We start from the raw sequence: 228022 nt of genomic DNA on the forward strand, positions 1-228022 counted from the left end.
GTCATCCTTGAATACCAGCTTGGCGGTACGGCCCAGCGGGCCGAGCATGGATGGCAGAAGCATCTCAGCACGATCAGGGTTGAAGGAGTCGTCAACGTTGGCGATCAGCAGTAAGCCGTCCTCTCTACGCTCCATTTGCATCTTGCTACCGGCGATGGCTTCGCGGATCGTTTTTTCATGCTGATCCAGCCAGTCCTTGCTGACTGTTATCTCTTGGGCTTTCGCTTGAGCCTTTGCCTCGGTTACAGTCTTGTCGCTCTTGCCAAACGGCCACCACCAATGTCCGCCGTCCGCTTTCGCCTGGGTTTCGGTCTTTTGCGTTTCTACCTTCGCCTGGGGGACTGGCTCCTTGGCAGTGGCAACGTCGCTTTCCTTGTGAAAATAACTGCAGGCGGAAACGCTCATGCAGAGAACGACAGTAGTAGTCTTGAGCAGCTTCATGCGTTTTTATCCCATCAGGCGCAAGCCCGCCGAATCGGCACCGACAGGCAAAGTTAAAGTGGTTTCTTAGATTGTGTCTTTAACTGATTATTTCGCAAGGGGTGTACGTTGTCCTTTTGTATCAACCGACAAGCGGTTGAGTAGACTCGGTGGCGAAACGGTCAGGTGAACGAGGGCGGCAAGGGTATCACGTCATAGACGGTGCTTATCAAACGATAGATAGCTCGCTATTGAAATTGCCATTGGCCATCACTACGCTGGGCGCGTCAATTTGTCCTCCCTTGCGTACACTCATGTCTATAAATACACCTAAAGAAATCGCAACACTGGCGATACAGGCTGGTATTGCCAAAAATCGGCTTTCCATTCCTACCCTATTCATTCTTGGCGTTATGGCCGGCGCGTTCATTGCGACTGGTTTTCTTCTCGATATTCACGTTATTGGCACCATGCCCGCCGAATGGGGCTCGTTTGCAGGCTTCGTTGGCGCAGCGGTTTTCCCGGTCGGCCTGATCATGACCGTGCTGGCAGGCGGTGAGTTACTGACGGGTAATATGCTGCTGCTTCCTCTGGCACGTTTTGCAGGCGGTATCAGCACGATGGGGGTGATTCGCAACTGGCTATGGGTCACGCTTGCCAACTTTGTCGGCAGCCTGGCTGTCGCGTACTTCTTCGGTCATATGCTGGGTCTCACCGAGGGTGCATTCCTGGGCAAGACCGTTGCCATTGCGCAGGCAAAGATGAACGCCGACTTCCTTCACGCCTTCGTTTCCGGTATCGGATGCAACTGGCTCGTCTGTCTGGGCGTCTGGATCGCGTTTGCCAGCAAGGATGTGGTAGGTAAAGTCGTGGGCATGTGGTTTCCCGTCATGGCCTTTGTTGCCATCGGTTTTCAGCATGTGGTTGCCAACATGTTTATCATTCCAGCCGCTATCTTTGCAGGCCAGGCTACCTGGGCCCAATGTCTGCCCAACCTGGTAGCGGTTTTCCTGGGTAATGCTGTGGGTGGCGCCGGCTTTGTAGGGTTGGCCTATTTTCTGGCCTATCGCCCTGCATCTGCGCAGGCGACGGCCGATCTGGCGTCAGCGCTACAAAAGACCCAGGCGGATCTTGCACCCACAACACCCACACTTAAGGCCGTGAACGACTGATAAGTTGAAGTGCATAGCGGATTGACCGGCCACCCCTGCCGGTCAATCCATCCTATCCTGATGTCAGAGGCATTGCCCAACGGCTTCTGCCAGCTGCTGAGCTCGCGGGTCCATGAGAATATAAGGTCCCAATGTGTTGGTGGCGAAACCAAATGCTACCCTGCGCTCAGGGTCGGCGAACCCGATAGACCCACCCGCCCCTGGATGACCAAAGGACTGGACGCCCAGGCCATAGGTTGCGTTGGCATGGTCAGGCTGGTCCAGCATGAATCCCAGGCCGAAGCGTGTCGAGGTCATTAGCGTCCTGTCGTCACCCCGACTATGTTCCGTGAGCATGTGCTGCAAGACCGTCTGGTCCAGCAATCGACCGTCGAGCAGCCCCGCATAAAACCCTGCCAGTGAGCGCGCATTGCCATGACCGTTGGCGGCAGGCTGCTCGAAACGGCGCCACTCCGGTTTATTGGTGCTGTTCAGAATGCCCGGCGGGTTGGCAAAAGCACGGGTACTCAAGGCTTGGGGGTCGGTCATGGTGGTCTTCAAGAGACGCTGGGCGGCAGCATCACCCATGTCGCCCTTGCCTCGAGCAATATGCGCAACCCGATGCTCTTCGCTCTCAGGCAGACCGATATGAAAATCCAGCCCAAGCGGCCTGGCCGTTCGGGCAATAACAGCTTCTCCTGGTGAGCGGCCATCAATGCGGCGAATCAGTTCTCCCATCAGCCAGCCATAGGTCATCGGTGAATAGCCGTGGCTCTCGCCTGGCGTCCACCAAGGCGTTTCGGCGGCAAGGGCAGCCGTCATGGTGTCCCAGTCATACAGCGCACTGGCAGGCAATGGAGCACGCAAGGCAGCCAGTCCTGCCTGATGGCACAGTAACTGGCGCACCGTAATGGCGCCCTTGCCTGCAGCCGCAAATTCCGGCCAGTAGTGTTGTACTGGTTTATCCAGTTCAAGCCTGCCCTCTTGAACCAACTGCATGGCGGCCACGGCGGTAAAGGCTTTGGTGCAGGAAAACAGATTCAGTATCGTGTCCGTCTGCCACCCGCTCTGCGCATCCTTGTCCGCCGTGCCTGCCCAGAGATCCAGAACGGTTTCGCCGTCCACCTGAACGCACAGGGCTGCACCGCGGGTATGCACGCCTCGCCCCGGCTCGTCGAACAGAGCACTGAAGCAGTCCCTGACGGTTTCAAAGGCCAGATCGAAATAACCTTGGATCTGCACAGCTGTCTCCTCATCGTGGTCATATTCAAGTCTCTCACACTGACGAGAAGAGACCTCTACTACTGCACTTCCAGCCGGAACGGCGGTAAGGTGCTCAGGATGGCCTTGCCATAACGCTGCGTAACGACACGACGATCCAGCAGGCTGATCGTGCCGCTGTCCGACTCGGTGCGCAGGAGACGTCCACAAGCCTGGATCAGGCGCAGCGAGGCATCGGGCACAGCGATTTCCATGAACGGATTGCCACCCCGTGCCTCGATCCATTCGGCCAAAGCAGCCTCGACAGGATCATCCGGCACCGCAAAGGGAATCTTGGCAATCACGACGTGCTCACAATAGGCCCCGGGCAGGTCGACCCCTTCGGCAAAGCTGGCCAGACCGAACAATACGCTGGGCTCGCCATCATCCACACGGGAGCGGTGCTTATTGAGCGTCTCCTGCTTGGACAGGTTGCCCTGGATCAGTACACGGCGGCGCCAGTCACGCTCCAGCCCATCGAAGACATCCTGCATCTGTCGCCGGGAAGAAAACAGCACCAATGCCCCCTTGGCCCCTTCCAGCATATCGGGCAGCTCTCGCACGATAGCCGCCGTATGGGCCGCAGAGTCTCTCGGATCCGCCTGCAGATTGGGTACGCGCAATAACCCTGCCTCGGCATATTTGAAGGGACTGGGCACAATTGCCGTGTTGGCGCTTTGAGGCAGGCCTGCCCGCATCCGAAAACGATCGAATGTCCCCAGCGCCGTCAAGGTGGCGGAAGTTACCAGCGCGCCATAAGCCACATTCCATAGCGTACGCCGTAGCGTTTCGGCAGCTAGGATGGGACTGGCATTGACCTCGATATCATGGAATGCACCGGACTCTACCAATGTCAGCCAGCGCGCCATGGGTGGTGAGTCGGTCGGATCTTCCAGCGTAAAGGCCGTCCACAGCTCCCAATTACCCTGGGACCGAGCCAGCAGGCTGCCAAACAGCGGATACCACTCTTCTGCCTGATAACTTGCAATGCCAATGCTTTTCTCCCCGTCCATGGCCTCTTTCAAGAGGTCCGTAAGACGAGTGAACAGGTCGGACAGCTGGGCAAAGCCCTTTTTGAGCTCAGTCCCCATTTCCCTTAAATCCGCTGGGACGAGGCCACCAACGAACCGATGGCGAGGCCGATCACGTCCCTCCATGTCTTCGCCGGCGCGAAACTCGGCCAGCTGCTCACAGGCTGTAAACATGAACTGCTGCTGGGTACGAATCTGTCTCGCCAGTTCAGGTACTTGCTCAACCAGCCGTCCCAGCTCGCCCGGCAAGGGATGTTGAGCCAGCAGCTTGGTCAGATTCTTGGCGATTTGCTCCAGCCACTCGGCCGTGGAGCGCAGGCGGGTAAAGTGAGCGAAGTGATTGATCGCCTTGTCCGGCAGGTGATGGCCTTCGTCAAACACATAAATGGTATCGCGCGGGTCGGGCAGAATAGCCCCGCCACCGAGCGCAAGGTCAGCCAGTACAAGATCATGGTTGGTAACGATCACGTCTACCTTGGTCATGCCTTCACGGGCACGGAAAAAGGCGCACTGCTGAAAATTCGGGCAGTGCCGATTGGTGCACTGCGTATGGTCAGTGGTTATTCGTGACCAGTGTTGGTCATCAATGGCTTCTGGCCAGCTGTCACGGTCACCGTCCCAGCGATTACTGGCCAAGCGCTCGATCATCTTCGTAAACAGCTTCTGACCAGCCTCATCGACGTCGATCGTAAAGCCATCATCCGCAAACAGCTGAGCGGTCGTATTCTGGGCTTCGCTTTCCTGCAGCATGAGATCCAGGCGCGACAGGCACAGGTAGCGCCCTCGCCCCTTTGCCAGGGCAAAATTGAACGACAGACCACTGTTACGCAGGATATCTGGAAGGTCCTTGTTGACGATCTGCTCCTGCAGAGCCACTGTTGCCGTCGCAATGACCAGACGCTTGCCGGCCGCCTTGGCCGCAGGAATGGCGGCGAGACTATAGGCAACGGTCTTGCCGGTACCGGTTCCGGCTTCCACAGCCACGACGGCAGGATCGCCAACGCGACGCCCTTCGTCATCCTGCTTGATCGCACCGAGCCCTTTAGCCGTCTCGGCAATCATCAGCCGCTGACCATAGCGCGGCTTGAGCGACTTGGCTTCGAGAAAGCGGGTATAAGCCCCCTGAATCTGGGACTTGAGTTCGGCACTAAGCATGGGGTTCCTCGACAGGGAAGCGTCATACGCTTCCAGCAGGCGCCACCGGCAGGTGACCCTATCAGCAATACTGTATAAAATATCAGTAGTTTGGGAAAGCGGCTAATCGTAATGCACTTTTGCCGACGTACTGATTATATCACTAGCAATAAAGACTTTTCGGTGCCGACCTCCCTGATCTGAAGCGGTTAAACCTAAAAAGCCTTGATTTTTCCTAAAGATACAAACGTTGTTTTCAAACCATGGCAAATCACATGATAGAAAACTGAGGCTATTGGCTATGGAAGAGCAGGCCCAACAACTGGACCGAGTCTGCTCCTTCAACCCATAGTTGTTTTAGCTCGGCTATTCAGTGGCCTGGAGCTGATCGTGTTGGTAGGCGATACCAGTGAAATACACCAAATAGCACTATCCATAAACGATTACGCCACGGATATGAACTTTGACGGAGTTGCCGGTTGAGCATGAGCACCTCCAAAACGTGCAAGCAAACCAGCACGACTCCAGCAAGATTCAGTAAAGCCTCGAACGGAAAGGCAAAAGGCTGGAACACGTTAGTTATGACAACGAGCCAGAATAAAAGAGAAAGAAATTTACCGATAATCATCAGGGCTGAGGACATGCTTTGTATTCAACATAAAAACTAACGTGATGTTGATTCTACTACCTAATGGAGATCAAGGCCGTCAAAGCATTTATATAGCTTCCTTCCGTCTGTGTCCTGTTTCTTCCAATGGTCGGAAATTAACGTCGTCAGGCTTAAGGTCACGAGCGAGAGGCCGCCATACAAACAGATCCTCGTAGTGCTTATCCTTTGTCTGGTGGTTCTACCGTGAAAAGAAAAAAACTCTCGCTTACCTGCCTAGCCCCTTTGGCTTTGCTGAGCCCCCTTTCAGAGGCCAACGAGCTTAGCTGGAATTTAAAGCTAATCGGCCTAGCGCCTACTTTTTACACTAACCAGCCTCTAGGGCAAGGTGTACGCGTGGGCGTATTAGATGGCTTGGCTGACTATAATCATCTGGAATTTAGTGGCCGACTTAATCGCAGCTGGCTCAGCCCGAACGGACAATACACATCTTTTGATAATCACGGATCGCATGTTGCAGGAATCATTGGAGCCGCCATGAACGGCAAAGGCACTATGGGTGTAGCGCCACGTGCCTCGCTGTCCAATGTAGCTGTATTTGATAACCGCGGCTGGGTCGCCGGCTTGTCTACATCCAATGCCATGGCTCGGGTCATAGCTGACGGCGCGCGCGTTACTAACATGAGCTATGGCCCTACGACTGCAGGTGACCTGGCCTATCCCGAGACGTTGAGCGCCATTAGCACTTATCGCCATCAGACAGTAGCCGTACTGGCAGCAGGCAATAATGGTGCGGTCCTAAAGAATGAACATTGGTCTTTGCAAAGCGCTCCGCTGGCTAACCTGGTCATTGTTGGTAGCGTGGATAGCAACAAGGCCCGCTCGGCCTTCTCCAATATCCCTGGCGAATCCTGTTTTACCACCTATCGATGCCAGGAAGCTGATAAGTTCAAGTATCGCTTTTTGATGGCCCCCGGCGGCAAATGGATTTATTCCACCGGTCCTAATAACAGCTATTTAGGCATGGCTGGTACGTCCATGGCAGCGCCTCATGTATCAGGTGCAGCGGCACTTCTCTTATCGAAGTGGCCTTTCCTAACTCCAGCGCAAACGGTCGATATTTTATTTAGGTCTGCGGAGGACTTAGGCGCAAAAGGCGTTGACTCCGTATACGGCTGGGGTCTTTTACGCGTTGACCGCGCCATGGCGCCTGTCGGTCAAACACGAATTGCAACGGGTGTTACTGTCACGAGTAATAGTGTTCCAGCTAACTCGACGCGGCTGATTATGCCAAGTGCAATGGGAAGTAGCCGCGTTTTACGGTCAGCCATGCGCGATGCTGTAGTCTTTGATGAAGTAGGCCGCGACTTTCAGGTCGATGCTTCACAATGGAGTCATAACCGTACACTGGCGCTTGATTTATCTCGCCACTTGGCGCGTATGGCTGACATATCTCAACCAGATGTCATTTCACAGCGCTTGACTCCCAGCCTGACGCTGACAAGCCTCAGCACTCCTGCATTGAGAGGCGAACAAAACCTTACTTCGCCTCTTGAAAATACTGCAGAAGACAAGCGTCTCTCGCAGATGCCCGCCTGGCGCCTGGATGGCCAGACGAAAGACTTGTCTCTCAGTATTGGTAAAGGGTTTTCCTTCAGTGAAGCCTTCCTTGGTACGACTACTGCCCCCCTTTTTCTAACAGAGCGCTCGGCAGCTGAGCTGCCTTTGTCAGGATTAGCTAAGGAGGACGTATTCGGCCTTACTCGTCTCAAACTAACTGACACCCTTGCCTTTTCAGTAGGCTTCAGTGAGCTATCCGACTCGACTCTGACAGCCAAAGCCCAAGGTACGCTGATAGCTGCACGCCTTGCTTATGCACCCAGCAAGCGCGTCGAAGTAGCAATCACGCAAACCGTTCTGGACGAGAAAGACATGACGCTCGGAGGCCCTTCAACGGGGGCGCTAGCGTTGGGCAAAGCCGCCCATACGGTAGCAACCGGTCTTAGTGTGACGATGAAACCTTTTCCTTCAGTACAGACACAGGTACACCTGACAGAAGCGGTAACACATCTAGAGGCAAGCGATACGTCTCTGTTCCGCTCTATAGATAACCTGCCAAGCCGGGCTTATGGTGGGTCCGTCATAAAGACAGGTGTCTTCAATGCAGAAGATGCGCTCGGCCTTAACATTACGAAGCCTCTGCGCGTTCATAGTGCACGTGCCTCCCTGGACACGCCTATTGGTCGAACAGATCAAGGTAGCGTGTTGTATAACCGTAGCGTGGTTAACCTGGAGCCACAGGGCAGCCAGACTGATATCGAGTTGAGCTACCGGGGAAAACTGGGAAAGCGTACCGGCTTTGGTGTCAGCCTGTTCCATCAGGACCAATTTAATCATCAGCGTGGCGAAACGAATAGCGGCGTCTCGTTCAGCGTTAAGATTGACCTTTAACTTCACGTACCCGACAGATACCCAAGGACCCTTTTGAGGTCCTTGGGTATAAGAAATCACTGACGCTCGACCAAGATTTCTACGCGCCGGTTGGTAGCACGACCTTCTGCCGTTTCGTTGGTAGCCACGGGCTGGCTTTCCCCAAGCCCTTGGACAGAGACGATACTGGCCGCCGGAACGCCCGACTGAACCAGGTAATTACGCACGGCTGCTGCACGACGCTCAGACAGGCGCTGGTTGTACTTTTCAGTACCCTTGCTGTCAGTATGCCCGTTAATTGTCAGCCGTGTCGTGGACGCTTCGTTTCTTAACCGGGAGGCTACGGTATCGAGCTGCGCACGGTCCGCCGGACTGATTTCGGCCGAATCGAAGGCAAAGTGCAGATCACGTACAACAATGGTCTCTTGGCGAGGAAGCGGCTCGGGTGCAGGCGTGGGAGCCGGCGCAGGCGTTACCGGTTCGACAGCAGCTACCTGCTCTTCACCCTGCCCATGAACATAGCAGTAAGCCCCCGCCGTGGCGCCGGCAACCAGCCCGCCCCACCCAGCATAGCTACTGCTTTCAATGGCGCCGACGGCCGCACCCGTGGCACCACCAATGGCGGCACACGCAGGCCAGTCCGTTTTCTTTACACCAGCGCAACCTGCTAAAACACTGCCCACCAGAATGAGGGGTAAAGCGGTCCTTATAATCGTCATTGTTGTCTCCTATTAAGGACTAGAAAAAGCGACCTCGAAAAAGGAATTGGACATCGATTTCTCCGCTCCGTCAGACTGGCGGTACAGGCCTGATCTTGACAGTGCCGCTTGATTAGTCTCCACAACAACCGCCGAGGTTCCACATGACCGCGACATTATCGTCACGTACTCCGCAACAGGCCTTGGCCGCGCTATTGGATCACTACACCCCTACTCGCCTGCTGATGGTCAGTGCCAGCGAGATACCCGCCGTGCAGGCTTTCAAGGCAGCTCACCCTGACTGCGAGTTGACGCAGTCCCCTGCCGGATCATTACAGGAACCGGTATCCCACCAACGCTATGACCTAGCTATCCTGGCTGACTGTCTGGAACACCTGTCCGTACGTGAAGGTCAGCAACTACTGGGCGGAATCCGCAATCTTAACGCCAGTCGGCTGGCTGTCCTGGTCGATCTGGCCGCCAGCCAATGGCAGCCCAGGGACTTCTATGCCCTGGCCATGCAACAGAGCGAGCGCTTTCAGCGTGATCAGCAAACCCTGACGTTGTTCACGTATGATCTGCATGATTACAAGCAGGTACCGGACTGGCTGAACGCCCGCTTCTGGGCCCATCCTGAACTCTTTGGAAAATATTGGTGGTAACGATGGCATCTGCTCCTTGCCCATGCGGCAGCGACGAGCTACTCGACAACTGCTGCGGCCGCTATCATTCAGGTGCCTCAGCCCCTACAGCGGAGGCGCTGATGCGCTCGCGTTACAGCGCCTATGTGCTGGGGTTGATCGACTACCTGATCGAGACGACCTTGCCTGCACAACAGGCAGGACTGGACAAGGCAGCCATAAGCGCCTGGAGTGCCCAGAGCACCTGGCTTGGGCTTGAGGTTGAAAGCCATGAGCCTCTGGGAGGCGTGCCTGAGCACGCCTGGGTCATCTTTGTGGCCCGCTGGCACGATGCGCAGGGTGACCATGCCCACCGTGAGCGCTCGGCGTTTGTTCAACAGCAGGGGCGCTGGTATTTCCTGGATCCGACCGTGGCCATGGCGGCAGGCCGCAACGACCCCTGCCCATGTGGCAGCACGACCAAATTCAAGAAATGTTGCGGCCCTTTCCTGCCATGAGTAGAGCCGCTACACCAGTTTAAGATGAGACGTATCGGGCACCTGGACGGCTGCCTGTGGCCTTTCCTCACCCATGTCGCTTCCTACCGGTGCCAGTGTGAACTTGCCCAGATCAACCTGGGGCGGAGCGACCTCGGCCTTCTGGTCCTGCAGATCCGCTCCAACCGGTGCCAAGCCGAAATCCGGAGCATCGACATTGACAAACGCCGCCATGACCTCATCGCGCGGTGCGACGGAGACGCGACGTGCTACAGACGCTGGATCCGACTCCGGTTTTTTGGTGGCAACTGGAGCTGGCGCAAGATCGATCTCTTCCGCAATCACCATTGATACGACTTCAACCCTGGCACCGGCATGAGTAAGCGCAGCCCGATATTTTTCAGCAGCGGCTGCATCCAGTCTATTCTTGATAATGACGCGGCGCCCGGAAAATAGCTGTGCGATACGCTTCTCGTCCGCCTGGAACAACCGAGCCAGGTTGGCACGTACTTGCGCTTCGTCAGCACCTGTCATTACCTCACCGGAAAAGGCGATCTCGAAAAGGCTCATGTTCATCATCCTGTCTAGCTTGAGGGCTATAAGTTCTGTAGATTGCTTACCGCCTGAGGAGCGGCTAGCCCGTTTTTCAACCTGTATAAGTACAACATAATGGCCCAGGCACTTGCCGACTTCAGAATAAAATGAGCATGGCTCGCGTTTGGGTAAGGTCCAGCTTATGCCAGGCACGCCTGTGCAACAATCGGACCGAGCTATTTTTCAATGCGCCGACGCGCTGTAACCGCTGCCCTTCGTTATGGAGTCGTCACATGTTTTTTCGGGCATTCAACAGGAGAGTCCTAGGTCTCTCGCTAGGCATCCTGATCCTGTTTGGAATCAGTGGCTGTACGTGGTTCTCCAGGGATTATGAAGACCCTGAAATACAGCTGACCCAGGTAGACCTGCTCAAAGCCAAATTATGGGGACAGGAATTCCTGTTGCACTTCAAGGTGGACAACCCCAACGATATCGATCTGCCCATTCGTGGCATGACGTATGCGATCTACCTGGAAGATGTTCCCCTTGCCGAAGGCGAAACGGGGCGTAACTTCACGATCCCAGCCTCTGGCAGCACGGAGTTTACCCTCCCCGTGCAGACCAATATGTGGCGGTACGTCAAAGACATCGTCAAACTGATCAAACGGACCGACAAGCCCGTTCATTATCGTCTCGTTGGCGAAGTGAAGACCGGCTTGATGTTTGGCCGCAGCGTCTATATATCGCGCAGCGGCGAGATCGTCCCGAACAATTTTTTACCGGAGTAATCAATGAACCAGCAACCCCACGTCCACGGCCCTGACTGCAATCATGACCACGATCACGGCCATCATCACCATGTTCATGGGCCGCATTGCAATCATGGTCCAGCTACCCCTGTTCGCAACCCACTCAAAGAGATCGGTCGCAACGATCCCTGCCCGTGCGGAAGCGAGAAAAAGTACAAGAAGTGCCACGGCGCTTCATGAATAAATGACGGCCCACTGATGTGGGCCGCTCTCGTTCATCGTTCCTTTCGAACTGTAAGCGTCCAGCCCGGTCACTCCTTTGGCAGTACCCTTTGCCCCGGAGAGCCTTGATGATCGATCTTTATTACTGGACTACCCCCAACGGCCACAAAGTAACGCTGTTTCTTGAGGAAGCCGAACTGCCCTACCGCATTCATCCCATCAACATCATGAAGGATGAACAGTTTGCGCCAGACTTTCTGAAGATTTCGCCCAACAACAAGATTCCTGCCATTGTCGATCAGAACCCGGCAGATAATGGCAGCCCCGTGACGCTGTTCGAGTCTGGCGCCATCCTGCTCTATCTGGCAGAAAAAACCGGCAAATTCATCCCACTGAATATCCGCGGACGTCAGGAGGTCATGCAGTGGCTATTCTGGCAAATGGGCGGTCTGGGCCCTATGGCCGGTCAGAACCACCATTTCGGGCGTTTCGCCAAAGAGAAGATTCCTTATGCGATTGATCGCTACGTGAGCGAGACCGCGCGCCTTTACAGCGTACTGAACAAGCGACTGGAAGATCGGGACTTTGTGGCGGATGGGGAATACACCATTGCCGACATGGCCATTTATCCGTGGATTGTGCCCTACGAATGGCAACAGCAAAAGCTGGAAGACTATCCCAATATCAAGCGGTGGTTTGAGACGATTAGCATGCGAACCGCTACTGTCCGCGCCTATGACCTCGTCAACAAGGTAAACCCGCCAGCGGCGAGCTGATTGCCAGAACAGGCGTCGGCAGCGCTATAGCGACCGACGCCTGTCATGATCACGTCAGAGGCTGACCGTCATCATCGTGGAAGCGCGCCTTTTCAACCGCTGGCGTGCGCCAGCCAGCCGATACACCCCACAGGAAAAACACCAGACCAATCACCGCCACTACCGCCAGATCCCCTCCGTATGGCAGATAACCCTGGCCACCGAAACGGTCGCTTCCCGCCCAGGAGACCGCTGCCAACACCGGCAGGAAACACAGCAGCCACAGCGAGCCGCGGAAATGACGGCTGAAACCCTTCCACCCCTGCTTGGCCTGGTAGTAGATGTATATGGGCAATGCCGCCACGATCAGCAGCATAATTTCACCTGTCCGAGGCCACTTGGCCCAGTAGAGAAGCTCAGTGGCGAAAATGAACGCCAGTGCGGCTAAAACAGACAGCCCTCGGATTCGCAAAGGGCGATAGAGCTCAGGCGCCGTCCGCCGCAATGCCATGACACTTACCGGCCCGGTCAGGTAGGAAATGATCGTGGCAACAGAAATAACTGCCGCCAGTGTGCCCCAGCCCCGGAAGAAAAAGAGGAAGATGAAGGACACCGCAAGGTTCAACCACATGGCCGGGCGGGGAATCCCGAACTTGGGATGTACATGCCCAAACATGGCCGGCAGGCTGCCGTTGCGCTGGATACCATAGATCATCCGCGCAGTGGTGGCGGTATAGGTAGCGCCTGTTCCGCTCGGGCTGACAAAGGCGTCCGCATAGAGCAGAAAGGCCAGCCAGTTCAGGTTCAAGGCCAGCGCCAGTTGGGCAAAAGGTGAGCTATATTCAAGACCTGCCCATCCCTCGTGCAGATGCTCAGGAGGAACGGCGCCTAGAAAGGCAACCTGGAGAAGAAGATAGATCACCGTGGCGATAATGATCGAACCGATTACCCCAAAGGGTACGCTGCGGCCGGGATTATGCGCCTCGCCTGCAAGGTTTACCGGACTCTGGAAACCATTGAAACTGAACACAATGCCGCTGATGGCTACTGCTGTCAGAACGGCCGAAATACTGATGGAGTGGTCTTCGCCGGTGATACCAACAGTAAAATTCTCACTGTGAAAACCTGACAGCATGAGCGCTATGGCGGTCAGTGCCGGTACCACTAACTTGAATATCGTGATTGCACTGTTACTGCGGGCATAGAGCTTGACGCCCCAAAAGTTGAGCAGGAAGTACACGACTACCAGAAGCGCGGCCAGTATCAGACCGGTTGTACTCAACTCGCCATGACCGCTGCTGACACTGTAAAGGTCCTGCGCCCATTGCCAGGGCCAGGACGCCATATACTGAACAGAAGCCTCTGCCTCGACCGGGATGACCGATACAATCGCGATCCAGTTGGCCCATCCGCCAATGAACCCTACCAGAGAGCCGTGCGAGTAGTGCCCATAGCGCACCATGCCGCCCGACTCTGGAAACATGGCACCCAGCTCGGCATAGGTCAGCGCGATGAAAAGAATGATCACTGCACCTAATAACCACGCATAGATAGCCCCAGGGCCTGCCAGCTGGGCAGCATGCCAGGCACCAAACAACCAGCCGGATCCGATGATCGACCCCAGCCCAGTAAACATTAAAGCCAGAGGCCCTAAATCGCGACGGATCGCGCGCTCATTCGACATCGTGTACTCCTTGGTCAGCGCCTTAAAAGACGGACTCAAGGCCGATGAACAGAGCAACAACGGGCCAAAAGTCGCCCGTCCAATTGGCGAAGCGACAAATCATGTCAGAATGTTTCTGTCGTGATAAGGATTAAATGTCGTTTTTAAACAAGTGTGATCCGCTTCACTGGTCAGAAAAATCACACCCGCTGGCGGAATGGACTGGACAGTGCTTGCCTGGATAACAACGCCTCACTAACGTAGCGCGCTTTTGAAACCCTGCTCCTCTGGAGACTATCCGTTCATGGATTTTCCTGCTTACCGGCGCCATCTGGGTCGCCTTGGTCTTGTTTCAGTACTGGGGCTTGCGGGCTGCCAGACAACGTTTGATCAACGTGACACGGATAGCCTTACACCCAGCTCGGGCGTTCAACCCATCAAGGGGCTTGCAGAAAACGCGTCGATTCGGCGAAGCGAACTGGGCGTGCCCCTGATCGAAACATCGACCTTTCACGATGCACTGTTCACGCTGGGTTATGTCCACGCATCGGATCGACTAAGCCAGATGATTACCTTGCGCCTGCTGGCGCAAGGACGGCTGGCAGAAATGGCAGGGCCGGACGCATTGGACACCGATCGCCTTATGCGTGCGGTCAATCTTAGGAAAACGGCAGAAACTGCCTGCAAGAATGCATCGCCACGCCTGAAGAAATTCCTAGAGGTCTACGCTCGCGGCGTTAACGCCTACCTGTTCCGTTACCGGAACAAGCTTCCAGCAGATCTGGCCGCCACCGGTTATCAGCCTGAATATTGGAAGCCTGAGGACTCCGCCCTGCTCTTTGCTCTGCTCGATTTCAGTCTGTCCGTCAATCTGAACGAGGAACTGGCCAGTCTGGCGTTGGCACAGAAGGTCAGTGCCGATACCTTGGCCTGGTTGCTGCCCAGCTATCCCGATGAGCCGATTCCCGTCGACGAAGCTGCCAAACTCAAGGGTTTGTCCTTGGCGGGACAGATCCCAGGGCTGGAGGCGTTGAACGCAGCCTCAACACGCCTCGCCCAGGTAAACGGATTGACGGTTCCCGCCGGAAGCAGCTGGGCCATTGCTCCGCAACGCAGTCGCAGCGGCAAGAGCTTGTTGGCAGGTGACCTCAGCCAATCGCTTGCCCTGTCATCGGCCTGGAGCTACGTACAGGTTCGTGCGCCCCGTTACCAGGCGGCAGGATTGTCCCTGGCGGGAACGCCGTTCATTCTTTCCGGCTACAACGGCAAGCTGGCCTGGTCGTCTTCTCCAGCCATGGGCGACACTCAGGATCTGTATCTTGAACGTGTACGCACCCAGGGCAGCGGCTTGAGCTACGAGGTCAATGGAAAATGGACACCTGCAGCGGTCCGTTCCGAGACCTTTTTCATCAAAGGCCAGCGGCCGGTACGAGAGACTGTCTTCGAAACCCGGCATGGCCCGCTGATCAATCATCAAGTCGGCCAGCAAAGCGGTTATGGTCTGGCCTTGCGCAGGGCTACGCTCGATACGGACAAATCCATGGATGCAGTATTCGACCTGAGCCGGGCCAAGGATGTTGACCGCGCGTTCGAGATAACCCGAGACATCCGAGCGCTTGCGCTGAATATAGTCTTTGCCGACGCCGAACATGTTGCGTGGCAGGTGACCGGCCTATACCCCAACCGCCGCGAAGGACGCGGGCTGCTGCCCTCACCCGGGTGGACCGATCGTTATGAATGGGATGGTTTTGCCGACCCGATGTTGCATCCCTATGACCAGGACCCTTCCCAAGGGTGGCTTGGCAATGCGGGCAACCGTACGGTGCCGCTGGGGTATGGCATGCAGCTGTCGAGCTCATGGCAGGCTCCCGAGCGGGCCGAACGTATCGCTCAGCTTGCAGGCTCGCAGACACGGCTGGAAGCTCGCAACCTGATGGCCATGCAGGCAGACCAGACCTCACCGTTGGTCGCCAAGGTCCAGGCCATGCTGAGCGCACCGGGCATGGCTCAGCCCCTCAAATCGGCCATCGAGGCCCTACCGGCTGAGCAACGCGCACATGCCAGCGAGGCCTTGCGCCGAATCGGCACGTTCGATGGGCGCCTATTGGCCACGTCAGCCGATGCGGCCGTCTATGAAGCATTTCTGCAGGCTACCGCTCGACTAACTTTTGCCGATGAACTGGGAGGAAACAACAGCCCGGCGATGCAGGCCCTCAACCGGATCGCCCTGCTCTCTTACTCAGCTCAAATCGATCATCTTCTGACCCGGGACGATAGTCCTTTCTGGAATGATACCCAGACGACAGCCAGGCACGACAAGCCGGCCATTCTTGCCCAGGCGCTTGCCTCAGCCATTGCCGAATGCGAGCAGGTCATGGGTATTGACCGAAACAGCTGGCAATGGGGGCGTCTGCACACGTATGACTGGCAGGGCGAAACCGAACAGGCGGCCGCCCGGCCAGGTACCAGTACACGCTATCCCGCTCGCCGGGCATATCCAGCAGGCGGAGACTTCTCGACACTGGATCGCTCGGCCTATGGCTGGGGCAACGGCTTTGGGGCACACAGTGCCAACAGCTTGCGCATGGTCGTGGATTTTGGTCAGCCGGAACCGTTTATGGCCATTGATGGCAAGGGGCAGTCGGATAATCCAGCCAGCCCTTACTACGGCAAGGGCATCGAACCCTGGCTGAAAGGTCAGTATTCCAGCTTCCCCTTCCAGCCGCACAATCTGGATCGTGTTTATGGCACGCGTCGTCTGACGCTAACGCCTGCCCAGTAAGCGAGCCGGCCCTGGCATATCACTTGCTTCATGTCTCTTCAGAAGCAAGTGCCAACGGCGGCATTTGCTGACCGTATATTCGACAATGGCGTCGTTCTGCGCCGATAACCCTTGTTATCGGCCTTAACGGCGCTTTTTTGTTTATGTTTTTGCCAAGGCTTGCTATGACGACGATTAACGCCCTCGCCTGGGTATCAGGCTCGGATGCACCAGAACGGAGCATTGTAAATCTGGGCTTCATGCCCCTGACCGACGCTGCCTCGCTGATCGTGGCAGCCACTCAAGGATTTGCTCAACCCTACGGATTGACCCTGCACCTACATCGTCAGCCGTCCTGGTCAGCCCTGAGGGATCGCCTACTCAATGGCGAGCTAGATGCGGCGCACAGCCTGTACAGCATGATCTATGGCCTGCAATTGGGGCTGGGCAGCTCGTCACCTACCGACATGGCTGTCCTGATGGGCTTGGCCCAGAATGGGCAAAGCATCAACCTCTCAGCCTCGCTCGCGACCGAAGGTGTCACTACAGCTGAAGCACTGGCACACCGTATTCAGCAGTCTTCGCAGGCTCCGCTTGTGCTGGCGCATACCCTACCCACCGGGACTCATGCGCTCTGGCTGTACTACTGGCTGGCCGCCAAAGGCATCCATCCGCTGGAAGATGTGAGCACCGCTGTGGTGCCTCCACCGATGATGGTGGAGCATTTACGCGCCGGCCGAATCGATGGGTATTGTGTAGGCGAGCCCTGGGGCGCCTCGGCCATTGAGCAAGGCCTGGGCGTGACCCTGGCTACAACGCAATCCATCTGGCCGGATCATCCAGAAAAGGTGTTGGCCTGTACCCGTGCGTTTGCCGAGCAGAACCCCAACACGGCCCGCGCCTTGATCTGTGCCCTGCTCGATGCCAGCCGGTTCATCGAGGAAAGCCTCGAGAATCGTCGCAGCACTGCACAACTGATCAGCGGCGCCGCTTATGTCAATGCACCGGTAAGCGCCATCGAGCCGCGCATGTTAGGTCAGTACACAAATGGACTGGGGCAGCGCTGGCAGGATGAGCATCCCCTGCGCTTCTTTCATAAGGGTGCAGTCAATATACCCTATCTATCAGATGGCATGTGGTTCATGACTCAATTCCGCCGCTGGGGTCTTTTGCGCAATGACCCTGACTACGTGGGAGTGGCCCGTCAGGTACAGCAGCTCTCGCTTTACGGCGAGGCGGCAGCGCGTATAGGCGTGGAGGTTCCTGATCAGCCCCTGCGCAGCGCTACGCTCATTGACGGCCGGGTATGGGATGGACAGGATCCGGCAGGCTACGCCCGCAGCTTTACCCTGCATGCCCTGGCTGACGCCATGCTTAATCCACTGACTTGACTTCGAGGCGACAAGCACCATGCGCATTCTGCTTATCGACGACACCCCGAAGAAGGTAGGCCGCCTGAAGGCCGCCCTGCTGGAAGCCGGCTTTGACGTAATCGAAGAGTCCGGCCTGACCATAGACCTGCCCGCCCGAATCGAAGCGATCCGCCCCGATGTCATCCTGTTCGACACCCAGTCGCCCAGCCGTGACGTTATGGATCAGGTATGCCTGGTGACGCGAGACCGCCCTCGGCCAATCGTCATGTTTACCGACGAGCACGATCCGGATGTCATGCGCCAGGCCATTCAGTCAGGCGTCAGCGCCTATATTGTGGAAGGCATTCATGCCCAACGGTTGCAACCGATCCTCGACGTGGCCATGGCACGCTTCGAAACCGATCAGGCTCTGCGCGCCCAGCTGCAGGCACGGGAACAGCAACTAGCCGAGCGCAAGCGAATCGAGCTGGCGAAAGGCATGTTGATGAAAATGCGGGACTGCAATGAGGAACAGGCTTACACCCTGATGCGCCGCCAGGCCATGAGTAAACAGCAGAAGCTCGTTCAGGTCGCCGAGCAGATCATCTCCATGAACGAGCTGCTCGGCATGTAAAGCCCCTCATTGACGTTGTTGCACGGAGTGCGCTGGCGAGGTTGGCAGCGCAGTGACCGTCTGACTCAAGCAGACCCGGTTGCGGCCCTGCCGCTTGGCTTCGTAGAGCGCCTTGTCAGCGGCCTGCAGCAGTTCCTCGGCTTTCTGGCCGCTCTGTGGATACATGGCAATACCCAGCGAAATGGTGACCGGGCCCAGAGGTGCACCGCCATAGACCAGTTGCATGTGACTGACCGCCTCACGTAGCGCCTCGCAACGCGCCAGGGCGCCTGCCTGGGTGCACTCGGGCAATACCAGGGCAAACTCCTCTCCACCAAAGCGGCAGGCCAGATCACTAGCCCTGACCAGGCGTTTAACCTCCACGGCCAAATGCCTTAAGACCGCATCGCCAGCCTCATGGCCGTGAGTATCGTTAAACCGTTTGAAGTGATCCACGTCGAACAGCACGACAGCCGTTGTCGTCTGGTTGCGACTGGCACGCAGCAGTTCGCGGCTCAGAGTCTCATCGAGGAAACGGCGGTTGTGCAGTCCGGTCAGCGCATCCACGATGGACTGATGACGCAGGCTGTCACGCAGGGCCAGGTTCGCCACGCCCAGGGATACCTGCTCGGCAAAGGCTTCGGCCAGCTTGAGTCCTGAGGTGGGATGCTCGCACAGCGTCAACACACCGATAGGCTCACCCTGCGCCATCAGTGGCACACAGATGTAGCCGCCTTGCGCCTGGACGACATTGACCAGATGGGGACAGACCAGATCCTTGGTTACGTCCTGGACATCATGGGTCTGCCCACGACGCACCGACCAACACTGGTGAGGCTCGAACATAGTCTTCTGCTCAACCCAGCCGTTCCAGGCTCCTGCGAGTTCCAGGACATCCCGCGAGGGGTGATACAGATGAATACACCCTGGGGCGGATCCGAACAGCTGGCTGGCGAACCGGGTGATGATGTCGTAGCACTCGGCAAAGTCCGTAGTTGAATGCAAAGCGCTGGCCATACGGCTCATGAGCTCCGTTTCACGGTTGCGCAGTTCGAGCTGTTGCATGCCGTCGCTTAATTGCTCTGAGAGTTCAAGCAGGCGTTTTTCGCTTGTCTTGGTCTCATTTAGTACGCGGAACGTGAACTTATAAAGAATCGCAACGAGGACCAGATCGAGCATGGCAATAAGCAGGAGCGCAATACGGATGATCTGACGACGCCATTCCACCTGCCGGGACAGCAATAGGCTCTCTTGCGACATACGATTTTCAATCGTGGCGACTTCCTGTCGAATGGTATCCATGAGCCGTTTTCCCTCCCCCGTGCTGACCCGTGCTACTGCCTCGGACAGCCCCCGCTCACGGCGCAGCTGAATAGTGCCATTCCAATAGGCTCGCTGCTGACCGATCATATCCTGAAGGGCAGCAAACTCAGGGTACTGCTTCGCATCCATTGCTTGCCGCAAGGGAATCACAAGATGGTCGACCTCGGCATATCCTTGAAACAGAGGCGTCAGATAATCTTCACGGCCTGTAATGATGAACCCACGCTGGCCGGTTTCACCATCCTTGATTGCTGAAAATAAGCGCTGCAGCTGTTGGAGGCGCATTTCAGCTGCTTCGTAGTTATCCAGGCCGCTGCGAATCCAGCTGGTGCTGCTAAGAGGCACAATCACATTGAGAACCAGCATGGCGATGATTAGGCTGAATCGGCTACGCAACTGCGAAGCAGTCTTGGTCATTGCTTGTTTCCAGGAGATGCATCTATCGGATTAGAAGTCTAGCCGCTGCTGATCAATCCATAAGCAGTGTTTGCAGGAAGCAATCGAGCAAAAAGGCAGAACAACGGTCATACCGGTAAGTCTGCCTGTTTTTTCCGGCAGGCGACAGGTTTGTTCGATCTCTCTTGAAGGCGGCCCCTATCTAGGCTATAAGCCCGGAAACCCCGTATGGACATCATCATGCTCAAACACTTGATCGGTCTGTTCAGAGCGCCTTCGGAAGAAGAGCGGAAATTGGCGCAAACGATCAACAACTCGTACAAGTCCCTTCGGGTCGTGGGCCGCGGTACCATCCGGATTGATCCTGAAGAAGTGTTCGACTCGCCGGAGTTCAAGCAGGATCTCGACCGAGCCAAGCGCCTTATCAACGGCTAAATGTTTCTTCTCCTTCTTCTGCCTATCCTGGTTAGCGGGTTTCTCGTCTGTCACAAGCACCCGCTTTTCTACTATCGCCTGCATCGCTACGAGGGACAGTATCTCTATTTGCAGAGCGCCCGACTGGGTCTGTTTTGCGCGCTTCTTTCGCTGACCCTCAACCTCATCCTGTTTCTGCTCGTGGCCCAGCATGACTGGACGGTGGCAGGCCGTACCTTTTCGCTCGATTACTTTTCCGGCCTGGCAAGCCTGATCCTGCGGACCCATGCCATTGAGGATGCGAGCCAGGCCGCCCAGCTCTCCTGGATTCTTATCCTTACCGTGACCGCACTCATGATCCCAAGGCCCTGGGCATTTCTGGCCAAGGCTTACATCAAGCGGCGGCATGGGTTGAAGGAAGAGAACTATGCGATGTTTCTCATGGCCGGCATTCTCAAGGACAGCCCGTTGGATGACCTGCTATTCAATGCCACGATCAACCGTGAAACCCTGATGCTCTCCCTGGAGGAGCGCAAGGTCTATGTAGGCAAGATCACGACTCTGGGCGAACCCAGCGAAACGGAAGGTGCCGATCAGGAGGTCTGCATCAAGCCGATCATGAGTGGCTATCGGGACAAGGACAAACTCTGGGTAACGTTCACGACCCACTATGCCGATGCGGACAAGGATATTTACCTCACGCTGAAGCAGAGCCAGATCCTGTCTGCGACCAAGTTCGACTTTGATGCCTACGAGCGCTTTGTCCGCAGTAAAAAGCCGGACCATGTAACGTCTTAACAAGACGATGCCTGTGCCCCATATCCGGGCATGTCTATCCACGATGCGCTGTAATGATTCAGACGGGCGGATGGTCTGACGTTAAAACCGCAGGCTAGAGCGCTTTGCTGACTTGGCGTGGCGTTTGCTAATCCATCCGTAACGGTAGCCAACGGCGGTTACCCACCTACGACAAAGGCGTCGCGTTGCTCCTGCTCCGGCAGAGGGCAACGTGGCGCCTTTGTCGTTTCTGCCCCAATGCCCGGGGCGGGTGGACGCTCCGCGGTTGTGCTGAATGCCTGGCATTTCACAACGCACGTCAGGCGCGTTCGCCTTGTGATGTTCGAACTGAGGCCCTGCCGCGTGGCGGGTACATCGTTGATTACGAGGTGCACGAATGAACACGAGTTTCTGGAAAGCCGGCCATGCGCCGACCCTGTTCGCCGCGTTTCTATATTTCGATCTGAGTTTCATGGTCTGGTACGTGCTTGGCCCGCTGGCCGTGCAGATCGCGGCCGACCTGCAACTGACGACTCAGCAACGCAGCATGATGGTCGCCACGCCCATTCTGGCAGGCGCCGTGCTGCGTCTGATCCTCGGCTTTGTGGCTGACACGCTCTCGCCCAAGACCGCAGGCATTATTGGCCAGATCGCCGTCATCGCGGCGCTATTCGTGGCGTGGCAGATGGGTATCGACAGTTACGAGCAGGCTCTGCTGCTAGGACTCTTCCTGGGTTTTGCCGGCGCTTCCTTTGCCGTCGCCCTACCGCTGGCCTCGCAATGGTATCCGCCGCAGCATCAGGGCAAGGCCATGGGCATTGCAGGTGCCGGCAACTCGGGAACGGTCTTCGCGGCGCTGTTCGCTCCTGGTCTTGCAAAACTGTTCGGCTGGACCAACGTCTTTGGCTGGGCGTTGATTCCGTTGGTCGCTACGCTCGTCTTCTTCGTATTGTTTGCACGCAATGCACCGCAGCGGCCTGCGCCGAAGAAACTAGCCGACTATGCCAAGGCCCTGGGTGACCAGGACAGCTGGTGGTTCATGTTTTTCTATAGCGTGACCTTTGGTGGTTTTCTCGGGCTTGCCAGTACCCTGCCGGGTTACTTTCATGACCAATATGGCCTGGAGCCCGTCGTTGCCGGCTATTACACCGCTGCCTGCGTCTTTGGCGGTAGCCTGATGCGGCCGCTGGGTGGCGCGCTGGCTGATCGGATTGGCGGTATCCGCTGCCTGTTGGGCATGTATACCGTGGCAGCTGTTTGTATTGCCGCAGTAGGCTTCCATCTACCCAGTGCAACGGCCGCCCTGGGGCTGTTCGTAGTCGCCATGCTGAGCCTGGGCGCAGGCAATGGCTCGGTTTTCCAGCTGGTGCCGCAGCGCTTTCGCAAGGAGATCGGCGTCATGACTGGCTTGATCGGTATGGCGGGCGGTATCGGAGGCTTTGTCCTGACGGCGGGCCTTGGTGCCATCAAGCAATCCACCGGTGATTATCAGCTGGGCCTCTGGCTATTCGCCTGCCTGGGCGTACTGGCCTGGTTTGGTCTGCTGAGTGTGAAGCGGCGTTGGAGAACCACCTGGGGATCGGCGGCCGTGTCTGCTGCACGCGTTTAACTCGAAGCGCCCGTCAAACGACGGGCATTTCGCTTCTAAACCTCTCTACTTCCTGACCGAATCCATGCCCCTTACCTTGAGCATCGGTGAAGCCACGGCCACCGGTCCACGACCGGAAAACCAGGACGCCCTGCGTAGCGTCACGCCGGCTCCCGCTCTGGCACTCAGCAAGGGGCATCTGTTTACCCTGGCCGATGGAGTAAGCCACTGCGCCGACGGCGGATTGGCTGCCCGCTCAACCGTACAGGCGGTGGCGATGGATTATTACTCAACGCCCGAAACCTGGCCTATTGCACAGTCACTGGATCGTCTGCTCCTGGCACAGAACCGCTGGCTACAAGCCGGGGCCCAAGGCCAGCCGTTACTGACGACGCTGACGGCCCTTGTGCTCAGAGGGCACCGCTACACCCTTGCCCATGTAGGCGATTGTCGGGCCTATCACCTTAGAGGCCAGACACTCTCCTGTCTGACAGAAGACCACGTCTGGCAACAGCCCGGCATGCAACATGTTCTGACACGTGCTCTGGGGCTGGAAGCTCATCTGATCGTGGACTTTCATGAAGGTGATCTGCAAATCGGTGATTGCTTCCTGCTGGTCAGTGATGGGGTCTGGGCCTGCCTGGGTGATGCGGCTATACGACGTATATTGCTGGATGAAGCCAACCCCATGTCAGTGGCCCATGCCTTGATCCACGCAGCCCATTTGGCGGGCAGTCAGGACAATGCCAGTGCATTACTGGTACGTGTTGACGCCCTGCCTGACAAACCCTTGGCGGATGCCCTCGCCGAGGTAGCGGGCTGGCCTGTTCCACCACGACTCAAAGAGGGCCAGATGTTCGAGGGCTGGCAGGTCGAACAACGCCTGGCGATCTCTCAGCAGTCCTGGCTGTATCGCGTGCGTGACAGCGCCGGGCGGCCCTGGCTGCTCAAGACTCTCGCCCCAGGTCAGCAAGGTGATACCCAGGCCATGCAGGCGCTCCTGATGGAGGAGTGGTTTCTGCGCCGGGTCGCCGGAAGGGCTTTTGTCGAACTGCATCCACTGCCTCAACGTCAGCACCTGTATTACGTACAGCGTGAATACCCGGGCCGCACGCTGGCTGTCCAATTCAAACAGGCCGGTCCATTTCCGCTTGGCGAATGGCTGGATACCGCAACCCGCCTCTTGCGCGCTCTGGGTCAACTGCATCGGCGCAATATTCTGCACCGGGATATCAAACCCGAGAATCTGCACCGGGGCAATGATGGCGAACTCAGGCTACTGGACTTTGGCCTTGCCTATTGCCCTGGCCTTTCCCATGAATGCGAGGGCGCAGTGCCGGGTACGCCCAGCTATCTGGCGCCCGAAACGTTCGAAGGTGCCGCACCAGGGCCGCAGCAGGATCTCTTTGCAGTAGGCGTTACGCTCTATTACCTGCTGACAGGCCATTATCCCTACGGAGAAATAGAGGCCTTCCAGCGACCGCGTTTTCAACAGCCGGAACGTGTGCTGCGCTATCGGCACGACGTACCGCTCTGGCTGAACGACTGGTTACTGCGCGGTGTAGCGGTCGATCCAGCCCAGCGTTTCGAGACGGCAGAGGAAGCCTTATTACTTTTGGAGCAAGGCGAGCGGCAACCTGTATTACCGCCCAAGGCATTGCTAGAGCGCGAGCCACTGAAATTCTGGCGTACAGTGGCCTGCGTTTCGTTACTGATCAACCTCGCCGCTGTGCTGCTCTGGTTGTATCGCCATTGATCGATCTGACGAGCCAGCCAGCCAAGGCCAGCTCGCCTGTTTCAGTTGAGCTTGTTCGCGGGCGGTTGCGTTGACGGGCTCGTACTGGCCACGGTTGCCCCTGAGAGCTGACGGCAGCTGGCAAACAAATCCAGCTCTGCGTTATAGACCTGGGTATGGACACGCAGGAGACCCAACATGGAATGGAACAGGTTGTCCTGGCTGAGCGAGTCATTCCGGTGGACCGCTACACACTGGCTATTCATCCCCATCGACTGCTGATACGGCTGAGAAAACCACGCTACGCTGGCGATATGCTTCTGCTGATCCGGCGCTACGGCGTACGGCATGCCATGAAGAAATACATTGTACTCACCCAATGACTCACCATGATCGGACAGGTAGAACATGGCGGTACTCACCTTGTCCTGGTTGTTACGCAGGGTATTGATCAGGCTCGCCAGGACATGATCAGTGTAGCGAATGGTGTTGTCATATCCATTCACGATACTTTCCCGTGAGCACTGGCTCAGCTCGTTGTTCTTGCATACCGGGGTGAAGTGCTCGAAGGCCGCCGGGTAGCGTTTGAAGTAGGCCGGGCCGTGGCTGCCCATCTGGTGGAGCACCAGCACGGTGTCGCGCTGCATGTGATCGATGATGCCCTGTATATCCTTGAGCAGGATTTCATCATGACACTCGCCATCGCTGCAGAATGCCGGGTCCTGAGCCTTTGTCAGGCTTTCGAAGGCCACACGGTTACAGGTTTCCTTGCAGCCGGCCTGATTGTCGCGCCAGATCACGTCATATCCAGCCCGCTTAAGCACATCAAGCAGGTTCTCCTGACTTTTGGCCACACTGTCACTGTAATGCGCGCGGGTCAGATTGGAGAACATGCAGGGTACGGATACTGCCGTCTCGGTGCCGCAGGAATGCATATCGGTAAAGCTGATCACGCCCTCCTCCTGGCGCAGCTCGGGCGTTGTATCGCGGCCATAGCCATCCAGGCCAAAGTTGTCGGCACGTGCGCTTTCCCCAACGACCAGAACAGTCAATGTCTTGTGCGCACCGGCGCTGACGGGCGCCAGGCGTACAGCATCCGTACCGATCTCGCGCAGCGGACCCTTGGGTTTGGCCGTCGCGTCATGAACATAGCTGATCAAGGCACCCACAGAATTGCTGGGCGTCAGCTGCATATGGATCTCATGATGGTTACGGAACAGGGAAGACAGACTTTGATAGTTGAGCATGGCCACGCCGACTATAACCGCGGCGGTTAGGCCGCTGGCAATGGATTTGTTCAACAGCTCGCGCGGCCACCGGCGATACTGAACCGGTGTCCTCCAGAGCAGCCAGACCGGCAGCGCGCCGAGCAGAAGCAGATAGGCAGCCAGCTTGAATGACAGCAGATCCACCACTTCAGCCGTGTCAGTCTCCAGCGTGTTACGGAGCATCTCGGTATCGATCATGACACCGTACTGGTTCATGAAATAGGCAACCCCTGCGGCACTCAGAAAGAGCACACTTAGCAGCGGCTTGAAAACCCAGCGAAAGGCAAAAAAGGTCAGAATCAGGTTGAACGCTGCCAAGAACAGAACAGCCACTGCGCCCAAGGTGAGCACACCTTTCATATCGAGAGGTGTCACCACGTCGAACAGGTGAGTCCACAGTGGGACGTTGTAAAAAATCAGGAAAGCCGCACTCACGATCAGCGTGAGCCACTCGGGACGAACCGGTCTCAACTTCAGCATCTCGTACAACTCTTGAAATAAGATGACAAAAGTGTGGTGAGGGGCTCGTCAACGTTTCGTGAAGAAAGCCTTGTAAAAACGTTTCACTTAATTGCTTCTCAAACTGCCCCTCAAGGGTGTAAAAGAGAGAAGGAACCGTGATTCCAGACGGCATGCTTGCTAAGCTCCAAGCATAACCCTCAATAAGAAGATCATAGGGAGCTCCTCATGGCCCGCATCGAACTCAATCTTCCAAGCGACCAGTTTTATTTTACTACCCATCAAACGGTCCGCAGTACCGACATCAATGCCGGTGGCCACTTGAGTAACGAGTCGATGATTTCCATGATTTCAGAAGCTCGTACACGCTTCATGTTTTACTACGGTATCCGGGATGGTGCCGAGGATGGCATCGGCACCATGGTGACGGATCTTGCGACCGTTTATCTGGCTGAAGCCTTTGCGCGGGACAAGCTGCAATTTGACATTGGGGTCATGGACTTCAATAAATACGGGGGCGATATCATCTTCCGCATTACTCGGCCGGATACCGACACCACCATTGCGCTCGCCAAGTGCGGTTTTGTCTTTTACAACTATCGCGAAAAGCATATCGAGCCTATGCCCAAGCCTTTCCACCGTATTTTCCCCAAGGTTAATTGGGTCAGTGATCGGCCAGCGTCCAGCACGCAGAACGTCACGCCTATCAAGGAAAGTTCGCACGGATAATGTGCAATGCGCTTCAAAGTGGTGCAAAAAAGCTCAGAATAGTCAGGATCTCCTGACAAAAATAGAGCCAGGTCAGGCAGTTACATTCTTGGCACGTCCCCTGCTTAGTATCTAGGCAGACATCAAGCGCAGCCTTCAACGGCGAACGGCAGCGCTCCCCCGACAGGCCTATGCAGGCCGATAACGGGACCGGACAAAGGCGTCCTCGCATTCATGTGCGGGACGCCTTTTTTGTTGCCTCGATTTCAAGCACGCCCGGTGGGCAGCTTGCGGAGACGCCTGATGAAAAAGCTCAAGCTGGTACTGATCGGCAATGGCATGGCTGGGGTACGCACCCTGGAAGAACTGTTCAAACTCGCCCCTGACCTGTATGACGTAACAGTCTTTGGCGCAGAACCACACCCGAACTATAACCGCATCCTGCTATCCCCCGTTCTGGCTGGCGAGCAGACCTTTGAGGAGATCGTCCTGAACGACCTCAACTGGTACGCCGAGCACGCTATCGAGCTGCATCTCAATCGCAGGGTTACGGAAATCGATCGTCAGAACCGCCGCGTCATAGCCGAAGACGGCACCGTGGCAGAGTATGATCGACTCATCATTGCCACCGGCTCCAACCCCTTCATTCTGCCCATTCCGGGCAAGGATCTGGAGGGTGTGATTGGTTATCGTGACATTGCCGATACCCAAGCCATGATCGATACGGCAGCCACGCATCGCCACGCAGTGGTTATCGGCGGTGGCCTCCTGGGTCTGGAAGCGGCCAACGGCCTCAAGCTACGCGGCATGGACGTCACCGTCGTTCATATCGGTGACTGGCTGATGGAGCGCCAGCTGGACAAGACGGCTGGCAACCTTTTGCAGACCGCCCTGGAAAGCCGTGGCCTCAACTTTCTGCTGCCCAAGCAGACCGCCGAGCTGCTCGATGACGGCAAAGGTCGTGTCTGCGCCGTTCGTTTCGCCGATGGTGATCAAATACCTGCTGATCTGGTCGTGATGGCTGCCGGCATTCGTCCCAACTATACGCTGGCTGAATCAGCCGGATTGACCTGTAACCGCGGCCTGACCGTCGACGATACGATGCGCACTTCAGATCCAGACATCTTCGCCGTAGGAGAATGCGCAGCGCACCGAGGCATTGCCTATGGCCTGGTAGCCCCCTTGTTCGAACAGGCCAAGGTGTGTGCCAATCATCTGGCCCTTCAGGGCACCGCCGAATATCACGGCTCGGTGACGTCTACCAAACTCAAGGTTACGGGCATCGACCTGTTTTCTGCCGGGGACTTCATGGGCGGTGAAGGCTGTGAGGAGATCACCCTCTCCGATCCTATTGGCGGTATCTACAAGAAACTGGTGATAAGAGACGACATTCTCGTCGGCGCGTGCCTGTACGGCGATACGGCAGATGGCGGCTGGTACTTTCGCCAGATTCGTGAGAATCACAACGTCAGCGAAATCCGTGACCTGCTCATGTTTGGCGAGCATGCCATAGGCGATGCAGGCCATCAGGGGCAGGACAAGGCCATGCTGATGAGCGACGAAATGGAGGTCTGCGGATGCAACGGCGTCTGCAAGGGCACTATCGTCAAGGCCATCACTGAAAACAACCTGCTCTCCGTGGATGAGGTGAAAAAGCACACCAAGGCGGCCAGCTCCTGCGGCTCCTGCACCGGTCTGGTAGAGCAGATCCTGATCAATACGGTGGGCGGTGCGGCCGATGTGAAGCCCAAGAGCGAAAAACCGGTATGTAACTGCACTGACCATACCCATGGCTTCGTTCGTCAGGCCATCCGTGAGCAGCACCTGACGACCATTCCCGAAGCCATGACGGCCCTGGGCTGGAAAACGCCTAATGGCTGCGCCACCTGCCGCCCGGCACTCAATTACTACCTGATCTCCACGTGGCCGAGCGAAGCCAAGGACGATCCGCAGTCCCGCTTCATCAACGAACGCGCACACGCCAACATTCAGAAAGACGGCACCTATTCGGTTATTCCCCGTATGTGGGGCGGCGTAACCAGCGCAGCGGAACTGCGTCGTATCGCGGACGTGGCCGACAAATATAAGGTGCCCATGGTGAAAGTCACCGGAGGCCAGCGCATCGACCTGCTGGGTATCAAGAAGCAGGATTTGCCCGGGGTCTGGAAGGATCTGGACATGCCGTGCGGCCATGCCTATGGCAAATCCATCCGCACCGTGAAGACTTGCGTGGGCAGCGAGTTCTGCCGCTTTGGCACCCAGAACTCGACCCAGATGGGAATTGATCTGGAACATGCCCTGTTCGGCATGTGGTCACCGCACAAGGTCAAGCTGGCCGTCTCCGGGTGCCCGCGCAACTGCGCCGAATCCGGTATTAAGGACGTGGGCATCATTGGTGTGGACTCCGGTTGGGAGTTGTATATCGGTGGTAATGGCGGCATCAAGACCGAAGCTGGCGAATTCTTTACCAAGGTGAAAACGGCTGAAGAGGTCATGGAGTACAGCCTGGCCTTTATCGAGCTGTACCGCCAGGAGGCCTTCTACCTCGAACGGACCGTGCACTACATGCAGCGCGTGGGCCTTGAGCACATCAAGACTGCCATTCTGGACGATGCCGAGCGGCGCAAAGACCTCTATCAGCAGCTGATGTTCGCCCTGTCGCTGGAACAGGACCCCTGGAAGGCGCGCATCGAACAGACGGCGCTCAAGAAGGAATTCGAACGGATTCCGGTGGCGGCGCTATAGACGTCTCTTGATCGATGGGTATCGCTTCGCTCACTACCCTCCTGCGGAGCGGCCCATCGCGTATCCCTTTTACGCGACTTGAACAGGATTACCTCATGAACTGGCTGAATATCTGCGCATTGACCGATATCCCTCAACTGGGCGCCCGGGTCATCGAAGGTCCCAAAGGCGACATTGCTCTCTTCCGCACGTCTTCTGACGATGTCTTTGCCCTGGATGATCGTTGCCCGCACAAGCACGGCCCGCTGTCTCAGGGCATCGTCTTTGGCAAGACCGTGGCCTGCCCATTGCACAACTGGCAGATTGCTCTCGACTCCGGTGAAGCCCTGGCCCCGGATGTAGGGTGCGCCCACCGTTATCCGGTCAGAGTAGAAGACGGACGCGTCTATCTCGCTCTGGAGAAGACGCGCCGCAGCGCTCACATCATTGCCAGCACGACTGCCGCCTAATCGTTTGACCTGGCTCGCCGCCGGGCCCGCGTGAACAGAATGGAGCACCCCATGACCATCCATCCTCACGAGCCGCGTGATGGCGCTGCTACTCAGATCACTGCTTCAACCTGCTGTTATTGCGGCGTAGGGTGTGGCGTGCTGATCGAACATGACGGTACTCGCATCCTGAATGCGACGGGCGATCCTGCCCATCCAGCCAATTACGGGAGGCTCTGTAGCAAAGGCGCTACGCTGCACCTGACCGGCGATCTGGATGCACGTGCGCTCTATCCCGAACTACGCCTGGGCAAGACGCTGGCACGCAGCCGGACCGATTGGGACAGCGCGCTTGACCACGCTGCCACCGTCTTTGCCGACACCCTCCGCGAGCATGGCCCGGACAGCGTGGCCTTCTATATCTCCGGCCAGCTGCTGACCGAGGACTACTATGCCTTCAACAAGCTGGCCCGTGCCCTGATCGGTACCAACAACATCGACAGCAACTCCCGGCTATGCATGTCGTCCGCGGTGGTCGGTTACAAGCGCAGCCTGGGAGCCGATGCGCCACCCTGCTCTTATAAGGATATCGAACACGCACAGACCCTGCTGATTGCAGGCAGCAACATGGCCTATGCCCATCCGGTCCTGTTCAGACGCCTGGAAGAAGCAAAGGCCCAGCAACCCGACATGAAAATCATTGTGGTCGATCCGCGCCGTACCGACACCTGTGAGTTGGCCGACCTGCACCTGGCCATTCAGCCGGGCACCGATGTTGCGCTCTTCCACGGCATCCTGCACCTGCTGCTCTGGGAGGGTTGGACCGACCGTCGCTATATCGATGCCCATACCGAGGGGTTTGATGCCCTGAAAGCGCTGGTGCGAGACTATAACCCCAGCATGGTGGCAGAGCTGTGCGGCATTACCGTAGAGGCATTGACGACCTGCGCCCGATGGATTGGCGAATCGCCCGCGTTTCTGTCGCTCTGGTGCATGGGGCTGAATCAGTCCACTGCAGGCGTGGCCAAGAACTCAGCCTTGATCAATCTGCACCTGGCAACAGGCCAGATCGGCAAACCCGGTGCCGGTCCCTTCTCGCTGACCGGCCAGCCCAACGCCATGGGAGGACGTGAGACCGGCAGCCTGTCGAACCTGCTTCCTGGTCATCGTGAGGTAGCCGATCCTGGTCACCGTAGCGAAGTCGCGGCTTACTGGGGTATCGACGCGCTGCCTGAAACGCCCGGCCTTTCGGCTATCGAACTGTTCGATGCGGTGCACAGCGGCAAAATCAAGGCACTCTGGATTGCCTGTACCAATCCGGCTCAGTCCGTACCAGATCAGGCCAAAATTCATGAAGCCCTGGCCAGCTGTCCGTTCGTAGTGGTTCAGGAAGCCTTTCTCACGACCGAAACCTGTCGCTATGCCGACTTGCTGCTTCCCGCGGCCAGTTGGGGCGAGAAGGAAGGAACGGTAACCAACTCCGAGCGACGCATCAGCCATGTGCGCCGCGCCATCGCCGCACCGGGTGAAGCACGCCCGGACTGGACCATTGCTCTTGACTTTGCCCGCCGGCTGGAAAGCCGCCTGTACCCTGAGCAAAGCAGCCGATTCGTCTTCCCGACACCTGAAGCGCTCTTTGAGGAATACAAGCACCTGACGACAGGACGTGACCTGGACCTTTCCGGTATCAGCTATTCGCTGATCGATGCCCATGGGCCCCAACAATGGCCGTTTCCCACCGGCGCCAGCCAGGGCACGCCCCGCCTGTATGAAAACGGTGTGTTTCCCACAACGTCAGGGCGGGCGCGCTTTGTTGCCGACGAGTACGCCGCGCCGAAAGAGAAGCGTGATGCCCGCTATTCGCTGACCCTCAATACTGGCCGCCTACGCGACCAATGGCATGGCATGAGCCGTACCGGCACGGCGGCGCGGTTATTCAGCCATGTGGAGGAGCCGCTTCTCTCCCTGCACCCGGACGATATGCGCCGCCGTCGGCTGATGAGCGGCCAGCTGACCCGTGTCAAAAGCCGTCGCGGCAGTCTTCTGGTCCGTGTCGAGTCGGACGAGAACATCAGACCGGGTCAAGCGTTCCTGCCCATGCACTGGGGGGATCGCTTTCTCAAAGGGCTCGGTATCAATGCCCTCACCCTCTCGGAATTCGATCCGCTCTCCAAGCAACCGGAGCTCAAACATGCCGGCATTGAAGTGGAAAGGGTAGAACTCCCCTGGGAGCTGTACGCACTGGTAGAAGGCCATGCACAAATGCGCTTCGAAACCCTGCGCCCACTGTTTGAAACCTTTAGCCATGCCAGTCTTACCCTGACTGGCCGAGACCGTCCGGCCCTGCTTATTCGCGCTGCACATGGAGAGTCACCCGACAAGGCCCTGCTTGCACAGATCTATGATGGCCTTAACCTGCTGGACGGACCGGTCATGGCCTATGACGATGCGCGCCGCCAAGTGGGTAAGCGGGTTCGTATCGAGGCGGGCCGTATTACCGCGTTCTGCCTGACAGGTGAAACAGCAGCACGGCGCTGGCTCAAGAGTCTGTGGGAAGAAGGTCGAGCGGATCAGGACCTGCGCCGCTGGTTGTTGGCGCCCCTCAGCACGCCCCCTGGCAGCCAGACCGGGGTTAGTTGCAAAACGCTTTGCAACTGCATGAATGTCAGCGAAGCCGCCATTCGCGGCGGTATCGCTGAAGGGCTTGACCTGAACGGGCTGAAGGAGTCGCTGGGCTGTGGTACGCAGTGCGGCTCCTGTGTTCCAGAGATCAAGCGCTTGCTGGCACGGACACCTGTCCATACCTGAAACGTCGGCAATAAGGCGCACCGTTTAGGTGCGCTAGTACCTAAACCTGTGCAAGAACAAGGTAATGGACACTCATGATCATGATGAAAAGTGCTCTACACACCCACTTTCAATACTTGGCATAATCACTGCACTGATTTGTCTGACATAGGATGCGGCGCTCAACGGCGAGTGCGGCATTTTCTGAAGAGGCCTTCAAGGCCCGAACAGAACCGGACAAAGGCGTCCCTGCTGGTTACAGCGGGTGCGCCTTTTTTGTTTGTCCTGATTGAGTAGAACACGAGGGTATGTTCATGAATGCAAAAGTCTGGCTGATCGGTGCAGGTCCAGGTGATCCAGAACTCTTGACCCTCAAGGCCGTTCGCGCATTAGGCGAGGCACAAGTAGTCCTGATTGACGACCTGGTCAATCCTGCCGTGCTGGAGCACTGCCCGCATGCACACATCATCAAGGTAGGCAAACGGGGCGGCTGCCGCTCAACGCCTCAAGCGTTCATTCATCGCCTCATGCTGCGTTATGCACGCCAGGGTAAGGTCGTGGCGCGCCTCAAAGGCGGCGATCCATGCATTTTTGGCCGAGGCGGTGAAGAAGCCGAATGGCTGGCGAACCATGGCATTCAAAGCGAAATCGTCAACGGCATCACTGCCGGTCTTGCAGGCGCGACGAACTGCGGCATTTCACTGACCCATCGCGGCATTGCCCGTGGCGTTACGCTGGTCACAGCCCATACCCAGGATGACAGCTCATTGAATTGGGACGCCTTGGCCCGAAGTGGCACGACCCTTGTCATCTATATGGGCGTTTCGCGACTGAACGATGTTCAGCAGGGACTCCTGGCGGGCCAGATGGCTGCCTCTACCCCGGTCGCCATGATCGAAAACGCCTCCCTGCCGGAACAGCGGGAATGCCGAAGCACATTGGGAACCCTGTTAGCCGACGCAGCCCTCTTTCAGCTCAAGAGCCCAGCCATTCTTGTGATTGGCGAGGTCGCGTCTGCTGCCGAATCGCTTCGCCTGCCGCTTGAGCCTGTTCAGAAGACACTTACCGGGTGACCAGAGAGCGCCTGTTCGTTATTGGGCAGGCAAGTATTTCCCTTCAAGTCACTTTATGTGCTCAAAGACTATATTCGTAGCATAATGCTACTATCAACTTTGCCAGCCTGCCGTCGATAACACGACAAGGACTTCACCTCAGTCCCAGGCCCTGCCCCTTGTTCGATCTTGCTACCGAGCTGCTCATGTCTCTGAAGCCCTTTTTCTACTCACTGCATAAAAGGCATTTCAGAGACGTTGCCAGCATCATTGCCTTGGGTGTCTTACTGCTTGTAGTGATGATCGAATGTGATTTCTTCGAGCATCTTGTAGCTTTCAGCGCCAGACACGAAAGCTGGCAAGTCGACGAGTGCATAACGGCATTTATCATCATTGGGTGGTGCGGCTTCTTCTTCGGATTCCGTCGCATCGCGGATATGCGCAAGGAAATCGAAGCACGCGAGCAGGCGCAGGAGGAAGCCTATCACCTGGCCAATCATGACAATCTCACGCACCTGCCGAATCGCCGCGCGTTGAATGAGCATTTCGCACAAGCGATACGCGGCACGCGAGAGCCCTTCTTCCTAGCCATTTTCGACTTGGATGGATTCAAGGCCATCAACGATATATACGGCCATATTACGGGCGACCGGTTGCTCGAAGAGATTTCGCAGCGTGTGGCTACGGCTCTACCTAAAGGAGATTTTATTTGCCGCCTGGGTGGAGACGAGTTTGCTGTTCTGCTGCATTCCGCCAAGAGCGAGACCGCAGCCCACGCCATTCTGAAAGGACTGGCGGGTCTGGTTGCAACCCCGATGGTCCATGGTTCGACTGCACTGATGACGGCGGCCACATTTGGCGTTTCCCATTACCCTAATGATGGGCAGGACATCAGTACGTTGCTTCGTCGCGCCGATGTTGCGCTCTACCAGGGCAAACGCAACGGCAAGAACATCATTCGCTTCTTCGACATGGCCCAGGATCATATGCTGGAACAGCAATCCATGATTGCTCAGGCATTGCGCGAGTCCATCGAACACGGCTACGTCCGGCCCGAGTACCAGCCAATCGTTGCCTTGGATGGAATGACCATTGCTGGTTTTGAAGCGCTGGCCCGGCTTGATCATCCGATCCATGGCTCCATCGTTCCCGACAAATTCATTCCGGCGGCCGAGGAAAGCGGCCTGATGACCGAGTTGACGGATTATCTCCTGCGAAAAGCCTGTATCGATGCCAAATACTGGCCTACAGGCATTTATCTGTCCTTCAACCTGAGCGCGATCGACCTGCGCGATCCTCTGCTGCCGGACCGCATTGAACGTGTTCTGCTTGAGACCGGCTTTGCGGCCTCCCAGCTGGAAATCGAAATCACCGAAACCGCCATCGTCAAGGATATCCGGCAGGCCAAGCTCAACCTGGATCTGCTACGGGAGCTGGGCGTACGGGTCGCTGTCGATGACTTTGGCACGGGCTATTCCAGCATGGCGCAGATCAGCCGCTTTACCTTTGATAAGTTGAAAATCGATCGCGAGTTCATCGACTCCATGGCCATCAATGACAAGGATGACAAGATTGTGCGCTGCATGCTGGGGCTGGGGCATGGTCTGAACATGCCATCCATTGCCGAAGGGATCGAACACGACTATCAGGTCCAGTGGCTACGCGAGGCAGGATGTGAATTCGGTCAGGGGTTCCTCTTCAGCCGGGCGGTGCCCAATTCCGAGGTTCCTGAGCTGCTGGAACGCCACGGTTGCTATAGGTCGGACACCTCCCGCGCAGAGCCGGTGATGTAGGCCTGCCCTTTCAGGTCACAAGGCGAGCGCAGCCCGCTCGAACTGATCCGCCCCGTTCCGCTCTTATTAGATAAGCCCATCAAGAGCGACACCATGGATCTTGTCATCGCCCGACCCGAAGGTCTCTATTGCCCTCCTGGGGATTTCTATATCGATCCCTGGCGCCCCGTCGAACGCTCCGTCATTACCCATGCCCATGGCGATCATGCACGTGGGGGGAATCAGCATTACCTGGCGTCAGCGCCCAGCGAAGGCATTCTTCGCTCCCGACTGGGGCAAGACATCAATCTGCAAACGCTGCACTACGGCGAAGTCATCGATCACCATGGCGTCAAAATCAGCCTTCACCCGGCTGGGCATGTTCTGGGCTCAGCCCAGGTCCGCCTGGAATACCAGGGTGAAGTCTGGGTGGCCTCGGGGGATTACAAGGTAGAACCGGACGGCACCTGTGACGCCTTCGAACCCGTGCGCTGCCACACCTTCATTACCGAATCCACATTTGGCCTGCCTATTTATACCTGGCAGCCGCAAGCAGAGATTTTTGCGCAGATCAATGCCTGGTGGCGGCAGAATGCAGCGGAAGACCGCGCCAGCGTGCTGTATTGCTACGCTTTCGGCAAGGCACAGCGCATCCTGCACGGAATCGATGCGAGTATCGGCCCTATTCTGACTCACGGCGCTGTGGAACCGCTCAACCGGGTCTACCGTGAAGGCGGTGTGTACATCCCGGATACCCACTACGCAGGGGACTTCAAGAAGAACGACCCTCTTCTGCGCAAGGCCCTGATCATTGCGCCGCCCTCGGCTGGCGGAAGCACCTGGATTCGCCGATTCGGCGAGCATAGCGATGCCTTCGCCAGCGGCTGGATGATGCTGCGTGGAACGCGTCGGCGCCGTGGCGTGGACCGTGGCTTTGTGCTCTCCGACCACGCCGACTGGCCTGGCCTGCTCTGGGCCATTGAGCAGACCGGGGCTGAACGGGTCATGGTGACCCATGGCTCTGTGGGAGTGTTGGTGCGCTACCTTCGTGAACAGGGACTGGATGCCCAAGGCTTTACCACGGAATACGGTGATGAAGACGACGAGCCCAACAACGAGAAGTCCGCCTAAGTAAAAAAGAATATGCTCGCGTGCCTTTTGCTCGTACCAATCAATGCTTCAGCGCAATGTCATCAGGCAAGCGACTGTACCGAATCAAGGCGACCCGTTCGTCATGTGGAACCCGCTTTATCAATGCATTCACCGAGTCGGCCAGCTTTTTGAGCACGGAAGGATTGGTCTGGCCAAAATGGTGGATCTGCTCAAATGCAAGCCCTACCGCCAGCTCGAATGTCAGAGGGCGTTCGATCAACCGAATCTTTCCGTCGTCACCGCAATGTGTCCAGCAAGGCTTACGCTGCCCCAGGAACACCAGCGTTTCACAAAGCCGGTCAATGGCTCGAAATGCTGTAGTAGGATCATTGATGGAAGGCGATAACGCCTTGATCGCGATATCTGCCATTTCTATCAGCCAGTACTCGATATCCTGCTCGGGCGTACGATCCGATCCAAGAACGAACTTTTTCCTCAGCTCTGCCATGACGGCAGCATCAGCCGCCTCGGCAGGCCAGATCAAGGCAACTGGGGCACCGGGCAAGATAAAGCTGCCGATGCGATGCTCCATACGAATGATTAAACTCTGCTTGTGCGCCAACTTGAGCAGTCCCTTGCGGTCGATAGCCTGCAGGTAACCTCCCTGCTGCGTACACAAAGGGTACCCGTTCTTATCCAGCGCCTCGTTTACATACGCATCGGGCTCGGCCTGAGGCTTGTCGAGAGGCACGAAGGCCTGCTCAATCTGTTCGATGGCACGATGAGTCACCTGCTGCAGGATGACGGCAATCTGCATGGAGCGGGAGGCGTGATCGATGAAGTAGATAATCAAACCAACGCTGACCAACGCCAGCACTATGCCCAGCGCGATAGCGATTTGCGGAACAAAGGGTACGGATGAGGGCGAGGCCGAGCGGATCATGCTCATGACAATCAAGGTATACGTGAAGGTCCCGATCAGCAGGCCCAAGACCACTTGATTGGCTCGATCAGAGGTGAAGTTTCTGAGTTGACGCGGCGAAAACTGACTGCTGGACAGCTGAAGTGCAACGATCATGATGGAAAAGACTGTACCCGTGACCGTCACCACGCTGGTTCCAATCGCCGATAGCACTGAACGAGCCCCCTCCCCTGTACTACCCGCCAGCCACACCAGCCGATCACCTGCATTGATGATGCCCAGGCGCTCCAGGGACACGAGCGCCACGGCCAATCCGGCCGCCAGGAGCGCTATCATCATCGGGATAAACCAGAGACTGTCCCGGCAGGCGATCCAGATGAAGCGGATATGTTGGTCCATCTACTGCAACCTCATTGTCAGACAATCACTTAGAAGGCTGTAGTGGTCCTCCTGTTCCACGTCGCCTGATAAACCGGATAGGGGACCAGGAACACACCACATCACGAACTCCTTTCCCCATAACAGGCTCATAACAACAGCGAAGCGATATCGGATTAACAGAGGCTCGCGAGCGGCCCGTTACTGATTGCTTCTGAACGCTGTGTAGAAAGCGAGACCATGATGAAAGCCTTCGCCGATCTCTATGCCCGCCTGGATGCAACAACCTCAAGCAATGCCAAGCTCCAGGCCATGCAGGATTACTTCAACCAGGCCGAGCCTGCCGATGCAGCCTGGGCCGTTTATTTCCTGGCCGGCGGACGCCCGCGGCGAACGGTGCCCACGCGCCAGCTTCGAGAGCTGACGATTGCCGCCTCGGGCCTTCCGGAATGGCTGTTCGAGGAGAGCTATCAGGCGGTAGGCGATCTGGCAGAAACGATGTCGCTGCTTATTCCTACCGCCGAGCATCTTTCGGATGAGGGTCTGGCGGTCTGGATGGAGGAGCGGCTTCTGCCCTTACGTGGCCTTGCGCCGGAAGAACTGGCTGAGCGCCTGCCGCAGCTGTGGTCGCAACTGGACCGGCCCAGTCTCATGGTCAGCCTCAAGCTTATTACCGGCGAGTTTCGGGTTGGCGTATCCAAGCTGCTGGTGACGCGCGCGCTCGCAACCATGGCAGGCCTGGATGCCAAGCGCGTGGCCCAGCGTCTGGTGGGCTATACGGACCTGTCCCATCGTCCAACTGCCGAAGCTTACCTTGCGCTGATCGCTCCCGAGTCGGACGATGAACATGCCCAGCGTGGCGGGCAGCCCTATCCGTTTTTCCTGGCGCATGCCCTCCAGCTACCTGTCGATCAATTCGATGCCCAGCTGGGGCCTGTCGAGAACTGGCAGGTGGAATGGAAATGGGACGGCATCCGCTCGCAGTTGGTCAAACGCGACGGGCGCCTGTGGATCTGGTCTCGGGGCGAGGATCTGGTCACCGATCGTTTTCCCGAACTGCACGCGCTCGCAGCCTGCCTGCCAGACGGCACTGTCATTGACGGTGAAATTGTCGTCTGGAAAGACGAGGAAAGCCCCGACCTGCTGATGAGCAGCAAAGAGGTCACCCACCAGCAGGCCGAACACGCGCCCGGCGAGCCTATTCCGTTTGGCGTCAAACCCTTTGCGCTCTTACAGCAGCGCATCGGTCGTAAAACCCTGAGCAAGAAGCTGCTCGACGATGTACCTGTAGTCATCCTGGCCTATGACCTGCTGGAATGGCAAGGCCATGACTGGCGCAGCCGCCCGCAGCATGAGCGTCGGGCGCAACTCGAAGCGGTCACCGCACAGTGCAACAGTCCTCTTTTACGCCCCTCCCCCCTTCTTGCCGGTGAAAGCTGGCAGGACCTTGCCCACCAGCGGGAGGCCTCCCGCACGCTCGGGGTGGAAGGCATGATGCTAAAGGCCCGGGACTCGCTTTATGGGGTGGGACGCACCAAAGACATGGGCGTCTGGTGGAAATGGAAGGTCGACCCGTTCTCGGTGGATGCGGTACTGATTTATGCCCAGCGCGGCCATGGCAGACGCGCCAGCCTATACACCGACTACACTTTTGCCGTCTGGGATGGCCCGCCGGGCACCGAGCGTACTCTGGTACCTTTCGCCAAGGCTTATTCGGGTCTGACCGATGAAGAAATGCGCAAGGTGGATGCCATTGTGCGCAAGACTACTGTCGAGAAATTCGGCCCTGTACGCAGCGTCCAGCCAACACTGGTATTCGAACTGGGTTTTGAAGGCATAGCCCTGTCCACGCGGCACAAGAGCGGCGTTGCCGTGCGCTTCCCGCGCATGCTGCGCTGGCGTCACGACAAGCCTGTTGAGGAAGCAGATACGCTGGACATCCTGCAAGGCCTGCTGGTTTAACCTGACAGGCCTCTGTTACAGACGTCTCAGAATGCGACCGATGTCTGTAGATAGACGGTACGCGGCTGCCCCAGGTATTTGCCCTTGTTGTTGTCGTCAAAGGAGCGGGTGTAATACTCGGTATTGAAGATATTCTTCACCCCGACCGCTACTTTCAGGTTGGACAGTTGCGGCCCAAAGTCATAAGCCGCACGACTGTTCCAGGTCATGTAGCCAGGGATACGGCCGTTGCTGCCATCGGCGCTCTCCTCCACCGTATTGGCATTATCGGCATACTGGCTGGATTGGAAGGCACTGTCCAGATCCAGGCGCCAGGCATTGTGGGTGTAACCTACGCCCAGCGTACCCTTGTGTTTGGACGAGAACGGTACACGGTTACCCTTGTTTGGCCCCTCTTCACGAATGGTGGCATCCACGTAGGCATAGGTTGCGTAGACATCGAATCCGGCCAGGCTTGGGCTCAGGTCTTCCAGCTGATAAGCCACGCTGGCCTCAAGACCGCGGTGGCGTGTTTTACCACGGGCGATAACCGTATCCAGCGTCTGACTGCTGTCGTACTGGTTATCAAAATTGATAAGGAAGGCTCCCAACTCCGCCTTCAAGATCCCGTTATCGTAACGAGTACCCACTTCCCAGGTGCGTGCCTTTTCCGGCTTTACTTCACCGGCAGCAACCCGGTTCGGCATCTGGCTGTACTGGACCGAACCAAACGAGCCCTCTGTGTTGGCATACAGGTTCCAGGTGTCGGTTACGTGATACATCACGTTCAGCGCGGGCAGCGAGGCGTGGTAGTCACCTTTATAAGGCGTATTGTTGAGCTTGTTGACCTGCTCGGAATCGATCAGCTCGTAACGAATACCTGGGGTAAACGTCCATTTGCCGATGTCGATACGGTCGTCGATATAGAACGCATTGGCCTCGGTGCTGCCGCGGGTGTCGCGATCGTTGCGGCTGGACGTGGATGGCCGCTCCGTGGAGGTTATCGGTACCCGATATCGCAGCTCGTGACTGGCCTCGTTGACATAGCGGTAGCCGATGCCCACCTCATGCCAGCTTTCGCCTAGGGAAAAGCCCTGGGAGAACCGGGTTTCCACCCCACGCACCCAGTACTCGCGGGGCGATAGCGACTGGAATGTACCTTGATTCAGATAACCGCTGCGTAGGGTCTTGGTGAAGAACGTATTCACCGTGAACTTCCGCGCGTCTTCTTCATACTGATACCCCAGGCCGACCAGGGTACGACGGCCCCAGAATTTATCCAGGGGACGTGTGGACTGGTACGGGTTGCTGTCGAAATCGGCAACTGACAGGCCACCCGGCATCTCTGCCTCGCCCTCGTAGTACTGGCCGATCGCCGTAAAGCTGTTGGCGTCATCAAGCTGGTATTTACCCTTGAGGATCAGATCATCAATCTGCGTATCACTGTGCTCACGGTAGTCACCGCCCCGTACGCCTGAATACAGCAAGGCGCCACCCAGACCGTTTTCCCCCGTACCGCCAATGAGCAGGTTGCCACTGGTCTTGATACCGTCATGACTTGAAGACGGGCTGAGTTCGTTCTGGATGCCGCCCTTGACGGTAAAGTCGTCAGGAATGGCACGGGTCACGAAGTTGACGATACCGCCCACGTTCTGCGGGCCATAGCGGACTGCACCACCACCGCGCACCACATCGACTGCATCCATGTTGCCCATGGAAATGGGTGCAAAGGACAACTGTGGCTGGCCATAGGGTGCAAACGGGACCGGGATGCCATCCATCAATACCGTCGAACGGGATGCGAGACGCGGATTGAGGCCTCGGATACCAAAGTTGAGTGCCATGTCATGGCTGCCGGTTCCGTTGTTTTCCGGCGCATTCACACCGGGAATTCGGTTGAGCACTTCACGCGCCGTGGAGGCGCCGACCCGCTCGAATTCATCGCGGCGGATTACATCCCGCGCCCCTGGGTGCTCGAATACATCCTGCTGCTGCGCATCACCCAGCCAGTCACCTACCACGGTCAGGGTTTCCAGGTTGGCTGCTGTCCCCTCGTCGTTAGTGGCGGATGCCGGAACAGCAACGGGTTGCAGGCTATAGCCACCCTTCTGCGCGACGGCCTCAAGCCCACTCCCCTCCAACAGATGGCTCAACCCTTCGGAAATACCGAATTCACCCTCCAGCCCTTGAGTAGTGCGGTTCGTCGTCAGATCGGGACTGAACGCCACCATGATATTCGCCGTCTGGCCGAACTGGTTGAGGGCGGCCTCCAGCGGACCGGGGGCAATATGAAATGTTCGGCTCACCTCAGCCTGAGTAACCGTTTGCGCCGTTGCCATCAGCGGCACGCTGCCAAGCAGCACAGCTGTACCGAACACGACATGGCGAAGCGCCCGGCTTAAAGGGGTCAATGTAAATGTAGAGGAAGACATGAGATCAGCCTGCAGTAAGGGTATCTGCCTTACTTGTCACGCGAGAAGTGGAAAAGGCTCATCGCTGACTGAAAATATTTAACTCACGCTGTGCGAGGCTGAATGCTGATCCAGTAGCGCGTCCGCCACTGGATGCGCACCGGCTGGGTAACTTCCAGCATGGCCAGGATGGCTTCTATGTCCTTGAGCGGATACGTTCCTGAAACCAACAGACCCGCGACGTGCTCGTCGCACTTCAGCCAACCGGGCTGATAGCGAGATAGCTCCTGGATGAACTGCCCAAGCGGCATATGGGCTGCCACCAGCAGACCGTCACGCCAGGCATCCAGACCACCGTCGAGCGGTACTACCTTATCCAGGTGGTGCGCGCTAAAGCGTACCTGTTGTCCTGCCGTCAGAGTCGTGGATAGATCCGGCCGCTCGGCACAACGCACCTGAACGCTGCCAGCAAAAACACTCAACCGGCAGCCATCGTCGAACTTGCGAAGATTGAAACGCCCCTGGGTTGTTGAGACCATACCTGCCTGGCTCTGTACCGAAAATGGCAGGGCTGAATGGGCAGCGTGTAACAGTATCTCGCCACGAATCAGCATGAGCTGACGCTGCGTAGCCGTGATGCTGACATTCACAGCACTGTCGGTATTCAGATCAAGGCGGCTGCCATCGGTCAGGGTAACCGTTCGCTGCTCCCCAATCCGGGTGTGGTAGTCCGCCAACCAGGGCTCGGCACGCTCCTTTAAGAGCCAGGCGGCCGGGCCCAGGAGGACAAACACCCCCATGAGCTTCAGCGCCTCGCGGCGACCGTATGCGGGCTTGCTCAATACAGCCTGACGCGCAGCCCTTGAGGGCAACCCCTGCAGCCGCTGGTTGATGGTCTCGATCCGCTGCCAGGCACGCTCGTGCTCAGGATCAGCGGCCCGCCATTGTTGCCAGGCCTGATGCTCTTCCTCGCCTGCCCCCGCCTGCAGCTCTACCAGCCACTGCACGGCCTGCTCGGCGATCTGGGGAGAGATGGGCGCTGTCAAGCCATGCACTCTGCGAAATAACATTGCTGAGCGGCCTTGGCGATGTACCGCTTGACGGTTGCCAGCGAAATACCGAGGTGTGCGGCGATATCGGCGTATGGCATTCCGTCCAGCTGTGCCAACAGAAAAGCCTGTTTGATCGGTTCAGCCAATCCATCCAATACGCGAGCCAGCTCCAGAAGTGTTTCCAGAGCGATAGCACGAACTTCCTCGCTGGGAACCTCCTGCTCAGGCAAGGCCGCCAAGGCATCCAGGTAGGCCCGCTCGATATCCTGACGTCGGTAATGATTGAATAGGACACGCTTGGCAACAGTAATGAGAAAAGCCCGAGGTTCAGCAAGCCGGCCCAGCTCCTGACTTCCCAGGAGGCGAATGAACGTATCGTGGGTCAAGTCATCTGCACTATCGGAGCACCCCAGACGCCGGCGCAACCATCCAAATACCCAGGAGCGATGCTCATGATAGAGCTGGCCAAGATCCCCCTGCGGTGAAGTACTGCTGGCGTGCACACCGATATCCTTGCGCTAGAATCCTAGGCATTCACTTAATGATAATTGTTCTCATTATATGCAAGCCTGGATGATTACAACAAGGGTCAAGCTCAGTTTGCCACTATATAAATGGGCTGGTATTACATAAAACGTTAGCGTCAGCGGACACTACTCTTCAATGCGTACGATGTTGCGGCAATCTGGAAAGGCGCTGCAGCCCCAGAAATAGGCGCCAGCATTGCTTCCTTGCCTGGCCTTACGCATGACCATGGGCGAGCCGCATTTCGAGCATATCGGAGACGCTGCCTCGCTCGCCGCCTCCCCTTTGCTGGAGCGCCGGGCTGCTGTGCGTTTGCGCGAGGTCAAGGCCCCGCCCTTCTGTAAGACAGCCATGATCTCTTCCCGCACCTGCGCAGTCGAATAAGCCCCTTGTACCGGAATCTGGATAAGCGGCAAGGCAATCGCCCGACAGACGCCCGCCACAAAGAGGTCCCGCGCCTGCCGATCAGGCCGCTGGTGGGAGCTGTCATCCAGCTCGATAACCGCCACGAACGACAGGTCATCGCGGTTGCAGAGGACGTAGTCGAAATGTTTGGCGCTGATCTTGTTGAAGGCTCTGTACCAGCTCTTTTGGTCCCGAATGGCTTTCACGCTAGCCACATCTGCAATGCGGACCTTACCAAAGATGCGGTAGTCCTCACCAATCGCCTCATCGAGTACGGTTAAAAAGGCGCGTTCAGCAGGTGTAAACAGCGCTTCGTTAAGCACATAGGGAAACGCTCGCTGGGTATCACGCGAACGCAGCGCGATGACGATACAAAGAAAAACAACGACGCCAAGCCCGACATAAAGCCAGGGATGCGCTGACAACAGATGAACCATGAGATGACCAACAGCAGGAAAGGCGAATAAAAACAGATGCGTTATACGCCGGCAGCCTATAACGATGCGGTGTTCAGGATGAGTGATAGTACAGGCAAGCTGATGAACTCTTGCGCTTCCATCGGCTCAACAGGGATCAGCTAAGGGCTCAGCGCTTGCCAGCAGACTCGTATGCGGCCTTGAGAAGACTGCGCAGCCGAAAGCTTTCCGCCATTTTTATGAAAAAGGCCAGAATCCAGACGATGAGCGGCAATCCGTACTGCTGAGTACCGCGAGCGAACTCAACACACATGGCGATGGTACCGAAGAGTGCCAGAATGAGCGCAAGCACGAACAGCGCGACCGACTTACCATCATGTGCAGGAAGATCACCCACATGAGAGGCATTTGCCCGAGGCTCTTTCACCGTCAACTCCAGAAAACAATAAACCTTCGAATAGCTTAGCCTGAACAGGGTATCAGGGGTAGCACATCCAGAAGCTAGCGCTCACAGATCATACGGACGTGTCGCTCGTACAGGTCCGGCAAGCGCTCGAGAACGGTTTCCCGTCCCAACATGGATGACTCGGCAACAACCTGCTCCAGCAGATCCAACGTCAGCCATTCGAGCGCAAGGGTTGCCAGTGGCTCATAACTGAGGTGCCAGGGCTCTTCATACATACCGCCCCGGTATTCCCGATAAGGTCGAAAAAAGCCGAACTGTTCGATGTGCGCATCGAGCCAGAGATGCAGCTCATGAAACACACCGCCGGGCTGCGTCTCCTCAGGCAGCAGCTGAACGACATACCCTGGCGGAGCCTGGGTCAGGTCAACCACATCGATTTCGGTGCCCCAGTGATGGCGGCTTGCGCCTGGCAGAGCTGACCAATTCAGAATGCAGTCGATGCGCTCATCCACGGTAAGAGCAGACTGATCACGCACTTGGCCGTTGCGGTCATACAACGGCTTTTCACCGGCAAATTTACGGTTCCAGATTCTGAGCTGCGTCTTGTAGTCACGAAAGGCACTGAATGGATGCAAGGTAAATCCATCCTTCCGTGCAGCCTCCTGCATTGCCTTGAACGGCGCATAGACCTCACGATGGATCGCATAGCGTGGGTTATCGATCTGCAACAGATGCGTTCGCGCCCTGCCTGTCAGCTCCCATTCGTCAAGCATTACCCGCTCCCGTATACGCCTTGATCAATCCAGAAAGATCATGTCATCCAATCGTTTCGAATCCACCCACCGTTTCGCTGCGTTGCTACAAAGCGCACCTCTCTTGGGTGACACTTCCCAAATGGCATACCAAGCTGTATGCACATCAATTAGTTTCAAGATGCCATCATTCTTTCGCACCAAAGCTGTGCAAACTCCTGCTCTCTTAGGGAATTACGCACATTTTAGGTGCAGGATAGTGAATAAAGGCTGCCTTATTCTTCCCGGACGAGACGCCTGGCCTACTCTGTGTTTATGGACATGACCTCAATATAGTGGCAGTTGGTTCGGTTATTGCTGCGAACAGCCCGTCATCTGCAGCGCGACCTCTGGTACGCACTCTATTGCAATTATCCGTATTAGGACGACCCATGAAAAAGAAATGGCTGACCCTCTCCGCAATTGCGCTGTGCCTTTCCGCGGGCTCTGCGCTGGCGAAGGACATCAAGGAGATTCGTTTCGGTGTAGACACCACCTATCCTCCTTTCGAATACAAGGCACCGGATGGAAGCTTTGCAGGATTCGATGTAGAACTGGGCAATGCCATTTGTGAAAAGCTGGCGGTGAAATGCCGCTGGATCGTCAGCGACTTCGACGGATTGATCCCAGGCCTGCGGGCACGCAAGTTTGACGGCATCCTGTCCTCGCTGACCGTAACGCCTCAGCGAGCCGAGCAGATCGACTTCACAGACCGCATGTGGTCAGGCAATTCATCCATGATTATGAAGAAGGGTACCAATCTAGAGCCTACGGCCGAGTCACTCAAGGGCAAGGTCGTTGGTGTTCAGCAGGGCACCATTCAGGAAAACTTTGCCAAGACCAAGCTAGCCACTGCCGGCGTGAAGGTACAGAGCTACCAGGACCAGGATCAGGTTTATGCTGACCTGACCTCGGGCCGCATCGATGTATCCATGCAGGACATGTTGCAGGCCGAAGGAGATTTCATGAAATCTCCTCAAGGCAAGGATTATGTCAACCAGTCGATTCGTGACGAGCTGCTGCCTGCCGATACCGCCATTGGCGTACGCAAGGGCAACGACGAAATGAAGGCCCTGCTGAACAAGGGAATCGCGGCCATCCATGCCGACGGCACCTACGAGAAGATTCAGAAAAAGTACTTTGGCGATCTGGATATCTATAACAACAAGTAAGATCCGCCTTAACGTCAGCGCCTCCCGCTTGTGGAGGCGTTGGCATTTCAAGACCTATAAGAACAGCGCGATCAAACATGCCGCAGACTTCGTTCGACACCTTTCTTGAAAACCTGGGGTTGGGCGCCTTCGCACTCCACGGTTACGGTCCTCTACTGCTGGAAGGCACCTGGATGACCATGAAGCTGGCTGTCCTGTCGCTGGTGGTGTCAGTCATCTTGGGCCTGCTCGGCGCCACGGCCAAACTATCCCCCATCAAGGCCTTTCGCCTGCCCGCCGCCCTGTATACCACGCTGATTCGGGGCGTCCCTGATCTTGTGCTCATGCTTCTGATCTTTTACAGCCTGCAGAGCTGGCTGGGTGAGTTCACTGATTACATGGATTGGGACTATATCGAAATTGATCCGCTTTCCGCCGGGGTACTGACCCTAGGTTTCATTTATGGCGCGTACTTCACCGAAACATTTCGTGGGGCGATCCTGGCGGTACCGCGGGGGCAAATCGAGGCCGCTACCGCATATGGCATGACACGTACGCAAACCTTTTTTCGGATTACCTTTCCGCAAATGATGCGCTTTGCCCTGCCTGGCATTGGTAACAATTGGCAGGTGTTGCTCAAGGCCACAGCGCTGGTCTCCATCATCGGCCTGAGCGATATCGTCACCGCGACTCAGGAAGCCGGCAAGACCACCTACAAGATGTTCTACTTCCTGATCCTGGGCGGCGTGATCTATCTGCTGATTACCGCACTGACCAACCAGGTTCTGAACTGGCTGGAACGTCGTTATTCTGCGGGTGTTCGGGAGGCTGTACGATGATCGAAATCCTGCAGGAGTACTGGCGCGCCTTCCTCTGGACGGATGGTTATGGTTTGTCGGGTCTTGCGATGACCCTGTGGTTGCTGACGGCCTCGATCGCCATCGGCTTCGTGGCATCGCTTCCGCTTTCCGTTGCGCGACTATCGCGCCACCGTCTCATTCGCTGGCCGATACAGTTCTATACGTATGTGTTCCGAGGCACTCCGCTCTATCTCCAGCTGCTGATCTGCTATACCGGGATTTACAGCATCGAAGCTGTACGCGCCCAGCCACTGATGAACGAGTTCTTCAGGGATGCACTGAATTGCACCATTCTGGCTTTTGCTCTCAACACCTGCGCCTATACCACCGAGATCTTTGCAGGTGCGATCCGCAATATTCCCCATGGTGAGATCGAGGCAGCCAAGGCCTACGGCCTGACAGGCTGGCGGATGTACATTCACGTCATCATGCCGTCTGCGCTACGCCGCGCCCTTCCCTACTACAGCAACGAAGTCATTCTGATGCTGCATTCCACGACGCTGGCGTTCACGGCTACCGTCCCGGATATTCTCAAGGTCGCTCGTGATGCCAACACTGCGACATTCCTGACCTTTCAATCCTTTGGTATTGCGGCGATTCTGTACCTCATCCTGTCCTTCACGCTCATTGGCCTGTTTCGCCTGGCCGAGCGCCGCTGGTTGGCCTATCTTGGCCCGGCCCGCTGACCCTTCATGCAGGATGCCACGACCCGCAGGGATGCGGGCTGATTCATTAGGAGTTACCTCATGCGTCACGCCACACACGACCTGATTTCTCCGGTGCCCGGCACCGATCGCAAGATCCACAGCTTTCATTTCGGACCGCAGGACAGCGGCCGCAAGATCTACATCCAGTCCTCGCTGCATGCTGACGAACTGCCCGGCATGCTGGTCGCCTGGAAACTCAAGAATCAACTCCGCACACTGGAAGACGCAGGCCGTCTGAAGGCCGAGATTGTGCTGGTTCCGGTTGCCAACCCTATCGGGCAGGATCAGCAGGTCATGGATATTCACCTGGGCCGCTATGAGCTGGAATCCGGGCAGAACTTCAACCGTCGCTTCCTGGACATGACCAGCAAGGTCATTGCTGAAATCGAAGGCACCCTGACCGACGACCCCGCACAAAATCAGGCGTTGGTGCGCAAGGCCTTCAAGGCAACACTTGAGCGTGAGATCGCGAATAATCAGCTGACGTCTCAGCGGCTGGTTCAACAGCGACTGGCCTGTGACGCCGAGATGGTGCTCGACCTGCACTGCGATTTCGATGCGGTAGAGCATCTCTACACCACACCGGAAGCCTGGGATCAGGTAGAGCCCCTGGCCCGTTACCTGGGCTCCAAGGCCAGCCTGCTGGCCACCGACTCTGGCGGTCAGTCATTTGATGAGTGCTTTACGCTTCTGTGGTGGAAGCTGAATCAGCAGTTCGGTGAACGCATTCCCATGGGCAGCTTTTCCGTCACGATCGAGCTGCGGGGCCAAATGGATGTGTCCCATGATCTGGCTGAACAGGATGCCCAAGCCATTCTCGACTACCTGACCCACTATGGCGTCATCTCCGGCGAAGCGCCGGCACTGCCGGAGCTGCCGTTCCCTGCCACGCCACTGGCGGCCGTAGAGCCGATTGATAGCCCTATAGGGGGTGTTCTGGTCCTGATGGCAAAGCCAGGCGATGTAATCGAAGCCGGACAGGTCATCGCCGAGGTGATCGACCCGATTGCCGACCGGGTAGAGCCTATCCGCAGTTCGGTGTCAGGTGTCATGTATGCCTGCGCCAACCGCCGTATGGCCACAGCCGGCATGGCGGTCGCACGCGTGGCAGGCACCGAAGCCTATCGCAGCGGCTACCTACTTTCGCCGTAAGGCTCGTTTCTGGCACACGGCGAGCCCGCGCAGACGGGCCGCCTTGTGGCCGTGCTCCGATGTCTGGAGCACGGCCGTTTGATTGGAACAAGGACTTCATATGTACAAGCTGACCGTCGACGGGCTGCATAAGCGTTACGGCGATATCGAAGTGCTCAAGGGTGTCTCGTTACAGGCCCGGACGGGCGATGTAATCAGCCTGATCGGTGCCAGTGGCTCAGGTAAGAGTACCTTTCTGCGGTGTCTCAACTTTCTCGAAATGCCGGATGCCGGTGTCATGACGCTGGATGGCAATCCCATTCGCCTGGAGCGGCACGGGAATGGGCTGCGCGTAGCGGATCAGGCTCAACTGCAACGCTTGCGCACCCGGCTGGCCATGGTGTTCCAACACTTCAATCTGTGGAGCCATATGACCGTACTGGAAAACATAACCCTGGCACCTCGCCGCGTGCTCGGCTTGGGCAAGCAGGAAGCCGAAGAGCGCGCTCGCGCTTACCTTGACAAGGTAGGTCTTCCTCAACGCGCCGCCGATCAGTATCCGTCGTTTCTCTCAGGCGGCCAGCAGCAGCGTGTAGCCATTGCGCGAGCCCTGGCCATGGAACCGGAAGTCATGCTGTTCGACGAACCCACGTCTGCACTCGATCCAGAATTAGTAGGCGAAGTGCTCAAGGTCATCCAGGCGCTGGCCGAGGAAGGCCGTACCATGCTGATGGTGACGCACGAGATGGGCTTTGCGCGACAGGTGTCCTCACAGGTTGTGTTTTTGCACCAAGGCCGCGTCGAAGAAGCGGGGGCACCCTCTGAGGTACTGGTCAAGCCACAAAGCGAACGCCTAAAGCAGTTCTTGAGCGGCAATCTGAAATAGACCCTATGTCCTTGAGTGGCGGCTTTCTCTCTGCCGCTCAAGGATGTCAAAAAGGGAACCTGCCTACCGCTTGATACTCCGAAGCATAAGCATGACGGAGTCCATCAGTTGCCTGACGATATGATTTCTTCCCCCCGCCTGGGTGCCGCCTGGTTCGCTCAACGTGGCTGGTCGCCCTTCCCTTTTCAGGATGAAGTCTGGCGCGCGGTCGAGCATGGCGAGTCGGGCCTGCTTCATGCGACCACCGGATCCGGCAAAACCTACGCCGCATGGCTCGCGGCACTCAACAGCTTTGCCAAGGATAAACCGCTAACGGCCAAGGGTGAACCCAGCAAACGCAAGCAGGCGGCAGAGCCACTGAGCGTACTGTGGCTGACCCCTATGCGAGCCCTGGCCGCAGACACAAAGCGTGCATTGGAAGCCCCGGTCAATGATCTGGAACTCAACTGGACGGTCGGCCTGCGCACAGGCGATACCAGCAGTGCTGAGCGGGCCCGGCAGAGCCGCCGTCAGCCTACCGCGCTGGTCACCACGCCGGAAAGCCTCTCGTTGATGCTCAGCCGTGAAGACAGCCGCGAGATTTTTTCCAGCCTGCGCATGATCGTGGTTGATGAGTGGCATGAGCTGCTGGGCAACAAACGTGGCACACAAGTCCAGCTGGCCCTTGCACGGCTGCGCCAGTGGAACCCAGCACTGGTGATCTGGGGGTTGTCAGCCACGCTGGGTAATCTTCCCCATGCGCAGGAAGTGCTGTTGGCCGGTCATCCAGGCCGGCTGGTTCAGGGCAAGCTAGCCAAAGACCTTCTGGTAGACACGCTGTTGCCCAAGCGAGGTGTGGAGCGCTTTCCCTGGGCTGGGCACCTGGGAGTACGAATGGTGCCCCACGTTGCAGACGAGATCGAGCACAGCGCAACCACGCTTATATTTACGAACACCCGAGCGCAGGCCGAAATCTGGTATCAGGCACTGCTTGAGGCCCGTCCCGAATGGGCGGGACTGATTGCTCTGCACCATGGTTCTCTGGACCGCGAAGTGCGTGACTGGGTTGAACTGGGACTCAAGGAAGGCAAGCTCCGGGCCGTAATCTGCACCTCCAGCCTGGACCTGGGTGTGGATTTTCTGCCAGTGGAGCGTGTACTACAGGTGGGCTCGCCCAAAGGCGTTGCCCGTCTGCTGCAGCGCGCCGGGCGAAGCGGCCATGCCCCGGGACGTCCCTCCCGCGTCACGCTGGTGCCTACACATAGCCTGGAACTGGTCGAGGCGGCAGCGGCCCAGAAAGCCGTGGCCGCCCGACGAATCGAATCCCGCAGCGCGCCGCCCAAGCCACTGGATGTACTGGTACAACACCTCGTCACCATTGCGTTGGGCGGCGGTTTCGATCCGCAGGCCTTGCTCAAGGAAGTCCGTACAGCCTGGGCTTATCGCGAACTGACGGACGAGGAATGGGCATGGTCCCTGGCCTTTGTTCGTCACGGCGGTCACTCGCTTACGGCCTACCCCGACTACCGCCGTGTAGAGCCGGATGAGCATGGTATCTGGCGCGTACCGGACCGCCAACTGGCCCGCCGGCATCGCATGGGTATTGGCACCATTGTCAGCGAGTCGGCCCTACGGGTGCAGTTCTGGACCAAAGGCGGTGGTGGCGGCAAGTTGGGCAGTATTGAGGAAGGTTTTATCGCCCGCCTGAAAGCCGGTGATCACTTCCTGTTCGCTGGCCGCGTGCTGGAACTAGTACGTGTGGAAAACATGACTGTCTATGTACGACGGGCCAGCAGCAAGAAAGCGGCCATTCCACGGTGGAGCGGAATGCGTATGCCGTTGTCGGATGAGATGGCCGAAGCCGTCATTGATGAGCTTACCGAGGCGGATCAGGCGCGGTTCGCTTCTCCCGAAATGCAACTGGTCAAACCGCTGCTGGAGGTCCAGAAGCAGTGGTCTGCCCTGCCGACCCGCAATCATTTGTTGGGGGAAACGATGAAATCCCGAGAGGGCTGGCACCTGTTTCTCTATCCGTTTGCAGGACGACATGCACACCTGGGCTTGGCGAGCCTTCTGGCCTGGCGCATCGCCCAGAAACGACCGATCAGCTTTTCCATTGCCATCAATGATTACGGCTTTGAGCTGCTGTCGCCTAGCAAGGTGAACTGGGAAGAGGAGCTGAACGCCGAGCTGTTTTCCACCGCGACGCTTCTTGCCGATGTCATTGCCAGTCTGAACGCCAGTGAACTGGCGCAGCGACGGTTCCGCGAAATCGCCCGCATCTCAGGGCTTATCTTTACCGGCTACCCGGGCGCGCAAAAAAGTACCCGGCAGCTACAGGCCAGCAGCAGTCTTTTTTTCCAGGTGTTCCAGCAATACGACCCTGAGAACTTGCTGATTACCCAGGCTGAGCAGGAAGTACTGCGCCAGGAGTTGGATGTACGAAGGCTGGAAAAAGCCCTGAATCGCATGCAGGCACTTGAACTTAACCTGCACGCCATTGAGCGGCCTACTCCCTTCAGCTTTCCGCTTCTGGTCGAGCGTTATCGCGAAAGCATGAGTTCAGAGAAACTGGCGGACCGGATTGCACGTATGGTTCAAGACCTGGAAAATGCCGCCGGACCCGGTGATTACGAGCTGCCCGGCGAAGGAAATGACTTCATGGGATTAGGTGCAGGAGAGTCAGACCTGCCCGCTCGCCGCAAGGGACGTGCTCCGCGTCAGACCAAAACCGGGCTTCCTCGTACAAAACAGCAAAAGACTGTGTAGCAATTCACGCTTTATCAGCATAGAGGATGAGTGCAATATCACACAATTAATTGGCGCGGTAAAATTGACAACTGCTTCATAAGTAGTTGATATGAAAAATCTTTTTAGTGCCTTACTGCTATTGTTGTCGGCCAAGGCGCGTGTGCCCGAATGGCAGGAAAGTCCCACGTTGGCTCAGTTATTCAAGCGAGCCAACCTCAAGGGTACATTCGTGCTTTACGATGTCTCGGCAGATACGTTTACCGGGTATGACCGGACACGTGCAGACACCCGTTTTGTTCCCGATTCCACCTTCAAGATCGTCAACAGCCTGATCGGTCTTTCCACCGCAACCATTCGTAACGTGAGTGAGGTACTGCCCTATGGAGGGCAGCCGCAGCCCTTTCCTGAATGGCAGCGTGACCTGGGGCTACGTGATGCAATCAAGGTCTCCAGCGTACCGGTTTATCAGGAGCTTGCACGACGTATCGGCCTTGAACGCATGCAGGACTTTGTGCGCAGGCTCGAATACGGCAATGCGCAGGTAGGCGACAGTGTGGACGATTTCTGGCTGGCCGGACCGCTCAAGATCAGCGCCCTGGAGCAGGTACGCTTTTTGGCACGCCTGGCGCAGGAGCGCTTGCCTCTGCCCGAAACCGTACAGGCAACGGTACGCGACCTGATTTGTCTGGAGCAGGGAAAAGACTGGACGCTGTACGGTAAAACCGGTTGGGTTCAGAACCAAGACCCTGACCTTGGCTGGTGGGTCGGCTGGATTGAAAAACAGGGGCTGGTCTATACCTTTGCGCTCAATATCGACATGCCCAACCCTCAGGAACGGCACTTGCGCATTGATCTGGGTATGGATTGCCTCAGATCGCTGGGCATCCTGTAGACGCCGGGCAGCCTGTTGTCTGCCCAGGCTACGTTCCCAGGAACGAGGCTGTTAAAGTGGCAGGCTTTCCGCTGTTCTTGCATGTGCATGCGTACCCATATTCCCGTATCCCTTGCCGGCACTGAGGTGTGGTTGCTGGCTGACAAGGCCGTCTACTGGCCCGAGCAGAAGGCGCTGCTGATTGCCGATATCCATTTTGGCAAGGCAGCTGCCTTTCGTGCCCTTGGGCAGCCAGTACCCCATGGCACCACCGCTACCAACCTGGCTCGCCTGGATGCACTGCTGGAAGCCTACCCGACCGAGCACCTGTACTTTCTTGGCGACTTCCTGCATGCACCGGAATCCCATGCTCCGACCACACTCAATGCGTTGGCGCGATGGCGTAACGCAAACCCATCGCTGCTCATCACCCTGATTCGGGGTAATCATGATCTACGTGCTGGGGACCCGCCCGCCTCGCTCAAGATCAACGTAGTGCCCGAGCCGCTCTTGATTGGTCCATTGGCGTTACAGCATGAGCCGGAATCGCACCCCAGTCACGTTGTGCTGGCGGGCCATATCCATCCGGCGTTCAGTCTGAGCGGCCGGGGACGCCAGCGTCTGCGCCTGCCCTGCTTCTGTCTGGATAATGATGTGCTGTTGCTGCCGGCCTTTGGTGACTTTACCGGCGGATGGGAGATCAAGGCCTTGCCGGGCCGAAGGATCTTTGTGGTAGGCGATGGTGGGATCTGGCCATTGGGCTGATCCTGGGAACGCTGCTACTGCAGCGTTCAACAGAGGTTCTTCAATCCATTTGGGCAATGCCAGAAATCATGATGCCGTAACGTTCCAGCAGCGCTACCGTGGGGGCCTCATAGTCCTGGGGCAAATCGGAACTGTCATAACTGTCGAGCGCCTGGTCCCGTACCAGTTGAGCGGCTTGCTCCATATCCGGTTTCTGTTCGGCTTCAGTTTCCACGACGGACGTGTTGCCATCATTGTTGGTATAGGTAATTTTCCACTTTGGCATCGCGCAAACTCCAGTAGCTTACTGAACTGTATCTTTAGACGCCGGATTGCGCCGCAGTTCTCTACAAAGCGCCTTTACCTGATGGGCTGCCCGAACAGCGCGTCCAGCATATGATCCAGCCCACCCCCCGTCAGCCCCATGCCTGCCAGCGACTTACGCGCTGTGTCCAGATGGTTCTCGAGCTGCGCCTGTACCGACTCGCGGCCCAGCAGCGCAACCAGCGTGGACTTGCCGTCATCCTGATGGGCATCTTTTCCCAGGCCATGGCCGTCCTGCAGGTCATCAAGCAGTTGGAAAGCCAGCCCCAATTCGGTAGCAAAACGATGCATTCCCTCCCGGACCGACGGCTTGGCACTGACGGCCAGAGTCGTCATGTCCAGCGCTGTCGTGAACAGGAGTCCGGTCTTGAGGTGATTGGTACTGTTAATAGCCTCCGCGCTGCGGCTTTTGGCTCCTTCGCGCAGGTCACGGTACTGCCCCCGCACCAGCCCTTGCGAGCCTACAGCGGATGTCAGCATGCACACCATCTGATTACGCAGGACAGGCGCAACACCTGATGTACTGGCGACGACGCAAAAGGCATGGCTGAGCAGCGCTACTGCTCCCAGAACGGCGACATCCTCACCAAACTGCACATGAATGGTAGGCCGACCGCGTCTGAGCGTGGCGTTATCCATGCACGGCATATCGTCCAGAAACAGCGAGGCGGCATGCACCATCTCGACCGCGCAGCCCAGATCCAGAATAGCCGGCGAAAAGGCATCCAGATCCCGGGAAGCCAACAGCATGAGCAATGGCCGTATACGCTTGCCGGGCGCCAGTGCACCCTCACGCATGGCGGCTGCGATCAGATCATCATTCTCGACAGGCGGAAGCAGCTCCTCTAGTCGGGTATCGATACGGGCACGCTCTGTTACAAGCTCGAAAGCGCATTCCTTCGGAAGTTTTGGCACTAATACCGTTGCCATGAGTCGAGATACTCCAGCACATGTAAGCGAGCCGACGAATGGTCGACACCAGCGACTCAACAATTTCCCTGATCCGATCTTGCAGATCAGAGCCGCTTGACGTACTCATGACCACAATAGCCGACGAAAGGTCGATGGCAACAGGAAAAAGGTAACTCATGGTTGATTGGGAATTGGCAAGTCGCAAGAACGATCACTTGGATATCGTCCTTGATCCTGCACGTGCCTTGAGCAGTATCACGACTGGGTTTGAGCAGATTCAATTCCAGCACTGTGCCCTGCCAGAGCTGCACCTGAACCAGATCGATCTTGCCACCACGCTGCTGGGCAAGCCGCTCAAGGCGCCTGTTCTCATCAGTTCCATGACAGGCGGGCCGGAACGTGCACAGACCATCAACCGGCACCTTGCCGAAGCGGCGGAAACGCTAGGCCTGGCGCTGGCAGTAGGCTCGCAGCGCATTGCCCTGCAGAACGGTGGGGACAAGGGACTGACCGGTCAATTGCGGCAACTGGCTCCGTCCATTCCCCTTCTCGCCAATATTGGCGCAGCTCAATTAGTGGCGGGTTATGGCGTGACCGAGGCCCGTCGGGCAGTCGACATGATCCAGGCCGACGCCTTGATCATTCACCTCAACCCACTCCAGGAGGCGGTACAGTCCGGCGGCGATCGCAACTGGCAAGGCGTCCTGGCTGCCATCGAACATCTGGTAACACATTTGGGCGTTCCGATCGTCATCAAGGAAGTAGGCGCAGGCATTTCTGCTGATGTCGCCCAGCAACTGACAGAGGTGGGTGTCGCCGTGATCGACATAGCCGGCGCAGGAGGAACCAGCTGGGCAGCGGTCGAAGCCGAGCGTGCCCATAACGACCTTGATCGTCAGGTTGCTCAGGCCTTCATCAACTGGGGCATTCCAACCGCCCAGGCGATTGCTCAGGTCCGTGAGCAATGCCCGGACATTCCACTCATTGCCTCGGGCGGTATCCGCAACGGCGTCGATGCGGCCAAAGCCATTCGCCTGGGCGCCGATGTGGTCGGTCAGGCTGCCGCCGTGCTGCATAGCGCAACCCTGTCTCCAGAAGCCGTTCTGAACCATTTCGAAGTCATGATCCGGCAACTGAAGGTAGCCTGCTTCTGCACCGGCTCGGCAAATCTGGCCGAGCTGCGCAAGGCCCGCCTGTTAAGACCCGTTTCGCTCGCGGAGACCTGAATGCCTCATTTCGCCCTCATCGCCCCTGCATTTTCTAGCCATCTTCGCGCAATGGAAGCGATTGCCGAAACCCTGGTGGCGCGAGGGCACACGGTCAGCCTGCTCCATCAGGCGGATGTCGGCGAGCGGCTTCGTAGCAACGCCATCCGCTTTCACCCGATAGGCCTTGAGTCTCATCCGCCTGGCTCGCTGGACGCCATGATTCGCCGGGCCGGTAATCCAGGCGGCCCGCTTGGGCTGATGCGCGTTATTCATGATATGGCTCGCAGCACCGAGTTGTTTTGCCGCGAGGCACCGAAGGTATTGCGTGACCTGGCCGTTGATGCCGTAATTTCCGATCAGATGGAAGCCGCTGGGGGGCTTATAGCCGAGCATTTGCGCCTGCCCTACGTCTCGGTAGCCTGTGCCTTGCCGGTCAACCGGGACCCGCTTGTGCCTCTTCCCGTCATGCCATGGGGATACGACACATCGCCACGAGGCCGCCATCTCAATCAGGGCAGTGCCCAGGTCTATGACCTCCTGATGCATGAGCATGCCCGTGTCATCCAGCGATACGCAAAAACCTTTGGTCTTGAGCCTCGGTCAACATTGGCCGACTGCCTGTCGCCTTACGCTCAAATCAGCCAGTGCGTACCGGGATTCGATTTTCCCCGTACCGAGCTACCAGCCAACTTTCACGAAGTCGGCCCGCTACGCCTGCCCGCAACGCAAGACCCTGCCCTGAGCTATCCGATCCGCACCGACAAACCGTTTGTGTTCGCATCGCTAGGGACATTGCAAGGCGGACGTTTCACCTTGTTCGAACGGATCGCACGCGCCTGTAAAATGCTTGATGTGCAATTACTCATCGCCCACTGCGGTGGCCTCAACCTGCAGCAATGCGATGCCTTGAGGCGGGCTGGCGCCCACTGGGTTACAGACTTTGCACCGCAGCGAGCCACGTTGGCGCGGGCCGATGCGGTCATTACCCATGCCGGTCTCAACACTGTGCTCGACGCACTGGAAGCAGGAACGCCCATGCTGGCGTTGCCAATTGCCTTCGATCAACCCGGCGTGGCTGCACGCATCGAGCATGCCGGCGTCGGCCTTCGCCTGAGCCCTAAGCGACTGACCTCCGGCAAATTGGCCCTCGCTCTGCAACGCCTTCTGACCGAACCGCATTTTCGTTGGAAAGCCCAGGCCTTTCAGCCTCGGGTTCAGGCAGCTGGCGGCGTACAAAAAGCCGCTGACCTTATTGAGGACGTACTCAGCAAGGTTGCCCTCGAGAGACCCGCATGAATACCTATGACCTGATCCTGGCGGGAGGTGGACTGGCCAACGGGCTGATTGCCCTGAAACTGAGCCAGACACGTCCAGAGCTCCGCATCCTGCTCATTGAGCAAGGCGACCGACTGGGCGGTAATCACACCTGGTCCTTTCATGAGCCGGACCTGACAACGGAGCAGCTCGCCTGGATCGAGCCGCTGGTAGCCCATCGCTGGGCGGAGTATCAGGTATTTTTTCCTGGGCTTGAGCGGACACTGAGCAGTGGTTACGCCTCTATCAGCGCCGAGCGCTTTCATGACGTTCTGATGGAGTGCCTGGGTGATTCGGTACGTCTGAACGCTACGGTCAGCGCGCTTGGCCCCACAGAGGTCAGGTTTGCCAACGGCGAAGCGTTTCAGGCGGCTGCAGTTCTGGATGGCCGGGGTCATCGCCCCAGCCCGCACATGGGATTGGGTTTTCAAAAGTTTCTGGGCCAGGAGTTACAGCTCGCTCAGCCCCACGGGCTTTCCGGTCCAATCATCATGGATGCCACCGTTCCACAAACGGAGGGTTACCGTTTCATCTACGTCCTGCCGCTTACTCAGGACCGGGTTCTGATCGAAGACACCTACTATGCTGATGGGCAGAACCTTGACCCTGATCGGTTGCGTGACCATATTGCCCGCTACGCCGCGGATCACGGCTGGACGATTCAATCCCTGATCAGGGAAGAGCATGGCGTGCTCCCCATTACGCTGAGCGGTGACATAGATGCGTTCTGGGCTGAAGCGGGAGATATCCCGCCCACTGGCCTCGCCGCCGGCCTCTTCCATGCCACCACAGGATACTCATTACCTGAGGCGGTACGACTGGCGGAACTTATTGCCGGCTGCCCCCGTCTGGATACCTCTACCCTTGTTGATACGGTTCGCCGGCATGCGCTGCAACGCTGGCGAACCTATGGATTTTTCCGCCTGCTCAACCGCATGCTATTTCTGGCCGGCAAGCCTGAGCATCGCTATCGAGTGATGCGTCGCTTTTACGGTCTTCCGGAACCCTTGATCCAGCGTTTCTATGCCGGACAGTTGAAGCCCAGCGATAAGCTGCGCATTCTGACAGGCAAGCCACCGGTTCCATTACGCGAGGCACTGACGGCGGCACTGGCCAGCCGCACCGGTCAAACAGGCGGACCGATTAAGGACATCTCATGAATACAGACGTCGTTTCCAATTCCAGGCAGGCTGTTGTCGTTGGTGCCGGTTTTGGCGGACTGGCCCTGGCCATACGCCTGCAGGCCTCCGGGATTCATACCACACTGCTCGAAAAGCGAGACAAGCCCGGCGGGCGCGCCTACGTCTATGAGGATGAAGGCTTTACCTTCGATGCCGGCCCCACCGTCATTACCGATCCCTCGGCTCTGGAAGAGCTCTTTACTGTGGCAGGGCGCAAGCTGTCGGACTATGTCGAACTGCTGCCCGTCGATCCGTTCTACCAGTTGTGCTGGGAAGACGGCACCCGCTTCGACTATGTCAACGATCAAGCCACGCTCGATGCCCAGATCAAGTCACTCGACCCCGCTGACGTCGAGGGCTACCAGCGCTTTTTGGCCTACTCCCGCGCAGTCTATGAAGAGGGTTATGTAAAACTGGGTAGCGTGCCGTTCCTGAGCTTTCGCGACATGGTTCGTGCCGGGCCGCAGCTACTGAAGCTTCAAGCCTGGCGCAGTGTGTACGATCAGGTCTCCAAATTCGTTCGCAACGACAAGCTTCGTCAGGCACTCTCCTTTCATACGCTGCTGGTCGGTGGTAACCCGTTCGCTACCTCGTCCATCTATGCGTTGATTCATGCTCTGGAGCGCCAGGGTGGCGTGTGGTTCCCCCGTGGCGGTACAGGCGCCCTGGTTCAGGGGCTGGTCAAGCTATTCCAGGATATGGGCGGCACACTAGAACTTAATGCGCCTGTCGAGCGTATTCTGGTCGACAGTTGTCGTGTAACAGGTGTCATTACCGCCCAAGGCAAGCAGATCAAAACCGACCTGGTTGCATCCAATGCCGACGTGATCCACACGTACAAGAAGATGCTGGGTCACCATGTGCACGGTATCGTCGAGGCGAACCGTCTCAAGAAGAAGCGTCACAGCATGTCGCTGTTCGTGGTGTATTTTGGCCTGCGCCAGCGCCCTGAAGAACAGAATCTTCAACACCATACGATCTGTTTTGGTAACCGTTATCAGGGTCTGATCGAGGAGCTATTTTCCGGCCCCGGCGTTCCTGAAGATTTCTCACTCTACCTGCACTCCCCGTGCGTGACCGACCCCTCCCTGGCACCAGAGGGCTGCAGTGCTCACTATGTGCTGTCGCCTGTCCCGCACCTAGGCAATGCACCGGTAGACTGGTCGGTTGAGGGCCCGAAGTACCGGGACCGAATTCTGGCCTACCTGGAAAAGCATTACATTCCAAACCTGAATCGCGATCTGGTCACCAGCCGAATTTTTACACCCGAGGATTTCCGCACCGAACTCAATGCGTATGTCGGTTCAGCCTTCTCCCTGGAGCCAATCCTGACCCAGAGCGCCTGGTTCCGGCCGCATAACCGAGACGCCGCTATTCCCAACCTTTATCTGGTGGGTGCCGGCACCCACCCGGGAGCAGGCATTCCTGGTGTAGTCGGCTCGGCCAAAGCGACCGCAAGCGTGATTCTGGGGGACCTTGGAGCAGCCATATGAATACGGCAGTCGTCGAACACGCAACGCAGTCCATCAATGTCGGCTCCAAGAGCTTTGCCGCTGCGGCCAAACTGTTCGACGAACAAACCCGTCAAAGCGCTGTGATGCTTTACGCCTGGTGCCGCCATTGTGACGATGTGGTGGACGGCCAGGACCACGGTCATGGGCAGGTTGAAGGCGACCGGACGGCAAGCGAAGCCCGTCTCTACGAACTTGAAGATCTGACGCGCCGCGCCTATGCAGGCGAGCCCATGAGCGAACCGGCTTTTGCCGCCTTCCAGCAGGTCATCCAGCGCCATGCCATTCCCGAGCGCTATCCTCTTGAGCATCTGGCGGGTTTCCGCATGGATGTTGAAGAGCGGGTCTACTACCGCCTCGACGATACCCTCCAATACTGCTACCACGTCGCCGGAGTAGTAGGCGTCATGATGGCAATGCTCATGGGTGCGCGCGACGAAGACACGCTCGACCGAGCCTGTGATTTAGGCATGGCGTTTCAGCTGACCAATATCGCACGGGACATTGTAGAAGACGCCCGCATAGGCCGAATCTACCTTCCTAGGGAATGGCTCGATGAGGCTGGCATTCCTGTCGCCGAACTGGCTGATCCCGCGCATCGTGTCCGCCTGGCCACCCTGGCGCAGCGTCTGGTCGCGCTGGCTGAACCCTACTATGACTCAGCCGCTACCGGTATTGCCGACCTGCCTCTGCGCTCAGCCTGGTCGATTGCGACCGCTCGCGCCGTTTATCGGGAAATTGGTCTGAAAGTTAACGCACGAGGCCCTAGCGCCTGGGACAGTCGGGTATCAACCAGCACCGTTGATAAGCTTCGCCTGGTGATAAGAGGCGCCCTACGTGCACTGGCTTCACGGGCGGGCCGCTCTAGTCCGCGCCCCGCCGATCTATGGACCCGTCCGCGGTAGGTGAACGCACCGGGCGGTAGTGTCTCGTTACGAAATGAAGACTTGCGTCTTTTGCTGAAATTGGTCACAAACAAGGCGTCGCACGGCGACACTAAACCTAAACTTTTCAGTGGTATAGCAGGTCAGACATAAGCGACTACTTTAAGTCGCTCTACAGTAGTCAAGTACGGGATATATTTATGCACAAGACGGAATCGGCTGTTCCAAGAGATCTACAAAACGCACCGACCTCGCTCTTCTCGATCATCCCGCTTGTGCCGAGTGCACACACTACGGCCAGTCCGGACAGATCGCATACCTACAAACCGGAATTTTTCAACGAGAGCGAATGGGCGCTGCTCAAGGCAGCTTGCGAACGCCTGACTGCCACGACCAATCAAGGCACCAGTGAATCCCTGGTCGATCTGCCTATTTTCATTGATCAGCATATGTTGTCGCCTTATGCGCACGGCGACCTGGATTGTCTGCAAGACCCTTTCACCGATGCACCCGCCAAACTTCCTCAGGGTCGCCAGCCGCTACGTGACCTGGTACGTGCCGGGCTTGCGGATCTGAATCGCTACAGTCAACAAACGCATCAGCAGCTTTTTACGGCACTGTCAGCCGAAGAGCAGCAGCATGTTTTGAGCAATGCCGAAGCCGGTCTTCTGGGCACGCAAGCCCAGGAATTCATTTCCCTGCTTCGCACTGAAATCGATCACAGTCGCTTCGCCCACTCGTTGTTTCCGGCATACGAACCTCTGTCTGCTTGAACCCTCTGAACCGAATAAAAAAAGCGCGCCTTCTGGCGCGCTTTTGCGTGGGGCTTTACTCCTGATCGAACCGCCGCTTCTTGAGCGGGCCGTCATGCAGATCACGCAGCTGCTTCTTGAGCACGGTCACTGATGGCGCATACAGGAAGCCAAACGAGACACATCCCTCCTTTCCATCCACGGCATGATGCATGCGATGGGCCTGATAGAGCCGCTTCAGGTATCCGCGACGCGGGACATATTTGAAAGGCCAGCGCTGATGGACAAGGCCGTCGTGAGCGATGAAATACAACAGCCCGTACGCCGTCATACCGGCACCAATCCACTCGATCCGGCCATAACCGGACGTGCCGAAATAAATCAGGGCGATAGCAAGGCCGGCGAATACAACGGCATAAAGGTCGTTTTTCTCGAACCAACCGGTGCGCGGCTCATGATGGGACTTGTGCCAGCCCCATCCCCAGCCGTGCATGATGTACTTGTGTGCGTACCAGGCAAACCACTCCATAAAGGCCACGGTGCCCAGCACGATTGAGGTATTGATTAAGATATCCATGTTCGGCTCCAGGATCGTCCTTCCACCTTACTGCCTGAAACCCATTTGCGCACGATCTGGATCAGGAAACCGGGTCGGACGTCACCAGCAGGGTCGACGGATTCCCGAGTAGAACGGAATCCGTTGGCAGGTGGACATTCAGTGCGGCAGAGCGCACCACAAAACGTACCTTTTTGCTGTGCATGGGTTCGCCGTCCAAATTCATATCGACCCCTTCGCTGGCGGAAACCTCAACCCAGGGTAACCGGGTACGAATGAACAGATCCTCGCTGGCAAATCCGCCTGAAAACCATGAGCCCAACGTTCCCATCAGATCCTGTGGCGTGGGCAGAATAGTTAGATCAAGCATGCCATCGTTGACGACTGCATTCGGGCACAGCACATGGCCGCCGCCGGCCTGCCGACCATTGCCAATCCCCATGGCCAGAAACTCGCCTTCCCATTCAAAATCCGGCCCTTCGAAACGACCATAGGCGGAGCGCACTTCCGCAAAGCGCGTAAGGCCTGTCAACAGATACGCCGTGCCACCCAGTACGCGCTTGAGTTCCGAGGACGTATTCGCCGTCACTTGTGAACCAAACCCGCCGGTGGCCATATTGAGAAACATCTCGCCGTCTGCTTCGATCAGATCGATGGGTTGCGCTGGCGTATCCAGTAGCGCCAGTGCCTCGGCAGGATCAGCTGGAATACCCGCCGCCCGGGCAAAGTCATTGGCAGTTCCCAGGGGCATCAGGGCCAACGACGCATCGGAGCGCGTACGAGCCAAGGCTTCGGCCACCAGCTTGAGCGTACCGTCGCCTCCGCCTGCTACCAGATGCGTATAACCTGCAGCGACTGCTTCCTCAACAAAACGGGCCGCATCGCCATTTTCCCAGGTGACTCGGACATCGACCGTTTTGCCGGTCGCACGTCGCGCCTCAACCGCTGCGCGGACATCGTCATTGGTGGCCTGATTACCATTGAGAATCAACAGTGTTTTTTCATTGGAATCGGAGACGGTGACAGGAACATTCATGAACAGAGCACCCAGCAAAGTCGAGTGTCAGTAGGACTACGTCAACGGGTCCACGTTCCTTGGGAGCGACTTGATTTGTGATGAAGCAACCGCTCTGAAACCGACCTGGGAAAGCCGATGCGTTCCCAGGTCGGCAAGACTTCAGCCAATCAGCTCACTCATGGGAATGAAGCCCACAAGATCACCTTCGGCGATGGTTCTTCCTTCACGTACCTCTACCAACCCGTCAGCCCATGCCGCCGTACGCAGGACATTGGAACCCTGGTCGCGATGAGGCACGACCCGGCCATTTTCAAGCCGCGCCCGCTGGTACTCGCGTCGCTCGCCCACGCGCGTCCAATTAAACCCTGCTGCCACTTCCAGCTTGAGGGGTTCAACATCCTGAACGCCCATCCGACGCAGCAGATAAGGACGCGCCAGCAGCCCGAACGTCACCAACGTAGACGCTGGATTGCCTGGCAGCCCGATGACCGGCACGCCGTTATAACGACCACAAGTGAGCGGCTTGCCTGGCTTGAGCGCCAGCTTCCAGAGGGTCAGCTCACCCGCCTCACGCAAGGCCTGGCCCAGGAAGTCCGCCTCGCCTACCGACACACCGCCGGTCGACAGGATCAGGTCCGCCGAGTGCAGCTGCGCTAATTGCTCACGGGTGCGCTCCAGATCATCCGGGAGGATGCCCGCATCAATCACCTCGCAGCCCAGACGCTTGAGCCAGGACGCCAACACCGTCCGGTTACTGTTGTAAATCTGTCCTGGCCCCAATGGCTTACCCGGCTCGACCAGCTCATCGCCGGTCGACAGGATCGCTACCCGGGGGCGCCTGAACACATCAAGAGCCGCGCAGCCCAACGACGCCGCAATACCCAGCTCGATCGGTCCCAGTCGCTTGCCAGCGTCCAGTACCGTATCGCCCTGGCGCGTCTCGTTACCCTTCAGGCGAACGTTTTTGCCTGTCTTGAGCGTCTCTACAAAGCGAATGCGGCCATCATCCAAGACTTCGGTGTTCTCCTGCATCTCCACTGTATCGGCACCTTCGGGCATGGGCGCCCCGGTAAAGATGCGTGCACAGGTGCCCGGCGTGAGCGGCTGCGGACTTTGCCCTGCAAAGATACGCTGACTGACAGGCAGCGGTTCGCCCTGAAGATCCTCAAAGCGCAGCGCGTACCCGTCCATGGCACTGTTGGACCATGGCGGCAGGTCGAGCTCCGCTATCACGGACCGGGCCAGAACGCGCCCCTCGGCCTCCGCCAGAGACACACGTTGCGTTTCGGTGATCGCGTCGGCATCAGCCATCGACAGGAGACGGGCCAATGCCTCTTCAATAGGTAACAGACTCATCCGCGCGGCCCGCAGGGTTCGGCCTTCTTCAGATGCGGCACAAAATTGCAGGGACGATGACGGTTGTCCAGCTGCTCAGCCAGAATGCCGTCCCAACCTGTACGGCAGGCACCCGTCGAACCCGGCAGGCAGCAGACCAGCGTACCGTTGGCCAAACCTGCCAGCGCACGGGACTGAACCGTGGACGTGCCGATGTCTGTCGCAGAGATCTGACGGAAATATTCACCAAAACCATCGACCTGCTTGTCCAGCAGGCAGGCTACCGCTTCCGGTGTGCTGTCGCGGCCGGTAAAACCGGTGCCCCCGGTGATGACAACGACCTGGACGGTATCATCGGCAATCCAGTTGGCTACCTGAGCGCGGATTTTGTAGAGATCATCCTTGAGCAGTACGCGTGCAGCCAGAAAATGTCCCGCCTCGGTCAGACGGTCAACCAGCAACTGTCCCGATGTATCGGTTTCGAAGGTACGGGTATCACTGACAGTCAGAACGGCAATATTCAGCGGTATAAAGACCGCATTGGCCTTAGAGCTCATAACAATCATCCAAAACGGCAGGTAAGAGACATTTTTATATCACAGGCAGGACTACCACGTAGCGATCCAGACAGAGACAAACCGTCGCCCCGCCACATAGAGCCAAGCCGCGCTACACTGACGGCCCGTATTCGAGCCTGGACGTTCCCATGACCACACGCCTTTCCGACTGCTCCATTCTTCTGCTTGCCGGTGGCCGTGGTCAGCGTATGGGTGGAAGGGATAAAGGCCTGGTGGAATGGCATGGCCTTCCGCTGATCGAGCATATGCACAAGGTGGTCCGCCCCCTGACAGATGACCTCATTATTTCCTGTAACCGTAATGCCGAGCGCTACGCCCGGTACGCCGATCAGATCGTCAATGATGCCGAGCCCGACTTTCCCGGCCCGCTGGCCGGTATCCGTGCAGGGCTCAGGGCAGCTCGTCATCGCTGGCTGATCCTTCTGCCGTGCGATGCTCCGCGCATTGATCGTGATCTGCTTGCCCAGCTACACCGCTGCGCACAGGAGGCACCTGATGCTCCGGTCATGGTGCGTCAGGGAAATTTCTGGGAGCCCTTGTTTTCACTTATTCCTACCCGCTTGAAAGATCGAGTGGAAGAAGCCTGGCAGGCAGGCGAGCGCAGCCCCCGGGGTGTATTCATTCCATTGGGTGCCCGGGCGCTAATGATTGCAGAGCATGATCAGCGTCTCGCCAATGTAAATGATGAACACAGCCTGCTTGTCCTTTCATCGGAACCTGGCGGGAAGTGATAGGTCAGAATGTTGTTAAACGTGCGTTTAAAAGGAGACTGCACATGAGAACCCGGATTCTACCTGCCTGCTTGCTGGCTCTTGGTTTTACCGTCCTGGCCGGTTGCTCTACGCCTTCAGTGATCACGTTGAACGACGGGCGTGAGATCCAGGCGGTAGATACACCCAAGTACGACGATGACTCGGGTTTCTATGAGTTCGAACAACTGGACGGCAAGCCTGCCCGCATCAATAAAGATCAGGTCCGCACCATCAAGGAACTGTAAAGGTTTGCAGAGGGTACGCAAAAAATTTCACCTAAAACCTTGTCTCTAAAATGTTTTTAGGTAAAATGCGCGCCATCTTTCGGAGCGTAGCGCAGCTTGGTAGCGCGTCTCGTTCGGGACGAGAAGGTCGCTGGTTCGAATCCAGTCGCTCCGACCAGTATCCCGGTCTAACTCTGTTTAGACCAGCAAAGCCCGCCTTGTGCGGGTTTTGTTGTTTATGACCTTAATGTTTTTGGCAGCATTTTGCCGTACACCTCGTCCTTTGCCTCCCACATAAGCGCCCTGTTCACGTAATATCCCGCCTCCGGTTGTGTTTACCTGTAAAAGGAAGCGATCCTGCCCTGTGCTCGGCGGGGTCAGCTCGGCTTATGAAAAATATCTTTTCCGCTTTCCTGCTCGCCCTGACCGCGGCGAGCCTTTCTGTGCATGCGGCCGCTCGCCCTGTGCCGCAACCTCCCCCTGCACTTCAGTTGTTTTGCGCTAAGGGTGCTCTGGACGTTGTCGAAAAAATCGGCCCTGTTTATGAAGAAACCTTTGGCAGAAAGCTTGTCAGCCATGTAGCGCCGGCACGTGGCAACGATGCCACCACCATTCCTAGTCGACTGGCCGAAGGTGAGCGGGCCGATGTCTTTTTGCTGGACCGCATGGCCATTTCCAAACTGCAGCAGCAGGGTCATATTGATCCAGACAGCTGCGCTGATTTCGGAAAGTCCTATATTGCGCTTGCAGTCCCCCACGGCCAAGGCCATCCGGCCATGACAAGCATGGAAGAATTCAAACAGATTCTGCTGGATACCAAATCAATTGCCTACTCCGAGAGTGCTAGCGGTTTGTATCTGGAAAATGTTCTGTTCAACCTCATGGGTATCAAGGAGCGAATTGCGCCCAAGTTGAAAAGAATCACGAACGAGTCAGTGGGCGACGCCATTGCCCGGGGTGAGGCGGAAATCGGTCTGGAACAGGTCAGCGAGCTGAGTCCTTTGCAGGGCGTCGATATCGTAGGACTCATACCCGATCAGGCGCAGAAGATGACGCTATACACCGCCTGCATGGCACCTGACACGCCCCATCCTGAAGAGGCCCGCCAGTTCATCAAGTACATCAGCTCCAATGCTTCATTCGAGCTGATCAAAGCCAGTGGATTGCAGCCCCTTGTCGATCCTGACTACGAGCTGCACTTCAAGAAAGGTTGATTACCCACTGCCGGGGCGTTTACAAAAGCCCCGCCTCATTCTGCCTGGATGGTAAACAAGCGCTCACCTTTAGCTGTTACCGCTGTGCCTTCATTGATGTCTGCCAGGTAATTGTCGTCCATGTCATACACCTGCTCGCCCTCGATGCGGTAGATCAACCTATCCTGATCATCCGAAGCGCGTACAAAGCCGTCATTGTCAATCAGACCAATCTGAACGGCTTTGTCGCCGTATCCAAATACCAGGTAGCGCCCTTGACTGTAATCGGCAGCCATCTCGTTTCCTCCAAGCATTAGGGTTGCCCGATGGACAACCTCTATTCAACAGCTGTCGCTCCGTATGAACAACAGTACGTTCTGAAGATTGGAGTCACGCTCCAGGCAAGAGTGCCGAAAAGTCCCGATCAGAACGAGCTGACTACCAGAGTCATGACAGGCCGACTATCCGACAATGGATGGACCTTGAGCCGAGCGCCGGTGCTACAGATGATGATCGAATGGTGGCTGCCCAGCATCGGCTTATGTTTGACGACTTCAGGGCAATCAAAGCCAAATGTCTTGCTAGCATGCCAGGCAAGATCGGCCTTGCTCAGATTCTGGCTCGTATTGGCCTTTTGAGGCTGGGTGTTGTAAAGCGACTGATCCGCGCGTGTAAGCTCGGCATGAACAGACCAGGATAACGACGATGCCAGCAATAGAACTGCAAACTCTTTGCGCATGAGAACTCTCTTGAACTGCCCGTGCAGCTTTGAACGTTCACTCCTTAATAAATAGCCAGCTATCACCTGAGGCACACCAGAAGCGTTTAGCGCTTGCGACCTACAACCTTCGCAACGACTAACGCATCCTCGATGGCCATCTGCACATCCCCGACAAGATCAGCCGAAACCCACTTGTCTGAGCTGATGACATCGAGCTTGGCCTGCTCTGCAATGGTGTCGGTATCAACACCTAGCTTCAGGGCTGCTCCAAAAACAGAGGCCAGGGCCTGGCTATACACAACCAATATCCTGTCAGTCATGAATACTTACCTATCATCTTGAGCATCTAGGTGAACGTTCAGCACAACCTCAGTGACACTCCTTTGTCAGCACTGCGAACGGGCGGGGCAAAGCCTGCACCTTTCAAGTAATAGCTGATAAATTCAAGGACTTCCCGAGAATTTCAAACCATCCATCAGCTTGGCTTAAAGCACGCCGGAAAAGCTCCGATAACCTTTTAGCAAGCAGTTCACCCCTACTTCTGCTTGTCTCCATGGTCTTTAAGCCTCGACTCGTCGAGGCTTTTTTCTTTCAGCGCCAGTGCCTGCTCATCCTTACATTGGTATAGCAAGCACCATGCCTGAAAAAACGCCTGATTTCCGGCACTCGGCCGCTTCCAGCCATAAAAACGTCTATCAGAAGCATTTCACGCTAGCGGCCTGAACTAATTTTGCGTTTACGGTCATACCAGAACGCGCTGTCAGCGTGTCCGTCCCCACATGGAAGTAGCGGCAATCCTATGAACACTCTCGCCCTCTGGCTTACCTCCCTTGGCTTGGTTGCCCTGGCAATGCCCTACGAAGGGCTTTACGCCTGCAGTACCTATACGTGGTGTTATACCCAGAACCCTATATGGCTCCCGCTCTGCATCGTTGTGACACTGATGTCGTTCTGGATTTACAAAAGAGAGGGCGCATCCGGTCAGCCTCGGCGACAGAACACGGATCGATCATCCAGCAGTCTTCAGGCTTGGCCGTCTGCGCCAAAAGACCTCACCTAATAAGATGCTATCTGCTCATCGTCCGCTCGTGCTATTACCTTGCGCAACGGCAGTGTGGCTCAGGCACTGCCTGGAAAGGTTCTCGGACAAGGCGGGACGGCTACTAAGCTAAACGGCTAAGCCGAGCCTGGCTCAGACATCTGGCGATGACGCTCAGCTTTTTCCTGCTCAGACTCGGTGCGATTGGGACCTTCGCCTTCCTGCTCAACTTCCGGCCCGCCCCCGTAGACCTCGGCTTGCCCGGCCATCAAGGCATTGAATCCCTGCTGCGCCACCAATGCAGGATCATTCTTCTTGCCTGAGCCTACCTGAGTATCGTCCTCACCGGCCCGGTGGAAAAAGTTGGTTTCGGTCGGTCCCGGCATCAATACCGTTACGCTCACACCGGTTCCCTTCATCTCATTGCCAATGGCATTTCCAAACGACCGCACAAAGGCCTTGGACGCTCCGTATACCGCCTCGAACGGAACAGGTGAGGTTCCTGAAATCGAAGAGGTTAAAAGCATACGACCTCGCCCTTGAGCCACCATGTCCCGACTGAATAACTTGGCAAGGTGTACTACAGACACCACATTGATCTGAATGAGGTTAAGTTCGCTCTCCAGCGTCGTCTCCGCCTCGGTATCCGGTACGAAACTGCCGCCAACGCCTACACCCGCATTGATGGCAATCGCATCAACTGGGCGGTTCAATGCACGAAACGCCGAATAAAGCTGCTCTACTCCTTCATAGGTTGCGAGGTCAACCGCCGCACACTCGACCTGAGCGCCTAGGGCCTGCAATGTCTGCCGGGCCTCATCCAGGCCTTTGCCCCGCGACGCGATAAGCAGGTCGAAGCCGTTCTGAGCGAATTGCCGTGCCAGCTCCAGCCCTATGCCATTCGAGGCACCTGTTACCACCGCCAGAGGTTTGTTCGTCTGAGTCATGCGGGTTACTCCATAAGGGTCATAAGCGGTATGACCTACTGGAGGCCGGGGCGACTCCCTAACCAACCGTATAAAAGTAGCCTGTCGCCACTACAAAACAGTTCTGGCAGCGAGTCGGTAGCCACGCCAAACCATAGGGTGAAAATAAAACTTCACCTGCCCTTGAACAAACGAATCGCCTCCCCCATCTATGTAAGTGCCGAAAGAGGAAAGCCCGCTTTCTTCAGATTCTGCCTTTTACTATCAGGCACTTGACAACTCGGCTGTTCATTTATACAGTGAGCAGTACTCATCAAGGGGGCGATTAGGATTCGACGCCGGTAACAAAACTTGAGGAGCATGCCGAGCTGGTAGCAGACCTCGTAAATTAGCTGCTGCAAACTTATAGTTGCCAACGACGACAACTACGCTCTAGCTGCTTAACGCGGCTAGCAGTCGCTAGGGGATGCCTGTAAACCCGAAACGACTGTCAGACAGAACAGGATCGCCGCCAAGTTCGCTGTAGACGTAACGGCTAAAACTTATACAGATCGCCCCAAGCGCCCTGCCCATCGGGCCGCTAAGGGTTAACTCTAGTAGATTGGGCTAAGCATGTAGCGCCAAGAGCGGAGAGCTGGCGGACGGGGGTTCAAATCCCCCCGCCTCCACCAAGCATAAAGGGCTAGCCAAACGGCTAGCCCTTTTTTATTGCCTAAAATCAGCTACTGTTAGAAATAAGGCGATACAATGGCATTTTGATATTTTAATGTTCCACAGTCTGCACCATGGCAGGCGCTACTAACGACATGGTTGGATAATGAAATACAAGGCTTGGTTACTCGCCATAGCAGGATGCCTGGCTTCCCAGGTCGTCCATGCAGGTGAGCTGACGGATGAGAATGACGAGTTCAGAGAGCGGCGCTCCGTAATCTGGACGGGTGATAAATCTGCCAACGATCTGGTGTTTACCGTATCGGCTAGCCAGGCGACAACAAGCTCAGGCGGAAAGATCACAACATACATTGCCAAGCTGTCCAGCATTGGCAACGAAGCCCGCTTTGGCGATTGCCGCTTTGCTCGCTGGACGATTGACGGCAAGGTCTTCTATGAAATGGAAGGCAAATACAAGCTCAACACCTTTCGTGACATCTACGGCGAAGACTTCACGACGCCCGTGACCCGGGAAGCGCTCGAGTACGTTGCGTCCGGCCAGCGCGTGGAATACAGGGCTTGCGATGTTAAAGGCAAGCTATCTGACGATGATCTCGAAGGGCTTCAGCGCCTCTTGGATGTTACCGAAGGCTGACCTTTCCATCAGCAACTGGGCATTATTCGCACTATGCAATTACCGCTCATTTCAGACTAAAGGCTAACCGGAGTTAGCCGATACCGTAGATACCAGGCAGCAACGTGAGCTGCCGCACTCATTCGTGAGTAGTCTAAGACGCTGCTAAGGATAGAAAAGTGTTCTACTGTCTCGGCCTGATACTCTTTGCTGCAGGATCCTTCTGCCTGTTTTTTGCGCCAGAGGACCTTCAAATCGTTATCGAGGGTGTATTGCTGATGGCTATCGGCTTTACTTACATTCTTGAAGGCAAACGCAGCCAGCGCAAGCTAAAGGCACTGGCATCCTGCCGCTATTCAAGTCTGCATATTCCCGGTCGATAATAAGGCGGGTCTGGCAGTTTCCCTCTCTTTCTGCCCGACCCTAAGCCCCGAGCAATCGGGGCTTTTTATTGCCTGCGTCTATCACGGCTGAGCATGCAGATAAAGACGCATCAAATGAAAACAGGGTCTTTTAAGAAGCCCCATACAAAAAGGGGATGTTCATGACATCCCCTTTCTCTAGTGCCTTATCGCCGCTGTGCTTAGGCGGCTTGCCCTTCCAGCGCAGGCTTTTCATCGGCACTCAACTGACCGTTGATGGCGATGCGTTTGGGCTTGGCCTCTTCCGGTACTTCACGTACCAGATCGATGTTGAGCAGGCCATTCTTCAAGCTCGCGCCCTTCACCTCGATATGATCAGCCAGGCGGAAGGACAGCTTGAAGGCACGCTGGGCGATGCCCTGGTGCAAGTAGGTCACGCTGTCGGCGCTCTTCTCACGGCGGCCGCTCTTCACGGTCAACACGCCCCGCTCCACTTCAAGCTCAAGGTCGTCTTCGGCAAGGCCGGCAGCCGCAATCACGATGCGATAGCGATCGTCGCCGTGCTTTTCCACGTTATAGGGTGGGTAGGAGCTACCCGACTCGTTGCGCAGCGCGGATTCGAACAGGTCATTGAAGCGGTCAAATCCAACGGAATGGCGGAACAAGGGAGCAAGAGAGAATGCAGTGTTCATATAGGGAATCTCCTGAGTCATCAGCAAGTTTCAACGCAAGGCCCGGCTTCGGCGCCCCGCAGAATTCCATATAGGAACCCGCTCGCTTTTTTCAAGCAGTACGCCCGACGAACGGTAATTCATGGATCTATAGTCGGACTGATTGAATCAGATAAATCAAACAGAATGGAGCAGGATTTAATCCTGATAGACGACGTTGGCGACCAATAAACCATCTTTTGGGCGATAGCCTATTCACGAACAGCCATAGAGACTTGGCCCGTTTTGCCTGATTGCCATGAGCGTTAGGGCGAAACTCCAGGCTGGCGTCCCGAGGGGCAGGCAGTGCGGGCGATCCGTGCATGGACGTTATCAACGATCAAGGAGAGAGTCTCTATGTTCAGTTTGAAACCTCTTGTACTGGCGGTATCTGCTCTGACCAGCTTTTCGGCCATGGCAGCATTCGATTCGGCCACACTAACTCAGGAAGGCAATAACAACGAAGTAACCCTCAACCAAAGCGCCGGAACCTACAACACGGCGACGCAGACGCAAACCGGCGATGACAATCAGGCTATTGCCGAACAGACAAACAGTAACAACAGCACGATAGAGCAGGTTCAAGCTGGCAACGGCAACCTAAGCCGAGCAACTCAGGCCTATGCCGAAGGGAGCAACGTCACCACTGACCAGAACGGCAGCAACAACACGGTACTGGCAGGACAGGATGACGTTTCAACCAGTACGATTACCGTCACTCAAGGCGGTGATGCCCATACGGTAGCTGTCCAGCAGATCGGTACGACCGACTCTACCGTTACGGTCTATCAGGAGGGTTCTGGACATACCGCATCCATTACCCAGGCGGGCTCAAACAATCTGGCTGAAGCCTATACCTACGGCAGCAATAACACGGTGAATGCCAGTCAGCAAGGCGCCTTCATGGGCGGTCAATACGGCTCGGATCTAACGATGTTTTTTGGGCAGAGCGGTGATTCGAACGTGGTGAATGCCAGCCAGCAAGGATTCGATAATGAACTCTGGACCGGCCAGTATGATGCGAATAACACCATAACGGTTGAGCAGTCCGGCTTTGGTAACGGTCTTCGACTCGCTCAAGATGAAAACAATAACGTCATGACCAGCGAGCAGGCTGGAAGGAACAATACGCAGGCCATGAATCAGTCCGGCAACAACAACGAATTGAATATCAGCCAGGACGGTATGGACCAGCGCGCAACCTTGATCAGCCAGGGAGACAACAACGAAGTCAACATCACCCAGAACGGTACGATTGGAGGGGTAGATATCACGCAGACAGGGAATGACAACCTCGTCAGTACCACCCAGAGCGGAGACTTCCTGCTCTCTACCATCACCCAGACCGGCGATGTAAACCAAATTCAGCTCAACCAGACCAACGCTTGGAGTCAGGCCTATATCCAGCAAACAGGAACAGGCAACTCCGCAACGGTTAGCCAGTAATCGTAACGTCCAGGCGGCTGGCTAATCGGGGGCAGCCGCTTTCCATTTCATAATTCACCATCCATCTGCTCGTAACGGTCCTTACATAACCTTTACCTTCCTCCTCTTTTTCTTTACAGCGCTTCGTTGTTTTATTGGATGGCCGGATTTTCATACAGCCGGGCTCCCGAGGAGGAGACTTTCATGATTCGCCAGTTACCCAAGATTGCGCTTCTGGTAGGTTGCCTCGCTGCGGCTGGCCAAGCTTCCGCTCACGGTGGGCACGGCCCAGGGCCTGCCATTTTCGGGGCCGTGGTTGGGGCAGTCGTTGGCGGAGCGATTGTGGCTAACTCACGCGCAGCTGAAGCGCCTGTCTACGTACAGGCGGCTCCACCGCCGCCCCCGCCACAGGTGGTTTACTACCCGGCGCAGCCTGTCTATTACGAGACCCAGGTTGTACGCGTAGCTCCTGCTCCGCCGCCACATTATTACTATGGCCCGCCACCTGGCTATTACGGCCCCCCGCCGCGCTGGTAGCTGAAAGAAGCCTCGCTTGATGCGAGGCTTCTTTTTATGAGGCCAAGGCGCTGCTGATCCACAGCCGTTGCAATGACGCACAGGCGCTAAAGGTTCGAATGCTGAGCGCCTTAGCCTTCGCTCATTGAACCCTCTCCGCAGACTCACGTACCACCGACCGCACATGGCTGATCACAAAACGACTTTCCGGGAGAGCTGGAATACGCGTGATATCGATCGAAAGATCCTGCGGGGGTACGTCATAACGCATCCACTGCGTAAGCGCCTTGACTGCCACCTTTAGCAGCTCGATCGTAATCCACTCACCGGGGCAGCGATGGTTCTGATGATGGTCGCCACCGCCTTGAGTGACAAAACCGAACGGGTTTTCATCCCAAGTCAGAAACCGCTCAGGATCAAATCGCTCAGGGTCCTTCCAGATTCTCGCATCGTGATTGATGCCATAGAGATCCAGCAGAACGCGAGTTCCCTTGGTAAAGGGATAGCCTTTCCACTCGAAGTTCTTGCGAACACGCGCCACTGTAAAGGGAAAGAACGAAAAGACGCGCCGCACTTCTTGTACAAAGGGTTCCAGCATGCTCGGCTCGTCGCGCAGCCGTTGTTGCCACTCGGGGTGCTTGTTCAGGGCCCAGGCAGCAAAGACTACAAAGCGTGCAACCGCTACGGCAGGCCTCAGCACATTGAGAATTTCGACCGCAGCCGTTTTAGGGTCAAGCTGGTTGCCATCACTGTCCTTATGGTGGCTGAAGACGTACAAGGCCGTTTGCGGAGCCGGATTCAACGCACCCTGACGCACCTGCGTGACGAGATCTGCAATCCAGGCTTCAGCTTCTTTGCGAGCCTTTCGGCCATTGAGGTGCCGAAGCCCTATCCCACCCGCGCCATCAATCAGAGCGGTGAGCTGCAAACGGCGCTTGGCTACGTCACCCTCGGGCAGCGGCACGCCGGACCACTCACAAACGACCCGGCAGAGCTGAAACTGGGCTGCATAGAGCAGGATAACTTCGTGATTACCGGTCCAGGCGGAAATGTCTCGCTGCCATTGCTCGGCGTACCGGGCCGTCAGTCGTTGGATATTGTCGGGCGTCATCAATGACATGAACATCTGCTTGCGCACGCGGTGCGCCTGCCCGTCCAGCCCTTGAATGGAGCCAAAGCCAAACAGGGTCTTTTTCAACATACGGGGGGCGGCCGCTTCCCGCATGAAAAGCGACTCGTCGTAAAATAGCCTGGCCCCCTCCTCCCCGGACAGACAGATAGTGTTCTGCATGAGCAGGCGCGCCTGAAAGACATCGCTCTGGTAACGACGGCAGCGCTCAGGGATGTAGCGGTATCCCTCCTTGAGCAAGGTGATAGAGCTGTCCAGATGGGGGTCTTTAGGGATCGCTGACATAAACGACGGCACTCCAATTGATCGACTTGCACATTGCCGTAACGCTCTGCCGATGGGCAGGCGAACGCACGCGTGATGCCTTAATCGACCCTGCAGACACGCCAAAGGTGCTGTATGTAGCGACCAGCCGTCAGACTAGCGAAAGCTGCGGCTTAGAAAAGGGGACCCTTTCAAACCAAACCGCCAGGGCACATCGCGCGCCTTGGTGATACCGATCCGTGGCCCTGAAATCGTCTCAAAAGGCGCTGTCGGTGCGGCCAATTCGAGGCCTGGCGACTCCAGTACAAGCCCGTCGTGCTCTCCGGTAATTCCCAGAGCCTGACACACACGCCCTGGGCCTGCACATAGCAGGCGTAGCGTATCGAGTCCGCGGCGCTCACGCATGATGTCAATTCCTTCCAAGGGCTCCAATGCGCGGATCAGCACACCCGCCCCATGCCCCGTGTCGCAGCAGACGATGTTCAGGCACCAGTGGATGCCGTAGGAGCGATAGACATAGAGATGGCCTGGCGGCCCAAACATGGTGGCGTTACGCCGCGTAAGCCCGGAAAAGCTATGGGAGGCTGGGTCTTCGCGATCATAGGCTTCGGTCTCGACGATCCGCCCGCCTACACCATTAACGGTAAAAACCCAGCCAATCAGTTGATGTGCCACTTCATGAGCAGGAGATGCAAAATCAATCGGTACAGTCATGGTCATATTGCCTATACAGTCATAGAGACACATGACACTCCTGAGGACCTCAGGTGCCGTTGAACGATCATTCCAGATTGAACGTGTGCAACCTTATCGGCCGATCTTGACGTTGCTTTAACAGGCATTTTCTAAACGCTTGGTAGGAATTTTTAATATCTGACATGTATCACAAAACCCATATGATCCAAAAATAGCCCACGCCTGATAACAATCATGAACAACCTAGTGCCCACTCCCGCGAACGAGTCCGAGCGGATTGCAGAAATCCAGCAGCTGTGCCTGATCAATCCGGAACCGGATCGCGCTTTCGACAAGATCGTTGCGCTGGCTGCCGAGTTGTTTCAGGTCCCGATTGCCCTGATTTCGATTATCGATACTCACCGGCAATGGTTCAGTGCAAGCGTCGGGCTTACCATCAGCGAAACGCCGCGTGAGCACTCCTTCTGTAACCATGCCATCTTGAGTGATGAGCTTTTCATGGTCAGCGATGCTACCCAAGACCATCGCTTCAGGGACAATCCGCTGGTTACGGGGGAGCCTCATATCCGCTTTTACGCAGGCGCTCCCCTACTGACTCAACAGGGCCTTGGGCTGGGCAGTTTGTGCATCATTGACACGAAGCCACGGCCTTCCCTGGATAAGCATCAGGTAAAGCTGCTGAGTCAGCTTGCCGAGCTGGTCATGACGCGTGTGGAAACGCTGCGCAACCTCAACTTCATTGATTTACCGACCGGCCTGTTCAATCGCCCTCGCCTGGAGAGAGATGTCTCGACCTTTTTCTCGGACCAGGATCTTCCGATCACGCTGGTGGCAGTCGATGTGATTGCGCCTCGCATCCTCAACGACATCGTCAAAGCGTTGGGCTATACGTTTTCAGAACGGCTCATGCTTCTGATCAAGGATCGCCTACAGGCTGTTGTACCCAGGGATCTTGCACTTTACAGAATCAGTCCTACACGCATTGCGTTTATGTTGGCGGACATCGAAACGGAGGCAGCTGAAACGCTTTACAGGCACATCCTCGAGTCCTTTGAGGCGCCGCTGGTTTGCGACACCATTCCCATCCAGACGCAGATAGGTCTGGGCATTCTGGTCCTTAACAAGGAAAAGGCACGCTCGACGGACTGGATACGTTCGCTGGTCAGCGCGGCAGACGATGCACGGGAAAACAATGCTGGCTGGGAAATGTACAGCCCGCGCCGCGACCATGCGCAGCAGCGCGCCTTTCGCCTGCTGAGCGCACTGACGATAGCGCTTCAGGCGGACGATCAGCTCAGGCTCTACTTCCAGCCTAAAATCCAGCTGGCTACCAGTGAGTGTACGTCTGTGGAAGCCCTGCTCCGCTGGCGTCATCCTACGCTGGGCGACATCAGCCCAGGCGAATTCATACCGCTGGCTGAAAAGACGTTCCTGATTCGCTCAGTCAGCCTGTGGGTACTCAAGGCTGCAGTCAAACAGGCGAAGGCATGGCAACAACAGGGACTGAACCTGACGGTAGCCATCAACGTATCCGCGGCCGATCTGGACGATGAGGTGTTTACCGATACGCTGACTGCCCTGCTCAGGGAATATGACCTGCCAGCGCAACGGCTGGAGGTGGAGTTTACCGAGGGCGCCCTGATCCGGCAGACCGAAGTTGTGCAGCGCCAACTGGAGCGCATCCACGATCTCGGGATCGTCATCGCTATCGATGACTTTGGTACGGGCTACAGCAACTGGTCGTATCTGCGGGATATTCCGGCGTCTGTGGTCAAGCTTGACCAGTCCTTCATCCACAATACGCTTCGGCAGGAAAAGGATAAACGCATCGTCAGGGCCATGATAAAACTGGCCAAGGAGATGGACTACCGGGTAGTGGCCGAAGGCATCGAGACCGAGGAGATCTACAAGCTGATGCGAAACTGGGGATGCGATGAAGGTCAGGGTTATCTCATGGCTCGTCCCATGCCGGCCCTTGCCCTGCTTGAATGGCTAGAGAGCAGACCGCTTCGCTATTAAAGTTCCTCCTGAGTCCTATCGAACAACAAAGCCGTCTAGCAATTCTCAGCCTCTTAAGGCGGTTTTCTTATCAATGGGATAAACCCTTACTTTTTCTGTCACATCATGAACCGATAGAAAAAAGTATTACTTATGGAATCCGGTAGATCCTCCCTCAGCGCCCTGAGCCCTGGTGAACTGGCCCAACTGGTACTGGCCAATACCTCTGACTATGCCGTGGTCGTGTCCGACCTATCAGGAACCATCGTGGACTGGAACCCCAGCGCGGAAAAGGTCCTGGGCTGGTCGGCAGCCGAAGCCATTGGCCAGCCGATATCTATTTTCTTTACACCAGAAGATTGTGCACAGGATCGGCCTAACGTTGAGATGACGGAAGCCGCCCAATGCGGTTGCGCTAAGGATGAGCGGTGGCATATCAAACAGGATGGCACACGCTTCTGGGCCAGCGGCGAGATGAGTGCGCTGCGCAGGGATGGCGTGCTGATGGGCTATTCCAAGATCCTGCGTGACCGTACGCCCGAGCGTCTTGCTGCAGAGCGTCTGCGACTGGCTCAACAGGTAGGAGAGATCGGAACGTTCGAATTGCACCCGGCTCAAGGACGCATAACTGTGTCTCGGGAGATGTGCCAGCTTTGGGGGCTGCCTGAGCAGGAGAGCTTTCAGATCGAGGAGTTGATTGCACTCATCCACCCTGAAGATCGCGCACGTGTTATCACCAACAGTCATGAGTTTTTAGAGGGTGCATTGGATTACGTCGAGTATCGTATCCGCAGGCCTGACAACGGAGAGGAACGCTGGATGGCTCGTCGAGGCGAGCCTATTCTGGTCAATACTCGTGAAGGCATGCGTTATTTTGGCGTGTGCTACGACATCACCGATCGCAAACGGGCTGAACAGGCTCACCTTGAAAGCGATGCTCGCTTGCGCAACCTTACCCAGGAGATGCAGGAAGGCTTTTTCGTCGCAGAGCCCATCCTGAACGCAACAGGCCATATGGTTGACTTCCGTTTTATCGAGGTCAACCCAGCGTTTAGCCAGCTAACCGGGCTTCCGCCCGAGCAGGTGCAAGGCCGGACCCTCCGCGAAGCACTACCTCATATCGATGACACGCTGATAGAGAGTTATGCACGCTTCATACGTCATAACGATCCCGTACATTTTGAACTGCAGCTGCAGGCGTTGGAAGGTCGTTGGTTCGAGTCCTGGTTAAGGCGTCTGGACCCTACCCGCTTTGTTGTGCTCTTTCTGGATGTCACCGCGCGTAAGCAGGCCGAAGCCGCCTTGTCGGAAAGCGAAGCACGCTTTAAGGCCATCACGAACTCCATTGACCAGATGGTCTGGGCCAGTCGCCCGGATGGTCATCATTACTACTTCAACGAGCGCTGGTATGAATTCACCGGATCGGTGGCAGAGCATACCGATGGTGACAAGTGGATTGAGATGGTTCACCCCGATGATCGGGAGACCACTTGGGCGTCTTGGCAGCAATGCCTCACAAGTGGAGAGCCCTACCGCACAGAGTTTCGGCTTCGCCATCGCTCCGGCCAATACCGCTGGGTACTCGGACGGGCTCAGCCGGTACGTAATGAGCGTGGTACGGTCGAGGGCTGGTTTGGTACATCGACCGATATTCAAGACATCATCGATGCTCGCGAGGTCCTTTCCCGCTCACGGGAGGAGCTTGAAAAGCAGATTGAGCTACGCACGCGCGAGCGTGATCGAATCTGGCGTTTAAGTAACGATCTGATGAAGGTCTGCCAACTGGATGGCCGACTCATTTCGGTGAACGAGGCCTGGTACGAGACGCTAGGCTGGTCGGAAAACGATCTGCTTGGCAGAAACTATCTTGAATTCATTCATCCTGATGATGTTGACCGCGTCACGCATGGGCTCAGCATCATCGATCAGGAACGGCGGGCCCGTTCCTATGAAGTACGCCTGCTCCATCAGAATGGCAACTATAGGTTGACCTCCTGGACAGCCGTACCCGAGGAAGGATTGATCTATTCGGTTGGTCGGGATATTACCGAGCAGCGTCAGCTTGAGGATCAACTTCGTCAATCCCAGAAAATGGAAGCTGTCGGCCAGCTCACCGGCGGTATCGCCCATGACTTCAACAATCTGCTGACGGGCATTATCGGCTCGCTGGACCTGATGCAACGCCGTTATGAATCAGGGCGCGCCCAGGACCTGGAACGGTATATGAGCGCTGCAGTCACATCGGCGCAGCGTGCAGCCGCCCTCACCCAACGTCTTCTGGCTTTTTCGCGGCGCCAGGCTCTGGATCTCAAACCGGTCAACCTGAACACCCTGGTTGCATCGATGGAGGAGCTGCTCAGACGCACCATTGGTGAAAAGATAGCCCTCGATACGACGCTTGCAGCAGGATTATGGCCGGCGCTTACCGATACGAATCAGCTGGAAAGCGCGCTGCTTAACCTTGTGATCAATGCCCGTGATGCCATGCCGGAGGGCGGAACGATCACTATTGCCACCTCCTCGGCGCACTTTGATGAGCACACTGACGATCCACACCTGACATTGGCGCCAGGTGACTATGTCGTACTGTGTGTAAACGATACCGGGACGGGCATGAGCCCAGAGGTTATCGAGCGCGCCTTTGATCCGTTTTTCACCACCAAACCCATCGGTCAGGGTACCGGCCTTGGCTTGTCCATGATTTATGGCTACGCCAAACAATCCAAGGGACAGGTCCGAATCTTCTCCACACAGGGCAAAGGTACAAGCGTCAGGCTATATCTACCTCGATACCGTGGCGCGCTGGATGAGCACGCGATCAATACCGAAAGACAATTGCTTAAAGGCTCCGGAGAGACTGTATTGGTGGTGGAGGACGAAACCATTGTCCGCTCGCTGATCGTCGAAGTGCTCGATGAGCTGGGCTATAGCTCGCTTGAGGCGGTCGATGCGCAGCAGGCGATTCCTCTGCTACAAAATGGTCAACAGATCGATCTGATGATCTCCGACGTGGGACTGCCGGGAATGAACGGCCGCCAGCTGGCCGATGTAGCCAGAACCCTGCGACCGGAGCTGAAGATCCTGTTTGCTACAGGCTATGCCGAAGGCGCCCAGGTCGAAGGCTACCTGGGCGAAAACATGGAGATCATTACCAAGCCGTTCAATGTGGATGCCTTGGCCAGCAAGATTCAAGAGATGATCAAGGCTCAAGATTGATGCGCGTCAGGAGATTAAGGATCATGCCCCTCTCCCGAAGGGCATGATTCATATCACGAGGCGCCTGAATAAGCCCGTATAAGGCAAGATTGTCAGGGTTGCGCTCCACAAACGCATTCAACAACTCTGTATCAATAGGCCATTACGCCTTGCTGGCGATCGGCTTTTGCGCTTTTAGTGTCCAAAAGCAGGCAAATACCTTTAAAATCCGTCGCTTCGCTCAATGGCCGTACGTGAAAAACGAACCTTTAGCGGGACAGACTGATCCTGTACGGCGTGTATTCAACTCGCGTGAAGGGAACGCACGAACCTCTTCTTTGCCAACATCGCCCCGCTTCCTTATAAGTTGATCTTGCCATGACCCAAGCTACAAACCCCTTTCTGAACTGGCTGATGCGCTCCAGTCTGGTGATGCAGATTCTCATCGGACTGATCGCTGGCATCGTGCTTGCGCTCGTTGCGCCCTCTGCGGCCCAGGCCACAGGTTTCATCGGCTCCGTGTTCGTCACAGCCCTGAAAGCGGTTGCGCCGATCCTGGTATTTGTTCTGGTAGCGTCCTCCATTGCCAATCACAAGCAGGGACAACCTACCCATATCAAACCCATCCTGTGGTTATATGTAATCGGGACGCTGTCTGCATCGGTAATTGCTGTACTAGCCAGCTTTCTCTTCCCATCCACCTTGACGCTGGGCGCCCATACCAGCGATATCAGCCCGCCGGAAGGGATCAGCAGCGTATTGCAAACATTGCTGCTGAGCATCGTCGATAACCCGGTCAACGCGCTTATCAATGCTAATTTCATGGGCATTCTGGCCTGGGCCATTGGCCTGGGCATTGCCTTCCGTCATGCCAGCGAGACGACCCGTACCGTGTTCACTGATCTGGCGGATGGCGTTTCGAGTATTGTCCGCTTCGTGATTCGCTTTGCGCCGCTCGGCATTTTCGGTCTTGTATCCTCGACCCTGGCAACGTCCGGGTTTGATGCCTTGGCGGGTTACCTGCATCTTTTGGTCGTATTGATTGGTTGCATGCTGCTGGTGGCCTTTGTGGTTAACCCGCTCATCGTGTACTGGAAAACACGACGCAACCCCTACCCCCTTGTCCTGACCTGCCTGCGCGAGAGTGGCATCACGGCGTTCTTCACCCGTAGCTCGGCCGCAAACGTACCGGTCAACCTGGGCTTGTGCGAACGGTTGGGCCTGCATGAGGACACCTATTCGGTTTCGATTCCGCTAGGCGCCACGATTAATATGGCTGGCGCAGCCATTACCATTACTGTGCTAACACTGGCTGCAGTCGAAACACTGGGTATTTCCGTTGATATTCCGACGGCTCTTCTGCTCAGCATAGTGGCCGCGGTTTGTGCCTGCGGTGCGTCAGGCGTCGCGGGCGGTTCGCTGCTGCTGATCCCACTGGCCTGCAGCCTGTTCGGGATTCCCAGTGAAATCGCCATGCAAGTGGTAGCGGTAGGCTTCATTATCGGGGTGGTTCAGGACTCGGCAGAAACCGCCCTGAACTCTTCCACCGATGTGATCTTTACGGCAGCGGCCTGTCAGGCCAAGGAAGCCTGACAGTTAGGCAGCGGAAAGAAACCTCCCTTTCCGCTGCCCTACTCCCTACAGTCAGGCAGGCTCCACTGTAATCTTTGGCGTGCCGTTCTGGGTCTGCACCTTGACCCTTCCAGGGGTGTATTCGACGAGGTGGCCCCCGTCAAAGATAAAGGAATAATCCGAGCGATCGGCTGACATGCTGAGCAACCGGTCCCTGTAAACAAGGACGGTCAGCGACCCTTCCTTCTGTACATGATCCGGTTTACCCATCGAGCCTACGAGTTGCTGCTCGGTCATGTACCGCTCAATCTGCACATCCTGAGCGGTCTGGTCATTCTTGTTCCCATGGGTACAGGCTGCCAAGAGCGCCAGGGAAAGCATCACGATTGTCTTGCGCATGAATCTTCATCCTTTTCCGGCCCGGCAGCACTCACGGCTGCACGCCATGCCGAACCCTGATTGACATCGCTACGCTCAAGGCTCGGTCATCCTTAAAGGACTTCAACCCAGTCGTAACGATTCCTTCCGACTCGCTTTCTGTGATTTCGTTCGCAGCGATTGGAAGCTCAGACAGGATGGAGCCAAGAAACAGATGAGATGGCTATATGACCTCAAGGGAAATCAGCGCTTTCCTGGCTGCTTACGTCCACGGAAACGGTTGCGATTGAGCAGTACATAACCGATGAACTGGACAACTGCTGACAGGACCAGGGGCGTCAGGTGACCCGCGTCACGAGGCGCTCTTTCAGGACCGATCAGCGGCACCAGAGCCGTTACCAGCCCCACTACTCCGCCTACGAACAGCACCAGGCCGATCCAGGTTAATGGGCGTACTTTGGATTTGGAGTCGTTCATTCGATTACTCAGCGAGTTTCTAGGCTCGGCTATTCTATAGGATCGCCCGCCTGACTGCCCCTGGTCGGTTGTGCTGAACCGAAACGGTTTCTTACCTTCAAACCTGTATGTTGCCTTCGCAACCCAATCCCATCCGATTCCAACCGCGAGTATTCAGCATGCGTATTGCTTGTCTTGCCTGGGGCTCCCTGATCTGGAAGCCCGGCCCGCTTCCATTGGCTTCTGCCTGGATGAACGATGGTCCAAGGTTGCCGGTAGAGCTCTGCCGCACCTGTGACGGTGGAGAATTAGCGGTTGCCTTGTCTTCAAGCGCACCGGATAGCCCCACGTTCTGGGCACTGTTGAATGTTCAGGACATTGATATCGCCCGTGAATTGCTACGTGATCGCGAGCAGATCAACCGTGAACGCCCTGAATACGTAGGCAGTATTCCAGGCGAATACGAAGGTCCCTATGGTGAACGCATTCGAGCCTGGGCTGACCACAGAGAGCTGGATGCCGTGGTCTGGACGGCTTTGCCTCCCAAGTCGAGGGACGAAGAGGGCCGTATGCCTTCTGTTGATGAAGCCATTGCTTATCTCGATGGGCTTGAAGGGGGTATTCGAGATCATGCCTGCAACTATGTCAGGCAGCTTCCGCTTGAAATCAGAACGCCTTATCGCACCGCGATCGAGCAGCGCCTGGGCTGGATGCCTGTTGATCAATGACTGATTCCTAACAACGGACAGTTGAGTTCATCGGCGAAGCATGGATTTAATACACTTTGTGTCCCGGATAATCCGGGAGCCGCCTGTTATCCTGTCACATGACCTCACATAACGCTTCTGCTCTAACTCTGTTTCGTGGCCCTGGTGAGATACGTGCCCTGGCAAGGGACCTTGATTGGTCGAAAACACCACTAGGCGCCGTATCCACCTGGCCACAGAGCCTTCGCTCAACGGTCCGTACCCTTCTTTCGTCCCAGTACCCCATGATCCTTACCTGGGGTACTGCATTTACGCAGATCTACAATGATGCCTACGCCAAGCTGATCGGCGATAAACATCCCCAAGCGCTGGGCGAGGATATCCGCATTACCATGGCGGAAAACTGGGATACGCTTGGTCCTATGATCGAACGGGTCATGGAAAGTGGACAGGCGAACTGGACCGCAGCCCTTCCTCTGCTGATGGACCGCGCAGGCTACCGCGAAGAAGCCTATTTCAGCGTCTCCCATGCACCAGCCGAAAATGACGAAGGAAGCATTGTCGGCATGCTGGCTGTGTGTAGCGAAGTCACTCTACAGGTTGTAGGCGAGCGCCGATTGAAGCTGCTGAGCGATCTCTCAACACAGGCCGGTGAAATTCGAAGTGTCGAAACCACCGGCAGGGACATTGGAGCCGCACTGGCCAGTGATCCGCTGGATCTGCCTTTTGCACTGCTTTATCTAAAAGGCCCTGAAGAGACGCTGAATCTGGTTGCCGCGACGCCCATAGACCCGGGGGCTCATGTGCCCTCTACCATGTCTGTAGGCAGTACCGCAACTGAGCCGCTGTGGCCCTTCAAACAGGTCTTGGCTGGACAAGCCCAAACCATTACCGGGCTTTCAGATGCGCTGGGGCTTCATGGTGGCCTCTGGCAGGACCCTGTCGATTCGGCGCATATCATGCCGATCGCTGGCGAAAGTGATGCCGAGCCGCTAGGGGTCCTGATCGTAGGGATCAGTCCAAGCCGTGCGCTGGACGATGCCTATGCCACATTCATCACACTGGCCGCAGGGCAGGTTTCGACGGCTCTGCGCAATGCCCGTGCGTATGAACAGGCACAGCAGAGAGCCGAGATGCTGGCTGAGCTGGACCGTGCCAAGACACAGTTCTTCTCCAACGTATCCCATGAGTTCAGAACCCCCCTGACACTCATGCTGGGCCCGCTTGAGGATCTACTTGGAACACAAACCCTGACGCCCGAGGTTCGGGGTGAGTTGACCATAGCGCACCGCAATGCCCTGCGCCTACTGCGGCTGGTCAACACATTGCTAGACTTCTCCCGTGTCGAAGCAGGCCGCTCGCAAGCCCGGTTTGTGCCTACGGATCTGGCATCTTTTACAGCGGATCTGGCAAGCAGTTTTCGCTCGGCTATCGAGCGGGCGGGTCTTCGTTTCGATGTCTTCTGCACCACCCTCCCCGAGCCCGTCTTTGTCGACCGGGAGATGTGGGAAAAGGTGGTCCTCAATCTATTATCCAATGCGTTCAAGTTTACGTTCAGCGGCCAGATCCGCCTGGAACTGAGCTCGACCGATACCCATGTTCAGCTGACCGTAGCTGACACCGGGGTCGGCATTGCTGCAGAGCACCTTCCCCGTCTTTTTGAGCGCTTCCACCGAATCGAGGACACCAAGAGCCGTTCCTATGAAGGTTCAGGTATTGGCCTGGCCCTGGTGAATGAGCTGGTTGCACTGCATGGTGGCTCGGTATCCGTGAACAGCGAGCTGAACCACGGCACCACGTTCACCTTGAGAATTCCCTTTGGCAGCCGTCATCTCCCGGACGAATCGCTTCAGGATGGTGCATCCGGTGCGAGCAAAAGCCCTGGAGCGGCACCGTTTGTAGAGGAGGCCTTGCGCTGGCTGGTTGATGACCCCGTGACTCCGCGGCTGGAAACCCAGGCGGCTGGAGCGGTGATGGTCGCAGCAAGGGATCCCATGAAGCGGCGCTCCCGTATTGTCCTGGCTGATGACAACGCGGATATGCGCGCCTACATCCAGCGCCTGCTTGAGCCTGATCATGACGTTGTTGCGGTCGCAGACGGAGCCGCCGCGCTTGAGGTTCTGCAGCAGTACGGGGCAGACCTGTTATTGACCGACGTGATGATGCCCCAACTTGATGGATTCGGCCTGGTACGCAAGCTACGGGAAGATCCGCTGCTTAACACCCTGCCCATCATTATGCTCTCGGCACGTGCCGGTGAAGAGGCCAGTGTGGATGGGTTGGCAGCCGGTGCAGATGACTACCTTGTCAAACCCTTTTCCGCCCGGGAGCTCAAGGCCAGGGTTCAATCTAACCTTGAGCTGGCGCACCTGCGCCAGGAAGCCGAGGAGCAGCTAGCCCAGTCGCGAAAGATGGATGCGATCGGTCAGCTGACGGCGGGCGTGGCTCACGACTTCAACAACCTGCTTGCCGTCGTAATCGCCTCGCTGGATTTGCTGGAGCGGCGTACTCACGACGAGCGTACGAGTCGCTTGCTGAAAAATGCCCAGCAGGCCGCCAATCGAGGCGCCAGGCTGACCGCGCAGCTGCTTGCCTTCTCACGTAAGCAGCGACTCAACGCCCGCCCCGTTGACCTCAACTCGATCCTACAAGGTATGCAGGCCCTGTTGCACGCCACCCTTGGCGGCACCGTAGAACTGGTAATGAACCTTCAAGCAGGCCTCTGGCCCGCGCAAAGCGATTCTGACCAGTTTGAATTGGCTATCGTAAACCTGGCGGTGAATGCGCGGGACGCCATGCCCAGCGGCGGACGCGTGACCATTCAGACACAGAACATAGGTGTCTCGGATAGTCGCCCGGCCTCCCTGGGACGAGGCGAGTTCATACGTATCAGTCTTACCGACACCGGTGAAGGTATGTCTCAGGAGGTGCTCAGCCACGTGTTCGAGCCCTTTTTCACCACCAAAGCACAGGGCAAAGGGACAGGATTGGGCCTGGCCCAGGTCTATGGCACGGTTCGTCAGTTTGGGGGAGACGTCGAAGTACAAAGCCAGCCAGGTCACGGCACGTGCATCTCTCTTTACCTGCCCCGTACTTCAGAGCCGGTACAGGCAATGAGCGAGCCGGTAAACGTAGACCTTTCTTCTCCAATCCCGCTAAGAATTCTGCTGGTGGATGACGACGCGCAGGTACGTCACTCAACGTCCGCCATGCTATCGGAGCTAGGCTATGGACACATCGAGGCGGAAAATGGGCAGGAAGCGATACAGCAGTTACATGATGGAGACGGGATAGATCTGCTTCTGACCGACTATGCCATGCCCGGCATGACAGGCATGGAGCTGTGCAAGCAGAGTCTGACCATCAAACCGGAACTCAGGATTGTGCTGATGACGGGATATGCGGACTCAGCTGCGCTCTCTGCGGGCAATCTTACAATATTGAGCAAGCCGTTTACTTTGAGCCAACTTGCCAGCGTCATTATTAATGTTGCAAGCCGCGAGCAAACTATCAAACTTAATTGACATAAGTACATTGGTATAAATAAAACCCTCAAGACAGGCTCTATCTTGAGGGTTTCAGAAATACTTTATTATTGAGCAAATCGCATGGAAATATTGAATCCATTTAAAATAACGGTTCAATACTTTTTTCAAAGGCAAATAAATACCCTGATCCGCTAAACAGGATCCTATGAAGTAGTTTTGCTTTTATTCTTATGCGGTAAAAGCCACAGGGCTTGAAAGAAGCGTAATCAGGTCAGCAGCGGCGTTTCTTGGGCAGCACGGCTGATGTCTTCAATGATCTGCTCTTTTTGCACTTCAGTCAGTGAATTCCACTGCTTCTGTGCGAAAACGGTAAGACTGAATACGATATAAGCCGAGAGGATGCCAATAACCAGCCATTCTATGATCGATACGCCCTCTCGACGACGTTTCGATGCACCTTCTTTAGTTCTCACGTTACCTCCACACAAGATATTTAAAAAATCGATTCAGCGGCCTGAAGACGCAAGCTTAATATCCAGCGGTCACATCAAAAGGCAGCAAGCTAACTAATAGGGGGCAAATACCTGACGAGCGGTTATCAACCAGTCAAATGACTGCAACCGTTAATTCTTGTCGTTAGGTATCGGTTTAAAAGACTACTTCTTGATAGTCGTAGCGACTTATTCTTGACCTAGCGGCATGTCAAATGGATGACTTGGCCGGGTTTCAGGGAGAACCGGTTGTCCCAGTACTCGATACAAGCGTCGTGGCTGTTTCGAGGGTCAGAAGATAAGGACAATATCCGGTCTTTCAACGCGACATTCAGCCGCACCCCTTTGTACTCAATATCCAACGAAACATTGTCGAGCGCAGCAGGAGGCGCAGGCATCACCTGTAAACAGGCCACATTAGGCACTATTCCCAGGTAATGCCGCTGCAGGACATCCAGCGACCCGGCCATAGCGCCCAGATGAACCCCTTCCTGAATGCCGCTATCAGAAGGTGCATCCAGATCGGTACGCAAGCTCTGCCTGAAGTAGTCCCAGGAGCGCTCCGCATCCAGACGAGCCAACGCACCCGCACAAACCACTTTCGACAGACTGGACTCATGCGTGATACGTGCCAGGTAATAGTCAGCCGTTCGCCGAATCTCAGCCAAATGCTCGATATAGCCCAAGCGCGCAAAAAGCCGCTCCAGTTCCCGGGGCGGAAACAGGTAAAGTAGCATCAGCACATCGGCTTGCTTGGTCAGCTGATAATTATCGGTCTTGTCACCTTGAGCCTCCAGCATCCAGTCCAGGCGCGGCCGCCCATCTTGACGAAATTCTGGGGGCGGTGACTCCAGCCGGTCAAAGCCTTCAAACTGGCTGATCACGCCATCTCCCTGCACAGGGACATACAGCGTACGGCTGATCCGATCCCAATCCACTTGCTCCTGTGGCGTAACACCAAGCCGCTGTTGAAGTGCATCGGCTTCCTCGTCAGGTAGTAGATCAAGTAATTCCAGAGCCAGGGCCAACACCCAGGACGCCATGACATTGGTATAGGCATTGTTATCGAGCCCCGGCACATCGGTATTGGGATACGCGTTGTGATACTCGTCGGGACCAATAACGCCTTCGATTACATAGCGCCCCCGTCCTGGATCAAAACGCACCATGCTGGCCCAGAAGCGAGCAATTTCCAGAATCAGCTCGCCGCCGTTGTGACTCACCAGGGAGCGATCTCCCGTGGCGAGATACAGCTGCCAGACATCATAGGCAATGGCTGAACCCACGTGCCGTTGCAGATAGGTATGGTCGGGCACCCAGTGATGGGACAATGGGTTACACTGATAAGGAGGGGTTTCCTCCCCTCCGGTTCGCCCGCTTCTCCAGGGGAACATCGCCCCGCGATACCCGCTCCTGCGCGCCAACGCCCGTGCCATGTCGAGGCGGGCATAGCGGTAGTTCACTACCGTATGGGCAAGCTCTGGAAAGTGAGTGGCTAGAAAGGGCATGGCAAAGATCTCATCCCAGAAGATCTGCCCAAAATATCCTTCCTGCCAACCTCTGGCAGGCCATCCCATGTCCTGACCAAGACTGTTGGGCGAAAGCGCCTGAAGCACATGGAAACGGTGCAGGCGCAGGGGCAAGGCGAGATGATGCTCGGTCATCTGCATGGCCATGCGGCCCCATAACCTGTGCCAATGGGCGGCATGCCGCTGCAGGACGCTATCAAAATCGGAGCGCCGACGGAGTTGGTCGAGCATAATCGAAAGCGTTATCCCACTGTCCTCATGACGCGGGATTTCACCCTCGACCCTGACCGTTACATATTTCTCGATGATCAGCGTTCCGCCTTCAGGCAGATCACAGGTAGCCTCAAGGCACAGGCAGTCGCCCATCACGGCCTGTTGCCAGGGACCAGCCGGCATACTTAGCCGGGTATGTGCCGCAACTGCTACCTCGCGGGACCGGTCATGCAGGGATGCCAACACCGCGGCGCCACCGTCAGCTTCGCTATGGAATCCAATGGTTTGCAGACGTCGTCCCTCATAGGCTGCATCACGTTTGACCCCGGCATTTCTGACCCCAGCGTTGAGCGTCGAGCGCACCCGGACGCAGCCTCCCTCGGGTACGTACACCTCCCAGCGCAGTACGCACAGATCAGGGTCGGCCATGCTGACCAGACGCGTCTCGCTCAACCGCACTTCACGCGTCGGCCCCATCATGAAAGTCATGTCGCGCCGCAGCGTGCCACGGTCCAGTGAAAGTACCTGGCGATAACGCTGAAGCTTGATAGAGGCCAGGTTGAACCACAGGTCATCATCCAGCGCGAACGTGAGTCCGAACGGATCAGGCAGGTTGACCAAGGCCGACATGGCGATGCGCTTCCCATTCACCCTGCGTGGCGCATCGTCATACCAACCCGCACGATAAAAACCGGGGTAGTGCTGGTCGTCCCCCTGGCTCAGACGGCTTGCGCTAAGTTCCGGTGCGCTGGCCCGCATACTGAGCACACCGTTGCCCAGTGCCAGAAGTGCTTCACGGCGACGCTCGTCCGAGGGCTTGTACTCATTGAATATGATCTCGGTGCGAGTTGTGTTGAACGCATCATTCATGGAGATTGCGTACCCCTGCTCTTAGCCGGCCCGCCTGCTGCTCCACCTCCTCGCGCGAAGGATAGGCAGGTTGAGAGCCGTATCCTCTTACTGCCAGGTTGGCAGCAGCAACGCCTCGCAAAGCGGCTTCCAGCGGTGCGAGGCCTTCCAGCAGGGCAATCGACAGAACGCCTGTGAACGCATCACCGGCCCCCGTGCTGTCGACTACATCAGCCTCTCCTGCTGGGATAAGCGCTGCGCCCTCCTTGGTTACCAGCACACAACCGCCATCTTCCAGCTTGATGCACACAATCGAGACGCCCCACTCATGAAGCGTTCGAGCCGCTTCCAAGGCCGATTCGGGAGAGTCGATCGTGATGCCGGTGACTCCCTCGGCTTCGGAGGCATTGGGCGATACCGCCAGAACCTTGCTCAGCAATGCTTTTTCAACGCGGTCGGGAAAGGACAAGTCCATTACGACAGGAACGGTACGCTGGTCTGCCGCCTCGACAGCCTTACGCACTACCCAGGCAGGTATCTCATAGTCCACTGTCAGCAACGCCGGCGGAGCGGTCTGCCTGATCGCCTCAACCATGGCCTGGGCAGATGTCTCATCCCAGTGATCGTTGGCGTTGGTTGCCAAAACGATCTGTTTCTTGCCTTTGGGCGGGACCATGATGATGGAAACCCCGGTAGTCGCTCCGCGCGCCGTGCAAACCGAACCTATATCGACCCCTGCAGCCTGCAGAGGCGACAGGGCTTGTCTTGCCAGATCATCGTCTCCCACGCAGCCCAGCAGCCGAGACGTACATCCGAATACCGCACCCAAATAGGCTACGTTGGCCGCTTTGCCTCCCGAAAGGCGCACGTGGTCATGGGCGAGCAAGGTTTCGGCACTACCTGGCTCCTCGTCGAGCCGCATTTGAAAGTCTGCATTGATGCTGCCCAGGGATAGCAATGTAGAGCGGGTCAAGGCGTTTCTCCCATGAGAAAAGAGCACTAAGGAGGACTCGCTCCGACTGTCCAGGTTCGCTGAAAGCTCGTTTTTACCGATCGATTGCGCAACCAGGTGTAACAACAGGCTGTCCACCTTAGACCCATACGTAAGGAACGCCCATGACCTGTTGCCTGTTCGATATCAATGAAACACTGCTGGATCTGGCAGGGTTGGATTCGGTCTTTTTCCAGACCTTTGGTTCATCCACAGCGCGTAGTGCCTGGTTTGCCCAGACGCTGCAGAACGCCATGACCGCTACGATTACTGGCCCTAGCATTTCATTCGAGGAAGCTGGGCAGGCTGCGCTGACCATGCTGGCGCAACGTGAACAGGTTCAGCTGTCAGAAGCCGATCGCCACCACGTTAAAACCGCCATGCGTATGCTGCCAGCGCACCCCGATGTCGAGCCAGCGCTTGAGCAGTTGCGCAAGTCAGGGGCTCGAATAGTCGCCCTGTCCAATAATGCACGCGAGCTGGTTGATGCCCAATTATCCGCCGCTGGACTGCGTGGCTATTTTGATGAAGTGCTTTCGGCAGAAGATGCTCAGACTCTAAAGCCGGATGCGCCTGCGTATCTCCAGGCTGCCGAAACCCTGAATACAGACCCGAAACAGCTGTGGCTGATTGCCGTGCATGCCTGGGACATCGCCGGCGCCCAACGTGCAGGCTTCAAGACCGCACTGGTTTCACGCACTGCTCAACAGGTACCCAGCCCATTGGCGCCACCTACAGTTCAGGGTTCTGACCTGACGGCAGTCGTCGAACAGATACTGACCCTAGAGTCAGCCTGAATAGATGTTTCTGTATGTTACTGATTCCTGAGCCCATCAGTGACTAATGCCGCGGCCTCCACGGCAGGCAGAGATCACAGCCAAACTGTATACCCATGCGCATCTGTCGCAGACAGAAAAAAAACGTAGAACTTTGCGGACCTGACCTATGTCAATGAAACCGTAACGTTGGTGTGGCTATCAGGTGAGGCATATGGATAATCCTTTTCAAGTTATCGCTGCGGCTTTCGAAGCTGATTACCGCGTCAATTTCCGTATTGAGCGCATGGATGGAAGCGTCACGCTGACCCTTTCGGACGATACCGGCACCAAGGCTCGTCGTCTGATTACCAAAGAGCAACTGCACACGCCGAAAAAGCTGGACCGCGTCATCGATGGCATTCGCCTGGGCATGGCGATCGACAGTGGCTGTGGTGTACCGGAGCTGTTGGCCTCCCTGTCGCCTTACAAGACGTATTCGATCTCCCGCTGAGCAAGTAGTAGCTGCATGTCTTCACCCAACGGCCTTGGTGGCGTCTCGATGACTTATGATCATGCTGAGTCGATCGGCGCGCCCTCCTCTTTTAATACGGTAATTCCGCTAGCTGACGCGGCGAACCTGTCGTCCAAAGAAAATACGGTCGTTACCGACGCGATCATGGCGACACGCTATGCGTTGGCATGCGATGAGCTGGCAGACGCGTTGGCCCCACTCAAGGTGTGGCCAACACTAACTGACCTGCAGGGAACATTTTCCTTTAGCGTGCTTGATCTCTACGGACGCGTTGCCTACCGCTCAACACGCATTCGTCAGGTGCAATACAGCGAACCCGGTTCGCTGAAAGGTACTGTCTCGGCAGCCCGACGCGCGTTGACTGCGCAGGGCCTGGGTTTTCCAGTCTGGGATACAGGTCTTGAAAAACCGGACACCTGTCCGGAGGAAACGACAGCCCCTGCAGATCTGCCTTGCAAGGGCTGTCGTTTGATGGGGTGTAAGTACTAGCGTCGATGGCCAGCCCTACTTTTTAGCGCAACAGCAACACCCGCCAGTGGCGGGTTTTTTGTTCTAAATCAACACGCATGACATCCAACAGGCAAAGCCTGCTGGATGTCGATTGAGCAAGCGCAATAACACGCTGTCATAGACAGACGCCTATGCCTCAATCAGCGTAACGCATTACGGTAGCGCCCGTGGCTCGCAAGGTAGCCAACGATTGCGGTGCCAACGCCCCCGCGCGAAGCGAGACGTCTTTGCGCATATCGTCAATCACGATTTGCAGCGCGCGGTCATCGCTTAGCTGGCGAGCGGAAATCACACGTGTGACTCGCGCATCGCTGCCCAAATCCTGTACGCAGAACACAACGCTTCCGTCAGGACGAGGCTCAGTTACCGAGCATTCGTAAGTTGGAAAGGCAGTCATCAGTTTTTCAGTTGCGCTATTCATCATTCCCCCATTCATTAAATAGTTTTACGTTTTATGAATGCGATGAGAAAGACAGTGACTTGGAAGCCAGAGTTCACAACAAAAACTTGAAATTCACGAAAAAATGCAATAGAAGTCGCGATCCTGCTGCTATCAATGCGCCATCTACTGGCAAAATGGGCGGTTTAAAGACGAAGCAGTGTCATACAACTCCCTTCCTTGCCTCCATCAACAGTAATAAATCTGGCCTAATCCTGCATTAAAAAGGTGGCGATCTGTTCGCAACTGAACGGCCAATCCAGCTCCCGTCCACTTTCCAGGTGACGCAGTACCGGAGTTCGCATGCCGTACCGCTTCACGCCTCCGTCCAACTCCACAATATCAACGGCTTCGACCAGCAGACCATGCTCAACGAAGGGCATCAGTACCCTTTCAGCGTCATGACAGAGGTGGCAGGCTGCGGTAACCAACAATTGACAATGTGGGCTCATGGCCACCTCCTAAACGTGCAACATCTTTCAGTATGGTACGGATTGAGCAAGCTAGGCATTGATATACCTCAATGGAGTTTGCGCTGGCTCGTTTAGACTTTTGCTTATTACCACGGGGGCTTGGCGTATTCGAGGGGGGAGATAACCCCTCATTGCGTGGTCGACTTAGTGACGTAACCTGACTGTGAGGCCTACGTGTTCATTGATCTTCTTTTGCTGTTGGCGGCGTCCCTGGTGGTCATCTCGCTAATACGCCGAGTCGGACTGCCGCCCTTGCTGGGCTATCTGTTCGTAGGTCTGGTCCTAGGCCCTAATGCCCTGGGCTGGGTTCAGCCGGATCAGTCTCTTCCCCTGATTGCCGAGATGGGCGTCGTATTTCTGCTTTTCATGCTAGGCCTGGAATTTTCCCTGCCTCGCATGCTGGCGTTGCGTCGGGTCGTCTTCGGGTTGGGCAGTTTCCAGGTTCTGCTATGCAGCATTCCGCTGGCATTGCTTCTGAATCTGCTGGGCGCCTCGCCCGGAACTGCCGCGTTGTTAGGGGTTGGACTGTCACTGTCCTCAACCGCCATCGTGACGCGAGAGCTTTCCACCTTGGGCGAAGTGCTGACGCCCCATGGTCAGAACACCATAGGCGTCCTGCTTTTTCAGGATGTGGTCGCGGTACTGCTTTTGACCCTGATTCCGGTCTTCAGCGGGCATGCCGATACCGTGTGGTATTGGGCCCTTCCCCTTACCTTGGGCAAGACGGCCGTCCTGTTCATCACTCTATTGGCGGCCAGCCGCTGGCTCTTGCCTCCCCTATTTCGTGAAATCGGCAGCTCCCGCTCCGCCGAGCTGTTTCTGCTGCTGGCATTGCTGATCGTCCTGCTCACCGCCTGGCTCACGCACCTGATGGGCCTTTCCATGGGCTTTGGCGCATTTCTGGCAGGGATGCTGCTGGGCGAGAGCCATTATCGGCATCAGGTCGAAGCGGATTTGCGGCCTTTCCGAGATGTGCTTCTAGGCCTGTTCTTTATCAGTGTCGGCATGCTGATCGATATACAGGTCGTCATACGTCAACCTGGTTTCGTACTGCTCCTGGTCCTGGCACTGGTCGTCCTGAAGGCACTCATCGTGGCACTGGTCGTTCGAAACCGCTTTGGCGATAAGGCCACCGGCTGGCGCACGGGCGTGGCGCTGGCCCAGGGCAGCGAGTTCTGCTTTGCACTGGTGGCGCAGGCCAGGCAGGAAGGACTGGTGGAAGAAATGTTCTCCGGTGCGCTGTTGACAGCTGTTTTCATTTCCATGGCCATTGCGCCTGTGCTGCTGCGCAATGCTTCGCGGCTGGCCCGATCATTGGGGCTGGTCAGCCCGACACCCGTCTCGGACATAGCCAGTGCCAGTGAGGGTCTCGCCGGGCATGTCATCATCTGCGGCTTCGGCCGGGTCGGGCAGTCGATCGCCCGCCTGCTGAGCCTGGAGAAAATACCGTTCACAGCGCTGGATAACGATCCTGTTCGGGTTCAGGAAGCCGTGGCTATCGAGGCAAGCGTTCATTATGGAGACTCCAGTCGTACCGAGCTCCTGGAGGCCGTAGGCATTGCCCATGCCCGCCTATTGGTTGTTGCGGTAGACGACCCGTCCCGGGCACTGGCCATTGTTCGCCTGGCACGTCAGCAACGGGCGGATCTACCTATCCTGGTGCGCACACGAGACAGCAGCCTCAACGCCGACCTGCGCGCTGCAGGCGCCAGTGCCGTTGTTCCCGAACTGCTTGAGTCAAGCCTGATGCTGGGATCTCAGGCGCTACTTCTCCTGGGGTTATCGGAGCGCCACGTCCAGGAGCGTATCGACACTATCCGCCGGGAGCGCTACAGCCTGCTGCAAGGTTATTACCAAGGCGCACAAGCCGATGTGCTGGATGCTCACCGCAACAGCCGCATCATGCTGCATGCCATCTATCTTCCCGATAATGCCCATGCGGTCGGGCGGTCCCTGGACTCTCTGGAGCTGGAGGCGCTGGGACTTAGCCTGGAAACCATCCGCCGTGATGGCGCGGAGCTGATCATCACGCCGGAGCTACTCCTTAAAGCCCATGACACCGTGCTGCTCAAAGGGCCGGTCGCGGCGTTGGAGCAGGCCGAGGCCCGCTTGTTGGCCGGTATGTCATGAAAGAGCGACAAACGGAACCTTTGCGACCCAGACAGGTTCGAACCCGCTGAAGCAAATGAAATTCAATCTTTCACGATCTTTGCAAGGAGTATCGATATGACGATGGAAAGCGTTCTTCCACCCTCGCAGGAAGACCAGACCGATTCCAGCACTCAAAAGCAGACTCACCGTGAAAACCTGCGTAATGTTCAGAATGCAATTACTGCCGAGTTTTCTGCACTGATTGCAGATGCCGAGCGCCTGCTCAAAGGTTCGACATCGTCTTCGGGCGAGCAGATGGATGAAGCCCGCAGCCGCCTGACTGATACCCTGGCCCGCGCTCGCGAAACCCTGAAAGCCCAGCAGGCCTCCGTGTACGATCAAAGCCGTGCGGCCGTTCAGACCACTGAAGAATACGTTATCGAGCACCCACTGAAGTCCGTAGGCATCGCAGCCGGTATCGGCTTTGTAGTAGGCCTGTTATTCACCCGTCGCTGATAAAGGAGTGGGATGAATGGACATGACACCGCCGAATCCCCATGAAATACCAGACGAAGTACCCAAGCCGTCCCTGAAGCGGATGGCAGGTGCGGCAGTCGGTCTGGTCCAGAGTCACCTCGAGCTGCTGGGTATCGAGGTTCAGGAAGAGAAGGTTCGCACCTTCAAGCTGTTCCTGCTGACCGGCCTGAGCCTGATTTTCGGTTTGCTAGTCCTGGTGGGGCTATCGGCGGCCGTCATCATTGCGTTCTGGGATACTCACCGTTTGCTGGCAACCCTTCTGCTTTCCGCCGCTTACGCCGTCGCGATGGCGCTGTGTGTCTGGAAGGCCATGAGCTTGATAAAGGGAAATCCTCCGTTCCATGCCACGCTTGAAGAGCTGGCCCGTAATCGGGAGCGCCTACTGCCATGAACCAACCTCTAACGGCGGCTGTTGGCCGTCAGAAGCGTAAGGAAATGGTACGGCTGCGCATGGAGCTGTACCGTCAGCAGATCGTTTACAACGCCGAGCCCTTGCACAATCCGCTCGGGACTTTGAAGGAGATGGTTCGTCCCAAGGACGTGGTCACTCAGTCCAAGGGGCCGTTGGTGATTGGTGCGACGCTGCTTCTATCGTTGTTTGGTAAGCGCCTGGGGCCCATTGGACGCCTGGCGCGGATAGGTCTTGCCGTGTATCCCTTCGTCAAGCGTTACCAGACCGTGCGTCATAATCAGCACGCGCAGCACGCGGCGCAACAGGGTACTCATCACCCTTACCCTTAAGAATACTGGCGCACGGATGCGCCATATGCCTGCTCTATCCTAGCGAATATTGGCCGCATTCTTGCGAGAGAAAAGAGACCCTCTTTTCAACCTCAGGTCAGCTCACGGCAGACCTAATCCGCAGGAAGGACCCCGTGTTCACAGGATACCCTCTCGCCTTTTTCCAACCCTTCATCGATACCGCAACCGGACAGATCGCCGGCGTAGAAGCCTTGGGCCGCCTGCGTCAGGCAGACGGTAGCTGTCAGTCGGTAGGCCTACTGTTCGCGTCCCGTACGGTTTCACCCATAGACCTGCGTCAGCTGGATCGAGACATCCGTGATAATGCCCTGAGCCGCTTCCGCGACGCGCCACCAGACTGGTTTCTGAGCTTGAATATTTCCCCCCGCTGGATCAGCCACGCCCGTGCGGATCACCCATTGCCGAGCCTGAAGCAGGTCGAACGCCAGGGGATTGACCCTCGGCGTATCGTATTTGAGATCACCGAGTTGGCAGGTAATCAACAGCGCTTACTGGACGTGGTTCATCGCTACCGTACCGCCGGTGCCAGAATCGCTATTGATGACTTTGGTGCAGGCTATTCACAACTGGATCGCGTCATGGACCTGGCACCGGACATCCTCAAGCTCGACATGCGCCTGTTCCAAGCCGCGGCCAGGGGTGGACCCAGTGGTGAAGTCGTCAGAGCCATGGCCCTTATGGCTGAGAAGATCGGCTGCTGGATTATTGCCGAAGGGGTTGAGACGGACGAAGAGCTTGATTTCGCACTGGAATGTGGCGCTCGCTACATACAAGGCTTTCTTTTTGCGCAAGCGGCTGAGCAGTTTCAACCAACCGGGACCCATGTCGAGCGCTTTGCGACCCTGCGAACACGTTATGTGCAGCGCAAGCTACGAGAGCGTACAAGGCTCATGATGTTGCGCCAGCAACTGGCCCGTTTTATCCAGGAGGTGCGTCCCTGGGCAGAAGGCAGGTCAATGATCAGCGCACTTCCCCTTCCCCATGACCTGCCCTGGCTGCTGCGCCTGTATCAGTGCGATCGACATGGCACCCAGATAAGCCCGAATCTGGAATGGAACGGCATGTTCTGGCAGGAAAATCGTCGCTACCTGAACCACAACTGGTCATGGCGCCCATACTTTTACAGCCTGCTTGCCGAGGGCGTGGATGAGCGCCGCCTGAATCTCTCCACCACCTACCGGGACGCTACCACCAACCGGTACTGCATGACGGCAGGCCAATTCATTGCCCGGGGGCAGCGGCTTCTGCTGATCGACATTGACGCCTCGCTTTTGACGGAGCCTCAGACCTGAAAACCTGCCTGATCGAGAACGGTCTATCGTGTAAGCAATGCCCCAGTATCGCCTACAGGCCCAAGCCTGCTAGGGTACGCCACACGAAAACCGTTGTTGCGAGGTAGGCCTTGGACTGGCAAACACTTCTAACCCGCGAGCGCCTCGGCAAGGCTGTGCACAGCACCGCCGAACTGGGCCGCAGCCCGTTTCACAAAGATCACGACCGTATCATTTTCTCAGGCGCCTTTCGCCGCCTGGGACGCAAGACGCAGGTGCATCCGGTCAGCAGCAACGACCATATCCATACCCGACTGACCCACAGTCTTGAAGTCGCCTGTGTAGGCCGCTCGCTCGGTATGCGCGTAGGCGAAAGCCTGCGTCATCAGCTGCCGGACTGGTGCGAACCCAGCGATCTGGGGGTAATCGTGCAGTCAGCGTGCCTGGCGCACGACATCGGCAATCCTCCCTTCGGACACTCGGGGGAAGATGCAATTCGCCACTGGTTCGCCCAAGCGGCCGGCCGTGGCTGGCTGGATGACATGAGCGACATCGAGCGCGACGATTTCCTGCACTTCGAAGGCAATGCCCAAGGCTTTCGTGTCCTGACACAGCTGGAGTACCACCAGTTCGATGGAGGTACACGTCTCACGTATGCCACATTGGGGACTTACTTGAAGTACCCCTGGACGTCCCGCTATGCCGAGGCACCCGGCTACAAGAAACACAAGTTTGGCTGCTACCAGAGCGAGCTGCCGCTGCTTGAACAGATTGCCAGCAAATTGGGTATTCCTCTGCTTGGCGAGGAGCGTTGGGCGCGGCATCCGCTGGTCTATCTGATGGAAGCGGCCGATGACATTTGCTATGCGCTGATCGACCTGGAAGATGGGTTGGAAATGGATCTGCTTACCTATGCCGAAGTGGAAGCCCTGCTGCTGGGCCTCGTAGGCGATGATCTGCCCGAAACCTATCGCCAGCTCGGCCCACAGGACTCGCGTCGGCGCAAGCTGGCCATCTTGCGTGGCAAGGCCATCGAACACCTGACCAATGCCACGGCACGCGCCTTTGTCGAACAACAGGACGCCCTGCTGGCCGGCACCCTGAAGGACGATCTGGTCGAACACATGGATGGTCCCGCCAAGCTGTGCGTGCAGCGCGCCAAAGCCATGGCCCGGGAAAAGATCTTCCAGGACAAGCGCAAGACACTGCATGAAATCGGTGCCTATACCACGCTTGAAATTCTGCTCAATGCGTTTTGTGGCGCAGCGCTTGAACAGCATCGCGGCCGTGAGCCATCCTTCAAGCACCGGCGCATTCTGGACCTGTTAGGCAACAGCGCGCCGGACCCGAACTGGCCGCTGCACCGCTCGTTCATGAGGGTAATCGACTTTATCGCCGGCATGACGGACAGCTACGCCACCGAAATGGCTCGCGAGATGACAGGACGCTCAAGCCCTGTTTGACCATGCTCTTCAGCCGCTCATGAAAACGAGCGGCTGAAGAGTTCAGCGAGCCTTGCCGCAGTTACCCTGCGCTATCTGGCTGAGCATCAGCAGGGACGAGGAATAATAATCCTCCTGCTTCAACACTTCCGCCTGCAAGGATTGCGGCTGACCATCGAGCAGCGCGCGAATACCCAGCACTCCCCAGGAGGCCGCATAGGGTGCAACCTCACCAGAGGCCAGATCGACCCAGGCAGGCGGTGAAGCCGGATCCTTGCTGTGCCAGAACGTACTGACTGCGCGCCACTCACCGCGCTTGCCAAGTTCTGCCCAGGCGCCATACAGCGGCACGCGGACGGCATCGAATCCAAAGCGTGACGGCCAGCCTTCGGCAGGCTTCAGGGTGCCGTCAGCTCCCAGGGCGATCCAGTCAGATGGTAATTTGGCCTCACCAAACTGCGCGGCTTGAAGCAATTGCGTGCCGCTCTGGAAAAGCGCCGTCCAGGGACCTCCCGGTTCGATCCGCGCAAAGGCTTGCAAGGCAGGAAAGATCCAGTACGACAGGTTGATAACGGTTCCGTCTGGACGCTTGAACCCTTCCAGACCTGGCAGCAGCAGCGTATAGCCCTGGTCGCGCTGGATCAGATGCGCTGCAATGGCGTCACGAATCTGTTTCGAAGCCTTTGCATAGGCAGGGTTCTGCCAACGCTCACCTGCTTGCTGCAAGGCCCAGGCGATAAGGAGGTCCCCATCGGATGCGTTATTGCGATCGGTGACGGCAGGATTTGCCTTTGGGTCGTACCTCCACGAGAACAATCGGTCCTCACGCTGCAGGGTCTGCTTCGTCCAGCTCCAAAGACGGTCAAACGCCCTGCGATCACCATTGGCCTCCGCAATCAGCATCGCGTAGCCCTGGCCTTCGGAATGGCTGATGCCCTGGTTACCCGTATCGGTAACACGTCCTTGCACCGTCACGAACCGCTGCTGATAGATGTCCCAACCCTGCTGGCAGCTCAAGGGCTCACCTGAGGCAAGGGCTGAGGCCAGACAAAGCACAGCCAGGAGGACACATCGCCATGTTCTAACCTGCACAGCGAAACACCAGCGCGCCTTCGGGCGATTCCAGCAGACGAACCTGCAGCCGATGCTCCTCTCCCTGCGCCTGGAATATGTACTCATATAGACCCTCCAATACGGCAGCCAGGCTCCGGGTCCAGCGCTCGGAAGACTCAAGTATTGGATAGCCACCGTGCACGATCTCGATGGCCTTGCCCTGCACGCCAAAGCGTACCCAGCCCCAATCCATGGCCTTCCAGCGCTCGTTGACAACCCTCTCCAATGCCTCAAGTGTAGGCTGCTCGCTTAACGCCATGGATTCGCCCAGGCGAGCCCCTACCAGTCGCAGAAAACCCAGCGCATCGGTACTGCCAGCCGACTCATACATCTGGTTGATCAGCGTCAGAATAAGGCTGCCCCACCGCCCCCGCTCTTCTCGCGTGGACAAATAGGCAAGCGTCGCCTGTTCAATATCCTTGGACTGCATTACGGCAGGTTCTCCAGGTTGTGTTTCAAGTAGAGTTGTCCTGTGGTTTCGGAGTAATCACCAAAGGTATCGTAACTCAGCGCGCCGCCTACCTTGGTCTGCTTGCCCAGGCTGTATTCGAGTTTAGCGCCCGCATTCAGCGCAAGCCCGCTGTCACTGCTGCCCTTGTATCGGGCGCTGCTGACATAGCCCTGCCCTGCAAGGAACTCCATGCTCGACTGCAAGGCCTTGTCGGTCGGGAAGTAGTCCTCACTCTTCTGATTGAACGCCTGAAATCCGGGCGCCACGTTGAATTTCATGTCCCATTTGTCGTTGTACTTGGCGGTGTATTCGATCGGGAACGAGACGCCTACGTAATTTTGTGGGCTGAAATACCCGCCATGCCCGACGGTATAGCCGCTCAGATTCTTGTCAAAGCTATTCCAGCCGAGGTGAATCCCTGTCTTGAGTTCACGGTCAGTCTCATGGATGGGGCGAACGTAGGCACCGGCGTGGACTCCCAGGGCCTGGTTATCGGCAACGCCCTCTCCCCGATAGATAAAGTAGTCGCCACCATAGTAAGCCCCCACATCGCCATCGTCGTAACTGTACTCAGCCGCTATACCGGTCTTGGTGACGCCACCCCAGCGCTTACCCGTCAGCGGGTCCTTGGCACCTGCATAGGACAAGACACTGTCTGTTACTGCGCGCCGTTCGACGGCCAGGGACAACTTGCCGTTATCCCCGACCTTGGGCGTCCATTTGAACCCTCCTACCAGGTTTTGCTTCTCAAACCCGAGCGGGGTCGTGCCGACATCTGCCTGGAATTGTTCATGCCTGATTGCGGCGCTAAGCGCTACCCCGGAGTCGGACTGCGAACCCGGCTCGTAGGGCGCCATCACGGCGCTGGCGCGGTTATTGACAAGGCTTTCGAGCAAAGCGCGACCTTTTCCACCCAGCGCATTGCCGGTATCCGCGTTCAACAGCTCATTACGCACACTTTGCGCAGCGGTTTGCCGGTCAGCCGCCGTCATGTTGGTTCGGCTGTAATTGACGCTTTCGAGAAAATGCGTCGTAACCTTCTGCTCGAAGTTGAACGCCATCTGCCGATAGAGACTACCGGAGCCAAACCGGTTGGCGCTGTCGCCCTCCACCGACCCTGCGCTGACAGAAACAGGCATGGCGGTAAGCTCCAGCCGGGTATTACCGAACGGCACCAGCGAGACCGTCAACGGCGCATTGACTTCAGTCAGCCTGCTCAGGCCGGTATCGCCATCCCGTGCACGAATGTTCATGCCTCCTTGGATGAAGGGCATCCGCGCCTGTTGAAGATCCGCCAAGGTTCGCTGAATATCGGTCATCAATGGATCAGCTGGTAGACCTGAAGAGGCTCGCTGCGTGTGCAGATAGCCTGGAACAGCAGAATCAGCGCCTGCATCGGCCAGTATCAAAGGCGAGCCAGCCACCGCATACTCCTTGCGGAATGGACTGCCTTGCCCCAAGGCGGCCAACTCGGCAGACGAACCAGACGCCTGAGGTACCACGCCGTGTTGCTTGCGCTGAGCCGCTTTCAGAAGCTCGATGGCGGTGTCTGTCTTACCCTGAGCCTGGGCGATACGGGCTGAGAGGTAAAGCGAGGTGGCATCGTCAGTACGCCCGGCTTTCTTGAGAATGGCCGATGCGCGTGCCGGATCGTTCAATGCCAGGGCAGCATTCACACTACCCTTTATGGCGTCCTCGTTGGCAGGGGTCTGCGCCAGTACGTATTCGTACACACCCAGCGCCTCCTTGGGCATGTGTCCGCCATCATAGAGGCGTCCCATCGCTAACAGCAGATCCGGGTCGCGCGGCGATTGCGCCAATGCAGCCATTAACAGGTCATACGCTCCGGCACTGTCGCCGCGCTTGCGCATCCAGTCCGCCTGATTGACAGCAATTCCCCGGCGCAAGCCGACCAGGCTGGCCTCATCCACTGCCGATAACCGTCCGCGACGCTCCAGCTGGTGCAGCAGCAGATCGGCTTCGGTCGTTTGACCGGCCTGACTCAACACTGAAACGACAGGCACATAATGGGTAACAGGCTGCTGGCCATCGTCACGCTGGAATTCCCTGACCAGCGACAATGCCCAGGCCGTTTGCCCCATATCGACCAGCGCCTGGGCCACAGCGCCGCGCCCGCCAAGGTCCGAAGGCGCATTATCATAAAGTTCACGCAGCGCCTGGCGCGCCTGGACTGCATTACCACCCGCAACGATCCGACGCGCACGGGCGATACGGCTGTTTATTTCGGTGCGCGCGATCAACTGAAGCATGTCCGGGGTACGAGCCGGCAAAGGGACACGCTCGATATAGCGCTGGGCATCCTCCCAGCGCACCTGCTCAATGGCGAATACGGCGGCGGCGTGCAAGGCTTCCGGATCGTTGCGGCGCGTATCCGGCTCCATAAGCGCCTGGGCCTGTACCGGGTCGGAACCGTGCAACAGCCGTGCATAGGCCAGGCGGATCCAGGGACTGTTTGGCGCAATGGCTAGGGCCTGCGCATAGAGTTTCAGCGCTTGTTCATTATTACCGGCCACGGATGCCTTGCGGGCACGCTCGCTCAAGGCCTGCGCTTCTACCTGCTCAAGGCTGCCGGCTGCCTGTTTGGCCACGGCAGGGTGCGCCTTGAGCAACGCCAACGCCTCGGCACTGCGTTGTTGCATGAGATAGCTGTTGTACAGCCCCAACCCCGCGGCAGTGTCATCCGGGCGCGCGCTCAATAGAGGTTTATAAACGGCTTCCGCCTCGGCTGCCTTGCTATTACGCAGCAGAATGTCGCCATAAAGCAGCTTGCCCGAGCGTCCCTGCTCACCTGTTGCTTGCGTCAGCGCCCGGGCCTGCTGCTCGGCCTCCATCAGGCGGCCCCGGTCACGTAAAGCGCGCACGGCGGTGAGTCGGCCGTAAAAATCGGCATTAGCTACGGCCTCCGCCCAACGAGCACGTTGCGTCGGATCAAGCTGACTGGCCCGCTCAAGGCTGCGCTTGGCCGCTTCGTAATCCTGGGCGCGCAATTGGATGATCCCCAGGCCGCCCCAGGCCTCGGCATCCTGTGGATCTTCCTGAAGCGCCTGCTGGAATTTACGGGCAGCCACATCGAGCCGACCTGCGTTCAAATCCTTGAAGGCTGCTGCCCTTGCCTGCCCCTGGGCGCTCTCGGCCTGAGCGTTGACCACCGTCATGAAGTGCTGAACGACCTCGGCATCATTCGGATTGACCTGGGCGTAGCGCTCATACAACGCCTGATCGGAAGATTCCGCGCCCAACCACAGCAGCGCCTGTCGCCAGGGTTGCCGCGCCTCAGGCACCGAGCCTGACAGTTCGGCCAGCTGATGGATTCCCTCCCGCCGCGTCTCGTCCCGGTAGGTCAGCGCCTCGGCAAGCGCCAGACGCGCCTTGAGGTCGGCTGGATTGCGGCGAACCTGCTGCTCCAACCCCTCGCGCCCCTGCACCCAACCGTTTTTTGTGCCTGCAAGCGTCTGGTAGTACTCAAGCGCCAAGTCATCTGGCGGAGGATTGCCGTTGAAAAGCGTCCTGTAGCGCAGGGCAGCCTCGTCAGCTTTGCCTTGGCTTGCCAGCTGACGTATTTGCGGCAACTCGCTGCGATCAAGCGTCTTGGCCTGCGCCTGGTTTTGCAGGATCTCGATGCGGGCGCTGTCCGGGTGCAGTTGTTTGAGTTTCTGCAACCAGCCTTCGTAGGCCGCCCTGTCAGTACCCAGGGCAAGCTGAGCCTGGCGGTACAGGACCTCCTCGGATACCGGGTCAACCTGTAGAGCACGGTCGAGCGCCTGACGAGCCATGTCCGGCCGGTTGCGGCTCTGCCAAAAGCTGGCTTGCTGCAGCAAAACGTCTATACCCTGATTTGCAATCGCCGTATCAGGCAGATTGGCATAGGTCATTCCGCTGAGCGCGCACAGCATCGCGACCGATAAGGTTTTCAGCGCATACTTCGGCATGATCAATTCCTTTTGCCCAGTCGCTTGTGGGCCTGGAGCCTGAGCAATGTGTGAAGCCCAAATGCCGCCAGCACTGCTGCAAGCAACAACAACCCCATCAGGACCAGGGGCCGCTCACTGAACAGCCAGCGCACATACATGAACCAAGGCAACTCGCCATAGGTAAAGCGCAGCCCGGTACGAAAGCTCTCCACCTGACCATCACGGCCAAACAAGGCGATATCGCCTCTGATCTCGGCGCTGTGTTCCGGGCTGTTCAAATAGGTAATTACATTAGGCAGGCGTTCTGGCTGGCTAGCCAATGCCATCACTACGACGCGCTTGTTGTTGAGGGGTGACTGGCGGCTGACAAACCCCTGAAAATCCCGATAGCCCGCCAGCGTGCGGTCGGCTGCATCTATCTGGCGATCCCAGTCGCCCAGCAATACTGTTTCAAGCATGCCGGTTGGCGTGAGCGGCTGGATACGAAGCCGGTTCTGGGTGAGTGTGAAGGACGAGCCCTGGAACAGCGTCTTGAAATCCAGCCGATCACTGATCTGGCCAACCACCAGCCAGTCGCGGTCCGCGACTTCAGGCAGATGTGTGGTTCCCAAGAGCACGGTTGCGTTAAGGGCAGGATAGCCCGTAGCATCACCGAAACGCCCCATCAGCGTCAATAAGGCCTCAATCTCACTGGCGCGGGGTGAATGAGGCAGAATGAGCGCCGTCTGGGAAAGATCGGCCATACGTGTAAAGGGAAAGCCGGCGCCAACGAAGAAAGACAGGTTGGGCAGCTGTGAAAAGTGCTTGGCTCCACTCAGGTCAATCACTGAGTCGCCGTCGATGTAGCTATGCGCTGACTCCGGCAGCACAAGGTTGCAGTCTTCGGTGCTGGTGACCTGCTGGTTGTAGTAAAACCCTAGCTGGTTATCGCCATAGATCAGATACGGCGGCACCTCGATCACTGCATCTTCCTGGCGGCTGGGGTAGCCCAGCAGTGACTTTACCTTTTCATACAGGCCCGGCTTGAGTACCGATACTGAACTCAGGTATTGCCCGTTAAGTGAGACATCCAGTCGGGAGCGTGCGGCGTCGTACCAATCCCCTTCGGGGAAGCGAAACCGTATGCGCATCGGCACATTGTCGCCTTCCCAGAGAAAGTTATCGGGTGCAGCGCGAAAACCTATCTTGATGACACCTGGAAAGAGATTGTCGCTGGTCAGCGCCTCAGGCTTTGCCAGATCAGCGAAGCGGGTAACCTGATTGGAGATCCAGCGCGGCGCATCGTAAGGCCGGCGGGCCGGGATCGAAAACGGCGCTAAATTAGCAGCTTCCCCTTTCAGACGATCCGACCTTAGTACCAGATTCTGAGCGGCGACGCGGACTTCCGATGCATCACGCCCCAGCACCAGCAGGAGCTTGCCCAGGGAATCACGGGGGTTATCGACCACGGCCAGCATGGGACCCTCAATCGCTGGCAGGGTTAAACCTGTAAAGGATTCGCGTGCCGTGCCAATGAGAACGGCATTCCCCATCGGCAGCTCATTGAAGCTGACCGGAAATTCAGCGCCACGAAAGCGGGACTGCATACCAAACCAGGAGGCGACCATCGCAGCGCTTTCTATCTCACCCGCTTCAGGTTGATCGGGCAGTACCACAGGCAGGCGCAGGCGGCTCATGTCCGCCTCATCGAAAAACGGTGCCGGCAGCAGCGCCAGATCGCGCGTAATAGGCAGCCGCTCCAGAGCCAGCTCCAACGTGGAGGCAGGGTCTATTCTGGCCCACAGCGCAGGATGCAACGGGTTCTCACACTGTTGTGAATAATGCGCATCAAGGCGCAGGTTCAGCCGATTATAAGGCAGGAGAAGTAGCGGATTGATGGGCAGATCGACGTCCAGTCCCGAGGCGGTAGCAGGTACCAATGGAATGTTCTGAATCAGCTCATCGTTGACCGATACCTGCAGGACGCTGCTCTCGGCTAAAAGCTTGTCGGAATAGCTGAGGCGCAGGTGCAGCGTCGCGCCTGTAACCACCTGCTGGCGGTTGATGGAAAAAGCTACGCCCGCCTCCCCTCGCCGCCCCTTCAGCATCAGTGCGTCGGACACGCCCAACCGGCTAAGGCTGATCGATTCAACCCTGCCGGGCATAGCAGGCAAGCCAGCAGAGGTTATTGTATTGACGGGTGGCGGCAAGGCCGGAAGCGGCGGAAGGGGCTGCTCATCAGCCTTGGACGGCAAGGAAATAATGCATAGCACAGCAACGACCACCAGGGCGGCGGCAGGCATCAGCGCCCTGGCAAATCCCCGTGGCTTGCGAGCCTTGGTTGCGTTGCCGGGCGAGCGTCTGGTCGGCCGCCTGACCAGTAGCGCGCCCGATCGGATCACATTCCACAATGAGCGCAGCGGGTTATCTTCCTGTGTCGGGTGCGTCTTGAGCCAGGCATCTGGCCGCCCCATGACGATAGCCACCAAATCGCGGCGTTGGGCAATCGAGAGGGGTTTGTAACGCAACTGCACATAGCCATCGCGAGCATTGACCATGTCTGTGCCCAGGATCAGAGGCGACTCGCCATACTGGATCTCGATCTCCTCGACTGGCGCGGACAACTCACCCCCCTTGTAACGAAGCCGCGCACCGCCCATGGAAATATCCACCGACTCGCTGCGCACCACACGGCCATCGGCCAGGTACATGAGAATCGGCAGATTGACAGCGAGCCGCACGGTCTGGCGCACCTGCCGGGTCTCGAGTGCCGCTGCAATGGCCGCCAACAGGATCAACATGTTGAAGACTGTCCAGCCAATGTTGAGCATCAGCGTAAACAGATCCGGCCGAATTGCTTCGATCCAGAAATACTTGGCAATACCAAACAGGATGCCGGCACACAAAAAGCCCACCGTAATCAGGTGCGGCTTCACCACAGGAAAATCGAAGAAGCCCCGGTCCAGCAGATCGCCCTTGTCCGTCACGTTGAACTTGCCCTTCCTGGGGTTGAACAGCGTATAGAGCGTGGGCTTGATCAGGTGAAAGGCCAGCACCGTCTCGTAGATTTCCCCCCAGAAGGAATGACGGTGTTTACCCTGGATACGGGCGTTTGTCAGGATCGACAGCACCAGATGCGGCAACGCATAGGCAAAAATGGTCTGCGCCGAGGCAGCGATGATGTTCTGCCCCAGCAGGAGGAAGGCCAGCGGCGATGTCAGGAAGACAAAGCGCGGCAGGGCAAACTGGAAATGCAGCATGGCGTTCAGATAGCAGAGCCGCTGAGGCAATGCCAGACCCCTTCCGAGCAGCGGGTTATCCAGCCGGAAGATCTGCGTCATGCCTCGCGCCCAGCGCATACGCTGACCGACATGCAAGGCCAGGCGCTCTGTTGAAAGGCCTGCTGCCATGGGGACGCTGATAAAGGCTGTGTTCCATCCCTTGCGCTGCAGCTTGAGCGCCGTATGCGCATCTTCGGTTACGGTCTCGACGGCAAATCCGTTCGTATCCTCCAGGGCCTTACGGCGGATGATAGCGCAAGAACCGCAAAAGAACGTGGCATTCCACAGGTCGTTGCCCTTCTGAATCGGGCCATAGAACAGCTCATCCTCACTGGGAACCTTACCCTGGGTACTGAGGTTGCGGGCAAACGGGTCTGGCGAATAGAAGTGATGTGGCGTCTGCACCAAGGCGAGTTTGGGGTCATCGAGGAATTGCCCGACCGTGGCCTGCAGGAAAACCCGGGTCGTGACGTGATCGCAGTCGAAGATGCAGATCAGGTCGCCGTGGGTCTTGGTCATCGCATGGTTGAGATTACCGGCCTTCGCATGATTGTTGTCCGGCCGAACGATATACCCCACGCCTGCGGCAGCGGCATATGCACCAAATTCGGGTCGACGACCATCATCGAGTACATAGATCCTGAGCTTGTCGGCCGGGTAATTCAGATTCTGGGCAGCCAGGATCGTATCCTGTACTACGCTCAGGCTCTCGTTATAGGTCGGAATGTAGACATCCACGCTTGGCCACACCGAGGTATCGGCTGGCAGACGGCTGGGCCTGCGCTCAAGCGGCCAGGCACTCTGGAAGTAGCCCAACAGCAGGATGATCCAGGCATAGACCTCGGCCAGGTACAGACCGATGCCCAGAACCCACTCCACGCCATTGCTGAAATGCAGCGTCTCGGTGGTACGCCAGTAGAGATAGCGTGTCGAAAGCGTGATCGAAATGACCACCAGCGTCAAAGTGATTCGGGAAGAAGGGTTGCGCTTGAGCACCATCGTAAACAGGATGGCAGCCACGCTCAGCAGCAGCTGCATCTCGATACTCATCGGCACCATGATGATCAGTGCAAGGACAGGCAACGCCAGAACAACAAGCCCGCTGGCTGCGAGCTTTCCGACTCCAGAATTCATCCTTGATTCCTCAGGAATACTGCCGTTGACGCGTATCAGATACAGGTGTGGTCTGCTGCTCAAGCGCGGCCAGCAATCGCTGCGCAAGCATATCGAGGTCATGGGCGGCGGCCGATGCCGAATCGAATGCGAAAACCGATTGCTGACTTGCCAGCGCCTCAGGCAGTGACTCGTCACGATGGATCATGCCCAGCAATGCATCACCGCAGCGCGCCTGCAGAAACACCGAGACGTCTCGATTGAGGCGCCGCCGCCGATCCACCTGATTGACTACATAGCGCACGGTTTCCGTTCCAGCACTGCCAAAGAACTCACCGGACTCGATGTCCGGCAGCAATGCAACCGAGCCTGCATCGGCCAACAGTACCGCTATGCAGAGATCCGCCTGATGGATAAGTGCGCTCAGAGCAGCGCTTGGGCCAGGCGGCGTATCTGCCAATACAATCATATTGGGAATCGTGAGCAGATCTGCCAGCCCTTCCTTCAGAAAAGAAGGATCATTGAGCAGGCGGTGCTCGAACGCCAGACGCGTCGTTGCGCTAACCCGTCCGTATGGCAGCACCTGAATATTGCTTGGAGAGGTTACCTTTAGCTGCCGCCAGTCTGCGCCCGTCAGAGCGCTTTCAACAAATCCCTGACTCAGCCCGAGCGGCAACCCAAAATGCAGGCGCAAAGCGTTCTGCACGTCGAAGTCAACCAACACCACTGGACGCCCCAGACGCTGAAGTGCATACCCCAGGCTGGCCGTCACGGTCGTCTTGCCTACACCACCCTTGGGAGAGGCAACACAGATTAACGGCATGTGGCAATACTCTTGAGTAGCGCTTTCAGAGAGCCCTGAGGTTGAAGGTCTACCTCGTCCACTGCCGGTTTAATTTTGAAGATATTGCCAAACGGGTGAGCGGCTGAGGCAGGCTTGGCCTGGACATCCACCGGAGGAGCGATGCCTGACGAAGGCTCACGCGCCTCGTGTAAGGGATTGCTCGTCACCGCTGGAATGGCCTCGGTAGAGACCGCAGAAGAAGAATGGATAACAGGTAATGGCTGATCAACAGGCGAGGCAATGGCATCAAGAAGTGCCCACCCCAGCGTATCCCCTGCTTGAGCCGATGCCCCAGACTGCCGGTTCAGGTTTTCTTCATTAAGGCTGTTAATGTAGTCCCGGATGTCCCGCTCGCTCATGATAGCAATCGTCTGTATGGCAATTTGCTATCATTTTAATACCTAATGCACAATCTATCATTATCTTTTGCGATATTTGTCACATTATGGAGATCCGCCAGATAAATGGCTGTTTAATCCCTACAGGCGGAAAGCTGACAACGCGTGCTAGTCATTTCACAGGCTGTATTGGCTATAAACCGGTTTGCTGCATAATGTCTGTTTCTTGTAACAGATCGCTCGGCTATCACCTTTTCATCTCGGCCCAGCCTTCTTTTGGGGTTTGTTAATGCTGAAATTCTTCCGCTCCGTTTCACTTGCGCTAGGCCTTCTGCCTCTGGGCTTACCCGCTCTGACCTACGCCGACACAGCCGTGCTGCCACCTAAAGTGCAGCAGCTTATGCAAAAGAACAAACTGGCCAATGACGAGCTGTCCCTGGTCATGATTCCGCTGGATGCTGCCGGAAGCGCTGACTTTTACAATGCCGATGTTTCCGTAAACCCTGCTTCTACCATGAAGCTCATTACGACATTTGCGGCGTTGGAACTGCTAGGTCCTACCTATCAGTGGAAGACGGAGTTCTATACCGATGGCCAGCTCCACAACGGAGTGCTCAACGGCAACCTTTATCTCAAAGGCGGTGGCGATCCAAAGCTGAACATGGAAAAGCTGTGGCTGATGATGCGTGATCTGCGCGCCAATGGCGTCACCCAGGTCACCGGGGATCTGGTTCTGGATCGCGGCCGCTTCATCAAACCCGAACTTCCTGTTTTCAACGATGACGGCAACGATGAGAACAAGCCGTTCCTGGTTGGCCCGGATGCCTTGATGGTCAATCTGAAGTCGGTCCGCATGGTCATTCGTGCCGATGACGGCAAGGCCAGCGTCTCGATGGACCCGCCGTTGACCAATGTGCGGGTTGAGAATCAGGTCAAGGCCGTAGGCAAGGGCAAGTGCCCTGCGTGGCCTGAAATACGGTTCAACCCAGTCACGGAAGCGGACGGCACTGCCCTTATCGTGACGGGCAACCTGCCTAGCGGTTGTAGCGCTCAGAGCTACCTGTCACTGTTGGATCACCCAAGCTATACCGCAGGTGCCGTACGCGCCATCTGGAAGGAACTGGGCGGCACCATCATGGGCAAGGACCGGGAGGGTACGGTACCCAAGAGCGCAGAGCTGCTGGCTCGCTCCTTTTCGCCTGATCTGGTCGAGATCATTCGCGATATCAACAAATACAGTAACAACACCATGGCGCGACAGCTGTTCCTGTCCATTGGTGCCCAATACCGCACCAGCGCGGACGCGAATGATGGCGTAGCGGCGCAGCGTGTGATTCGTCAGTGGCTGGCCCGCAAAGGTATCACCGCCACGCACCTGGTCATGGAAAACGGCTCGGGACTGTCCCGCGATGAGCGCATCAGCGCGCGGGAAATGGGCCTGATTCTTCAGGCAGCCTGGCGAAGCCCCTATGCCTACGAATACATCTCTTCCCTGCCCATTGCAGGCATGGATGGCACGCTGCGCAAGCGCCTGAAGAATACACCCCTGCTCGGACAGGCCCACATGAAGACGGGAACGCTCAATAACGTACGCGCTCTGGCCGGCTTCAGCCGGGATGCCAATGGCAGGACGTGGGCGGTGGTTGCGATTCTGAACAGCAGCCGTCCCTGGGGTGCGTCCAGCGTACTGGATCAGGTTATGGTGGATCTGTACAACCGTACCAAGCAGGACAGCACTGCTGCTCGCTGAGAACAGCGGCTACGGGAGGGCTTCAGCCCTCCCGCTCCCAGGCACACCGTGCCCGTAAGTCATCTTCCTGTGGGCTATGGAAGCCTTTCTCAGATTCCCAACGGAACGTATGAGTACCGCTCAAGCCGGTTTCCAGATGCACCACGGCGCTGGCCCAATAGAGGCGTTTGAGCAGGGCCTCGAACTCTTCGACCCATAATTTCCACTCATACTCGACGCCTTCATAACTGGCGCCAAAGTGAATGACCTGGGTTTTATAAAGACCTGCGCCGGCCTGCTCGCACTGGCTGAACATCTCCCGCCCCAGAAATGCCCAGGAATCATGAGGGAGATTGGCCAGGACACGACGATTCAAAGCCCGGCGCATCCGGCGCTCCATGGAGTCGCTCGTCGGCCAATCCTTGATGCAGCCATACACTATGGATTCCGAATCCACGGAACACTCCCTCTTTGCTACTCCTTGGGCTTTTATCACAGCCGCCTGGCCGATTAAACGCCGCGCAACACCTGAATGATCGCTCCGTGATGCAAGGCACTGAGACGAGTGAAATAAGAAGAGGTAGCGCAGAAAAGACAAAACCAGAGCAAGCAACGCTTGGCTCTGGTTTTATCTCACAACTGACATCGGCAAGGCAGGCCGGTGAAGAGAACCCTACTCTCTTGCACCTCTTTGGGCAAGAATTTTCTCCTACGCACCAAACAGGGGCAAAAAGCAGGGAATAGCCTGTCTCAATCGATTCTTAAGCAATTGATTATAAAAGACTTTTAATCTTTAAGTCGTCGATGCTAGATCATTCCCAGCAACACCAGCACGAGCAGTACGACCAGCAACACGCCCACGATTCCGGACGGGCCATATCCCCAGCTGCGCGAGTGCGGAAACACGGGCAATCCACCAATCAACAGAACAAGCAGGACCAGAACCAATATGGTAGTCAGCGACATGATGCATCTCCTTATAACCGCTACGGGAATCCACGGCACAGGTCACTTCCCATCACCGAGACCGGAAAAGCTCGGGGAATAAGAAAAAAGCGTACCTGTACTATCGGACTGCTACCCCTGCGGAAAAGTCCTGCAACCGCTTCGCTTGTTGACGAGAAGCACACTGTTTTCTGTTTAGTACGGCTTGGGCACAGGCCCCTTCAATAATTTAAGAAACATCAGCGAAACCGTTTGTGCATCTCCAAGCGCGGTATGCCGCCCCGTCACCGGTATGTCCAATGCCCGCGACAAGGTGTCAAAGCGCAAATCCAGGTGCACATCGGGAAACAAGCGGCTGACCTTGCGATGATAGAGGGCCGACACTTCGATCCGGGGATTCGTCAGCCTGGGCATCCCGTAACGGCGGAAATGACGACTGAGCACTGCGATATCAAAGGATACGTAATAACCCAGCAGCGGGCGATTTCCGATGAAGTCTTGCAGTTGTCTCAGGGCATCCCGGATATTGAGCTGCCCCTCCAGATCCATCCGACGTAGCTTGTGAATGCGGATCGATTCGGCGTCCAGACTGGGTGGCGGCTCGACGTACAGCTCAAGACGTTCCCCTACCTGCATCTTCCCCTGTCGAATGAGTATGGCACCCACACTGAGAATATCGGCCCGACGCGGATCAAGGCTGGTCGTTTCCAAATCCAGCGAAACGATCTCATCGGCGTCCATCGGGTCATGCCACCACCAATGCAGGCGTTGCCGCCAAAGGGGCCAATGCAAATCAGGTCTTGAGATGTAGGCAGCCATCAACGCGTATCCAGATGAAACAGACGTCCCAGGGTTTGCTTGAATTTTTTAACTACATGGAGGCTGAAGCGCAGCAGGTCTCGCTCGGCCCGGCTCAGGATCGACACATCGATACCTTGCGTTAATCCACTCCTGTCGCCTGCCAATTGCTGTGACAGCCGTAGCTGCATGAACAGCTCGAAAGCCTCAGCGAGGTTATCGGCCATGTTTCGATCCAGAATGCCTCGCTCGCCCAGCATCTGCAGTCTGCCCAAGGTGCCACGCACCATCAAACCGTCTCGCAGAGCGAGTATTCGGGTCCCATGAACGATCGGGAAAAGACCTCCACGCTTGATGTCCAGGCGTTCGCCAGATGTTTTGAGCCCACCAAACAAGGTCAATGGCGTATCGAACTGTAAGGCAGCCAGCGCCATATCGCTCAGCCAGCGCTCCCCCGGGCTAGACCACACGCTCAGCTGAGCCTGCACAGCCATAAACCAATGCTCATTTCCGGCTACAGGGTGGGCATCCATCAGAATGGACAGACGCAGCAGCTGCTCAGGATGCCCCTCGCGGGCGGCCTTCAGAAGCTCATGCCGCCACTCGCTAACAGGCTTGCACCACACCGCATTCGAGGCCATTACCCTTCCTGGGCATTGAGGATAACCAAACCCCATGAGTGCCTCGTTGAAGCGGGCCATCCAGGCCAGAGCTTCCTCGTTTGCAATGTCGTCCGCATGAATCAGCGCATTATCCTGATCGGTCTTGAGCAGTTGCTCTCCTCGCCCCTCACTTCCCATGACCACCAGGCAACAACGGGAGCGATACGCTACAGGAACACACTGCTCGAAGACGCGCGCCAGCAACTGCTCATTCAGTGCGCTAACAAGTTGCATGATAAAGCGCAGCCGAATGCCGTTACCCTCCAGAGTAGCAATCAGTATATCCAGGGTTTCGGCGGCTCGCTGCAACTCATCTAGCGTTTCGGCGCGAGCGATCCGCAGCGCCAGAACATGAGAGTGGGTGGAAAAGAGACTCAGCACTTGGGTCAGATGCAGTAGGCCGACTGCCTGATTACCTTGCCTGACCACGACCCGCTCGATGCGTTGGCGGGTCATAAGAATCATGGCATCGAATAGAAAGTCGCCCAGCTCTACAGAAGCCAACGGCTGATGCGCCAGCGTCCCGACAGGTGTCTCGTCACCCAGCCCCTGTTGAAAATGGGCAACCATCAGGTCCGTTCTGGTCACAATACCCAGCCCTTCAAAGCCGTCTTCCAGCCGGACCAGCAACGCATCGGCGCCGACCTTTAGCTGCGTACGGGCGGCCTCGCCCAATGACAGATCGGCACCGACTTCCACCGCAGGCATCAGATGCTCACGGGCAATGCGAGTCAGAATGAATTCCGCCAGATTCTGCCCGTCCCGGCGTGCCAGTTGCCGCTTGGTGGCAAGGCTTGCCTGGAAATAAGAAGCAAACGAGGTATTTCGCTCGCACAGTTCATGAAACATCTTGGCGTTGAGTTCGTAGACGATGCTTTCCTCAACAGCTCGATAGGCATGCCGGGTCTGTCCATCAAAAAGCCCCCGCACATCAAAGAGATCGTCCGGCCCATAGTGTGCAAATAGCTGGTCGTCCTTGCCACGCTCCTCAATGACACCCTTCAGCACGATATAGAGTGCAAGCGTGACGCTACCCGGCTCGATCAGTATCTCGCCAGGCACGTAGTATCCGACCGATAGCGCCGAGCGAAGCAGGTTACGTTCATACTCACTGAGTGTATCGAACGGGGCTGCCTCGAAGTTGAAATTATCCGGCATGACGCGAATTCGCCTGAAATGAAAACGGCAGGCCCTGACGAGCCTGCCGATTCAGTACGACTTAGTGAGCCACTGCGCCGGAAGCGCCAAGACCCGTCTGAGAGCGAACGAACTGCGGGAAGAATCGAGCACGCTCTTCATCGGCTGCGGTAGATTTGTCCGTAATCGAGAAGAACCAGATCCCGATGAACGCTACGAGCATGGAGAACAGTGCTGGATATTCATAAGGGTAGATCGCCTTTTCATGACCCAGGATGGTAACCCAAATGGTCGGGCCCAGAATCATCAGAGCTACCGCTGTGATCAGCCCCAACCAGCCACCAATCATGGCACCTCGCGTGGTCAGTTTCTTCCAGTACATGGAGAGCAGCAGTACCGGGAAGTTACAGCTGGCCGCGATTGAGAAAGCCAGACCCACCATGAAGGCGATGTTCTGCTTCTCGAACAGGATACCCAAGCCAATTGCAACTACACCCAAGGTAATCGTTGTGATTTTGGAGACACGCAACTCGTCTTTCTCGTTGGCATTACCTTTCTTGATCACACTGGCATACAGGTCGTGGGAAACCGCCGACGCACCGGCCAGCGTCAAGCCTGCTACTACTGCCAGAATGGTCGCAAACGCTACCGCCGAGATGAACCCCAGGAAGATGCTGCCACCCACCGCGTTGGCCAGGTGCACCGCCGCCATGTTGTTGCCACCAATCAGGCCACCGGCAGCATCCTTGAACGCAGGATTGGTGCTGACGAGTAGGATCGCGCCGAAACCGATGATAAAGGTCAGGATGTAGAAATAACCGATGAAACCGGTAGCGTAGAACACGCTCTTGCGAGCTTCTTTGGCATCACTCACCGTGAAGAAGCGCATAAGAATATGCGGCAGACCTGCAGTACCAAACATCAGCGCCAGCCCCAGGGAGAAAGCCGAGATTGGGTCTTTTACCAGACCGCCGGGGCTCATGATGGCCTCGCCTTTCGGATGGACCGCGATAGCCTGGGAGAACAGCGCACTGAAGTCGAAGTTGACGGACTTCATTACCATGATAGCCATGAAGCTTGCGCCTGAAAGCAGCAGTACCGCTTTGATGATCTGCACCCAGGTAGTGGCCAGCATGCCGCCAAACAATACGTACATGACCATAAGGATGCCGACCAGGATCACCGCCACGTGGTAGTCAAGGCCGAATAGCAGCTGAATCAGCTTGCCGGCACCCACCATCTGAGCGATCAGGTACAACGCCACCACCACCAACGAACCACAGGCAGACAGGGTACGGATTTCCTTCTGCTTGAGACGGTAGGAGGCAACGTCGGCAAAGGTGTATTTGCCCAGGTTACGCAAGCGCTCAGCAATCAGGAACAGAATGATCGGCCATCCGACCAGAAAGCCGATGGAGTAGATCAGGCCGTCATAACCCGACGTAAATACCAGCGCGGAAATACCCAGAAAGGAGGCGGCAGACATATAGTCGCCTGCGATTGCCAAACCATTCTGAAAGCCCGTGATGCGACCGCCAGCAGCGTAATAATCTGCCGCTGAACGGTTGCGTTTGGAAGCCCAATAAGTGATCCCCAATGTCCCCGCCACGAAAGCAACGAACATTACGATAGCGGCCACGTTCAAAGGTTGCCGTTGAACGGCACCGGTCAACGCATCGGCAGCCCAGGCAGCCGGAGCGAACAGAGCCAGTCCCATTACTGCAGAGAGAGGCGCTTTCATTGTTGAACCTCCTTCAAAATGGCACGGTTAAGCTGGTCGAATTCACCGTTGGCACGGCGAACATAGACACCTGTCAGGATAAAAGCGGAAAGAATCAGACCGACACCGATCGGAATTCCCCAGGTAATCGGACTATCCGGGTTGATCCGAGCACCTAATACATGTGGCGCAAAGGCGATAAGCAGGATGAAGGCGACGTAGAGTCCTAACATGATTAGGGAAAGCAGCCAGGCAAAACGCTCACGCTTGGCAACCAGTTCTTTGAATTGCGGATTTTGTTCTATCCGCCGGTAGATGCTGTCGTTCATTATTGTTGTCCTCACAGCGTGACGGGGATCGTCGATTTGTACTCTAGGCTACCGGCACCTGACAGCCAGACGACTTTAGTCGTAACCGGGATAAAGGGACTGTTTCGCGAGATAAAGGGTAGAGGCTTAAAAGTGCGACCCTACAGCCCCGCTGACGCGGCGGGACTGGAGCGGTCGGCATATGGCTCGGATGCCGAATACGCTTACGGCGGCAACAGCAACGTGGGCTATCCGACCTGATCAACCATAGCTATTTGTGTGACGGCATGTGTCTCGAGAGTTGTCGGCGGGCCCGCTAGTAATCCCACAGACTGCGCCACCCCTCCAGCGGATGATGCCCTTCGGCATCGAGCACCGAGACGCTAGCGGTCATTCCGGCACTCAATTGCACCTCCGGCGGCACATCCAAGAGCTCTACGCGGACCGGAATACGTTGCGCCAGTCGTACCCAATTGAACGTGGGCTGAACTTCCGCCAATAGCTGCTCGTCCGGGCTTGCGTTGCGGTCGGTGATTCCGCTACTGATGCTGGCCACACGCCCCTTGAGAATCCCCTTGTGGCTCATCAGGCGGATATTGACGGCATCCCCTACTGCAATATGCGGGATCTTGGTTTCCTCGAAATAGGCCATGACGTAGAAAGAGCGCGTATCAACCAGCGCCATGACAGCTTCACCGGTACGTACGTAGTTACCTTCGGCAAATCGCAGGTTCGTGATGCGCCCTTCGCGAGGCGCCAGCACTTGGCTACGCGCCAGGTTAAGCTCCGCCAGCCGGATATCCGTCAGCGCTTCCTGATACTGACTCCGTGCCACGGCAGCGTTAATCTGCGCATTTTCCCTGTCTTCGGCACTAATGGCGCTGACACCCAGACGATTACGGCGCTCAGCCTCGCTCTCACGCAGGCGCAGCTGCTGTTTGCGTGTATCGGCAACGGCACGGGCGTGGTTGAGCGTAGCCTGGTATCGCTCCCGGTCGATCTGCATGATCAGATCACCTTTCTTGACCAGCTGATTATCCTTGACAGGCAAGCGAGTCACCCAACCGGCCACATCGGGCGAGACGACTACGACATCGGCTCGAACACGTGCATCACGCGTCCAGGGCGAGAGCATGTAAAACCGCCACAGCCATAGGCCAGCCAGCACGGCCACTATCACCACGACCACTGTAATCGCTACACGGGCCACCTTGCGCATCATGCCCTCCTCATCCAAGCGTTCATATTCACCTTGACCACGTCACGTTGCGGCAACCCAGGTAATGGCTGCGAGCAGCAGCAGAAACAGTGCGCACCCAAATAGCGCCTCATGCCAGATCCAGCGACTCGCATGAAGTTTATGCATGACCAGCCGAATCACACCTGTCAGTAATAAAGCCGCTACCGCATAAAGAAACAGCGGGCTCAGGTAAACGCCGCCGATAGCCCATTCATGCAGGTCCATGGTGATCCTCAAGCGATTGGCACCACATCGTCCAGGTTCGCTGCAACTGGCGAACCGCTCCATGAGCCAGGCGCTTGGGCTCATCCGGCTCTGGTACGGCTTCTAATACAGAGCGTAATCGGTTCGCGGGTTCATCCAGCTGCTCCGGCCGTACATGCTCCAGACCATTTGCCAGGGCTGCCGAAAACGCCTGTAGGAAACGATCGCGCTCTGCCGCCAGTGAGCCGGTCGCCCCGTCAAGGCAGGCGCGCAGGTGCAACAGCTCGTTACCCAGATCCAATGCCAGCAGGCCATCGTGCCAGCGACGACGTTCATGAAGCGGCATGAGGTTGATATTGCGTGCCAGTTGCAGCAATCGATCGGCCATCCGCCCTCCAAACCAGGTTTCAGCAATACCAAGAGGGCGCTCTGTCAGACGCTGCAGGTCATAGGTCGTGGCTGAAAGAATTCTTCGGATCAGCCGCCGCGGGTGACGCAGCGTAATCAAACGAAAGATCACGACGGCAAAGCCAACGCCAATGACCAGCGCCTGTGCCTGATTGAGCAGGTTCGCCATGTCCATGCGGGTATGGTTGTTTGGCGAAACCAGCACAATGAAGTGCAACGCAAACGCAGTAGCCGTACCTACTACCGCTGGTGGCCCCGCCATTCCAAGCGCGGCAAAAAACAGCGGAACCCCCATACCCAGGCACAATAACGGGAAGCCGGACCATGACGGCAATACGGCCTGGCTGACAACAATGGCCACCACGATGGCGTAGGCAATACCACGAAGAAAACTTAGGCCGATCTGAACGGCGTTATCGCGGTTGGCGAACAGGCTGCATAAAACAGCACCCAACAGCATGGCACCGGTTGCGGCAGGCCAGGCGGTGTTCAACCAGAAGATCGCAAGTCCGAGCAATGCCAATGCGCTGCGCATTCCATACAACAGCGCCGTCTGGATGTCACGATGCCAGGACAGTGCCGAAGGAGCACTGTCATCAGCCACGCCACGGGCAACCGCCCGTTCGGCTTGTTCAGCCGTTAGCGCCTTGCCGAGCAGAATGCCCAGGCGAGCCAGAAAGTAGCGCTGGTCATTGTTGTAACGTGGGTCATTGAGCTCATCACGGAGCCGGTTGAGCAATGCCTCAATGGCCGTTGGCTCGAACGGATCCAGATGCTGGATGACCTCTTCACGCCAGGGCGCGACCGCCTCTTGCTCATTCGCTTCAAGGTTACGCCATTGGCGAACCACGCCCCGCGAGGTACGCAACAGGCTCAGCAGATCTCGACAGAACAATCGCAACGCCCGGGCACGCTGACGTCCCCGATGGCCCTCGAACCATGTGTGGTCGCGCTGCGCATCAACAGCCACGATCTGGCCAAACACCCCAAGCAGCCCGGTCGCAGCGGTTTCATCTTCAGCCACCTCAGCGCGTGCTGCCTGCAGACCCGCCTGCCACACCTTGCTGGCCTGTTGACTCAGGTTCTGCTCTACACGTTGCGGCCAGATCACCGAGCTGACGATAGACGCCACAATGATGCCCATACAGATTTCCGTACAGCGAGCGACTGCCTGATCAAAAACGCCGAGCGGCGGAGCAATGGCTGGCAGGCCGATGATCGCTACGGTGTAGCCGGCCAGAACGAAGGCATAGGACACATGATTGCGCAGCAAGGTCGACGCAGCGGTGCACAACCCGAGCCAGAGCGCCATGGCCAGAAGAAAAGCCCAGGGCGTCTGTGCAAACAGGCCAATCAACACCACAGACATGATCGTCCCGGCTACGGTCCCGATCAGACGAAACAGACCCTTGGCTACCACCATGCCGGACAACGGCTGCGAGACGATAAAGACCGTCATCATCGACCATGTGGGTTGTTCAAGATCGAATCGAAACGCAAGCCATAGGGCCAGACACGCTGCAAAAAGCGTCTTGACCGCAAACTTGAGCGCCAACGGGCTAGGCGCAAGGAAAACCTGCCAGGGAATACGCACGTGCTTATTATCGTCGAGTGATGACCGATAGGCTCACGAACGCGTCAGGAAGTTCCTTGCATCAGCCTGGACAATACCAGGCTGGTGGCTCGCTAGCCTCTTCGAACGATGCCGGCGCGCAGACACAGCGCGGCACATAACGCCACAATGGACAGCAGGGCCAGCTTGAGCCCTACTGCCTGGGCCAACAGACCGATCAGCGGAGGCCCCATGAGCAGCCCGCCATAGCCCAGGGTAGCAACAGCAGCAACGCCAACCCCCGGGTCAATGCCCGGGCGATTGCCTGCAGCACTGAAAAGGATCGGCACAATGATCGACAGTCCCAGACCGGCCAGAGCAAACCCAATGATCGAAATGATCGCATCAGGCGCCAGCAGCGCTACAACCATCCCCAGTGTTGCCAACCCTCCAAGCGCACGAACCAGTGAGTGATCCTGAAAGCGAACACGCAGGCGATCACCAAAGAGTCGGCCAAATACCATCGTGGCGGAAAAGGCGGCGTATCCCAAAGCGGATAACCCTTCGCTGGCATTCTTCACATCATGCAGAAGCAAGGCGCTCCAGTCAGCGATAGCGCCTTCGGACACAAACGAACACAACGCCATGAGACCCAGCCCTACGACTGCCATGGGCGGCAAACGCAGCCCCGAACCTTTATGGGTGCGCGCAGGCATGTGCTCATCAGGCAAAAGCCGTTTACCGCCAGGCAGCAGAAAGATAAGGGCAATCACTGCCAGTAAGAGGAAATGCCAGACGGGTGACAATGCCACCAGCGCAGCCGCCCCTAGCGCACCGACCAGGCCGCCAAGACTGTACATCCCGTGAAGAAGCGAAAGCGTCGGACGCCGAAGGGCTCGTTCGACTTCTACAGACTGCGTGTTGACCGCAACATCCATTGCGCCACTGGCCAAACCAATAAGATACATCGCCAAGGCGAAGCTGAGCCATTGATGGGCCAGCCCGACCAAGGGAAAGACAAGCAGGAGCAGTAGCCCTCCACCAATTACAATCCGGCGGCTACCCAGCCAGCGCTGGAGAATTCCTGTCAGGGGGAACGCTGTCAAGGCACCCAGCCCCAGGCACAGCAACGCCTGTCCAAGCGTACCTTCGTCAAGTCCGGCCTGCATTTTCAAGGCCGGTATCCGCGCCATCAGACTGCCGTGCACCAGTCCATTGATAGCAAAGAAATAAGCGCAAGCCCAACGCGCAGAGCCTGCTAATGTCTTCTCAGCCATAACCACTCCAGCAAAACAAAGCCCCGCCGAAGCGGGGCTTTGTTGAATCCGGTTGACTACTAGACAACCCAGGCAGTCAGAGCCGAAGCGGTTACCAGAAGTTCATCTGGCCATCCGATCAGGCCTCGGTTTTACCCGCAGCGCCTTTGACCAGCTGCTGTAGCTCACCTTTTTCGTGCAGCTCCAGCAGAATATCGCTACCGCCTACCAGCTCACCGTTTACCCACAACTGGGGGAACGTTGGCCAATTGGCATACTTAGGCAGATTGGCCCGGATCTCAGGATTTTGCAGGATGTCCACATAGGCGAACTTCTCACCACACGCCATCAACGCTTGCGAGGCACGGGCAGAGAAACCGCACTGCGGAGCATTGGGGGAGCCTTTCATGTAAAGAAGAACAGGATTATTGGCGATCTGTTCTTTGATCGTTTCGATGATATCCACGGTGCACCTCGCTGAATTTCAGTGCTGACCAGTGTAACGGAAAACCCAGTGAAACGCTCGGTTTTGCCTCTGGCCACCCGTCCATACAGATAGGGGCAACAGAAACAATTTACAAGCCTGATAATGGCGTGACTTGACGCAGGAGGAGAAATTGGCGGGAGAAAGAACGCGGCAGTCGTTTCTCTTCGAACCGGCGAACTCTATGTCCGCCGGTTCGAGCTCATCCTTAATGGATAGAGCTGATGGTGCCTTTCTGGCCAGTCACTTTGACGTTGACGGCCTTGTACACCAGGTAGTCCTGAACATCGACTTCATAACGCGGGGCAACGATTACGTCAGCGCCCGAAGCCTTGACAGCCTTGTAAGCTGCAGCAGCTTTAGCCGAGGAAACTGGATCCAGTCCCAGAGCAAAACCACCTTCGCCACCACCATAGGTAACGCCGTCTGCAAACTTGCTATCACCACCCAGCTTCAGCATACCGAACAGAACGTTTACGGAAGACTGACCTGTGATGGTTTCACCTACTTTGACATCCGCTTTCAGACCGGTATCAACCGCGCCACCCAGAGGTAGAGCTGGCTGACTTACGTTCTGGCTGGCACAGCCAGTGAGCAGGGCCAAAGTAGAGAAGGCAGCGGCATACACTACGCGTTTCATGCAATACTCCTTTGCATACAATTTTCCAATAACCCCGTTGCGGGGTAATAACGTCGCCTCGAAAGGCGGGCGGCATAGTAGTCATTTAACAAAAATGTAACAACCGTAGCGGAACAATTTTCCAATCTTTGTGAAGTTTTACCTTTTGCGTAATAACCGGTTGCAATCTCATCTTTTCTGCAGCCTCGCCAGGGATTTGCGCAAATATATAAATTACTTATAAGATCCGGCCCTTCCCTTTCCTCCGCATAGGTGCGGCAGTAGCTTTGGGTGTAGCCTGTTTTTCCTGAAGCCGGCCGGCACCCCTGGCCTGTATTCATAGGTATTGATGATGAGCGCTCGGCATTTTCTTTCGTTCATGGATTGCACACCCGATGAGCTGTTGCAGCTGATCCGCCGTGGCATCGAGCTGAAAGAACTGCGTAGTCGAGGCGTCAGCCACGAACCGTTGAAAAATCGTGTTCTTGGCATGATTTTCGAAAAGGCCTCGACCCGTACGCGTCTGTCCTTCGAGGCAGGCATGATCCAGCTAGGTGGCCAAGCCATTTTCCTGTCCCCGCGCGACACTCAGTTAGGCCGCGGTGAGCCGGTAGATGACTGTGCCCGCGTCATGTCCCGTATGCTCGATGGTGTCATGATCCGTACCTATGCCCACAGCACCCTGACGACCTTTGCGGCAAACTCCAACGTTCCGGTTATCAATGGACTGTCTGATGACCTTCATCCCTGTCAGCTGCTGGCTGATATGCAGACATTCTTCGAACACCGCGGCAGCATTCAGGGCAAGGTCGTGGCCTGGATCGGTGACGGAAACAACATGTGCAACAGCTATATAGAAGCTGCCGAACAACTGGACTTCACCTTGCGTGTGGCCTGCCCCGAAGGCTTTGAGCCAAACGCCCGCTTCGTTGAGCGCGCCGGTGACCGCGTTCAAATTGTTCGTGATCCAACAGAGGCCGTAGAAGGCGCTCATCTGGTCAGTACTGACGTTTGGACATCCATGGGCCAGGAAGAGGAATCGAAAATCCGTCTGGAAACGTTCAAGGCGTATCAGGTCTCGCGTGAGCTCCTGGACAAAGCCAGCCGGGATGTCGTTTTCATGCACTGCCTTCCAGCGCACCGCGGAGAAGAAATCAGTCACGACCTGCTGGAAGATCCACGCTCGGTCGTATGGGATGAAGCAGAAAACCGTCTGCATGCGCAAAAGGCATTGATGGAGTTTCTGATCCCACATACACGCAACGCATGAGCATTCTCACGCTCAGCTATCTGGCCTGCGGCTACGGTGGCAGCACGATCGTAAGCGACCTGAGCCTGTCTCTTGAGTCAGGAGAGATTGGCTGTCTGCTTGGTCCATCGGGATGCGGGAAGACCACGACGCTGCGCGCCATCGCCGGATTCGAGCCTGTCATGCAGGGCGAAATCCGTCTCGCCGATCAGGTCATTTCCCGAGCGGGGTTTACCCTGGCGCCAGAGCAGCGCGGGATCGGCATGGTCTTTCAGGACTATGCTCTTTTTCCTCACCTGAACGTACGTGACAACATCGCCTTTGGTATTCGCAAGCATCCCGAGCGCGAGCGCATCGTGGGTGAGCTGATGGCCCTGGTCAAACTGGAGCAGCTGGCCAAACGCTATCCTCATGAACTGTCAGGTGGTCAACAGCAGCGTGTTGCCTTGGCTCGCGCCTTGGCACCGTCGCCTCGTCTGTTATTGATGGATGAACCTTTTTCCAACCTGGACGTAGAGCTTCGTCGATCGCTCAGCAGCGAAGTCCGGGATATTCTGAAAGCTCGAGGCACCAGCGCCATCCTGGTGACTCATGACCAGGAAGAAGCGTTTGCGGTAAGTGACAAGGTGGGGGTTTTTCAGCATGGCCATCTTGAGCAATGGGATACACCTGGGCACCTCTATCAGACCCCTGCTACTCCCTTTGTGGCAACGTTTGTAGGCCAGGGATTTTTCATTCCGGGTCGTGCCGTCGACTCAGAATCGATCAGAACGGAACTTGGGGTTGTCAGGGCCAGGAACAAAGCGTTCGAGGAAGGCGATGAGCTTCGCGTTCTCCTTCGGCCTGACGACATCCTCTATAGCCCCGCGAGCACGTTGACCGCGCAGGTGGTCAACCAGGTATTTCTTGGTGCAAGCACCCGCTATCAACTAGCGCTTGCGTCAGGAGCACGCCTCGAAGCGTCCTTCCCAGGCTTTATTGAGCACAGTGCCGGTGAACAGATCGGAATTGCGCTCAAGAAAACGGCGCTGACAACCTTCAGCGCCACATAACGTCAATCCAGCAATAGACGACCACTGGCGACGCGACGAGCGTGACCCGCGATGCTCACGCGCTCGCCATCCAGACGGCACCAGAGTTCCCCGCCCCGCTCCGAGCACTGGTAGGCTCGCAGCATCCGCTTCGCCAGGCGACGAGACCAATAGGGAATGAGGCTACAGTGAGCCGAGCCAGTCACAGGGTCCTCATTGATGCCAATACCAGGCGCAAAGAAACGGGACACGAAATCATACCGCTCACCTCGAGCAGTAATGATAACGCCCGGCCAACGCAGGCGCGCCAGAGCCGCAAAGTCAGGCTTGCAGTTGCGCACCGCCTCTTCCGACTCCAGGAGAACCAGTAGCTTATCTGCGCCCAGTACATCGACCGGACTAACGCCTAATGCACGCTCCAGCTCTGGTGTGGAACCGATCTCACTTGGAATCTGTGCGGGAAAATCCAGCGCCAGAAGCCCATCGTCCTCCTTATAGGCACGCAGGGTGCCGGAGCGGGAAATAAACTCGATCTTTTCTCCCGCTTCCTCATAAACAGTAAACAGTACATGAGCCGCTGCCAGCGTCGCATGGCCACACAACGGTATTTCAACCTTTGGGGTAAACCACCGAATGCGCCAGACATCACCCTCCCGGCGGATAAAGGCCGTTTCCGCCAGATTATGCTCAGCGGCAATCTTCTGCATCAGATCGTCCGGCAACCATGCATCGAGACGGTAGACCATCGCTGGATTACCCGCGAACGGACGATCAGCGAAGGCATCGATTTGGTGAAAGTCGAGTTGCATGGTTTGCTCCATCTTTTCTTTTGAGTTCTTCGTACAGCATGAGCGAAACGTGCCTACGTCACAATGTACAGTTCACCAGCTATGACAGTTAAACTGGTCCGGCAACTCGCTCTGTGTAGGATCTCTCGGATCATCGGCACTCTTGTCACCAACCGCTACGGGCACACTCAAAGCCCGCTGTAATTGCGAGCAGCCAGATAGCGATCAAGGGAAAACACCAGAGCGGCAATAATTGACCATAGCGCAGTGAATCGATTGGTCAACTCAGTTGAAAGGACTTCCTTTGCCCGCTACCCCTACGAGCAGAGAACCTGCACATTACTCCCGTGCAATCTCGGCAAACTGCCCTGCGGTCAGGCTAGCCAGCGCCTGGGCAGACAGCTCCACTTCAAGGCCACGTCTGCCTGCACTGACATAAATGGTAGGAAACTGCTCGGCACTGCTGTCAATGAACGTTCTCAAGCGTTTCTTCTGCCCCAGCGGGCTGATTCCGCCTACCAGGTAGCCGGTAGCACGTTGGGCTACCTGAGGATTCGCCATGTCTGCCTTTTTGACAGACGCCGCATGGGCCAAGGCTTTCAGGTCAAGACTGCCACCTACCGGAACGATAGCCACCAGCAACTCCTCCTTCTCGGTAGCAGCCAACAATGTTTTGAACACCCGGACGGGTTCAAGTCCAAGCTTGTCTGCCGCCTCGAGCCCATACGAAGCGGCCTTGGGATCGTGCACATAACTGAGCACGCGATGCTCTATCTTGTGCTTTTTGAGCAGGTTTATCGCTGGTGTCATGCCATTATCCTTGTGGCTTTATGATCCAGTTTGTCTCTGCCCTTGCAGCCTGTAAAGCCTTGTAACGCCTTACTTGGGGCGTCCCTCAAGCGTGACCTGAAACACGCCTTATAAAGTTCCCTTTCAAACAAGTGTTTTGCCTGTCATAAAATATCCTGCTTCGCTCATCACAATTTTCTATGGGGATGAAAGAAGAACCTTTGACAACGTTCGATTTTGAAACTAACTTTTCGTTTCCGAAAGGATGTAGTTTCACTTTTTTTCTACTACCGCAATAAATACAACAATCAAGAGGCTCCTCGTATGAGTACTCCACTAATGCCCACCCTACGTGGGCAATGCATTGCCGAGTTTTTGGGAACAGGATTATTCATTTTCTTCGGAACCGGTTGCGTCGCTGCCATGAAGGTTGGCGGAGCCACTCTGGGGCTCTGGGAAATCAGCATCATATGGGGCATTGCGGTCAGCATGGGGGTTTACTTGAGCGCTGGCGTGTCGGGTGCACATCTGAGCCCTGCCGTTACCATTGCGCTTTGGCTGTTTGGCGGCTTCGAGCGTAGAAAAGTCCCGCTCTACATCATTTCGCAGATCGCAGGCGCTTTTTGTGGCGCCGCGCTGGTATACGGCCTGTATAACAGCCTCTTTTTCGAATACGAACAGGCTCACAATATGGTACGCGGTAGCGTAGCCAGCCTTGAGCTTGCGGGCGTGTTCTCCACCTATCCGAACGCAGCCCTGTCTGTTGGTCAGGCGTTCCTGGTCGAGATGGTCATTACCGCCATCCTGCTGGCCGTGATCATGGCCTTGACCGACGATGGCAATGGTCTTCCGCGCGGCCCGCTGGCCCCGCTTCTAATTGGTTTGCTTGTTGCTGTGATCGGTGGATCTATGGGCCCGCTGACAGGCTTCGCTATGAATCCGGCTCGTGACCTGGGTCCTAAACTTATGACTTTCCTGGCTGGCTGGGGTGATGTAGCCCTGACCGGTGGCCGCGATATACCCTATTTCCTGGTACCGATCTTCGCGCCCATCCTGGGTGCCTGTCTGGGTGCCGCTGCTTACAAGGCGCTCATCTGCCGTCACCTGCCCAGTCTTGGCTCAGCAGCGTGCGACATTCCAGTCAAAGAAACCTCAGTTGAAACGAATAAGAAAGACGCTGCCGCTCAGCCCAAGATCAGCGCATCACAGGCTCAATAATAAGGATTTCCATCATGTCTAATAACAAGCATTACATCGTGGCCCTGGACCAGGGCACCACCAGCTCCCGCGCCATCGTGCTGGATCGTAACGCCAATGTGGTGAGCATTGCTCAGCGTGAATTCGCACAGATCTATCCGCAAGCCGGCTGGGTCGAGCATGACCCGATGGAAATCTGGGCCACCCAGAGCGCTACCTTTGTGGAGGCCCTGGCTCATGCAGGCATTAGCCATGACGATGTAGCCGCCATCGGTATTACCAACCAGCGCGAAACTGCCATCGTCTGGGACAAGACCACAGGCCGCCCGATTTACAATGCCATCGTATGGCAGAGCCGCCAAAGCACAGAGATCTGCAATCAGCTCAAGCGTGACGGCATGGAAGAGCATATCCGCCGCACGACCGGACTGGTCATCGACCCCTACTTCTCCGGTACCAAGATCAAGTGGATCCTGGACCACGTGGAGGGCAGCCGTGAGCGCGCCCGCCGTGGCGAGCTGCTGTTCGGTACTGTCGATACGTGGCTGATCTGGAAGATGACCCAGGGCAAGGTCCATGTCACCGACTACACCAATGCCTCACGCACCCTGATTTTCGATATCCATAAGCGTGACTGGGATCCCGTAATGCTTGAAGCACTGGATATCCCCCGCGAAATGCTGCCGGTGGTTCGCTCCTCCTCCGAAGTCTACGGCTATGCCACTCTGGGCAGCAGCCAGGAAACCGGCATTCCCATCGCAGGGATTGCAGGTGACCAGCAAGCCGCCCTGTTTGGCCAGATGTGTGTAGAGCCGGGCCAAGCTAAGAATACCTATGGCACCGGCTGCTTCCTGCTGATGAACACTGGTGAGAAAGCGGTGCAGTCCCAGCATGGCTTGCTAACCACTATTGCCTGCGGTCCACGCGGGGAAGTGAATTATGCACTGGAAGGTGCCATCTTTAATGGTGGCTCTACCGTTCAGTGGCTGCGCGATGAGCTCAAGGTCATTAACGAATCCCTGGATTCCGAGTACTTCGCCACCAAGGTGAAGGACAGCAATGGTATCTATCTGGTACCGGCCTTTACCGGCTTGGGCGCTCCCTACTGGGATCCCTATGCCCGCGGAGCCATGTTTGGCCTGACCCGCGGCGTCAAGGTTGAGCATCTGATTCGTGCAGCCCTGGAGTCGATTGCCTATCAGACTCGCGACGTACTGGATGCCATGCAGCAGGATGCCGGCGAGCGTCTACGCTCGCTACGTGTGGATGGCGGTGCCGTCGCAAACAACTTCCTCATGCAGTTCCAAGCCGACCTTCTAGGCACCTGCGTAGAGCGCCCCGAAATGAAGGAAACCACTGCCCTTGGTGCAGCGTATCTGGCTGGCTTGGCCACCGGCTTCTGGAGCAGCCTGGACGAACTACGCAACAAGAGCACCATCGAGCGCGTGTTCGAGCCCACCTGTGATGGCGACCATCGCGAGGAGCTTTACAAGGGCTGGAAGAAAGCTGTCGAGCGTACTCGCGGCTGGGCGCAGGACTGATGTCATTGGACGGGGCGACTGGGAAGTCGCCCTTTTCACATCAGGACGATGAAGTTGATGCACTGAACTGGCGCCCGGCGCCTCGCTACGGCATTCTTCCTGTCAAACCACCGTTGAAGGAAGATTGCATGAGCCTGGCGCCCCGTCAGCAGAACATCCTGGACCTTGTCCGCGAGCGTGGCTATGTCAGCATCGAGGAGCTTGCCCAGCATTTCACCGTAACCCCCCAGACGATTCGTCGAGACATCAACCAGCTGGCCGAAAGCGGTTTGCTGCGTCGTTATCACGGTGGTGCCGCCCATGACTCCAGCGTGGAAAACACGGCTTACACCATGCGTGCTGGACAAATGCGTGATGAGAAGCGTCGTATCGCGGAGGCCGTTGCAGCACAGGTCCCGGATCATGCCTCATTGTTCATTAACATCGGTACGACGACCGAAGCGATTGCTCACGCGCTGCTCAATCACCGTAGCCTGAAGATCATTACGAACAACCTCCATGTTGCGAACATCCTTAGCGCGAAAGAGGACTTCGAAGTCCTGATTGCAGGTGGCAGCGTGCGCAGTGACGGCGGCGTGGTAGGCCAGGCGACAGCTGACTTCATCAAGCAATTCAAAGTGGACTACGCGCTGGTTGGCATCAGCGGCATCGATGAAGACGGCACTCTGCTGGATTTCAATTATCAGGAGGTTCGCGTTTCACAGGCCATTTTCGAAAACGCACGTAAGGTCTTTCTGGCAGCCGACTCCAGTAAATTCGGACGCAGCGCCATGATTCGCCTGGGCTCGCTTGAGCAGATCGATGTGCTCTTTACCGAGTCTCAACCAGACGAAGCCTTTACCCGGCTGCTCTCTCAATTCAAAGTCCGTCTTGAAATCGCCTGACTAGAGTGTCAGGCCTTTCACATTTAATTCATTTAAGTTCGTTTATTTTCCTTTTAGAGTTTTTTTATCGGTTTACGACTGGCGCAAGGCAACTCTTTTGTCTACGATTGTTCGAATACGAACATTGATGTTCGTTTATAACAGGAGACGCCCATGCCTCAGTCCACTTTGCTCGGGACGCCGCCCCTTTCCGAGACTTACGACATCGCCGTGATCGGCGGTGGTATCAATGGTGTTGGTATTGCAGCCGATGCCGCAGGCCGTAACTTGTCCGTCTTTCTCTGCGAACGTGACGACCTGGCGAGACATACCTCCTCGGCCAGCAGCAAGCTGATTCATGGTGGCCTGCGTTATCTCGAACATTACGAATTTCGATTGGTACGCGAAGCGTTGGCCGAACGCGAGGTACTGCTGGCCAAGGCTCCGCATATCGTCAAGCCCATGCGCTTCGTCCTGCCGCACCGGCCACATCTGCGTCCGGCCTGGATGATTCGCGCAGGTCTCTTCCTTTATGACCACCTGGGCAAGCGTGAAAAGCTCCCCGCCTCCCGTGGTCTTCGGTTCGGTTCCGATAGCCCTCTGGTCAGTGATATCAACCAGGGTTTCGAGTATTCGGACTGCTGGGTAGACGATGCACGCCTCGTTGTACTCAACGCCATGGCTGCCCGCGAGCGTGGCGCCCATATTCATACCCGCACCACCTGCACAAGCGCCCATCGCGCTAACAAACTGTGGCACCTGACCCTTCAGCGTGAAGACGGCAGTACCTTCTCGATTAAGGCAAAAGCCCTGGTCAATGCGGCAGGTCCATGGGTTGCCCAGATCGTTCGCGAAAACATCAAAGAGCGCTCGCCCTATGGTATTCGACTGATTCAAGGCAGCCACATCGTCGTGCCCAAGCTATATGAAGGCGATCATGCCTACATCATGCAGAACGAAGATCGCCGGATTGTCTTTGCGATTCCGTACCTGGGCCGTTACACCATGATTGGTACCACGGATCGTGAGTACAAAGGTGATCCAGCCAATGTACAGATTACCGAGCAGGAAACTGACTACATCCTGGGTGTGGCAAACGCACACTTCCGCCACAAGCTGACCCGCAGTGACGTCCTGCATACGTTCTCGGGCGTACGCCCCCTGTGTGATGACGAGTCAGACAATCCTTCAGCCATTACTCGTGACTACACCCTGTCACTGTCGGCTCCTGAAAACGATGCGCCTTTGCTGTCGGTCTTTGGTGGAAAACTGACCACGTACCGCAAGCTGGCCGAGTCGGCCATGCAGCAGTTGCAGCCGTTCTTCAAGACGATGGGACAGCCTTGGACAGCCAAGGCTACGCTACCGGGCGGAGAAGACATGACGACGCCTGAAGCACTGGCCAAACAGTTACAGGCACAGGTCAAGGATTTGCCAGCAGCACTTGCCCAGCGCTGGTCAACCACCTATGGCAACCGCACACGCAAGCTATTGGAAGGCGTTACGCAAATGGCCGACCTAGGCGAATGCCTGGGGGCGGACCTGTATGCGCGTGAAGTGGATTATCTCCATGCTTACGAATGGGCCAACGCGGCAGACGACATACTCTGGCGCCGGACCAAGCTGGGCCTTGAGTTTACCCCTGGTGACAAGACCAAGCTGGAAACCTATCTAGGCAGTCTGGATATCCGCAAGGCCAGTCACGCAGCAGCGTAATGGATACGTGAATGAAACTGGCCGAATCATGAGCCAGTTTCATTCATGCCCTCCTTGGCTTGGAAATCATTCATAATGGATACCTGCTGCACTCATCAGGATCCAGGCCATGCTCGAACTTCGTCACTTGAAAACGCTACACGCACTGCGTGAGGCTGACAGCCTTGTCGAAGCTGCCGAACGTCTTCATCTGACCCAATCTGCACTGTCTCATCAGTTCAAGGAGCTTGAAGAGCGCCTTGGCCTGAGCCTGTTCGTCCGCAAGACCAAGCCAGTGCGCTTTACCAGTGCCGGCCTGCGCCTCCTGCAATTGGCCGATGCGGTATTACCTCAGCTTCGCAGTGCGGAACGTGACCTGTCACGCTTTGCTGGCGGCACTGCCGGGCGCCTCAACATTGCCATTGAATGCCATAGCTGCTTTCAGTGGCTGATGCCTACCATTGATCAGTTTCGTGATTCCTGGGCTGAAGTGGAGATGGATCTCGCCTCGGGCTTTTCATTCGCCCCGCTACCAGCCCTGGCACGTGGCGATCTTGACCTTGTCGTCACGTCAGACCCGATTGATCTCACCGGCATCACTTACATTCCGCTTTTTACTTATGAAGCGCAGCTAGCTATGGCCAACCAGCATCCCTTAGCTGGCAAGCCTTACATCGTGCCTGAGGATCTGGCTGAAGAAACGCAGATCACCTATCCGGTCGACCGTGAGCGTCTGGATATCTTCAGGCACTTTCTCGACCCGGCCGGCGTCGAGCCTGCCGGCATACGTACGGCAGAGCTGACGGTCATGATGCTGCAGTTGGTAGCATCCGGCCGGGGCGTATGTTGTCTTCCTAACTGGGCGCTCCATGAGTACAGCTCGCGTGGCTATGTGACCGCGAAGCGTCTGGGTGAGAAAGGCTTGTATGCCACACTGTATGCCGGTATTCGAGAGGACATGCTGGAAGCTCCCTTCATGCAGGACTTTTTACTAACAGCCAAGGACACATCCTTCGCTACGCTTGAAGGCGTCAGTGCGGCACGCTAGGGATCAATCTGACCGCTCCGTCAGTCGCCGGTACAGGTACGCCCCAAATACTAGCGCCGCAGCACCGGTTGCTGCCACGACCATGCGCTCATCAGGACGACGCCATCCTCCATCGACACTGCGATTGCCACTGGGAGGGCTGAACAGATTGCCCGAGGAGTGCTCTACCGGCTCCATTCGACTCAAGGCGCGATCCATAAAGATCCGGGACAGCCGAGCATAACCAGGCACCAGCGCATGGGCTGCACGAAGTACCGTGGCGGCTTGCCCTACTGTCGTAGACTTGCGTGGATAACGCGCCATGGAGAGGATGGCTCTGGCGACCTTTCGAGCATCATAAACAGGTGGCGTCGGCTTTATTGTCCTTCCACTGTAATTACCGCCGTCTCGCAGCCCTGGCGTATCGATGAACGCAGGGTAAACATCGCAGACATGAATATCGGACCAGCGCGTAAGCTCGCCTCTCAAGGCTTCGGTAAATCCTCTCAGGCCTGACTTGGCAGCCGAATAGACCACTGCAAAGGGAAGCGGTACCCAGCTGCCTACCGATAAGGTATTGATCAAAACCCCTGACCCTTGCCGTTTGAAAACCGGCACAACGGCGTAGGCGCCACGCAGATAGCCTAGAAGGTCGGTCTGCACGACGCGTTCATGCGCCTCAAAAGGCGTCTCATCAAACTTGCCTACCGCACCGATACCCGCATTGTTGACCCAGATATCAATCCGTCCGTGTCCAAATTCCAGCGCACGCTCGGCCAATTGCGAGACTGACTCCATCAACGTGACATCCGTAGGCACACCAATCGCCCGGCCTCCCAAGAGAAGACACTCGGCAACCGTATCGTCTAATGCCGCCTTATCTCGAGCAGCCAATACCAGGCAAGCCCCCTGCCGTGCAAACGCCTGAGCGGTGGCCCGACCAATCCCGCTGGAAGCGCCAGTAATGACCACAATGGCGCTATTTAGATTGCGTGCTTTCATCAGATATCCTCTTTTGCTTTTTCAAGCTGATTAAAAGAGGACCCCGCTTACCGCCAGCCATTCCTTCATTCAGACATAAAAAGCCCTCAAAATCATGAGGGCTTTTTTCAGTGAGGCCGGATTACTGGGAAGACTTGCTTCCGCCCGGAAACCCTGCGAAACGCTTGTTGAAGCTAGAGACGCGACCCTCGCTTTTCAACTGGCGCTGCTCACCGGTATAGATTGGATGCGAAGCACTGGACACGTCCAGTGCCACATAGGGATAGGTCTTGCCTTCAAATTCCTGGGTACGATCAGTCTGTGCCGTAGAGCCGATCAGGAAGTAATGATCTGCCGTGGTGTCATGGAAAAGCACTGGCCGATAGTTAGGATGAATATTCGGTTTCATGGTACCTCCTGGATACTCGGTTGGACTCTACATCGAGCCGCTTCGTTACATTATAACGATACATTACCAATATAAGGTCTTGGCGGTGGCTTTCAACCCTTACCAGCAGATTAATTTCACTAAGGTCTGAAAACGGTACCCAGTCCCCGTAATAGCCTGTTGCCTTGAGTCATTCGGGCGGAAAAATGCAACTTACCCCCACAAATGCTTGTCGTTTCCCTGTGGAGCAATACCTCCCCACCCCAACGGAGCAACCGGTAAGGAACTATGTGCGGTATAGCTGGAGAATTACGTTTCGATAATCGTCCCGTCACCCTGGCCACGCTGGAACGGGTCACCCATCGCCTCGCTCAACGCGGCCCCGACGCCTGGGGCTTTCATAGCCAAGGCCCTGTTGCGCTAGGCCACCGACGCCTGAAAATCATGGATCTGGCAGAAGCCTCTGGTCAGCCCATGATTGACTCGGACACGGGCCTGTCGATGGTTTTCAACGGCGCCATCTACAACTACCCAGAGCTACGCAGCGAGCTGGAGGCCAAGGGTTATCGCTTCCATTCTGGCGGCGATACCGAAATTCTGCTCAAGGCCTATCACGCCTGGGGCAAGGAGATGCTGCCCAAACTCAACGGCATGTTCGTCTTCGCTATTTGGGATCGCGACAAGCAGCAAATGTTCATTGCACGCGATCGCCTGGGCATCAAGCCCTTGTACCTGAGCCAGACCAATGAACGCCTGCGCTTTGCTTCAAGCCTGCCCGCCCTGCTTGAAGCAGATGATATCGATACCTCTCTCGATCCCGTCGCGCTGAACTACTACCTCAACTTCCATGCTGTTGTACCAGCGCCCCGCACCATCCTGAACGGCGTAAAAAAGATGCCGCCAGCTACCTGGATGGTCATTGACGCCAACGGCAAAACCGAACAGCAAACCTGGTGGACGCTGAATTACGGCCCAACTGCCGATGAAGCCAACTACACCATGGAAGACTGGAGCGGCGAAGTCCTGAACAGCTTGCGCGATGCTGTCTCGATTCGACAGCGGGCAGCCCGCGATGTAGGTGTGCTGCTGTCCGGCGGTGTGGACTCAAGCCTGCTGGTCGGCTTGCTGCACGAGTCCGGCGTACGCGATCTGCTGACCTTCTCCATCGGGTTTGAAGATGCAGGTGGAGAGCGTGGGGATGAGTTTCAGTATTCAGACCTGATCGCTCAGCGCTACGGTACACGGCATCACAGGCTGCGCATCAACGAATCTGAAATCATTGAGCAATTGCCCGCCGCGTTCAGAGCCATGAGCGAGCCGATGGTAAGCCATGACTGTATCGCCTTCTACCTCCTGTCGCGTGAAGTGTCCAAGCATTGCAAGGTTGTACAGAGCGGCCAGGGTGCGGACGAGCTTTTTGCGGGCTACCACTGGTATCCACAGGTTGATGGTGCGGCAGATCCGTTTACAGCTTACCGAGCCGCCTTCTTCGATCGTGACTATGCCGAATACGCAGCTACTGTTCAGGACAGCCGCCGTCTGGATCATGACGCTGCAGGTGATTTCGTTCGTCAGCACTTTGCACAACCCGGCGCAGTAGCTGGCGTTGATAAGGCGCTACGCCTGGACAGCACTGTGATGCTGGTAGACGACCCGGTCAAACGAGTCGACAATATGACCATGGCATGGGGCCTGGAAGCGCGTGTTCCTTTCCTTGACTATAAGCTGGCGGAACTGTCTGCCCGTATTCCGGCGCAGTTCAAGCTGGGAGACGGCGGCAAACACGTCCTCAAGGAAGCAGCTCGCAAGGTGATTCCGGCAGAAGTCATTGACCGCCCCAAAGGCTATTTCCCGGTACCGGGCCTGAAGCATCTGCAAGGTAATACCCTGACCTGGGTACGTGAGTTGCTGCTTGATCCCAGCCAGGATCGCCAGCTATTCAATACTGCAGAAATCGATCGACTCCTGAAGAACCCTGACGACCAGATTACACCGCTACGGGGCTCCAAGCTCTGGCAGCTCGCCGCCCTTAATTTGTGGCTGAGTGAACATGGCCTATAAGTGTTGGAGTATTGCACGATGAAAGCCGCCTACTATAACAATCAGCGTCTTCAAAGGGCTCAGACGCCCAATTATGAGCGTCTACAGGCCCAGATGACTGGGGCTGAACGGGCTACGTGCCAATCCGTTTGCCTGCATTGCGGATGGGGTCGAATTCTAATCGGCCATACGTTCTCCGACGCATCGGTATTGGCTAAGGAACTTCTCAAGGAAGAGGCCGGCGAGCGAGACATCGCCCTATACGTGGCTGCGCCTCAGCAGGTACTGGCCTATGCACCGCAACAGCTTTTCCTGGATCCATCCGACACGTTGCGGCTGTGGTTCACCGACTATCGCCCCGCACATGCGCCCTTCCGCGGCTTTCGTATTCGCCGGGCCTTTAGCGAAAGCGACTGGAGCGAGATCAATCGTCTCTACCAGACGCGCCATATGCTGCCCGTGGATATCGAAAAACTCACGCCCCGACACAAGGGTGGGCCGGTCTACTGGCTGGCAGAAGATCAGGACACGGGCGCCATTATCGGCTCGGTCATGGGGCTGAACCACGCTAAGGCATTCAACGATCCCGAAGGCGGCTCAAGTCTCTGGTGTCTGGCTGTCGCGCCTGACTGCCCTCGCCCGGGCGTGGGAGAAGCTCTGGTTCGTCACCTGATTGAGCACTACGCCAGCCGCGGCCTGGCGTTCCTGGACCTGTCGGTCATGCATGACAACAGTCAAGCCAAGCGTCTTTACGACAAGCTGGGCTTTCGGGAACTCCAGACCTTTACCGTCAAGCGCAAGAACGCAATCAACCAGACCCTTTTCCTCGGCCCTGGCCCTGAGGCAGGGCTTAATCCCTATGCCAAGATCATCGTAGATGAGGCTCAACGTCGCGGGATCGATGTACAAGTAGATAATGCCCAGGCTGGTCTTTTTACCCTCATACAGGGGGGCCGCCGAATCCGCTGCCGCGAATCACTGTCGGACCTGACCAGCGCTGTCACCATGACACTTTGTCAGGACAAGACCCTCACAATCCGGACACTCAAGGAAGCAGGATTACGGGTTCCTGATCAGTGTCTAGCCAGTGAAGATGAAGAAAACGAAACGTTTCTTGCCAAGCACGGCGCCCTGGTTGTAAAGCCGGTCAACGGTGAGCAGGGCAAAGGCGTCGCCGTGGATGTACGTGATCCTGAGCACCTGAAAGCCGCGATTGCCCAAGCTCGTCGCTACGACGATAACGTGCTGCTCGAAAGCTACCATGCAGGTCTTGACCTGCGCATTGTTGTCATTGGTCATGAAGTCGTGGCGGCCGCTATACGGCGTCCTGCCGAGGTCATTGGTGACGGCCGTCGAAACATTCATGAGTTGATCGAACACCAGAGCCGCCGCCGCCAGGCAGCAACCGGAGGTGAAAGTCGGATACCTCTGGATGAAGAAACCGAGCGTGCGATCAAGTCTGCCGGCTACAGTTATGACACGGTCCTGCCAGAAGGCACCCGCCTGTTTGTCCGCAAGACAGCAAATCTTCATACCGGGGGCACGCTGGAAGACGTTACCGATATTCTTCACCCAGAACTGGCGCAGGCCGCAGTAGCCGCTGCCAAGGCCTTGGATATCCCAGTGACAGGCATGGATCTATTGGTACCGGCTGCTGATCAAAGTGAATACGTAATCATTGAAGCCAATGAGCGGCCAGGCTTGGCCAACCATGAACCCCGCCCTACGGCGGAGCGCTTCATTGATCTGTTGTTTCCCCTGTCTCGAGAGGTGCCCGCTTGAATAAGCTGCCGACACCGGATCTGGATTATCTGCGCCGTGTCCTGCTGGAAATGCTCGCCATTCCAAGCCCGACAGGCTTTACAGACACAATCGTCATGTACGTGGCCGAGCGCTTGAGTGAAATCGGCATTCCCTACGAGCTGACACGACGAGGAACGATTCGCGCCACACTAAAAGGACGTAAGGAAAGCCCCGACCGAGCGGTTTCCGCTCACCTGGATACGATCGGTGCCATCGTCAGGGAAATCAAGGATAACGGCCGTCTGAGCCTGGCGGCGGTAGGCCATTGGTCCAGTCGTTTTGCCGAAGGAAGTCGGGTCAGCATCTTTACCGACAACGGAACCCTACGTGGCAGCGTACTACCCCTGCTCGCCTCTGGGCATGCCTTCAATACCGAAGTCGACAAGATGCCCGTCAGCTGGGATCACATCGAGCTACGTCTAGACGCTACCACCAAAAGCCGTTCAGAGACGGAATACCTGGGTGTACGCGTAGGAGATTTCGTAGCTTTTGATCCGCTACCGGAGTTCACGGAGAGCGGCTACATCAGCGCTCGTCACCTGGACGACAAGGCAGGTGTAGCCGCTCTGCTAACGGCGCTCAAGATGATTCAGGAAGCCGGTATCGTTCCCCCCATAGACTGCCACCCTCTCTTTACCATCACGGAAGAAGTAGGGTCTGGCGCGGCGGGTGCACTGCCTTGGGATGTCAGCGAGTTTGTCGGTATCGATATCGCTCCGGTTGCTCCTGGGCAACAGTCCGATGAGCATCGGGTCAGTGTCGCCCTGCAGGACTCAAGCGGCCCTTACGATTATCACTTGTCACGCCATCTGCTGCGTATTGCAGAGCGAAACAGCATTCCGGTCAGGCGTGACCTGTTCCGCTACTACTACAGCGATGCCCACTCTGCTATCAATGCAGGGCACGACATCCGGATTGCGCTTCTGGCGTTTGGCTGTGATGCCACCCACGGCTATGAGCGGACGCACATTGTCAGTCTGGCAGCACTAAGCCAGCTCTTGGTGGGCTATATGACCAGCCCGCCCGTGTTCGATAGCGACGCAGCGCCAGCAGATAATTCCGTTGACCGCTTTACGCATCAGCTCGATTTGGAAGAGACGCATCAGGACAACCAGACGCATCTGCCTCACATTGAGGAATTAATCAAAGAGGGCGGGAAAACATAGTGACCGATAACGCCGCCCCGCTGGGCGGCGTCCTCTCGCCAACTGGTCAAGCTGTACGTTAGCATCGCTGCCCGCTTCAGGAACTGCCGCTATGCTCATACCCTACGACATGCTCAACCCCGATACGCTAGGCAACCTTCTCGAAGACTTTGTTACGCGAGAAGGAACGGATAACGGTGATGAGACACCTCTGGAGACGCGTGTAGCACGTGCACGTCGGGCGCTGGAAAATGGGGAAGCCGTTATCGTATTCGAGCCGGACAGCGGCCAGTGCCAGCTGATGCTCAGACGGGACGTTCCCAAGGAGTGGCTAAACACTCCAGATGAAGAGACACTTTCCTGACAGGCCTGAATATTCAGTGCACTGACAATTTCGGCCCTATTACCAATACCGTCACGCCCAGCAGACACAGTGCAGCCCCTGCCAGATCGGTCCAGGCGGGTCTGGTTTTTTCAACCAGGCCCAACCAGGCCAGCGATGCCACGATATAGATCCCACCGTAAGCAGCATAGGCTCTGCCAGCGTAAGCCGCCTCCACACGTGTAAGCACAAGCGCAAACAGGGTAAGCGATAAAAGCCCTGGGAGCAGCCACAGCGGACTCTTGCCAAGTCTTAGCCATAACCAGAATGTGTAGCAGCCGGCGATCTCAAAACAGGCAGCCAAGGCGAACCAGAAATAATTAAGCATGATATTTACACTTAGCTGTCCTGGCGGAACGGCAATGCGTCTGTAGCGGCCTGCGCATAACGCTTGATGCCTTCGCGCTCCTGATCCAGGAACCCGCTCACGGCCTCACGAAGCCCAGGATGTACCAGATAGTGCCATGAATGGGTAAAGACCGGCTCAAACCCCCGAACCAGCTTGTGCTCTCCTTGCGCGCCCGCATCAAAGCGGGTCAGCCCTTCACTAATGGCATGATCAATCCCCTGATAGAAACATGTCTCAAAATGCAGCCGGTCAAACTCAGCCAGACAGCCCCAGTAACGTCCGTAAAGAGTCTTTTCATCGCACAGGTAAAATGCCATGGCCACAGGTCGGCTCTCCTGACGAGCCAGGACAACGCGAATGGCCTCAGGCATGCGCTCAGCCAGTTCGCTGAAGAACTCACGGGTCAGGTAGGGATCCTGCCCTCTTACGGCGTACGTATTGGCATAACAGGCATAGACAAAATCCCACTCCTGCTCAGTAAGCGACCCACCCTCTCGCCATTCAAAATCGATACCCTGCCCTGCAACTTGCTCACGCTCCTTGCGGAGCTGCTTGCGCTTACGTGACGCCAGCGCATCCAGGAAGTCCTGAAAATCCCGATACCCTCTGTTGTGCCAATGAAACTGACACCCAAGTCGTTCGAGCCAGCCTTCCCGATCAGTCAACAAGTGATCTGTCGCTTCGTTGGTGAAATTGACATGCAGACTCGAAAGTCCGCGGCCCTCCAGCTTGCTGGTCACTACATGCAGTAGCTCCTCACAAGCTGTACGCTCCCCTAGCAGACGAGCGCCTCCTACCGGGGAAAAGGGAACAGCGGCAAGAAGCTTCGGGTAATAATCAATACCCGCACGGTGGCAGGCATCAGCCCAGGCCCAATCAAATACGTACTCTCCATAGGAGTGGTACTTTATGTAGGCAGGCATGGCCGCTCTCAACGTACCCTCTAGATCACGCACAATATAGTGCGCAGGCTTCCAGCCCGTACGACGCCCTACGCTTCCACTGATCTCCAGAGCATGTAGAAATTCATGCCGCATAAACGGCTGGTTATCCGGTAACAGCGCATTCCACGCCTGCGCAGGCAGCTCGGACAGGTTATCTAGCCGCTCGATAATCACTGATATCCCCTGTTGATTCACTGGCCTATCGGGCAAGACCTGATTCGAATAGTGACCTATTGTTTAGTCTGCTTAAACAGGTTTATTCGTCAGTCAGCCTCGTACGGCTGATATGACCGCTAAAAGGACAAAATTGCAGGCGAAAAAAAACCGCCTATAAAGGCGGTTTTATAAAGATGGCGTCCCCTAGGGGACTCGAACCCCTGTTACCGCCGTGAAAGGGCGGTGTCCTAGGCCACTAGACGAAGGGGACAAAACCTTCGATTGAAACCAGCACTTGCTGGCCCTAGAAATTTGGTGGAGCTAGACGGGATCGAACCGTCGACCTCTTGCATGCCATGCAAGCGCTCTCCCAGCTGAGCTATAGCCCCGTAACACAGTGCCACTTTAGACAAGTAGCTATATATGGCGTCCCCTAGGGGACTCGAACCCCTGTTACCGCCGTGAAAGGGCGGTGTCCTAGGCCACTAGACGAAGGGGACGAAACCTTCGATTAAAACCAGCCATTGGCTGATTCTGGGAATTTGGTGGAGCTAGACGGGATCGAACCGTCGACCTCTTGCATGCCATGCAAGCGCTCTCCCAGCTGAGCTATAGCCCCGTCGCTAAGACGGTGCGAATCTTAAGAGGCCCTGGGGTTTGTGTCAACGATATTTATGCATTCTTTTAAAATATTTTGTTGAATACACAAATACTTATGATCGAACCGGCTCTTTACGAAGCTCGCCCTGTCTATGCGTATATCCGTATAGATCGGACAGAAACGGCATTTCTTTAGCTCATAAAAAAGCCCCGACAAGCGGGGCAAAAAGAACTAATGAACTTGCGCTAGCCCGTCAGCAGCGCGCTGACAGTCAGGTGAGCTATTTACCTCAGCTGCATGACAGGCTGATGACGCCGCCTGCCGCGCTGATGCTCAGCGCTTGCGTAGCACCACGGAGCCAATGGAGTAACCAGCGCCAAAGGAGCTGAGTACTCCAAGGTCACCTGCCGTCAGGTCATCCTGATTCAGGTGAAGCGCAATCACCGAGCCCGCAGAGCTGGTATTGGCATAGGTATCCAGAATGACAGGCGCTTCATCTGGCTTAGCGTCACGCCCAAGCAGCTTTCGAACGATCAACTGGTTCATATTCAGATTGGCCTGGTGTAACCAAAACCGCCGCACCTGCTCGACCGGAATGTTCAGTTCGGCCAGATGCTCGGCGATCAAATCGGCCACCATGGGGCATACTTCCTTGAATACCTTGCGCCCTTCCTGAACAAACAACTTATCCGGATTACTCATCCCCTCTTCCGCGGCGCGGTTGAGAAAACCAAAATTGTTACGGATATTGTTGGAGAACTGAGTCAGCAGCTTGGTCCCCAGAATATCAAACTGATGAGGAGACGCTGCCAGATCAGCCCGCTCGATGATCATGGCGGTAGCCGCATCGCCAAAAATGAAGTGACTATCTCGGTCTCTGAAATTCAAATGACCGGTACAGATTTCGGGATCCACCAGCAAAATCGCGCGAGCCTGCCCGAGTTGTACGCTATTGGCAGCTGCCTGCAGTCCAAACGTAGCCGATGAGCATGCCACGTTCATATCAAAACCAAATCCATTGATGCCAAGCGCCGCCTGCACTTCAATGGCGACCGCAGGATAAGGTCGTTGCAGGTTGGAGCAGGCTACGATAACCCCATCAATGTCTGCTGGCATCTTCCCTGCTCGCTCCAAGGCTTCCCGCGCCGCGCTCACGCTCATCTCACACAGTACAGACCATTGATCATTACTACGCTCAGGAATACGAGGCACCATGCGGGCAGGATCTAGAATCCCATCCTTATCGATGACATAACGGCTCTTGATTCCTGACGCCTTTTCAATAAAGGCTGAGCTGGATTCCTGCTTGGCCTCTTGCTCGCCTCGTGCTATCGCGTCGGCATGTTCCGTATTGTACTGATGAACATAGGCATTGAAGGAAGCGACCAACTCGTCATTGGAGATGCTGTTCGGCGGGGTATACAGGCCGGTACCGCTAATGACTGCCTGATGCACGATCATTCCTCTGATTTTTATAAAATAAGCCACTATTGTGCCGCAAATCCAGGCCAAACCCTATTGGCTTATCAGGCTGCCTGGATAGATGTTTTTTGCTAACTTTCTGCCTCAGCACTTATCTCCCTAACAAGTCGGCTTTCTCACCAGAGAGAACATGAAGAACGCTAACGATATTTAGTTTTTCATTTTTTCTTCATCGCTCTAAAACCAATCTGTAACCGACCCGTCATGAGCGGCGGTAATACTGGCGCCGCTTTCGAATCGACCTGAGTCGATCACTGGAGCGGCCCTGAAAGCCGACTCGTTCAGCGGTGACGCACGTCGCCCTTATAAAATACGGAGATTGAGATATGCGTCTTTTTTCAGTAGGAACAGCCTCAGGTCTTTGTGGCGGCCTTCTATTGGCTATGAGCATTCCTGCCCATGCGGCGGTTGACGCCAAGCTACTGGATATGTTGAGAGCCAACGGCTCGATTACTCCGGCTCAGTACACTGAATTGAAAGCCGATCTGGATAACGAGACGCGCGCAGAACAGGCGAAGGTTGCTCAGCAGCAGAAACTATCCTCGTTTGAAGAAAAACTGGCCTGGGCAGCGAAAACCCAGATCAAAGGCGACGTACGCGTACGTCACGAGAATATCGATATCGATGGCGAACCGGACAATGGTCGTGATCGGGATCGTCAGCGAATCCGCGCTCGACTTGGTGTCTACAGCCAGATCAATCCTCAGGTCGATGCTGGTATTCGCGTAGCATCAGGCGGTGGCGATGATGCACGCTCCACAAACCAGGACATGACTAACTACTTCAACAAGAAGCAGATCTGGATGGACCTGGCGTATATCGACTTTCATCCCACAGCTGTCCCCAATCTGCACGTCATTGGTGGCAAGATGCTCCAGCCCTGGGTAAGCATGGGTGATGTCATCTGGGATGGTGACATCAACCCTGAAGGCTTGGCCGCAACCTACAAGTATCCCCTGGGTGGATCAACCGAGCTGTTTGGCAGCGCCGGCTACTACGTCCTGAAAGATAACGTTGATGGCGAAGGGTACGAGTTCAAGCATGATTTGCGCCTGTATGCCGGTCAGCTGGGTGCCCGCTTTGCGCCTACCGACAACCTGAAGGTAACTGTCGGTGGGAGTATCTACGGTTACGACAAGGACAAGGACAGCACGTGCGGCAACAGCACAACGACGCCCTGTGCCCTGCAAGCGAACGGCAACACGACCAACGAATTCAACCTGTATGAAGGCTTTGGTCAAGTCGATATTGGTGGCTTGGCCATTCCATTGTCGCTATACGGCCAGTATGTTGTTAACAGCGAGGCCGACGATAACGACACCGCCTGGTTGGCAGGCCTGAAAACCAAGGCTTACGGTATTGGCTTCGATTACAACTATCGCGACGTTCAGCGTAACGCCGTAGTGGGTGCGTTTACTGACTCCGATTTTGCCAATGGCTATGTCGGCTCTCGTGGGCACAAGTTCAAGGTCAGCTACGATATCGACAAGAACTTTGGTCTTGGCGCGACCTACTACATGGCCAAGTCTGACTTTGCCAGCCGCACCAAGCGTGATGCTGACGTTGATACCTTGCAATTGGATCTTGAAGCCAAGTTCTAAGCCATCAGCTTCTGGCTTTTCGTAGCAAACAAGCGCCTGAAAATGGCGCTTGTTTTTTATAATGAGAAAAAATTACTGCTTGCGACATACCAGCTTGGCCTTGGTCGGCGTCTCGGCTGACTTGCCCGGCATACGCAGTATCGCCGACTTGCCCGGCTCAATTACAGGCTCTTCCTGTTCGCTATCCTTGGGCCCATGTGCCTGTAACCAGCATTTGACTGGCGTCTTTTCGTTATTGGTTAACGTGATGGTCTGAGGCGCATCATTAGGTAATTCCTGACTGGAAGACTCAGCCAGAATATTGAGATCCCCTACATCCTGGTCAAGCTCAAGGCCTTGAGCCAGGCACACTGCCGGCATTATCGAGGCAGCAAAAACGAACGAAATGATTTTACGCATAGTGTTTCCCCATAAGGACCTATACGTTTGGGCACCGAAGTGAGCGCACTGTTCATTTTTGAAGCCTCCCAACCCTGCCTGGCGCAAGGTTGGGAGATACAGCCAACTATGTGTCGGGTATCACCGATTGACGAGCTGTGCCGCTCGAATGACATCGGCTCCAATCTCAGGCTCGTATTTCTTCACCAATGGCTGCATCGCCTCCCTCCATGCCTGCCGCTCGGATGGCGTCAATGTAACCAGCTTGCTGGTACCTGAGCCCAAAATGTTGTCACGATCCTTGTTATTAATCGCCTCGGCTTCCTTATTAACAAACTGCGTCACTTCGTCAGAAATCTGCTCAAGCTGAGTGCGGACGCCAAAGGGCAGCGAGTTCCAGAACTTCGAGTTAGTGATCAGCATATACACCAGCACGCCATGATTGCTTTCAGTAATGTATGGCTGAACGGTGTTGAGCTTTTGGCTGTAAAGGTTAGACCAAGTGTTTTCCGTACCCTGTACCTGCCCACTCTGGAGAGCCTTGAAGGACTGGCTGAATGGCAATTTCAGTGCCGATGCTCCGATCTGCTTGAACTGATCCTCCAGCAGATTGGAAGCCTGAATTCGGAACGCCAGTCCGTGCGCGTCTGCTGGCTTACGCAGTTCGCGATTGGCAGAAAACTGCTTCATGCCGTTATTCCAGAACGCCAGTCCATAAATGCCCTGGCCGGCCATGGAGCCTAGAAGCTCACGACTTTTGTCCCGCTTCTCGAAGCGCTTGACGGCCTCAAGGTCATCGAACAGGAACGGCATATCAAAAATTTCGAGCTGCTTGGTGTACTGGTCGAACTTGGAGACCGAAGGCGCCAGCATCTGAACTTCGTTACGCTGCAGGGCGTCGAGCTCATCGGCATCGCCGTACAATGTCGAGTTCGGATAGACCTCGATTTTCACTTTGCCTGCCAGACGCTCCTGAACAAGCTTCTGGAATAGACGAGCACCCTTCCCTTTAGGCGTATCGTCCGTTACGACATGCGAAAATTTGATAACAATGGGCTCTTCGGCTACTGCCGGAGTGATATAAGCAACAGCGAGTGATGCCGCAAACAGTGTCGTAGCGACAAACTTGAACATAGTCTTCCCTTCTAACTCCGTGAAAGGGGCATGTTTCTTATTACGCAAGGATGGGTAATCGGCATAAAAGATCCAAAATCTGTTCACTGACATTTATTTTTCTTTTGTGACCGTTTTGGTCTTGTTTACCCGTGGCCTGTCGCGACAAAAAGCTCCCCAATGATTAAGCAGACCGTTCCGATCCCTAGTCGATAACTGTCTGCCAATCACGATGCAAAAAGCTGGCCTTATCGTAATGCCCCATGCATTTGATAGTGGCCCTTATAAGGAAAGAAACTGAAGCCTGTGCGAAACGTCCTCAACAGCTCGACTCGAAATGTTGAGGACGATGGGCTTTAGCGCTCTTCCTCATTCTCGTCCATTTGACTTCCATCGCCCACTGACTCGATGAAATCTTCATCCACGTCATAACTGCCACCAGGCACATTTTCTATCGAGGTGCCGTCTTCCTTTCCGGCTAAGTGAAAAGGCATGGCGCGTGTTGCGAATACATTTGACTCAATAAGATGCATGGTCATGTCCTCATAAGTATGCCTACCAACGGTGGACCTGCCTCATACCGGCCAGTTCGACACAGGAAACCCTTGTGAATCGGTTTGTCGCTCGGGTAGCGTGAGCGGTATCAAAAACGACAATAAAAAGGATCGTGACCATGAAGGCATTTGCGGTAGCAGGACTGCTTATGGCGGCCACCAGCGTCTACGCAGCAGACAGCACCTCGCACCTTGATACGGTTATACAAAAAAAGACACTTCGCGTTTGCACCACAGGCGACTACAAGCCGTACACCTTTCTCCGTGACGATGGCGTGTACGAAGGAATTGAGATCACGATGGCCGAGGCACTGGCCAAAAGCCTTGGCGCTGACGTTGAGTGGGTAAAAACCAGTTGGAAGACGTTAATGCCAGACTTTCTGGAGGGCCGCTGCGATATATCGGTAGGAGGCGTATCGATTTCCCTCGAGCGTCAGAAAAAAGCCTTTTTCAGTGACGCCATTACGGTGGATGGAAAGATCCCTCTGGTTCGCTGTGATGATGCCAAACGCTTTGAAACCATTGAGCAGATCAACCAGCCCTCGGTCCGCTTGATAGAGCCGCCAGGTGGTACCAACGAAGCGTTTGCTCACCGCGAGTTACCGCAAGCCCAGCTGAGCCTCTTCAAGGATAACGTCACGATTTTTGAAAAACTTGTCAGCAAAGAAGCCGACGTCATGATTACTGACGCCTCGGAGGCATTGTTTCAACAGAAACGCTACCCCTCCCTGTGCGCAGTTAATCCAGATAAGCCCATGCAGTACAGTGAAAAGGCTTTTTTGCTGCCCAGGGATGATGTCGCCTGGAAAGCCTATATCGATCAGTGGCTTCACCTCTACAAAGCAACTGGTGAATATCAGAAAACCGTAGATCATTGGCTGGCCAAGCCTGACGCCTAAAATATTGTGGAGCAGTACGCTATCGGCCGGCCTGCTCCACAGTCTCTGGAGACTTCAACCTCTTCCCATTTGCCTGAGCTTTTCCAGGCGAAAGGCAAGCACCTGCTCCAATGCACTGAGCTTTTTTAATAGTTGCGTTCGCAGGGCTGTATCCTGGGTATTGCTGATTTCCTCCTTCAAACGGGCACGCTGATTAAAGAGCTCAATCTCTTGAGGGGGAATGCCTGCATTCTTCAGGACACGAAACGGCATTCGAAGCCCTTCAGGTGTTTGTAGCCATCCTTCATCGATTTTGGTTGGCTCGCCCTTGCCCTTCACCTGTTTCTGCCAGGCTGCCACCTCTCGCGCAATCCTGCGTTCGATTTCTTGCTCCAGTGTGCTCATAACGACTCCTGGATTAAACTGCCATACCTCTATAGAGCGATTAGGCGCCTCCGATGCTTAATGCTCGGCAGTACAGCCGACAGAATGAAGTTCTTTAGTTGCTCTAACAGAACCTCATAGCATTACCAGAAGCGCTATAGTCATAAGCTGCCGACTACCGCCTGAGGTCCCGCGTGAATTTTGCAGCCGCACAATGCCTAAATTCCCGATTCTGGCGCGACGACGCACTGCCGTTCATCGAGATTCGTACAGTCAATGATGGTCGTCAGGTAAGTCATGCCAAGCATACGCATGACACCTTCTCCATCGGGGCCATTACGGCGGGTCGAAGTCACTACCTCAATGCCCGAAGCCAAACCCAGATAAGCCAGGGCTCCGTTGTGATAGTGAATCCTGAGACGGTACATGCCTGTAATCCCGTCAAGGGCGAACACTGGGCCTATCAGATGTTTTATATCGATACGCAGTGGCTGGGCAGGCTACAGACGGAGTCGGGATATAGCACGCAGGACTCATTCGTGCCGTTTGATGTCATCCATACGCGCGTACCTGCCCTACACACAGGACTCGTCAGGCTGCATGAAACACTGACATCACCATGTAACGACAGGCTTTACAAGCACAGCGCAACCCTCGACTTTTTTCTCCAGCTGCAACGATCGCTTTCGACGCGCCCCGCTAAAGCTCCAGAAATACCCCATGTACACCTTAAGCGAGCCGCCGACTTTATCCGTGAGCACTGCGCTGAACCGCTGACCCTGGATGACATCGCCACCGCGGCGGAATTATCGGCGTCCTATCTCATCAGGGCGTTCAAGGATCACTATGGCTTGACGCCCCATGCCTACTTGATCAACCGACGTATCCAGCTCAGCCGCCAATGGCTTCGGCAAGGACACAGTCTTGCTGACGTGGCGATGGCAACCGGTTTCGCTGACCAGGCTCACTTCCAGCGCACTTTCAAACGGCACTTGGCTGCTACGCCTGGGCACTATCGCGGCTGACATTTGCCTTCCTCACTAACCTTGTAAAAGGTATAAAGCACTGGCGACCAGCAACCCTGCCATCATCCGATTCAGGAACCGAACACGACTTGGTTTTTGCACATAACGGCGCAGAAAACTACCGGTAAATGCCCAGCAGGCAACCGAGCCATAGCAAACCACGAAGTAGAGGATGGCAAACGTCCAGACCATGACCGTATTGCCATCGGCAACGAAAAGCCCCATACCTGCCAACGAGGCCAGCCAGGCTTTAGGGTTCAGCCATTGCATCAGCGCGCCGCGCATCATTGAGGGGCCAGAACCTTCCTCTTTTATATCCAGCACCCCATCATCCATTGCAAGCTGGTAGGCCATATAAAAAAGAAAGGCAACGCCACTCCATTGAATGAGCTTGATCAGTTCCGGGATGCGGGCCAGCACTTCGTACAATCCCAGACCAATAAGCAAAAGAAGTGCTGTAAAGCCGGTCGTTGCTCCTGTGACGTGCCTAAGGCTCTTACGAAAGCCATAACAGGCTCCCGAACTTAGGGCTACAAGATTGACGGGACCAGGTGAAATAGAAGAAGCCAGGGCGAAGCCGGCCATGGAAAACAACACGTCCATTGATGTCTGCTCATGTATTCAAGGAACAGACACCATATTTCGCCAGCCTCATGTGGTATTGAATAAAATTACCCTTCTACTAAAGACTTAGTGAATCAATTCAGAGCCGGATATTTCATTGTTACTCCAGCCCCAAGTCTTATCTTGCTGGCCGTCCCAGTGATAAAGCGTCTCTTCTCGTCTAGTCGACAGTAGCCATCCTGTTCGAGCGCCTACCAAGGTAGTAACCGCATGCCTGCGTCCAAATACGTTGTGACGGGCTAAAAACAAGGCACTGTCACGCAACCAACCAAGGGCCTTGCTATGCGACTGAAACAGTGGAGTCAGAAAACGGCTGGCTTGCCGGTAATAACGTAAATGCTCACGGCGGGCGACACTATAGGCCTCAAAGACAGTTGGCCAGTGGTCTCGGGAGGGCATCGACATATCTACGGCATCGGCCAGCGCAGCGGCATCGACCAACGCCATGTTTGCACCCTGACCCAATTGAGGACTCATTGCATGTGCGCAATCACCGATAGCCAGTACTCGCCCATCACTCCAGCGTTGCATCCAGACATCTGCGTAAGCGGCAAATGCTAGTTGCTCTGATTGATTAATCTGTTGCAAGAAAGGCCTTGCGGTTTCGCCAGCCAATTTCACAACCTGCCTTTTCCAGCTATCCAGACCCGCTGTCTGCCATTGGGGATAATCGATGACGGGCAGACTCCAGAACAGGCTGCTCAGCTGGACATCGCGTTTTTGATGCGTACAGCCTGTAGGCATGATTCCGAACATCTCAGAACAGTGTCTGTACCATTGGCGTAACTCTGTAGAGTCCGCGTGTGCTGGCGTCGAGACCATGCTCCACAACGCACCCCATGGGTAGGGTTTGACATGTTGTTTAACAGCCATCTGCCCACGTAATGCCGAACGTGTTCCGTCTGCCAGAATCAACGCAGCAAAATCACCTAACAAGCTCTCGTTGCCCTGTGCGTCTCGATGAAAAAGCTGGACGTGACTTGATGTTTGATGAAAACGGGTGATGTCACTGCTGGTTTCTATACTGACGCCTGCATATCGCGCAGCGTTCAGTAAGGAAGTCATCAGGACGCCGCGGTGAATACCCAATCCAAAACTACCTGGCCTCCAAGCATCATAACGGGTATCCAGAACGACGCGTTTGCCCTGCATGGATGTTCCGTAGAGGCGGCTGATTGGCGCACCTAGAGCAGTACATTCGGTCAGCACGCCCAACGTGTGTAGTACTGCCAACCCCGAAGGTTGCAATAGAATGCCTGCACCAACCGTCCGCAATTTAGGTACACGTTCGAACAGCCTGACCTGGTAACCCCTGCGGGCCAGGAAAGTAGCCGTAGCCAAACCTGCGGTACCTGCCCCAACGATCCCTATTGCCACCTTCTCCATAGCCATACTCCTGTTATTGGCTAAGGTACATTCTACGTCTCTCGAGCAGCGACGAGTGAGCAGGCTGGCAGCCTTGATTGTCCGCAAATCGCTTTTTATGTATCCACACATTGGTAGAGCACGGCTAAATCACGATTAGCTCTCACCTAATAGAGGTGTGATTAAGTAAAATCCGCCGCCCTAGATTTCTAGCTACTGATCTACGAAAAGGATTTCATATGTTTCTTATCAAGAAATGGTTCGCCCTGATTTTTGTTGCCTCCTTCCTGGTCGCCTGCTCTGGTGCCAACACCCCGGAAAGCGTTGCGGAGCGCTTCATAAAAGCGGCTTACACCCAAGACCTCGATACCATGATGGATCTGATCGATGTACCCAAGGATGCGAATGCGAACGCAAAGGACTTTGTACGTGGCAAGTTTCAGATGCTGCTTACGGAAAGGGCTAAACAGGCCGAATCACTGGGTGGCGTCAAGAGTATAAAAGCCGAAAAAACAACCTATAACGATGACAAGACACGCGCCGATGTCAGCGTAACGGTTACTTTCAAAAAAGACGGCGAAACCCGTACTGAACACACTCATCTAATTCAGAGCGACGGCGACTGGAAGATCAAGATCTGATTGGACGAGGGCTTTGTCCACATCGGATAAAGCCTTTTGCTATTCGACAGATGAACAGTTTGTGTCGTTGGGCTCTAACAGCCCTGCTGTGCATGGGCCTGGCAATAACGGCCTACGAAGGCCGCCAGCCTCAGGCATTACCTACCCTCCCCGGGCAGCGCCTGAGCCCGTCGTCACTGGCAGTTGGCGACTGGCTGTTTCGACTGGGAACATCAACAGACAGTCAAATCGTAGAACAAGTGAGTGGTAGCAGGTTTTCCCACGTAGGCATGGTTGTCGCCACAACACCTACGGTCCTGATCGTTCATGCCACAACAGACGATGATCCTGCACATCCAAACCAAGTCCTGCTTACGCCTTTAGATGAGTTTCTAAAGCCAGACATGGCAAGGCATTTCGCAGTAGCACGGCCGACTTTTTTGAATCCTGAACAAAAGGAACGCATTGCGCAGTATCTGAAAAGTACTTTGGGACGAACCTTTGTGCTCGAACCGCGCGACAAGCCCCATCTTTATTGCACAACACTATTGGCTGAAGCGATTGCTACTCAACTACCCTCTTTCGCGCCCCGCTGGACAAGTCTGGATGTCCCAGTTTTCCGAGGTGACTATCTTTTTCCTCAGGCATTCGCGGATTATCCCGGACTTGAATGGATTTACCGCCAATAACAGGCAAGTAGGGTTGAGCAACTCAACCCTACTCTTACCGTAAGCCCTTATGCCTCTACGGACTGCCATTGCTTGCTGAGGCGCTTGTCGGAGACAGGCATCTGCGTACCCAGCTGTTGAGCAAACAGCGACACTCGATACTCCTCCAGCATCCATCGATACAAGACCAGATTCTCATCATGCTTGCCCTCTTGAGCATGCTTGGTTGCCCTAGCCTTGTATTGCTCCCAGTAACCCGCTAATTCGCTCGTCCAGACCCGATCCCGCTGAACCTGAGACCCCACCTTGTCCAGACGCTGATCGACAGCCTTGAGATAGCGCGGATACTCCTTAAGCCATTGCAGAGGCGTTTCACGAACAAATCCGGGGTAAACCAGAGCACTGAGCTGTTGCTTGATATCGTTGAGCGCCATGGCCTGAGCCAGATCGATCTTGCCTTTGAATCGCTTTTGCAGGGCATGCCACTGCTTGAGAATCTCCAACACCAATCGTACCGTACGCTCGGCATGCTCGGTCAGCCCGCCTCGCTTTTTCTCGGCCAGCGAAGCCAAAGCAGCCCCCTCTCGAGGCAACGGCTGTTCACCGTCCAGAATGCAGCTATCAAGGCTGGCCAGAAGGATATCCTCAACCAGTGAGTCGATACGTCCCAGGTCTCGATAAAGCAATCCTAGCTCGGTCAGCCCAGGCAGCTTATTGCGCAGGAACTTGACCTGATCGCTCAACTGCTGCAACAAAAGCCGCTGTAGTGCCCGGCGATGCTGGAACTCCGCTTCCGACTGGGTAGAGAACCGGCCCTCCTTGACTACACCGTTCTCCTCCACCAGCGCCGGATACACTGTCATGGAGAGACCTGCGATCTTTTGCTGGGCCTGCTGTGGGACGATTGCAAAGGCTTTAGCCTCAACAGGCTTTTGCTGTTCGGCCTTTTGCTGAGGAACGGCCAGAGCGGCCTGGCTGGCTTCGGCAAAACGGGCTGTCAGCTCTGTGAGGTCACGGCCTTCACCCAAGTACTTGCCGCTGGCATCGACAACCTCGATGTTCATTCGAAGATGTCTATCAAGCAGATTGGCAGCCTCCGGCCAGGAATCTTCAGGTATCCGCGCTCCGGTCATGCGTAACAGCTCACGTCCCAGGCTTTCGTATAGTGATCCTTGTCCAAAGGTGATCTTGCTCAATGCTGCCTTGACGAAATCCGGAACCGGAACAAAATTCTTGCGAATCGCCTTGGGCAGGTTGCGCACCAACGCAACGGCCTTGTCGTATAACAACCCTGGCACGAGCCATTCCAGTCGCTCCGGTGGCAATTGTGACAACAGGGGCGCCGGTACACGCAGGGTTACGCCATCGCGTGGCTGGGCGGGGTCAAACTCGTAAGTCAGCGGTAGCTGCAGATCGCCGATACGTAACGTATCTGGATACTGCGCTGCGGTAACTTCGCTGGCCTCACGGGCGAGCACATCCTCCTCGCGCATGATCAGCAGCTGCGGGTTCTTAGCGCTTTCCCGCTTGTACCAGCTGTCAAAGGTTGCTGTCTGGTAAATATCGGCAGGCAAACGAGCCGAGTAATACTCGAACAGCGTCTCTTCATCGGCAAGAATGTCACGCCGACGCGCTTTGGCCTCCAACTCATCAAGTCGTTCCAGCAGTTGGCGATTGGCGCTCAGGCACTTCGCGCGCGACTGGATCTCGCCTCTCACCAAGCCTTCACGGATAAACAACTCACGAGAAACGGCAGGGTCGATAGGCCCATAATGCACGGGCCGTTTGGCTACAATGATCAGCCCATACAGCGTAATCTGCTCGTACGCAATTACCTGTCCTCGACGCTTCTCCCAATGTGGTTCGAAGTAATTAGCCTTGGTGAGATGGCGCGCCAGCGGCTCGATCCAATCCGCATCGATCTTGGCTACCATGCGCGCAAACAGTTTGGTCGTTTCAACCAGCTCGGCCGCCATTACCCAGTTTGGCTTCTTGCGGCCAATAACGCTGGATGGATGAATCCAGAAGCGTCGCTGGCGGGCCCCCTGAAAGTCGCCCTCTTCAGTCCTGTTACCAATTTGGCTTAAGAGACCTGACAGAATGGCCTTGTGCACCGAGGCATAACTTTTCGCCCGCTGTGCAGCCTCGGCCGCTTCGGCCTGCAGGGCAGCTTTGGTGTTGACTTTCTTGTCAGTCGAAGGCGAGCTTTCTTCGATTACAGGCGCCTGAACAACAGGCTGTGCGTCAGCAGGCTTACTCTTGAGCTTGAGCTCCCGGCAGATCAAGGTCAGCTGACGGTGCGCATCTCGCCATTCACGCAGGCGCAAGTAATTGAGAAAATTTCTGCGACACCAGCTACGAAGCGCATTCGAGCCGAGCGCCTGGCGCTGCTCCTCGAAGCCATGCCACAGCTTGATTAGCGCACCGAAGTCCGAGTCTGGATCTTTCCACTGGGCATGAGCCTGATCGGCAGCCTGCTGACGCTCCGCCGGGCGATCACGGGGATCCTGCACAGACAATGCACTGGCTACAATCAGAACGTCGGAAAGACTGCCCTGCTCTGCCGCCTCCAGCAGCATGCGGCCTAGACGAGGATCGATTGGCAGGCGCGCCAGTTGCCGTCCTAATGCTGTCAGTTGTCCCTGATTCGTTACCGCCGACAGCTCTTGAAGCAGCGTAAAACCATCCTTGATCGCCTTACCATCCGGTGGCTCGATGAAGGGAAAGTCCTCAATCCGACCGAGCCGCAGGTGCAGCATCTGAAGAATGACCGCGGCCAGATTGGTTCGCAGAATCTCAGGGTCCGTAAAAGCTGGACGTGAAAGAAAGTCTTCTTCGCTATACAAACGAATGCAGATACCGGGCTCCACCCGTCCACAGCGCCCCTTACGCTGATTGGCACTGGCTTGGGAAACCGCCTCGATAGGCAGCCGCTGAACCTTCGCTCTATAGCTGTAGCGGCTGATACGAGCCGTGCCGCTGTCAATGACGTAACGGATACCCGGCACAGTCAACGATGTTTCAGCCACGTTGGTCGCCAGGACTACACGCCGCCCGGGATGGGACTGAAAAATCTTCTGTTGTTCGGCTGGCGTAAGCCGCGCGTACAGCGGCAGGATTTCCGTGTGCTTGAGGTTAGCCTTGCGCAGCACTTCGGCTGCATCTCGAATTTCACGCTCCCCTGGCAGGAACACCAATACGTCGCCGGGTCGCTTATGCTCGCTGCGCTCGAAGGCTTCCAGCTCATCCAGCGCCGCCAGGATGCCCTGATCAACGCTCAGATCGTCTTCCAGACGTTCGCCATCTTCATCCGTTTCTGCGGCCAAAGGACGATACCAAGTCTCAACAGGATAGGTCCGTCCCGACACTTCGACGATGGGGGCATCGCCGAAATGTTTGGAGAAGCGCTCCAGATCAATGGTCGCTGACGTGATGATCAGCTTGAGATCCGGGCGCCGCGGCAGCAGGGTCTTCAGAAAGCCCAGCAGAAAATCGATGTTCAGACTGCGCTCATGCGCCTCATCGACAATGATCGTGTCATAGCGCTCAAGGTAACGGTCATGCTGGGTTTCAGCCAGGAGAATGCCGTCAGTCATCAGCTTGATCAGGCTGCGCTCATTGGACTGATCCTCAAAGCGCACCTGATAACCTACCAGCTCCCCCAAGGGAGTACCGATTTCTTCAGCAACACGGCTGGCTACACTACGCGCCGCCAGGCGACGCGGCTGAGTATGGCCGATCAGGCCGTGTATACCTCGGCCGATCTCCAAACAGATCTTGGGCAACTGCGTGGTCTTGCCTGAGCCGGTTTCACCGGCGATCACGACTACTTGATGCTTTTCAAGCGCCGCCTTGATCTCTTCGCGCTTGGCGGCGATGGGCAGGTTGTCGTCATAGCGCATGATCGGCACACTGGCACGACGCGCCTCCACTTTGGCGCAGGAGGCCTGAAAGCGCTCTGTCCACTGTGCAAGCCGGGCATCATCAGGCTTCTTGCGCAGGTCACCCAATTGGCGACGCAAGCGGTGCCGATCGGCAGTAAGGGCTTGGTCCAGACGCTTGGAAAGTTGTTCGAAAGACGATGTTTGCTCAGTCATTGAATGCTATATGGCAACCATTTCAAGTAGGAACCTGAAAGGCTGGCTCGGTTCGCCAGTTCAGGCACCTTATAAAGAGAGATGGGCATTGTCGCAGGTTTGCCCAAACGAAAACGACAAAGCCCCGAAAGTCGGGGCTCTGTGCAGGAAAAGCCGATCAGGCCTTGAGCTTTTTCAGCTCGGCATCACGCAATTCGCGGCGCAGAATCTTGCCGACATTTGTCGTAGGCAGACTGTCTCGGAACTCGACCTGCCTGGGTCGTTTATAGCCTGTCAAATTATCGTGCATGTGCTTGAGCACCTGCTCGGTCGTCAGGGAGGCACCAGGCTTAGGTACAACGAATACCTTGATCTGCTCGCCCGCCTTTTCATCCGGCACGCCAATCGCTGCACACTGCAGGACGCCTGGTAGCTGAGCCAGTACATCCTCCAGTTCATTCGGATACACGTTGAACCCGGAAACCAGAATCATATCCTTTTTACGATCCACGATTCGGATATATCCGTCTGGATCGATTACTGCGATATCACCGGTACGCAGCCAACCTTCCGGACTCAATACTTCGGCAGTCGCCTCGGGGCGGTTCCAGTACCCCTTCATGACCTGAGGGCCCTGGACACAGAGTTCACCAGGCTGCCCGAACGGCTGGGCAACGCCATCCTCATCCACTACCTTACAGTCCGTAGAGGGTACCGGGATACCGATGGTGCCAATGCGTCGATGCTGGATAGGGTTCACACTGACGACAGGACTGGTCTCGGTCATGCCGTACCCTTCACAGACGCCACATCCGGTTACCTGCTCCCAGCGCTCGGCAACCGCGTGCTGCAAGGCCATACCGCCAGAAAGCGTTACCTTCAGAGCAGAGAAATCCAAGGCGCGGAAGGCCTCATTATTACACAACGCCACAAATAGCGTATTGAGCCCGACGAACCCCGTGAACTTCCACTTGGACAGGTCCTTGATCATTGTAGGCAAGTCACGTGGATTAGTGATCAGCACGTTGTGGTTGCCCAGAAGCATCATCGCCATGCAATGAAAAGTGAACGCATAGATGTGATACAGCGGCAGCGGCGCGATTACAATCTCGCGGCCTTCTTTCATATTCGAGGCCATCAGAACCTGACACTGCAGCATATTGGCCAGCAGGTTCCGGTGCGTCAGCATGGCGCCCTTGGCAATACCTGTAGTACCTCCGGTGTACTGCAGCACAGCGACATCATCTCCGTGCGGCTGGCTTTCCTTGAGAGCACCCTGGCGCCCCTTGGCAAGAGCAGTCGTGAACTTCACAGCCTGAGGCAACCGGTAGGCCGGGACCATTTTCTTTACGTATTTGACTACGCTATTGACCACCAGGCGCTTGAGCGGAGGCAGCATGTCACCTACTTCCGTAATGATGACATGGCGAATCTGCGTATTGGGCAAGACCTGCTCGGCAAGGTGAGCCATGTTGGCCAGACACACCAGCGCCAGCGCACCGGCGTCCTTGAATTGGTGCTGCATCTCACGCGCGGTATACAGCGGGTTCGTATTGACGACGATCAGCCCCGCACGCATAGCACCAAAGACGGCAATCGGGTATTGCAGAACATTGGGAAGCTGTATGGCGATCCTGTCGCCCGGCTTGAGATCGGTATGATTCTGAAGATAAGCCGCAAACTGCCCAGACAGGCTATACAGCTCACGATACGTGAGGGTCTGCCCTAAATTGCTGAAGGCAATCTTGTCGGCGAAACGCTCGCAGGACTCCCTGAGGACCGTCTGGACATTAGGATAACGATCAGGGTCGATCTCGGAAGCGATACCGTCCGGATATTTGTCCTTCCAGAAATTCGGGGTCATGGAAGCCCACTCCTAAGCGACAACGTGATCTTGTTGTGATTGTATCGCCTACTCATACGATGAAGGCGAGCCGAGATTATCAGCTTTGACAGGTCTCCACCAGCACCGAAAAGCGGACTCTTGGTAACGAAAATGACTAAAAAAGGATTTATGGTCACGATAGGTATTTAGACAAACTCATAATACTCCGTCATAACCTGCTGAAATAGCAGAGAACGTGCCGTATCGTCGTAACCTGGCGTCCTTGAATTTAACATTGGGCGCCGGTCCCATTAGCATCGGCCGCCCCTTACCGTAACAATAGAATACGAGATCTCTTTCAAGCATGACCGACAATATCCCATACGAAGCCTTGGAGGTAGGCCAGAAAGCCTCTGTCAGCCGTACCATCGAAGAGCGTGACCTGCTCTTATTTGCCGAGGTTTCCGGTGACCGAAATCCAGTACACCTGGACGCCGAGTATGCCGCCAAGAGTGTCTTTCGTGAGCAGATTGCCCATGGCATGTTGAGCGGTGCGCTGATCAGCGCTGCCATTGCCTGTGAGCTGCCTGGGCCAGGTTCCATCTATCTGGGACAAACTTTGAGCTTTAACAAGCCGGTCAAGTTAGGCGACACGCTAAAGGTCGAGATCGAGGTGTTGGAAAAGCTGCCGAAAAATCGAGTGCGCCTGGCTACACGGGTCTTCAATCAGAACGATGAGCAAGTGGTTGATGGGGAAGCTGAGGTGCTCGCCCCCAAAAAAGCATTGAGCATCGAATTGAGCACGCTTCCGCCAGTAACCATTGGCTAAAGTAAAAGCCCCGCAAACGCGGGGCTTTTACTTTATCGTCTAGAGCCAGCTCTTGACCCGGTCAGGATGGGCTTTCAACCAGTCTTTTGCAGCCTGCTCAGGCTTTTTTCCCTCCTCAATGGCCAGCATGACTTCATTGACCTCTCCCGGCTGCCAGGAGAATTTTTTCAGGAAATCCCATACCGGCTTGGCCTTTTTTTCCAGTCCTGGATTAGCCATGGTACGTACCTGCTCGGAGCCGCCATAGACGCCCTTGGGGTCATCCAGAAACTTGAGCTTCCACTTGGCAAACATCCAATGAGGAATCCAGCCCGTGACTGCAACCGGCTTCTGGTCTCGCTCCGCACGTATCAGCTCGGCAATCATTCCACTGCCGGAGCTTGCAACCAGCTTGTAATCCAGATCATAGGCCTTGATCGCCTCCTCGGTCTTGATCATGACGCCCGCCCCGGCATCAATGCCTACGATGCGCCCACCAAAATCGCTTTTCTGGGCGGCCAGATCGGCAATACTGGAGGCTTTTACGTACTCAGGAACGATCAGGCCGATCTTGGCGTCCGGTGTGTTCACGTTCAGGTCGGCAACATCATTCTTCATCTTTTCATAATAGGAACCATGGGTCCCAGGCAACCATGCCGAGAGCATGGCGTCCAGCTTGCCCCGTGCAACGCCTTGCCACATGATCCCTGCTGCAACCGGCATCAGCTTGACTTCGTACCCCAGCTGCTGACGAATGACTTCGGCCGCCGTGAAGGTGGTCGCAACGCTGTCGGCCCATCCATCTACATAGCCAATGGTTACCGTTGGCTTGGCCGCCATAGCCAGATTGGCCATTGCCGACAGGAAGAGCACCATACCCAGGCCTACTACCTTTCGAAACATTCGCATCCTCTGTCCCCTTTTTGAAAACGGCATCACTGCGCCATCCTTATCTTCAAGGGCGACGAAAACGGGACTGCCCTGAGAGCGACCTGAGCAACCGCCATATGCGACACCCGCAATGAAATGGCACCTCTATTGCCTCTAGGAAATAGCCTCGGCATGCTTAGCGCTTTCGATGTCGAGGTTTTTACATGTCCCGCCTGAATATACGCCCAGCTACTGACGCTGACGTTTCGCACATCCTGACTTTCATCAAAGAGCTGGCCGACTACGAGAAAATGCCTGAGCAGGTCATGGCGACTGAAGACAGCTTGCGCGCGACACTTTTTGGTGAGCGCCGTTACGCCGAAGTGCTCATTGGGGAAATAGACGGGACGCCTGCTGGCTTTGCCCTGTTCTTTCACAACTACTCAACATGGCTCGCCAAGCCGGGTATCTATCTGGAAGATCTCTATGTCAGCCCTGCTGCGCGTGGTGAAGGCCTCGGAAAGGCACTGCTTATCAGCCTGGCACGGCTGGCAGTAGAGCGTAATTGTGGGCGTCTGGAGTGGTCCGTGCTGGATTGGAACGAGCCTGCGATCCAGTTCTATCGCAGCCTGGGCGCCATCTCAATGGATGAATGGACAGTCAATCGAGTAACAGGCGAAACCCTGACCAATCTGGCCGAACGCACAATTTGATAGAGAGCCAACAAGCACAGCGCACCTTATTATCAGGCTGTGGTCATAGGCTTATTCCAATAAGCAACCCTGCGAAAGGATTCTCCTTATGCTTAGCCCGTTGCGCATCACAGCTCTCCTGGGTGCGCTCTTGCTTGGTCTTTCCGGTCGTGGTGTCGCAGCTGATATTGACGCTGCCACCTATGGCTACCCATTGACCAACCCCTTCGAAGCCACTATCACCTCCACGCCGCTGGAATTACAGCCACTGCTGCCTACTGATCTGGAAATTGACCAGAAAGACTACAGCATCAACTTGCGGCCTGAACGGGAGTACGAACTTCCGGATAACTTCTGGCCGGTCAAGAAGCTGCACTATCGTCTGGCGATGCAGGATCATCCGGCGCCGCTGATCTTCATCATTGCCGGAACCGGCGCCAACTACTCATCCAGCACACCGGAGTACCTCAAGCGCCTGTATTACAGCGCGGGTTACCATGTCGTTCAGCTTTCCTCACCCACCAGCTACGACTTCATGGCAGCGGCCTCCCGGCAGGCTACGCCCGGCTACACCCCTGGCGATGCAGAAGACCTCTATCGCGTCATGCAGGCCGTTCGCGCGCAGCACCCCAAACTGCCTGTAACCAAGTACTTTCTTACCGGTTACAGCCTGGGCGCACTGGATGCAGCGTTCGTTAGCAAGCTCGACGAGAGCCAGCGCAGCTTCAACTTCTCTCGTGTCTTGCTGCTCAATCCGCCGGTCAATCTGTTGACCTCGGTACGCAACCTCGATCGACTGGTTCAGACCCAAGTCAATGGGATAACCAACAACCGGACGTTTTACGAGCTAGTCCTGGCAAAGCTGACCCGTTACTTCCAGCAGAAAGGCCATGTTGATCTCAATGAAGCCCTGCTTTTCGATTTTCAGCAGTCGCCCCAACGCTTGAGCAATGAAGAAATGGCGATGCTGATTGGTACATCGTTCCGCTTTTCAGCGGCAGACATTGCCTTTACATCCGATTTGATCAACCGTCGTGGCTTGATCACACCGCCCGACTACCCGATCGATCAGGGGACCAGCCTGTCGCGCTTCTTTGCTCGCGCCCTGCAATGCGATTTTGACTGCTACATGTATGACCAGCTCTTACCCTTCTGGGAACGGACGACCAAGGGCACCAGCCTGGCTGAACTGGCCAGGCAATCCAGCCTGACGGCATTGGAAGGCTATCTCAAGGAGAGCGACAAGATCGGCGTGATGCACAACGCAGATGACTTGATTCTTGGTCCTGGTGATATCGGCTTCCTACGTCGTACGTTCGGTAATCGCCTGACCCTTTACCCGCTGGGCGGGCATTGCGGCAATCTCAATTATCGCGTCAACGCCGACGCCATGCTGGAGTTCTTCGCCCGTGGCTAAATTCCTCTGCCTGCTTCCCTTACTGGCTAGCGCTTACGCTTTCGCCGATACGGATTCGTCAACTTTATCACCTTCACCCGTAGGCGCAGACGGGTTTACCAACCCCTTGTCCACGCTGAAATTCAACCCTGGCCTGGATCAGCGCGAGTTCGAGCGGGCGTCGCTCAATGCGCTGGATGTCTATGACCCACTGGAGTCCTGGAACCGCCGCGTCTACCACTTCAACTACCGCCTGGATGAATGGGTACTGTTACCTGTCGTCAATGGCTATCGTCGGGTCACGCCGGGCTTCGTGCGAAGTGGCGTTAGCAATTTCTTCAGCAACCTGGGTGACATCAGCAATCTGCTGAACAGCACGCTGCAACTCAAGGGTAAAAGGGCTCTGAATACCACGGGGCGTCTGCTGCTAAATACTACTATCGGCGTCTTTGGCCTGTGGGACCCCGCTACGCGCATGGGACTAGCCAAGCAATCCGAAGACTTTGGCCAGACGCTGGGTTTTTATGGTGTTCCCAGCGGCCCTTATCTGGTATTGCCGTTACTGGGTCCGTCCAATCTGCGTGATGCCAGCGGTTTTGCGGTAGATACCTTGGCCGAGAATCAGATCAACTATCTGAATGTAAATGAGGAAAGCGGCCGTCACCCGGAGATTCTACTGTTACGCGGTATCAACCTACGTTACATCACCAACTTCCGGTATGGGCAGCTCAACTCGCCGTTTGAGTACGAGAAGGTCCGTTACGTCTATACCGAAGCACGTAAGCTTCAAATAAAGGAATAAGAAAGAAGCCGGCCTCATGCTGGCTTCTTTCCAACCAAAAGCATCATATTATTAGATATGAAATACATATAATATGGATAAATAGATTAAAATAAATGAAGTATTATGATCTCATCTAGAGATCAGACACCTTGTCTGGCCGCTTGGAGAGCACGAATCATGTACCGCAACGTTCTTGAATTGCATACAGGCCAGCCCGCCTCTGATGGCGCGGGCGTACGCATGACGCGAGTATTTGCCGGCCAGGGCGTTGAGCGCTTCGATCCTTTTCTCATGCTGGACCAGTTTGATACAGCCAATGCAGATGACTATATCGGTGGTTTTCCAGCCCACCCTCACCGCGGCTTCGAGACCGTCACTTACATGCTCGAAGGTCGTATGCGCCACGAGGATCACCTGGGCAACCAAGGTCTTCTGAAGCCTGGTGGCCTGCAGTGGATGACGGCTGCTCGCGGTATCATTCACAGCGAAATGCCCGAGCAACAGGAAGGCCTGATGCGAGGCTTCCAGTTGTGGCTGAACCTGCCTGGCAAAACCAAAATGGGGCCCGCCAGCTACCGTGACTATGAGCCTGCTGAAGTACCTCGCCTGACTACCTCACAGGGTGTTGAAGTTGTCGTGCTTGCCGGCCATTTTGATGACGGGGAACACCAGCAGCTGGGCGCCGTGCAGCGGCCGGATACGGACCCTTATTATTTCGACTTCATCATGCCGGCACAAAGCGCTATCAGTCCGCGCCTTCCCGAAGGGCATCGCGCCCTACTCTATGTGTATGAAGGACAGATTGAAGTCGAAGGCGATACCGTGGCGCCTGTAACGACCAATCGGCTGGTTCGCCTGAGCGATGAAGGGCAGCTGCGGATTCGATCCGCCCAAGGTGCTCGCGTGTTGTTGATTGCAGGCGCGCCGCTGAATGAGCCCATTGTTCAATATGGCCCCTTCGTGATGAATACACGTGAGCAGATTGAACAAGCCCTGCATGACTATCAGCGCGGCGAGTTCGGTCAGTGAGCAGCGGCCAGTTCCAGCCCTAGGAACTGAATGAGTTGATCACGCTGGGCCAAGGCATCCCGCCGCCCAAGTGCGATCAACTCAGAACAGTAACCTGCCTCGAACAGCAGGTAGCTCAATACGGCAGACCCGCTTTTCTTTGTTGCACCAGGCCCACGAAGAAACAAACGCAGGGACGCTGGCAGCTCATGTCGAAAGCGGCCCGCAATCTCAGCCAAGGGCTCGCTCGGTGCGATCACCAGTGTTTCAACCGGCTTTACACCAAGACGCTTCTGCTGCTCCGAGGGCGGAATCATTCGGCTCATCAAGTTGATACGCTCAAGCACCTCGGTGTCGCTTTCCAGACTATCGATAAACGTACTGTTCAGCAGATGCCCGCCAATCTGCGCCAGTGTAGGCGCCTTACCGGTTGCGGCAGAGGCGTCCTCCGAACGGGAGGCATCGGCGTGAGGGTTGTTGCTGACGCCCACGATCAATACCCGGTTAGCCCCCAGGTGCAATGCCGGACTGATAGGTGCCGCCTGACGCACCGAGCCATCGCCCAGGTATTCACGCCCCAGTTTGACTGCCGGGAAGATAAGCGGAATGGCCGAACTAGCCATTAGATGCTCGACATTCAGACGAGTGGGAAACCCAACCCGGCGATGACGCAGCCAGGGATCAATCGCACCGTGCCCCTGGTAAAAGGTCATCGAGTGGCCGGAGTCATACCCAAATGCAGTAATGGCTATGGTCCGCAGATGCCGGGCCTTAACTGCGGCTGTAATACCTGAAAAGTCCAGCTCCCGAGTTAGCAGTGCGCGTAACGGTGCATTATCCAGCAATGCCGCCGGCGTTTTGCCACGTATACCAAAGACATTTTGTCCTATGAAGTGACTGGCCTGCCGGATCACGCCGGGCCAGTCACTGCGGTAGACCTGATCAATATGAAAATTCTGCCAGACCTGGGTCAGGCGCTGACAGGCCAGTTGGAACTGCAGCGCACCACAGGCTAATACCGTTGCATTGATGGCACCCGCCGATGTTCCCACGATGACAGGAAAAGGATTGCGCGCACCCGCAGGCAGCAGCTCCGCAATGGCAGAAAGCACCCCTACCTGATACGCCGCCCGCGCGCCACCGCCGGACAGGATCAATCCTGTAACAGGAACAGCCGAAGTAACGTCCAACACCCTTTCCTTGAGTCCGAGGTTAAACACATCGCCTTGAGCATAGCGTGTCATGGGTGCGAGACGGAACTCAGTCGCTTTTGGCGTACAGTTTGGGTTCGCCAGCTGGCCGCGTCTTGAAGCGCCGGTGTGCCCATAAGTACTGCTCAGGCAGCTTACTGACCTCTTTTTCCACCCACTGGTTGATTCTTAGGCAGTCAGTCTCCTCTGTCTCACCCGGGAAGTCCTCCAGCGGCGGATGGATAACCAGGCGGTACCCTGACCCATCGGCCAGCCGCTCTTGAGTAAAGGGCATGACAAGTGCCCGGCCCAGGCGTGCAAATTTGGTGGTAGCAGTAACCGTAGCGGCCTGAATTCCGAATAACGGCACGAAGATACTTTGCTTGGCGCCATAGTCCTGATCAGGTGCGTACCAGATGGCGCGGCCGCCTCTGAGCACCTTCAACATGGCCCGTACATCTTCGCGCTCGATGGCAGTGGCATCCAGATTATGTCGCTCACGCCCCTTGCGCTGCACGTAATCGAACACTGCGTTTTTGTGTTCGCGGTACATTCCGTCGATGGTATGCCGCTGCCCAAGCAGCGCAGCGCCGATTTCGAGCGTCGTAAAATGCAACGCCATCAGGATGACCCCCTTGCCCTCTTGTTGGGCTCGCTGGAGGTGCTCGATTCCCTCGATATGAGCGAGCCGACTCAGGCGTGATCTGGGCCACCACCAGCTCATGGCCATCTCGATCAAGGCGATACCGTTCGATGCGAAATTTTCTCTGAGCACACGCTTACGTTCGGCCTCGCTCCATTGAGGAAAGCACAACTCGAGATTGCGCATCGCAATATGGCGTCGACTGGCAGAAACGTGCAGTATGACCCAGCCTATTGCACGACCCAGACGAAGCAGTACGCAATAGGGTAGCTGGACGATCAGCCAGAGTACGCCCAATCCCAGCCAGAGCAGCCAATAACGGGGATGAAGAAAAGCAAGTCGAAAACGAGGGCGTTCCATCAAACATCCTGGTAAACATTAAACGGTACATTCTACATTCCTGACCGTTAGCAAGCAGCCATGCTTGCGACATGCTTGTCATCTCGTTATAAGTCCTCGGCATCTGACGCACGCGGTCCCAACATGAGCCAGGTTGATCTTCTCGATAACGATTCCGTATTCCAGCTAAAGGGCAACATGCTTGCCGTTACCGTGCTGGAACTCTCCCGCAACGATCTTTCACGCCTCGACCGCCAATTGGCACAGAAGGTGGCACAGGCGCCCAATTTCTTTCACGACACCCCGCTCATTCTATCGCTCGACAAGCTCGAGGAAGACGATGAGGTGCTTGACCTGGGTGCCCTGCTCGATCTCTGTCGCCGCCATGGCCTGCGAACCCTGGCGCTTCGAGCCAGGCGGCCTCTGGACATCCGGGCCGCCAACGATTTCGATCTGCCGGTGCTTCCTCCGGCAAGCGGTGCAGGGCGCGAGCGTGCCCTTGAGCTGCGCGAGCGGGAACCGGCAAAAGCGGCAGACCCTGCACCTGAACCGGAGAAGCCTGCCGAACCTGCCGTGAACCCCACCAAAGTCATTACGGCACCCGTACGCGGCGGCATGCAGCTTTATGCACCCGGTGGTGACCTGGTGGTGTTATCCTCGGTCAGTCCGGGAGCTGAATTGCTCGCAGACGGCAATATTCATGTGTATGGGCCAATGCGAGGTCGTGCCCTTGCAGGTGTGAAGGGCGACACAAAAGCAAGAATTTTTTGCCAGCAACTCACCGCCGAACTGGTCTCGATTGCTGGACAATACAAAGTAGCGGAAGACTTGCGCAGACATCCCCAGTGGGGAAATCCTGTTCAGATCAGTCTGTCTGGAGATGTGTTGAACATCACACGTCTTTAACGGATACTGCCGCGAATTTTTTACGAAGCGGTAGCGTCATCGATACCGCTTTCAGACCCGAATGGCGTCTGGAGTCCAGCCGAGTATTGTGTAGTGTTCCGGCGGCCATTTTTGGTACTCCAGCCGTTCATTCCGTGAGCTTATTTCGAATTTAGGGTGAATCAGCTTGGCCAAAGTACTCGTAGTCACCTCCGGTAAAGGCGGTGTCGGCAAAACAACCACAAGCGCGGCCATCGGCACTGGTCTGGCCCTGCGCGGGCATAAGACCGTTATCGTCGACTTCGACGTGGGGTTACGTAACCTTGATCTGATCATGGGGTGCGAGCGTCGTGTTGTGTATGACTTTGTAAACGTCATCAACAACGAAGCCACGCTCACCCAGGCGCTTATCAAAGACAAGCGTCTCGAGAATCTGTATGTGCTGGCAGCCAGCCAGACGCGTGACAAGGATGCCCTTACGCTGGAAGGTGTCGGCAAGGTAATCGAAGAACTTAAGGGTAACTTCGAATATATTGTCTGCGACTCCCCTGCCGGGATCGAGAAAGGCGCCCATCTGGCCATGTATTACGCCGATGAAGCCATTGTCGTGACCAACCCGGAAGTCTCTTCCGTACGTGACTCGGATCGTATGCTTGGCCTGCTCGCCAGCAAATCCAAGCGCGCCGAGAACGGCGAGGATGCGATCAAGGAGCACCTGCTTCTGACCCGCTACAACCCAGAGCGCGTCAACAAGGGTGAAATGTTGGGCGTAGAGGATGTGGAAGAGATTCTGGCTATCCGTCTACTCGGCGTCATTCCTGAGTCTCAGGCTGTCCTGAAGGCATCGAACCAGGGTATTCCGGTCATTCTCGACGAACAGAGCGACGCCGGCCAGGCTTACAGCGACGCGGTAGAGCGGCTGCTGGGCAAGGAAATGCCTCATCGCTTCCTCGACGTGAAGAAGAAAGGCTTCCTACAACGACTATTTGGGGGGAGTGAATGAGCCTCTTTGCTTTCTTTCGCGATCGGAGGAAGCAAAACAGCGCTTCCATCGCCAAAGAGCGGCTGCAGATCATCGTCGCTCACGAACGCGGACGTCACTCCCAGCCTGACTACCTGCCTCAGCTGCAGAAAGATCTGCTGGAAGTCATCCGCAAATATGTACCGATCGAGCAGGACCAGATCCAGGTGGAATTGGAAAACCAGGGTAGCTGCTCGATTCTGGAACTGAACATCACTCTGCCAGACCGGGATCGTTGATCCCTGGCTGGTCATTCATCGGCGGCTCATACCGCCGATGGGCTCTTTTCTGAACGTGACATGCCTCTCTCAAATATCCGTTTCATCCACCAGGACGATGCGTTACTGGTAGTAGACAAGCCGACCCTGCTGCTCTCGGTTCCCGGTCGAGCCGAAGATAACAGGGATTGCCTGGTAACCCGCCTCCAGGAGAACGGCTACCCCGAGGCACGTATTGTGCACCGCCTGGATTGGGAAACCTCCGGGATCATGGTGCTTGCGCGCGACGCAGACAGCCACCGTGAACTCTCTCGCCAGTTCCATGACCGCGAGACTGAAAAGGCCTATACCGCGCTTTGCTGGGGTGAGCCTGAGGCCGACAGTGGCCGCATCGAATTACCGCTGCGGTATGACCCACCGACCAAGCCACGGCATGTCGTCGATCACGAGTTGGGGCGCCACGCGCTGACTTTCTGGCGCGTCCTGGAACGTTGCGGTCATTACAGCCGGGTCGAGTTGACGCCTATTACGGGACGCTCCCACCAGCTCCGTGTGCACATGTTGTCCATTGGTCATCCGCTATTAGGTGATCGGCTTTATGCTCATGAAGACGCCTTGAATGCGCATCCCCGGTTGTGCCTGCATGCCAGCCTTCTGGCACTGACCCATCCCAAAACAGGTGAGCGCATGCGCTTTGAAAGCGCAGCACCATTTTAAAAATGTCCAAATGGACCGGCTATTACGATGCCGTAGGTGACGAGCCGGCCCGCTCTACACTACTGCGTGCGCTGGACCATTGGAACGGTCCCACTGGAGCAGCGCTTGATCTTGGCTGTGGTACAGCTCGTGACACGCTCGAGCTCCTGGCGCGCGGCTGGGATGTCATTGCCGTTGATGCACAGGCAGAGGCGCTGAGCGCCTGAGCATTCGTTTCCCGGAATTACACTGCTGCAACCGCGCTTCGAGACACTGGAGCTGCCCAAATGTCAGTTGATCAATGCGAGTTTCTCGCTTTCCTTTCGCGAGCCCTCGTCCTTCAAAACCTTATGGCACCCAATTTCCACGGCGTTACGGCCAAACGGGCTGTTCGCCGGTCAATTGTTCGGACAAAGAGACAGTTAGGCTGCCTCAGACATCACAGTGCTGGACAGAGCCTCTGTTCTGGCGCTGCCCTCGGATTGGACGTTGATTCATTTTGACGAAACTGAGGGGGGCCGGGAAAACGGCAAAGGGAGCCAATAAGCATTGGCACCTTTTCGACCTTGTGGCGCGTTAATCGACTAACTGAGTTAGCCCCCTAACAGCATAAATGGATAGACTAGGGGCATATCGTAAGGAGTACCGCATGCGCGACACACTCAATCAAGGTTTGATCGACTTTCTCGCTTCGTCCCCTACCCCTTTTCATGCTACCGCCACGATGAGTCGCCGTCTTGAGCAGGCCGGCTTCCAGCGACTGGATGAGCGGGATACCTGGCATCTTCGTCCGGGTGGACGTTACTACGTTACACGTAATGACTCCTCATTGATCGCATTTCGCCTGGGTGATGATCCGCTACGCAACGGCCTGCGGATGGTCGGTGCTCATACCGATAGCCCCTGCCTGCGCGTAAAGCCCAACCCAGAGCTCTACAAGCAAGGGTTTTGGCAACTGGGTGTGGAAGTTTACGGCGGTATGCTGATGGCGCCCTGGTTCGATCGGGATCTGTCCCTGGCAGGTCGTGTCACCTTTCGCCAGACCGGCACTCAGCATAGCCGCCTGATCGACTTCAAACGTCCGATCGCTATCATTCCGAATCTGGCTATTCATTTGAATCGTGAGGCTAATCAAGGCTGGCCCATTAATGCCCAGAACGAGCTTCCCCCCATTGTGGCGCAGGTACCGGCCAGTGAGCGACGCGATTTCCGTGCGCTGCTGACCGAGCAACTGGAGCGGGAGCATGGCATCCTGGCCGAGTCGGTACTGGACTTCGAACTATCGTTCTATGACGTGCAGAAAGCCGCTGTGGTGGGTCTGGATGAAGACTTCATTGCCGGCGCCCGCCTGGATAACCTGCTGTCCTGTTATGCCGGTCTGGAAGCGCTGCTGTCGGCAGATGGCAATGAAAGCTGCGTGCTGGTATGCACAGACCACGAAGAGGTGGGCTCGAGCTCTCACTGTGGCGCGGACGGCCCGTTCCTTGAGCAAGTCATGCGCCGTGCCCTGCCGGAAGGTGAGGACTTTACCCGGATCATCGCCCGTTCACTGTTGATCTCGGCCGACAATGCTCATGGTGTACACCCGAACTATGCCGAGAAGCATGATGGCAATCATGGCCCTAAACTCAATGCCGGGCCGGTCATCAAGATCAATAACAATCAGCGCTACGCGACCAACAGCGAAACCGGTGGATTTTTCCGTCATCTCTGCCTGGAAAATGAAATACCGGTTCAAAGCTTTGTGACCCGCAGCGATATGGGTTGTGGCTCGACTATCGGCCCGATTACTGCCAGCCAACTGGGCGTTCGCACAGTCGATATCGGCCTGCCGACGTTTGCCATGCATTCGATCCGCGAACTCGCTGGCAGCCATGACCTGAATTATCTGGTGAAAGTCCTTAAAGCCTTCTATTCCAGCCATGTACTGCCATAAGGCAGAGGGAACCGCACGATGATCACGCATATCCGCAACAGTCTGCTTGAAGCCAAGACAGCACTGGACAACTTTTTGGCTGACGAACAGGCGCTACGGAATATCGAGCGTGCGGCAGAACTGCTGGTTGAAAGCTTCGAGCACAAGGGCAAGGCCTTCTCCTGTGGTAACGGCGGCTCCATGTGTGACGCCATGCATTTCGCTGAAGAGCTGACCGGCCGTTACCGCAAAAACCGCCCGGGCATTGCTGCCGTCTCCATAAGCGACGCCAGCCACATCAGCTGTGTGGCAAATGACTTTGGCTACGACTACATCTTTTCTCGCTATATCGAGTCCCATGGGCGCGAAAGAGATGTCTTGCTGGCCATCAGCACCAGCGGCAAGAGTCCCAATGTGCTCAAGGCCGCTGAGGCAGCAAAAGCGTTGGGTATCAAGGTCATTGCACTAACCGGCAAACCAGGCTCCCTGCTCGAAACCATGGCCGATGTCTGCATCTGTGCGCCTGGCGGCCACTATGCCGATCGTATCCAGGAGCTGCATATCAAGGTCATCCATATCCTTATGGAGCTGATCGAGCGTAAGTTGAACCCGGAAAACTACGCCTGACTTAACCATTCGGAGGCGGTGCCAACCATGGCGCCGCACTCACCTTACTCTGGCACGTCTACGCTGACATGAATGGCGTCGTGCCGCCAGTATTCCAGATCGCAATCGATCAGACGCCCCTGCTGATCGCGGTTGATACGTGTGATATGCAGCGCCGGGCTTCCCATGCTGACCTTAAGTGCCTGCGCAGCGTCCGCATGCAACGCTGTAGGCCGCATTTCGAAACGAACACGCCCATACCGGATACCGTATTCACTGGCATAGAGATCGGTTAGCGAATGGGTCAGGTCAAATTGCAGGATATTGGGAAAATAGATCGGGTTGAGATAGTGCTCCACATAGAGCACCAGACGGCCGTCGATACGCCTGGCTCGCCGTATCTGATAGACGCCTGTACGCTCGGGAAGCTCGAGAAGCCCACACACCGTTGCATTAGCAGACACCAACCGAGCCGAGAGGACTTCGGTAGCCGGAACACGGCCCTGCCCTGCCACCATGGCATGAAAATGCGAGCGTACTAGCGGGTTATAGGCCACTCTGGGGGGCGAAACAAACCAGCCACGTCGCTCTTCCCGATAAATCAGCCCCTGCGACTCCAACTGCCCAAGCGCTTCACGCAATGTAATCCGGGTCGTTGAAAACGACTCGCTCAAACGTCGTTCTGCAGGCAGCTTGGTGGAGGGCGCAAGCGCACCACACATAATCTGCTCCTCCAATGAGCGGCAGATGGCTGTGACGGTTTTTGGTGCGTCATCGTGCGGGCTTGCTCTCATTTGGACTAGTCCAGCCGGTAAAGCTCAAGGATGCATGAGCCAGAAAGAAATAGTGGCAGCTTAGATTATCTAGATGACCGCCCCGTTAAGCTGCGAGTTAGCTCATGATTCGTCGTTAGGGCAACCCTCTGCATAGATGCCATCAAGGTGGAAATCAAATCGTCATCCTTCGGCGGTAGATTGGCTTGCGTCTTGCTGATCTAGACCAGCCAATCGACCACGCCTCGAAGGAGCGCTCAATGAAACGCTTGCTTGCTTCACTGTTGGGTAGCGCACTTGCGCTGAATGGCACCCTGACCCTGGCCGCCACGGATATGAACACACTCGAGCAGGCTGCCCGCCAGGAAGGCCAGGTTGATAGCGTAGGCATGCCTGATACCTGGGCCAACTGGAAGGACACTTGGGCCGATCTGCAGAAAAAGTACGGCCTCAAGCACATGGATACAGACATGAGCTCAGCCCAGGAAATAGCCAAATTCGCAGCCGAGGGTGAAAACGCCACCGCCGATATGGGTGACGTGGGCGCCTCGTTTGGCCCAATTGCCGTTGAGAAAGGCGTGACCCAACCATACAAGCCCACCACCTGGGAGCAGATTCCCGGTTGGGCCAAGGACAAGGACGGTCACTGGATGCTGGCGTATACCGGCACCATCGCGTTTATCGTCAACAAGCAGCTGGTAGCTGATGTACCCCATAGCTGGGCTGACCTGCTGCAGGGCAAATACAAGGTTGCCATTGGTGATGTAAGCGCTGCCTCACAGGCAGTGAGTGGGGTCCTGGCGGCTACCTACGCTAACGGCGGTGACGAAAAAAACATCAAGCCCGGCCTGGAATACTTTGGCAAGCTGGCGCAGCAGGGCCGTTTGTCCATGACCAACCCGGTCGTCTCGACCCTGGAGAAAGGCGAAGTCGAAGTGGGTATCGTTTGGGACTTCAACGGATTGAACTATCGCGATCAGATCGATACTTCACGCTTTGAAGTGCTCATCCCTTCAGACGGCTCGATTACGTCCGGCTACACCACGATTCTGAACAAGTATGCCAAGCATCCGAATGCAGCCAAGCTGGCACGTGAATACATTCTTTCCGATGCTGGCCAGATCAACCTGGCTCGCGGTTATGCCCGCCCCATCCGTGCTGACCATATCCAGCTACCCGAGGATGTAAAAGCCAAACTGTTACCAAGCGAGCAATATGCCAGTGCCAAGCCCATCGCGGATGCCAAGGCCTGGGAAGAAACAGCCAAGCGTCTGCCACGTCTCTGGCAGGAAAACGTGATCATGCAGATGAAGCAGTGATCCAATGAAGACGATTCTGGTTGTGCTGGACGGTCTGGCCTATGGAGTCGCCCGTGACTGTATGGGCTACCTTCAGGGTGTCTGTCAGGCAGGGCGCGGACGGCTCTATACCATACAGTGTGAATTGCCGTCGCTTTCCCGCCCGCTCTACGAGTGCATTCTCACAGGGGTACGCCCCGTCGACAGCGGCATTACGCACAATCAGGTCGTTCGGCTTTCGAACCAGCGCAGCGTGTTTCATTATGCGCGCGAGGCCTACCTCACGACGGCGGCTGCGGCCTATCACTGGATCAGCGAACTTTATAACCGTTCGCCCTTTGATGCCGCACGGGACCGTCATATCTGTGCCCCGGACCTGCCTATCCAGTACGGCCATTTCTATTACGCCGATCACTATCCAGACTCTCACCTCTTCGACGACGCCGAAAGCTTGAGACAACGTCATTCCCCTGATTTTCTGCTGGCTCACTCGATGAATATCGATGATGCTGGCCACAAATACGGACTTTCCAGCAGCCAATATCGAAACGCCGCACGTGTGGCAGATATATGCCTGTCCGGCCATTTACCGGTATGGCTGGAGGCGGGCTATCAGGTGATGGTGACAGCCGATCATGGCATGAATGATGACCGCAGCCATGGGGGGCTGCTGCCTGAAGAGCGTGAAGTCCCGTTATTCGTGTTCGGGACAGGCTTCAGCCTGCAAGAGGCAAGCCCTGTACAAACTGACCTATGCGGTACGCTTTGTGAGCTTTTAGGTGTCGCCCATGACAAGCCGGTTTGTCGGGAACTCCTGGCATGAAAGGCAAATGGCTCGCCACATTGTGCCTTCTGCCCTTTCTAGTTTTCTTTTGTGCATTTCAGATAGCCCCATTGATCTGGATCGCTATCAACAGCCTCAAGCATCTGGATGGCTGGGGCCTGGGTAACTTCACCGAAATCCTTGAATCACCCTTCTATCGCCAGGCTATACGCTTTTCGCTGGAGATTTCGGTCTGGTCCAGCCTGTTAGGCCTGCTAATCGCCATCCTGGGCAGTTACTCGCTACGCCAGGTCGACTCGAAGCTAAGAGATTTCGTGACAGCCTTTGCCAACATGACGAGCAATTTTGCCGGTGTTCCCCTGGCGTTCGCCTTCATCATCCTGCTTGGCTTCAACGGGTGCCTGACCCTGCTGCTCAAGCAGACCGGGCTGATCGAGGACTTTAACCTGTACTCCAAAAGCGGATTGATCCTGATCTATACCTACTTCCAGATCCCGCTAGGCGTTCTGTTGCTCTACCCTGCCTTTGATGCCCTGCGCGAAGACTGGCGTGAAGCTGCCTCACTGCTTGGCGCCAATACCTGGCATTTCTGGCGTCATATCGGGCTACCGGTGCTGACTCCGGCACTGCTAGGTACATTCATCATTCTACTGGCCAATGCGCTGGGGGCCTACGCAACCGTATATGCCCTGACGACGGGCAATTTCAATGTAGTCCCGGTCCGTATAGCAGCATTGGTCTCTGGCGACATCTTTCTGGATCCGAACCTCGCAAGCGCCCTTGCCATGCTGCTAGTGATGCTCATGGCCGTGATCACCCTCGTTCACCAATGGCTGCTACGCCGGAGCTACCATGTCAAACGCTAACCGGTCGGTTTCACTCTACCATCGCCTGGTCGTCTGGCTGCTCTTTCTGATTCTTCTACTGCCGCTCGCTGCCACCCTGCTGTATTCATTGGCAACACAATGGTCCGCCACGCTTCTTCCCAGCGGGCTGACCTTGAAATGGTACGTAGCGCTCTGGAGCGACTCACGCTTTCTCATCGCCTTCGGGCATTCATTGATCGTCTGCGTGGGCGCGCTGCTACTGGCCGTCTTCCTCGTACTTCCTCTCATGTTCGTCATCGCCTACCACTTCCCCAGGCTCGATGCACTCATGAACGTGTTGATCCTGCTGCCGTTCGCCGTGCCGCCTGTGGTGTCTTCCGTAGGATTGCTGCAACTCTATGCTGGCGGCCCCTTGCCGTTAATAGGCACACCATGGATTCTGATCGGCTGTTATTTCACCATCGCCCTGCCGTTCATGTACCGAGCCATCAGCAATAATCTGCAGGCACTGAATATTCATGATCTGATGGATGCGGCTCACCTGCTGGGCGCCAGCACCTTCCGGGCGGCCCTCCTGGTGGTACTGCCCAACCTGCGCAAGGGTCTTATGGTGGCGCTGTTTCTGTCATTTTCGTTTCTGATTGGCGAATTCGTTTTTGCCAACATTCTTGTTGGAGCGCGTTACGAAACCTTGCAGGTCTATCTGTACAACATGCGCAATGGCAGCGGCCATTTCACGAGCGCACTGGTCATCTCGTACTTTCTGGTCGTCCTGACCGTAACGTGGGCTGCCAGTGGTTTGAGCCGGGATAAATCATGAGCTTTCTAAGCGTTGAACATCTGCACAAGAGCTACGGCTCGAACATGATCTTTCAGGACATCGATTTCTCTGCAGAACAAGGTGAGCTGGTTACGCTTTTAGGACCTTCCGGCTGCGGCAAATCCACCCTGCTGCGCTGCCTGGCAGGCTTAACCTCGGTAAACGGTGGACGCATCCTGCTCGACGGTCAGGATATTGCGACCCTGCCGCCGCAAAAGCGCAGCATTGCCATGGTGTTTCAGAGCTATGCGCTGTTTCCCAACATGACGGTCGCGCAAAATGTAGCGTTCGGCCTGAAGATGCAAAAAGTGGATCGCCAAACTTTACACCTGCGCACCGCCGAAGTGATCGAACTGGTAGAACTCAAGGGGTTCGAAGACCGCTACCCTCATCAGCTGTCGGGAGGGCAATGTCAGCGTGTCGCCCTGGCGCGATCACTGGTCACTCGTCCACGTCTGCTGCTGCTCGACGAGCCGCTATCGGCACTGGATGCGCGCATCCGCAAGCATTTACGAGAACAGATACGGAGCCTTCAGCAAGCGCTCAACCTGACTACCCTGTTTGTCACGCATGATCAGGAAGAAGCCTTGACAATGTCCGACCGCATCGTGTTGATGCAAGCGGGCCGCATCATACAAAGTGGCGATGCGGAAACCCTCTATACTGCGCCAGCCACGCTGTTTGCAGCAGGCTTCATGGGTAACTACAACATTCTGGATCCTGCTCAGGCTTCTACCCTGTTAGGGCGAAACTTCACTCAACAGGTGGCGATCCGCCCCGAATCGATCAGGATCAACGCATCGGAAGGCCCCAGTGCCGAGATTGTCGGACATACGCTGCTAGGCAATGTCATTCGCTATCGCGTGCAGACATTGGGGATCGAATTACTGGTAGATGTCCTCAATCAGGATGCCTCTGCCTTGCACCCGTGCGGCTCACGCGTCACATTGGGGATCGATTCATCAGCCGCAAGAGAAGTCGCATGACCCTCGCTATTTTCGACCTTGACGAAACCCTGATCGACGGTGACTGCTCCAGCCTATGGTGCCAGCGAATGGCCCAACTCGGCTGGGTTGACGAGTCCTTCATCCAGCGTGATGCCGCCCTGATGAAGGCATACGCCGAAGGCGCCCTGGCCATGGAAGAATACATGGCATTCGCCCTGGAGCCGCTCATAGGTCGAGCGCCTGAGGAGCTGGAGCCGGAGATTGACGCCTATGTCGAAGACGTGATCGAGCCTCTGATCTTCAGCGATGCCTGCCGCTGCATTGCGGAACATCGCGCCAGAGGCGACCGGATCGTATTGATTTCGGCGTCCGGTGCTCATCTGGTCGAACCGATTGCCGGTAGGCTGGGGATCAGCGAAATACTGGCCATCGACCTGGAACTGGCCCATGGGGTCTACACTGGCCGTACTCAAGGTGTCCTGACCTATCGAGAAGGCAAGCTGACGCGCCTTCTCGAGCTGATAGATCATCAGGAGGTCGAGCTTGCAGATGCCAGTTTCTACTCTGACTCACGTAACGATCTACCCTTGCTAGAACGCGTTGGGCATCCGCACGCCGTGAATCCCGATCCCTATCTGCGCGAGCAGGCCAGTCGGCGGGGTTGGCCAATCCTTGAGTGGAAATAGCCAAACAAAGGCTGGCCATGCCGGCATGGCCAGCCTCGACATCAGATCAGGCTGTCATCGAGGATCATCACGACCTTACCGTTCACCTTGTTGCTCGACAGTGCCGCAAACGCCGCCTCGGCATCCTTGGCAGCAAATTTCCGCTCCAGGTTCGGCTTGAGCTTGCCTTCTGTAAACAACGGCCAGACTCCTGCAGCCAGCTCTGCCATCAATCGGGCTTTGAACGCCGTATCGCGGTTACGCAGCGTAGAACCGATCAGGCTAATGCGCTTGCTCAACACCTTTGCCAGATCGAACTGCGCCTCTCGACCACTCATCAGGCCAATCAGTACCCACCGCCCGTCACGGCGCAGCACATCCAGATTAAGTTCGGCGTAGCTTGCGCCTACCGGATCAAGGATCACGTCGAATGGCCCGAAGTCACGCAGCCCTTCCAGCCCCTGGTGCCGATCAACGCCCCCTTCGGCACCCAGCGAAATGCAATAGTCCAGCCGCTCGGCCGAACCTACGCTGACCCAGCAAGGATTACCAAAAGCCTTACAGAGTTGAATGGAGGCAGAACCTACGCCGCTGGCCCCTGCGTGCAAGAGTACTTTCTCGCCAGGTCGCAAGGCTGCCAATTCGAAAAGATTGCACCAGGCTGTTGCCCAGACCTCAGGTAGCGCTGCTGCCTCAGCCATCGACAGCCCTTCGGGAACCGGAATCGCATGCTGAGCATTCACCACGACTTCGCTGGCCATACCACCACCGGCCAGCAGAGCACAGACACGATCTCCGACGATCCAATTGGCTCCCTCACCAACTTCGACCACAACACCGGAACACTCCAGACCCAGAGTTTGCGGCGCTCCAGGCGGTGGCGGATAGTTACCGGCCAATTGAAGAAGATCGGCGCGATTAAGCCCGGCCGCGGCGACCTGGATGCGAATTTCACCTGCGGAAAGAGCAGGACTTGTCAGCTGTTGCCACTCAAGCTGACCTTCAATACCTTGCAATGCGTTCACGGTGCCTCCATAGTGAGCTAGCTTTTGACCTTTAACAGCGTACTTGACTGTTGCGGGGAACCGGAACGGTCAAGTACGGCCTATAGCGTTATTACCCGTACTCTAGTCGAATCAAGCATGAAGCAGCTTCTCCCCCGTACCGCCCTCCTGTTCATCCTCGGTGTCAGCGCTCTTCCGCTGGCAGCCAAAACAGCGAGCCCAAACGTCTGGGACGGTCTCAAACCAGACCGCGATCAAGTCGTGGCAAGTCTCAATGTGGTAGAGCTGCTCAAGCGCCATCACTACAGCAAGCCGCCGCTTAACGATGAACGCTCGATAAAGATCTATGACAGCTATCTCAAGATGCTTGATCCCAATCGACTGTATTTCAACGCAGCCGATATCGCCGAGTTTGACGCATGGCGGACTCGCTTCGACGATCTGCTCAAGCAGGGCGACCTGAATCCAGGCTTTACCATCTACAAGCGTTACCTGGACCGTGTGAAGGAACGCCTCGACTACACACTAGGCCTGCTGGACAAAGGCATTCCCCAGCTGAATTTTGCGGCAGACGAAACGTTTGACGTCAACCGCGAAAAGGCGCCCTGGCCGACCAATACTGCCGCACTGGATGATCTGTGGCACAAGAAGCTCAAGGATGAAGTGCTGCGTCTGAAACTGGGTGGCAAGGACGATGCTGCCATCAAGGAGCAGCTGCAGAAGCGCTATCGTAATCAGTTGGCGCGCCTGAAACAGACTCGCAGCGAAGACATCTTCCAGGCCTACATCAACGCCTTCGCCCAAACATACGATCCGCACACGCAGTACCTCTCGCCTGAAAGCGCAGAGAACTTCGACATCAACATGAGCCTTTCCCTTGAAGGCATCGGTGCGGTACTGCAAAGCGATAACGATTACGTACAGATCGTTCGCCTGGTACCAGCCGGTCCCGCCGACAAGAGCAAGCAGCTCGCACCCGCTGACAAGATCGTGGGGGTAGCGCAAGGCAAAGACGGCGAAATGGTCGACGTCGTCGGCTGGCGTCTGGACGAGGTCGTCAAGAAGATCCGCGGCGCCAAGGGCTCCGTTGTTCGCCTGGAAGTCATCCCCTCGAGCAATCCGCCGAATGATCAGACCACAAAGGTCGTCTCGATTACACGTGAAGCGGTAAAGCTTGAAGAACAGGCAGCCCAGAAACACATCATTGACGTGCCTCACAACGGCAAGACCTACAAGCTGGGTGTAGTCGATGTGCCCGCTTTCTACTTGGACTTCAAGGCGTATCGCGCCGGCGACCCAAATTACAAGAGCACTACCCGTGACGTGCGCAAGCTGATCGGTGAGCTGAAAAACGAGAAAGTCGACGGTATTGTCATCGACCTACGCAACAATGGTGGAGGCTCCCTGCAGGAAGCAACCGAACTGACTGGGCTCTTCATCGATCAAGGCCCAACGGTGTTGGTGCGTAACAGCGACGGCAAGGTAGACGTGTTGGCTGACGATGAAGGCGATGCTTTCTACACAGGCCCCATGACCGTGCTGGTCAACCGCCTCTCGGCCTCGGCTTCGGAAATCTTTGCGGGTGCCATGCAGGATTATCACCGTGCCTTGATCGTGGGCGGACAGACCTTCGGCAAAGGCACTGTTCAAACCATACAGCCTTTAAATCACGGGGAACTGAAGCTGACCCTGGCCAAGTTTTATCGCGTTTCAGGACAAAGTACCCAGCATCAGGGCGTTATCCCGGATATCAGCTATCCGGATATCGTAGATAACAAGGAGATCGGCGAAAGTGCGCTACCCAACTCCATGCCATGGGATACGATCCGTCCGGTTCTTGAGGTAGAGAACAATCCGTTCAAGCCGTATCTGCCTGAGCTGATCAACCGTCACGATACCCGCACCAAGACCAACCCGGACTTTGTCTTTGCTCGTGAACGCCTTCAGTTTGCACAGGATGTCATGAAGGATACGACGGTCAGCCTGAACGAGCAGAAGCGTCGCGCCGAGCAGGACGCCCTCGACAAGCGCCAGCTGGCAATCGAGAACGAGCGTCGGGTAGCTAAAGGTGAGGAGCCCCTCAAGGAATTGAAAAAAGTTGATGACGACGCTATTGCTGCCGCCAACAACGACGAAAAGACCAAACCTCAAGACGATGCCTACCTGATGGAGAGTGGTCAGATCCTGCTCGACTATCTGGACTTGAGTCACGGCGGTCCGTCTCACTGATTGCCGTCATCAAATAGTCATCGAACTGTCGTGAAATGAACAAGGCCAGCTTATCGCTGGCTTTGTTTATTCAGGACCAAGATAGATGACCGTCAACGAACAGTTGAGCGCGCTTGAGCAGATACTGGCTCGAAGTGATATACACAGCCTTTTCCAACCTATCGTTTCCTTGAGCGAACGCCGCATCATTGGCTATGAAGCACTTAGCCGTGGGCCTTCTAACAGTCCTCTGCACTCCCCGCTTCCCCTGTTCGCCATTGCTCGTACGGCACAGCGTCTGTCCGAGCTGGAAATGGCGTGTCGCACCCAGGCATGCACCGGTTTCCGTGATCTAGGCCTTGAAGGTAAGCTCTTCCTTAACATTTCCCCCGAATCACTTCTTGAGAACAGTCACGAGCAGGGCCGCACCCTGAAACTGCTACAGCGTCTGGGTATCCCTGCTAACCGAATCGTCATCGAGCTGACCGAACAGGCCCCAACCGACGATCTGGGCCTGCTTGATACCGCCTTGCACTACTATCGCGCAATGGGCTTTTCGATTGCTCTGGATGACCTGGGGGCCGGCTATTCCAGCCTGCGCCTGTGGTCCGAGCTGCGCCCGGACTACGTGAAGATCGATCGTCATTTCATCGATGGTATCCATCGTGATGGCGTCAAACGGGAGTTTGTAGGCTCCATCCTTCAAATGGCCAAGGCGTCCAACGCCGTGGTGGTTGCTGAAGGCATTGAGCTGCATGAGGAACTGGTCGTGCTGGCCGAAATGGGCATTGATCTAGTTCAGGGCTACCTTCTGAGTCGTCCTGAAGCAAATCCCCCGCGGGAAGCACGCGAGATCATGCCTCGCCTGGAGACACGCCCCAAAAGCCTTACAGAGGGCGGTACAGGCCTGACATCCATGTTACTTGAGCGGCCTGCCATCCAGGAGCAGACGCTGATACCTGCCGTCATGCAGCTTTTCCACGACAAACCCAGCTTTAACTCCCTGGCCGTGCTTGATGAACACGGTGCGCCTGTCGGCATCGTCCACCATTATGCCCTTGCAGAAGCCCTGCGTAAGCCCTTTGCGCCGGACCTGTTTGGTCGCAAGCCCATTACGCGACTTATGCATCTGGATTTTCTATGTGTGGAGAAGAGCCAATCTCCTCTTCACGTCAGCCGACTACTCACCCAGCGCGCCAAGCAGCGGGTAGAAGAAGACTTCATTATTGTTGATCAAGGCCAATATGTCGGCATGGGTCGTGTGGTTGATCTTCTCCAACTGATTACTGAGCAGAAGATTCAGGAAGCACGGCATGCCAATCCTCTGACAGGCCTGCCCGGCAGCGTGCCGATTCATCATTGTCTAAGCCAGTTACTGGAGCGCAACCAAAACGCCACCCTGTGTCACCTTGATATCGACAGCTTTACGCCCTTCAATGAGATTTATGGATATGCCAAGGGAGACGAAGTACTGCTGTGCCTGGCACAGGCCTTGGCAGAAAGCATGGATCGCACCCAGGACTTCATCGGTCACTACGGCGATGACAACTTTATAATCGTCCTGCGCTCCATGGACTGGCGAGCACGGCTGACTCGACTCATGGAGACTTTCCAGAGTCGCTGCCGTCGCTTTTACGCACCGGAGCACCTGGATGCAGGCTGCCTGATAGCAGAAGATCATGAAGGCTACCGACGCGAGTATCCGCTGCTCTCTCTATCTCTTGGAGTTGTAAGGGTTACGGCAGAAAGTCGAACGTCACGCGATGCCCGCCAATTGCTTAAACTGGCGGAAAGCGCCAAAGCCCAGGCCAAAACCATTCCCGGCTATAGCTTGCACCTGATGGCCGAAACGGCCTGAGTTACCTATCTGAGGAAAAGTTGTACTCGAATACGCGCGTGACTTCAGATGCATGCCAGGCAGCCGCCTCTATACCATCTACCTCGCCGTTGAAGCGCCCGACTCGCTGGGCGCATTCAAAGAAACCAGGACGCGGCAGCCGGCTTGCACCCTGGCTAACCACCAATGCGCTGCGCAACGGCACACCCTCACGGGCATCCAGCGCTATCAGGTGTTCAAGGGCAACAGTAAGTGTCGCCATGGCGGGCGTCGGTAACTGTAGACGCTCAATCAGCGAGCGATAGGTTACCAAGTGCCGCTGGCAACGAGCTTCTTCCAACTCGGCCAGCAACGCCTGCCAATGGGTACGACTGATCTGTAACGCCACAATACAAACCTGAATTCAACGAAAGGTTACTATAACAGCACAGCTTATCCTGTTCCGATGTGCAAGCACCTCTCGCCACCCAGGCTCATGCCCGCTCAACCACTATAACGCCCTCAGCGGGTTTCTCATGGGGAAGCGGCGGAGCCGATAGCGACTTTTGCACCGCTACGGGTTGGGCATCTCTCCAGGCGCGAAAGGCATCAAGCTCGCTCTGCCAGGTTTTGCTCACCCACGCCAGCACTGCCAGATCATCAATGAAGCCAAAGGTAAGCATCCAGTCAGGGATGAGATCAACAGGCGAAAGGAAATAAGCAAGTGCTGCGACTACCGACAAGAGTGCCTGCCGACTGATACCCCGATATTCTCCACGCCACCAGGCCAGTAGCAGGGAATGGAAGAGCCCCAAGGTATCCTTGGCGGCACCCAACCGAAAATCTCGCTTGGCCAGCTTACGCCCGACGGCCAATAACAGTGCCGGTAAGCGCCCCCGAACAAGAAAACGTTGGGCAAGCCTCAGATAACGATCAAATCCAACGGGTGGCTTCATGAGATCTCCCCGCCTCGCAAAGGCAGTCTGATAGAGCGTTTGGCGAATAGGTGAATAATTACCTAGATTAGAGCATCGTCCTCACAAACAGGTTTCCTAAAACAAAAAAGCCCCGTATGAACGGGGCTTTTTAATAGAGCGGCGTGTTACTTCTTGGAAGTATCCTGCTCTTGTGCAGCGTCCGACTCGTCGGATGGCTCTTGCGTCAGGCCATTCTCGCCCTGAGCGCTTGGATCCTTGATACCTAGCAGCTCCAGGTCAAAGACAAGAACGGAGTTGGCAGGAATAGCAGGGCTTGGGCTCTGCGCGCCGTAGGCCAGTTCGCTGGGGATATACAGCTTGTACTTTTCACCTACATGCATGAGCTGAAGCGCTTCAACCCAACCCGGAATCACGCCACTCACCGGCAAATCAATCGGGCTGCCACGCTTGATGGAGCTGTCGAATACAGTACCGTCAACAAGACGGCCTTCGTAGTGAACTGTCACTACATCATTCGGCTTGGGCTGCGGGCCATCTGCCTTCTTGACCATTTCATACTGCAAACCGGAAGCCGTTGTGACAACACCCTCGCGCTTGCCATTTTTTTCCAGGAAATCCTTGCCTGCTTTGGCATTGTCTTCGCTGAGCTTGGTCATGCGCTCTTCTGCACGCTTCTGCAGATCGGCAAACGCATCTCTTAGCTGATCATCGGTAAGCTTCTGCTCTTTCTTGCCCACAGCATCTTCAATACCCAAAGCCACTGCTTTTGAATCCAGGTCATCGATGCCTTCCTGAGCAAGGCTTTTACCCATGTTCAAGCCGATGCCGTAGGACGCTTTCTGAGCTGGAGTTTCAAGATTAACCTTGGATTGTGATTGTGAGTCGCAGCCGCTGAGAACCAGGCCAACGAGGGCCACTGCTGCTGCCAACCGGTGCTGTTTCATGCTGTTTCCTTGTCCGTGCGCGAAGCGCGTTCGATAAAACCGCGAGCTTATCAGGGCCTAACTGCCACTGGCTACGGCATGATAAGAATAGTTAGTAGCTTATAAGTTCAGCGCTGAATAGTGACTGAATACAAAGCAGTCTGTGTCCGTGACGTATCAAACAACCCTGAACATACGGACTAGACATCTTTAAAAAGAAACTAACTGTACAAAGAACTTCCAGCAAAGAATGCTTAATAGAAGCGGAAAACAGCCGCTAGAAAGGGAATAAACCTGTAGAAACGAAAAAAGCGGCGCAAGGCCGCTTTTTCGTAATTTATCGGGAGTTCAGTGGGCCCGATAAACTTAATATGGCGCAGCGGACGGGACTCGAACCCGCGACCCCCGGCGTGACAGGCCGGTATTCTAACCGACTGAACTACCGCTGCGTATATCGCAAAATGGTGGGTGATGACGGGATCGAACCGCCGACCCTCTGCTTGTAAGGCAGATGCTCTCCCAGCTGAGCTAATCACCCACGTAGCTTTCGCTAGTGTTCTTCCTGGGTTCATCAAGAGGATTTAAAACCCAATCAAGCAACCCAAGATGAAGCAAAAATGGCGCAGCGGACGGGACTCGAACCCGCGACCCCCGGCGTGACAGGCCGGTATTCTAACCGACTGAACTACCGCTGCGCGTAACTTCAAGAGTGGTGGGTGATGACGGGATCGAACCGCCGACCCTCTGCTTGTAAGGCAGATGCTCTCCCAGCTGAGCTAATCACCCACTTAACTTTCGTAAGCGTTTGCTCTCGAAGTGGGGCGCATTCTACGGACGGTTTTAGAGGCTGGCAAGCCCCCAAGTGAAAAAATTTCAAATGATCCAAAGGCTTAGATTCTTTTCCTTTATTTCCAAGCCTTTGGATCATTTCCCGGGTCGCCCTTGCAGGCAGGACCGTATCGTTACACCCCAAAAAGCGGCCTGTTTGTCATTAAAGCCCTTTAATCGTTGCCAATGATCAATTGGGGGTTGGCCTTGGAAGCATGGCAGCGGAATAATGCGCGCTTCGTTTTTTGGGGAATCGTCACGCCATGTGGTTTCGTAATCTTCTTATTTATCGTCTTACCCAGGATTTATCACTCGAAGCCGAGGCCCTGGAAACCGCGTTGGCCAGCAAACCTGCACGTCCCTGCGCCAGCCAGGAACTGACCACTTACGGTTTCGTTGCTCCTTTTGGCAAGGGAGAAGACGCTCCTCTGGTACATGTCAGCCAAGATTTCTTTCTGATCGCAGCTCGCAAGGAAGAGCGCATTCTGCCCGGCAGCGTAGTAAAAGACGCCGTGCAGGAAAAAGTTGATGAAATCGAAGCACAGCAGATGCGCAAGGTTTACAAAAAGGAGCGTGACCAGATAAAGGACGAAATTGTCATGAGTCTGCTGCCACGGGCCTTCATTCGCCGCCAGACTACCTTTGCAGCAATCGCGCCCAAGCGGGGCTGGATTCTGGTAGATGCCTCCAGTGCAAAGCGTGCAGAAGATTTGCTTTCCACCCTTCGTGAAGCGCTGGGCTCCCTTCCAGTCCGTCCGATGTCGGTCAAGCAGGCACCGACTGCAACCTTTACAGATTGGGTCAAGTCTCAGGCAGCCACGAACGATTTCCATCTGTTGGATGAGTGCGAGCTACGCGATAGTCACGAGGATGGCGGTGTTGTCCGCTGTAAAGGGCAAGACTTGACCAGTGAGGAAATTCAGAATCACCTGGGCGCAGGCAAGCTGGTGACCAAGCTGGCCCTGGCCTGGCAGGACAAGCTGTCGCTGTTGATCGATGACAAGGTCGCGCTCAAGCGTCTGCGCTTTGAGGACTTGCTTCAAGAGCAGGCCGAGCAGGATGGCGGCGATGATGCCATGGCGCAGCTGGATGCTACCTTTACTCTAATGATGATGACCTTTGCCGAATTTATTCCGTCGCTGGTCGAAGCGCTGGGTGGAGAAGAAATTCCGCAGGGGCTCTAATCAGGTGCGGCGCCCCGGGGCGCCGCCCAACTTCCAAGGCTCATATTTTTATAAGGATAATCATGGGCGCTCTCGCAGCTTTAAGCCGCTTTGCAGGCAATACCTTTGCCTTGTGGGTCCTGCTGGCGGCTGTTCTAGCCTTTATATGGCCTGAAGGGTTTCGCTCCTTAACGCCAGCTATCGTCCCCTTATTGGGCCTGATCATGTTCGGCATGGGGCTCACGCTCAAAGCTGAGGATTTCAAGGAGGTCTTTCGCAAACCTCTTAGGGTTCTTCTAGGTATAATCGCTCAATTTATCATTATGCCCGGCATGGCGTGGCTGCTTTGTCTTGTCATGCAATTGCCGCCGGAAATTGCAGTAGGCGTTATTCTTGTGGGTTGTTGCCCTGGCGGTACGGCGTCCAATGTCATCACCTGGTTTTCACGCGGGGACGTCGCACTGTCTGTTGGCATCACTGCCGTCACTACCCTTCTGGCCCCGTTGGTGACCCCTACATTGATCTGGCTATTGGCTTCGGCCTGGCTACCAGTCAAGTTCTCAGCCCTTTTTCTATCCATCGTCCAGGTCGTTATCCTCCCGATTGTGCTGGGGCTAGTTGCCCAACGCTTCTTGGGGTCAAAGGTACGGGCAGCGGTTGAGGTGTTGCCCCTGGTCTCGGTTATCAGCATCGTGCTGATTGTGGCGGCCGTTGTGGCTGTCAGCCAGGCGAAAATTGCAGAGTCAGGATTTTTGATTATGGCTGTGGTCGTACTGCATAACACATTGGGACTGATGCTTGGCTATCTGGCCGGAAAAGTGTTTGGGCTACCTCTGGCGCAGCGCAAGACGTTGGCTATCGAGGTCGGTATGCAGAATTCGGGACTGGGCGCAGCACTGGCAACAGCACATTTCTCCCCTCTTGCGGCTGTGCCCAGTGCCTTGTTCAGCGTCTGGCATAATATTTCTGGAGCGCTGCTGGCCACATGGTTCCGTCGCTTGAATGACGAGTCCTCTGCAAAAGAGTGAGCATGTAACGAAACCGGCGCGCTCGGGCTTGGCAAGAGCGCATCGGTTCGCGAAGGGGACGACCCCATCGTCTGAAACTATCCGGGGACGGCCCCGCTTTACCAACCCTGGAATCTTTATGTCCTGGATTATTCTTTTTCTGGCTGGCCTGTTTGAAATAGGCTGGGCTATAGGCCTCAAATACACCGAAGGCTTTACCCGCCCTCTTCCTACTGTCCTGACGGCAGCCGCCATGCTGACCAGCATAAGCCTCTTGGGCATGGCCGTTAAGCAGCTTCCTCTTGGTACAGCCTATGCCATATGGACGGGTATTGGCGCAGTAGGAACGGTGATTGCTGGCATCATTCTATTTGGCGAAAGCGTCAGTCCGATCCGTCTGCTCAGTGTGCTGCTTATTTTATGTGGCTTGATCGGGCTCAAACTGAGCCATTAGCGCCTAGTCGCGGATGCTGCGCGTAGGGTCTCCACCACCTATCACGGCGCGAAAGCGCATCAGGAATTCTGGCACGCTTGCAAACAGGAAGGCATTGACGCCTATATTCATCAACGCAACCGCCAGAAACAGCTCCGGAACTGTCATCTCGAATACAGACAAAAGCAGCATAGTGATAAGGGCCGAGCAGACCATTAGGAGCGCATTGAGAATATTGGTGGCAGCGATAACCCGAGAGCGCTCCTCCTGTGGCGTGCGTGCCTGAATCAGCGCATAGAGCGGAACGATATAAAATCCGCCAGAGATCCCCAGTCCCAGAATGCACCCAAGCGCTGGCCACATGGAAAATTCTTTCAGCGCTGCCCAACCGCCATAAGACCCTGTGATAGCGGCCATGTCAGGCGTGACGGCATAGAGCAAGACGCTGAAGACAGATAACCCCAGCGCACCCAGCGGAACAATACCTGCCTCAACATGCCCCTTGGACAACCGGCCACATAGAAGAGAGCCCAGCGCAATGCCTACCGAGAACAAGGTAAGGATCAGCGAAACCATGCTTTCCTGACCGTGCAGGTAGTCCTTGGCATAGGCTGGTATCTGGGTAAGGTATACCGCACCCACAAACCAGAACCAGGAATTGCCCAGCAGAGAACGAGAGACCGAGGGCGCCTGCCCCAGCCCCATACGTAAGATCACCCATGTTTGCCGGAAAATGTTCCAGTCCAACCTCAGGTGCGAGATGACGGCCGGCGCGGATGGAATACCCAGGCTGGCCAGAAAACCAGCCAGAGCGATCAATACGACGCTTATGGCTACGGCCTGGGAATAATCTGGAAGAGAGAGCAAGGCCCCTGCCCCTATCGTCCCGCCCAGAATGGCCAGGAATGTGCCCATCTCCACCAACGCGTTACCGCCCATTAACTCTCGAGACTCGAGATGCTGGGGCAAAATTGAGTACTTGGAAGGTCCGAAGAGCGCCGAGCGTGTACCCATGGCAAACAGGACAAATAACAACAGTGGCAGGCTGTTAAGCCAAAAGCCTAGACTGCCTAACAGCAACATGACGATTTCCGAGCCTTTCAGCCATCGCATGAGCCGTGCCTTGTCATATTTTTCGCCTAACTGTCCGCCTAACGCTGAAAACAGCAGGAACGGAAGAATAAACAGCAAGGCGCACAGGTTGACCAGCAACAGCCTGTCACCGGTAACGCTCAAGTGAAACAGCACCGCCAGAATCAATGACTGCTTATAGACGTTGTCATTAAAGGCGCTAAGGGACTGTGTTACGAAAAACGGTAGGAAGCGCCGTTTTTTCAACAGAGCGAATTGTGAGGACATCGAACGAGGTCCTATTCGAAGAAGGGAAACCGGAACGGGCCACAGCTATCCTTGCAGCCCGAGATAACAACCGCGTTACATCGTACGTCAGTCAAACATCGTTATATCCGGATAGCCTTAGGAAAAAGAAGCTTCCAGACTGGCTTTTACCGTCGGCCACTCACGGTCGGTAATACTGTACATGACGGTATCATCAAGCCGACCGTCGGCCAAACGTCGATGGTTACGTAACAGTCCTTCACGTACAGCCCCTAGCTTTTCAATAGCGCGTTGCGCACGCAGATTACTGGCTGCCGTCTTGAGTTGTACACGTACCAGATGCCAGTTCTCGAACGCATGACGCAGCAGGAGGTATTTGATGTTGGCATTCAATCCACTGCCATGCTGCTCCCGATCCAGCCAGGTCCAGCCAATTTCAGCGGCAGGTAGCGCAGGCAGAAACTCTGAAAAACGAGTGGTACCCACCAGCTTGTCAGCCAGCCTGATGGTAAAAGGGATAGTTTTGCCTTCACGCTGCTCGGCAATGGCGTGCCTATACCAGTCCGGTCGTAGTGGACCGCTCAGGTAATGCAACTCGTCCCGGTTGAGATCAGCTAGGCTGACCAGTTCCAGTACGTCGCTTTCCACCATAGGCTCTAAACGAAGAGCACCTCGCTGCAAGGTAATGGGATGCGCTTCGAACATGGCGCCACTCTCCTTGATAACACTGCGACACGCTAACAGGCTGAAGCCCTTGGCTCAACCAAACCTGCGACATTGGTCTCAGTGACCTTGGAGCAGTCGCTTTGATGAGACACTTATAAAGCCTGCCATGCTCCCCAACGAGCGCATTAGAATAGTCCCTAGGTATTCCCACTACTCGAGACGAGCTCTTTCTAATCTATCTGGCAGCGGAAGGCCTAGGGCCAATCACCTATAAAAGGCCCTGCACAACAAAATTCCACAGGAGTTCGCATGACCCTATCCAGCGGACTGATCGCCGCCGTTGCTCTGCTGTACATGGCGGTGCTCTTTGCGATTGCCTTTTATGGCGACAGACGTAAAACGCCGTTGCCACCCAAGTTACGCGCCTGGGTTTACAGCCTGTCGCTTGCGGTATACTGCACCAGCTGGACATTCTTTGGCGCCGTTGGACAGGCGGCCGACCAACTCTGGTCCTTTCTGCCGATTTACCTAGGCCCTATCCTGCTCCTGCTATTCATGCCACGTCTGATCAAGAAAATGATCATGATCAGCAAGCAGGAAAACATTACTTCCATTGCCGACTTCATTGCCTCCCGTTATGGAAAATCGCGGGCGCTGGCGGTTGTGGTTACGCTGATCTGCCTAGTAGGCGTGCTGCCTTATATCTCTCTGCAGCTCAAAGGCATTGTCATGGGCGTCAATCTGCTCACCGGTGTAGGGGCCGAGTCAATAGGCATGCGTGCGCAGGATACCGCCTTGATCGTCTCGCTGGCATTAGCGGTATTTACCATCCTGTTCGGCACTCGCAACCTTGATGTTACCGAGCACCACCGGGGCATGATGCTCGCAATTGCCTTTGAGTCGCTGATCAAACTCCTGGCATTTCTTTCTGTAGGGATTTTTGTGACCTATGGACTTTATGATGGATTCGATGACCTCTTCGATCAGGCACGCATTGCGCCCGAGCTGTCCAAATACTGGCAGGAAACCTTCGACTGGCCCGCACTGCTGGTGCAAACCGGAGTAGCGTTCACGGCCGTCATGTGTCTGCCACGACAGTTTCATGTCACGGTGGTTGAAAATACGGATGCGCGTGACCTGAACCTGGCCCGCTGGGTATTTCCTTGCTACTTGGCCTTGGCGGCGCTGTTTGTTGTTCCCATAGCCCTGGCAGGACAGATGCATCTGCCCAAAGGGGTCGTACCTGACTCCTTTGTTATAAGCCTGCCCATGGCACAGGCGCATCCCGGCCTGGCGCTCCTGGCTTTCATTGGTGGCGCTTCGGCCGCTACCAGTATGGTGATCGTCGCCAGCGTGGCCTTATCCACCATGCTATCCAATGATATTTTGCTGCCCCTCTTATTCCGTAAGCAGAAGGTAGAGCGCCCCTATGAGGTGTTCAGCCACTGGCTGGTAACCATTCGGCGTGTTGCGATCGTGGCGATCCTGCTGTTGGCGTATCTCTGCTATCGCCTGCTGGGCTCTACGGCAAGCCTGGCTACCATCGGGCAGATCGCCTTTGCAGCTATCGCTCAACTGGGCCCGGCCATGGTAGGAGCACTCTACTGGAAGCAGGCGAACCGGAGAGGTGTATTTGCAGGACTTGCAGCAGGCGCCTTTCTTTGGGCTTACACCCTGGTTCTGCCAGTCATGGCAGAAAGTCTGAGCTGGCCACTCGACCGTTTTCCTGGGCTAGCCTGGCTGGCGGCCAATCCGTTTGGCCTGCCCTTCAAACCCCTGACTCAAGGCGTACTGCTGTCCTTAGCAGGAAATTTTCTCCTCTTCTTTCTGGTTTCCAATCAGGCCAGGACACGAGTATCCGAGCACTGGCAGGCCGGCCGTTTCATTGGGCAAATGACCTCGGCGCGCCTGAATACCCGGTCGCTATTGGCAGTGCAGCTAGAGGATCTTCGCGCACTCGCTGCCCGCTTCGTAGGCGATGAACGTGCTCGGCAGAGCTTTATTCGCTTCGCTGACCAGACGGGCCTGACCTTTCATCCGGCCCAGAATGCCAACGGAGAATGGATTGCCCATACCGAGCGTCTGTTAGCCGGTGTGATTGGTGCCTCCTCTGCGCGGGCGGTGGTAAAGGCTGCCATCGAAGGCCGTGACATGCATGTGGAGGATGTCGTACGCATTGCCGACGAAGCGTCCGAAGTACTTGAATTCAACCGCGCGCTTTTGCAGGGCGCTATCGAAAATATTTCTCAAGGTATCAGCGTTGTTGATCAATCCCTTCGGCTAGTGGCCTGGAACCAACGTTACCTGGAGTTGTTTGACTACCCGGACGGCATGATCCAGGTCGGGCGTCCAATCGCCGAAATCATCCGCTATAACGCAGAACGGGGCCTCTGTGGCCCAGGCGATCCTGACGAGCACGTAGCACGACGTGTCGATCGAATGCGGCAAGGGATTGCCCACACATCTGAGCGACAATTCCCTAATGGCCGGGTAATCGAACTCAGTGGCAAACCCATGCCGGGACGCGGCTTTGTCATGAGCTTTACCGACATCACCGCGTTTCGCGAAGCAGAGCGCGCCCTTCGTGAAGCCAATGAAGGGCTGGAGCAGCGCGTGGAAGAGCGAACCCGGGAGCTCTCCCAGCTTAACCAGGCGCTGACAGAGGCCAAAGCCCATGCAGAAGCAGCAAACCAGTCCAAAACACGCTTTCTCGCTGCCGTCAGCCATGATCTGATGCAACCGCTAAACGCAGCCCGCCTGTTTACGGCCGCCCTCGCCCACCACGATGCGTTACCAAAGGATGCTCGCGAGCTGGTTAACAACATGGATTCGTCCCTGCGCTCCGTGGAAGACCTGATTGCCGACCTGCTGGATATCTCGCGTCTGGAGAGCGGACGGGTTCATACGGAAGTCGGCACGTTCGCAATCAATACGCTATTCGATACGCTGGGCGTAGAGTTTCGTGCCCTGGCGCGAGAACAAGGCATAGATTTCCACCTAAGCGGAAGTCGCCTGAGAGTAGAAAGCGACGTCAAGCTTCTGCGCCGAGTCCTGCAGAACTTTCTGACCAATGCTTTCCGCTATGCCAGAGGGCATGTATTGCTAGGTGTCCGCCGCCATGGTGATCATGTGACACTGGAGGTATGGGACCGTGGCCCAGGTATCCCGGAAGATAAGCGGCAGGTCATTTTTGAGGAGTTCAAGCGACTCGATAGCCATCAGACGCGTGCAGAGAAGGGGTTGGGCCTGGGACTGGCTATTGCTGATCGTCTTTGCAAGGTACTGGGCCATCGTATCGAGGTACGCTCCTGGCTAGGCAAAGGCAGTGTATTCAGCGTCTCGGTGCCCGTCGCGACTCAAATTCTATCCGAGCCTGTCCTGCAGCCTACACGAGCACACACCAGCGAACCGCTACGAGGCGCACCGGTATTTTGCGTTGATAACGAGGAAAGCATCCTGACGGGTATGCAGAGCCTTCTTAGCCGCTGGGGCTGCGAGGTTCATACGGCACGCAATCAGCAGGAGTGCGAGGCGTTATTGGCGCAAGGCATTCAGCCACAGATAGCGCTGGTGGATTTCCATCTGGATGACGGCAATACCGGACCTCAACTGATGGCATGGCTTCGCACGCGGCTTGATAAGCCGTTGCCTGGCATTGTGATCAGTGCAGATGCACATCAGGATCGTGTCAGTGAAGTGCATTCGGCTGGGCTGGATTTTCTACCTAAACCCGTAAAGCCAGCCGCCTTACGCGCATTGCTTAGCCGTTATCTGAATTTAAGATAACTTGGCGGCGCCCGTGTCGATAGGTCATAAAAACCCAATCGAAATAATGCAAAAAAATTCTTGCATTTTGATGAAGCCAAGCGTGATGCGGTCTACAGGGTTAATCCACAGAACCTGTGGATAACTCTGTAGAAAAGTTGGTGGAAATGTCCTGTAAGCTAGATGAAATGGGGGGTTCCGTTAAACTGTCCATTTTTTAACCAATCAAAAAAATCCTTATAAATCATATATTTATACCTAAATAACCGTTCTAAATATTTTTATGCCTGTTTAAGCGAAGCGCTTGACAAGCGCATTAGTGCTTGTGCACAAGTCCTGAACATTGCCCCTTGACTCAGGGTGTATTTTTGAGCATAGCCCTTCGCCTGAGTTAGAAAATTTAGTGAATTCATATGTTTTATCACCCTGCCAGACTGACCTCGGCAGGACGACGACTCATTAAAACCCTGCCCTCACGGACAGAACACAGTGGAAGGCCCTGGCTTCTTATCATTTCGTAGTCCGAATCGGCTGACAGGATCAGCAGATTGGCCGGGCGCCCTACTTCCAGCCCATATCGGTCACCCAGCTGCATGGCGTTGGCGCTATTTACGGTCACCAGATCCAAGGCATGCTGCAGGCGCTCATAACCGAGCATGTGACAGATATGCAGGCCAGCCTCCAGTACCCTGAGAATGTTGCCGTTACCCAGCGGATACCATGGATCAACAATGGAGTCCTGCCCGAAGCACACATTCATACCGGCCTCCAGCAGTTCGTTCACACGCGTTACGCCACGCCGTTTGGGAAAGGTGTCGAAGCGACCTTGCAGGTGAATGCTCTCGGTGGGGCACGATATAAAGCTGATACCCGAACGACTCAGCAGACGAAACAGCTTTGAACAGTAGGCATTGTCATAAGAACCCATGGCAGTAGTATGGCTGGCAGTGACACGTGAGCCCATGCCACGACTACGCGCCTCCTCTGCCAACACTTCCAGAAAGCGGGAATGGGGATCGTCTGTCTCATCGCAGTGAACATCCACCAGACAACCTGTGCGCTCAGCCAGATCCATCAGAAATTTGACGGAACTGACCCCTTGCTCACGGGTATATTCGAAGTGAGGGATTCCGCCAACCACGTCGGCTCCCAGCCAAATGGCCTCCTCCATCAGTTCTCGGCCCTGAGGATAGGATTCGATTCCTTCCTGGGGAAACGCCACAATTTGCATGTCAACTAAATGGCTTGTTTCTTCCCGAATTTCCAACATGGCCTTCAAAGCCGCCAGACTGGCATCGGTTACATCCACATGGGTACGAACATGCTGGATACCGTGGACCGCCAGGGCATTAATGGTCTGCTTGGCCCGCGCCTTGGTATCTTCGTGGGTAATAATCGCCTTTCGCTCTCCCCAGCACTCAATGCCTTCGAATAACGTGCCGCTCATGTTCCACCGCGGTTCCCCAGCTGTCAGGGTGGCATCCAGATGGATATGCGGCTCGACGAAAGGCGGAATAACCAGATTGCCTTGCGCATCCAGTATTTCAGCGCTGGCTGGGCTCACAAAAGCGACCTGTGATTCGATTGCAGCGATCCGGTCGCCTTGCAAACGCACGGTAAACAGCCCTTCCTGACCACGCAGCCGCGCATTGATGACATTCATCGACAGACTCCTCAAGCAAAGGACTACTTACTCTTTATAACAGTAGGTGACCTGGAACATTTCCAGCCTATGCCTCTGCGCGAGCGACAACCGATAGCCGGGCCCCCACCAGGCCACACAGCATTACGTACCCCAGTGCGGCAGTACCAACGCCGACAAGAGGCGCCAACCAAGGGGAGAAAAAGGCTGCCAGAACACCCAGGCCATAGGCCGCAAGCCCAACCCAATTGAATTTAGGTAAATGAACAGTCGCCAAGAGGGGGTAACACCCTCTGTGACGATAAAAGAAATCAGCTGCAATCACGCCGCCGATAGGAGGGATAATGGTTCCCAATATAATCAGGTAGGGGACCAGCAGATCGTACATGCCCAGCACTGCCAGCAATGTACCTATTGCTGCGCCAACCAGCGTAACGGTTCGCCGACGATCTGTTCGAACCAGATTACAACCCGCCACAGCGAAGTTATAGATAGTATTGTCCTGCGTGCTCCAAAGATTAAGCATGAGCATGGCTATCGCTGCCAGCGAGAAACCCTGAAGCAGCAAGACCTCCACCACGTCCGGTTGCTGGTACACAATGGCGCCATAGGCGCCGATCAGCACCATCAGGCCATTGCCGATAAAAAAACCAGCCAGGCTGGCCAGAATGGCAACTCTCCCAGTCCGAGCAAAACGTGTCCAATTGGTAGCCTGTGTCGCCCCGCTGACAAATGTGCCAAACACTAATGTCAGCGCTGTGCTATACTCCATCGTGTTGACTGGTTGTATGGCCAGCAGGCCTTCCAGCCCACCGATCTTTCGTGTTGCAACCCACATGGATAATGCCAGTAGGCCACACATGGCGGGTACAGCAACATAAGACAGGATCTCCAAGCCTCGGTAGCCAATATAGGCTGTGGCACAAAAGCCAAAACCGAAGATCACCATCAGCAACAGCACAATGCCTTCGGGCAATCCCAGAAACTTACCCAGCACGACTGCCGCCGTCGCCGTGCCCCAGGCATACCAGCCAATCTGCGTGAATCCCAACACCAGATCAGACAACTTGCTTCCTACTTCGCCAAAGCAGAACCGGCCCATCAGAACAGAGTTAAGGCCGCTTCGATACGCGATATACCCCAGCAAGGCGGCATAAAGACCAAGCAGCAGATTACCTATCGTGATCACGCTCAGCAGGGTCTTGAAATCGAACGCCGTGCCGATCTTACCGCCTGCAAACATCGTCGCGGTAAAGAAGGTAAAGCCCAGCAGCACCAACGTTGTCGACCAGACGCCCCGACGGGCTGACATAGGCACTTCACTTAACGGATAGTCGTTCGCGCTTGCGTTCGTCTCGCTCATTTCGCTATTCCCGCTTGGTCATGGACCTGAGAGCAAGTGCGAAGCGCATGCCAAACGCTGTAACGCTCTGGTGCAACCCAATGACTGCGGCAGGAAGGTGCTAAACAAGAGGCCAACGCACAAAAGCGGCTCATTGTCCTTTAGCTTTGCCTTGAAATGGTTCACTGCAGCGGCAAACACCACACTGTGCTGAAGCAATTTGAAGCACATGAAAAAGAGACATTTCCCATTCAGCGACTTAGCTTAATGGGAAAAGTTGGCAAAAAACTTGCTAAAGCAGGTTATCAATGCAGCAAATTGACGCCGCTGCTGTCATAAGCGCGTCACGTGATTCAACTAAAAGAAGATTATGAATACACATCAGCAAACTCAAACCGCAATCCAAATGCTTTCCTCTGCTTTCGCTCCGTTCGATTGTGTAATCGCTGCGCCCAGCAAGAAAGGCTTTTCATTCATCATCGTCAATGAATTCGGCGTTGCGCGCCATACTCAGCGACTTTACCGTGAGGAATACAGCTGCCCGACTCGTCTGCAGTCCGTTATTGAACGTGCACGCAAAGCCATCAGCGCCTGATCCATTCCCGCCTTACTTTTCCTAATACGATGCCCGACACGCGCCTGACAGGCAGCGTGCAACGGTGCATGCGTGCCAGCGGAATCCACCCCTTTCCGGCAGGCACAAAAAACCCGTAGCGGTCACAGACGCACTACGGGAAGACGAGGAAACTCTCTCGCGGCTCTACAGGATCTAACGCTTGCGCTTTGCGCGGCGAGCCAGCATGTTCAGGCCTTCGATAACGGCCGAGAATGCCATGGCAGCATAGATATATCCCTTGGGCACATGAGCGCCAAAGCCTTCAGCGATCAGGGTCATGCCGATCATGATCAGAAAGCCCAGCGCCAGCATGACAACCGTGGGATTGTTATTGATGAAGCGCGCCAGCGGATCAGCGGCAACCAACATGACGGTCACCGCGACGATAACGGCGATGATCATGATGGGCACATGCTCGGTCATCCCAACAGCCGTAATAATGCTGTCGATGGAGAAAACCAGATCGAGCATGAGAATCTGGACGATGGCCGAGGTAAACCCAAGGGTAACGGCCTTTTCACCGCTTTTACCTTCGAATAGGTCGCCTTCCGGGTCAGGATCCACGTTGTGATGGATCTCCTTGGTTGCCTTCCAGAGCAGGAAGAGACCACCTGCTATCAGGATGATATCTTTCCATGAGAAGCCCTTGCCAAAGAGTTCGATCACCGGCTCAGTGAGCTGAACGATCCAGGCAACCGTTCCCAAAAGGCCCAGTCGCATGACCAGCGCCAGGCCTATTCCGATACGCCTGGCCTTTTGCCGATGCTGCTCGGGCAGCTTGTTGGTCAGAATGGAAATAAAGATAAGGTTATCAATACCGAGCACCACTTCCATGGCGATCAGCGTCGCCAAGGCAACCCAGGCGGTAGGATCCGAAATCAACTGCTGGAGGTAATCCATGAACCTTTTTCTCAGAAAATAGGAGAGTTAAGGCGCCGATGAGTTACCAAAGGCACCCGGTTACCCTGAACTATAGCCAAAAGAAAGATGTGAAATTTTTGTCGTATCGCTGATTTGTTTTTGTTTCAAATCATTGAGCTAGACATTTGCCCCGGAGATACTCCGGTTTCGATATCGCCGAACGAAACGATCGACATACTCGTCTGCCGGTTCGTTGAGAATGTGCTGCGGACTTCCCACCTGAATCAGCTGGCCGTCCCGCAGGATTGCAATCCGGCTTCCCAGCCTGACCGCCTCGTCCAGATCGTGGGTAATGAACACGATGGTCTTGTGCAGGCGCTGCTGTAACTCCAGCAACTGATCTTGCATCTCGGCACGAATCAGTGGATCGAGCGCCGAGAACGCTTCGTCCATGAGGATGATTTCTGTGTCAGTTGCCAACGCCCTGGCCAGCCCGACTCGCTGGCGCATACCGCCTGACAGCTGATGGGGCCATTTGCGCTCATACCCTTTGAGCCCTACCGCTTCAATCCAGTGCTGTGCATGCGTTTCTCGTGCAGTCCGGCTTTCGCCACGCAGTTTCAAGCCGTAGGCCACATTACCCAGTACGGTTTTATGGGGTAACAGCCCGAAGCCCTGGAAAACCATGCTGATCTTGTGGCGCCGGAAATGCCTGAGCTGCTGCATGTCATAGGCCAGTATGTTCTCGCCATCGACTCGGATAGAACCGCTGGTGGGATCAATCAGGCGATTCAAATGCCGAACCAGCGTTGATTTGCCCGAGCCTGACAGCCCCATAATCACAAATATTTCGCCCGCTTCGATGGACAGCGATAGCCCATTGACTCCGACAACACACCCGGTTTCCGCCAGCACCTGATCCTTATCCCGGCCCTGGCGGACCAGCTCAAGCGCTGCGGCTTCGCGACGGCCGAATATCTTATAGACGTTATCGAGCTGAATTTTCATCGCTCGCCCTCATAGCGTGAACGACCATACGCCTGAGTAATGCGATCAATCACGACCGCCAAGATAACAATCGCCAAACCTGCTTCTAGCCCCTTGCCTACGTTGAGCGTCTGGATACCGACCAGAACTTCTTCACCCAAGCCACGTGCACCGATCATCGAAGCGATTACAACCATAGACAATGCCATCATGGTTGTCTGATTGATACCCGCCATGATGCTAGGCAAGGCCAATGGGAGCTGTACGCCAAACAGCTGTTGCCAGCGATTGGCACCAAAAGCATTGACGGCCTCCATGATTTCCTTATCGACCTGTCGGATTCCCAGATCGGTCAGACGAATCAGCGGTGGCGCTGCATAAATGACAGTAGCAAAGATAGCCGGCACCTTACCCAAACCAAACAGCATCAGGACAGGAATGAGATACACAAAGCTAGGCATGGTCTGCATGATGTCCAGCAGTGGCAGCAAGACCATACGCAGCCGGTTACTGCGTGCACACAGAATGCCCAGGGGAATGCCGATCAGCACCGCAAGCAGTGTCGCGACCAGCATCAGCGCCAAGGTCTGCATGAGCTTGTCCCACAACCCCATGGCGCCCACGAGAAATAGCAGCCCGGTAATGACCGCAGCCGGTATCACACGTCGCGTGGCGTGGTAGGACACAACAGCCACGACCAGCAGAATCAACCACCACGGTGTTGTCCGGAGAGCGCCTTCAAGCCGGACGATTGCCAGCAGAAGCACATCGGAGATCTGGCGGAACACATCGCCATAATTGGCGACCAGAGCGTCTACCCAGCCATTGACCCAGTCAGCAATAGAAAACGTGAGATTGTCAGGAAACATAGACATGCCCGTTTGGTAAAGGTAGGCCCTTCAAACAGGGCCTACCCTCACATGACCTGCGAAAGCCTACAAAGAGGCCTCGATTTTTTGTGCAGCGGCAGCATCAACCCATTCATGCCAGACATCGGGGTGCGCCTTCAGAAAAGCTCTGGCAGCGGTAGGCGCGTCCTGCTTATACTCGGCCTGTTCTGCCAACGCCTTGTTCAACAGGTCAATCGGCACGTTGACCTTTTCCAGAACGGCAACAAGCTCCGGGGCGTTTTCATAAAAAGGTTTGGACAATCCAGCCTGCACCGTTATGGCTTTCTCATCTCCCGGTTTGCTGGCCAGCTTGATGAGATCCGCTCGCCCCAATAGTGGCGTAGGCGACCAGTAATAGGTCAAGATGGGCTGCTTGCGCTTCACGGCCGATAAGATTGCGGCATCCAGTGCCGGCCCTGTGCCAGGGCGAAAATTGGTAAATGTGTCGGCCAATCCATAGCGTTCGAGCATCTCGGTATTTTCCAGCTCGCATGTCCAGCCGGCTGGGCAATTATAAAATCGACCTTTCCCAGGCTCCTCTGGATCGCGAAACAGCTTGGCGTATTTAGGCAGATCACTGATGGACTTGAGATCTGGAGCCTTGGCATTCTTGCCTTCCGCCAGATAGCGCGGCACGTACCAGCCTTCCGTCGCACCTTTGATGGGTGTACCAACGCCTACTACCTTGCCTGCATCAGCGGCTTTATTCCAGACGTCACTACGACCGATCCACTCTTCAGCAAAAACCTGAATATCATTAGAGGAAAGTGCAGCCTCCAACGTAATCGAGTTACCTGGAATACTATCGGTCTTACAGCCGTAGCCTTCCCTCAAGACTGTAGACATCAGCTCGGTGAGAAGCATCCCGCTTTCCCAGTTCACACCGGCGAACTTGACTGGCTTACCAGACTCACACCAACCGGCTGCCTGCGCGTTGCCTATAACCAGCCCCAGCGCCAAAAGGCCTACCGCCAGGCCATTTCTTGCGTTCATGATCTGCGTCCTTAGCATCCATACGCCTGCCCGGCGCGAAAAGTCGTTATCTATCGAAGCGGCTGTTTTGAGCCTGGATGCCCTTTGCAGTTTCATAAAAACTACAGCGAAACAGGAAAAAGCCTGCCCGGCTACTCATGCGATAATGGGATATCCAACGGCCATTGCTCGATCACGCTGGGCAAGAATCACTCGATAATCGTCAAGGGAGGCCGGTACAAACGAGCGAATAGCCAGTGTTTCAGCCAGCGCAGGGTGCTCCTGCAGGACCTCGTTCAGCACATGCTGCATCCGCTGTACCTCTTCCAGACTACGTGACGCTGCGGTAATGATCGGCAACGCAGGCGTTAGCTCCGTGTGGGCGAGAACTCGTGTGCGAGCTAACGTGTCAGGCGCATAACGCTCAAGGTACCCCCAGGTGACGCAATCAATAGCTGTCAATTCCGTCTCGCCGCGGCTGAGTAACCCCAGGCTTGTCACATGGGCACCGCTGGCCTTGACCTCACCAAAGAATCGCCCCTTTTCAGCCATGGGCGCGACTGTCACCCTTAATAAATTCATGCCGCTATTGGAGTCCAGCGCGTTGATGACCACACGCGCACCTCGAAAGGCCTCCAGGGTACTGCGCTCATCATCTGCGTGGACCACGATAAAACTGCGGTGCTGAGCACCTTCACAGCCGCTCAGCTCATAACAAGGCGTTGCTACGATCTGAACCTTATCGCGCAGACGCGTCATCACCGGATAGCCGCAGCTCTGAGATAACAACAGGCTCGGTGATGACCATTGCGCCATGAGATCAGCGGGCGCTTCCTCACATTGTTGAATACCCAGATGCGCCAGGACCCGCTCGATAAAGATCTGACCGGCCTCGCGTACCGGTTCAGGCGTAACGTACATGGGCCATGTAGCTAACAATGTCACGGATAAATACTCACTGTGCGTTCAAGGCGGCATCCATCCGCGCCGCGGCATCAGCCGGAAGCCAAGCAGACCATATATCGCGATGTTCCTTGAAGAACGCTAGGCTCACCGCATCGGCATCCTTATGTTTCTCCGACATTTCGGCCAATATGTTGTTGAATAATGGAAGCGGTATTTGCACCTTTTCAAACAGCTGTACAAGCTCAGGTGCCTGGTCATGCAGATCTTTCGAGATGCCGATCGTAATCTTCGCAGGGAGCGAGCGGGACGGTAGAGGACTGGGATTCTTGGAGTCGGAAAGTGTTTCCCAGGCTTGCTGACTGAACGGTGGCTCCTCAAGCTGTATCAGCTTGAAGCGGCCCATCAACGGCGTAGGCGACCAGTAGTAAAACACGATCGGCTCGCCTCTGCGGATAGCCGTACTGATGGCTGCGTCCAGGGCTGGACCGGTTCCAGTACGGAAATTCGTAAAACTGTCAGTTAACTTGTAGGCCTTGAGCTTTTGCGTATTGACGATTTCACAGGTCCAGCCAGTCGGGCAATTATAGAAACGGCCTTTGTCGGGTGATTCAGGATCCTTGAACAGATCCTTGTATCGCGACAAATCCGTTACAGACCTTAGCTCAGGCGCCTTGGCCTCAATCCCACGAGCCGAATCGCCCTTAACCAGATATTCTGGAACCCACCATCCCTCCGTAGCCCCCTTAACCGTTTCTCCAACCGAGAACACCTTGCCGGCCTTCTCCGCCTCACGCCAAAACGGGCTACGGCCAGCCCACTGCTCGCCTGTCACCTGAATATCGTTTTGCGCCAGCGCATTTTCCATCGTTACTGTATTGCCGGGAATCGCATCGGTCTTGCAGCCATAGCCCTTTTCCACCAGAAAGCGCAGCACTTCAGTGGCGAACATGCCGCTCTCCCAGTTGAGACCTGCAAATATCACAGGCTTATCATAGGGACATTTCACCTCATCAGCGTAGGTGTAATGTGTCATACCCAGGCTTGTGACAATCGCAAGAACGGACAAAGAGATACGCATGGAAGCTCCTTCATGCTTGGCAACAAGGTCTTCGCCTGTCGCTAAATTGCTCATGCAGCTCGTACTGAGCGGCTACCTCACAGTATTTCAACAATCCGTAACGGTGTAGTCTCAACTCAGCAGTACCACCCGCCCCTGCCAGGTAGAACCATTACGGGACGCGATTACGAGCGCTTCACGGTCATGTGGCGCCTGGATAACAATTTCACCGTCAGGCAGCCAGAACGTACTACGTCCGGTCGCAAGCCAGCCACCGGTTTCGCCTACATGGTTAGCCAACAGGACAGGAAAGCCATGAATCTGCGCATATGACCTTAGCTGCGCAGTATCAGCTTCAAAACCACCTGGCGTAATCAGAGCGCTGGTGACATAAAGAGAAGCACCTGCCTGAGCCGCACTCGCAGCATGCTCGGGGTGACTTGTGTCGGCACATATGGCCAGGGCTATGCGCTCGTTCTCAAGAAGTAGCAGTGGCCCACCGCTTCCCGCCTGAAATGCCTGGTCTTCACCTTCGTGCAGGTATCGCTTGGTATATAGCACGTCGTCCCGCCCCGCACCTATTACCAGCGCCGCAATAAGCGGCTTCCCTGTCGAACTTAACGGCATGCCTGCCAGGATTGATATGCCTGTCTGAGCAGTAACCTTACGCAACGGCACCAAGCGAGAGTCGTTGGGCAACAGCGCATTCTGGCTAGCCGTCTTCCGCTCATACCCTGTCAGTGACAGTTCAGGAAAAACAAGAAAGTCGACGCCTTGCCGAGCAGCCTGTTCGATTACACGGACATGGCGCTCGACATTGGCTTGAATGTCATGACCAACCGGCGTGATCTGTGCAGCAGCGATTACGATACCTGTAGAACTCATCGGCACATCCCGGCAAGGTTGGAAGGCCAGAGGATGCCATATAACAAACCCATGACGTCAACATAACGTCCGAGCCATACCCGACAAGACAGGTAGTAAAGGGGTAGAAAGTGATGGGTGCAGTCAGTCCCTAGGCAAGGGCAACAGAATGACTTCTACCCAGTTTTCATAATCCATGCAGATTTCAAGTGTCTCGATAGTTGAGACCATATGAGTCGTCTTGATCTCAGGATCGAAGCGCTTGTTCTGGATAACAGCCTTCCCACCATTGTTGAGCATCATGGCCACAATGATTGGTTCGCTTTCAAAATTGACCAAATGACGAAAAACAGCCTCGTAAATATCCTGAGTGCGACCAGAAGCAGGCGAGTCAATTTCTACCTGGTAAATAGTACCGGCCTTCAAATAGCGATAACTCACAGTAGAGAAATGCATCGGTCAAGCACACCGAAAGACAAGGTTTCTTATCTTACCTGATAGCAATTGGCCATTTATCAAAAAAGCGTAAATCTCCGCAAAAGAAAAAGGCTATTTGCGGGCAAAACTTCAAAATGAACCTGACCGTTTTCAATAGCTGAACAAAAAACAAAGCTTGACTGGACGAACTTGCCGGATAATCAGCTGGTCGATGGTTGAGAATGATCAGAATGGGTTTTCCATGACATTTCCTCTCGTCCGCCACGCTTATCGATCCACTCGGCTTCTGGCCTTTTCCGCTTCGGTTGTTCTGTTGGGTGCCTGTGCCACTGCTACAGACAGATCCGAGATGTGGGGCTATCAAAATGCCCAACAGCATCAGGCGCTCCCACCAGACCAGGCGTACCCGGAATTATTTGCAGCCGTACAGCAGCAATGGTTGTTCGACGATCAAAAGCATTTTGTCGATGCCCTACCGCTAAGGCCTCCCGCCACTATCCGGGCGGATTACTTGGCGAAACGAGCCAACCCTGGCTTTGATCTCAGACGCTTTGTGGCGGACAACTTCGAGCCATCAGGAGCTGCTGAAACCCAAAAGCCTCAGACAGGTACCGATATCCGTGAACATATCGATAACCTCTGGCCTGTACTCACGCGACATTATGAGAAGGTACCGGCATATAGCAGTATGCTGCCACTACCCTACCCCTATGTTGTTCCGGGGGGTCGCTTTCGCGAGCTGTACTATTGGGACTCCTATTTCACCATGCTTGGCCTGGTAGAGAGTGGACAAACGAAGTTGGCGCGTCAGATGCTGAATAACTTCGCCTACCTGATCGATACCTATGGCCATATCCCCAATGGCAATCGCACCTACTATCTGAGCCGCTCCCAGCCACCCTTCTTCTCTTATATGGTTGAGCTGGAGGCAAAGACGGAGGGGGATGAAGTCTATCGCCGTTACCTTCCGCAATTGCAAAAGGAATACGCTTATTGGATGGAAGGTTCGCAAACGCTAAAGCCTGGCGAGGCTGCCCAGCACGTTGTTCGTCTGGCTGACGGTACGCTATTCAACCGCTACTGGGATGCCAGCGATACACCTCGCCAAGAATCCTACATGCAAGACAAGGAAACGGCAGCCAAGGCTGCTAATCGCCCGGCCAATGAGGTTTACCGAGACCTGCGAGCCGGGGCAGAAAGTGGCTGGGACTACACGTCACGCTGGCTGGGTGATGGGAAAACTCTCGCGACTATCCGTACAACCGCAATCGTTCCGGTAGACCTCAACAGCCTTCTCTATCATTTGGAAACCACAATTGCTGTTGCTTGTGAAAAGAACGCCATGTCGACTTGTACGCAACGCTACAGCCAGCGTGCAAAAGCGCGAAAGGCTGCCATAGAGAAACACCTGTGGAACAACAAGGGCTATTACGCTGACTACGATTGGCAGAAGAATCAACTCAGCGATCAGATCACAGCCGCTACGCTCTATCCTCTTTATGCAGGGATCGCCAACTCCGATAGAGCCCGGCAAACCGCATTGACTGTTGAAAAGAATCTGGTCAAAACCGGTGGGCTTGTCACTACGCAAATCCATAACGGACAGCAGTGGGACTCTCCCAATGGCTGGGCTCCGCTTCAATGGATCGCCGTAGAAGGCTTGCGCCGCTATGACCAGCAGGATCTAGCCAGAACCATCGGCCAGGGTTTCCTTGATCAGGTGCAGACGCTGTTCACCAAAGAGCACAAATTGGTCGAGAAATATGATGTGGAGGGTTCAAGCCAGGGAGGTGGCGGTGGTGAGTACAAACTGCAGGATGGCTTTGGCTGGACCAACGGTGTCACGCTGAAACTACTCGATCTCTATCAGCAACCACCAGCTAATGCGCAACCTTGACACCATTAACCAGAGGGCAAGTCTATCTCTTTGCCCTTTGGCTGCCTCGCTAGGCATGGACGTCCTGGCTTTTCACAGCTTTCGTTCCTATCGCCTAGGCTGAGCAATACACCCCGTTACCGGAGCGCCCATGATCGACACGACTTCCCACAATATCGCTGACCTGAAACAACACCTTTCTAATGCATTGGACGAAGGTGTAAATGAAATCAAAGCGCATCAGGAGGAAGGTCTCGATATCCCGGAGGCCATGCATGAGCGCCTGATCCGTATCCGCTCAATGCAAGAATCCCTTGAAAAAGGAGAAGACATACGTCTTGAGCTCGAACACTTCGAGGCGTGGAAAAAAGAAAATAATTTGATTTGAGCTGTATAGAAATAAAAAAGCCCCGCAGCATAACTGCGGGGCTTTTTAATATGGCGGAGAGATAGGGATTTGAACCCTAGGAGCCATTGCTGACTCAACGGATTTCGAATCCGTCCCGTTCGGCCACTCCGGCACCTCTCCAATGCAGCGCATGATAACAGCTGAAATGCGTCAGGCGAAGCCTTGAATGCAAAATTTCTACCATTATCAGGCGTTTGCAAAAGTCGCCTGCCAATCTTAGAGCGGTACGCCTAAGCGGTTAGCCACTTCTTCATAGGCCTCGATAACGTCACCCAGCCCTTGGCGAAAGCGATCCTTGTCCATCTTCTTACGGGTTTCCTTATCCCATAGACGGCAGCCATCAGGGCTGAACTCATCGCCCAGCACAATCTGGCCATGGTGCACACCAAACTCCAGCTTGAAATCCACCAGCAGCAGCCCTGCGTCATCGAACAGCTTTTTCAGCACGTCGTTCACCTGGAACGTCAGCTCTTTCATGCGAGACAGCTGCTCAGGCGTAGCCCAGCCAAATGCATAGACATGGGTTTCGTTGATAAAGGGATCGTGCAATGCATCATTCTTGAGGAACAGTTCAAACGTGGGCGGGGAAAGCTCCAGCCCTTCCTCAACACCCAGGCGACGCACTAGGCTACCAGCAGCATAGTTACGAACCACACACTCCACAGGAATCATGTCGAGCTTTTTAACCAGACATTCATTGTCCGCAAGCAACGCATCGAATTGGGTTGGAATCCCTGCGGCCTCAAGCTTTTGCATGATGAAGGCGTTGAACTTGTTGTTCACCATGCCTTTACGATCAAGCTGCTCTACCTTTTGACCGTCGAACGCAGACGTATCATTGCGAAAGAGAAGAATGAGACGGTCCGGGTTGTCCGTCGTGAACACAGACTTGGCTTTGCCGCGGTAGAGTTCGGTGCGTTTTTCCATGATGGCTCCGCTTTTAAATAATCGAAGGTTCAGGCAATGAGCTGCCAACCAAGACCTTCGTGCTGATCGGCGACCTGCAGCCAGTCCGCATCGCACCCCAGGGTGTCGACGAACGTTTGCCGAGCCAGATGCGGCCGATTGTTCTTTTCACTCAGATGCGCCAACACAAGATGCTGCAGGGCATCGCATTGCAAGCGGCAAACCAGCGAGGCCGCCTGCTGATTACTTAAATGACCGTGTGATCCACTGACCCGCGCTTTCAGAAAATAGGGGTACAAACCTTCATCCAGCATCTGCCGGTCGTGGTTCGCCTCGATCACCAGGGCGTCCAGATCACGATAACACTCCAGTACTGTCGTTGTAGCCTCGCCCAGATCGGTAAGCACACCCAAGCGACGCCGGCCATCAAAGAAGACGAACTGTGTCGGATCGTATGCATCATGAGACACAGGAACGCTTTTGATCTCAATGGCTTCTAACTCTAGCGTATCGCCTGCTGCCAGTACCGTTGTAGCAGCAATAGGCTTGCGTAAGCCGCGCACTGTACCCTCGGTCAGATAAACCGGAATCCCATAACGACGCGATAACAGCTCGACCCCATGAACATGGTCGGAATGCTCATGGGTAACGAGAATGGCATCGAGTTGTGTAGGTTCGACGCCCAGGCGAGCCAGGCGTCTTATCGTTTCACGTAGCGGAAAACCGCAATCGATCAGTATGTAGGTGTTATGGCTGTGAACCAGGGTTGAATTCCCCCGGCTCCCGCTGCCCAGGACCGCGAAGCGCATATTGCATGCTCGTCTGTAGCTTTTTCAGCACCGTCTCGGCCATATCGGCTGGCGCTACGGTGTTGATGTCTTTATCCAGCGTGACTTGAACAGCATCGCCTACATTGGTCAGACGAACCTGATAACGCTCGGCACGAGCGTTTTCTTCTTCCTTGGAGGGCTCATGACCAAACAGGCGCTTGAAGAACCCAGGTTTGTCCTCGTTGGGCTTGCGTGCACCCTCAGCCAGATTGATGTAGTACACCCCCAAGCTACGGTCCATATCGTCAACGCGTATGTTAGCGCCTTCCAGGGCACGACCGACACTGGACCAGGCACGATCAAAGTCGCTCGTCAGGCTCAGCATCGGGTCGCCATTGCCATCTCTCGTATAGGAGACCCGCTCAGGCGTATCGTAGGAACCAGCAGCCAACAGCGATACTGAACCACCTTGGGTATCGGCACTTGCCAGACTGGTTACCATTTCATTCAGCAGGGCTGCATCGAAGGCCGATGTATCCGAGCGAGAGGACCAACTCGGCTCACTGCTGCTGCCAGTCTTGCGCGTCTGGCTTTGTACAAAGATTTCACTGGTGTTGCTGGAAACCCCTGGCTCGATCCGCACCCGAATACGTGTTTCGGAGCCCGGCTCGATTTCACCACCTGTGCTCAAGCTGCGAGCCAACGGTGTCGTCAGGTCGGTCAAAGGTTGCCAGCGTGTCGTGAACTCACCGGTCTGCGGACGCGCCTCACCAATCACGAAGCCATTGTCGGTAAAGAACTGATTGGCTACCGGCCAGATCTCGGCAGGCTGCTTTTGAGCGACGATCCAGCGGGCCTTGCCATTGCGCTGCAGGCTATAGCTACCCGTATCAACCTGGACAGCCAGTGCTTGAGGCCGCGGAGCCTCGAACTCTGCAGGATGGTCCTGGGTATCCGCTACGTTAGCGGGAATGGGTAGCAGGGGCTGCAAGGACTTGGCCTGAACATCAGTCGGAACCTGCATCGGAGCCGTTTGACGCGACTCCAGATAATCATTACTGCGATCACGAAAATACCCGTGCTCGCCCCATAGCCAGCCACACCCACTGGTCGTGCTGATTACTACGGCAAGGGTTGTTAGTCCAGCCAGTCGCTTCATGCGTAAATTCTCCATCAGGCCAGCACACCGGACTGACGCATTGCCTGGCGAAGCGGCTCATGACAGCGCGGACTCAACCAGGTCAGAGGAAGACGGATACCCTCAGGCATCATTCCCATTTCATGCAACGCCCACTTGACCGGGATCGGATTGGACTCGATGAACAGGTTCTTGTGCAGAGGCATCAATTTTTCATTAAGCGCACGAGCAGTCTCGGCGTCGCCACGCAGGGCAGCCGCGCAAAGTTCGCTCATGTCACGGGGCGCCACGTTGGCTGTAACAGAAATATTGCCTTTGCCGCCCATCAACATCAGTTCAACAGCCGTGGCATCATCACCGGAGTACAGCATGAAATCGCTGCTCACACGATCCAGAATGTCACGGGCGCGCTGCAAATCGCCTGTCGCTTCCTTGATACCAACGATATTCGGCACTGTCGAAAGCCGTTCTACCGTCTCGGCCAACATGTCACAGGCCGTACGCCCGGGCACATTGTAAAGGATCTGGGGAATCGCCACGGATTCGGCGATATGCCGGAAATGCTGATACAGGCCTTCCTGGGTAGGCTTGTTGTAGTAAGGCGTAACCAGCAGGCAAGCGTCCGCACCTGCATCCTTGGCCGCCTGCGTCAGATCAACCGCCTCACGCGTGGAATTGCCGCCCGTCCCTGCAATGACGGGAATACGGCCAGCCACCTGTTTGACTACACGGCGAATGACCTCGGTGTGTTCTTCTACATCCAAAGTGGCGGACTCGCCAGTTGTTCCGACCGCAACGATGGCATTGGTGCCTTCGGTCAGATGAAAATCAACCAGCTTGGTCAGGCTGGACCAGTCCAGATGCCCCTGTGCATCCATGGGCGTGACCAGCGCCACCATACTGCCTGTGATCATGCAACCGCTCCTGCCGAGAAAAGAGAGCCGTAATGGTACTGACGCTACCAGCCTTGCACAAGCCAAGCTCCGGTAAGGCATTCCCCAACAACGCGCTTTTCGCTACCCTTCGGTTTTGGCCGGTCTACCGGTTTCATCATCAGGAAACACTGAATGTCTGCTACACCACCGCCTCGTGAGCAATTTCTAGTTATCAGTGCGCTGGGCTCCAACCCTATGGAGCTAACCAATGTGCTCTATCGCACGTGTTTGGAAAGCCGCTGCGCGGTCGTCAGCAGCCGCCTAAGCCGACACGGCGAATTCAGCGCACTGATCCTTCAAGTGTCCGGCAACTGGGACGGCCTGGCTCGACTGGAGTCCAGTTTACCTGCTCTGGCAAAGCGACAAGGTTTCACGATTGGTGTAACACGTAGCGCAGCGTTGGAAAACCGAGCGCAAGCCCTACCGTACGTCGTTTATGTCAGTGCGGCCTATCGCTCGGATATTCTCAATGAACTCTGCCAGTTCTTTACCGACCATCGCATAGAGGTAGAAAGCCTGGTTTGCGATACCTATCAGGCGCCCCAGACAGGCGGCACCATGCTGACAGCGACCATTACGGTCATTCTGCCAGCCGGTACTCAGATCAGTTGGCTACGGGATCAATTCTTAGACTTTGCGGACGCACTGAACCTTGACGCGCTGATCGAGCCCTGGCGACCTCAAAATCCGTAATCCAGTAAGCTAAGTGAAGAAACGAACATGACAGTTACCGTTGATCAACCCGTTCCCGATTTCATAGCGGCTGCTACTGGCGGAAAGGACCTGTCGCTCGACACGTTCAGGGGTCGGCAGGTTGTATTGTATTTTTATCCCAAAGACAGCACGCCGGGCTGCACAACCCAAGGCCAGGGGTTTCGCGATCATTACGAGGCATTCCAGGCTGCCAATACCGTAATAATTGGTGTCTCCCGCGACGGCATCAAGTCCCATGAAAACTTCAAAGCCAAGCAGGCATTTCCATTTGATCTGATCAGTGACAAATCAGAAGCGCTGTGCACGCTGTTTGATGTGATCAAATTGAAGAAGCTGTACGGCAAGGAGTATATGGGAGTTGACCGCAGTACCTTCCTGATCGACAAGGAAGGGATTCTTCGCCGGGAATGGCGTGGGGTAAAGGTCCCGGGACACGTGGAAGACGTTCTAGCAGAGGCCCAGGCCCTGAACAGTTGATTTCCAAGGGAGGCTTCTGCCTCCCTGCACTTCATGCCTTGCGCAACCAATAATGAAATACGTTTTCCTGTGCCTGCTCGCCGATCAATGCATGCCCTGACAACTGGGCAAAGGTCCTGAAATCACGCTGCGAGCCGGCATCCGTTGCCGTGACCTTCAATACCGAACCAGAGGCCAAGCGGTTCAGTTCCATTTTGGCTTTCAGCAATGGCAGTGGGCAACTTAATCCACTGGCATCCAGCTCCGCATCACACGGCCCTGTATAAGTACTGGATTCACTCATAAGAAAACTCCATAAATCCCAAGGATAACGTTCACAGCCTTTCATCGCTAGGCAGCAGCTGTGGGGACAGATAAAGTAAGGGTTTTGCAGTCATGAGCGCCCCTATGAAATTTTTGCGCCCTGCCCTTCTTGGTCTGTCCTGCCTGATAGCTGTACCTGCTCCCGCAGCCACTGATCTACCGTCGCTAGGGGATGCAAGCTCTTCAGTTGTCTCTCCTGAACAGGAGTTTCAGCTTGGCCGCACTTGGTTGAGTATGCTCAGGGGGCAAGTCACGACACTGACCGACCCACAACTCAAGCAGTTCGTGGAAAGCAGTGTTTATAGATTGGCCGAGACGAGCCAGATTCAAGATCACCGCCTCGTATTCATCCTGATCAAAGACCCACAAATTAACGCATTTGCTGCCCCCGGTGGGGTCGTAGGCGTCAATGGGGGGCTATTCCTGTATGCCCAGACCGAAGCTGAGTATGCAGGCGTCCTCGCGCACGAATTAGCCCACCTGAGCCAGCGGCACTTTGCACGAGGCGTCGAAAATCAGAAGCGCATGCAACTACCGTTAATGGCAGCCATGCTGGCCGGCATTGTGGCCGCTGCTGCTGGCGGTGGTGATGCCGGTATCGCAGCGATTGCCTCTACACAGGCAGCCGCCATACAAAGTCAGCTCCGCTTCTCTCGTCAGAACGAGCAGGAAGCGGACCGGGTAGGCCTGATCAACTTGGCTAAAGCTGGCTATGATCCACGAGGCATGCCCAATATGTTCAGCCGATTGGCTAGGCAATACCGTTACGATCAACGGCCACCCGAGTTTCTCCTTACCCACCCGGTAACAGAGGATCGCGTTGCAGATACTCGTAACCGTGCAGATCAGTATCCCGCAGGAGGACGAGAAGACAGCCTGCAGTATCAACTGATGCGCGCAAGGGTTCAGCTGCTTTTCGAGGAAACTCCAGGCATAGCCGTCAAGCGCTTTCGTGCCATGTTGGATGAAAACCCAAAGTTGGAAGCAGCACGTTATGGCCTTGCTGTTGGCTTGACTCGCCTCGGCCAGCTCAATGAAGCACGCGAAACGCTTAAGCCTTTACTGGACGCCTCTCCAAACGATGTCACGTACAACCTGGCCCAGATCGAGCTCGACATTACCAATAACCGGCTGCCTGACGCACAAAAGCGCGTAGCGAGAATGATGGAAATGTATCCCGATAACTTCGCGGTCAACATGCTACAAGCCGATCTACTGGTTAAGCTCGATAATGCCAAGGATGCCAGCGCTTTACTGGACAAGGTAATCAAAGCGCGCCCACTGGACCCTGATGTATGGTACCGGGCTGCAGAGGTGCGCGGCCAAGCGGGACAGCTGATAGAGGTCCATCAGGCCCGTGCCGAATACTTTGCCCTGACAGGTGATTATGATCAGGCCATACAGCAGCTGGGATTTGCAAAACAGCGTGCTTCAAATAATTTTCAGTTAGCGGCGCGGATAGATGCACGTCAGCAGGAAATGATTACGCAAAAGCGAACTGCTGAAGAAATCATGTGATAGGAAACAGGACAGGAAACGCCCATCAGGCGTTTCCTGTCTGCCTTAATCTTGCTGCCTGGGTAAAGTCCAGCATGCGCTTGAGTGGTTTTACTGCCCTAGGTATCAGGGAAGGATCAACCAGAACCTCACCGCTACCCTCCTGCAAACAGGCCAGCGTACGCTCCAAGGTATTCATGGCCATCCAAGGGCAATGCGCACAACTACGACAAGCAGCACCATTACCCGCCGTAGGCGCCTCAATGAATACTTTGTCAGGACACAACTGCTGCATTTTGTAAAAGATGCCTTTATCCGTTGCGACAATAAACGTCGAGTTAGGCATCGTCTGTGCAGCCTTGATCATTTGACTGGTTGAACCAACCATGTCTGCCAGCTCGATCACCGCCTCAGGAGATTCGGGATGCACCAGAACCGCAGCATCAGGATAAAGCGATTTGATATCGGTCAGTTGAGAAGACTTGAACTCCTCATGAACGATGCAAGCGCCATCCCAAAGCAGCATATCGGCACCTGTTTCCCGCTGAATGTAGCGGCCTAGATGACGGTCCGGCGCCCAAAGAATAGGTTCGCCGTTATCCATCAAGTGCTCAACGATATCCAGGGCACAGCCAGAGGTTACAACCCAATCTGCCCTGGCTTTTACGGCAGCTGAAGTATTGGCATAAACCACTACCGTCCGCTCGGGATGCTTATCGCAGAACGCAGCGAACTCCTGAGCTCCGCATCCGATATCCAATGAACAAGTAGCCTCCAGAGTAGGCATGAGCACTCGCTTCTCGGGATTGAGAATCTTGGCAGTTTCTCCCATGAAACGCACCCCAGCCACCACGACTGTAGAGGCCTTATGCTGGTTACCAAAGCGTGCCATTTCGAGCGAGTCTGCCACGCACCCGCCCGTTTCCTCGGCAAGCGCTTGCAGAATGGGATCGGTATAGTAATGCGCAAGTAGAACAGCGTCACGCGCTTTGAGCTCAGCCGCAATGGCATAGCTAAAATGCTCTCTTTCAGCTGTACTTAAAATTTTAGGCTGCTTAGCCGCGAGATGGGCTTGAACCAGAAGTCGTTCCGAGATTTGCGACATGCTCGCTACACCCAAACGCTAAAGGGACAGAAGGAGTGTATCGCCAGGAAGCGGCGATCTAACGAAACAACAAGGGGAGGAAAATGGTGGGTCGTGTAGGATTCGAACCTACGACCAATTGGTTAAAAGCCAACTGCTCTACCGACTGAGCTAACGACCCCGAAAGCGAGTGCTATAATAATGATTTCTTCTGGATAATCAATACCCTAGCGCAACTTTTTTTAAAAATATCGCGTTGGATCTTTAAGGTGTGCCGCACGGAATCCTTCTGCACGCAAGCGGCAACTGTCACATCGCCCACAGGCACGCCCTTCGTCGTCAGCCTTGTAGCAGGAGACGGTTAGGGAGTAGTCCACCCCATTCGCGACGCCCCACTGGATAATCTCAGCCTTCGACATGAACTGGAGCGGTGCAATGATTTTAAAGCCATTGCCCTCAACGCCCGCCTTGGTGGCAAGATTAGCCATACGCTCAAAGGACTCGACAAATTCAGGGCGGCAATCTGGATAGCCTGAGTAATCCACCGCATTAACACCAATAAAGATATGCTGAGCCTCGAGCACCTCAGCCCAACCCAAGGCAAGCGAAAGAAAAACGGTATTACGGGCAGGTACATAGGTGACAGGAATACCCTCGGTAGGTGCTTCCGGCACATCGATAGCGCTATCGGTCAACGCCGAGCCGCCAATACCATTCAGGTTCAAACCAATCACTTTGTGTTCGACCACACCCAATTGAGTTGCCACACGTTCAGCGGCCTTGAGCTCGGCTCTATGACGTTGCCCATAATCAAAGCTCATGGTGTAGCAGGCAAAGCCCTCAGCCCGAGCCATGGCGACAACCGTGGCAGAATCCAGGCCACCAGACAGCAAGATAACGGCTTTTTTCTGGTTCATATCAATGTCCTGGCTCGTCATTCCAAAGAATTTTATGCAGCTGCAGCTGAAAGCGTACCGGCAGGTTGTCTTCTACAATCCACTCAGCCAACTGACGCGGGGTAACCTGCTGATGGCTAGGGGAAAACAACACCTCATCCACCCGCTCATCAAGGCGATACTGAATCAGCTTAGACACAGCCCACTCGTAATCTTCACGTGAGCAAATTACGAACTTCACCTGATCGTTTGGCGTAAGATGATCAATGTTGTCGTACAGATTGCGAGAGACTTCAGCAGAGCCGGGCGTCTTCAGATCGACGACCTTGACGACTCGCCGATCTACAGGCGCGACGTCAAGCGCACCACTGGTTTCAAGTGACACCTCATAGCCAGCGTCACATAGGCGCTCTAGCAGGGGTAAGCAGTTTGGCTGGGCAAGCGGCTCGCCTCCTGTTACACACACATAGCGAGGCTTATACTGAGCGACACGCTCAACGATTTCGTCCAGCGACATGATCTGGCCGCCGCTGAAGGCATAAGCCGTATCGCAATATTGGCAACGCAAGGGACAGCCTGTAAGGCGCACGAAAACAGTTGGCAAGCCAGTTGTTCGTGTTTCCCCCTGCAGCGAGTAGAAAATCTCGGTAATACGCAGAGTGTTTTGTTGCATGTAGGCCACGGGCGTGACAGCGATACAGGCCGTCCGCCTCCGTTGCGAAAAAAGGGAGGCGGATTCTAACGAAAAAACCTGCCGTTAGGGCAGGTTTTTGAGATCACGCTGGGCTAATTGTGCGGCAGACGATCCAGGATACTGCGCAATGACCTGTTGGTACATTGCTTTAGCCTTGTCTCGATTTCCAAGCCGCTGCTCAACACCAGCCAGCTTGTAAAGAGAGTCTGGAACCTTGGGATGATTTGGGTAAGCCTGACTTACGCGTGCAAACGCCTGTCCTGCGGCTTGTAAATCCCCGGAAGCCATATTGACTTCGCCTAACCAATATTGGGCATTTCCCGCATACTGGCTATTGGGATACTTACGCAGAAACGCTGTAAAGGCTTGGCTTGCCTTGGCAAAATCCTTTGCCTTGATCAGATCAAAGGCCGCATCGTAATACAGCTTTTCCTTTGCGGGATCACCAGGCTCGCTGTTGGCCTGAGAAGCTGGCGGAACAGGTGCGGCGTTCGCATTGATGGCCCCTGCAGACGAACCAGCATCATTACCACCAGTGGCATTCGCTGGCGCTCCAGAAGAAGCACTTGCAGAAATTCGGCGATCAAGGTCCTGGTAACGTTCCAGTCCTTGCTGTTTTAGCTGATTGATTTCATTTTGCTGCTCTTCAACCTGACCACGCAGGCGCGCAATATCATCCTGCATCTGCTGCAATTGCATGAAGAGCTGCCCCTGTGCAGAGACAGGGGCGCTAGCGCCACCATCCCCTGCATAGGGAGCGCCTTGGGTGCTATAGCCGGGAGTAGAACCGCTCCCACCATATCCCCCTTCCTGAACCGGTACCTGTGCCCATACAAAGGAAGTGCACAGAGCCAACGATGTCAGTACAAACAGGCGCTTCGGCATAGATCTTACTTCTTCAGCTCAACGCGACGGTTCTGAGCCCAGGACTGCTCGTCATGACCGATAGCAGCAGGACGCTCTTTACCATAGGAAACGAGTTCAAGCTGAGCCGGAGAAACGCCCTGCAGTACGAGGTAACGCTGAACAGCCTTGGCACGACGCTCGCCCAGAGCCAGGTTGTACTCACGAGTACCGCGCTCGTCAGTATGGCCTTCCAGTACAACGCGCTGACCACTAGTCTTCAGGTCACGAGCATGAACGTCCAGAGCGCGCATGGCTTCCGGCTTCAGATCGGAGCTGTCGTATTCGAAATAGAATGTAGTGATAGCACGCAGAGCGGCTTCGTCGCTCATGCTGCCATCAACGGCACCGGCGTTAGCGCCATAGCCTGCGTTTGGATCGACAGCACCGGCGCCAGCGCCAGCACCTTCACCAGAAGCATCACCACCCTTGGAAGAACAACCTACTGCAACGGCCATGGCCAAAGCCAGAGCAGCGAACTTGCCGAATTTCAGCATTTCCATCGTTAACTCCTAAAGAACCGCAAAGTGTTTTGTATAGAACAGATTATATTGCCGTCAGTTCAGGTAAGGGGACCAAGAAGGCTCGCGAACATCGCCTTGGGTGGTGGGTAGCGTAATACGCACACGTCCGTTGATGGATACAAGCATCAGTACGCCTCGGTCCTGCTGGCGGGACGCGTAGATTACCATGGTGCCATTTGGCGCAACAGTAGGCGAATCGTTAAGACTGGTGTTGGAGAGCACCCGGACGCTGCCACGCTGAAGATCCTGGGCACCAATCTGGAAGTTGGTGAAACCTTCCTGACGATGCACCATTACCAGCGTTTTTTCATCGGCAGATAGTTTAGGGTTCGCATTGTAGTTGCCTACGAATGTAACGCGCTCTGCCCCACCGCCGCTAACATTGGTTTTATAGATCTGTGGTTTTCCGGAACGATCTGAAGTGAAATAGATAGTCTGCCCATCACGTCCCCAGAACGGCTCGGTATCAATCGCAGAGTCGTTGGTAACGCGACGAATCTGACGCGAATTCAGGTCCATCACATAAATCTCAGGGTTTCCATCGCGCGACAGCACGAACGCCAGGCGGTTACCGTCCGGAGAAAAAGCCGGAGCGCCATTCAGTCCTTCGAAATTGGTGAGCTGCTCACGACGACCTGTATCTACGTACTGCAGAAAGATACGTGGGCGCTGCTGTTCAAAGGAAACATAGGCGATACGCTTGCCATCAGGAGCAAAACGAGGCGACAGGATTGGTTCACGAGACTGTAGGAGTGTCACGGAACGAGCACCGTCATAGTCTGCACGCTGCAGGGTATAACGAGTATTGTTCTGGGAAAAACGCTCGGCAGTAACGTACAGGAGCTTCGTAGAGAATGCGCCCTTGATACCGGTCAGCTTTTCGAATGACTGATCGGAAATATAGTGAGCCATGTCGCGCAGCTGATCGGTACCCCCGCCTACACTACCCGTCATGACCTGCTGCTGTGTAGCGATGTTGAACAGTGCATATTGGATTTGCAGACGACCACCGCTGGGCACGATATTGCCGATCAGCACATAGCTGACCCCCAGTGCCTGCCAATCCTTGTAGGACACTTCGCTTGCCTGAGTCGGCAGGCTAAGCATGTTCTGCCGGTCGATGGGAGCAAAAGAGCCGGAATTGCGCAGATCGTTACCAATGATATTGGCCATATCATCGGGCAGTGGTTGACCACCCTGCCAGCCAAAAGGCACGACTGCAATCGGGATGGCTTTGTCATTGCCACTGGATACCACCAGGGGGTCGGCAGCATGGGCAGCGCCTACCAGGAACATGAATCCCAGCAGAACGATACGAATCAGGTTATTCACAGACTCAAATCCTCCGGTTTGAAGATAATGCGACGCTTGCGATAAAGCTGGTCGAACGTCGCGCGATCAAGCTGTTGCATTTCAGGTATGCGTCCTACGTTGCGCACGGCAGCCACTGCCGAGCTATCGAAAGCAGAATCACCGCTAGACCGGGTCACACTGGCATTGGTTACCGTTCCGTCAGGTAGCATTTCAATTTGCACTTCCACACTCATACCGTTGCGGGCAGATGGCGGGCGGCGCCATTGCTCACTGACCAGACGCACGATAAGGTCATCAAAGTTCGACGCTACCTCATCGCCTACCTCATCAGCCATTGCCTGCTGTCGCTGCGTATCATCGGAAAGAAGCTCAGCCAACGCCTGTGCTTTCTTATCCTCTGCTGCCTTGCGTGCGGCAGCCTGAGCTGCCCTTTTCTTGGCGTCCTCAGCAGCTTTGGCTTTCGCCTGCTCGGCCGCTTTTTTCTTGGCCTCTTCAGCTGCTTTCTTTTTAGCTTCTTCAGCGGCTGCTTTTTTCTCTGCCGCTTCAGCCGCTTTCTTTTGTGCGTCTTCCGCTGCTTTCTTCTTAGCTTCTTCAGCTGCTGCCTTTTTCTGAGCAGCCTCCTCAGCCTGTTTTTTTGCCAATTCAGATTTGCGCTGCTGCTCTGCGGCGGCTTTTTCCTGCGCTGCCTTTTCAGCCTTTGCTGCGGCCTCAGCTTTTGCCGCTTCGGTCTTGGCTTCAGCGGCTTTCTGGGCAGCTTCTACCTGCTGCGCCTTTCGAGCGTCCTCAGCTTTCTTTTGTTCCGCAGCTTTGGCGGCTGCCGCCGCCGCAGCAGCGGCCTGGGCCTGCTGCTCTGCTTTCTTCTGCTCCATCTGCTCGACTTCATACTGGCGAGAAGACGTTTTTTTGGCCTCTCCAGCCAGCTTCTGCTCTGTCTGCACCTGAGCAGGGCTTTTGGATTTCAACTGGACCAGAGTCGCCTGAACAATTGGCTTGGACTGTGGCAGCTCCGGTGCCATTGCCCAGCTCACAAACAGAGCGGCAAAAATGACAACATGGAGAGCCACAGCCCAAACGATAGGCCAGAAATAGCTCTCTGAAGGAGAACGCTCACGGTCTTGCATCAAGGCGCCTCGGTGATCAACCCGACATTGGGTACACCTGCCTGCTGCAGGCCGCCCATGGCTGCTGCCACTATCCCATAGTTAACAGCCTTGTCACCCCGGATGAAAACCTGGGTATCAGGTCTTGCACGCATGATCTTGGTAACCTGCTCCGTCAACTGAGGCAGGGCAACAGCGCTGGCACTGTCACGCTGCTGGTCCGTCTCGACTTCCTTACCTGTATTCCAGTAGTAAGTACCGTCCGCCTTGATAGAAATAGTCAGGATCTGCTTGTTGTTATCCTGCGGCATGGGCTGGCTGTCCGCATTAGGCAAGTCGACCTTGACCCCTTGATTGATCATTGGCGCAGTTACCATGAAAATGACCAGCAGCACCAGCATCACATCGATGTAAGGTACGACGTTCATTTCGGCAACCGGCTTACGCTTATGTCTACCCCTGGAGGACATGGTTGATACCTATTACTCGTCGCTGGTGTGGACTTTGCGATGCAGGATGGACTGGAACTCATCAGCAAAGGTGTAATAACGTCCGATCAGTGTCTCTGAACGCGCAGCAAACCGGTTGTACGCCACTACGGCCGGAATCGCTGCAAACAAACCGATCGCGGTTGCAATCAGTGCTTCTGCGATACCAGGCGCAACGGTAGCCAGCGTAGCCTGCTGTACCGTAGCCAGACCGCGGAATGAGTTCATGATGCCCCATACGGTACCGAACAGACCTACATACGGACTGGTGGAGCCGACGGTAGCCAGGAACGGCAGGCTTTGCTCAAGCTTCTCTTCTTCGCGAGAAATGGCGACCCGCATGGCACGCTGAACGCCTTCCATCACCGCGTCAGGGTCTACCCCCGCCTGCTGACGCAGCCTGGAAAACTCTTTGAAGCCAGCACGGAAGATCTGCTCGACACCTGAATCGGGGTCAGGATTGCTGCCTGCCTGACGGTAAAGCTTGGACAGGTCGATACCCGACCAGAAACGCTCCTCGAAAGTCTCCAGTGCACGTTTGGCTGCACGGATGGCATTGGCACGCTGGATAATCATGACCCATGATGTTACCGAAGCCGCTACCAGCGTCAGCATGACCAGCTGAACTACCAGGCTGGCATTGCTCACAAGGCTCCACATGGAGGAATGGTCGACAGTTGGTTCCACGCTAAATCTCCTGCTTAAATTGAGTCCGAATCGCTCGCGAATACTGTTCGCATGGCCTCAGGAATGGCCCTGGGCCTGAAGTTGTCTGAACGTACACACGCAACCGTCACATACCCTTCGCATAACAGAACACCATCGTCTCGCCGAGTCACCTGCTGATGAAAGCGCAGGCTGGCCCGGTTCAGTTCAATAACCCGAGCGCTGACCTCCAACTCGTCATCCAACCGAGCCGGTGCATGGTAACGTGCCTCACATGAATGCACGACAAATAGGATGTTTTCTTCCGCCAGGCGAGATTGAACAAAGCCTAACGCCCGCAACCGTTCGGTACGAGCACGTTCCATGAATTTGAGATAGTTGACGTAGTAGACGATGCCTCCTGCGTCGGTGTCTTCGTAATACACTCGACACCGCAGCGAATACGGCTGAGTCACATGTTGCGCGCGCATACTCTAGAACCAAGCCTTCAATTTGCCAATCAGAAATACTTGCAGTTGCAATTAATTATTATCTTCCTCAAAAAGATCAGGCACGGTTCCTGGCCCCATACGCTTGGGCACGTTCAAACCAAAGTGAAGATAAGCATGGCGGGTTACCATCCGACCCCTTGGCGTACGCATGATATAGCCCTGCTGAATCAAATACGGTTCCAAGACATCTTCAATGGTGTGACGCTCCTCACTGATTGCAGCAGCCAGGCTATCTACCCCTACCGGCCCGCCGTCGAACTTGTCGATGAGCGTCAGTAGAAGTCTTCGGTCCAGGTGATCAAAGCCGCGTGCATCCACATCCAGCAGATCCAGAGCCTGGCTTGCAATCGTATGACTGATTCGTCCCTGCCCTCTCACCTCTGCAAAATCGCGTACACGTCTTAATAACCGGTTCGCAATACGGGGAGTACCGCGGGCACGGCGAGCGATTTCCACAGCGCCTTCGGCCTCAATTGTCAGATTCAGGATTTTGGCAGAACGCATAACGATGCTGGCAAGGTCCTCTACGCTATAAAACTCAAGCCGCTGAATAATTCCGAATCGGTCCCTTAATGGGTTCGTCAGCATTCCGGCACGCGTAGTGGCTCCCACCAATGTAAACGGTGGCAAATCCAGCTTGATTGATCGCGCGGCAGGGCCTTCGCCAATCATAATATCGAGCTGATAATCCTCCATCGCTGGATAGAGGACCTCTTCTACAACCGGCGAAAGGCGATGGATTTCGTCTACGAAAAGAACGTCTCCAGCCTCGAGACTGGTCAGCAGAGCAGCAAGATCTCCTGGCCGCTCAATTACCGGCCCAGATGTGCTTTTAATGGCAACACCCATTTCCTCGGCAATGATATTGGCGAGCGTGGTTTTGCCTAGCCCTGGCGGCCCGAAAATAAGCGTATGGTCTAGTGCCTCGCCCCGCCCCTTTGCCGCCTGGATGAAAAGACTCATCTGCTCGCGCACGACCGGCTGACCAATGTACTCGGTCAGTCTCAGAGGACGGATAGCACGATCCTGCTGTTCTTCACGATCTCGGCCCGCGGCAGAAATCAAACGATCCGGTTCAATCATGGTTACACCATGCCTTTAAGGGCACGACGAATAAGGTCTTCACTGCTGAGGCCTTCTTCAGCGATGGCAGATACTGCACGACTGGCTTCCTGCGGCTTGAATCCGAGCGACACTAACGCACTGACCGCATCAGTTTCAGCTGTTACGACAGGCTTGCCGGCAGCCGTTTCCATCATGAGCGGTGCGATAGACGGAAGGCTTTCCCATGCCTTGAAGCGATCCTTGAGCTCGACCAGCAGACGTTCAGCCGTCTTTTTGCCGACGCCGGGAATCTTAACCAGCGCAGACGCATCCTGGGCCTGTACGCAGCGCACCAGCTCGTCCACCTCAAAGCCAGACATCAGCGCCAGCGCCAGCTTTGGCCCTACTCCATTCAAGCGAATCAACTCACGGAAGAGTTCTCGCTCGCGCTTTTCAAAAAAGCCGTAAAGCAGATGAGCATCCTCACGCACGACCAGATGCGTATGCAAGGTAACTGGCTCACCCAACGACGGAAGGCGATACAACGTTGTCATGGGGACTTCCAGCTCGTAGCCCACGCCATTGACATCGATGATTACATGCGGCGGCTGTTTTTCAGCCAGAGAACCGCGGAGACGTCCAATCACAGAAATACCTATTAAAGACGCAGGCGACCACCGCGCCGGCGAGCCCCTAGAAGCCCATGAGGGGTCAGACTTTGCCGCGTATGCGCATGACAAATAGCAATCCCGAGGGCATCGGAAGCATCTATCTGGGGCTTCTCCTTTAGTTTCAACAAGTGCATGACCATCATCATGACCTGTTGCTTATCGGCAGCACCTGAGCCCACGATGGCTTGTTTGACCTGGGTAGCTGTGTATTCAGCTATTTCAAGCCCCGCTTCGGCACAGGCCACAATGGCTGCACCTCGAGCTTGTCCCAGCTTTAAAGCAGAATCGGCATTGCGCGCCATGAATACCTGTTCAATGCCCATGGTGACTGGCTCATAAAGCCCAATGACTTCCCGCACCCCTCTGTAGACGATTTGCAAACGCTCATACAAAGGGCCATTACCCGTACGAATACAGCCAGAGGCTACGTATTCGCACCCTTTACCTGTGTCCCGGATTACGCCGAATCCAGTGATTCGCGAACCAGGGTCAATGCCTAGTACCAGGGTCATCTCTATATCCTTCCCAGACCAGGCGGGAGAAAGGTGACTGCTTTAAGGAGGCTCGTACCTTTCCAGTAGCAGCCACCCCTGTTGCGCGCTGACACTATAGGGGTATCAGGCCCTTTAGCCTAGCTGCGCCATGACATCATCTGGAATTTCCGCATTGGAGTACACATTCTGGACATCATCCAGATCCTCCAGCATATCGATAAGCTTGAGCACTTTCTGGG

Annotated in this window: 211 protein-coding genes, 11 tRNA genes, 1 other RNA gene and 1 pseudogene (2 of these 224 only partly in view); 106 read left to right on the top strand and 118 right to left on the bottom strand. The window is 55.9% G+C overall.

Annotated elements, in window-relative coordinates; all coding sequences use genetic code 11:
- On the bottom strand, positions 1–441 hold the 5' portion of the coding sequence (locus tag AC4LF3_RS12845) for an OmpA family protein (protein ID WP_010794969.1). The gene continues 267 nt to the left of window position 1, outside the view; 441 of the gene's 708 nt are visible here — the first part of the coding sequence; its start codon is at positions 439–441; its stop codon lies beyond the left edge, outside the window.
- Positions 442–734: 293 nt separating this feature from the next.
- On the opposite strand from AC4LF3_RS12845, the gene AC4LF3_RS12850 reads away from it, so the two are divergent.
- Positions 735–1592, top strand: coding sequence for a formate/nitrite transporter family protein (locus AC4LF3_RS12850; RefSeq protein ID WP_010794970.1), 858 nt, complete (start codon positions 735–737; stop codon positions 1590–1592).
- Between the two features lie 63 nt (positions 1593–1655).
- On the opposite strand, the gene AC4LF3_RS12855 is transcribed toward AC4LF3_RS12850, so the two are convergent.
- The 3 genes from AC4LF3_RS12855 to AC4LF3_RS12865 all read right to left on the bottom strand — a co-directional run bounded on the left by AC4LF3_RS12855 (position 1656) and on the right by AC4LF3_RS12865 (position 5639).
- Positions 1656–2813: a serine hydrolase domain-containing protein gene (locus AC4LF3_RS12855; protein ID WP_475256397.1), complete on the bottom strand. Its 1158-nt coding sequence runs from the start codon at positions 2811–2813 to the stop codon at positions 1656–1658.
- 59 nt (positions 2814–2872) lie between these two features.
- On the bottom strand, positions 2873–5017 hold the full coding sequence (dinG, locus tag AC4LF3_RS12860; RefSeq protein ID WP_074823795.1) for an ATP-dependent DNA helicase DinG: 2145 nt from the start codon (positions 5015–5017) through the stop codon (positions 2873–2875).
- 349 nt (positions 5018–5366) lie between these two features.
- Positions 5367–5639 carry a DUF1145 domain-containing protein gene (locus AC4LF3_RS12865; protein WP_475256401.1) on the bottom strand — a complete coding sequence of 91 codons (273 nt, stop codon included), beginning with the start codon at positions 5637–5639 and terminating at the stop codon, positions 5367–5369.
- Between the two features lie 210 nt (positions 5640–5849).
- Here AC4LF3_RS12865 and AC4LF3_RS12870 point away from each other — a divergent pair, with 210 nt between their 5' ends.
- The gene (locus AC4LF3_RS12870; protein ID WP_491835426.1) at positions 5850–8054 is read left to right on the top strand and encodes a S8 family peptidase; all 2205 of its coding nucleotides are present in this window, start codon (positions 5850–5852) and stop codon (positions 8052–8054) included.
- A 56-nt stretch (positions 8055–8110) separates the two neighbouring features.
- On the opposite strand, the gene AC4LF3_RS12875 is transcribed toward AC4LF3_RS12870, so the two are convergent.
- Positions 8111–8752 carry an OmpA family protein gene (locus AC4LF3_RS12875; protein WP_150347032.1) on the bottom strand — a complete coding sequence of 214 codons (642 nt, stop codon included), beginning with the start codon at positions 8750–8752 and terminating at the stop codon, positions 8111–8113.
- Between the two features lie 143 nt (positions 8753–8895).
- On the opposite strand from AC4LF3_RS12875, the gene AC4LF3_RS12880 reads away from it, so the two are divergent.
- Complete coding sequence (locus AC4LF3_RS12880; RefSeq protein WP_010794976.1) at positions 8896–9393, top strand: DUF6231 family protein; 498 nt, start codon at positions 8896–8898, stop codon at positions 9391–9393.
- A 2-nt stretch (positions 9394–9395) separates the two neighbouring features.
- Entirely contained in the window at positions 9396–9869 is a 474-nt protein-coding gene (locus AC4LF3_RS12885; protein ID WP_150347030.1) for a YchJ family protein, read from the top strand.
- Positions 9870–9878: 9 nt separating this feature from the next.
- Here the strand turns inward: AC4LF3_RS12885 and AC4LF3_RS12890 are convergent, their stop codons facing one another.
- A complete protein-coding gene (locus AC4LF3_RS12890; RefSeq protein ID WP_312271043.1) occupies positions 9879–10418 on the bottom strand; it encodes a hypothetical protein in 540 nt (179 codons plus the stop codon).
- A 257-nt stretch (positions 10419–10675) separates the two neighbouring features.
- Here AC4LF3_RS12890 and AC4LF3_RS12895 point away from each other — a divergent pair, with 257 nt between their 5' ends.
- From AC4LF3_RS12895 to AC4LF3_RS12905, 3 genes are all read left to right on the top strand, one after another.
- On the top strand, positions 10676–11170 hold the full coding sequence (locus AC4LF3_RS12895; protein ID WP_010794979.1) for an LEA/WHy family protein: 495 nt from the start codon (positions 10676–10678) through the stop codon (positions 11168–11170).
- A gap of 3 nt (positions 11171–11173) precedes the next feature.
- Positions 11174–11371: an SEC-C metal-binding domain-containing protein gene (locus tag AC4LF3_RS12900; protein ID WP_010794980.1), complete on the top strand. Its 198-nt coding sequence runs from the start codon at positions 11174–11176 to the stop codon at positions 11369–11371.
- Positions 11372–11481: 110 nt separating this feature from the next.
- Entirely contained in the window at positions 11482–12129 is a 648-nt protein-coding gene (locus AC4LF3_RS12905; RefSeq protein WP_491835427.1) for a glutathione binding-like protein, read from the top strand.
- A 49-nt stretch (positions 12130–12178) separates the two neighbouring features.
- On the opposite strand, the gene AC4LF3_RS12910 is transcribed toward AC4LF3_RS12905, so the two are convergent.
- A complete protein-coding gene (locus AC4LF3_RS12910) occupies positions 12179–13792 on the bottom strand; it encodes an APC family permease (protein WP_312271042.1) in 1614 nt (537 codons plus the stop codon).
- A 283-nt stretch (positions 13793–14075) separates the two neighbouring features.
- On the opposite strand from AC4LF3_RS12910, the gene AC4LF3_RS12915 reads away from it, so the two are divergent.
- The 3 genes from AC4LF3_RS12915 to AC4LF3_RS12925 all read left to right on the top strand — a co-directional run bounded on the left by AC4LF3_RS12915 (position 14076) and on the right by AC4LF3_RS12925 (position 18518).
- On the top strand, positions 14076–16553 hold the full coding sequence (locus tag AC4LF3_RS12915) for a penicillin acylase family protein (RefSeq protein WP_491835428.1): 2478 nt from the start codon (positions 14076–14078) through the stop codon (positions 16551–16553).
- 164 nt (positions 16554–16717) lie between these two features.
- Positions 16718–17923, top strand: coding sequence for a CmpA/NrtA family ABC transporter substrate-binding protein (locus tag AC4LF3_RS12920; protein WP_491835429.1), 1206 nt, complete (start codon positions 16718–16720; stop codon positions 17921–17923).
- Between the two features lie 19 nt (positions 17924–17942).
- On the top strand, positions 17943–18518 hold the full coding sequence (locus AC4LF3_RS12925) for an ANTAR domain-containing response regulator (RefSeq protein ID WP_010794985.1): 576 nt from the start codon (positions 17943–17945) through the stop codon (positions 18516–18518).
- Positions 18519–18524: 6 nt separating this feature from the next.
- Here AC4LF3_RS12925 and AC4LF3_RS12930 read toward each other — a convergent pair whose 3' ends face one another.
- Positions 18525–20237 (bottom strand): diguanylate cyclase, encoded by a 1713-nt coding sequence (locus AC4LF3_RS12930; protein WP_286787600.1) that lies wholly within the window; start codon positions 20235–20237, stop codon positions 18525–18527.
- A 219-nt stretch (positions 20238–20456) separates the two neighbouring features.
- On the opposite strand from AC4LF3_RS12930, the gene AC4LF3_RS12935 reads away from it, so the two are divergent.
- The 4 genes from AC4LF3_RS12935 to AC4LF3_RS12950 all read left to right on the top strand — a co-directional run bounded on the left by AC4LF3_RS12935 (position 20457) and on the right by AC4LF3_RS12950 (position 24751).
- A complete protein-coding gene (locus AC4LF3_RS12935) occupies positions 20457–20651 on the top strand; it encodes a hypothetical protein (protein ID WP_037030397.1) in 195 nt (64 codons plus the stop codon).
- Positions 20652–21428 carry a hypothetical protein gene (locus AC4LF3_RS12940; RefSeq protein WP_010794988.1) on the top strand — a complete coding sequence of 259 codons (777 nt, stop codon included), beginning with the start codon at positions 20652–20654 and terminating at the stop codon, positions 21426–21428.
- A gap of 376 nt (positions 21429–21804) precedes the next feature.
- Entirely contained in the window at positions 21805–23016 is a 1212-nt protein-coding gene (locus AC4LF3_RS12945; protein WP_010794989.1) for a nitrate/nitrite transporter, read from the top strand.
- A gap of 64 nt (positions 23017–23080) precedes the next feature.
- Positions 23081–24751 (top strand): bifunctional protein-serine/threonine kinase/phosphatase, encoded by a 1671-nt coding sequence (locus AC4LF3_RS12950; protein ID WP_491835430.1) that lies wholly within the window; start codon positions 23081–23083, stop codon positions 24749–24751.
- A gap of 41 nt (positions 24752–24792) precedes the next feature.
- On the opposite strand, the gene AC4LF3_RS12955 is transcribed toward AC4LF3_RS12950, so the two are convergent.
- Positions 24793–26478, bottom strand: a complete 1686-nt coding sequence (locus AC4LF3_RS12955) for a phosphoethanolamine transferase (RefSeq protein WP_010794991.1) — start codon at positions 26476–26478, stop codon at positions 24793–24795.
- A 207-nt stretch (positions 26479–26685) separates the two neighbouring features.
- On the opposite strand from AC4LF3_RS12955, the gene AC4LF3_RS12960 reads away from it, so the two are divergent.
- The 7 genes from AC4LF3_RS12960 (at position 26686) to AC4LF3_RS12990 (ending at position 37080) form a co-directional block, all read left to right on the top strand.
- Positions 26686–27186, top strand: a complete 501-nt coding sequence (locus AC4LF3_RS12960) for a thioesterase family protein (protein ID WP_074823733.1) — start codon at positions 26686–26688, stop codon at positions 27184–27186.
- Between the two features lie 282 nt (positions 27187–27468).
- A complete protein-coding gene (nirB, locus tag AC4LF3_RS12965) occupies positions 27469–29910 on the top strand; it encodes a nitrite reductase large subunit NirB (RefSeq protein ID WP_312271036.1) in 2442 nt (813 codons plus the stop codon).
- A gap of 95 nt (positions 29911–30005) precedes the next feature.
- Positions 30006–30359: a nitrite reductase small subunit NirD gene (nirD, locus tag AC4LF3_RS12970; RefSeq protein ID WP_010794994.1), complete on the top strand. Its 354-nt coding sequence runs from the start codon at positions 30006–30008 to the stop codon at positions 30357–30359.
- A 51-nt stretch (positions 30360–30410) separates the two neighbouring features.
- Entirely contained in the window at positions 30411–33146 is a 2736-nt protein-coding gene (locus AC4LF3_RS12975) for a nitrate reductase (protein WP_491835431.1), read from the top strand.
- Positions 33147–33439: 293 nt separating this feature from the next.
- On the top strand, positions 33440–34198 hold the full coding sequence (cobA, locus tag AC4LF3_RS12980) for a uroporphyrinogen-III C-methyltransferase (protein WP_286787594.1): 759 nt from the start codon (positions 33440–33442) through the stop codon (positions 34196–34198).
- A 185-nt stretch (positions 34199–34383) separates the two neighbouring features.
- On the top strand, positions 34384–35970 hold the full coding sequence (locus tag AC4LF3_RS12985; protein ID WP_491835432.1) for a putative bifunctional diguanylate cyclase/phosphodiesterase: 1587 nt from the start codon (positions 34384–34386) through the stop codon (positions 35968–35970).
- 93 nt (positions 35971–36063) lie between these two features.
- The gene (locus AC4LF3_RS12990) at positions 36064–37080 is read left to right on the top strand and encodes a ligase-associated DNA damage response exonuclease (protein WP_125889253.1); all 1017 of its coding nucleotides are present in this window, start codon (positions 36064–36066) and stop codon (positions 37078–37080) included.
- A gap of 40 nt (positions 37081–37120) precedes the next feature.
- Here AC4LF3_RS12990 and AC4LF3_RS12995 read toward each other — a convergent pair whose 3' ends face one another.
- Positions 37121–38362, bottom strand: coding sequence for a DUF2254 domain-containing protein (locus tag AC4LF3_RS12995; RefSeq protein ID WP_491835433.1), 1242 nt, complete (start codon positions 38360–38362; stop codon positions 37121–37123).
- Positions 38363–38584: 222 nt separating this feature from the next.
- Here AC4LF3_RS12995 and AC4LF3_RS13000 point away from each other — a divergent pair, with 222 nt between their 5' ends.
- Entirely contained in the window at positions 38585–40303 is a 1719-nt protein-coding gene (locus tag AC4LF3_RS13000; RefSeq protein ID WP_491836292.1) for an ATP-dependent DNA ligase, read from the top strand.
- 26 nt (positions 40304–40329) lie between these two features.
- Here the strand turns inward: AC4LF3_RS13000 and fecA are convergent, their stop codons facing one another.
- The 6 genes from fecA to AC4LF3_RS13030 form a co-directional block, all read right to left on the bottom strand.
- Complete coding sequence (gene fecA, locus AC4LF3_RS13005) at positions 40330–42714, bottom strand: TonB-dependent Fe(3+) dicitrate receptor FecA (RefSeq protein WP_491835434.1); 2385 nt, start codon at positions 42712–42714, stop codon at positions 40330–40332.
- 83 nt (positions 42715–42797) lie between these two features.
- Positions 42798–43763 carry a FecR domain-containing protein gene (locus AC4LF3_RS13010; RefSeq protein WP_491835435.1) on the bottom strand — a complete coding sequence of 322 codons (966 nt, stop codon included), beginning with the start codon at positions 43761–43763 and terminating at the stop codon, positions 42798–42800.
- Entirely contained in the window at positions 43736–44248 is a 513-nt protein-coding gene (locus AC4LF3_RS13015) for a sigma-70 family RNA polymerase sigma factor (protein ID WP_010795003.1), read from the bottom strand. The genes AC4LF3_RS13010 and AC4LF3_RS13015 overlap by 28 nt, the downstream gene beginning before the upstream one ends.
- Positions 44249–44398: 150 nt before the next feature.
- Complete coding sequence (locus AC4LF3_RS13020) at positions 44399–45112, bottom strand: DUF2726 domain-containing protein (protein ID WP_010795004.1); 714 nt, start codon at positions 45110–45112, stop codon at positions 44399–44401.
- A 148-nt stretch (positions 45113–45260) separates the two neighbouring features.
- Positions 45261–45518 (bottom strand): hypothetical protein, encoded by a 258-nt coding sequence (locus tag AC4LF3_RS13025; RefSeq protein ID WP_010795005.1) that lies wholly within the window; start codon positions 45516–45518, stop codon positions 45261–45263.
- A 74-nt stretch (positions 45519–45592) separates the two neighbouring features.
- A complete protein-coding gene (locus tag AC4LF3_RS13030) occupies positions 45593–46270 on the bottom strand; it encodes a M15 family metallopeptidase (protein WP_491835436.1) in 678 nt (225 codons plus the stop codon).
- Between the two features lie 410 nt (positions 46271–46680).
- Between AC4LF3_RS13030 and AC4LF3_RS13035 the strand changes: the two genes are divergently transcribed.
- The 8 genes from AC4LF3_RS13035 to pdeM all read left to right on the top strand — a co-directional run bounded on the left by AC4LF3_RS13035 (position 46681) and on the right by pdeM (position 55389).
- Positions 46681–47460, top strand: a complete 780-nt coding sequence (locus AC4LF3_RS13035; protein WP_491835437.1) for a transporter substrate-binding domain-containing protein — start codon at positions 46681–46683, stop codon at positions 47458–47460.
- A gap of 77 nt (positions 47461–47537) precedes the next feature.
- Positions 47538–48278 carry an ABC transporter permease gene (locus tag AC4LF3_RS13040; protein ID WP_010795008.1) on the top strand — a complete coding sequence of 247 codons (741 nt, stop codon included), beginning with the start codon at positions 47538–47540 and terminating at the stop codon, positions 48276–48278.
- Positions 48275–48985: an ABC transporter permease gene (locus tag AC4LF3_RS13045; RefSeq protein ID WP_491835438.1), complete on the top strand. Its 711-nt coding sequence runs from the start codon at positions 48275–48277 to the stop codon at positions 48983–48985. Before AC4LF3_RS13040 ends, AC4LF3_RS13045 begins: the two co-directional genes overlap by 4 nt.
- A 60-nt stretch (positions 48986–49045) precedes the next feature.
- Positions 49046–50158 carry a succinylglutamate desuccinylase/aspartoacylase family protein gene (locus AC4LF3_RS13050; protein ID WP_491835439.1) on the top strand — a complete coding sequence of 371 codons (1113 nt, stop codon included), beginning with the start codon at positions 49046–49048 and terminating at the stop codon, positions 50156–50158.
- Positions 50159–50258: 100 nt separating this feature from the next.
- Positions 50259–51023, top strand: coding sequence for an ABC transporter ATP-binding protein (locus AC4LF3_RS13055; protein ID WP_491835440.1), 765 nt, complete (start codon positions 50259–50261; stop codon positions 51021–51023).
- 120 nt (positions 51024–51143) lie between these two features.
- Positions 51144–53771, top strand: coding sequence for a ligase-associated DNA damage response DEXH box helicase (locus tag AC4LF3_RS13060; RefSeq protein WP_491835441.1), 2628 nt, complete (start codon positions 51144–51146; stop codon positions 53769–53771).
- Positions 53772–53862: 91 nt separating this feature from the next.
- Positions 53863–54645, top strand: coding sequence for a class D beta-lactamase (gene blaOXA / locus AC4LF3_RS13065; protein ID WP_491835442.1), 783 nt, complete (start codon positions 53863–53865; stop codon positions 54643–54645).
- Positions 54646–54732: 87 nt separating this feature from the next.
- Entirely contained in the window at positions 54733–55389 is a 657-nt protein-coding gene (gene pdeM, locus AC4LF3_RS13070) for a ligase-associated DNA damage response endonuclease PdeM (protein ID WP_312271024.1), read from the top strand.
- Between the two features lie 40 nt (positions 55390–55429).
- Here the strand turns inward: pdeM and AC4LF3_RS13075 are convergent, their stop codons facing one another.
- Complete coding sequence (locus tag AC4LF3_RS13075) at positions 55430–55654, bottom strand: hypothetical protein (RefSeq protein ID WP_010795015.1); 225 nt, start codon at positions 55652–55654, stop codon at positions 55430–55432.
- 74 nt (positions 55655–55728) lie between these two features.
- Complete coding sequence (locus AC4LF3_RS13080; RefSeq protein WP_010795016.1) at positions 55729–56622, bottom strand: polyprenyl synthetase family protein; 894 nt, start codon at positions 56620–56622, stop codon at positions 55729–55731.
- A 158-nt stretch (positions 56623–56780) separates the two neighbouring features.
- On the opposite strand from AC4LF3_RS13080, the gene fni reads away from it, so the two are divergent.
- The 6 genes from fni (at position 56781) to AC4LF3_RS13110 (ending at position 63475) form a co-directional block, all read left to right on the top strand.
- The gene (fni, locus tag AC4LF3_RS13085) at positions 56781–57830 is read left to right on the top strand and encodes a type 2 isopentenyl-diphosphate Delta-isomerase (RefSeq protein ID WP_150347006.1); all 1050 of its coding nucleotides are present in this window, start codon (positions 56781–56783) and stop codon (positions 57828–57830) included.
- Entirely contained in the window at positions 57831–59108 is a 1278-nt protein-coding gene (locus AC4LF3_RS13090; RefSeq protein ID WP_197872308.1) for a glycosyltransferase, read from the top strand.
- Positions 59105–60286, top strand: coding sequence for a lycopene beta-cyclase CrtY (gene crtY / locus AC4LF3_RS13095; RefSeq protein ID WP_197872309.1), 1182 nt, complete (start codon positions 59105–59107; stop codon positions 60284–60286). Before AC4LF3_RS13090 ends, crtY begins: the two co-directional genes overlap by 4 nt.
- On the top strand, positions 60283–61800 hold the full coding sequence (locus AC4LF3_RS13100; RefSeq protein ID WP_491835443.1) for a phytoene desaturase: 1518 nt from the start codon (positions 60283–60285) through the stop codon (positions 61798–61800). The genes crtY and AC4LF3_RS13100 overlap by 4 nt, the downstream gene beginning before the upstream one ends.
- Entirely contained in the window at positions 61797–62723 is a 927-nt protein-coding gene (crtB, locus tag AC4LF3_RS13105; protein WP_312601394.1) for a 15-cis-phytoene synthase CrtB, read from the top strand. The genes AC4LF3_RS13100 and crtB overlap by 4 nt, the downstream gene beginning before the upstream one ends.
- A gap of 179 nt (positions 62724–62902) precedes the next feature.
- Positions 62903–63475 (top strand): gluconate 2-dehydrogenase subunit 3 family protein, encoded by a 573-nt coding sequence (locus tag AC4LF3_RS13110; protein WP_125889267.1) that lies wholly within the window; start codon positions 62903–62905, stop codon positions 63473–63475.
- A 55-nt stretch (positions 63476–63530) separates the two neighbouring features.
- Here AC4LF3_RS13110 and AC4LF3_RS13115 read toward each other — a convergent pair whose 3' ends face one another.
- The 4 genes from AC4LF3_RS13115 to moaB all read right to left on the bottom strand — a co-directional run bounded on the left by AC4LF3_RS13115 (position 63531) and on the right by moaB (position 66920).
- Positions 63531–64031, bottom strand: coding sequence for a sterol desaturase family protein (locus tag AC4LF3_RS13115; protein WP_312510146.1), 501 nt, complete (start codon positions 64029–64031; stop codon positions 63531–63533).
- A 61-nt stretch (positions 64032–64092) separates the two neighbouring features.
- Positions 64093–65046, bottom strand: a complete 954-nt coding sequence (gene yegS, locus AC4LF3_RS13120) for a lipid kinase YegS (RefSeq protein WP_150347000.1) — start codon at positions 65044–65046, stop codon at positions 64093–64095.
- Positions 65047–65187: 141 nt separating this feature from the next.
- Positions 65188–66384, bottom strand: coding sequence for a molybdopterin molybdotransferase MoeA (locus AC4LF3_RS13125; RefSeq protein WP_312271016.1), 1197 nt, complete (start codon positions 66382–66384; stop codon positions 65188–65190).
- Entirely contained in the window at positions 66381–66920 is a 540-nt protein-coding gene (moaB, locus tag AC4LF3_RS13130) for a molybdenum cofactor biosynthesis protein B (RefSeq protein WP_491835444.1), read from the bottom strand. The genes AC4LF3_RS13125 and moaB overlap by 4 nt, the downstream gene beginning before the upstream one ends.
- Before the next feature lie 149 nt (positions 66921–67069).
- Between moaB and mobA the strand changes: the two genes are divergently transcribed.
- The 4 genes from mobA to AC4LF3_RS13150 all read left to right on the top strand — a co-directional run bounded on the left by mobA (position 67070) and on the right by AC4LF3_RS13150 (position 69131).
- Positions 67070–67672: a molybdenum cofactor guanylyltransferase MobA gene (mobA, locus tag AC4LF3_RS13135; RefSeq protein ID WP_219652409.1), complete on the top strand. Its 603-nt coding sequence runs from the start codon at positions 67070–67072 to the stop codon at positions 67670–67672.
- A 44-nt stretch (positions 67673–67716) separates the two neighbouring features.
- Positions 67717–67938: a YgdI/YgdR family lipoprotein gene (locus tag AC4LF3_RS13140; RefSeq protein WP_122042123.1), complete on the top strand. Its 222-nt coding sequence runs from the start codon at positions 67717–67719 to the stop codon at positions 67936–67938.
- 80 nt (positions 67939–68018) lie between these two features.
- A tRNA-Pro gene (locus tag AC4LF3_RS13145) sits at positions 68019–68095 on the top strand.
- A 211-nt stretch (positions 68096–68306) separates the two neighbouring features.
- On the top strand, positions 68307–69131 hold the full coding sequence (locus AC4LF3_RS13150) for a molybdate ABC transporter substrate-binding protein (RefSeq protein ID WP_434140045.1): 825 nt from the start codon (positions 68307–68309) through the stop codon (positions 69129–69131).
- 35 nt (positions 69132–69166) lie between these two features.
- Here the strand turns inward: AC4LF3_RS13150 and AC4LF3_RS13155 are convergent, their stop codons facing one another.
- From AC4LF3_RS13155 to AC4LF3_RS13170, 4 genes are all read right to left on the bottom strand, one after another.
- Positions 69167–69406 carry a hypothetical protein gene (locus tag AC4LF3_RS13155; RefSeq protein WP_312510142.1) on the bottom strand — a complete coding sequence of 80 codons (240 nt, stop codon included), beginning with the start codon at positions 69404–69406 and terminating at the stop codon, positions 69167–69169.
- Positions 69407–69534: 128 nt separating this feature from the next.
- Positions 69535–69849 (bottom strand): hypothetical protein, encoded by a 315-nt coding sequence (locus AC4LF3_RS13160; protein WP_122042121.1) that lies wholly within the window; start codon positions 69847–69849, stop codon positions 69535–69537.
- Positions 69850–69935: 86 nt separating this feature from the next.
- Complete coding sequence (locus tag AC4LF3_RS13165; RefSeq protein WP_010795032.1) at positions 69936–70151, bottom strand: hypothetical protein; 216 nt, start codon at positions 70149–70151, stop codon at positions 69936–69938.
- A gap of 856 nt (positions 70152–71007) precedes the next feature.
- On the bottom strand, positions 71008–71817 hold the full coding sequence (locus AC4LF3_RS13170) for an SDR family NAD(P)-dependent oxidoreductase (RefSeq protein WP_074823659.1): 810 nt from the start codon (positions 71815–71817) through the stop codon (positions 71008–71010).
- A 296-nt stretch (positions 71818–72113) separates the two neighbouring features.
- Between AC4LF3_RS13170 and ssrA the strand changes: the two genes are divergently transcribed.
- From ssrA to AC4LF3_RS13185, 3 genes are all read left to right on the top strand, one after another.
- Positions 72114–72467: a transfer-messenger RNA gene (gene ssrA / locus AC4LF3_RS13175) on the top strand.
- Positions 72468–72613: 146 nt separating this feature from the next.
- The gene (locus tag AC4LF3_RS13180; RefSeq protein WP_122042119.1) at positions 72614–73102 is read left to right on the top strand and encodes a hypothetical protein; all 489 of its coding nucleotides are present in this window, start codon (positions 72614–72616) and stop codon (positions 73100–73102) included.
- 158 nt (positions 73103–73260) lie between these two features.
- Positions 73261–73464 (top strand): hypothetical protein, encoded by a 204-nt coding sequence (locus tag AC4LF3_RS13185; RefSeq protein WP_122042118.1) that lies wholly within the window; start codon positions 73261–73263, stop codon positions 73462–73464.
- A gap of 200 nt (positions 73465–73664) precedes the next feature.
- Here AC4LF3_RS13185 and AC4LF3_RS13190 read toward each other — a convergent pair whose 3' ends face one another.
- Positions 73665–74135 carry an Hsp20 family protein gene (locus AC4LF3_RS13190; RefSeq protein ID WP_150346992.1) on the bottom strand — a complete coding sequence of 157 codons (471 nt, stop codon included), beginning with the start codon at positions 74133–74135 and terminating at the stop codon, positions 73665–73667.
- Between the two features lie 375 nt (positions 74136–74510).
- Between AC4LF3_RS13190 and AC4LF3_RS13195 the strand changes: the two genes are divergently transcribed.
- Both AC4LF3_RS13195 and AC4LF3_RS13200 read left to right on the top strand, forming a co-directional pair.
- The gene (locus tag AC4LF3_RS13195) at positions 74511–75599 is read left to right on the top strand and encodes a hypothetical protein (protein WP_491835445.1); all 1089 of its coding nucleotides are present in this window, start codon (positions 74511–74513) and stop codon (positions 75597–75599) included.
- Positions 75600–75782: 183 nt separating this feature from the next.
- Positions 75783–76115, top strand: coding sequence for a hypothetical protein (locus AC4LF3_RS13200; protein WP_010795044.1), 333 nt, complete (start codon positions 75783–75785; stop codon positions 76113–76115).
- Between the two features lie 121 nt (positions 76116–76236).
- On the opposite strand, the gene AC4LF3_RS13205 is transcribed toward AC4LF3_RS13200, so the two are convergent.
- Together AC4LF3_RS13205 and AC4LF3_RS13210 are read right to left on the bottom strand one after the other, a co-directional pair.
- Positions 76237–77508: a cytochrome P450 gene (locus tag AC4LF3_RS13205; RefSeq protein WP_491835446.1), complete on the bottom strand. Its 1272-nt coding sequence runs from the start codon at positions 77506–77508 to the stop codon at positions 76237–76239.
- A 135-nt stretch (positions 77509–77643) separates the two neighbouring features.
- Positions 77644–78201 (bottom strand): DNA-3-methyladenine glycosylase, encoded by a 558-nt coding sequence (locus AC4LF3_RS13210; protein WP_312271011.1) that lies wholly within the window; start codon positions 78199–78201, stop codon positions 77644–77646.
- A 216-nt stretch (positions 78202–78417) separates the two neighbouring features.
- On the opposite strand from AC4LF3_RS13210, the gene AC4LF3_RS13215 reads away from it, so the two are divergent.
- The 3 genes from AC4LF3_RS13215 to sstT all read left to right on the top strand — a co-directional run bounded on the left by AC4LF3_RS13215 (position 78418) and on the right by sstT (position 84969).
- Entirely contained in the window at positions 78418–80202 is a 1785-nt protein-coding gene (locus tag AC4LF3_RS13215; protein WP_491835447.1) for a sensor domain-containing phosphodiesterase, read from the top strand.
- A gap of 132 nt (positions 80203–80334) precedes the next feature.
- Entirely contained in the window at positions 80335–83397 is a 3063-nt protein-coding gene (locus tag AC4LF3_RS13220; RefSeq protein WP_125888270.1) for a PAS domain S-box protein, read from the top strand.
- A 357-nt stretch (positions 83398–83754) separates the two neighbouring features.
- Positions 83755–84969, top strand: a complete 1215-nt coding sequence (sstT, locus tag AC4LF3_RS13225) for a serine/threonine transporter SstT (protein WP_491835448.1) — start codon at positions 83755–83757, stop codon at positions 84967–84969.
- Between the two features lie 51 nt (positions 84970–85020).
- On the opposite strand, the gene AC4LF3_RS13230 is transcribed toward sstT, so the two are convergent.
- Complete coding sequence (locus tag AC4LF3_RS13230; protein WP_010795050.1) at positions 85021–85347, bottom strand: hypothetical protein; 327 nt, start codon at positions 85345–85347, stop codon at positions 85021–85023.
- Between the two features lie 222 nt (positions 85348–85569).
- The gene (locus AC4LF3_RS13235) at positions 85570–85803 is read right to left on the bottom strand and encodes a hypothetical protein (RefSeq protein WP_010795051.1); all 234 of its coding nucleotides are present in this window, start codon (positions 85801–85803) and stop codon (positions 85570–85572) included.
- A gap of 158 nt (positions 85804–85961) precedes the next feature.
- Between AC4LF3_RS13235 and AC4LF3_RS13240 the strand changes: the two genes are divergently transcribed.
- A complete protein-coding gene (locus AC4LF3_RS13240; protein WP_491835449.1) occupies positions 85962–86510 on the top strand; it encodes a hypothetical protein in 549 nt (182 codons plus the stop codon).
- Positions 86511–86608: 98 nt separating this feature from the next.
- On the top strand, positions 86609–90013 hold the full coding sequence (locus AC4LF3_RS13245; protein ID WP_491835450.1) for an ATP-binding protein: 3405 nt from the start codon (positions 86609–86611) through the stop codon (positions 90011–90013).
- Between the two features lie 230 nt (positions 90014–90243).
- Here AC4LF3_RS13245 and AC4LF3_RS13250 read toward each other — a convergent pair whose 3' ends face one another.
- The 3 genes from AC4LF3_RS13250 to AC4LF3_RS13260 form a co-directional block, all read right to left on the bottom strand.
- On the bottom strand, positions 90244–90450 hold the full coding sequence (locus tag AC4LF3_RS13250; protein WP_491835451.1) for a hypothetical protein: 207 nt from the start codon (positions 90448–90450) through the stop codon (positions 90244–90246).
- A 218-nt stretch (positions 90451–90668) separates the two neighbouring features.
- Positions 90669–93080 (bottom strand): glycoside hydrolase family 65 protein, encoded by a 2412-nt coding sequence (locus AC4LF3_RS13255; RefSeq protein ID WP_434134568.1) that lies wholly within the window; start codon positions 93078–93080, stop codon positions 90669–90671.
- A complete protein-coding gene (locus tag AC4LF3_RS13260; RefSeq protein WP_197872325.1) occupies positions 93073–94032 on the bottom strand; it encodes a PfkB family carbohydrate kinase in 960 nt (319 codons plus the stop codon). Before AC4LF3_RS13260 ends, AC4LF3_RS13255 begins: the two co-directional genes overlap by 8 nt.
- Positions 94033–94175: 143 nt before the next feature.
- Between AC4LF3_RS13260 and AC4LF3_RS13265 the strand changes: the two genes are divergently transcribed.
- The 3 genes from AC4LF3_RS13265 to AC4LF3_RS13275 all read left to right on the top strand — a co-directional run bounded on the left by AC4LF3_RS13265 (position 94176) and on the right by AC4LF3_RS13275 (position 95829).
- The gene (locus tag AC4LF3_RS13265; protein WP_491835452.1) at positions 94176–94847 is read left to right on the top strand and encodes a haloacid dehalogenase type II; all 672 of its coding nucleotides are present in this window, start codon (positions 94176–94178) and stop codon (positions 94845–94847) included.
- Positions 94848–95040: 193 nt separating this feature from the next.
- Positions 95041–95319, top strand: a complete 279-nt coding sequence (locus tag AC4LF3_RS13270; RefSeq protein ID WP_010795059.1) for a DUF3509 domain-containing protein — start codon at positions 95041–95043, stop codon at positions 95317–95319.
- 15 nt (positions 95320–95334) lie between these two features.
- Positions 95335–95829 (top strand): hypothetical protein, encoded by a 495-nt coding sequence (locus AC4LF3_RS13275; RefSeq protein ID WP_219652423.1) that lies wholly within the window; start codon positions 95335–95337, stop codon positions 95827–95829.
- 157 nt (positions 95830–95986) lie between these two features.
- Here the strand turns inward: AC4LF3_RS13275 and AC4LF3_RS13280 are convergent, their stop codons facing one another.
- Positions 95987–96271: a DUF3509 domain-containing protein gene (locus AC4LF3_RS13280; RefSeq protein WP_010795061.1), complete on the bottom strand. Its 285-nt coding sequence runs from the start codon at positions 96269–96271 to the stop codon at positions 95987–95989.
- A 227-nt stretch (positions 96272–96498) separates the two neighbouring features.
- Entirely contained in the window at positions 96499–96741 is a 243-nt protein-coding gene (locus tag AC4LF3_RS13285) for a glutaredoxin family protein (protein WP_491835453.1), read from the bottom strand.
- Between the two features lie 195 nt (positions 96742–96936).
- On the opposite strand from AC4LF3_RS13285, the gene AC4LF3_RS13290 reads away from it, so the two are divergent.
- The 6 genes from AC4LF3_RS13290 to AC4LF3_RS13315 all read left to right on the top strand — a co-directional run bounded on the left by AC4LF3_RS13290 (position 96937) and on the right by AC4LF3_RS13315 (position 102886).
- Positions 96937–98892, top strand: coding sequence for a monovalent cation:proton antiporter family protein (locus AC4LF3_RS13290; RefSeq protein ID WP_491835454.1), 1956 nt, complete (start codon positions 96937–96939; stop codon positions 98890–98892).
- 96 nt (positions 98893–98988) lie between these two features.
- The gene (locus AC4LF3_RS13295) at positions 98989–99369 is read left to right on the top strand and encodes an ElaB/YgaM/YqjD family protein (protein WP_019365812.1); all 381 of its coding nucleotides are present in this window, start codon (positions 98989–98991) and stop codon (positions 99367–99369) included.
- Positions 99370–99385: 16 nt separating this feature from the next.
- Positions 99386–99781 (top strand): phage holin family protein, encoded by a 396-nt coding sequence (locus tag AC4LF3_RS13300; protein ID WP_010795065.1) that lies wholly within the window; start codon positions 99386–99388, stop codon positions 99779–99781.
- A complete protein-coding gene (locus tag AC4LF3_RS13305) occupies positions 99778–100131 on the top strand; it encodes a hypothetical protein (RefSeq protein WP_010795066.1) in 354 nt (117 codons plus the stop codon). The genes AC4LF3_RS13300 and AC4LF3_RS13305 overlap by 4 nt, the downstream gene beginning before the upstream one ends.
- A gap of 134 nt (positions 100132–100265) precedes the next feature.
- Entirely contained in the window at positions 100266–101444 is a 1179-nt protein-coding gene (locus AC4LF3_RS13310) for an EAL domain-containing protein (protein WP_491835455.1), read from the top strand.
- 110 nt (positions 101445–101554) lie between these two features.
- Positions 101555–102886, top strand: a complete 1332-nt coding sequence (locus tag AC4LF3_RS13315; RefSeq protein ID WP_010795068.1) for a deoxyguanosinetriphosphate triphosphohydrolase — start codon at positions 101555–101557, stop codon at positions 102884–102886.
- Positions 102887–102928: 42 nt separating this feature from the next.
- Here AC4LF3_RS13315 and AC4LF3_RS13320 read toward each other — a convergent pair whose 3' ends face one another.
- The 6 genes from AC4LF3_RS13320 to AC4LF3_RS13345 are packed head-to-tail and all read right to left on the bottom strand — an operon-like array spanning position 102929 to position 113937.
- A complete protein-coding gene (locus tag AC4LF3_RS13320; RefSeq protein ID WP_491835456.1) occupies positions 102929–103957 on the bottom strand; it encodes a family 8 glycosyl hydrolase in 1029 nt (342 codons plus the stop codon).
- Positions 103947–104408 (bottom strand): cellulose biosynthesis protein BcsD, encoded by a 462-nt coding sequence (bcsD, locus tag AC4LF3_RS13325; RefSeq protein ID WP_010795070.1) that lies wholly within the window; start codon positions 104406–104408, stop codon positions 103947–103949. Before bcsD ends, AC4LF3_RS13320 begins: the two co-directional genes overlap by 11 nt.
- Positions 104408–108379 (bottom strand): cellulose biosynthesis protein BcsC, encoded by a 3972-nt coding sequence (locus AC4LF3_RS13330; RefSeq protein ID WP_491835457.1) that lies wholly within the window; start codon positions 108377–108379, stop codon positions 104408–104410. The genes bcsD and AC4LF3_RS13330 overlap by 1 nt, the downstream gene beginning before the upstream one ends.
- A gap of 2 nt (positions 108380–108381) precedes the next feature.
- Positions 108382–112755 (bottom strand): UDP-forming cellulose synthase catalytic subunit, encoded by a 4374-nt coding sequence (gene bcsA / locus AC4LF3_RS13335; protein ID WP_491835458.1) that lies wholly within the window; start codon positions 112753–112755, stop codon positions 108382–108384.
- A gap of 10 nt (positions 112756–112765) precedes the next feature.
- The gene (bcsQ, locus tag AC4LF3_RS13340; RefSeq protein ID WP_491835459.1) at positions 112766–113557 is read right to left on the bottom strand and encodes a cellulose biosynthesis protein BcsQ; all 792 of its coding nucleotides are present in this window, start codon (positions 113555–113557) and stop codon (positions 112766–112768) included.
- A complete protein-coding gene (locus AC4LF3_RS13345; RefSeq protein ID WP_239381107.1) occupies positions 113548–113937 on the bottom strand; it encodes a hypothetical protein in 390 nt (129 codons plus the stop codon). The genes bcsQ and AC4LF3_RS13345 overlap by 10 nt, the downstream gene beginning before the upstream one ends.
- Before the next feature lie 268 nt (positions 113938–114205).
- On the opposite strand from AC4LF3_RS13345, the gene dacB reads away from it, so the two are divergent.
- The gene (dacB, locus tag AC4LF3_RS13350; RefSeq protein ID WP_491835460.1) at positions 114206–115666 is read left to right on the top strand and encodes a D-alanyl-D-alanine carboxypeptidase/D-alanyl-D-alanine endopeptidase; all 1461 of its coding nucleotides are present in this window, start codon (positions 114206–114208) and stop codon (positions 115664–115666) included.
- A gap of 22 nt (positions 115667–115688) precedes the next feature.
- Here dacB and AC4LF3_RS13355 read toward each other — a convergent pair whose 3' ends face one another.
- From AC4LF3_RS13355 to AC4LF3_RS13410, 12 genes are all read right to left on the bottom strand, one after another.
- Positions 115689–116102: a hypothetical protein gene (locus tag AC4LF3_RS13355; RefSeq protein ID WP_074823589.1), complete on the bottom strand. Its 414-nt coding sequence runs from the start codon at positions 116100–116102 to the stop codon at positions 115689–115691.
- 350 nt (positions 116103–116452) lie between these two features.
- Positions 116453–116611 (bottom strand): DUF3309 family protein, encoded by a 159-nt coding sequence (locus AC4LF3_RS13360; protein WP_010795077.1) that lies wholly within the window; start codon positions 116609–116611, stop codon positions 116453–116455.
- A 174-nt stretch (positions 116612–116785) separates the two neighbouring features.
- Complete coding sequence (locus AC4LF3_RS13365) at positions 116786–117409, bottom strand: 3'-5' exonuclease (RefSeq protein WP_074823586.1); 624 nt, start codon at positions 117407–117409, stop codon at positions 116786–116788.
- Positions 117409–119208 (bottom strand): DUF294 nucleotidyltransferase-like domain-containing protein, encoded by a 1800-nt coding sequence (locus tag AC4LF3_RS13370; protein WP_074823583.1) that lies wholly within the window; start codon positions 119206–119208, stop codon positions 117409–117411. Before AC4LF3_RS13370 ends, AC4LF3_RS13365 begins: the two co-directional genes overlap by 1 nt.
- A gap of 61 nt (positions 119209–119269) precedes the next feature.
- On the bottom strand, positions 119270–120928 hold the full coding sequence (locus AC4LF3_RS13375; RefSeq protein WP_239381108.1) for a cation acetate symporter: 1659 nt from the start codon (positions 120926–120928) through the stop codon (positions 119270–119272).
- Complete coding sequence (locus AC4LF3_RS13380; RefSeq protein ID WP_019365825.1) at positions 120925–121236, bottom strand: DUF485 domain-containing protein; 312 nt, start codon at positions 121234–121236, stop codon at positions 120925–120927. Before AC4LF3_RS13380 ends, AC4LF3_RS13375 begins: the two co-directional genes overlap by 4 nt.
- 295 nt (positions 121237–121531) lie before the next feature.
- Positions 121532–122434, bottom strand: coding sequence for an efflux RND transporter periplasmic adaptor subunit (locus AC4LF3_RS13385; RefSeq protein ID WP_019365826.1), 903 nt, complete (start codon positions 122432–122434; stop codon positions 121532–121534).
- Between the two features lie 42 nt (positions 122435–122476).
- On the bottom strand, positions 122477–122680 hold the full coding sequence (locus tag AC4LF3_RS13390) for a DUF1656 domain-containing protein (RefSeq protein ID WP_019365827.1): 204 nt from the start codon (positions 122678–122680) through the stop codon (positions 122477–122479).
- On the bottom strand, positions 122667–124661 hold the full coding sequence (locus tag AC4LF3_RS13395) for an FUSC family protein (protein WP_491835461.1): 1995 nt from the start codon (positions 124659–124661) through the stop codon (positions 122667–122669). The genes AC4LF3_RS13390 and AC4LF3_RS13395 overlap by 14 nt, the downstream gene beginning before the upstream one ends.
- A 92-nt stretch (positions 124662–124753) precedes the next feature.
- Complete coding sequence (locus AC4LF3_RS13400) at positions 124754–125896, bottom strand: MFS transporter (RefSeq protein ID WP_491835462.1); 1143 nt, start codon at positions 125894–125896, stop codon at positions 124754–124756.
- 118 nt (positions 125897–126014) lie between these two features.
- Positions 126015–126341, bottom strand: coding sequence for a Grx4 family monothiol glutaredoxin (gene grxD / locus AC4LF3_RS13405; protein WP_010795086.1), 327 nt, complete (start codon positions 126339–126341; stop codon positions 126015–126017).
- 226 nt (positions 126342–126567) lie between these two features.
- Positions 126568–126999 carry a hypothetical protein gene (locus AC4LF3_RS13410; protein WP_010795087.1) on the bottom strand — a complete coding sequence of 144 codons (432 nt, stop codon included), beginning with the start codon at positions 126997–126999 and terminating at the stop codon, positions 126568–126570.
- Between the two features lie 331 nt (positions 127000–127330).
- On the opposite strand from AC4LF3_RS13410, the gene argF reads away from it, so the two are divergent.
- Positions 127331–128248 carry an ornithine carbamoyltransferase gene (gene argF, locus AC4LF3_RS13415; RefSeq protein ID WP_122042088.1) on the top strand — a complete coding sequence of 306 codons (918 nt, stop codon included), beginning with the start codon at positions 127331–127333 and terminating at the stop codon, positions 128246–128248.
- A complete protein-coding gene (locus tag AC4LF3_RS13420) occupies positions 128245–129279 on the top strand; it encodes an ABC transporter ATP-binding protein (protein ID WP_197872344.1) in 1035 nt (344 codons plus the stop codon). Before argF ends, AC4LF3_RS13420 begins: the two co-directional genes overlap by 4 nt.
- A gap of 2 nt (positions 129280–129281) precedes the next feature.
- Here AC4LF3_RS13420 and AC4LF3_RS13425 read toward each other — a convergent pair whose 3' ends face one another.
- Both AC4LF3_RS13425 and ybaK read right to left on the bottom strand, forming a co-directional pair.
- A complete protein-coding gene (locus AC4LF3_RS13425; protein WP_019365832.1) occupies positions 129282–130067 on the bottom strand; it encodes a PhzF family phenazine biosynthesis protein in 786 nt (261 codons plus the stop codon).
- A 318-nt stretch (positions 130068–130385) separates the two neighbouring features.
- A complete protein-coding gene (gene ybaK, locus AC4LF3_RS13430; protein ID WP_312270994.1) occupies positions 130386–130856 on the bottom strand; it encodes a Cys-tRNA(Pro) deacylase in 471 nt (156 codons plus the stop codon).
- Positions 130857–131159: 303 nt separating this feature from the next.
- Here ybaK and AC4LF3_RS13435 point away from each other — a divergent pair, with 303 nt between their 5' ends.
- The 5 genes from AC4LF3_RS13435 (at position 131160) to metR (ending at position 137179) form a co-directional block, all read left to right on the top strand.
- Positions 131160–132053: an MIP/aquaporin family protein gene (locus AC4LF3_RS13435; RefSeq protein ID WP_010795092.1), complete on the top strand. Its 894-nt coding sequence runs from the start codon at positions 131160–131162 to the stop codon at positions 132051–132053.
- A 14-nt stretch (positions 132054–132067) separates the two neighbouring features.
- On the top strand, positions 132068–133573 hold the full coding sequence (gene glpK / locus AC4LF3_RS13440; RefSeq protein ID WP_197872346.1) for a glycerol kinase GlpK: 1506 nt from the start codon (positions 132068–132070) through the stop codon (positions 133571–133573).
- A 128-nt stretch (positions 133574–133701) separates the two neighbouring features.
- The gene (locus AC4LF3_RS13445; RefSeq protein WP_010795094.1) at positions 133702–134457 is read left to right on the top strand and encodes a DeoR/GlpR family transcriptional regulator; all 756 of its coding nucleotides are present in this window, start codon (positions 133702–133704) and stop codon (positions 134455–134457) included.
- A 153-nt stretch (positions 134458–134610) separates the two neighbouring features.
- Entirely contained in the window at positions 134611–136152 is a 1542-nt protein-coding gene (gene glpD, locus AC4LF3_RS13450; RefSeq protein ID WP_491835463.1) for a glycerol-3-phosphate dehydrogenase, read from the top strand.
- 109 nt (positions 136153–136261) lie between these two features.
- A complete protein-coding gene (gene metR / locus AC4LF3_RS13455) occupies positions 136262–137179 on the top strand; it encodes a transcriptional regulator MetR (protein ID WP_491835464.1) in 918 nt (305 codons plus the stop codon).
- A 3-nt stretch (positions 137180–137182) separates the two neighbouring features.
- Here the strand turns inward: metR and AC4LF3_RS13460 are convergent, their stop codons facing one another.
- Both AC4LF3_RS13460 and AC4LF3_RS13465 read right to left on the bottom strand, forming a co-directional pair.
- Entirely contained in the window at positions 137183–138160 is a 978-nt protein-coding gene (locus tag AC4LF3_RS13460; protein WP_491835465.1) for an SDR family oxidoreductase, read from the bottom strand.
- A gap of 121 nt (positions 138161–138281) precedes the next feature.
- A complete protein-coding gene (locus AC4LF3_RS13465; protein ID WP_010795098.1) occupies positions 138282–138548 on the bottom strand; it encodes a type B 50S ribosomal protein L31 in 267 nt (88 codons plus the stop codon).
- Between the two features lie 267 nt (positions 138549–138815).
- Between AC4LF3_RS13465 and AC4LF3_RS13470 the strand changes: the two genes are divergently transcribed.
- From AC4LF3_RS13470 to AC4LF3_RS13485, 4 genes are all read left to right on the top strand, one after another.
- Positions 138816–140588 carry an N-acetylglutaminylglutamine amidotransferase gene (locus AC4LF3_RS13470; RefSeq protein WP_073449366.1) on the top strand — a complete coding sequence of 591 codons (1773 nt, stop codon included), beginning with the start codon at positions 138816–138818 and terminating at the stop codon, positions 140586–140588.
- A gap of 18 nt (positions 140589–140606) precedes the next feature.
- Complete coding sequence (gene ngg, locus AC4LF3_RS13475; protein WP_019365321.1) at positions 140607–142349, top strand: N-acetylglutaminylglutamine synthetase; 1743 nt, start codon at positions 140607–140609, stop codon at positions 142347–142349.
- Positions 142346–143536, top strand: a complete 1191-nt coding sequence (locus tag AC4LF3_RS13480) for an osmoprotectant NAGGN system M42 family peptidase (protein ID WP_010795101.1) — start codon at positions 142346–142348, stop codon at positions 143534–143536. Before ngg ends, AC4LF3_RS13480 begins: the two co-directional genes overlap by 4 nt.
- 91 nt (positions 143537–143627) lie before the next feature.
- Entirely contained in the window at positions 143628–143879 is a 252-nt protein-coding gene (locus AC4LF3_RS13485) for a YheU family protein (protein WP_010795102.1), read from the top strand.
- A gap of 13 nt (positions 143880–143892) precedes the next feature.
- Here the strand turns inward: AC4LF3_RS13485 and AC4LF3_RS13490 are convergent, their stop codons facing one another.
- The 7 genes from AC4LF3_RS13490 to AC4LF3_RS13520 form a co-directional block, all read right to left on the bottom strand.
- Positions 143893–144225, bottom strand: coding sequence for a YnfA family protein (locus tag AC4LF3_RS13490; RefSeq protein WP_010795103.1), 333 nt, complete (start codon positions 144223–144225; stop codon positions 143893–143895).
- Positions 144226–144236: 11 nt separating this feature from the next.
- Positions 144237–145364 (bottom strand): GNAT family N-acetyltransferase, encoded by a 1128-nt coding sequence (locus tag AC4LF3_RS13495; RefSeq protein ID WP_491835466.1) that lies wholly within the window; start codon positions 145362–145364, stop codon positions 144237–144239.
- A gap of 177 nt (positions 145365–145541) precedes the next feature.
- Positions 145542–145617 (bottom strand) — tRNA-Glu (locus tag AC4LF3_RS13500).
- Between the two features lie 42 nt (positions 145618–145659).
- Positions 145660–145735: transfer RNA gene (locus tag AC4LF3_RS13505), tRNA-Ala, on the bottom strand.
- Between the two features lie 35 nt (positions 145736–145770).
- Positions 145771–145846 (bottom strand) — tRNA-Glu (locus AC4LF3_RS13510).
- A gap of 43 nt (positions 145847–145889) precedes the next feature.
- Positions 145890–145965 (bottom strand) — tRNA-Ala (locus AC4LF3_RS13515).
- A gap of 315 nt (positions 145966–146280) precedes the next feature.
- A complete protein-coding gene (locus AC4LF3_RS13520) occupies positions 146281–147402 on the bottom strand; it encodes a beta-ketoacyl-ACP synthase III (protein ID WP_491835467.1) in 1122 nt (373 codons plus the stop codon).
- A gap of 353 nt (positions 147403–147755) precedes the next feature.
- On the opposite strand from AC4LF3_RS13520, the gene AC4LF3_RS13525 reads away from it, so the two are divergent.
- Positions 147756–149030, top strand: coding sequence for a putative porin (locus AC4LF3_RS13525; RefSeq protein ID WP_074824429.1), 1275 nt, complete (start codon positions 147756–147758; stop codon positions 149028–149030).
- Between the two features lie 72 nt (positions 149031–149102).
- Here the strand turns inward: AC4LF3_RS13525 and AC4LF3_RS13530 are convergent, their stop codons facing one another.
- The 3 genes from AC4LF3_RS13530 to AC4LF3_RS13540 all read right to left on the bottom strand — a co-directional run bounded on the left by AC4LF3_RS13530 (position 149103) and on the right by AC4LF3_RS13540 (position 151054).
- Positions 149103–149429 (bottom strand): hypothetical protein, encoded by a 327-nt coding sequence (locus AC4LF3_RS13530; protein WP_150346958.1) that lies wholly within the window; start codon positions 149427–149429, stop codon positions 149103–149105.
- Between the two features lie 120 nt (positions 149430–149549).
- Positions 149550–150542, bottom strand: coding sequence for a TRAP transporter substrate-binding protein (locus tag AC4LF3_RS13535; protein ID WP_407362053.1), 993 nt, complete (start codon positions 150540–150542; stop codon positions 149550–149552).
- Positions 150543–150877: 335 nt separating this feature from the next.
- On the bottom strand, positions 150878–151054 hold the full coding sequence (locus AC4LF3_RS13540; RefSeq protein ID WP_491835468.1) for a hypothetical protein: 177 nt from the start codon (positions 151052–151054) through the stop codon (positions 150878–150880).
- A 140-nt stretch (positions 151055–151194) separates the two neighbouring features.
- Between AC4LF3_RS13540 and AC4LF3_RS13545 the strand changes: the two genes are divergently transcribed.
- On the top strand, positions 151195–151974 hold the full coding sequence (locus tag AC4LF3_RS13545) for a transporter substrate-binding domain-containing protein (protein WP_010795110.1): 780 nt from the start codon (positions 151195–151197) through the stop codon (positions 151972–151974).
- A 54-nt stretch (positions 151975–152028) separates the two neighbouring features.
- Here the strand turns inward: AC4LF3_RS13545 and AC4LF3_RS13550 are convergent, their stop codons facing one another.
- Positions 152029–152358 carry a DnaJ family domain-containing protein gene (locus AC4LF3_RS13550; RefSeq protein WP_010795111.1) on the bottom strand — a complete coding sequence of 110 codons (330 nt, stop codon included), beginning with the start codon at positions 152356–152358 and terminating at the stop codon, positions 152029–152031.
- 173 nt (positions 152359–152531) lie between these two features.
- On the opposite strand from AC4LF3_RS13550, the gene AC4LF3_RS13555 reads away from it, so the two are divergent.
- A complete protein-coding gene (locus tag AC4LF3_RS13555) occupies positions 152532–153362 on the top strand; it encodes an AraC family transcriptional regulator (protein ID WP_010795112.1) in 831 nt (276 codons plus the stop codon).
- A 15-nt stretch (positions 153363–153377) separates the two neighbouring features.
- Here the strand turns inward: AC4LF3_RS13555 and AC4LF3_RS13560 are convergent, their stop codons facing one another.
- Positions 153378–153965, bottom strand: a complete 588-nt coding sequence (locus tag AC4LF3_RS13560) for a LysE family translocator (protein ID WP_150346956.1) — start codon at positions 153963–153965, stop codon at positions 153378–153380.
- Positions 153966–154052: 87 nt separating this feature from the next.
- Positions 154053–155372 (bottom strand): FAD-dependent oxidoreductase, encoded by a 1320-nt coding sequence (locus AC4LF3_RS13565; protein ID WP_491835469.1) that lies wholly within the window; start codon positions 155370–155372, stop codon positions 154053–154055.
- A 218-nt stretch (positions 155373–155590) separates the two neighbouring features.
- On the opposite strand from AC4LF3_RS13565, the gene AC4LF3_RS13570 reads away from it, so the two are divergent.
- Both AC4LF3_RS13570 and AC4LF3_RS13575 read left to right on the top strand, forming a co-directional pair.
- Positions 155591–155992: a DUF4878 domain-containing protein gene (locus tag AC4LF3_RS13570; protein ID WP_491835470.1), complete on the top strand. Its 402-nt coding sequence runs from the start codon at positions 155591–155593 to the stop codon at positions 155990–155992.
- Positions 155993–156042: 50 nt separating this feature from the next.
- Positions 156043–156660, top strand: a complete 618-nt coding sequence (locus tag AC4LF3_RS13575; protein ID WP_491835471.1) for a YiiX/YebB-like N1pC/P60 family cysteine hydrolase — start codon at positions 156043–156045, stop codon at positions 156658–156660.
- Positions 156661–156707: 47 nt separating this feature from the next.
- On the opposite strand, the gene hrpA is transcribed toward AC4LF3_RS13575, so the two are convergent.
- Both hrpA and fadD1 read right to left on the bottom strand, forming a co-directional pair.
- On the bottom strand, positions 156708–160736 hold the full coding sequence (gene hrpA / locus AC4LF3_RS13580; protein ID WP_491835472.1) for an ATP-dependent RNA helicase HrpA: 4029 nt from the start codon (positions 160734–160736) through the stop codon (positions 156708–156710).
- A gap of 157 nt (positions 160737–160893) precedes the next feature.
- A complete protein-coding gene (gene fadD1, locus AC4LF3_RS13585) occupies positions 160894–162579 on the bottom strand; it encodes a long-chain-fatty-acid--CoA ligase FadD1 (protein ID WP_019367141.1) in 1686 nt (561 codons plus the stop codon).
- A 325-nt stretch (positions 162580–162904) separates the two neighbouring features.
- Here fadD1 and AC4LF3_RS13590 point away from each other — a divergent pair, with 325 nt between their 5' ends.
- Positions 162905–163369 carry a MaoC family dehydratase gene (locus tag AC4LF3_RS13590; protein ID WP_074824462.1) on the top strand — a complete coding sequence of 155 codons (465 nt, stop codon included), beginning with the start codon at positions 162905–162907 and terminating at the stop codon, positions 163367–163369.
- A gap of 39 nt (positions 163370–163408) precedes the next feature.
- On the opposite strand, the gene AC4LF3_RS13595 is transcribed toward AC4LF3_RS13590, so the two are convergent.
- Entirely contained in the window at positions 163409–164257 is an 849-nt protein-coding gene (locus AC4LF3_RS13595; RefSeq protein WP_026004140.1) for a glycine betaine ABC transporter substrate-binding protein, read from the bottom strand.
- Between the two features lie 185 nt (positions 164258–164442).
- On the opposite strand from AC4LF3_RS13595, the gene AC4LF3_RS13600 reads away from it, so the two are divergent.
- The 4 genes from AC4LF3_RS13600 to AC4LF3_RS13615 all read left to right on the top strand — a co-directional run bounded on the left by AC4LF3_RS13600 (position 164443) and on the right by AC4LF3_RS13615 (position 168119).
- Complete coding sequence (locus tag AC4LF3_RS13600) at positions 164443–164931, top strand: GNAT family N-acetyltransferase (protein ID WP_010795121.1); 489 nt, start codon at positions 164443–164445, stop codon at positions 164929–164931.
- Positions 164932–165019: 88 nt separating this feature from the next.
- Complete coding sequence (locus AC4LF3_RS13605) at positions 165020–166327, top strand: alpha/beta fold hydrolase family protein (RefSeq protein ID WP_074824467.1); 1308 nt, start codon at positions 165020–165022, stop codon at positions 166325–166327.
- A complete protein-coding gene (locus AC4LF3_RS13610) occupies positions 166320–167108 on the top strand; it encodes an MlaA family lipoprotein (protein WP_010795123.1) in 789 nt (262 codons plus the stop codon). Before AC4LF3_RS13605 ends, AC4LF3_RS13610 begins: the two co-directional genes overlap by 8 nt.
- Before the next feature lie 159 nt (positions 167109–167267).
- Positions 167268–168119, top strand: a complete 852-nt coding sequence (locus tag AC4LF3_RS13615; protein ID WP_434134599.1) for a pirin family protein — start codon at positions 167268–167270, stop codon at positions 168117–168119.
- Here AC4LF3_RS13615 and AC4LF3_RS13620 read toward each other — a convergent pair.
- Together AC4LF3_RS13620 and AC4LF3_RS13625 are read right to left on the bottom strand one after the other, a co-directional pair.
- Positions 168113–169342 carry a patatin-like phospholipase family protein gene (locus tag AC4LF3_RS13620; RefSeq protein ID WP_491835473.1) on the bottom strand — a complete coding sequence of 410 codons (1230 nt, stop codon included), beginning with the start codon at positions 169340–169342 and terminating at the stop codon, positions 168113–168115. The two genes, AC4LF3_RS13615 and AC4LF3_RS13620, sit on opposite strands and share 7 nt — an antisense overlap.
- Positions 169343–169358: 16 nt before the next feature.
- Positions 169359–170291 carry a lipid A biosynthesis lauroyl acyltransferase gene (locus AC4LF3_RS13625; protein WP_434134601.1) on the bottom strand — a complete coding sequence of 311 codons (933 nt, stop codon included), beginning with the start codon at positions 170289–170291 and terminating at the stop codon, positions 169359–169361.
- A 123-nt stretch (positions 170292–170414) separates the two neighbouring features.
- Between AC4LF3_RS13625 and minC the strand changes: the two genes are divergently transcribed.
- From minC to lpcA, 7 genes are all read left to right on the top strand, one after another.
- Entirely contained in the window at positions 170415–171176 is a 762-nt protein-coding gene (gene minC, locus AC4LF3_RS13630) for a septum site-determining protein MinC (RefSeq protein ID WP_074824478.1), read from the top strand.
- A gap of 166 nt (positions 171177–171342) precedes the next feature.
- Positions 171343–172158, top strand: coding sequence for a septum site-determining protein MinD (gene minD, locus AC4LF3_RS13635; protein ID WP_010795128.1), 816 nt, complete (start codon positions 171343–171345; stop codon positions 172156–172158).
- The gene (minE, locus tag AC4LF3_RS13640; protein WP_010795129.1) at positions 172155–172415 is read left to right on the top strand and encodes a cell division topological specificity factor MinE; all 261 of its coding nucleotides are present in this window, start codon (positions 172155–172157) and stop codon (positions 172413–172415) included. Before minD ends, minE begins: the two co-directional genes overlap by 4 nt.
- A gap of 60 nt (positions 172416–172475) precedes the next feature.
- Complete coding sequence (locus AC4LF3_RS13645; RefSeq protein ID WP_074824480.1) at positions 172476–173111, top strand: RluA family pseudouridine synthase; 636 nt, start codon at positions 172476–172478, stop codon at positions 173109–173111.
- Between the two features lie 2 nt (positions 173112–173113).
- Positions 173114–173317 (top strand): class I SAM-dependent methyltransferase, encoded by a 204-nt coding sequence (locus tag AC4LF3_RS13650; RefSeq protein ID WP_233432135.1) that lies wholly within the window; start codon positions 173114–173116, stop codon positions 173315–173317.
- A gap of 422 nt (positions 173318–173739) precedes the next feature.
- Entirely contained in the window at positions 173740–175026 is a 1287-nt protein-coding gene (locus AC4LF3_RS13655; RefSeq protein ID WP_010795131.1) for a M18 family aminopeptidase, read from the top strand.
- A gap of 18 nt (positions 175027–175044) precedes the next feature.
- Positions 175045–175632, top strand: coding sequence for a D-sedoheptulose 7-phosphate isomerase (lpcA, locus tag AC4LF3_RS13660; protein WP_312270978.1), 588 nt, complete (start codon positions 175045–175047; stop codon positions 175630–175632).
- Between the two features lie 44 nt (positions 175633–175676).
- On the opposite strand, the gene AC4LF3_RS13665 is transcribed toward lpcA, so the two are convergent.
- On the bottom strand, positions 175677–176405 hold the full coding sequence (locus tag AC4LF3_RS13665) for a UTRA domain-containing protein (RefSeq protein WP_037029642.1): 729 nt from the start codon (positions 176403–176405) through the stop codon (positions 175677–175679).
- Positions 176406–176644: 239 nt separating this feature from the next.
- Between AC4LF3_RS13665 and AC4LF3_RS13670 the strand changes: the two genes are divergently transcribed.
- From AC4LF3_RS13670 to AC4LF3_RS13695, 6 genes are read left to right on the top strand one after another with little or no spacing between them, the layout of a single operon-like run.
- Positions 176645–177703, top strand: a complete 1059-nt coding sequence (locus AC4LF3_RS13670; RefSeq protein ID WP_491835474.1) for an ABC transporter substrate-binding protein — start codon at positions 176645–176647, stop codon at positions 177701–177703.
- 4 nt (positions 177704–177707) lie between these two features.
- A complete protein-coding gene (locus AC4LF3_RS13675) occupies positions 177708–178505 on the top strand; it encodes an alkaline phosphatase family protein (protein ID WP_491835475.1) in 798 nt (265 codons plus the stop codon).
- Positions 178502–179332, top strand: a complete 831-nt coding sequence (locus tag AC4LF3_RS13680) for an ABC transporter permease (protein WP_125888226.1) — start codon at positions 178502–178504, stop codon at positions 179330–179332. Before AC4LF3_RS13675 ends, AC4LF3_RS13680 begins: the two co-directional genes overlap by 4 nt.
- On the top strand, positions 179319–180113 hold the full coding sequence (locus AC4LF3_RS13685) for an ABC transporter permease (RefSeq protein WP_197871112.1): 795 nt from the start codon (positions 179319–179321) through the stop codon (positions 180111–180113). The genes AC4LF3_RS13680 and AC4LF3_RS13685 overlap by 14 nt, the downstream gene beginning before the upstream one ends.
- Complete coding sequence (locus tag AC4LF3_RS13690; protein ID WP_407362067.1) at positions 180110–181099, top strand: ABC transporter ATP-binding protein; 990 nt, start codon at positions 180110–180112, stop codon at positions 181097–181099. The genes AC4LF3_RS13685 and AC4LF3_RS13690 overlap by 4 nt, the downstream gene beginning before the upstream one ends.
- The gene (locus AC4LF3_RS13695) at positions 181096–181746 is read left to right on the top strand and encodes an HAD family hydrolase (protein WP_122042054.1); all 651 of its coding nucleotides are present in this window, start codon (positions 181096–181098) and stop codon (positions 181744–181746) included. Before AC4LF3_RS13690 ends, AC4LF3_RS13695 begins: the two co-directional genes overlap by 4 nt.
- Positions 181747–181787: 41 nt before the next feature.
- On the opposite strand, the gene AC4LF3_RS13700 is transcribed toward AC4LF3_RS13695, so the two are convergent.
- The gene (locus AC4LF3_RS13700; RefSeq protein ID WP_491835476.1) at positions 181788–182750 is read right to left on the bottom strand and encodes an NAD(P)H-quinone oxidoreductase; all 963 of its coding nucleotides are present in this window, start codon (positions 182748–182750) and stop codon (positions 181788–181790) included.
- A 117-nt stretch (positions 182751–182867) separates the two neighbouring features.
- Here AC4LF3_RS13700 and AC4LF3_RS13705 point away from each other — a divergent pair, with 117 nt between their 5' ends.
- Positions 182868–184958 (top strand): carboxy terminal-processing peptidase, encoded by a 2091-nt coding sequence (locus tag AC4LF3_RS13705; protein ID WP_037029645.1) that lies wholly within the window; start codon positions 182868–182870, stop codon positions 184956–184958.
- An 85-nt stretch (positions 184959–185043) separates the two neighbouring features.
- Entirely contained in the window at positions 185044–186795 is a 1752-nt protein-coding gene (locus AC4LF3_RS13710) for a bifunctional diguanylate cyclase/phosphodiesterase (RefSeq protein WP_074824504.1), read from the top strand.
- A gap of 1 nt (position 186796) precedes the next feature.
- Here the strand turns inward: AC4LF3_RS13710 and AC4LF3_RS13715 are convergent, their stop codons facing one another.
- The 7 genes from AC4LF3_RS13715 to AC4LF3_RS13745 all read right to left on the bottom strand — a co-directional run bounded on the left by AC4LF3_RS13715 (position 186797) and on the right by AC4LF3_RS13745 (position 189400).
- Positions 186797–187162: a hypothetical protein gene (locus tag AC4LF3_RS13715; protein ID WP_491835477.1), complete on the bottom strand. Its 366-nt coding sequence runs from the start codon at positions 187160–187162 to the stop codon at positions 186797–186799.
- 85 nt (positions 187163–187247) lie between these two features.
- Positions 187248–187709, bottom strand: coding sequence for a YkvA family protein (locus tag AC4LF3_RS13720; protein WP_122042051.1), 462 nt, complete (start codon positions 187707–187709; stop codon positions 187248–187250).
- A 146-nt stretch (positions 187710–187855) separates the two neighbouring features.
- On the bottom strand, positions 187856–188635 hold the full coding sequence (gene bamJ / locus AC4LF3_RS13725) for a BamJ family beta-barrel-assembly machinery protein (protein ID WP_491835478.1): 780 nt from the start codon (positions 188633–188635) through the stop codon (positions 187856–187858).
- 351 nt (positions 188636–188986) lie between these two features.
- Positions 188987–189063 (bottom strand) — tRNA-Asp (locus AC4LF3_RS13730).
- Positions 189064–189076: 13 nt separating this feature from the next.
- Positions 189077–189152: transfer RNA gene (locus AC4LF3_RS13735), tRNA-Val, on the bottom strand.
- An 80-nt stretch (positions 189153–189232) separates the two neighbouring features.
- Positions 189233–189309 (bottom strand) — tRNA-Asp (locus tag AC4LF3_RS13740).
- Between the two features lie 15 nt (positions 189310–189324).
- A tRNA-Val gene (locus AC4LF3_RS13745) sits at positions 189325–189400 on the bottom strand.
- A 305-nt stretch (positions 189401–189705) separates the two neighbouring features.
- Here AC4LF3_RS13745 and rdgC point away from each other — a divergent pair.
- The 3 genes from rdgC (at position 189706) to sugE (ending at position 192066) form a co-directional block, all read left to right on the top strand.
- On the top strand, positions 189706–190626 hold the full coding sequence (rdgC, locus tag AC4LF3_RS13750; protein WP_491835479.1) for a recombination-associated protein RdgC: 921 nt from the start codon (positions 189706–189708) through the stop codon (positions 190624–190626).
- Positions 190627–190688: 62 nt separating this feature from the next.
- Complete coding sequence (locus tag AC4LF3_RS13755) at positions 190689–191633, top strand: bile acid:sodium symporter family protein (protein ID WP_150346940.1); 945 nt, start codon at positions 190689–190691, stop codon at positions 191631–191633.
- A 118-nt stretch (positions 191634–191751) separates the two neighbouring features.
- A complete protein-coding gene (gene sugE / locus AC4LF3_RS13760) occupies positions 191752–192066 on the top strand; it encodes a quaternary ammonium compound efflux SMR transporter SugE (RefSeq protein WP_010795148.1) in 315 nt (104 codons plus the stop codon).
- Between the two features lie 51 nt (positions 192067–192117).
- On the opposite strand, the pseudogene AC4LF3_RS13765 reads toward sugE, so the two are convergent.
- Positions 192118–193404 (bottom strand): annotated as a pseudogene (locus AC4LF3_RS13765) (MFS transporter); the annotation flags it as partial.
- A gap of 117 nt (positions 193405–193521) precedes the next feature.
- Positions 193522–194088 (bottom strand): GNAT family N-acetyltransferase, encoded by a 567-nt coding sequence (locus tag AC4LF3_RS13770; RefSeq protein WP_010795150.1) that lies wholly within the window; start codon positions 194086–194088, stop codon positions 193522–193524.
- A gap of 270 nt (positions 194089–194358) precedes the next feature.
- Between AC4LF3_RS13770 and AC4LF3_RS13775 the strand changes: the two genes are divergently transcribed.
- The gene (locus AC4LF3_RS13775) at positions 194359–197835 is read left to right on the top strand and encodes a hybrid sensor histidine kinase/response regulator (RefSeq protein WP_491835480.1); all 3477 of its coding nucleotides are present in this window, start codon (positions 194359–194361) and stop codon (positions 197833–197835) included.
- Between the two features lie 400 nt (positions 197836–198235).
- On the opposite strand, the gene codA is transcribed toward AC4LF3_RS13775, so the two are convergent.
- Together codA and codB are read right to left on the bottom strand one after the other, a co-directional pair.
- Positions 198236–199477, bottom strand: a complete 1242-nt coding sequence (gene codA, locus AC4LF3_RS13780) for a cytosine deaminase (RefSeq protein ID WP_491835481.1) — start codon at positions 199475–199477, stop codon at positions 198236–198238.
- A 67-nt stretch (positions 199478–199544) separates the two neighbouring features.
- Positions 199545–200819: a cytosine permease gene (gene codB, locus AC4LF3_RS13785; RefSeq protein WP_491835482.1), complete on the bottom strand. Its 1275-nt coding sequence runs from the start codon at positions 200817–200819 to the stop codon at positions 199545–199547.
- Positions 200820–201168: 349 nt separating this feature from the next.
- Here codB and AC4LF3_RS13790 point away from each other — a divergent pair, with 349 nt between their 5' ends.
- Positions 201169–201393 (top strand): hypothetical protein, encoded by a 225-nt coding sequence (locus tag AC4LF3_RS13790; RefSeq protein WP_010795154.1) that lies wholly within the window; start codon positions 201169–201171, stop codon positions 201391–201393.
- A gap of 174 nt (positions 201394–201567) precedes the next feature.
- Here the strand turns inward: AC4LF3_RS13790 and AC4LF3_RS13795 are convergent, their stop codons facing one another.
- From AC4LF3_RS13795 to AC4LF3_RS13830, 8 genes are all read right to left on the bottom strand, one after another.
- The gene (locus AC4LF3_RS13795; RefSeq protein ID WP_010795155.1) at positions 201568–202314 is read right to left on the bottom strand and encodes a TerC family protein; all 747 of its coding nucleotides are present in this window, start codon (positions 202312–202314) and stop codon (positions 201568–201570) included.
- 138 nt (positions 202315–202452) lie between these two features.
- Entirely contained in the window at positions 202453–203283 is an 831-nt protein-coding gene (locus AC4LF3_RS13800) for a quaternary amine ABC transporter ATP-binding protein (RefSeq protein ID WP_150346934.1), read from the bottom strand.
- Positions 203280–204131: an ABC transporter permease gene (locus tag AC4LF3_RS13805; protein WP_491836294.1), complete on the bottom strand. Its 852-nt coding sequence runs from the start codon at positions 204129–204131 to the stop codon at positions 203280–203282. Before AC4LF3_RS13805 ends, AC4LF3_RS13800 begins: the two co-directional genes overlap by 4 nt.
- 66 nt (positions 204132–204197) lie before the next feature.
- The gene (locus AC4LF3_RS13810; RefSeq protein ID WP_491835483.1) at positions 204198–205145 is read right to left on the bottom strand and encodes an ABC transporter substrate-binding protein; all 948 of its coding nucleotides are present in this window, start codon (positions 205143–205145) and stop codon (positions 204198–204200) included.
- Positions 205146–205280: 135 nt separating this feature from the next.
- Positions 205281–206069 (bottom strand): phosphate/phosphite/phosphonate ABC transporter substrate-binding protein, encoded by a 789-nt coding sequence (locus AC4LF3_RS13815; protein ID WP_491835484.1) that lies wholly within the window; start codon positions 206067–206069, stop codon positions 205281–205283.
- Positions 206070–206079: 10 nt separating this feature from the next.
- Entirely contained in the window at positions 206080–207108 is a 1029-nt protein-coding gene (locus tag AC4LF3_RS13820; protein ID WP_491835485.1) for an ABC transporter substrate-binding protein, read from the bottom strand.
- Between the two features lie 111 nt (positions 207109–207219).
- Positions 207220–207972, bottom strand: coding sequence for a carbon-nitrogen hydrolase family protein (locus tag AC4LF3_RS13825; protein WP_074824539.1), 753 nt, complete (start codon positions 207970–207972; stop codon positions 207220–207222).
- Between the two features lie 123 nt (positions 207973–208095).
- Entirely contained in the window at positions 208096–208407 is a 312-nt protein-coding gene (locus AC4LF3_RS13830; protein WP_019367186.1) for a hypothetical protein, read from the bottom strand.
- 223 nt (positions 208408–208630) lie between these two features.
- Between AC4LF3_RS13830 and treA the strand changes: the two genes are divergently transcribed.
- Together treA and AC4LF3_RS13840 are read left to right on the top strand one after the other, a co-directional pair.
- Positions 208631–210286 carry an alpha,alpha-trehalase TreA gene (treA, locus tag AC4LF3_RS13835; protein WP_491835486.1) on the top strand — a complete coding sequence of 552 codons (1656 nt, stop codon included), beginning with the start codon at positions 208631–208633 and terminating at the stop codon, positions 210284–210286.
- Between the two features lie 130 nt (positions 210287–210416).
- Complete coding sequence (locus AC4LF3_RS13840; protein ID WP_010795164.1) at positions 210417–210653, top strand: hypothetical protein; 237 nt, start codon at positions 210417–210419, stop codon at positions 210651–210653.
- Positions 210654–210704: 51 nt separating this feature from the next.
- Here the strand turns inward: AC4LF3_RS13840 and AC4LF3_RS13845 are convergent.
- The 5 genes from AC4LF3_RS13845 to dapA all read right to left on the bottom strand — a co-directional run bounded on the left by AC4LF3_RS13845 (position 210705) and on the right by dapA (position 214402).
- Positions 210705–210794, bottom strand: a tRNA-Ser gene (locus tag AC4LF3_RS13845).
- Between the two features lie 96 nt (positions 210795–210890).
- Complete coding sequence (purC, locus tag AC4LF3_RS13850; protein ID WP_010795165.1) at positions 210891–211601, bottom strand: phosphoribosylaminoimidazolesuccinocarboxamide synthase; 711 nt, start codon at positions 211599–211601, stop codon at positions 210891–210893.
- A 29-nt stretch (positions 211602–211630) separates the two neighbouring features.
- Positions 211631–212389, bottom strand: coding sequence for an MBL fold metallo-hydrolase (locus tag AC4LF3_RS13855; RefSeq protein WP_010795166.1), 759 nt, complete (start codon positions 212387–212389; stop codon positions 211631–211633).
- Positions 212328–213509: an NlpB/DapX family lipoprotein gene (gene bamC / locus AC4LF3_RS13860; protein WP_312271360.1), complete on the bottom strand. Its 1182-nt coding sequence runs from the start codon at positions 213507–213509 to the stop codon at positions 212328–212330. Before bamC ends, AC4LF3_RS13855 begins: the two co-directional genes overlap by 62 nt.
- A gap of 14 nt (positions 213510–213523) precedes the next feature.
- Positions 213524–214402 (bottom strand): 4-hydroxy-tetrahydrodipicolinate synthase, encoded by an 879-nt coding sequence (dapA, locus tag AC4LF3_RS13865; RefSeq protein ID WP_010795168.1) that lies wholly within the window; start codon positions 214400–214402, stop codon positions 213524–213526.
- A 153-nt stretch (positions 214403–214555) separates the two neighbouring features.
- Here dapA and AC4LF3_RS13870 point away from each other — a divergent pair, with 153 nt between their 5' ends.
- Complete coding sequence (locus AC4LF3_RS13870) at positions 214556–215116, top strand: glycine cleavage system transcriptional repressor (RefSeq protein WP_010795170.1); 561 nt, start codon at positions 214556–214558, stop codon at positions 215114–215116.
- A 27-nt stretch (positions 215117–215143) separates the two neighbouring features.
- Entirely contained in the window at positions 215144–215614 is a 471-nt protein-coding gene (locus AC4LF3_RS13875) for a peroxiredoxin (RefSeq protein ID WP_010795171.1), read from the top strand.
- Between the two features lie 31 nt (positions 215615–215645).
- Here the strand turns inward: AC4LF3_RS13875 and AC4LF3_RS13880 are convergent, their stop codons facing one another.
- On the bottom strand, positions 215646–215897 hold the full coding sequence (locus tag AC4LF3_RS13880) for a sulfurtransferase TusA family protein (protein ID WP_010795172.1): 252 nt from the start codon (positions 215895–215897) through the stop codon (positions 215646–215648).
- 104 nt (positions 215898–216001) lie between these two features.
- On the opposite strand from AC4LF3_RS13880, the gene AC4LF3_RS13885 reads away from it, so the two are divergent.
- On the top strand, positions 216002–217435 hold the full coding sequence (locus AC4LF3_RS13885) for a M48 family metalloprotease (protein ID WP_407362090.1): 1434 nt from the start codon (positions 216002–216004) through the stop codon (positions 217433–217435).
- A gap of 25 nt (positions 217436–217460) precedes the next feature.
- Here AC4LF3_RS13885 and nadA read toward each other — a convergent pair whose 3' ends face one another.
- The 15 genes from nadA to AC4LF3_RS13960 all read right to left on the bottom strand — a co-directional run.
- On the bottom strand, positions 217461–218519 hold the full coding sequence (nadA, locus tag AC4LF3_RS13890) for a quinolinate synthase NadA (protein WP_150346926.1): 1059 nt from the start codon (positions 218517–218519) through the stop codon (positions 217461–217463).
- Between the two features lie 84 nt (positions 218520–218603).
- Positions 218604–218679 (bottom strand) — tRNA-Lys (locus tag AC4LF3_RS13895).
- 61 nt (positions 218680–218740) lie between these two features.
- Positions 218741–219415, bottom strand: coding sequence for a 7-cyano-7-deazaguanine synthase QueC (gene queC / locus AC4LF3_RS13900; RefSeq protein ID WP_122042032.1), 675 nt, complete (start codon positions 219413–219415; stop codon positions 218741–218743).
- Position 219416: 1 nt separating this feature from the next.
- Positions 219417–220067, bottom strand: coding sequence for a 7-carboxy-7-deazaguanine synthase QueE (gene queE, locus AC4LF3_RS13905; RefSeq protein WP_491835487.1), 651 nt, complete (start codon positions 220065–220067; stop codon positions 219417–219419).
- Between the two features lie 84 nt (positions 220068–220151).
- A complete protein-coding gene (gene ybgF / locus AC4LF3_RS13910) occupies positions 220152–220973 on the bottom strand; it encodes a tol-pal system protein YbgF (RefSeq protein ID WP_122042031.1) in 822 nt (273 codons plus the stop codon).
- Positions 220974–220978: 5 nt separating this feature from the next.
- Positions 220979–221494 (bottom strand): peptidoglycan-associated lipoprotein Pal, encoded by a 516-nt coding sequence (gene pal, locus AC4LF3_RS13915; protein WP_010795178.1) that lies wholly within the window; start codon positions 221492–221494, stop codon positions 220979–220981.
- 54 nt (positions 221495–221548) lie between these two features.
- The gene (tolB, locus tag AC4LF3_RS13920; protein WP_019366311.1) at positions 221549–222847 is read right to left on the bottom strand and encodes a Tol-Pal system beta propeller repeat protein TolB; all 1299 of its coding nucleotides are present in this window, start codon (positions 222845–222847) and stop codon (positions 221549–221551) included.
- Positions 222844–223953: a cell envelope integrity protein TolA gene (gene tolA / locus AC4LF3_RS13925; RefSeq protein ID WP_491835488.1), complete on the bottom strand. Its 1110-nt coding sequence runs from the start codon at positions 223951–223953 to the stop codon at positions 222844–222846. The genes tolB and tolA overlap by 4 nt, the downstream gene beginning before the upstream one ends.
- Complete coding sequence (tolR, locus tag AC4LF3_RS13930) at positions 223950–224399, bottom strand: protein TolR (protein WP_010795181.1); 450 nt, start codon at positions 224397–224399, stop codon at positions 223950–223952. The genes tolA and tolR overlap by 4 nt, the downstream gene beginning before the upstream one ends.
- A gap of 12 nt (positions 224400–224411) precedes the next feature.
- Positions 224412–225104 (bottom strand): protein TolQ, encoded by a 693-nt coding sequence (gene tolQ, locus AC4LF3_RS13935; RefSeq protein WP_010795182.1) that lies wholly within the window; start codon positions 225102–225104, stop codon positions 224412–224414.
- A 14-nt stretch (positions 225105–225118) separates the two neighbouring features.
- Positions 225119–225553: a tol-pal system-associated acyl-CoA thioesterase gene (gene ybgC / locus AC4LF3_RS13940; RefSeq protein WP_010795183.1), complete on the bottom strand. Its 435-nt coding sequence runs from the start codon at positions 225551–225553 to the stop codon at positions 225119–225121.
- A gap of 51 nt (positions 225554–225604) precedes the next feature.
- Complete coding sequence (gene ruvB / locus AC4LF3_RS13945; RefSeq protein WP_491835489.1) at positions 225605–226657, bottom strand: Holliday junction branch migration DNA helicase RuvB; 1053 nt, start codon at positions 226655–226657, stop codon at positions 225605–225607.
- Positions 226658–226659: 2 nt separating this feature from the next.
- On the bottom strand, positions 226660–227265 hold the full coding sequence (gene ruvA, locus AC4LF3_RS13950) for a Holliday junction branch migration protein RuvA (protein WP_074824570.1): 606 nt from the start codon (positions 227263–227265) through the stop codon (positions 226660–226662).
- A gap of 11 nt (positions 227266–227276) precedes the next feature.
- Positions 227277–227801: a crossover junction endodeoxyribonuclease RuvC gene (gene ruvC / locus AC4LF3_RS13955; protein WP_010795186.1), complete on the bottom strand. Its 525-nt coding sequence runs from the start codon at positions 227799–227801 to the stop codon at positions 227277–227279.
- A gap of 114 nt (positions 227802–227915) precedes the next feature.
- A protein-coding gene (locus tag AC4LF3_RS13960; RefSeq protein ID WP_010795187.1) for a YebC/PmpR family DNA-binding transcriptional regulator crosses the window boundary here: on the bottom strand, positions 227916–228022 show its end. 640 nt of this gene lie beyond the right edge of the window; 107 of the gene's 747 nt are visible here — the last part of the coding sequence; its start codon lies off the right edge, out of view; its stop codon occupies positions 227916–227918.

The sequence above is a fragment of the Pseudomonas sp. C2.3V genome (genome assembly GCF_058536325.1).

What these genes read in the sequence shown, in the direction of transcription:
- AC4LF3_RS13795 (WP_010795155.1), bottom strand. Translation starts at nt 202,314, where the DNA reads ATGGATTACCTCCAGCAGTTGATTTCGGATCCTACCGCCTGGGTTGCC.
- purC (WP_010795165.1), bottom strand. Translation starts at nt 211,601, where the DNA reads ATGGAAAAACGCACCGAACTCTACCGCGGCAAAGCCAAGTCTGTGTTC.
- AC4LF3_RS13435 (WP_010795092.1), top strand. Translation starts at nt 131,160, where the DNA reads ATGAGTACTCCACTAATGCCCACCCTACGTGGGCAATGCATTGCCGAG.
- AC4LF3_RS13110 (WP_125889267.1), top strand. Translation starts at nt 62,903, where the DNA reads ATGCACAAGACGGAATCGGCTGTTCCAAGAGATCTACAAAACGCACCG.
- AC4LF3_RS12880 (WP_010794976.1), top strand. Translation starts at nt 8,896, where the DNA reads ATGACCGCGACATTATCGTCACGTACTCCGCAACAGGCCTTGGCCGCG.
- AC4LF3_RS13280 (WP_010795061.1), bottom strand. Translation starts at nt 96,271, where the DNA reads ATGAATAGCGCAACTGAAAAACTGATGACTGCCTTTCCAACTTACGAA.
- AC4LF3_RS13465 (WP_010795098.1), bottom strand. Translation starts at nt 138,548, where the DNA reads ATGAAACCGAATATTCATCCTAACTATCGGCCAGTGCTTTTCCATGAC.
- AC4LF3_RS13490 (WP_010795103.1), bottom strand. Translation starts at nt 144,225, where the DNA reads ATGCTTAATTATTTCTGGTTCGCCTTGGCTGCCTGTTTTGAGATCGCC.
- ruvC (WP_010795186.1), bottom strand. Translation starts at nt 227,801, where the DNA reads ATGACCCTGGTACTAGGCATTGACCCTGGTTCGCGAATCACTGGATTC.
- AC4LF3_RS13030 (WP_491835436.1), bottom strand. Translation starts at nt 46,270, where the DNA reads ATGCTTGACGAATGGGAGCTGACAGGCAGGGCGCGAACGCATCTGTTG.
- treA (WP_491835486.1), top strand. Translation starts at nt 208,631, where the DNA reads ATGACATTTCCTCTCGTCCGCCACGCTTATCGATCCACTCGGCTTCTG.
- AC4LF3_RS12885 (WP_150347030.1), top strand. Translation starts at nt 9,396, where the DNA reads ATGGCATCTGCTCCTTGCCCATGCGGCAGCGACGAGCTACTCGACAAC.
- AC4LF3_RS12910 (WP_312271042.1), bottom strand. Translation starts at nt 13,792, where the DNA reads ATGTCGAATGAGCGCGCGATCCGTCGCGATTTAGGGCCTCTGGCTTTA.
- AC4LF3_RS12995 (WP_491835433.1), bottom strand. Translation starts at nt 38,362, where the DNA reads ATGGACCAACATATCCGCTTCATCTGGATCGCCTGCCGGGACAGTCTC.
- AC4LF3_RS13770 (WP_010795150.1), bottom strand. Translation starts at nt 194,088, where the DNA reads ATGTTCGAAGCGCATCCCATTACCTTGCAGCGAGGTGCTCTTCGTTTA.
- AC4LF3_RS13150 (WP_434140045.1), top strand. Translation starts at nt 68,307, where the DNA reads ATGAAAAATATCTTTTCCGCTTTCCTGCTCGCCCTGACCGCGGCGAGC.
- dapA (WP_010795168.1), bottom strand. Translation starts at nt 214,402, where the DNA reads ATGATCACAGGCAGTATGGTGGCGCTGGTCACGCCCATGGATGCACAG.
- AC4LF3_RS13165 (WP_010795032.1), bottom strand. Translation starts at nt 70,151, where the DNA reads ATGACTGACAGGATATTGGTTGTGTATAGCCAGGCCCTGGCCTCTGTT.
- AC4LF3_RS13400 (WP_491835462.1), bottom strand. Translation starts at nt 125,896, where the DNA reads ATGGCTGAGAAGACATTAGCAGGCTCTGCGCGTTGGGCTTGCGCTTAT.
- bcsQ (WP_491835459.1), bottom strand. Translation starts at nt 113,557, where the DNA reads ATGCCGTTAATCTGTGTTGCCTCTCCCAAGGGTGGTGTAGGCAAGACG.
- glpD (WP_491835463.1), top strand. Translation starts at nt 134,611, where the DNA reads ATGCCTCAGTCCACTTTGCTCGGGACGCCGCCCCTTTCCGAGACTTAC.
- AC4LF3_RS13050 (WP_491835439.1), top strand. Translation starts at nt 49,046, where the DNA reads ATGCGTCACGCCACACACGACCTGATTTCTCCGGTGCCCGGCACCGAT.
- ybgF (WP_122042031.1), bottom strand. Translation starts at nt 220,973, where the DNA reads ATGCCGAAGCGCCTGTTTGTACTGACATCGTTGGCTCTGTGCACTTCC.
- minE (WP_010795129.1), top strand. Translation starts at nt 172,155, where the DNA reads ATGAGCCTCTTTGCTTTCTTTCGCGATCGGAGGAAGCAAAACAGCGCT.
- AC4LF3_RS13470 (WP_073449366.1), top strand. Translation starts at nt 138,816, where the DNA reads ATGTGCGGTATAGCTGGAGAATTACGTTTCGATAATCGTCCCGTCACC.
- AC4LF3_RS13665 (WP_037029642.1), bottom strand. Translation starts at nt 176,405, where the DNA reads ATGAGAGCAAGCCCGCACGATGACGCACCAAAAACCGTCACAGCCATC.
- AC4LF3_RS13205 (WP_491835446.1), bottom strand. Translation starts at nt 77,508, where the DNA reads ATGTCAGCGATCCCTAAAGACCCCCATCTGGACAGCTCTATCACCTTG.
- AC4LF3_RS13485 (WP_010795102.1), top strand. Translation starts at nt 143,628, where the DNA reads ATGCTCATACCCTACGACATGCTCAACCCCGATACGCTAGGCAACCTT.
- AC4LF3_RS13870 (WP_010795170.1), top strand. Translation starts at nt 214,556, where the DNA reads ATGTCTGCTACACCACCGCCTCGTGAGCAATTTCTAGTTATCAGTGCG.
- AC4LF3_RS13575 (WP_491835471.1), top strand. Translation starts at nt 156,043, where the DNA reads ATGAACAGTTTGTGTCGTTGGGCTCTAACAGCCCTGCTGTGCATGGGC.
- AC4LF3_RS13595 (WP_026004140.1), bottom strand. Translation starts at nt 164,257, where the DNA reads ATGCGAATGTTTCGAAAGGTAGTAGGCCTGGGTATGGTGCTCTTCCTG.
- AC4LF3_RS13305 (WP_010795066.1), top strand. Translation starts at nt 99,778, where the DNA reads ATGAACCAACCTCTAACGGCGGCTGTTGGCCGTCAGAAGCGTAAGGAA.
- AC4LF3_RS12920 (WP_491835429.1), top strand. Translation starts at nt 16,718, where the DNA reads ATGACGACGATTAACGCCCTCGCCTGGGTATCAGGCTCGGATGCACCA.
- AC4LF3_RS13060 (WP_491835441.1), top strand. Translation starts at nt 51,144, where the DNA reads ATGATTTCTTCCCCCCGCCTGGGTGCCGCCTGGTTCGCTCAACGTGGC.
- AC4LF3_RS13755 (WP_150346940.1), top strand. Translation starts at nt 190,689, where the DNA reads ATGGGCGCTCTCGCAGCTTTAAGCCGCTTTGCAGGCAATACCTTTGCC.
- AC4LF3_RS13545 (WP_010795110.1), top strand. Translation starts at nt 151,195, where the DNA reads ATGAAGGCATTTGCGGTAGCAGGACTGCTTATGGCGGCCACCAGCGTC.
- fni (WP_150347006.1), top strand. Translation starts at nt 56,781, where the DNA reads ATGGTTGATTGGGAATTGGCAAGTCGCAAGAACGATCACTTGGATATC.
- AC4LF3_RS13625 (WP_434134601.1), bottom strand. Translation starts at nt 170,291, where the DNA reads ATGGAACGCCCTCGTTTTCGACTTGCTTTTCTTCATCCCCGTTATTGG.
- AC4LF3_RS13655 (WP_010795131.1), top strand. Translation starts at nt 173,740, where the DNA reads ATGCGCGACACACTCAATCAAGGTTTGATCGACTTTCTCGCTTCGTCC.
- AC4LF3_RS13195 (WP_491835445.1), top strand. Translation starts at nt 74,511, where the DNA reads ATGTTCAGTTTGAAACCTCTTGTACTGGCGGTATCTGCTCTGACCAGC.
- AC4LF3_RS13825 (WP_074824539.1), bottom strand. Translation starts at nt 207,972, where the DNA reads ATGAGTTCTACAGGTATCGTAATCGCTGCTGCACAGATCACGCCGGTT.
- cobA (WP_286787594.1), top strand. Translation starts at nt 33,440, where the DNA reads ATGAATGCAAAAGTCTGGCTGATCGGTGCAGGTCCAGGTGATCCAGAA.
- AC4LF3_RS13170 (WP_074823659.1), bottom strand. Translation starts at nt 71,817, where the DNA reads ATGACTCAGACGAACAAACCTCTGGCGGTGGTAACAGGTGCCTCGAAT.
- AC4LF3_RS13875 (WP_010795171.1), top strand. Translation starts at nt 215,144, where the DNA reads ATGACAGTTACCGTTGATCAACCCGTTCCCGATTTCATAGCGGCTGCT.
- AC4LF3_RS13000 (WP_491836292.1), top strand. Translation starts at nt 38,585, where the DNA reads ATGAAAGCCTTCGCCGATCTCTATGCCCGCCTGGATGCAACAACCTCA.
- pal (WP_010795178.1), bottom strand. Translation starts at nt 221,494, where the DNA reads ATGGAAATGCTGAAATTCGGCAAGTTCGCTGCTCTGGCTTTGGCCATG.
- AC4LF3_RS13075 (WP_010795015.1), bottom strand. Translation starts at nt 55,654, where the DNA reads ATGCCAAAGTGGAAAATTACCTATACCAACAATGATGGCAACACGTCC.
- AC4LF3_RS13420 (WP_197872344.1), top strand. Translation starts at nt 128,245, where the DNA reads ATGAGCATTCTCACGCTCAGCTATCTGGCCTGCGGCTACGGTGGCAGC.
- AC4LF3_RS12915 (WP_491835428.1), top strand. Translation starts at nt 14,076, where the DNA reads ATGGATTTTCCTGCTTACCGGCGCCATCTGGGTCGCCTTGGTCTTGTT.
- AC4LF3_RS13590 (WP_074824462.1), top strand. Translation starts at nt 162,905, where the DNA reads ATGACCGACAATATCCCATACGAAGCCTTGGAGGTAGGCCAGAAAGCC.
- glpK (WP_197872346.1), top strand. Translation starts at nt 132,068, where the DNA reads ATGTCTAATAACAAGCATTACATCGTGGCCCTGGACCAGGGCACCACC.
- AC4LF3_RS13235 (WP_010795051.1), bottom strand. Translation starts at nt 85,803, where the DNA reads ATGAACGACTCCAAATCCAAAGTACGCCCATTAACCTGGATCGGCCTG.
- AC4LF3_RS13530 (WP_150346958.1), bottom strand. Translation starts at nt 149,429, where the DNA reads ATGCGTAAAATCATTTCGTTCGTTTTTGCTGCCTCGATAATGCCGGCA.
- AC4LF3_RS13605 (WP_074824467.1), top strand. Translation starts at nt 165,020, where the DNA reads ATGCTTAGCCCGTTGCGCATCACAGCTCTCCTGGGTGCGCTCTTGCTT.
- fadD1 (WP_019367141.1), bottom strand. Translation starts at nt 162,579, where the DNA reads ATGACCCCGAATTTCTGGAAGGACAAATATCCGGACGGTATCGCTTCC.
- fecA (WP_491835434.1), bottom strand. Translation starts at nt 42,714, where the DNA reads ATGTCTTCCTCTACATTTACATTGACCCCTTTAAGCCGGGCGCTTCGC.
- AC4LF3_RS13650 (WP_233432135.1), top strand. Translation starts at nt 173,114, where the DNA reads ATGTCCAAATGGACCGGCTATTACGATGCCGTAGGTGACGAGCCGGCC.
- AC4LF3_RS13210 (WP_312271011.1), bottom strand. Translation starts at nt 78,201, where the DNA reads ATGACTGTACCGATTGATTTTGCATCTCCTGCTCATGAAGTGGCACAT.
- nirD (WP_010794994.1), top strand. Translation starts at nt 30,006, where the DNA reads ATGAACTGGCTGAATATCTGCGCATTGACCGATATCCCTCAACTGGGC.
- pdeM (WP_312271024.1), top strand. Translation starts at nt 54,733, where the DNA reads ATGCGTACCCATATTCCCGTATCCCTTGCCGGCACTGAGGTGTGGTTG.
- AC4LF3_RS12990 (WP_125889253.1), top strand. Translation starts at nt 36,064, where the DNA reads ATGGATCTTGTCATCGCCCGACCCGAAGGTCTCTATTGCCCTCCTGGG.
- AC4LF3_RS13550 (WP_010795111.1), bottom strand. Translation starts at nt 152,358, where the DNA reads ATGAGCACACTGGAGCAAGAAATCGAACGCAGGATTGCGCGAGAGGTG.
- AC4LF3_RS13190 (WP_150346992.1), bottom strand. Translation starts at nt 74,135, where the DNA reads ATGAACACTGCATTCTCTCTTGCTCCCTTGTTCCGCCATTCCGTTGGA.
- crtB (WP_312601394.1), top strand. Translation starts at nt 61,797, where the DNA reads ATGAATACGGCAGTCGTCGAACACGCAACGCAGTCCATCAATGTCGGC.
- AC4LF3_RS13880 (WP_010795172.1), bottom strand. Translation starts at nt 215,897, where the DNA reads ATGAGTGAATCCAGTACTTATACAGGGCCGTGTGATGCGGAGCTGGAT.
- AC4LF3_RS13265 (WP_491835452.1), top strand. Translation starts at nt 94,176, where the DNA reads ATGACCTGTTGCCTGTTCGATATCAATGAAACACTGCTGGATCTGGCA.
- AC4LF3_RS12905 (WP_491835427.1), top strand. Translation starts at nt 11,482, where the DNA reads ATGATCGATCTTTATTACTGGACTACCCCCAACGGCCACAAAGTAACG.
- AC4LF3_RS13245 (WP_491835450.1), top strand. Translation starts at nt 86,609, where the DNA reads ATGACCTCACATAACGCTTCTGCTCTAACTCTGTTTCGTGGCCCTGGT.
- AC4LF3_RS13115 (WP_312510146.1), bottom strand. Translation starts at nt 64,031, where the DNA reads ATGGATATCTTAATCAATACCTCAATCGTGCTGGGCACCGTGGCCTTT.
- AC4LF3_RS13820 (WP_491835485.1), bottom strand. Translation starts at nt 207,108, where the DNA reads ATGCGTATCTCTTTGTCCGTTCTTGCGATTGTCACAAGCCTGGGTATG.
- nirB (WP_312271036.1), top strand. Translation starts at nt 27,469, where the DNA reads ATGAAAAAGCTCAAGCTGGTACTGATCGGCAATGGCATGGCTGGGGTA.
- crtY (WP_197872309.1), top strand. Translation starts at nt 59,105, where the DNA reads ATGAATACCTATGACCTGATCCTGGCGGGAGGTGGACTGGCCAACGGG.
- AC4LF3_RS13380 (WP_019365825.1), bottom strand. Translation starts at nt 121,236, where the DNA reads ATGAACGACAGCATCTACCGGCGGATAGAACAAAATCCGCAATTCAAA.
- AC4LF3_RS13840 (WP_010795164.1), top strand. Translation starts at nt 210,417, where the DNA reads ATGATCGACACGACTTCCCACAATATCGCTGACCTGAAACAACACCTT.
- AC4LF3_RS13800 (WP_150346934.1), bottom strand. Translation starts at nt 203,283, where the DNA reads ATGAAAATTCAGCTCGATAACGTCTATAAGATATTCGGCCGTCGCGAA.
- blaOXA (WP_491835442.1), top strand. Translation starts at nt 53,863, where the DNA reads ATGAAAAATCTTTTTAGTGCCTTACTGCTATTGTTGTCGGCCAAGGCG.
- AC4LF3_RS12935 (WP_037030397.1), top strand. Translation starts at nt 20,457, where the DNA reads ATGCTCAAACACTTGATCGGTCTGTTCAGAGCGCCTTCGGAAGAAGAG.
- AC4LF3_RS13560 (WP_150346956.1), bottom strand. Translation starts at nt 153,965, where the DNA reads ATGGACGTGTTGTTTTCCATGGCCGGCTTCGCCCTGGCTTCTTCTATT.
- bcsA (WP_491835458.1), bottom strand. Translation starts at nt 112,755, where the DNA reads ATGAATTCTGGAGTCGGAAAGCTCGCAGCCAGCGGGCTTGTTGTTCTG.
- bcsD (WP_010795070.1), bottom strand. Translation starts at nt 104,408, where the DNA reads ATGCAGTCCAAGGATATTGAACAGGCGACGCTTGCCTATTTGTCCACG.
- AC4LF3_RS13365 (WP_074823586.1), bottom strand. Translation starts at nt 117,409, where the DNA reads ATGGCTGCCTACATCTCAAGACCTGATTTGCATTGGCCCCTTTGGCGG.
- AC4LF3_RS13180 (WP_122042119.1), top strand. Translation starts at nt 72,614, where the DNA reads ATGAAATACAAGGCTTGGTTACTCGCCATAGCAGGATGCCTGGCTTCC.
- ruvB (WP_491835489.1), bottom strand. Translation starts at nt 226,657, where the DNA reads ATGATTGAACCGGATCGTTTGATTTCTGCCGCGGGCCGAGATCGTGAA.
- AC4LF3_RS13300 (WP_010795065.1), top strand. Translation starts at nt 99,386, where the DNA reads ATGGACATGACACCGCCGAATCCCCATGAAATACCAGACGAAGTACCC.
- AC4LF3_RS13540 (WP_491835468.1), bottom strand. Translation starts at nt 151,054, where the DNA reads ATGCATCTTATTGAGTCAAATGTATTCGCAACACGCGCCATGCCTTTT.
- AC4LF3_RS13160 (WP_122042121.1), bottom strand. Translation starts at nt 69,849, where the DNA reads ATGCGCAAAGAGTTTGCAGTTCTATTGCTGGCATCGTCGTTATCCTGG.
- AC4LF3_RS13680 (WP_125888226.1), top strand. Translation starts at nt 178,502, where the DNA reads ATGAAAGGCAAATGGCTCGCCACATTGTGCCTTCTGCCCTTTCTAGTT.
- metR (WP_491835464.1), top strand. Translation starts at nt 136,262, where the DNA reads ATGCTCGAACTTCGTCACTTGAAAACGCTACACGCACTGCGTGAGGCT.
- dinG (WP_074823795.1), bottom strand. Translation starts at nt 5,017, where the DNA reads ATGCTTAGTGCCGAACTCAAGTCCCAGATTCAGGGGGCTTATACCCGC.
- AC4LF3_RS13460 (WP_491835465.1), bottom strand. Translation starts at nt 138,160, where the DNA reads ATGAAAGCACGCAATCTAAATAGCGCCATTGTGGTCATTACTGGCGCT.
- queC (WP_122042032.1), bottom strand. Translation starts at nt 219,415, where the DNA reads ATGAACCAGAAAAAAGCCGTTATCTTGCTGTCTGGTGGCCTGGATTCT.
- AC4LF3_RS13690 (WP_407362067.1), top strand. Translation starts at nt 180,110, where the DNA reads ATGAGCTTTCTAAGCGTTGAACATCTGCACAAGAGCTACGGCTCGAAC.
- bamC (WP_312271360.1), bottom strand. Translation starts at nt 213,509, where the DNA reads ATGAAGCGACTGGCTGGACTAACAACCCTTGCCGTAGTAATCAGCACG.
- codB (WP_491835482.1), bottom strand. Translation starts at nt 200,819, where the DNA reads ATGAGCGAGACGAACGCAAGCGCGAACGACTATCCGTTAAGTGAAGTG.
- rdgC (WP_491835479.1), top strand. Translation starts at nt 189,706, where the DNA reads ATGTGGTTTCGTAATCTTCTTATTTATCGTCTTACCCAGGATTTATCA.
- AC4LF3_RS13790 (WP_010795154.1), top strand. Translation starts at nt 201,169, where the DNA reads ATGAATACACATCAGCAAACTCAAACCGCAATCCAAATGCTTTCCTCT.
- AC4LF3_RS13410 (WP_010795087.1), bottom strand. Translation starts at nt 126,999, where the DNA reads ATGAAACGCGTAGTGTATGCCGCTGCCTTCTCTACTTTGGCCCTGCTC.
- AC4LF3_RS13360 (WP_010795077.1), bottom strand. Translation starts at nt 116,611, where the DNA reads ATGTCGCTGACTACCATATTGGTTCTGGTCCTGCTTGTTCTGTTGATT.
- AC4LF3_RS13565 (WP_491835469.1), bottom strand. Translation starts at nt 155,372, where the DNA reads ATGGAGAAGGTGGCAATAGGGATCGTTGGGGCAGGTACCGCAGGTTTG.
- AC4LF3_RS12895 (WP_010794979.1), top strand. Translation starts at nt 10,676, where the DNA reads ATGTTTTTTCGGGCATTCAACAGGAGAGTCCTAGGTCTCTCGCTAGGC.
- AC4LF3_RS12985 (WP_491835432.1), top strand. Translation starts at nt 34,384, where the DNA reads ATGTCTCTGAAGCCCTTTTTCTACTCACTGCATAAAAGGCATTTCAGA.
- AC4LF3_RS13220 (WP_125888270.1), top strand. Translation starts at nt 80,335, where the DNA reads ATGGAATCCGGTAGATCCTCCCTCAGCGCCCTGAGCCCTGGTGAACTG.
- AC4LF3_RS13615 (WP_434134599.1), top strand. Translation starts at nt 167,268, where the DNA reads ATGTACCGCAACGTTCTTGAATTGCATACAGGCCAGCCCGCCTCTGAT.
- AC4LF3_RS13810 (WP_491835483.1), bottom strand. Translation starts at nt 205,145, where the DNA reads ATGAACGCAAGAAATGGCCTGGCGGTAGGCCTTTTGGCGCTGGGGCTG.
- AC4LF3_RS13675 (WP_491835475.1), top strand. Translation starts at nt 177,708, where the DNA reads ATGAAGACGATTCTGGTTGTGCTGGACGGTCTGGCCTATGGAGTCGCC.
- AC4LF3_RS13830 (WP_019367186.1), bottom strand. Translation starts at nt 208,407, where the DNA reads ATGCATTTCTCTACTGTGAGTTATCGCTATTTGAAGGCCGGTACTATT.
- AC4LF3_RS13695 (WP_122042054.1), top strand. Translation starts at nt 181,096, where the DNA reads ATGACCCTCGCTATTTTCGACCTTGACGAAACCCTGATCGACGGTGAC.
- AC4LF3_RS12945 (WP_010794989.1), top strand. Translation starts at nt 21,805, where the DNA reads ATGAACACGAGTTTCTGGAAAGCCGGCCATGCGCCGACCCTGTTCGCC.
- ybaK (WP_312270994.1), bottom strand. Translation starts at nt 130,856, where the DNA reads ATGACACCAGCGATAAACCTGCTCAAAAAGCACAAGATAGAGCATCGC.
- AC4LF3_RS13155 (WP_312510142.1), bottom strand. Translation starts at nt 69,406, where the DNA reads ATGGCTGCCGATTACAGTCAAGGGCGCTACCTGGTATTTGGATACGGC.
- ybgC (WP_010795183.1), bottom strand. Translation starts at nt 225,553, where the DNA reads ATGCGCGCGCAACATGTGACTCAGCCGTATTCGCTGCGGTGTCGAGTG.
- AC4LF3_RS13705 (WP_037029645.1), top strand. Translation starts at nt 182,868, where the DNA reads ATGAAGCAGCTTCTCCCCCGTACCGCCCTCCTGTTCATCCTCGGTGTC.
- AC4LF3_RS13255 (WP_434134568.1), bottom strand. Translation starts at nt 93,080, where the DNA reads ATGAATGATGCGTTCAACACAACTCGCACCGAGATCATATTCAATGAG.
- AC4LF3_RS12930 (WP_286787600.1), bottom strand. Translation starts at nt 20,237, where the DNA reads ATGACCAAGACTGCTTCGCAGTTGCGTAGCCGATTCAGCCTAATCATC.
- AC4LF3_RS13010 (WP_491835435.1), bottom strand. Translation starts at nt 43,763, where the DNA reads ATGTTATTTCGCAGAGTGCATGGCTTGACAGCGCCCATCTCTCCCCAG.
- AC4LF3_RS13055 (WP_491835440.1), top strand. Translation starts at nt 50,259, where the DNA reads ATGTACAAGCTGACCGTCGACGGGCTGCATAAGCGTTACGGCGATATC.
- AC4LF3_RS12950 (WP_491835430.1), top strand. Translation starts at nt 23,081, where the DNA reads ATGCCCCTTACCTTGAGCATCGGTGAAGCCACGGCCACCGGTCCACGA.
- AC4LF3_RS13570 (WP_491835470.1), top strand. Translation starts at nt 155,591, where the DNA reads ATGTTTCTTATCAAGAAATGGTTCGCCCTGATTTTTGTTGCCTCCTTC.
- ngg (WP_019365321.1), top strand. Translation starts at nt 140,607, where the DNA reads ATGAAAGCCGCCTACTATAACAATCAGCGTCTTCAAAGGGCTCAGACG.
- AC4LF3_RS13270 (WP_010795059.1), top strand. Translation starts at nt 95,041, where the DNA reads ATGGATAATCCTTTTCAAGTTATCGCTGCGGCTTTCGAAGCTGATTAC.
- AC4LF3_RS12975 (WP_491835431.1), top strand. Translation starts at nt 30,411, where the DNA reads ATGACCATCCATCCTCACGAGCCGCGTGATGGCGCTGCTACTCAGATC.
- AC4LF3_RS13080 (WP_010795016.1), bottom strand. Translation starts at nt 56,622, where the DNA reads ATGGCAACGGTATTAGTGCCAAAACTTCCGAAGGAATGCGCTTTCGAG.
- hrpA (WP_491835472.1), bottom strand. Translation starts at nt 160,736, where the DNA reads ATGACTGAGCAAACATCGTCTTTCGAACAACTTTCCAAGCGTCTGGAC.
- AC4LF3_RS13805 (WP_491836294.1), bottom strand. Translation starts at nt 204,131, where the DNA reads ATGTTTCCTGACAATCTCACGTTTTCTATTGCTGACTGGGTCAATGGC.
- AC4LF3_RS13645 (WP_074824480.1), top strand. Translation starts at nt 172,476, where the DNA reads ATGCCTCTCTCAAATATCCGTTTCATCCACCAGGACGATGCGTTACTG.
- AC4LF3_RS13035 (WP_491835437.1), top strand. Translation starts at nt 46,681, where the DNA reads ATGAAAAAGAAATGGCTGACCCTCTCCGCAATTGCGCTGTGCCTTTCC.
- AC4LF3_RS13600 (WP_010795121.1), top strand. Translation starts at nt 164,443, where the DNA reads ATGTCCCGCCTGAATATACGCCCAGCTACTGACGCTGACGTTTCGCAC.
- AC4LF3_RS13200 (WP_010795044.1), top strand. Translation starts at nt 75,783, where the DNA reads ATGATTCGCCAGTTACCCAAGATTGCGCTTCTGGTAGGTTGCCTCGCT.
- yegS (WP_150347000.1), bottom strand. Translation starts at nt 65,046, where the DNA reads ATGAATGTTCCTGTCACCGTCTCCGATTCCAATGAAAAAACACTGTTG.
- codA (WP_491835481.1), bottom strand. Translation starts at nt 199,477, where the DNA reads ATGAATGTCATCAATGCGCGGCTGCGTGGTCAGGAAGGGCTGTTTACC.
- AC4LF3_RS13720 (WP_122042051.1), bottom strand. Translation starts at nt 187,709, where the DNA reads ATGAAGCCACCCGTTGGATTTGATCGTTATCTGAGGCTTGCCCAACGT.
- AC4LF3_RS13140 (WP_122042123.1), top strand. Translation starts at nt 67,717, where the DNA reads ATGAGAACCCGGATTCTACCTGCCTGCTTGCTGGCTCTTGGTTTTACC.
- AC4LF3_RS13425 (WP_019365832.1), bottom strand. Translation starts at nt 130,067, where the DNA reads ATGCAACTCGACTTTCACCAAATCGATGCCTTCGCTGATCGTCCGTTC.
- moaB (WP_491835444.1), bottom strand. Translation starts at nt 66,920, where the DNA reads ATGAGCTCTAAGGCCAATGCGGTCTTTATACCGCTGAATATTGCCGTT.
- bamJ (WP_491835478.1), bottom strand. Translation starts at nt 188,635, where the DNA reads ATGAAACAGCACCGGTTGGCAGCAGCAGTGGCCCTCGTTGGCCTGGTT.
- AC4LF3_RS13230 (WP_010795050.1), bottom strand. Translation starts at nt 85,347, where the DNA reads ATGCGCAAGACAATCGTGATGCTTTCCCTGGCGCTCTTGGCAGCCTGT.
- AC4LF3_RS12900 (WP_010794980.1), top strand. Translation starts at nt 11,174, where the DNA reads ATGAACCAGCAACCCCACGTCCACGGCCCTGACTGCAATCATGACCAC.
- AC4LF3_RS13020 (WP_010795004.1), bottom strand. Translation starts at nt 45,112, where the DNA reads ATGGTTCATCTGTTGTCAGCGCATCCCTGGCTTTATGTCGGGCTTGGC.
- AC4LF3_RS13330 (WP_491835457.1), bottom strand. Translation starts at nt 108,379, where the DNA reads ATGCCGAAGTATGCGCTGAAAACCTTATCGGTCGCGATGCTGTGCGCG.
- AC4LF3_RS13240 (WP_491835449.1), top strand. Translation starts at nt 85,962, where the DNA reads ATGCGTATTGCTTGTCTTGCCTGGGGCTCCCTGATCTGGAAGCCCGGC.
- AC4LF3_RS13345 (WP_239381107.1), bottom strand. Translation starts at nt 113,937, where the DNA reads ATGAGCGAGCGGGACATCCGGGACTACATTAACAGCCTTAATGAAGAA.
- AC4LF3_RS13670 (WP_491835474.1), top strand. Translation starts at nt 176,645, where the DNA reads ATGAAACGCTTGCTTGCTTCACTGTTGGGTAGCGCACTTGCGCTGAAT.
- sugE (WP_010795148.1), top strand. Translation starts at nt 191,752, where the DNA reads ATGTCCTGGATTATTCTTTTTCTGGCTGGCCTGTTTGAAATAGGCTGG.
- sstT (WP_491835448.1), top strand. Translation starts at nt 83,755, where the DNA reads ATGACCCAAGCTACAAACCCCTTTCTGAACTGGCTGATGCGCTCCAGT.
- mobA (WP_219652409.1), top strand. Translation starts at nt 67,070, where the DNA reads ATGACCACACGCCTTTCCGACTGCTCCATTCTTCTGCTTGCCGGTGGC.
- AC4LF3_RS13685 (WP_197871112.1), top strand. Translation starts at nt 179,319, where the DNA reads ATGTCAAACGCTAACCGGTCGGTTTCACTCTACCATCGCCTGGTCGTC.
- AC4LF3_RS13045 (WP_491835438.1), top strand. Translation starts at nt 48,275, where the DNA reads ATGATCGAAATCCTGCAGGAGTACTGGCGCGCCTTCCTCTGGACGGAT.
- AC4LF3_RS12875 (WP_150347032.1), bottom strand. Translation starts at nt 8,752, where the DNA reads ATGACGATTATAAGGACCGCTTTACCCCTCATTCTGGTGGGCAGTGTT.
- AC4LF3_RS13775 (WP_491835480.1), top strand. Translation starts at nt 194,359, where the DNA reads ATGACCCTATCCAGCGGACTGATCGCCGCCGTTGCTCTGCTGTACATG.
- AC4LF3_RS13125 (WP_312271016.1), bottom strand. Translation starts at nt 66,384, where the DNA reads ATGAGTCTGTTACCTATTGAAGAGGCATTGGCCCGTCTCCTGTCGATG.
- AC4LF3_RS13100 (WP_491835443.1), top strand. Translation starts at nt 60,283, where the DNA reads ATGAATACAGACGTCGTTTCCAATTCCAGGCAGGCTGTTGTCGTTGGT.
- AC4LF3_RS13040 (WP_010795008.1), top strand. Translation starts at nt 47,538, where the DNA reads ATGCCGCAGACTTCGTTCGACACCTTTCTTGAAAACCTGGGGTTGGGC.
- AC4LF3_RS12940 (WP_010794988.1), top strand. Translation starts at nt 20,652, where the DNA reads ATGTTTCTTCTCCTTCTTCTGCCTATCCTGGTTAGCGGGTTTCTCGTC.
- AC4LF3_RS13295 (WP_019365812.1), top strand. Translation starts at nt 98,989, where the DNA reads ATGACGATGGAAAGCGTTCTTCCACCCTCGCAGGAAGACCAGACCGAT.
- AC4LF3_RS13375 (WP_239381108.1), bottom strand. Translation starts at nt 120,928, where the DNA reads ATGAAAGCGCCTCTCTCTGCAGTAATGGGACTGGCTCTGTTCGCTCCG.
- minC (WP_074824478.1), top strand. Translation starts at nt 170,415, where the DNA reads ATGAGCCAGGTTGATCTTCTCGATAACGATTCCGTATTCCAGCTAAAG.
- AC4LF3_RS13445 (WP_010795094.1), top strand. Translation starts at nt 133,702, where the DNA reads ATGAGCCTGGCGCCCCGTCAGCAGAACATCCTGGACCTTGTCCGCGAG.
- AC4LF3_RS12850 (WP_010794970.1), top strand. Translation starts at nt 735, where the DNA reads ATGTCTATAAATACACCTAAAGAAATCGCAACACTGGCGATACAGGCT.
- AC4LF3_RS13370 (WP_074823583.1), bottom strand. Translation starts at nt 119,208, where the DNA reads ATGCCGGATAATTTCAACTTCGAGGCAGCCCCGTTCGATACACTCAGT.
- queE (WP_491835487.1), bottom strand. Translation starts at nt 220,067, where the DNA reads ATGCAACAAAACACTCTGCGTATTACCGAGATTTTCTACTCGCTGCAG.
- AC4LF3_RS13215 (WP_491835447.1), top strand. Translation starts at nt 78,418, where the DNA reads ATGAACAACCTAGTGCCCACTCCCGCGAACGAGTCCGAGCGGATTGCA.
- AC4LF3_RS13090 (WP_197872308.1), top strand. Translation starts at nt 57,831, where the DNA reads ATGCCTCATTTCGCCCTCATCGCCCCTGCATTTTCTAGCCATCTTCGC.
- AC4LF3_RS13855 (WP_010795166.1), bottom strand. Translation starts at nt 212,389, where the DNA reads ATGCGCTTCGCGGTCCTGGGCAGCGGGAGCCGGGGGAATTCAACCCTG.
- AC4LF3_RS13885 (WP_407362090.1), top strand. Translation starts at nt 216,002, where the DNA reads ATGAAATTTTTGCGCCCTGCCCTTCTTGGTCTGTCCTGCCTGATAGCT.
- AC4LF3_RS13535 (WP_407362053.1), bottom strand. Translation starts at nt 150,542, where the DNA reads ATGTTCAAGTTTGTCGCTACGACACTGTTTGCGGCATCACTCGCTGTT.
- AC4LF3_RS12960 (WP_074823733.1), top strand. Translation starts at nt 26,686, where the DNA reads ATGGCCCGCATCGAACTCAATCTTCCAAGCGACCAGTTTTATTTTACT.
- AC4LF3_RS13285 (WP_491835453.1), bottom strand. Translation starts at nt 96,741, where the DNA reads ATGAGCCCACATTGTCAATTGTTGGTTACCGCAGCCTGCCACCTCTGT.
- nadA (WP_150346926.1), bottom strand. Translation starts at nt 218,519, where the DNA reads ATGTCGCAAATCTCGGAACGACTTCTGGTTCAAGCCCATCTCGCGGCT.
- AC4LF3_RS12925 (WP_010794985.1), top strand. Translation starts at nt 17,943, where the DNA reads ATGCGCATTCTGCTTATCGACGACACCCCGAAGAAGGTAGGCCGCCTG.
- AC4LF3_RS13710 (WP_074824504.1), top strand. Translation starts at nt 185,044, where the DNA reads ATGACCGTCAACGAACAGTTGAGCGCGCTTGAGCAGATACTGGCTCGA.
- AC4LF3_RS13385 (WP_019365826.1), bottom strand. Translation starts at nt 122,434, where the DNA reads ATGCGCAAGGTGGCCCGTGTAGCGATTACAGTGGTCGTGGTGATAGTG.
- AC4LF3_RS12865 (WP_475256401.1), bottom strand. Translation starts at nt 5,639, where the DNA reads ATGTCCTCAGCCCTGATGATTATCGGTAAATTTCTTTCTCTTTTATTC.
- lpcA (WP_312270978.1), top strand. Translation starts at nt 175,045, where the DNA reads ATGATCACGCATATCCGCAACAGTCTGCTTGAAGCCAAGACAGCACTG.
- AC4LF3_RS13390 (WP_019365827.1), bottom strand. Translation starts at nt 122,680, where the DNA reads ATGGACCTGCATGAATGGGCTATCGGCGGCGTTTACCTGAGCCCGCTG.
- tolR (WP_010795181.1), bottom strand. Translation starts at nt 224,399, where the DNA reads ATGTCCTCCAGGGGTAGACATAAGCGTAAGCCGGTTGCCGAAATGAAC.
- AC4LF3_RS13275 (WP_219652423.1), top strand. Translation starts at nt 95,335, where the DNA reads ATGTCTTCACCCAACGGCCTTGGTGGCGTCTCGATGACTTATGATCAT.
- AC4LF3_RS13620 (WP_491835473.1), bottom strand. Translation starts at nt 169,342, where the DNA reads ATGACACGCTATGCTCAAGGCGATGTGTTTAACCTCGGACTCAAGGAA.
- AC4LF3_RS13525 (WP_074824429.1), top strand. Translation starts at nt 147,756, where the DNA reads ATGCGTCTTTTTTCAGTAGGAACAGCCTCAGGTCTTTGTGGCGGCCTT.
- argF (WP_122042088.1), top strand. Translation starts at nt 127,331, where the DNA reads ATGAGCGCTCGGCATTTTCTTTCGTTCATGGATTGCACACCCGATGAG.
- AC4LF3_RS12890 (WP_312271043.1), bottom strand. Translation starts at nt 10,418, where the DNA reads ATGAGCCTTTTCGAGATCGCCTTTTCCGGTGAGGTAATGACAGGTGCT.
- AC4LF3_RS12955 (WP_010794991.1), bottom strand. Translation starts at nt 26,478, where the DNA reads ATGCTGAAGTTGAGACCGGTTCGTCCCGAGTGGCTCACGCTGATCGTG.
- dacB (WP_491835460.1), top strand. Translation starts at nt 114,206, where the DNA reads ATGCTGAAATTCTTCCGCTCCGTTTCACTTGCGCTAGGCCTTCTGCCT.